The following is a 230,686-nucleotide window of genomic DNA, read 5'->3' on the forward strand; positions in this document are numbered from 1 at the left end:
TTTCGCAAAGTATCTCACAGGCCATTTAAAGCCCCAAAAGTAAAAGGGGTGGCCGAAGCCACCCCTTTCATGTGCGTATTTAAAGTATCGATTAAGCGATAACTTTAGCTACAACACCAGCACCTACGGTACGGCCACCTTCACGGATGGCGAAACGCAGGCCGTCGTCCATCGCGATCGGCGCAATCAGGGTAACAACCATCTTGATGTTGTCGCCCGGCATTACCATCTCTACGCCTTCCGGCAGTTCGATGGTACCGGTCACGTCGGTAGTACGGAAGTAGAACTGCGGACGGTAGCCTTTGAAGAACGGGGTATGACGACCACCTTCTTCTTTGGACAGCACGTACACTTCAGATTCAAACTTGGTGTGCGGCTTGATGGTGCCCGGCTTGGCCAGTACCTGACCACGCTCTACGTCTTCACGCTTCACGCCACGCAGCAATGCACCGATGTTCTCGCCTGCACGACCTTCGTCCAGCAGTTTGCGGAACATTTCAACGCCGGTACAGGTGGTCTTGGTGGTATCTTTGATACCAACGATTTCCACTTCTTCACCAACTTTGACGATACCGCGCTCTACACGACCGGTTACTACGGTACCACGGCCAGCGATGGAGAATACGTCTTCGATAGGCATCAGGAACGGCAGGTCGATGGCACGCTCCGGCTCCGGAATGTAGGTGTCCAGGTGGCCAGCCAGTTCCAGGATCTTCTCTTCCCACTGAGCTTCGCCTTCCAGCGCTTTCAGTGCAGAACCACGGACTACCGGCAGGTCATCACCCGGGAAGTCGTACTCGGACAGCAGTTCGCGAACTTCCATCTCGACCAGTTCCAGCAGCTCTTCGTCATCTACCATGTCACACTTGTTCATGAACACGATGATGTACGGAACGCCTACCTGACGACCCAGCAGGATGTGCTCACGAGTCTGCGGCATCGGGCCGTCAGTCGCTGCTACTACCAGGATCGCGCCGTCCATCTGGGCAGCACCGGTGATCATGTTTTTAACGTAGTCGGCGTGACCCGGGCAATCTACGTGGGCGTAGTGACGGGTAGCGGTGTCGTATTCTACGTGGGAGGTGTTGATGGTGATACCACGCTCACGCTCTTCCGGTGCCTTGTCGATCTGGTCGAAGGCGAAAGCCTTACCACCGAAGTGCTTGGCCAGCACGTTGGTGATAGCGGCAGTCAGGGTGGTTTTACCGTGGTCAACGTGGCCGATGGTGCCGACGTTTACGTGCGGTTTATTACGCTCAAATTTTTCTTTAGACACGACGTAGTCCTTCTAGGTTAAACCCGCCTACCGTCGTAGGCGGGGAATCTTAAATTACTTGGATTTGCGCTCTTCGATCACGGCCTGGGCGACGTTGGTCGGGGCATCGTGATACTTGGCGAATTCCATGGCGTAGGAAGCACGACCCTGGGTAGCAGAACGCAGGGCGGTAGCGTAACCGAACATCTCGGCCAGCGGCACCAGGGCACGAACGATCTTGCCGGACGGGCCATCTTCCATACCTTCGATCAGGCCACGACGACGGTTCAGGTCACCGATCACGTCGCCCATGTAGTCTTCCGGAGTCTCGACTTCTACTTTCATGATCGGTTCGAGCAGAACCGGGTTGGCCTTCATGAAGCCAGCCTTAAAGGCCATGGAAGCAGCGATCTTGAACGCCAGTTCGGAAGAGTCGACATCGTGGTAGGAACCGAAGTGCAGACGCACGCCCAGATCCATTACCGGATAACCTGCCAGCGGGCCGGACTTCAGCTGCTCGCGGATACCCTTGTCAACACCCGGGATGAACTCACCAGGAATGACGCCGCCCTTGATGTCGTTGACGAATTCGTAGGCTTTGCCTTCTTCCAGCGGGTACATGTCGATCACAACGTGACCGTACTGACCACGACCACCGGACTGCTTGGCGTGCTTACCTTCGATATCCTTGACGGTGTTACGAATGGTTTCACGGTAGGCAACCTGCGGCTTACCTACGTTCGCTTCTACCTTGAACTCGCGACGCATACGGTCAACGATGATGTCCAGGTGCAGCTCACCCATACCGGCGATGATGGTTTGGCCAGACTCTTCGTCAGTCCATACGCGGAAGGACGGGTCTTCCTGAGCCAGACGGCCCAGAGCCAGGCCCATCTTCTCTTGGTCAGCCTTGGTTTTCGGCTCAACTGCGATGGAGATTACCGGTTCCGGGAATTCCATACGCTCGAGGATGATCGGCGCTTTTTCGTCACACAGGGTGTCACCGGTGGTCACGTCTTTCAGACCGATGGCGGCAGCGATGTCGCCTGCGCGAACTTCTTTGATCTCTTCACGCTTGTTGGCGTGCATCTGAACGATACGGCCAAAACGCTCGCGCTTCTCTTTAACGGAGTTCAGCACGGAGTCACCGGAGTTAACCACACCGGAGTAAACGCGGAAGAAGGTCAGGTTGCCTACAAACGGGTCGGTAGCAATCTTGAATGCCAGAGCAGCAAACGGCTCGTCATCAGAAGCATGACGCTCGTCTTTGGTCTCGCCATCCAGCTTCAGACCGTCGATGGCTGCTACGTCGGTCGGAGCCGGCAGATAGTCAACCACGGCATCCAGCATGGCCTGTACGCCCTTGTTCTTGAACGCGGAGCCACAGGTAACCAGGATGATTTCGTTGTTCAGAACGCGCTGACGAAGAGCTTTCTTGATCTCTTCCTCGGTCAGTTCTTCACCACCCAGGTATTTTTCCATCAGGTCTTCAGACGCTTCAGCAGCGGCTTCAACCAGGGTCATGCGCATCTCTTGCGCTTTTTCCAGCAGCTCAGCCGGGACGTCTTCGTAATCGAAGGATACGCCCTGGTCAGCTTCGCTCCAGTTGATGGCTTTCATCTTGACCAGGTCGATAACGCCCTTGAAGTTCTCTTCTGAACCGATGTTCAGTTGCAGCGGAACCGGGTTACCTTTCAGACGGGTCTTGATGTGCTCAACGCAGCGCAGGAAGTTGGCACCGGTACGGTCCATCTTGTTGACGAACGCGATACGGGGAACCTTGTACTTGTTAGCCTGACGCCATACGGTTTCAGACTGTGGCTGAACGCCACCTACGGCACAGTACACCATCACGGCGCCGTCCAGAACACGCATGGAACGCTCTACTTCGATAGTAAAGTCAACGTGGCCCGGGGTATCGATGATGTTGATACGGTGCGGTTGGAACTGTTTGCCCATACCGGACCAGAAAGCGGTGGTCGCGGCGGAGGTGATGGTGATACCACGCTCTTGTTCCTGTTCCATCCAGTCCATGGTGGCGGCGCCATCGTGAACTTCACCGATCTTGTGACTTACACCGGTGTAAAACAGAACGCGCTCGGTAGTAGTAGTCTTACCGGCGTCGATGTGAGCGGAGATACCGATATTACGATAACGCTCAATGGGGGTTGTACGAGCCATTGTCATCCTCTTACTAGGGCACTTGTCCCCAGATAATTAAAGGTGCGCAGAGCCAAAAGACCCTGCGCAAGCGGATTACCAGCGGAAGTGAGCGAAAGCCTTGTTCGCTTCAGCCATACGGTGTACGTCTTCACGTTTCTTGACAGACGAACCCTTATTGTCAGCGGCATCCAGCAGCTCGCCAGCCAAACGCTGAGCCATTGATTTTTCACCACGTTTACGAGCGGCATCAACCAACCAGCGCATTGCCAGGGCATTGCGGCGAACCGGACGAACTTCTACCGGTACCTGATAGGTTGCACCACCGACACGACGAGATTTAACCTCGACGGCCGGACGAATGTTGTCCAGGGCTTCTTCGAATACGGCCAGGTGCTCTTTGCCAGTCTTGGTGGCAATGATGTCCAGCGCGCCATATACGATGGCTTCGGAAACAGATTTCTTACCGTCAACCATTACTACGTTGACAAATTTAGCCAGCAGCTCTGATCCGAACTTGGGATCCGGCAGGATTTTACGCTGACCAACAACACGACGTCTTGGCATTTCAAATTCTCCGTAACTTCAGGGGTTACCCAAAACTAGAAAGTTATCTAACTAGAAACGAATTAACGTTTGGCCTTACTTAACGGAGAACCATTAAGCTTTCGGACGCTTCACGCCATACTTGGAGCGAGCCTGCTTACGGTCTTTAACACCGGCACAGTCCAACGCACCACGAACGGTGTGATAACGAACACCTGGCAAGTCTTTTACACGACCGCCACGGATCAGAACAACAGAGTGCTCTTGCAGGTTGTGACCTTCACCGCCGATGTAGGAGGTGACTTCGAAGCCGTTGGTCAGACGTACACGGCATACTTTACGCAGTGCAGAGTTAGGCTTCTTCGGGGTGGTGGTGTATACACGGGTGCACACGCCACGCTTCTGAGGGCACGCTTCCAGCGCCGGCACGTTGCTTTTCACAACGAGCTTGATGCGTGGCTTGCGAACCAACTGGTTAATAGTTGCCATCAAAAGGCTCCTGATAATGACTTCATAAACATGTGAAAAATCCTCCCCGCAGATACGGGGACGCGAAATTTTATGCCCTGTTGTCAAGGGAGTCAAGATTTATACAATCCGAGCCAGGAAAGGCAGTGAGGGAGCCTTGGCAAATATCGGTAACCGTCTGAAATGGTTATATAAAACTGGCAGTTAGCCAGCCCAGGTCTGCGGCGAGCCTTTTTCCGCAATCAGGACCACCAAGCCGGCCATGTCCAGATCCAACCCGATCCGTTGTTGCAACCCCCTAGCCTGCAGGTCTTCCCGCATGACATAGAGCGGCACTCCAGCCAACCGCGCACACCACTGAGGGGCCGTGGCAGCGACGACGGCATCCTGCATCAGCACCAACACATCCTCCGGCTGGCGGTAGGTCAGCGCCTGCTCCAGGTCCTGGCTCTGGAAGGGAGAGGTCAATATCAGCTGTATCATGGTCACCTCAAAAGCAGATATGGGTATCACAGGCATCCCACTGGTGCCGGATGTCGGTGCGGGACAGGCCGGTCACGGGGATCAGCAGGTCAGCCACCGTCAGGCCACGCTCGGCCAGCGAGTCGGTGCACACATAGACCTCCTCAATGTCATAGAGCTCGAGCAGTTTGAAGGTCGGCGCATAGTGACGCTGCAAGATGGCCTGCGGCTGCTGCTCCTTGAGCAGTTGCAGCACACCATCCCCGATGAGGAACAGGGCCAGCGACTCGGTCATGGCCGAAGTGGCCAGCAGGGCATCCAGACCTTCCCGCCCGGCGGCAGTACCGTGCGGTCCACGCCGGCAAATAAACGCTATCTTGTGCATGGCTGCCTCTTAAAACTGGACGAATCGATCGGCGGTCAGGCTGGCCTCCGCCAGCTGACCCAGGCCACTCAGGCAAAATGGCGGCTCCAGGTTGAAGTGTGCCCTGCCCAGCCCCTTGGCCTCCTGCTCATCCAGCACACCGCGCCGCATGGCGGCAGCGACGCACACATCGATACGGATCCCTTGCTGGTTGGCCAATTCACGCCACAGGGCGACCAGGTTGCTCTCATCGGAGGCGGGAGCATGCAGCCCGTTACCGTTGCAGACCCCATCCTGGTAGAAGAACAGGTGAGACAAGCAATGGCCCTGCTCGATGAGGCTCAAGGCAAAACGATAGGCGGTGCTGGCCGACTGGGTGCCATAGGCGGGCCCCGTTACCAGCAGGGCAAAATTCAGACTCATATCCGGACTCCTGCGCATGTGTTCGTCCATTCTACGCCAAACACAAAAAAGCCCCTCCTGGGAGGGGCTCTTCGTGCAGCCTTGGATCAGACGTAAGCGATGGCTTCGACTTCAACCAGCACATCCTTCGGCAGACGCGCCACTTCCACGCAGGAGCGGGCAGGAGCGGCGTCACCGAAGTAACGGGCATAAACCTGGTTGAAGGCAACAAAGTTGTTCATGTCGCTGAGGAAACAGGTGGTCTTCAATACCTTGCCGGTATCGGCTCCCGCTTCTTTCAATACTGCAACCAGGTTCTTCATCACCTGCTCGGCCTGCGCTTCGATACCACCAGCCACTATCTCCATGGTGGCCGGATCGAGCGGGATCTGCCCGGAGGTGAAGACCAGCTCGCCCAGTTTGGTGGCCTGAACATACGGGCCAATTGCGGCAGGCGCCTTGTCGGTTGCAATAACTTCTTTAGCCATTCTTGTCTATCCCCTTCTATGGCGCTTACTCGTTTTCGTCTTCACCCTGCTTGCGCTGTCGGATGTACAGATAAACGGTATGTTTGGAAATGTTCAGCTTGTCGGCGACCAGGTTGATCGAGTCCTTGATATCAAATATGCCCTTCTCGAACAGCTGGGTCACGATAAACCTGTTTTTAGCGTTGTTGGCAACGGTTGGATCGCGGTTGATCTCGTCGATGGTATTGTCCACCGTCTGGGCAACCAACTCTTCCACACTGTTGGCAAAGGTCTCCGGCGACTGACGCTCGACTTGTTGCGGTGTCGGGAAAAATTCGGCGACGAACTCGTGAAAAGGCGCGTTGATATGCAGGTTGATACAGATGAGGCCGATCACCTGCTTGTCGCTGTTCCTGATGGCGATGGTACTCGACTTCATCAGGGCACCGGTACGGCTGCGAGCAAAATAGCTCTGGGTGTAATCCTGGCCGGTATTCTCGATGTCCTTGAGCATACGCAGCGCGAGATCGGTAATGGGGGCCCCCTCATTCCGTCCCGTATTGAACCCGTTGGCAATCTTGATCACGGACTCGTGCAGATTTTCCAGGGAGTGAAGCACCACTTCACAGTGCTTGCCGAACAACTCGGCCAAGCCATCGATCAGCCCATCGTATGAGCGCAACAATTCCCTGTCTTCGTCTGTAAAAGTGCGACCGATCAGTTGCTCTTCGGGAAGCATCACTTCCTCGATACCGACAGTCATGTTCTACCCCTGTAATACCCATTCAACTTTCCCGAGTTTTCAGTTGCGAGAGTGCAATGTCAACTTTTTTTGATTTTTTACTCTGCAACCTTGCTCTGGATCATCCGAATATCCGCGTGGCGTCTGGCTTTGACGAGAAAATCGACAATAAAAAAGGGCCCCATGAAGGGGCCCTTTTCATTCACTACAGCGGAAGATTACTCTTCGTCAAAACTGCCGGCTGCATTGAGCAGATCCGCCAGGTTTTGCTGAGCTTCATCGGCAGTTACCTGCGGCACACCAACAGCACGGGCTGCGGCGGCACGCTGGTTGATCCGGCCGTGGTGGTAGGCAAAGCCGGTACCAGCCGGGATCAGACGACCCACGATCACGTTCTCTTTCAGGCCACGCAGTTCATCACGCTTGCCACCTACGGCGGCTTCGGTCAGAACGCGAGTGGTTTCCTGGAAGGAAGCCGCGGAGATGAAGGACTCGGTGCTCAGAGATGCCTTGGTAATACCCATCAGGATGTGACGGAAGGTGGCCGGGGTCTTGCCCTCAGCAACCAGCTTACGGTTGGCAATCTTCACGCGAGCCACTTCAACCTGTTCGCCTTCGATCAGGTCGGTGTCGCCAGCGCTCAGGATCTCGCACTTGCGCAGCATCTGACGCACGATGACTTCGATGTGCTTGTCGTTGATCTTAACGCCTTGCAGACGGTAAACGTCCTGCACTTCGTTGGCGATGTAGTTGGCGACCGGGCTGATACCGCGCAGACGCAGAATGTCGTGAGCAGACTCAGGACCGTCCGCCAGCACTTCACCCTTCTCAACTTTTTCACCTTCGAACACGTTCAGGTTACGCCACTTCGGAATCATCTCCTCGTAGACATCGCCACCATCGGTCGGGGTGATGACCAGACGGCGTTTGCCCTTGGTCTCTTTCCCGAAGGAGATGGTACCGGAGATCTCGGCCAGAATTGCCGGTTCCTTCGGTTGACGTGCTTCGAACAGATCCGCAACGCGCGGCAGACCACCGGTGATGTCCTTGGTACCGCCGGACTCTTGCGGGATACGCGCTACCGCGTCACCCACGCCCACGTTGGCACCATCTTCCAGGTTCACGATCGCCTTGCCCGGCAGGAAGTACTGGGCGGCTACATCGGTACCCGGGATCATCACGTCCTTGCCGTTCAGGTCGACCAGTTTCACGGTCGGACGCATCTCTTTACCGGCACTCGGACGCTCGTTGACATCCAGCACGACGATGGAGGAGAGACCGGTCAGCTCGTCGGTCTGACGAGTAATGGTCACGCCATCGATCATGTGTTCGAAGTGCAGGCGACCCGCCACTTCGGTGATGATCGGGTGAGTGTGCGGATCCCAGTTGGCGACGGTTTCACCGGCGTTCACGGCCTGGCCATCTTTCACTTCCAGCACGGAACCGTAAGGCAGCTTGTGGCTTTCCTTGGTACGGCCCATCTCGTCCATGATGGTCAGTTCGGTAGAACGGGAGGTGATAACCAGTTTGTCATCGCTGTTGTGAACGAACTTGGCGTTCTGCAGCTTGATGCTACCGGTGTTCTTGACCTGGATGCTGCTCTCGGCAGCGGCACGGGATGCGGCACCACCGATGTGGAAGGTACGCATCGTCAGCTGGGTGCCCGGTTCACCGATGGACTGGGCGGCGATAACACCGACAGCCTCACCCTTGTTAACCAGGTGACCACGGGCCAGATCACGGCCGTAGCAGTGAGCACAGTTACCGAAGTCGGTCTCACAGGTGATGGCAGAACGTACCTTCACGCGGTCAACAGAGTTGCGCTCCAGCAGGTCACACAGCTGCTCGTCGAGCAGGGTGTTGCGCGCTACCAGCACTTCATCTTCAGTACCCGGCTTGATCACGTCATCGGCAACCACACGGCCCAGCACGCGCTCACGCAGCGGTTCGACCACGTCGCCACCTTCGATCAGCGGAGTCATCCACAGACCTTCGGTAGTGCCGCAATCGTCCTCGGTGATCACCATGTCCTGTGCCACGTCAACCAGACGACGAGTCAGGTAACCGGAGTTCGCAGTCTTCAGTGCGGTATCCGCCAGACCCTTACGAGCACCGTGAGTGGAGATGAAGTACTGCAGTACGTTCAGACCTTCGCGGAAGTTCGCGACGATCGGGGTCTCGATGATGGAGCCATCCGGCTTGGCCATCAGGCCACGCATACCGGCCAGCTGACGGATCTGGGCTGCGGAACCCCGCGCACCAGAGTCGGCCATCATGAAGATGCTGTTGAACGAGGCTTGCTCTTCTTCTTCACCCAGCGAGTTGACGTTACGCTCTTTGGACAAGTTCTCCATCATGGCCTTGGAGACACGCTCGTTGGCGCTGGCCCAGATATCGATAACCTTGTTGTAGCGTTCGCCCGCGGTCACCAGACCGGACAGGAACTGGTCCTGGATCTCGGCAACTTCGGCTTCTGCAGCGGCGATGATGTCTTTCTTGGCATCCGGGATGACCATGTCATCGATACCAACGGAAGCACCGGACAGGGCCGCATAGTGGAAACCGGTATACATCAGCTGGTCAGCGAAGATGACGGTGTCCTTCAGGCCCTGCTTGCGATAGCAGGTGTTCAGCAGACGGGAGATGAGCTTTTTGCCCAGCGCCTTGTTGGATACGGATTTGATCCAGTTCTGCGGGTTGGCATCCAGGTCAGCCTGCTCTGCAGCAGTCAGCACCTTCGGCTCGTCGATCAGCGCGTATTCCATGCCTTTCGGCAGGATCAGGCTCAGGATCGCACGACCAACGGTGGTGTTCTTCATCTCGGTGTGAGCACGCAGCGAACCGTCTTCCTGACGCAGGTATTCGGTGATGCGAACTTTCACGCGAGCATGCAGATCGGCCAGACCGGCGCGGTATACCTTCTCGGCTTCTTTCGGGCCGGACAGCACCATACCTTCGCCCTTGGCGTTGATACGGGCGCGGGTCATGTAGTACAGACCCAAGACCACGTCCTGAGACGGAACGATGATCGGCTCACCGGAGGCAGGCGACAGGATGTTGTTGGTGGACATCATCAGCGCGCGCGCTTCCAGCTGGGCTTCCAGGGTCAGCGGTACGTGGACCGCCATCTGGTCACCGTCGAAGTCCGCGTTATAGGCGGCACAGACGAGCGGGTGCAGCTGGATGGCCTTGCCTTCGATCAGGGTCGGTTCAAACGCCTGGATACCCAGACGGTGCAGGGTCGGTGCACGGTTCAGCAGCACCGGGTGTTCGCGGATCACTTCGTCCAGGATGTCCCAAACGACAGCTTCTTCGCGCTCCACCATCTTCTTGGCGGCCTTGATGGTGGTCGCCAGACCGCGGGATTCCAGCTTGCCATAGATGAACGGCTTGAACAGCTCCAGCGCCATCTTCTTCGGCAGACCGCACTGATGCAGACGCAGAGTCGGACCTACGGTGATAACGGAACGACCGGAGTAGTCGACACGCTTACCGAGCAGGTTCTGACGGAAACGACCTTGCTTACCCTTGATCATGTCGGCCAAGGATTTCAGCGGGCGCTTGTTGGAGCCGGTGATGGCACGACCACGACGGCCGTTGTCCAGCAGGGCATCGACGGACTCTTGCAGCATGCGCTTTTCGTTGCGCACGATGATGTCCGGAGCAGCCAGGTCCAGCAGGCGCTTCAAGCGGTTGTTACGGTTGATCACGCGACGGTACAGATCGTTCAGATCGGAAGTCGCGAAACGGCCGCCGTCCAGCGGTACCAGCGGACGCAGGTCCGGCGGCAGCACAGGCAGCACTGTCATGATCATCCACTCCGGCTTGTTGCCGGACTGCAGGAAGGCTTCCATCAGCTTCAGGCGCTTGGTGGTCTTCTTGCGCTTGGTCTCGGAGTTGGTCTGATCCAGCTCTTCGCGCATGGTGCGCACTTCGCCTTCCAGATCGATGGCGCGCAGCAATGCCAGGATTGCTTCGGCACCCATCTTGGCGTCGAATTCGTCGCCCCATTCTTCCAGTGCGTCCAGGTACTGCTCTTCGGACAGCATCTGGCTGCGCTCGAGGTTGGTCATGCCGGGTTCGATCACTACATAGGATTCGAAATACAGCACGCGCTCGATGTCACGCAGGGTCATGTCCAGCAGCAGACCGATACGGGACGGCAGGGACTTCAGGAACCAGATGTGGGCAGTCGGGCTGGCCAGCTCGATGTGGCCCATACGCTCACGACGGACCTTGGTCTGGGTCACTTCTACGCCGCACTTTTCACAGATCACACCACGGTGTTTCAGGCGCTTGTACTTGCCGCACAGACACTCGTAGTCCTTCACCGGTCCGAAGATACGGGCGCAGAACAGACCATCACGTTCCGGCTTAAAAGTCCGGTAGTTGATGGTCTCAGGCTTTTTGACCTCACCGAATGACCAGGAGCGGATCATGTCAGGAGAGGCCAGACCGATCTTGATACTGTCAAACTCTTCGGTCTTGGTCTGAGCCTTCAAAAACTTGAGTAAGTCTTTCACGTGTTTCCCCTGTCAGGAGTCTAACCTCGGCGCCCCTACTGCCGAAACAGCGGGGCGCCCACGTCAATTCTCGAACAATAAGAGCGAGCTCTTACTCTTCGTCCAGCTCGATGTTGATACCCAGAGAGCGGATTTCCTTCAGCAATACGTTGAAGGATTCGGGCATGCCCGGCTCCATACGGTGGTCGCCATCCACGATGTTCTTGTACATCTTGGTACGGCCGTTCACATCGTCAGACTTGACGGTCAGCATCTCCTGCAGGGTATATGCCGCACCGTAAGCCTCCAGGGCCCACACTTCCATCTCACCGAAACGCTGACCACCGAACTGTGCCTTACCACCCAGCGGCTGCTGGGTAACCAGGCTGTAAGAACCGGTAGAACGCGCGTGCATCTTGTCGTCTACCAGGTGGTTCAGCTTCAGCATGTACATGTAACCCACGGTGACCTTACGCTCGAAGGCGTTACCGGTACGACCGTCGAACAGGGCGATCTGACCGGATTCCGGCAGGTCGGCCAGCTTCAGCAGGGCCTTGATTTCACGCTCTTTGGCGCCATCAAAGACCGGCGTTGCTACCGGCAGACCCTTGCGCAGGTTACCGACCAGGGTACGTACGTCGTCGTCGGACAGCTCGGCCACGTTCACTTGCTGGGTGTCTTTCTCGCCCAGGTCATAGACCTGTTGCAGGAAGTCACGCATCTCGTGCAGTTCGCGCTGTTCCTTGACCATGCGATCGATCTTCTCGCCGATACCCTTGGCCGCGAGGCCCAAGTGCACTTCGAGGATCTGACCGATGTTCATACGAGACGGTACGCCCAACGGGTTCAGAACGATGTCGACCGGACGGCCGTACTCGTCATGGGGCATATCCTCGACCGGACAGATCTTGGAGATAACACCCTTGTTACCGTGACGACCCGCCATCTTGTCACCCGGCTGGATGCGACGCTTGACGGCCAGATAGACCTTGACGATCTTCAGTACGCCCGGCGCCAGGTCATCGCCCTGGATGATCTTGCGACGCTTGTTCTCGAATTTCTTGTCGAACTCGGCCTTCAGCTCAACGTGCTGTTCAGCGATCTGTTCCAGCTCGATTTGCTTGGCTTCATCTTCGATGGCCAGTTCAAACCACTTGGAGCGATCGAGCTTGTTCAGACGGTCTTCGCTGTAACCGGCGGCCAGCAGCAGGTTGCGGGAGCGGCCGAAAATGCCGTCTTCCAGGATCTTGAACTCTTCGGTCAAGTCCTTCTTCGCTTCCTTCAGCTGCATCTCTTCGATTTCTTTGGCGCGCTTGTCTTTTTCCACGCCATCGCGGGTAAAGACCTGCACGTCAACCACGGTACCGTACACACCGTTCGGCACACGCAGAGAAGAGTCCTTCACGTCGGACGCCTTCTCACCGAAGATGGCGCGCAGCAGCTTCTCTTCCGGCGTCAGCTGGGTTTCACCTTTCGGCGTTACCTTACCGACCAGAATGTCGCCGCCCTTCACTTCGGCACCCACGTAGACGATACCGGACTCGTCCAGCTTGGACAGAGCGGCTTCACCTACGTTCGGGATGTCAGCAGTGATCTCTTCCGGACCCAGCTTGGTGTCACGGGAGATACAGGCCAGTTCCTGGATGTGAATGGTGGTCAGGCGATCTTCCTGAACAACACGCTCGTTCACCAGGATCGAGTCTTCGAAGTTGTAACCATTCCACGGCATGAACGCGACGCGCAGGTTCTGACCCAGCGCCAGTTCACCCAGGTCGGTGGACGGACCGTCAGCCAGCACGTCGCCCGCCATCACCGGCTCCCCCAACATCACGCACGGACGCTGGTTGATACAGGTGTTCTGGTTGGAACGGGTGTATTTGGTCAGGCTGTAGATGTCGATGCCGGCTTCGCCAGGCAGCAGCTCATCTTCGTTGACCTTGATAACGATACGGGAGGCATCGACGTAGTCGATCATGCCGCCACGCTTGGCCACTACGGTAACACCGGAGTCAACAGCCACAGCGCGTTCCATACCGGTACCAACCAGCGGCTTGTCGGCGCGCAGAGTCGGTACAGCCTGACGTTGCATGTTTGAACCCATCAATGCGCGGTTCGCGTCATCGTGTTCCAGGAACGGGATCAGGGCCGCTGCCACAGATACGATCTGCTGCGGGCTCACGTCCATATACTGGATCTGGTCGGCGTTCATAAAGGTGGATTCACCTTTGTGACGGCACGGGATCAATTCATCTTTCAGACGGCCATCTTCGGTGGTCGCGGCGTTAGCCTGTGCGATCACGTACTTGCCTTCTTCAATAGCAGACAGATAGTCCACTTCGTCGGTGATCACACCGTCAATGACCTTGCGGTACGGAGTCTCGAGGAAACCGTACTCGTTGGTACGAGAGTACACGGACAGAGAGTTGATCAGACCGATGTTCGGACCTTCAGGCGTTTCGATGGGGCACAGACGACCGTAGTGGGTCGGGTGTACGTCTCGAACTTCAAAGCCGGCACGCTCACGAGTCAAACCGCCCGGGCCCAGCGCGGAAATACGACGCTTGTGGGTCACTTCGGACAGCGGGTTGTTCTGGTCCATGAACTGGGACAGCTGGCTGGAACCAAAGAACTCTTTGACTGCGGCGGAGATCGGCTTGGCGTTGATCAGATCCTGCGGCATCAGGGTGTCCAGGTCGCCCAGGGAGAGACGCTCCTTGACCGCACGCTCGACACGTACCAGACCGACACGGAACTGGTTTTCAGCCATTTCACCGACAGAACGGATACGACGGTTACCCAGGTGGTCGATATCGTCCACTTCGTCGTTACCGTTACGGATGTCGATCAGGCGCTTCATCACATCGACGATGTCGTCTTTGGTCAGAGTACCCACGCCGGTCTCATCTTCACGAGCCAGACGGCGGTTGAACTTCATCCGACCTACGGTAGACAGGTCGTAACGCTCGGAAGAGAAGAACAGGTTCTCGAACAGCTGTTCTGCGGCTTCGCGAGTCGGCGGCTCACCCGGACGCATCATGCGATAGATTTCGACCAGCGCTTCCAGGCGGCTGGAGCTGGAGTCGATACGCAGGGTCTCGGACATGTAGGCACCGTGATCCAGTTCATTGGTGAACAGAACCTCGAAGTGCTTGAAGCCGGCTTGGGAGAGGTTGGCTACCGCTTCCAGGCTCAGCGCCTGGTTGGCAGTCACTACCATCTCGCCAGTTTGCGGATGTGCGTAGTCCTTGGCAGCAACTTTGCCAACAACATACTCAACCGGTACCTCAATCTGGGTAACGGAATCTTTTTCCAACTGACGGATGTGACGCGCAGTCACTCGACGACCGGTCTCAACCACCACGGCGCCATTGGCCACGATGTCAAAGGTCGCAGTTTCACCACGCAGGCGCTCCGGCACCAGGTCCATCATCAACTTGCCATCTTTGACTTCGAAACCGATGGTCTCGAAGAAGGTGGCCAGAATCTGTTCGGAACTGAAATCCAGGGCACGCAGAATAATGGATGCCGGCAGTTTACGACGACGGTCGATACGGACAAACAGGTTGTCTTTCGCATCGAACTCGAAGTCCAGCCAGGAGCCACGGTAGGGAATAACGCGCGCGTTATACAGCACCTTACCGGATGAATGTGTTTTGCCTTTATCGTGGTCGAAGAAGACGCCCGGGCTACGATGCAGCTGGGAGACGATTACCCGCTCGGTACCATTGATAACAAAGGTGCCGTTCTCGGTCATGAGCGGAATTTCGCCCATGTATACTTCTTGTTCCTTGATGTCTTTGACGGTGCCGGCAGCTGCTTCACGGTCGTACAGAACCATACGAAGCTTGACACGCAGCGGCGCGGAGTAGGTCACTCCACGGATCTGGCATTCTTTTACGTCAAATACCGGCTCACCCAGGCGATAGCTGACATACTGAAGCTCAGCACTACCGGAGTAACTGGTGATCGGGAAAACGCTACGGAAAGCGGCCTCTAGGCCATATTCACCTTCCGGGTCAGCCTCGATGAACTGCTTGAAGGAGTCCAGCTGAATGGACAACAGATAAGGCGTGTCCAGTACCTGGTCTCGCTTACCGAAGTCCTTACGAATGCGTTTTTTTTCGGTATAAGAGTAAACCATAGGGTTCCTCAGCTCGCTGATAAGTGACCCACTCTGTCCCACGGGACAGCTCTGTCTCAACACCGTTTTGTGTTGGCCCGGACGAATGAAAACAGTCCGGATTGCTGGTGCACCGAGAGTCGTAAACGGTGTGAAATGCTCTCAGTCTACAGCGCAAAAAGGCTGGTGAACAAAAATTCACCAGCCCTAGCCTGTTTTATCAGGCTAATCTACATAAATGCAGATTATTTGATCTCAACAGAAGCACCGGCAGCTTCCAGCTCTTTCTTCAGAGCTTCAGCTTCGTCTTTGGAGACGGCTTCTTTCAGGTTAGCCGGAGCAGCTTCTACCAGGTCTTTGGCTTCTTTCAGGCCCAGACCGGTGGCGCCACGAACGGCTTTGATGACGGCAACTTTGTTGGCACCGGCAGCAGTCAGAACTACGTCGAACTCGGTCTTCTCTTCTACTGCTTCAGCAGCAGCCGGGCCGGCCATTACGGCAGCAGCGGCAGAAACACCGAACTTCTCTTCCATAGCTTCGATCAGCTCAACAACTTCCATTACGGACATGGAAGCAACGGCTTCGATGATTTGGTCTTTAGTGATAGACATGACAAAAATTCCTGATGTTGAATAAACTCAAACAGCCTAGATAGGCGAGAATCAAGCAGCAGCTTGTTTCTGGTCGCGAACAGCAGCGATAGTACGAACCAGCTTGCCAGCAGAGGCTTCCTTCATGGTAGCCATCAACTTCGCAATTGCTTCTTCGTAAGTCGGCAGCGTGGCCAGACGATCAATTTGTGCTGCGGCGATAAACTCACCGTTAAAAGCGCCAGCCTTGATTTCGAACTTTTGGTTCGCTTTGGCAAACTCTTTGAACAGACGAGCGGCAGCGCCCGGGTGTTCGTTAGAGAAAGCAATCAAGGTAGGACCGGTAAATGCGTTGTTCAGGCACTCGTATTCGGTACCTTCTACCGCGCGACGCAGCAGGGTGTTACGCACAACGCGCATGTACACACCGGCTTCACGAGCGGTTTTACGCAGGACGGTCATCTTGTCTACAGTCACGCCGCGAGAATCGGCAATCACTGCAGAAAGAGCGCCTTTGGCAGCTTCGTTGACTTCAGCAACAATTGCCTTTTTGTCTTCGAGTCCCAATGCCATTGGCTTAACTCCTGGATTGAATCCGGGTCAAATGACCCAGTACTGACACATCCCCCCTACCTTTACAACAGAGGGGAACGATGCGGTAGCAGGATTCCAGAAGAGAAAGAATCTTTCTCGCTGGGTTTCCGGCACCGTCTACGCAGGAAGTATTAAGGCCTTACAGCCTCCTGCGGTCTTGGACGGAGGTCGAAGCCCCCAACCAATCAAGGCGCAAAATTATAGATTAAATTTTGCGCCTTGTAAAATCCATCAATTAGGCCTGAGCTTCCAGAGAAGCTTGGTCTACGGCAACACCGGCACCCATGGTGGTGGAGATGCTGACTTTCTTGATGAATACACCCTTGGCGGAAGACGGCTTGGCCTTTTTCAGGGCAACCAGCAGAGCTTCCAAGTTTTCTTTCAGCTGAACTTCGTTGAAAGAAACCTTGCCCAGGGTGGTGTGAATGATACCGTTCTTGTCATTACGGTAACGAACCTGACCAGCCTTGGCGTTCTTGACGGCTTCGGCAACGTTAGGAGTTACAGTACCAACTTTCGGGTTCGGCATCAGACCGCGCGGGCCCAGGATTTGACCCAGCTGACCAACAACGCGCATGGCATCCGGGGATGCGATAACTACGTCGAAGTTCATCTCGCCTTTCTTGACCAGATCGGCCAGATCGTCCATACCAACCAGTTCAGCACCGGCAGCTTTGGCAGCTTCGGCGTTGGCACCTTGGGTGAATACGGCTACGCGCACTTCGCGACCGGTACCGTGCGGCAGTACAGTTGCACCACGTACGTTTTGGTCGGATTTACGAGCATCGATACCCAGGTTAACGGCAACGTCAACGCTTTCAACGAACTTGGCAGTAGCCAGTTCTTTCAGCAGGGCAATGGCTTCGTTGATGGAGTACTCTTTGGTACCGTCAACTTTTTCGCGAATAACGCGCATACGCTTGGAAAGTTTTGCCATTGTCTTAATCCTCCACTACCAGGCCCATGGAACGAGCGGAGCCGGCGATGCAACGTACTTTTGCATCCAGATCGGCACCGGTCATATCCGGCTCTTTGGTCTTGGCGATTTCTTGCAGCTGAGCCACAGTCACCTTACCAACCTTGTCTTTGTTCGGCTTGGCAGAACCAGACTGGATACCAGCAGCTTTCTTCAGCAGGAAGGCAGCGGGCGGAGTCTTGGTTTCGAAGGTGAAGGAACGGTCGCTGTAAACGGTGATCACGACCGGAGTCGGTGAGCCTTTTTCCAGCTTTTTCTGTACGGGCGTTGAACGCCTTACAGAATTCCATGATGTTCACACCGTGCTGACCCAGAGCAGGACCAACGGGAGGGCTGGGGTTAGCACTGCCAGCCTTAACTTGCAGCTTGATATAAGCTGTGACTTTCTTAGCCATTACAAAAATACCTCAGAAATGGGTTCTAACGCCTCGGAGACATGCTCCTGCAAACGGCTCCCCAACTAATAAAGGGGCAGCGAATTATAATGACATTCGCTGCCCCTGACAACCGTTAACGAACAGAGTTTAATCAGCCCTTTTCGACCTGACCAAAATCCAGCTCTACCGGTGTAGAACGACCGAAGATCAAAACGGAGACCTTCACGCGGCTCTTTTCGTAGTCCACCTCTTCAACGGTACCGTTGAAGTCAGCGAACGGACCATCGGCAACGCGCACCATTTCACCCGGTTCAAACAGGGTTTTCGGACGCGGCTTGTCGTGGGCATCTTGCAGACGATTGAGGATGGCATCCGCTTCTTTATCAGAGATAGGAGCAGGACGATCAGAGGTGCCACCAATGAAGCCCATGACGCGCGGTACGTTGCGTACCAAGTGCCACGTGGTCTCATCCATGATCATCTGAACCAGGACGTATCCCGGGAAAAACTTGCGCTCACTCTTGCGCTTCTGGCCAGCGCGCATCTCGACCACTTCTTCGGTCGGGACCAGCACTTCACCGAACATGTCTTCCATGCCATGCATCTTGATATGTTCACGCAGGGATTTGGCAACACGGCCTTCATAGCCGGAAAACGCCTGCACCACATACCATCTCATACGTTGTTCACGTTGTTCAGTCATGGCTTATCCTTACACACCGGTAATCAGGTTGACCAACCAGACCAAGGCACCGTCCAGAATGAACAGCAACAGCCCCATCACGGCAGTCACCGCCAGCACAATCAGGGTTGTCTGAATGGCTTCCTGACGGGTCGGCCATACGACCTTGCGGACTTCCAGGCGAGACTCACGGGCAAATGCCAGTGTCGCCTTTCCCTTGGTGGTTTGCAGGGCTACTGCACCGGCAGCAGCAATGACAACGACCACACCCAGGGCGCGGACGGCAGCGACGACATCGTTGAGCAGGTAATTACCCACTACAGCGGCCGCCAGGATAATGAAAACCAGGCCCCAAAGCAGGGTATCCTTGCTTCCGCCCTGGCTCTCAGAACTAACACTCATACAACCCACCTGTATCTGACGTAACCAAAGACACAAAAGCCCCGTACGAGACGAGGTATATGGCAGGGGCGGCAGGACTCGAACCCGCAACCATCGGTTTTGGAGACCGCTGTTCTACCAATTCGAACTACGCCCCTGCATAAGAAAGCCCCTATTATAGGGGCTTTGCTTTATTTATGTAAGCCAAAGATTAAGCGATAACTTTAGCTACAACACCAGCACCTACGGTACGGCCACCTTCACGGATGGCGAAACGCAGGCCGTCGTCCATCGCGATCGGCGCAATCAGGGTAACAACCATCTTGATGTTGTCGCCCGGCATTACCATCTCTACGCCTTCCGGCAGTTCGATGGTACCGGTCACGTCGGTAGTACGGAAGTAGAACTGCGGACGGTAGCCTTTGAAGAACGGGGTATGACGACCACCTTCTTCTTTGGACAGCACGTACACTTCAGATTCAAACTTGGTGTGCGGCTTGATGGTGCCCGGCTTGGCCAGTACCTGACCACGCTCTACGTCTTCACGCTTCACGCCACGCAGCAGTGCACCGATGTTCTCGCCTGCACGACCTTCGTCCAGCAGTTTGCGGAACATTTCAACGCCGGTACAGGTGGTCTTGGTGGTATCTTTGATACCAACAATTTCCACTTCTTCACCAACTTTGACGATACCGCGCTCTACACGACCGGTTACTACGGTACCACGGCCAGCGATGGAGAATACGTCTTCGATAGGCATCAGGAACGGCAGGTCGATGGCACGCTCCGGCTCCGGAATGTAGGTGTCCAGGTGGCCAGCCAGTTCCAGGATCTTCTCTTCCCACTGAGCTTCGCCTTCCAGCGCTTTCAGTGCGGAACCACGGACTACCGGCAGGTCATCACCCGGGAAGTCATACTCGGACAGCAGTTCGCGAACTTCCATCTCGACCAGTTCCAGCAGCTCTTCGTCATCTACCATGTCACATTTGTTCATGAACACGATGATGTACGGAACGCCTACCTGACGACCCAGCAGGATGTGCTCACGAGTCTGCGGCATCGGGCCGTCAGTCGCTGCTACTACCAGGATCGCGCCGTCCATCTGGGCAGCACCGGTGATCATGTTTTTAACGTAGTCGGCGTGACCCGGGCAGTCTACGTGCGCGTAGTGACGGGTAGCGGTGTCGTATTCTACGTGGGAGGTGTTGATGGTGATACCACGCTCACGCTCTTCCGGTGCCTTGTCGATCTGGTCGAAGGCGAAAGCCTTACCACCGAAGTGCTTGGCCAGCACGTTGGTGATAGCGGCAGTCAGGGTGGTTTTACCGTGGTCAACGTGGCCGATGGTACCCACGTTAACGTGCGGTTTATTACGCTCAAATTTTTCTTTAGACATGATCGTCCCTCTAAACTAACGCTGAGTACGCGGTGGCAAGCTAACCACAGAACAGTTTATATGATGGATTTGAATCTGGTGGGGAAGAGAGGCTGGTGCTGACAGGCAGGTTCGATTGCCGAACTCACCCTAAGGTGTGGCTCTGCTATCGCCTGAGCCGTATCAGCATCTTGGAGCGGGCAGCGGGAATCGAACCCGCATCATCAGCTTGGAAGGCTGAGGTAATAGCCATTATACGATGCCCGCATTTCTCTAACCCAAAGAACTCAAACCGCAGAGAAATATGGTGGAGGGAGAAGGATTCGAACCTTCGAAGGCAGAGCCGTCAGATTTACAGTCTGATCCCTTTGGCCGCTCGGGAACCCCTCCAGTTGCATAAATGCCACAACGGTAATTCTGCTTGCACCCGTTGTTTTATCGCTTTTGCCGAGCAAATAGACGACAGACATCTAAGCGTCGCGCATTTTATGGTAAGCATTTTGGGGATGCAACCATTGCGCCTTGCAAAATGTGCATTATTGCCGGGAACCAGGCAAAAAAGGACTCACTCTCCGCTCGAAACCGTCGCTTCTCTTGTCGCTCCCCACCCCTTGGTGTATGGTCGCCCTGCCCAAGAAACAGTGATGACACCATGACGACAGAGCATAACCCCTATCTGCAATTCACCCGCGAACAATGGGCGTTATTGCGCGACTCGGTCCCTTTGACCCTGACCGAGCACGATCTGCAGACCCTGCGCGGGATCAATGAAAAGGTGTCATTGCAGGAGGTGGAAGAGATCTACCTGCCCCTCTCCCGCCTGCTCAATCTCTACGTCAAGGCCAAACAGCGCCGCAGCCGGGTACTGGAACAGTTTCTCGGTCAGTCCCGCGGCAAGGGTACCTACATCATCAGCATCGCCGGCAGCGTGGCGGGGGGCAAGAGCACCACGGCGCGCATCATGCAGGCGTTGCTGGAGCGCTGGCCGGAACACCCGCGGGTGGAGCTGGTCACCACCGACGGCTTTCTCTATCCCAACAAGGTGCTGGAAGAGCGCGGCCTGATGCGCCGCAAGGGCTTCCCGGAGTCCTACGACATCCGTCATCTGGTGGAATTTGTCGCCAACATCCGCGCTGGCCACGAAAAGGTCGAAGCGCCCGTCTACTCCCACCTTATCTACGACATCATCCCTGACGAGAAGAAGGTGGTGGAGCAGCCGGACATCCTGATCCTCGAAGGACTCAATGTACTGCAGAGCGGCATGGATTATCCGCAGGAGCCCCATAGAGTCTTCGTCTCCGATTTCGTCGACTTCTCCATCTATGTGGATGCCGAGGCCGAACTGCTGCGCACCTGGTATATCGAGCGCTTCCTCAAGTTTCGCAGCGGTGCCTTCTCGGATCCCGACTCCTACTTCCACCACTACGCCAAGCTGGCGGAGAGCGAAGCAACCAAGATCGCCAACAACATCTGGCAAGATATCAACTATCTGAATTTGAAAGAGAACATACTGCCGACCCGGGAGCGGGCCAACCTGATCCTGACCAAGGGCAACGAGCACGCCATCGAGCAGATCAAGCTGCGCAAATAGCGGCTACCAACACGAATCAACATGAAGAGGGGGCCCGCAGGCCCCCTCTTCTTCATCACGCTCGCCACCGCCTTCAGTCGCCCCGGCGCAGGGAGATTTCGCCGCCCAAGTAGAACTTGATCCCCTCTGCGGTCTCCAGCCGCAGGGCGCCGCGATCATCGATGCCGCGCGCCACGCCGCGGATCTCCTGCTCGCCCATCAGCAACCGCACCGGCCGCCGGCGAAGTGATCGAGCCGGTTCCAGTCCGCCACGAAGCTGGCGAGGCCACTCTGTTCGAAGGTGAGCATGGCCTGCTGCAGGTAATCGAGCACCCTGCCGGCCAGCAGATTGCGATCCACCAGTTCCGGCTGGATATGGCGCAGTTCGGACCAGGCCTGATCGATCCGCTCCCCCTCCCGGCTCGGCATCGCCAGATTGAGGCCGACCCCGATCACCAGATGGCAGCTGGCACCGGCACTGCCGCTCATCTCCACCAGAATGCCCGCCAGTTTGCGGCCCTGATAGTAGAGGTCATTGGGCCATTTCAGCTCCACCCCCGGATAACCGAGGGATTCCAGCGCCTGCACCACGGCCACGCCGACCGCCAGACTCAGTCCCATGGCGGCCGCCATGCCCTGCTCGAGCCGCCAGTACATGCTGAGGATCAGCTGGCAACCGAAGGGGGAGACCCAGGGCTTGCCGCGCCGGCCACGACCGGCGGTCTGACACTCGGCCAGGCAGCTCTCGCCGGAGCTCAGCTGGTTGACCCGCTCCAGCAGGTACTGGTTGGTGGAGTCGATGACCGGATAGCAGTGTACCGGCGCCATGGGCGCCAACGCCTGCAGCTGCGCCTCGTCATAGAGCGCCATCGGCACCGCCAGCCGATAGCCCTTGCCGGTCAGGCTGAACAAGTCCAGCCCCAGCTCCTTGAGCGCGGCCATGTGCTTGCTGACCGCCGCCCGGCTGATGCCAAGCTGCTCACCCAGCTGTTCACCGGAGTGAAACTGGCCGTCGCTGAGCAGGGTGATCAGGGTCTGTCTGATGGGGGTCAGGGTCATGAGAGCACCTCGTCGAGCCAGGTTTCACCGCTGCGCCCCATGAAGCGCACCTCGTGCTCCAGCAGCACGCCGAATTTCTGCTCCACGCTGTCGCGTACGTGAGCCGCCAGCGCGATAAGCTCCATGGCGCTGGCTCCGCCCAGGTTGACCAGCACCAGGGCCTGCTCCTGATGCACGGCGGCGCGGCCGATGGCAAAGCCCTTGAGGCCGCACTGATCGATGAGCCAGCCCGCTGCCAGCTTGGCCTGCCCGTCAGCGGTCGGGTAACAGGGAATGTGCGGATATTGCTGCTTGAGCTGGTCGGCCTGCGCCGCCGTCACCACGGGGTTCTTGAAGAAGCTGCCGGCATTGCCGAGCACGGCCGGATCCGGCAGCTTGGCCATGCGGGTGGCACAGACGGTGTCGAAGATGGCCTGCGCCGTGGGCTGCTCACCGAGCGCGGCCAGCGGGCCATAACCCGCCACCGGCTGCCAGGCCTTGGCGAGGCGCAGCCCGACGGCGGTGATGAAGTGGCTGTCCTGACAGGCGTGCTTGAAGACGCTGTCGCGATAGCCGAACCCGCAGGCGGCCGCCTCGATGCGCTCCAGCTGGCCGCTCTGCCAGTTGAACGCCTCCACATAGGCGCAGACGCTGGCCAGCTCGACCCCGTAGGCACCGATATTCTGCACCGGGGCGGCCCCGACCGTGCCCGGGATCAGCGCCAGGTTCTCGAGCCCGAACCAACCCTGCTGCAGGGTATGGCACACCAGCTCATGCCAGTTCTCGCCGGCCGCCACGTGCAGCAACCAGTGATCCCCCTCGTCGTGCAGCGTTATCCCCTTCAGACGGTTGAGCACTACAACACCGGCGAAGTCATCACAAAACAGCACGTTGCTGCCACCTCCCAGCACCAGCCGCGGCAAGTCGGCCAGCTCGAGGTCGGCTACCAGTTGCGGCAGATCGTCGATCCGTTCCACTTCGGCCAGCCAGCGGCAATGGGCATCGAGGGCGAGGGTGTTGAGCGTCAACAAGGAGGCGTAAGGGGTGAGTTTCATCTGCGTGTCCCGACAATGGCAAGCGGGCAGTCTACCTTATATTGCCGCCGGACGAAAAATCCGCCCCCTTTTCGGACTCATGCCGCAGGAGTAGAGTATCCGGCTCCGACGCTTGAGGAAGTACTCATGAACAACCAATTTGCCGTGATCGGCCTGGGGCTGTTTGGCAGCGCCTTGTGTGAAGAGCTGCAACGGCAGGATGCCGAGGTGCTGGCAATAGACATCGACGAGAGCAAGACCCGTCAGATAGCCACCCTCTGCAACCACGTGATCGTCGCCGATGCCACCGACGAGGCCACGGTAGCCGAACTGGGGCTGGCCGACTTCGACATCGTCTTCGTTGCCATCGGTGACAACCTCGAGACCAGCATCCTCACCACCCTCGTCCTCAAGGAAGCCGGCGTGAAGAAGGTGTGGGTCAAGGCGCGCGACAAGTTCCACGCCAAGATCCTGCAGAAGGTGGGGGCCGACAAGGTGATCAACCCGGAGTGGGACATGGGCCGCCGGGTCGCCCAGAGCATGCTGGACAACCGGTTGTTCGACTATCTGGAGCTGGGCCACGACATGGTGCTGACCGAATTCGTCATCGGTTTACCGCAAAATGGCCGCACCCTCGCCGACCTGCATCTGCTGCAACAGACCGAACTGCAACTGCTGGCCATCAAGCGCGGTCAGGTGCTGCACAACGTGCTGACCGGCAAAATGGAGCTGCAACTGGGTGACATCCTGATCCTGGCGGGCAACAAGCACGCCATCGACCACTGGCTGGAAACCCTATGACCCGCTGGCGTAGCAACTACGCCTTCGCCCTGCACCGAGACGACGAGTCGCGCTGGAGCGAAGCCAAGCTGATCCTCGGCAGCTTCCTGATCATCCTGCTGGTCGGCACCCTGTTTCTGGTGCAGCCCTCCAGCCACAACGGCGAAGTGAGCTTCATCAACGCCCTGTTCACTGCCACCTCGGCCATCAGCGTGACCGGGCTCGGGGTGGTGGATACCGGCACCGCCTTCACCCTGCAGGGACAGATCTTTTTGCTGATGCTGATGGAGATTGGCGGCCTCGGCCAGATGACCATGACCCTGCTGCTGATCGCCATGTTCAGCAAGCGGGTTGGTCTGCGCCAGCAGGTGCTGGCCAAGGAGGCGCTGGGTCAAGAGGGGTCGGTCAACATCATCCAGCTGGTGAAGCGGATCGTGCTGTTCGCCTTTATCGCCCAGCTCATCGGCACCGGCCTGATGGCCATCCGCTGGGTACCCGAGCTCGGCTGGGAGCGCGGTCTCTACGTCAGCTTCTTCCACGCGGTCTCGGCCTTCAACAACGCCGGCTTCTCGCTGTTCGCCAACAACTTGATGGACTACCGGGATGACCCCATCATCAGCCTGACCATAGCCGCGCTGATCATTCTGGGGGGATCGGCTTCACCGTCATCGTCGACCTGGTGCGCAATCGTCGCTGGCGCAAGCTCAAGCTGCACAGCAAGCTGATGCTGATCATGACCCCTAGCCTGCTGCTACTGGGCACCCTGATGTTCTGGCTGCTGGAGCACAACAACCCGGGCACCCTCGGCAAGGCCTCCTTCGGCGGTCAGTGGCTGGCGGCTTTCTTCCAGTCCACCAGCGCCCGTACCGCCGGCTTCAACTCCATCGACATCGGCCAGATGGTGCCCGCCTCCCTGCTGTTCATGATGATGCTGATGTTTGTCGGGGCCGGCGCCACCTCCACCGGTGGCGGCATCAAGGTGACCACCTTCGCGGTAGTGCTGCTGGCGACCAAGGCGTTTCTGACCAAGCGCCCCCATGTCACCGCCTTCGGCCGCACCCTGTCACCCCAGATCGTGACCCGCTCGCTGGCCATCATCATCGTCAGCACCATGGTGCTGATGCTGGCCATGTTCCTGCTGATGCTCACCGAGCAGCAGTCCTTCGACAAGATCATGTTCGAGACCATCTCGGCATTTGCCACCGTGGGGCTCTCCACCGGCATCACCGCCGGTCTGAGTGAACCCGGCAAGCTGATCCTGGTGCTGGTGATGATCTGCGGCCGTCTCGGTCCGCTGACCCTGGCCTTCATGCTGGCCCGTCCGAGCGAGACCCGCATCAAGTATCCGGAAGAAGCCGTCTACACCGGCTGATGACACCGGGGCCGGCTGCGGCCCCGGTCATTCGCGCTGCCGCGTCTTGAGCCAGCGTCCCGGGCTCATGCCGAACTCCCGTTCAAACGCCCGCCCAAAGGCAGTTCCGCCGCAGTACCCCGCCCCCAGCGCCACCTGAGTGATGGACTCCCCTGCCAGCAGCTGCTTACTGGCCAGCAACATGCGCCAGCGCGTCAGATAGCCCAGTGGCGTCTGCCCGGTCAGCGCCTGGAAATGGGCGGCGAAGCGGGCGCGCGACATGCCCGCCTCCCGTGCCAGCGTCTCGACCGTCCAGGGCTCGTCTCCCCGCTGATGCATGGCCGTGACGGCCCGCGCCAGACGCGGGTCGGAGAGCGCAGCCAGCATCCCCTGCCGGCAGTGCCCTTGCTCCACCAGATGGCGCAGCAGCAGGATCAGCAGCACCTCCAGCAGACGGGAGAGGATCGGTGGCTGGCCGTAGCGGTCGGCGAAGGCCTCCTCGAACAGCAGGGTCAGCACCGGCGCCATGGCCGGGATCGTCTGCAGCGGCAGTACCAGAGTATCCGGCAGCGCCAGCTGCAATGGTGAGTCACCGGCCGGTCCGAACGACACGCTGGCGCACACCAGATCGCAGCCTGCCAGCTGGCGCGGCCCGAGCCTGTGTCCGCGCCCACGGGGAAACAGGATCAGGGTCGGTTCGGTCAGCAGCAGGGGCTCGCCCCCTCCTCGCGCAGCAGCAGTTCGCCACGGCGCAGCAGGTGCAGGTGGCCACCAGCCGGATAGTCATGACTGTGGGAGTGCTGGCACAGGTTGCCGGCAAAGAAGAGGTTGGCCCGGGGTGCGGCATGGGCCAGCAGTATCGAGAGTGGATCCATGTTTGAGACGATAAGTCGCCAATAGTGGACTATGGGTGATAAACCGTACCATTAAAACCGGCATAGTGTCTCCCGTACCCAACCCAAACAGGAGCACATCATGAGTCGCATTCACCCCGTGAGCCAGCCCAAACCGGCTGCCGCCCCCACCTTCGCCGCCCTCAAAAGCAGCCTTGGCAAGGTTCCCAACCTCTACGCCACCCTCGCCCATTCACCCGCGGTGCTCAACGGCCTGCTCGGTTTTGCCGATGCGCTGGGCAAAGGGCGGCTCAGTGCCCGCCAGCGGGACCTGCTGGCACTGGCCATCGGCCAGGCCAACGCCTGCCAATACTGCCTGTCGGCCCACACCCTGCTGGCTGGCCGGGCCGGTTTCGATGACGACGCCATCCGGGCTGCACGTCTGGCCCAGGCGGCGGATCCACTCGATCACGCCCTGCTGCAGCTGGCGGTCGCCCTGGTTACCCAGCGCGGTGTCATCAGCGATCAACAACTGGCCGCAGCCCGTGCCGCGGGCGTGGATGATGAGCTGGCAATGGAGGTGCTGGGGCAGGTGGTCATCAATACCCTGACCAACTACGGCAATCATCTGGCGGCAACCGACATCGACTTCCCGCCGGTCACTCTCACCCCCTGACAAAGGAGCATGAATGGAACGCCATGACCGAGGTTTTCTGATCGCCCTCACCGGGGTGGTACTGACCCTGCTCTGGATCGGCATGTTCAAGTTCACGCCGACCGAGGCGGCGGCCATCCGGCCGCTGGTGGCAAGCCATCCGCTGATGAGCTGGCTCTATGCCGTGCTCTCGGAGCAAGCGGTCTCCAATCTGATCGGGCTGGTCGAGATCCTGATCGCCGGCGGCCTGATTGCCGGCCTGTGGCGACCACGTCTGGGCTACTGGAGCAGCCTGGGGGCCATCCTGACCTTCCTCGTGACCCTCAGCTTTCTGCTGACCCTGCCGGGCGTCTGGAAGCTGGTCGACGGAGTGCCGGTCACCGAGTTCTTCATCTTCAAGGATCTGGTACTGCTCGGCGTTGCCTGGCACTACCTCAATTTGAGTCGCGCCAGACTGGCCGACGCCTGACGACAATGCCTTTTTGCGCCCCGCCAGGGGCGCTTTTTTTATCAGGCAGCCTTGGCCGGTCGCTTGCTCCCCCGCTTGGCTGTCCCGCTCGTGCCACCAGCCGCCGTGCTGCGCTTGCGCTTGGTGAAGCGACGCTTGTCGGCCCCGGGTGCCGCCTTGGGCAGGGCGCTGAAGCTGGCCCCCGAATCCTGTCTGGCGCCGTCGATCAGGCCGTTCAACTGCTCGGTCAGCGGCCCCATGAATTGCTGATAGCTCGTCTGCCGCTCGGCAATCCGGCCGAGGTGCTGCTCCCACAGCGCCGTCATGTCAGGGGTGGTCGCCGTGGCAGGCAACGCCTGAATGAGAGCTCGCCCGGTCGGGGTCGCCTTGATGCTCTTGCCCTGGCGCACCAGAAAACGCCGCTTGAACAGCAGATCGATGATGCCCGCCCGGGTCGCCTCGGTGCCGAGGCCGTCGGTCTCGCGCAGGGTCTTGCGGATCTCGGGATCCTGCACGTAGCGGGCGATGCCGGTCATGGCGGCCAGCAGAGTGGCATCGGTGAACGACTTGGGCGGCTGGGTCATCTTCTCCTGCAGCTCCCCCGCTCGCACAGCAGCTGCTCGCCCTTGCGCAGGGCCGGCAGGCTCCCCGCCTCCTCTTCATCATCTTCCTCCACCCCGAGCAACGCCTTCCAGCCCGCCTTGAGGATCCGCCGCGCCTTGGCCTGGAACAGGCCGCCGGCGATGCGCAGCAGCACCTTGCTGTCGTTGTACTCGAACGGCGGGTAAAACTGCAGCAGGTACTGACGGGCAATCAGGCCGTAAAGCTTCGCCTCGTCAGCCCCCAGCGTGGCCGGGTTGCCCTGCTTCTCGGTGGGGATGATGGCGTGGTGGGCATCCACCTTGCCGTCGTTCCACGCCTTGCTGCGGATCTTGCCGTCCGCCTCGCTCACCGCCTTGGCCAGTGCCGGCGCCGTGCTGGCGATGGCCTCCCGCACCTGGCCGGCCCGGTTGAAGTGATCGCTCGGCAGATGACGGCTGTCGGATCGCGGGTAGGTAATCAGCTTGTGGCGCTCGTAGAGCCCCTGACAGACGTCCAGCACCCGCTTGGCGTCCATGCCGAACCGCTTGGCGGCATCGATCTGCAGGCTGGAGAGGTTGTAGGGCAGCGGCGCCGCCTGCTTGCGGGCCTGCTCCTCCACCTCTTCCACCAGAGCGGGTTGACCCTGGATCCGCTCCACCACCTTGGCGGCCAGCGCCCGGTTTAGCACTCGTCCCTCCTCGTCCTGCCAGGGCAGACAGGCCTCGGAAGGCAGCCACTTGGCACTGAAACGCTCGTTGCCTTCGGTCTGTAGATGGGCCAGCACCTCGAAGAAGGGTTTGGGCACAAAGGCTTCTATCTCGAGATCCCGCCGTACCACCAGCCCCAGCAGCGGCGTCTGCACCCGGCCGACCGACAGCAGCTCGCTGCAACCCCCTTGCGGCCAAGCAGGGTATAGGCGCGGGTCATGTTGATGCCGTAGAGCCAGTCGGCCCGGCTGCGGGCCAGCGCCGACACCGCCAGCGGCACGAACTCCTTGTTGTCTCTGAGCTTGTCGAGGGCACGGCGCACCGCCGGCGGGTTGAGATCGCTGATGAGACAGCGCAGCACCGGCCTGGTTTTACCGTAGCCGAGAAAATCGATCACCTCGTCCACCAGCAGTTGCCCCTCCCGGTCCGGGTCACCGGCGTTGACCACGCAGTCGGCCTGTTTGATCAGCCGCTTGATGACGGTGAGCTGGGTCTTGGTCTTCGGCTTGGCCACCAGCTGCCACTGGGCCGGAACGATGGGCAGCGACTCCATGCGCCACTGCTTGTAGGCGGCGTCATAGGCATCGGGCTCGGCCTGCTCCAGCAGATGGCCGATGCACCAGGTCACCACATCCCCCTGCGCAGTTTCGATAAAACCGTCCCCCTTCTTGTGGGGCTTGGGCAGCACGTCGGCAATGGCACGTCCCAGACTGGGCTTCTCGGCGATGAAGAGTCGCATGGCAAACACCTCAATACTGTATATGTGAACAGTGTATAACGGGCCCCGGGCAAAGCCCAAGCCCTCCGCGGGCGCGAGGCGACAGGCCCTTGCCGAGGCAGAAGCGATTGAGAAGGAGTGGCGGGCGGGTGCACAGCACCGCCAGGTCGTGGATGGCATGCCCAAGCAGGCCATGCCTCAAACGAGGACAAAAAAGACGGTGTAAATCGCAGGAAGTTAAATTAAATTCAATTAAATGATAAATTACAAAATAATAAATGCATTTAAAATAAAAATACAAAATATAAATCATGATAGAGGTCAATCAACTACCTCTCCATGAATACTACTATATTGGTAATATTTGATCGTAGGAAAACGCCGTCATGCTTGGAAAATTGTTGAGAAAAACCTGGTTCTGGCTACTGCTGCTCGGGGCCCTCTTGGGCGTTGCAGCGCTGGGGGTCACGGTGACCGTCATGCACAAGACCAGCTCCACCGAGTTCTGCGTCTCCTGCCACTCCATGCAGACCCCGCTGGCCGAGTATCAGGGCAGCGTCCACTTCCAGAACGTGAAGGGCATCCGCGCCGAATGTGCCGACTGCCACATCCCGGGCGACCCCACCTCCTATCTGTGGACCAAGATCCGCGCCGTGAAGGATATCTATCACGAGGCGATCGGCACCCTCGATACCCCAGAAAAGTATGAAGCCCACAAGCTGCGGATGGCCCAGACCGTGTGGGACGAGCTGAAGGCCAATGACTCCGCCACCTGCCGCAGCTGTCACAGCTACGCGGCGATGGACATCCTGGCCCAACGCCCCAACGCCCGTGCCGAACACCCGGTCGCCATCAAGGAGGGCCAGACCTGCATCGACTGCCACCGCGGCGTCGCCCACATCATGCCCGACATGAGCGGCCTGGCCGCCGCCGGTGCCAGCGAGCTGGCGCAAGCCGCCGCCCAGACTCCGGCCAGCGTCACCACCCGTTACGCCATCGCCACCACCCCGCTCTATCTGGATGCCGGCGCCAAGACCGACGAAGGCACCCTGATGCCCTCCACCCAGGTGGAAGTGCTGGCCAACGACAACGGCCGCGCCCAGGTGCGCATCGACGGCTGGCAGCAGGACGGGGTGAGCGAGGTGTTCTACGCCGCTCCCGGCAAGCGCATCCTGAGCACTCTGCTCGGCGACAAGGCCAAGGCGCAGCTCACCACCGGCAAGAGCGAAACCGACAGCGCCACCAACCTCACCTGGCATCAGGTCAGCCTGACCGCCTGGGTGGATCAGAGCCAGCTCATCGGCGATCAGGGCAAGCTGTGGCAGTACGCCTCCACCCTGATGTCCAACAACTGTACCGGCTGCCACGGCCTCACCGCACTGGATCACTTCAACGCCAACCAGTGGATCGGCGTCATCAAGGGGATGGAATCACGCACCTCCCTGACCCCGGAACAGGCACGCATGTTGACCCAATACGTCCAGAAACATGCCAGTGACATGAACGCGGCGCACTAAGGCTGGCACAGAGGAAATCGTCATGACTTTTTTTACCGATAAGCAAACCAATCTCTCCCGCCGCAACCTGCTCAAGGGGCTGGGCGCCTGCGCCGCCCTGCCGCTGCTGGCCGGCGTCTTCCCGAAAAGCGCGCTGGCCCAGGCCATCAGCACGGCGCTTGAACAATTCCCGACCCTGGTGCCCGCCCAGAAAGGCATCCTGACCGGCGCCCACTGGGGGGCTTTCGAGGCCATCGTCGAAGAGGGCCGCATGGTACGGGTCCAGCCGGTGGCCGATGATCCGGCCCCCAACGATCTCATCGACATGGCGCCGTTCCAGGTGCACGCCAAGAACCGCATCAAGTACCCCATGGTGCGCAAGAGCTGGCTGGAACAGGGCCCGGGCGCCAAGCCCGAGCTGCGTGGCGCCGACGAGTGGGTGCGGGTGAGCTGGGAGAAAGCCATTGAACTGGTGGCCGGCGAGATAGGCCGGGTGCAGAGCGACTTCGGCCCGCAGGCGATCCACGCCGGTTCCTACGGCTGGAAGAGCGTCGGCATGTTCCACAACAGCCGCACCCTGCTGCACCGCCTGATGAACCTGGCGGGCGGCTTCACCGGCTATGCCGGCGACTACTCCGCCGGCGCCGCCCAGGTGATCATGTCCCACGTGATGGGCTCCATCGAGGTGTATGAGCAGCAGACCGCCTGGCCCAACGTCATCGAGCATGCCGAACTGGTGGTGCTGTGGGGGGTCAACGCCCAGGTCACCCTGAAGAACAGCTGGAACATGCCGGATCACGAGGGTCAGGCCGGTTTCAAGGCGCTCAAGGAGAAGGGTACCCGCATCATCAGCATCGACCCGGTCTACAACGAAACCGCCAAGCTGGCCGGGGCAGAGTGGATTGCGCCGAACGCCTACACCGACGTGGCCATGATGCTGGGGGTGGCCCACACCCTCTACAGCGAGCAGAAGCACGATCAGGCCTTCCTTGACCGCTACACCACCGGCTTCGACAAGTTCCTCACCTATCTGCTCGGCCAGGAAGACGGCCAGCCGAAGAGCGCCGAGTGGGCGAGCGCCATCTGCGGCGTCGACGCCAAGGTGATCCGCCAACTGGCCCTCGACATGGCGTCCAAGCGCACCATGATCATGGCGGGCTGGGGCATGCAGCGTCAGCAGCACGGTGAGCAGCCCAACTGGATGCTGGTCACCCTGGCCGCCATGCTGGGCCAGATCGGCCTGCCGGGCGGCGGCTACGGCTTCAGCTACCACTACTCTTCCGGTGGCAGCCCCACCGCCAAGGGCGGCATCCTGGCGGGCATCTCCGCCGGCAATGCGCCGAAGAACGGGCCGGCGCCGATCCCGGTGGCCCGCATCGCCGACTGTCTGGCCAACCCCGGCAAGACCATCGACTTCAACGGCCGCAAGGTGACCTACCCGGACATCAAGCTGGTCTACGTGGCAGGCGGCAACCCCTTCCACCACCACCAGGACACCAACAACCTGGTCAAGGCCTGGCGCAAGCCGCAGACCGTGATCGTGCACGAGCCCTACTGGACCGCCACCGCCAAGCACGCTGACATCGTGCTGCCGGCCACCACCAGCTACGAGCGCAACGATCTGGAGATGGGCGGCGACTACTCCCAGCGCTACGTCTTCCCGATGCACCAGTGCGTGCCGCCCCAGTTCGAGGCGCGCAACGACTTCGACATCTTCCGCGACGTGGCCGCCAAGCTGGGCCTGCAGGAGCAGTACACCGAAGGCAAGGACGAGATGCTGTGGCTCAAGCAGATGTACGACGGCATGGCCGCTCAGGCCCGCGGCGCCCGGGTGGCGCTGCCGCCATTCAACATGTTCTGGGAGTCCAACAACTACATCCGCTTCCCGGTACCCGAGGCAAACCGCCAGTGGATCCGTCACGCCGATTTTCGCGAGAACCCGCTGCTCAACCCGCTCGGAACCCCGTCCGGCAAGATCGAGATCTTCTCCAGCACGGTGGCCGGCATGGGCTATGCCGACTGCGCCGGCCATCCCAAGTGGTATGAGCCCAAGGAGTGGATCAAGAGCAAAGAGGCGACCCGCTATCCGCTGTCGCTCAACACCTCCCACCCGACCCAGCGGCTGCACTCCCAGCTCGACAACACCCCGCTGCGGGACAAGTTCGCCGTCGCCGATCGCGAGGCGATCCTGATCCACCCGGACGATGCCAAGGCGCGCGGCATCCAGGATGGCGATCTGGTACGGGCCTTCAACGATCGCGGCCAGATCCTGGTGGGCGCACTTATCTCGAAGGACATCCGCCCGGGGGTAGTGCGAGTCTGTGAAGGGGCCTGGTTCGACCCGGCCAAACCGGGCGAGGCGGGGAGCCTGTGCAAGAACGGCAACGTCAACTGCCTCACCTTCGACGAGGGCACCTCCAGCCTGGCGCAGGGCAACTGCGGCCACATGGCCCAGCTGCAGATCGAGAAGTACCAGGGCCCGGCCCCGGCCAACACCGCCCACGCGGTGCCGGCCAACGCCTGAGCAGAGGACTGAGCAACAAAAACGGCGCCATCAAGGCGCCGTTTTCTTATCGCGGTTTGGGGTGTGAATCAGAAGTCCCCTTCCACCCTGTACTCTTTGTGCACACTCCACCCGCCTTGCGGCCAGAGCGCGGACAAGGTGGCTCAGAAGCCCCCTTCCACCCTGTACTCTTGTGCACACTCCACCCGCTTTGCAGCCAGAGCGCGGACAAGGGCTCAGAATCAGAAGTCACCCTCAACCATGTACTCTTCCGCACACTCCACCAGCTGGGGCCAGAGTTCTTCCGGCACCCAGGCATCCGGGTCATCTTCATCCCCGTCGTACTGGCTCCAGAAATAGCGGCGCAGGCCGGAGGCGAAGTCATCGCTCAGCTCGGCCAGCTCGGAGAGCGGCCCCAGCCAGGCGATGCGGCGCAGGCCGGAGGCGAGATCGTTGATGGCGTCCATCAGACCGCGATCGTCGAAGCTCTGCTCCACCAGCAGGGTGAAGCGCTCACGCGCCCGCTCGGTCTGATCCTCATCCAGCTCGCCCACGTCGGCCAGCAGGTCGACGAAATCTTCCAGCAGGAAGGCAATCAGGCTGTCGCGATCCTCAAACCACTGGATCTGGGCCCCCTTGGTGCCCAGCACAGAGGCATCGAACGAATCGTCGAGATGACACAGTGCCCATGGATCATCGGTCATGGTTCTCTTCCTCAGGCTAAAACAGGTGCCATATCTTATGCCTAGCTCTCCACTCTTGCCACCTTGGGCAGCGAGAGAGAAGCCGCCAGCCCGCCGAGCTCGGCGCGACCCATGATGAGGCTGCCGCGGTAGGCTTCCGCCAGATCGGAGACGATGTTGAGACCCAGCCCCGAACCAGGCACCTTCTCGTCGAGCCGCACCCCGCGCAGCACCGCCTTGGCGATCTGATCCTCGCTCATGCCGGGACCGTCATCCTCGATACGCAGGGTGATCCAGCCCCCCAGCTCGGCACTGGAGATACGCAGCTGACCGGCCGACCACTTGAAGGCGTTTTCCAGCAGGTTGCCCACCATCTCGTCGAAATCCTGCTCCTCCACCCCGACCGCCAGGGTGGCCGGCACCTGCAGATCCACCTCCCGGCCCGGATAGAGGCGGGAGAAGGCGCGGCAGATGTACTCCACCCGCGCCCGCACCGGGGTCGACACCCCGAGGATCTTGGCGGCGCCGGTCACCCGCGCCTTGCCGAGGTGGTAGTCGATGTGGCGCTGGATCTGGTCGAGCTGCTCGCCGAGGGCGGCCTGATCTTCCGGCGGCAGCTGGGCCACCTGGTTGCGCATGATGCTGAGCGGCGTCTTGAGGGCGTGGGCCAGGTTGCCAGTGTGGGAGCGGGCCCGCTGCAACAGCTCGCCGTAGTGGTGCAGCAGCCGGTTGATGTCCTCCACCAGCGGCTGGATCTCCAGCGGATAGCGCAGCCGGAACCCCTCCTGATGGCCCTGATGGACCCGGCTCAATTCGCGGCGCAACAGGTGCAGCGGCCGCAGACCGTAGACGATCTGGAACATGAAGCCGAGCACCAGCCCGGTCGCGGCAAAGCCGAGGCCGAGGAACAGGCTGATGCGGGTCTTCTTCAGGGTCTGGGTCAGGGCGCTGCTGTCCTTGGCCATCACCAGGGTGAACACCCGATCCGAACCGGGCAGCAGCACGGTGCGGGTCATGATCAGCAGCGGCTCCTTGTTGGGCCCCTTGCCGACGAAGAGGTCCGGATCGCCGAAGGCCGACTTCAGGCCGTGCACGTCGAGGTGCACATCCCACAGGGAGCGGGAGCGGCTGACCACGCTCTCCCCCAGCTCCAGCTGCCAGTAGTAACCGGAGTAGGGCTGGCGAAAGCGGGGGTCGGCCATGGGTTCGGTGACCACCGGCAGGCCATCCGGCTGGATCTCGAGGCGGGAGAGCAGATCGTAGAGCTGCAGGCGCAGGCCGTCGGCCTCCGCCTCCTGCCAGTAGTTGCGCATCATGGTCTGCAGGCTGAAGCCGGTGGCGAACAGGAACAGGCCACACCAGACCATGGCGATGACCACCAGTCGCCCACGCAGGGTGCGCACCAGCCTCATTCAGCCGCTCCGGCGCACGAGGGCATCAAGATCCGGCTCATTCGTTGATCCGATAGCCGAGACCGCGCACCGTCTCGATGAGATCGGAGTGGGTCTTCTTGCGGATCCGGCCGATGAACACTTCCACCGTGTTGGAATCGCGGTCGAAATCCTGGGCATAGATATGGTCGATCAGTTCGCTGCGCGACACCACCTTGCCCCTGTGCTGCATCAGATAGCCAAGCACCCGGAACTCGTGGGCGGTCAGCTTGATGGGGGTGCCTTCGTACCACACCTGGGACGCTGCCATGTCGAGCCGCACCCCGCCGATCTCCAGGATCGAGCTGGCGTTGCCCGCCGCCCGTCGCACCAGGGCATGGACTCGGGCCACCAGCTCGGCCACCTGGAACGGCTTGGTGAGGTAGTCGTCGGCCCCGGCGTTGAGCCCCTCGATCTTCTCGTGCAGCTGGCCACGAGCGGTCAGCACCAGTACCGGGGTGTCGATCCCCTTGCTGCGCCACTCCTTCAGCACGCTCAGGCCATCGCGGCCCGGCAGACCGAGATCCAGAATGATGGCGTCGTAGGGCTCGGTCTCGCCGAGAAAACCGGCCTCGTTGCCGTCGTGGCAGAGGTCGGTCACGAAACCGGACAGGCGCAGCTGTTCCGCCAGCTGGCCCGCCAGGGTCTTCTCATCTTCAACTATCAGAATTCGCATAAATGGGTATCCAAAGCAGGGTTGTGCCGGTACCGGCGGCGATTGGGGAACGAACCGGATGGCGGCGCGTTCGCGGACTCACTCCATCACTCCTCTTCCGGGGGCGGACGCGGAGCGAACAGCCGCTCCAGATGGTGGCCCTTGAGCCACACCATCTCCAGGTTGTCGGCCCGATAGCCCACCTTGATGACGCTGTTCTCGCTGTCGATCAGCTTGAGTTCGTACAGCCAGATGCCGTCCTCCTCCCCCAGATCAACCCGCAGCACCCGTACCGGCAGGCGGGAAGCCACCTCCATCACCTCATGAAAGGGGCGCACCCGTCCCTCGCTGACCGCCTGCTGCAGCAAGGCCTCGTTCGGCGTGGCCGCCTGTGCCAGTACCGGCAGCAGCAACCCAAGCAGAGACAGGGCTCTATTCATGGATGATTCATCTCCCAAAACCTAACATAATGCCGTTTATAGTCTGCCAGCCATGAATCCGGAATGAATATGATCCGACGCAGTTTCCTGCTGATCCTTTGCCTCTTCTCCACCCTCGGCTGGGCGGCCGAGAGCCGTCTCGACATGGCCGGGCTGGTCAAACTACTGGTGGCCCAAGGGTATCACGACATTCGGGAAGTGGAGCTGGAAGGGGACAAATTCGAGGTGGAAACCCTGGATGCCCAGGGGCAGCGGGTACGACTCCTGGTGGACGCCCATACGGGTGACATCAAAAAAGAGGCCGACTAGGCCTCTTTTTTATTTCAGGTTGCCGGGGCGGCGCACTGCCGGCCTCATGCCTCTCTCAGTTTCTGCGGCCGAAGCCGGCGCCAGGGGCGCAGCAGCTTGTCACGGCGCGGCACCAGCAGGGCGCAGGCCAGCAGCAGATAGATGAGCGGCTCCTGCCAGCCGCTCTTGAGCGACCACCAGTAGTGCACCGGCACCAGCAGGGCCACCGCGTAGATCCAGTTGTGCAGCTGCTGCCAAGCCGGCCCCATGCGCCGCAGCAGGGCCGGGATCGAGGTAAGGCTGAGCGCCAGCAGCAACAGCAGCGCCACCATGCCCACCACTATGTAGCTGCGCTTGACCAGCTCGCCGCCAATCAGCCCCCAGTCGAACTGCAGATCCAGCCCCAGCCAGACCATGAAATGCAGACCGGCCCAAGCGGCGCACCAGAGCCCGAGCGGGCGGCGCAGCTTGATGAGCTGCCCCTGCCGCCAGCGTTTGGCCAGCGGCGATACCAGCAGGGTGAGCAGCAGCAGATTGAGCGCCCCCTTGCCCAGATAGTGGGTCAGTCCCTGTACCGGATCCCCTCCCAGCAGGCCGCCGGGCACGGCCACCAGCAGCCAGAGCAGAAACCCCAGCGAGGCGAGGTGTACCAGCGCCCGCAACAGGGTGATGTGACGCGCCGTCAGTCGCAGAGTCATGGTGTCAGCTCCTCTCGTCTCAATACCACTTGCGCAGATCCATGCCCTGATAGAGGGATGCAACCTCATCGGCATAGCCATTGAATGGCAAAGTCGGCTGGCGCTTGGCCCCGAAGATGCCCCCCTCGCCGATGAAACGCTCGCTGGCCTGACTCCAGCGCGGGTGATCCACCGCTGGATTGACGTTGGCGTAGAAGCCGTATTCATTGGGGGCCAGCAGGTTCCAAGTGGTGGGCGGCATCTCCTCCACCAGCCGGATGGAGACGATGCTCTTGATGCTCTTGAAGCCGTACTTCCAGGGCACCACCAGCCGGATCGGCGCGCCGTTCTGGGCCGGCAGCGCCTTGCCGTAGAGCCCCATCGCCAGGAAGGAGAGCGGGTGCATCGCCTCGTCGATGCGCAGCCCCTCGACATAGGGGTAGTCGATGCCGCCACCGAGGGAGCGCGACGCCTGTCCCGGCAGCTGTTCCGGATCATAGAGAGTCTCGAAGGCCACGAACTTGGCGCGGCTGGTGGGCTCGGCCCGGCGGATCAGATCCGCCAGCGCGATGCCGCTCCAGGGCAGCACCATGGACCAGGCCTCCACGCAGCGCAACCGGTAGATCCGCTCCTCCAGCGTGCTCTTGTTGATGAGATCCCACACGTCTAGGGTAAACGGCTTGGCCACCTCCCCTTCCACCTTCAGGGTCCAGGGCTCGGGCTTGAGGTAGTGGCCGTTGCGGGCCGGATCCCCCTTGTCGGTGCCGAGCTCGTAGAAGTTGTTGTGGGTGGTGGCCTTCTCCTCCGGCGTGAGGATCAACCCCTCCGGCCGGGCGGCGGCGTGGATGTTGAGCACCCGGGTGGCGACCGGTGCCGGCTTGTCGCCAGAGAAGAGATCGAGCACCCCGGCCTGGGTCGGAAACGCCAGGGTGGCGGCGCCGAGCCCCAGCCCTTTCAGGATCAGGCGGCGATCCTGATAGACGGCTTCCAGCGTGACGTCCTGTTCGGTGAGGTGGTGGGCAGAGCGGCGCTTGAGCAACATGGAAAAAACTCCCGGGGCGATGAGGGTAACAATCATAAGACCCGCCCCGGCCGAGTTTTATTTCACGGAAAATTACATGAATTGATAGAGGGGCAGTGCCTTGGCCATGGTTCCGACCAGAAACAGCACTACGAACACCAGCAGGGGAACGATCACATTTGGCACCATCAGACTCACTCCATGAGCAGGACAGGGCCTCTAACTATGGAGCAGGGGCCAGCGCCTCACCATGAAATATTTTCGCGAGCGCAAGCGTATTCCTGAGTTGAAATGAGTGATGCAGATCACACACAATCCCGCCCCTGCTTGCCGCCCCTCTTGCGCGGGGTAGGCTCCCTTTTTTCCGAATTTCACTACTGAAGAGTCACGCCATGAGCCCATTGATCGCCATCGCCATCACGACCGGGATCCTCTCCGCCGTCTGGGGCTGGGTCGCCGTTACCCTCGGCCTCATCTCCTGGGTCGGCTTCCTCGGCTGCACCAGCTATTTTGCCTCCAGCGGCGGCTACAAGGCACTGCTGCAGACCCTGCTGTGCAATGCCAGCGGCATGCTGTGGGCCCTGCTGCTGATCCATGGTGACGCCTGGTGGGGCGCCGGCGTGGCGGGCTACCTGATGACCGGGGTGGTGGCCACCCTGATGTGCGTGCAGGCCAAGCAGCGGTGGCTCGGCTACATTCCCGGTACCTTCGCCGGTTGCTGCGCCACCTTTGGTGCGGCGGGAGAGTGGCGCCTGATCCTGCCGTCGCTGGTAATTGGTGCGCTGTTTGGCTACCTGATGAAGGCGAGCGGCCTCTGGCTCTCCCGCAAAACTCAGAAAACCCAGGCCATCGCTGGCGTCACCGACCCGGCCTGATCCTGGCGATGTGGCGATCCGGCCTGAAACAAGAGGGGCGGTCCGTCATCGACGGGCCGCCCCTCTGTCATTTATCCCTTCGACTTGAAGTTCGCGGCTTCGATGCCGTGCCGATTCAACAGCTTGTAGAAATCGGTGCGGTTTCTGCCCGCCATGTTGGCCGCCAGGGTCACATTGCCCTCGGTGGTGCGCAGCAGCCGGATCAGATACTCCTTCTCGAACTCGGCCCGCGCCTCGTTGAACGAGGGGATGCCGCCACTGCCGCCGCTCAGGGCAGATTCCACCATGGCGGCACCGATCACCGGGCTGCAGCAGAGGCTGGCCAGCTGCTCCACCACGCTGCAGAGTTGGCGCACGTTGCCGGGCCAACCTGCCGCCGCCAGCAGGGCCAGCGCCTCCGGCGAGAAGCCGAGGGCGGCGCAGTCGCCGTGGCGGCTGCGATAATCATCCAGCGCCTGCCTGGCCAGCAGCGGAATGTCTTCGCTGCGGGCGCTGAGGGGGGGCAAGGTGATGTTGGCCACATTGAGCCGATAGAAGAGATCTTCCCGAAAGCGCCCCTCCTCCATCGCCGCCACCAGATCCTGATGGCTGGAGCTGATGACCCGCACCTCGGGCGTGCCCTGGCCGTACTCCTGCAGCACCTGCAGCAGCTTGGCCTGCAGCGATTCCGACAGATCCCCTATCTCGTCGAGAAACAGGGTCGCTCCCTTGGCCTGTTCAAACAGGCCGGACTGGCCATTCTCGCCGAACAGTTGCAGATCCAGCACCGCCCACGGCAGGGCGGCACAGTTGATGACATGCAGCGGCTTGTCACGCCGGCTGCTGGCCTGGTGCAGCGCCTGGGTCATGACGCCCTTGCCGGAGCCGGAAGGGCCCATGATCAGCACGGGCACTTCCATGGCGGCGATGCTGCCAGCCTGGATCAGCAACTGCTCCATCTGCGGGTTGCGGGTCAGGATCAGCGATTGCCAATCCTGTCGCTGCTTTGGGCGCGTCAGGCTCAACGCGTGCTCTATGGTGGCGAACAGCTCATCCTTGTCGATGGGCTTGGTGAGAAAGCTGAACACCCCGGAGCGGGTTGCCTGAATGGCATCGGGAATGGTGCCGTGGGCGGTCATGATGATGACCGGCAGCCCCAGCCACTGGGACTGGATCCGCTCGAACAGCGCCAGCCCGTCCATGCCGGCCATGCGCAGATCGCTCAGCACCAGATCGGCCCGTTGCTGACGCAGCCGGTCCAGCGCCCCTTCGGCGCTGTCGGCGGTATCCACCTCATAGCCCTGGCTGCGCAGGCGCATGCTCATCAGCTTGAGCAGGCTGGCATCGTCATCGACCAGCAGGATGCGACTCATTTCAGCGCCTCGCCATTGCCGTTCAGCTTGCGCTGATTGAGTTGATCATCGATGGCGGAGAGTTGCTCGATCTGGCGGCGCAGACGCTGCACCTCCTGACTCTGATCGTCGCGCCGGCTGTCGCGGGCCAGCAGCTCCTCGCCGAGGGCTATCCAGCTGCGCAGGAAGGCCTGGGCATCCAGCCCCAGCTCCGGCAGCAGGCTCTTGAGCTTGTCCAGACCAGCTCGCCGGCTGGCCACCGACTCGGACGGGTGGGTGTTGACCATGGCTAGGCTGACCCGGCTCTCGATATCGGTCGCCCCCTTGAGACGCTGGCGCTCCTGGGCCCGCTGCTGGGCATGGCTGGCCAGCAGCCAGTCCGAGTATTGCAGGCGCACCTGCATCTCCTTGTTGGCAAACTCCATCCGTTTGGCGAGGGCGAGATCCGGCGACGCCGCCGGGTCACGCGCTGGCAGCAGGGAACAGCCTGTGAGCAGGCTCATCATCAATACCGGAACAACACATTGTTTCATCTTGGGCTTCACTTCAACGTCAACCGGAAACAGACATCCGCCTGTTCATCTTCAACCAATACCAACTCGCCGCCAAGGCTCATCGCCGATTCCCGGGCGATGGAGAGCCCCATTCCGGAGCCTTTCAGCAGCCCCTGGCGCACAATACTGCCCTGCTCGAAGGGCTCGAAGATCCGCTCCCGCTCGGCCAGCGGAATCGCAGGCCCTTCGTTGGCCACCTCCAGCCAGCTGCCGTTGCCATCCTGCCCGGCGCGGATCCATATCTGCCCGCCGCTGGCGCCGTAGCTGACCGCATTGGAGAACAGATTATCGAGGATCAGCCGCAAGCGATATGGCTCGGCCTGCAGGGTGATCGGATCGGTCGGCAAGTGTACACTGATTTGTTTGGATTCCAGCGCCAGCCGGTACTCTGCAGACAATTCTGACAGCAGGGGCGCCAGCGCCACCGGGGTCAGGGTGAACACCTCCTGCTGGCTGAGCCGGTTGAAGTCGAGCAGCCGTTCGATCAGGGTCTGCAGCCGGCGGCTGTTCTCCTCCAGCATCTGGCAGATCTCCTGCTGATCCGGGGTGAGCGGCCCTACAAGCTGCTCGGAGAGCAGATCCGCCCCTTCCCGCAGCACCGCCAGCGGGGTCTTCAGCTCGTGGGAAACGTGGCGCAGGAACTGGTATTTCTGCTGCTCCAGCTCCTTCAATTTATCGTGCAACCAGACGATCCGCTCCCCCAGCAATACCAGTTCGGCCGGCCCGTCCACCGGGCGTTTGTCCGGTTCCACGCCGGCACCCAGACTCAAGATCCGCGACTCAATCTGACGCACCGGGTGGATGATCAGATAGGTAAACAGCAGCACCAGCAGCAGGCTGAGCACCGCCACGAAGCCGCTGACCCACCAGATCTCCGTCATCAGGGCGGCAATGGTCGCCCGCACCCGGCTGACATGCTCGTCTACCTGGCTGCGAGTGATAATCTCAAGCTGCTGATTAACCTGATTAAATTCATCAAATTTGGGGCTGTTTGACTCGGCCTTGGCACGGGCGAGATCCTGCAGGCTGTCGAGCCAGGCGAGCGCCTGCTCAAGGCCCGTGTAAGCCTCGGCATCCGGGATGGAACTCTGGTGAGCGGCCAGCAGGCTGCGATAACTCGCCAGCTGCTGCTGATAACTGGCCAGGATGCGCTCATCTCCCAGCACCGCATAGCGACGAAGAGTACGTTCAAGATCAATGGCTTGGGTGGTCAGCAGCGTCGCTCGACGGGTGTCGCGCACCGCCCGTTCCAGCTCGTCGCTGGTCAACTGGCTGAGGTGTTCGAGGGACTGGCTGTCGTGCCAGATCATGCCGCCCAGAGGCATCAACACCAGAACAAACCCCATCAATACCACTTGCAGCAGGGAGCGTGGGCGTACCTTGGTCATCTTGGACTATCTCAATTCAGCAGGGGTGGGTCAGCATATCTGCACTCCCCAAAAAGCAAAACCGGCCAAAGGGCCGGTTCATGCTGCAGCTTGGGTATCACGCCAGACCGACGGATGCCACACAGATAATCAGGATCATGGCCAACGCGCCAGATGCGGTCAGCAGTGCCCATTTCAGTTCCACGCTCATGCAAACCTCCTTTCTTGCCAAGATGATAGAGCCTGATCACAACAGACAAACCGATGTTAATACATAGTTAACCCGATAACCGTGAGCTGTGTACGAATTTCAGATGAGCCCTACCCAAGGACCGGCGACATGTTCTATCTGTGTAGCATTGGATCGAATCTTGACCCCCATCAGCACGTCAGCCAGGCAGTCAGCGAGCTGCTCGTTCACTTTGGCCGCCTGCAGCTGAGCTCGGTGATCCAGACCAAACCGGTCGGGATGCACTCCAGCCATGATTTCCTCAACTGTCTGTTCGTCGCCGAGAGCGAGCTGGCTCCGCACCAGCTCAAGGCACACTTCGTCGCCATGGAGCTGGCCCACGGCCGGGATCGCAGCGATCCGCGCTGCAAGGTGCTGGACCGGCCGCTGGACATCGACATCCTGGCCAGCAGCCAGAGCGATAATTTCTCCACCGCCCGGGTCGACGCCTATCTCGACGAACTGCTGGCGGAGCTCTATGGCCGTGGCCAGGTGCATGCTCGCAAGGTGACCCTGCCGCTGCACACCCGCTTGATGGCGGGCAAGGTGATCGAGGAGTGCCAGGTCGGCCTCGCCCCCATCGCCCTGCAACAGGAGATGGCGACCCCGGCCGCGCTCCTGCGCTGACCCCTAGATGACGGCCAGACCGCGGCCGCCATCCACCCGGATGCTGGCCCCGGTCATGTAGTCGTTCTGCATCAACAGCTGAACCGCCTGCCAGATGGGCTCCAGCCCCCCTTCCCGCGCCAGCGGCGTCTTCGCCAGCACCTGCTGGCGCCACGCATCGCCATGCTCGTCGAGAAACAGGATGGGGCCCGGCTCTATGGTGTTGACCCGGACGGCGGGCGCCAGCTCGCGGGCAAAGCTCATGGCCAGCGAGTGGGCCCCCGCCTTGGTGGCTACATAGCTGGCAAACTGGGGCGCCGGCGCGTGGATATAGATGTCGGTGATGTGGATGATGCCGGCATTGGCGTTGAGCGCCAGCTGGGACGCCAACGCCCGGTTGAGCTGGAAGGGGGCCGCCATGTGCACCCGGTAGAACTGATCAAACTGGGCCAGTTGCGCCGCCGGATCCGCCGCCTGCGGCTCAAACGCCGAGGCGTTGTGGATCACCAGCGCCAGATCCTGATGGACCGCCAGCGCCTCGATCAGCTTGCCGACCTCCTCCTCGCGAGAAAAATCCGCCTGCACCAGCTCGACCCCGATCGCTCGCAGCCGCGCCAGCTCGGGTCGTTCACTGCGATAGCTGCCCGTCACCTGCCAACCTGCCGCCACCAGCTGTTCGCACAGATAGAAACCAAGCCGGCGGCCACACCCCGTCACCAATGCACGCATACCCTCTCCTTGATTGTCCGGCCGGGGGATACCTATCGATCCCCACGGCACAAGCCATTGGCCGTGGCCACCACCCGACGGGCATAGTGGCGCCATTGCCACCTTACGGAGCCACTTCCATGTTACAGATCCGCGATCACATGAGCCGTTCGACCCACTCCCTCACCCCGCAGCTCGGCTTGGCCGAGGCGCTGGATCGGCTGCATGACTCAGGCCTGAGCGGCCTGCCGGTGCTGGACCCGCAGCAGCGGCTGATCGGTTTTCTCTCCGAGCAGGATTGCATTCCGAGCCTGCTCACCGGCAGCTATCACTGCGATACCCGCACCCGGGTTGAGGATCTGATGAGCCGGACACCGCTCTCGGTCAGCCCGGATGACAGCATACTGGATCTGGCTCGCCAGATGACCGAGGCCAGACCCAAGGTCTATCCGGTGCTGGAGGGGAACCGGGTAGTCGGCATCATCAGCCGCCGGCAGGTCATGCAGGCCCTCAACGCCCAGATGAAGGCCTGCCTGCCCACCTAGATCTGGTAGCACCCCTTGTCGCCGATATCGAAGTGCAGCGGCATGCGCCACTTGGCCAGGGAGAGCAGGCAGAGCAGCAACCCGCACACCAGCGCCACCAGGGCGGCGGCCCAGCCGATGCCGGCCAGCTCCAGCAGCCACAACAGGGGCAGCAGCAAGGGGACCGCCCTGATCCCCGGAATGGCGAAGCAGAACTGCTCCTTGAAGGCCAGCCCCGCCAGCGTGGCCAACGCCGCCCCCAGCACCAGCACATCCGGCGCCCCGCTCGCACTGAGCAGCAGGGCGCCCCAGCCCAGTCCCTGCAGCACAAAGCGAATGCGCTTGTCATAGACATGCAGGCATAACCCGCATACCCCGCTGGCCACAGCCAGCGTCACCAGCCAGCTCGCTGGCGCCAAAAAATCCTGTCCGAGCAGCAGGCTTGCCCCTCGACACAGCAGCAGCAAGGCTGCCAGACTCAAGCCAAGGCGATAGAGGCAGACCGACACTCTGTCGATGCCGTCCAGCTCGCTTTCAATTTCAGGGTTTGCCATCGGCGGTCGCCTCTGTTGCAGGTAGGGGCCAATATACTTGAATTATGCCCGCGAGCGATTCCCTATTCCGTGCAGGAGATGTGGTTTGCGAAGATTCATTCTGCTCTGGCTGTTGTTCCCCCTCTGGCTGCAGGCCAAAGAGTTGATCATCGGCGGCACCCTGGAGCCGCCGCTGAAGTTTCTGGATGCACAGGGCGTTCCCCATGGTCTGGACGTGGACGTGGTCAGCACCATCTTCGGCAAGCTGCGCATTCCCATTCGCATCGAGCTGACCGACTCCGGCGCCCGGCTGACCCGCAACGCCGAAACCGGGGTGTACGATCTGGTGATGACCCACTCCTACAAGCAGGAGCGGGAGCGCTATCTGCTCTACCCCCAGCAGGCCCACCTGCGCCACAGCTGGCACTTCTTCGTGCGCAAGGCCGACCTGCTGAAGATCCGCTACGACACGCTGGCGGACCTCAAACCCTGGCGCATCGGCATCACCAAGGATTTCTCCTATACCCCGGAGCTGACCGCCGCCCTCGCCGACCCGGCCTATCACTTCCAGGAGATCCCCATCAACCAGCTGCAACTGCGCAAGCTGATCGCCGGGCGCATCGACGTGGTGCCCATGCCGCTGGTCACCGCCTTCGCCCAGATCAAGGAGGAGGGGCTGGAGGGCAAGCTCGATTACCTGCCCAAGCCGCTCAAGGCCAGCCCTTACTACACCGTCTGGACCAAGGCCAGGGCCGATGCCACCACCCCGGCCCTGATGGCGGCCTACGACGCCGAGCTGCTGCGCATGAAGCGCGACGGCCGGCTCAAGGCCATCTACGACCAGTACGGCATCCCCTATATCGAGCCCTGATCCCGACCGTCAGGGCTGCACGCCTCGCAAGATCGGCTATGCAGTGAGATCAGGGTTTCGCCTGTGAAATGGATCTCCCGCGTCCCTCAGTCCTTAAGGTTTCACATCCCGCAAGATCGGGTTTTGCAGCGAGATTAACGTCTCGGTGGACTGGATCTCGTCGATGGTCTGGATCTTGTGGATCAGCACCGTCTGCAACTCGTCGATGGAGCGGGTCATCACCTTCATGAAGATGCTGTAGTGGCCGGTGGTGTAGTAGGCCTCCACCACTTCGTCCAGCGCCTGCAGCTTGGCCAGCGCCGAGGGGTAATCCTTGGCGCTCTTCAGATTGATGCCGATGAAGCAGCAGACGTCGTAGCCCAGCTTCTTGGGGTTCACCTGCACCCGCGTTCCCTCGATGATGCCCGCCTGCTTCATCTTCTCCACCCGCACATGGATGGTGCCCGGGCTGACCAGCAGTTGCTTGGCAAGCTCGGCATAGGGAATGCGCGCATTCTCCATCAGGGCGGTGAGGATGGCCTGATCGAGATTATCGATCCGATAATTTTCCGGCATTTTTTTGCACTCCCTTTGATGATTCATCATTAATTGCCAGTGTATTTTGAAGAAAAAAACACACAAAGCCTATTTCTATTATCGAATATTGAGTTTAGCTGACAATCTGTTGAAGAATCCTCACATCCAACGGGTTCAAGACAGGTATTCAGCATGAAACAGCACTACATTCGCAGCCAGCAACAGATCAGCTTCGTCAAAGAGATGTTCTCCCGCCAACTCGCCCAGCAACTGGGTCTGATGGAGGTGCAAGCCCCCATCCTGAGCCGGGTCGGTGATGGCACTCAAGACAACCTCTCTGGCCACGAGAATGCGGTGCAGGTCAAGGTGAAGACCCTGCCTGAGCACAGCTACGAAGTGGTCCATTCACTGGCCAAATGGAAGCGCCAGACCCTGGGTCGCTTCGGTTTCGGCCCGGGCGAAGGCATCTACACCCACATGAAGGCGCTGCGTCCGGACGAGGATCGCCTCACCCCCATCCACTCCGTCTACGTGGATCAGTGGGACTGGGAGAAGGTGATGCCGAGCGAGCGCCGTGACCTGGCCTACCTGCAGGAGACCGTGCGCGGCATCTGGGCCGCCATCAAGGCCACCGAGCGCGCGGTCTGCGCCGAGCACGAGCTGACCCCCTTCCTGCCGGCCGAGATCCAGTTCCTGCACAGTGAAGAGCTGCTGACCCGCTACCCGGACCTCGATGCCAAAGGGCGCGAGCGTGCCATCGCCAAGGAGCTGGGTGCCGTGTTCCTGATCGGTATCGGCGGTGCCCTCTCCCACGGCGAGCGCCACGACGTGCGTGCCCCGGACTACGACGACTGGAGCAGCCACAGCGAGCTGGGTCTGGCCGGTCTGAACGGCGACATTCTGGTGTGGAACCCGGTGCTGCAGGACAGTTTCGAGATCTCCTCCATGGGGATCCGGGTCGACGCCGAGGCGCTGCGTCGCCAGCTGGCCATCACTGGCGATGAGGATCGCCTGCAGTACGACTGGCACCAGGATCTGCTGGCCGCACGGATGCCGCAGACCATCGGCGGCGGCATCGGCCAATCCCGTCTGGCCATGCTGCTGCTGCAAAAAGAGCACATAGGTCAGGTCCAGGTCGGCGTCTGGCCGGCCGAGATGAAAGCCGCTGTGCGAGGCATGTTGTAACGAATGAAAGCCATGCCGGCGCGATTGCCGCCGGTATGGCAACAGGCAGGTGGCCGTCGGGGTTGAGCGAGCGCATCCCCGGCAGGCTGTAAGAAGCGAGGCCAGCAGTGGCCGCGCTTCGCAATCGGGGGCTTGCCCCTGCGACCCGCTCAACCCACGTCAGGTCGCTTCACTACATTCCTCCCGGCAATCTTCGGATTGCCGTTTTTTTTACGCCGAAAAACTGTGCTCAAAACCCGCCCCGATCTGGTGCTGGCGCGGCAACCCCGCCTTTCTGCTGCCGGTGCAGTGGCACGCAAACAACCGCTCCACCGCCTCTTCCTGCAGATAGGCACCGAGCGCCACCGCCCGCTCTGGGCCGGAAAACTTCAGGTGCAGGCCGCCGATGACGGCGTGGATCCGCTCGTCGCCACACACCTCCTTGGCCCACTCGATGATGTTCTCGACCCCGGCGTGACCGCAGCCGATAAAGACGATGAGCCCCTGCTCGCTCTTGTAGGCCAGCGCCGAGTCGTCGCTGATGAGGTCTTTCTCCACCCGCCCACCCCGCACTATGTAGCCGAGCAGCGAAGGCGCAGCCCGGTCGCGCCGCACAATGCTGCCGAGGAACACCAGACGATCCGAGAGCCACACCGGCTCGGCCGAGCAGTGGGGAAGCAAGCCCTTGGCCGGCAGCGACTCCCGAGCCAGCTCCACCGACAGACGATAGAGGTTGCGCCGCCAGAAGGGCAGCGACAGGAAGTAGCCCCGCTCGCAGAACACGTCCGGACAGGCGATGAGCGGGATGGGTCTTGGATAGACGGGCAGTGAGCCGACCCCGCCCACATGGTCGTAATGACCGTGGGAGAGCACCACATGGGTGAGCGAGGCGAGATCGATCCCCATCACGGCGGCGTTGTGGCGCAGCGCTCGGCCACGACCGCTATCAAACAGCACCCTGAGGCCGTCACACTCCAGCAGCAGCGCCAACCCTCGCTCGGGCAGACAGCCAGGCAGATGAACGTCGTCATCCACCAGCACGGAAAACTTCAGCATCTCGCTCCCCCTGAAAACAAAACGCAGGCACGAGGCCTGCGTTTTTCATCGACAATCCCGTTACTGGGTCATGGTGAGGCCATTGCTGTCGGCCCCCAGCACCAGCTTTTTGCCCGGCACGATGCGACCGGAGAGCAGCGCCTGCGCCAGCGGGTTCTCCACCTTGTGCTGGATCGCCCGCTTGAGGGGACGCGCCCCGTAGACGGGATCGAACCCGGCGTGCACCAGCTTCTCGAGCAGCGCCTCGCTCACCTCCACCTCATAACCCTGGGCCTCCAGTCGGCCCATCAGGCTCTTGAGCTGGATGCGGGCGATGGACTTGATGTGCTCCTCGCCGAGCGGGTGGAACACCACGGTCTCGTCGATCCGGTTGATGAACTCCGGCCGGAAGCTGCGGGTCAGCACCTCCATCAGCATGCCCTTCATCTCGTCGTAATCCTTCTCGGAGTGGTGCTCCTGAATGAGATCCGACCCCAGGTTGGAGGTCATGATGACCACCGAGTTGCGAAAATCGACGGTACGACCCTGACCATCGGTCAGGCGGCCATCGTCCAGCACCTGCAGCAGGATGTTGAACACGTCCGGGTGTGCCTTCTCCACTTCATCCAGCAGGATCACCGAGTAGGGGCGACGGCGTACCGCCTCGGTCAGATAACCGCCCTCCTCGTAACCCACGTATCCCGGAGGCGCCCCCACCAGACGGGCCACGCTGTGTTTCTCCATGAACTCCGACATGTCGATCCGCACCATGGCGTCCTGGGTATCGAACAGGAACTCGGCTAGCGCCTTGCACAGCTCGGTCTTGCCCACCCCGGTGGGCCCCAGGAACAGGAAGGAGCCGATGGGGCGGTTCGGATCGGACAGCCCGGCACGGGAGCGGCGAATGGCGTTGGAAACCGCCTCGACCGCCTCTTCCTGGCCGATCACCCGGCTGTGCAGCTGATCTTCCATCCGCAGCAGCTTGTCGCGTTCCCCTTCCAGCATGCGGGCCACCGGAATACCGGTCCAGCGGGCCAAGACGTCGGCTATCTCCACGTCGGTGACCCGGTTGCGCAGCAGGCTGGTCTCCTGCATCTCGGCCTGGGTGGCGAGATCCAGCTGTTTCTCCAGCTCAGGAATGCGGCCATACTGCAGCTCGGACATGCGACCCAGGTCGCCTGCGCGGCGCGCCACGTCGAGATCCTGGCGGGCCTGCTCGAGGGCCGCCTTGATGTGCTGGGTGCCGGCAAGCGCGGCCTTCTCGGCCTTCCACACCTCATCCAGCTCGTTGTATTCGCGATCTTTTTCGCTGATTTCCTGATTGATCAGCTCAAGCCGTTTGCGGCTGGCGTCATCGTCTTCCTTCATCAGCGCCTGCTGCTCCAGCTTGAGCTGGATGATGCGCCGCTCGAGCCGGTCGAGGGACTCGGGCTTGGAGTCGATCTGCAACCGGATGCTGGCCGCCGCCTCGTCGATGAGGTCGATGGCCTTGTCCGGCAGCTGGCGATCCGCGATGTAGCGGTGCGACAGCTGGGCCGCCGCCACGATGGCAGGGTCGGTGATCTGCACGTGGTGATGCAGTTCATAACGCTCCTTCAAGCCGCGCAGGATGGCGATGGTGTCCTCCACGCTCGGCTCCTCCACCAGCACCTTCTGGAAGCGCCGCTCCAGCGCGGCATCCTTCTCGATGTACTGGCGGTACTCGTCCAGGGTGGTGGCACCGACGCAGTGCAGGTCGCCACGGGCCAGCGCCGGTTTGAGCATGTTGCCCGCATCCATGGCGCCCTCACCCTTGCCGGCGCCGACCATGGTGTGCAGCTCGTCAATGAAGAGGATGACGTTGCCCTCCTCCTTGGCCAGATCGTTCAGCACCGCCTTGAGCCGCTCTTCGAACTCGCCACGATACTTGGCACCGGCCACCAGCGCCCCCATATCGAGCGACAGCACCCGCTTGTTCTTGAGCCCCTCCGGCACCTCGCCATTGATGATGCGCTGGGCCAGCCCTTCGACGATGGCGGTCTTGCCGACGCCGGGGGCACCGATCAGCACCGGGTTGTTCTTGGTACGGCGTTGCAGCACCTGGATGGTTCGGCGGATCTCGTCATCCCGGCCGATCACCGGGTCGAGCTTGCCGATCTCGGCCCGCTCGGTCAGATCGATGGTGTATTTCTCCAGTGCCTGGCGATTCTCCTCGGCGTTGGCATCCTCCACCTTCTTGCCGCCACGCACCTTGTCGATGGCTGCTTCGAGTTTTTCCTTGGTCAACCCCTGGGCACGCAGCAGCTCGCCCAGCGTCCCCTTCTCGTCGAGGGCCGCCAGCACGAACAGTTCGGATGAGATGAACTGATCCTTGCGCTGCTGGGCCAGCTTGTCGCAAACGTTCAGCAGCCGGCCGAGGCCGTTGGAGAGCTGCACGTCCCCTTCCACGCCGCTGACGCGCGGCAGGCGATCCAGCTCCTCGCCGAGGCGCGAGCGCAGGGAATTGATGTCCATCCCGGTCAGGGTGAGCAGCGGACGGATGGAGCCGCCATCCTGATTGACCAGGGCGGTCATCAGGTGAACGGGTTCGATGAATTGGTGGTCACGACCCAGTGCCAAAGACTGGGCATCGGAAATAGCAATCTGGAATTTGCTGGTCAGGCGATCGAGGCGCATTGCACTCCCCCTTTCAAGACAGACGCCGCTTGCGCGGCAAACAACATAACTTTCTGAGATGAAAGATGAGGCCCGTACGGACTATTTCAAGGGGCAGGTCTGGTTATTTTTTCTGCAAAGCGGGAAGCCGGCAGGATCCCCGCCCGGCAAAATGCAGGGCGGGGAGTGTCGTCAGGGCGCCAGCCAGATTATCGAAGCCATGCGACCGGTCTGGCCGTTGCGACGATAAGAGTAGAACTGCTCGCTGTCGCTGAAGGTGCAATGTTCGCCGCCATAGACGGCGGTGACACCGGCGCGGGCGAGGCGCAGCCGGGCCAGCTGGTAGATATCCGCCAGCCATTTCCCTTCGTTGGGCGAAGGGACGAAGGCAGCCGCCGCCTCGGCCTGCTCGGCCATAAAGGCCTCGCGCACCTCGCCACCCACTTCAAACGCAGTGGGGCCGATAGCCGGACCAAGCCAGGCCAGGATCTCGCCCGGCTCGCAGCCCATGGCGGCGATGCTTGCCTCCAATACGCCACCCTGCAGCCCGCGCCAGCCGGCGTGAGCGGCGGCCACCACGGTGCCGGCCCGATCGCAGAACAGCACCGGCAGGCAGTCGGCGGTCATCACGATGCAGGCCTGACCCGCCTCACGGGCACAGGCGGCATCCGCATCCGGCGCACAGCCATAGTCGCGACTGACGGGATGCACCGCGGTACCGTGCACCTGATTGAGCCAGTTGAGAGTGCCGGGGATCCCCGCCGCCTGCTGCAGCCGGGTCCGGTTGGCCTCGACCCGTGCCGGCTCGTCCCCCACGTGGGCCCCCAGGTTGAGGCCGGCAAAGACCCCCTCGCTGATACCGCCGTCACGGGTGGTCGACAGGGCGCTGACCTTGGCCGGTGCCGGCCAGTCGGGTTCGATCCATTTCATCTGTGGCTCCTCTCCTTCATATAAAACGGGGCCCCTTGGCTGCAACCAGTCAAGGGGCCCCATATCAGGTCATGCAGGGCGGGTTACGGCAGGAATCGTCGCAGAGCCGCCCTCTTCATCAGTTCCAGACCAGATCATCTGGATTGGCCTAGGTGATCTTGGTGTGCAGCACTGCCATCAGCTCATCAATTCCAGACTAAATCGTCCGGATTGGCCAGGGTATCCGCCCGCAGCACTTCCATCAGATCCAGCATGTCCTGCGGCGTGGGGGAGTGCCATTCCATCACTTCACCCGTGATGGGGTGCGCCAGCTTCAGCATGGTGGCATGCAGTGCCTGACGATGGAAGCCACGCAGGGCCTCGGTCAGCTCGGGGGTGGCGTTGCGCAGCAGACGCAGACGGCCACCGTAAGCGGGATCCCCCACCAGCGGGTGCTTGATGTGGGCCATGTGGACACGGATCTGGTGGGTACGACCGGTTTCCAGTCGCAGTCGCAGACGGGTGTGGCCACGGAACTTCTCGTGCACCCGGTAGTGGGTGACGGACTCGCGCCCATTGGGCACCACGGCCATGTGGGTACGCTGGGTCGGGTGACGGCCGATGGGGGCATCGACGGTGCCGCCGGCGGTCATGTGACCGATGGCGATGGCTTCGTACTCACGGGTGATCTGGCGCGCCTGCAGCGCTTCCACCAGATGGGTCTGGGCCGGAATGGTCTTGGCGACCACCATCAGACCCGTGGTGTCTTTATCCAGACGGTGCACGATACCGGCGCGAGGCACCTCGGCGATGGCGGGGTAGCGGTGCAACAGGGCGTTGAGAATGGTGCCATCCGGCGTGCCAGCACCCGGGTGAACCACCAGACCGGCTGGCTTGTCGATCACCAGAATGTGTTCATCTTCATAGACGATGTTGAGCTCGATGTTCTGGGCATCCCAACGGGTATCATCCGCCAGCTCGACATCCACATGTACCTTCTGCCCGGCCAGCACTTTCTCGCGCGGGGTATTGGCAACCTGACCATCCAGGGTCACTCTGTCCTGTAAAATCCACTCCTTGATGCGGGTGCGGGAGTAGTCTGGAAACAATTCAGCCAGGGCCTGGTCGAGTCTCTGCCCGAATTGGTGATCCTGGAATTCGCCTGTCAGTTCAATATGCTGGCTCATGTATGGTCTCTTGAGCGGGGGGTATCAATTCGAAATAATCCGGGTATTCTAGCTTTTCTTTTAGCCAAGCATAACGGATACTTTGCCAATTTCGTGGAAATGGACCGGATGTTGTTGATGGGAAAGAAGTCTCACCTGCTGATGTCGCTCGCCTTGGTCGCTACCTTGATCACAGGCTGTTCCAGCACCAAACCCAAGGTACCGGACGAACCGCCGGAGACCCTGTACCAGAAAGCACGCCTCAAGCTGGATGCCGGTAACTACCTGAATGCTATCGAGTTACTGGAAGCTTTGGACTCGCGCTATCCTTTCGGCGCCTACTCCAACCAAGTTCAGCTCGACCTCATTTACGCCTACTACAAGCAGGATGATACTGCCCAGGCGATCGCCAATATCGACCGTTTTATCCGCCTCAATCCGGCGCATAAAAATATCGACTACGTATTCTATATGCGCGGTCTAACCAACATGGCCGGTGATTACAACTTCTTCCAGGACTTCCTGGGCATCAATCGGGACGACAAAGACCCCTCCTATGCCCGTCAGGCCTTCCAGGACTTCAAGACCCTGTTGCAGAACTATCCCAACAGCGTCTATGCCGCCGACGCCCGTGCCCGCATGATCGGTCTGAAGAACCGGCTTGCCCGTTACGACCTGAGCGTGGCCGAGTACTACGTGAAGCGCGATGCGCTGATCGCCGCCGCCAACCGCGCCAAGCTGATCGTCGAGACCTATCCCGACACGGCCGAAACCGAGAAGGCGCTGGAGATCATGGTTGAATCCTACGACAGCCTGAAAATGCCGACCCTGGCCCAGCATGCCCGCGAAGTGCTGGCCAAGAACTACCCGGACAATCGTCTCGGCCGCGGCTGACTCGCAGCAACGCAATGAAAAACCGGAGCCCCTGGCTCCGGTTTTTTTATGGGCGCCGTTCATGAACGACATGCCCCTTTCCCCCCGTGCCGGCGGCATGGGGAGAGACGGCGCACATCAGCCACGCCGTCATGCCGTGCGTTACTTGGCGACGTTGCCCGCCACGTTGAGCACATCCCAGGTGCGGGAGAAGGGCGGCGCATAGGCAAAGTCCAGCATGCCGAGCTGCTCGGTGGTCACCCCCATGATGATGGCGACCGCCAACGCGTCGATGCGGTGCACCGCCCCCTTGCGACCAAGGATCTGGCCCCCCAGCAGCCGCTTGCTGCCCGCCTCATAGACCAGCTTGACGTGAATGTCGGACTGACCCGGGCAGTAGTTGGTGTGGCACTTGTCCTTGATCACCACGGTGCGGTAATCGATGCCCATCGCCTTGGCCTCCTGCTCGGAGAGACCGGTACGGCCCGCCTCCAGCCCCAGCACCTTGAGCGCGGCAGAACCCAGTGTGCCCGGGAATTCCTGCTCGGCACCGGCCAGGTTCTCACCCACCATGCGGCCCAACTTGTTGGCGATGGTGGCGAGCGGCACATAGACCTGCTGCTGCTTGACGCTGTGCCAGACGCTGGCACAGTCGCCGGCCGACCAGACGTTGGTCAGCGAGCTGCGCCCCTGCCGGTCCACCTTGATGGCGCAGTTGCCGAGCCGCTCGATGCCGGTATCGGCCAGGAACTCGGTATTGGGTTTGACCCCGGTGCAGACCACCACGATGTCGGCCTCGTACTCGCCATGGCTGGTACGCACGCCGGTCACCCGGCCCTCTCCCAGCAGCGCTTCAACTCGCTCGCCAAGATGAAGAGAGACTCCCTGCTCTCGCAGCTCGGTCTCGATATGCTGGGTGATCTCCTCGTCAAACGCCTCTGGAATGACCCGGTCCGCCAGCTCGATCAGGCGCACTTCTTTGCCCTGATGCACCAGCGCCTCCACCACTTCCAGCCCGATAAAGCCGGAACCGATCACCAGGGCACGGCTGTTGGCCTTGTCCTGCACGGCGGCCTTGAGGGCCAGCCCGTCGGCCATCCGGCGCAGGCCGAATACCCCCTCCTGCTGCAGGCCGGGGATGGGGGGCATCACTTCGCGGGCGCCGGTGGCGATCATCAGCCGATCGTAGCGATCGGTGAAAGTGTCACCGTTATGTTCGACCTTCAGCGTCTGCGCGGCAGCATCCAGGCCCAGCACCCGGTGGCCGGTCTTGACCTCGATCCCCTTGGCGGCGAACTGCTCCGGGGTGAACTCGGCCATGTAGCCGGGCTCCTGAAACTCGTCGCCAACGAAGTAGGGCAGACCACAGGCGCCGAAGGAGATCACCTCGGATGCCTCATACACCACGATCTCGGCCTCTTTGGCCAACCGGCGCGCCTTGGCCGCCGCACTCATGCCGGCGGCTTCGCCACCGATGATCACGATTCTCATACTCGCTCCTTTCCATGCAACGGGGAGGGCATGCCCTCCCCGCTCTCTTCATTGGTTGCTCGCCGGGGCAGGGTCAACTCCCCCGGACAAACGGATCAGATGGTGGACTCTTCGCCGTCCAGACACACCTCATGCTCGCTGTTGAACACCGCCATGTCGGTCTCCCCCAGCAGACGGCTGGTGACGGTACCGGCGGTGATGGAGCCGGAGACGTTGAGGGCGGTACGACCCATGTCGATCAGCGGCTCGATGGAGATCAGCAGACCGGCCAGCGCCACCGGGAAGTCCAGCGCGGAGAGCACGATCAAGGCGGCGAAGGTGGCACCGCCGCCAATGCCGGCTACCCCGAAGGAGCTGACGGTGATGATGGCGATCAGGGTCATGATGAAGCCCGGATCCATGGGGTTGACCCCCACGGTAGGCGCAATCATGACCGCCAGCATGGCCGGATAGATGCCGGCGCAGCCGTTCTGGCCGATGGTCGAACCGAACGAGGCGGCGAAGTTGGCGATCCCCTCAGGAATGCCGAGCGCCTTGGTCTGGGTCTGCACGTTCATCGGGATCGAACCCGCACTGGTCCGGGAGGTGAAGGCAAAGGCCAGCACCGGCATGATCTTCTTGAGGAAGCGGGCCGGGTTGATGCCCACCAGCGCCACCAGCAGCAGGTGCACCGCAAACATGATGGCGATGGCGCCGTAGGAGGCCAGTACGAAGTTGAGCAGATTGAGGATGTCGGCGTAGTTGGAGCCGGACACCACCTTGGTCATCAGCGCCAGTACACCGTAGGGGGTGAGGCGCAGCACCAGGGTCACCATCCGCATCACGATGACGTGGGCGACCTGCATGAAGTGACCGAAGCTCGCGAAGATCTCCGGTTTCTTGCGGGCGATGCCGGTGGCGGAGAGGCCAATGAAGATGGAGAAGATCACCACGGCTATGGTGGAGGTCTTGCGCGCGCCCGTCATGTCGAGGAAGGGGTTGGCCGGGATGAACTCCAGCACCATCTTGGCAAAGGACATGCTCTCGACACTGCCGAGGGTGGTCTGCAGGGCCGCGCCACGGGCGGTCTCGGCAGCGCCAGCGGTGAGCCCCTCGGCAGTCAGGCCGAACAGGTTGGACATCAGGATGCCCGCCCCGGCGGCAATCATGGTGGTGAAGATCAGCACGCCTATGGTCATGGCGCTGATCTTGCCGAGTGCGGTGCCGCCGTTGAGCTTGAGGATGGCCCCGATGATGGAGACCATGATGAGCGGCGTGATGATCATCTGCAGCAGCTTCACGTAGCCGCTGCCGACGATATCCAGGTAGTCGCCGGTCTGTACCAGCACGTCGGAACCGGCGCCGTAGAGCAGCTGCAGGGCGGCGCCAAACAGGATGCCCAGCCCCAGCCCCGAGAAGACCCGGCGGGTGAAGCTGACGTGGGTTTGCTGCAACCGATAGAGAAACAGCAGCAACATGACCAGGATGGCCAGATTACCTATAACGCTAAGAGTCATGACGATATTCCCCAAATGATCGGGCCGGGCCCGAGGTGTACGGGCGAGTGCCCAGTGCGCACTCTCCCCTGAAACGTGCCGCATCGTGGCGGCCCGCCCCCCGGTGTGGCCGGGGTGGCGTCAACAGGCAGAAAAACGGAGGGTGGCCTGCGCCACCCTCTTGCATCACTCGGCCTTGCCTTGTTGCTTGGCCCGCATGATGTTGATGATCTCGATATCGGTATCCAGCATCCCCTGTTTGGAGAGGCGACCCAGGTTGGCGATGGTCTGATCCACATCGTCGGAGACGATGCCTTCGCTCTGGGGCACATGCAGGTTGTTGATGGCCATCAGCGACGATTTGACTGCCGCAGAGGTGGAGGTAGAGACCTTCATGGAACAGGCGCTGCCCGCGCCGTCGCAGATGATACCGGAAACGTCGCCGATCATGTTGTTGATGCAGTGACTAATTTGCTCGAACTGGCCGCCCAGCAGCCAGGTGATGGCGGCCCCCGCCCCCATGGCAGCGGTGCTGGCGGCACAGAGGGCCGACAGCTTGTTCTGGTAGGTCTTGATGTAGATGGCCACCAGGTGGCTCATCACCAGCGCCCGGGTCAGCTGCTCGTCGCTCGCCTGGAGGAAGCGGGCAGCCGCCACCACCGGCATGGTGGCGGCAATGCCCTGGTTGCCGGAGCCCGAATTGGACATGGCGGGCAGCATGGCGCCATCCATCCGCGCATCGGAGGCGGCAGACGACAAACGCATGGCCAGGGTCATCAGATCATCGGAGAGCAGCTTGCGCTCCACCTGCTCGGTGAGGATCTTGCCGATGCGCAGGCCATAGCCCTGCAGCCCTTCATCTGCCAGCGCCTGGTTCATGGTGGCGGCCTCGCGGATAAAGTCGATCTCCGCCAGCGGTACCTGCAGGGCGAACTCGACAATCTCGCGCAGGGTCATGGCTGGTTTGCTGGAAGGGGCGGCCTGGATCTGCACGCCGGGGGCGCTGTCTTGCGCCATCAGCACCTCGCCGTCACGCTCCATCAGGATGATGCGGGTGTGATCGGTACAGATCACCACTCGGGCGCTGTGCCCCTCCACCTGTGCCAGCACCTCGGCGTAGAGCACGTCCGGCACGTCCTTCACATCCACCTTGATGGCGGGCAACAAGCTTTTGGCCTCTTCCACTTGGGCCGGGGTCAGGGCCTTGAGCACCTCCAGCCCGGCATCCGGGTTACCACCGGTGATGCCGACGGCGGCCGCCACCGGCAGACCTATCATGCCGGTGCCCGGCACGCCGACCCCCATGCCGTTCTTGAACAGATTGCCGCTGACCCAGACGCTGACGCGGGTCGGCACCTGCCCCAGCAGCTTGCGGCAGTTGGCCGCCGCCAGCGCCACCGACATGGGCTCGGTGCAGCCAAGGGCCGGCACCACTTCACGCTTGAGCAGGGTAATAAAGTCGGTCCATTGTGCTTTCATTGCGATGTGTCTCATGTTCACGGTGCCCGATGCGGGCTTGTCATTGTGCTGTCCACCGCGCAGTGGCGGAGCGACATATAACCAGTATGGCGGGAGATGCCGGGTCGGCTGCAGCCGGTCGAGGGCCGAGCCGATGATCGGGGCCGCCTGAGTCGCTGGGCCATTCGATCAACTTTTGGTAACTCTAAAGCAATGGGACTCAAATAAATTTGAGCCGCTTCGCTTTTTGCGCAGGCATTATGCCCAACTGGCGGTGAAGTGCCACAAAATGTGAACAAGCGCACGACAGGTCGCTGCCGACTTGGTTCAGCCGGCAGCAGGAGGCGTCAGAGCCCGTAACGGGTCAGCAGGGATTGATATTCGGGGGTCTGTTTGAACGCCTTGAGGGCGAGGGAGAACTGATAGGCCAGCCGTTCATTGCCGGGCCTGTGAGTGAAGGCGAGGAAATTGCGGTTGCTCTCACTCACCAATTTTTCGCTGTGGCCGACCTGCTCCTGCAGCCCCTGCCCCTTGAGCAGGTAACGGCCCACCATCTGGTTCATCACGACGGCATCGAGCCGTCCCGCCATCATCAGGTGCAACTGCTTGATCATGTTGCTCTCTCCGGTCATGGCCACCCGGGTAAACAGGGACGAGGTGAGGAACTCCTCGCCATAGGCGTAGTCGGCCTGGGTACCGATACGCAGCCCCTTGAGGCTGGTCAGCCCCTGGAAGTCGACGGGCCTGGCGAACGGGAAGAAGAGCACCTCCCCGCTTTGGGAGAGGGGTTCATCAGGATAGTGCAACCACTCCAGCCGGCGCTCTTCGAAGAAGGCATCGACGATGGCATCGCCGCGCTGGAACCTGGCCTCCTGCAGCACCCGCTTCCAGGGCAGTACCTTGACCGTGGTCCGGTAACCCATCCGCTTGAGCACGGTGCGGGCCAGCTCCAGATCGGCACCGCCCAGGCTGCCGTCATCGAGCCGCATCACATAGGGCGGCCACAGCTCGGTCAGCAGGGTCAGGGTTGGTGGCTCGCTTGCCTGTGCCGCCCACCCCCACCAGAGGCAAAGCAGGATCCATCCTTTACGCCACACCATGCAGTGATCTCCTCTGTGTATTGGCTGAGGATATACCAAAAAGTGAGTAATAAAAAAGGAGGCCGAAGCCTCCTTTTTGCTGTCCTCTCCGGCGCTTACAGCGCTTTCAGGATAGCCTCGACACTGGCCTTGGCATCGCCAAACAGCATCTGGGTGTTCTCCTTGAAGAACAGCGGGTTCTGGACACCGGCGTAACCAGTGTTCATGGAGCGCTTGAAGCCGATGACGTTCTGCGCCTTCCACACTTCCAGCACCGGCATGCCGGCGATGGGGCTGCCCGGATCTTCCATGGCGGCCGGGTTGACGGTGTCGTTGGCACCGATCACCAATACGGTGTCGGTATCGCTGAAGTCTTCGTTGATCTCGTCCATTTCCAGCACGATGTCATACGGGACTTTCGCTTCCGCCAGCAGCACGTTCATGTGGCCTGGCAGACGACCTGCCACCGGGTGGATACCGAAGCGCACCTTGACGCCGCGATCACGCAGCTTCTGGGTGATTTCAGCCACCGGGTACTGGGCCTGTGCCACCGCCATGCCGTAGCCCGGGGTGATGATGACGGAGCTGGAGTTCTTCAGCAGGTCAGCCACATCTTCAGCGCTGGTTTCGCGGTATTCGCCCATCTCCTGGTCGGCCGTGGAGGCCACGCCGTCGGAGCCGAAGCCACCGGCGATCACCGAGATGAAGGAGCGGTTCATCGCCTTGCACATGATGTAAGAGAGGATCGCACCGGAGGAACCCACCAGCGCACCCACCACGATCAGCAGGTCATTGGAGAGCATGAAGCCCGCCGCCGCCGCCGCCCAACCGGAGTAGGAGTTCAGCATGGAGACCACCACCGGCATGTCGGCGCCACCGATGGAGGCCACCAGGTGCCAGCCGAAGGCGAAGGCGATCAGGGTCATTACCAGCAGGGCGAAGGTAGAACCGCCCGCGTTGACGAAGTAGACCATCAGCGCCAGCGAGGCGACCACGGCCAGCAGGTTCAGCTTGTGGCGGTGCGGCAGCATCAGCGGCTTGGAGGAGATAAGGCCACGCAGCTTGCCAAACGCCACCACGGAACCGGTGAAGGTCACAGCACCGATGAAGACGCCGAGGAAGATCTCGACCAGGTGGATGTTCAGCATGGCGCCGGAGAGGTGCTCGACCTGGGCTATGCTTGCCGCCTGCTCGAACGCCGCACGGGCGGCTGCCAGGGTGGCATCCAGGTTGGAACCGACGGACACCACCACTTCGGCAGGCGCAGAGGGGTGCAGATCGATGAAGCTGTTGAAGCCCACCAGCACGGCCGCCATACCCACGAAGCTGTGCAGCACGGCCACCAGCTCGGGCATCTCGGTCATCTCGACCTTGAGCGCCAGACGCACGCCGATGGCACCGCCGATCACCATGGCCAGAATGATCCAGTGCACGCCACTGGTTTCCGGGTTGAACACGGTCGCGAGCAGGGCGATAGCCATCCCCGCGATACCAAACAGGTTGCCATGCTTGGCCGTCTCTTGCTTCGACAGTCCCGCGAGACTGAGGATGAAGAGCACGGCGGCAACGATATAGGATGCTGTTACCAGTCCTTGAGACACGTTAAACCCCCTTAATCCTTACGGAACATCTTCAGCATGCGCTGAGTGACGGTGAAGCCACCGAAGATGTTGATACTGGCAATCAGCACGGCGACGAAGGCCAATGCGGTGACCAGGGTCGACCCTTGCCCAATCTGCAGCAGGGCACCGACCACGATAATGCCGGAGATGGCATTGGTGACCGACATCAGCGGCGTGTGCAGGGCGTGAGATACGTTCCACACCACGTAGTAACCGACCACGCAGGCCAGGATGAATACGGTGAAGTGGGAGAGGAACGCCGCAGGCGCCACGGCAGCAACCCAACCGAAGGCGGCGATGCCGAGGGCACCGAATACGAACTTCTTGTTGGAGGGCTTGGCCGCTTCCTTCTTGGCGGCCGGTTTGGCGGCAGCCGGTTTTTGCGGGGCGGCAGAGACCGAAATGGCGGGCGGCGGGAAGGTCACTTCACCGGCCTGGATCACCGTCATGTTGCGCTGCACCACGTCTTCGAAGTTGATGGCAACGTTGCCGTCCTTCTCCTTGCACATCAGCTTCATCAGGTTGACCAGGTTGGTACCGTAGAGCTGGGAGGATTGGGCAGGCAGGCGGCCCGGCAGATCGGTGTAACCGATCACCTTGACGCCGTTGCCGGTGACATGCAGTTCACCCGGCACAGTGTATTCGCAGTTGCCGCCAGCCTGGGCAGCCATGTCCACGATCACCGAGCCCGGCTTCATGCTGTCCACCATCTCTTTGGTGATCAGCTTGGGTGCCGGCTTGCCCGGGATCAGGGCGGTAGTGATGATGATGTCCACTTCCTTGGCTTGCTGGGCAAACAGCGCCATCTCGGCCGCGATGAACTCCTCGCTCATCACCTTGGCGTAACCGTCGGAGGAGGAACCATCCTCGCCACCGAAGTCCAGCTTGAGGAACTCGCCACCCATGGACTCGATCTGCTCAGCCACTTCCAGACGGGTATCAAACGCACGCACGATGGCACCGAGGGAACCGGCAGTACCGATGGCGGCCAGACCGGCTACGCCGGCACCGATCACCAGTACCTTGGCGGGCGGCACCTTGCCGGCTGCGGTGATTTGGCCGGTGAAGAAGCGACCAAACTGGTGCGCGGCTTCCACCACGGCGCGATAGCCACCGATGTTGGCCATGGAGGAGAGGGCATCGAGGGACTGGGCACGGGAAATCCGCGGCACCATGTCCATCGCCATCACATTGATGTTGCGCGCGGACAGCTTCTTGACCAGCTCAGGGTTCTGGGCAGGCCAGATGAAGCTCACCAGGGTGGCACCATCTTTAATTTGTGCGATCTCGGCATCGGTCGGCGCATTGACCTTGAAGATGAGGTCGGCTTGCCAGACGCTCGGCACCACGTTGGCACCGGCAGCCTCGAAGGCGGCATCATCGAAGCTGGCCAGCAGGCCGGCACCGGCCTCGATGGCGACCTCGAAGCCGAGCTTTTTCAGCTGCTCAACGGTGGCCGGGGTCGCTGCGACCCGGGTCTCACCGGCGAGACTCTCTCTCGGTATTCCAATCTGCATGACTATTCCCTGATGGTTAATAAACAATCGCTGCCCAGTGTCGCATTTCTGGCGAAACAAGACATGACCAAAGTGCAGGTCACGGGCCCTTTGTTATGAAAATCAGTAGGCTTTACCTCAACCTCCTGTCATGGCCAGGCCCCCGCTTTTCAGGCGCGAAGGTGATTAGTATCAAATTTTGGAGTTTTATTACAACCGCAGTCCCGGCGGGGCGCGTACAGAATTCAGCCCGTCCCGGACCATGATTTAAAAAAACAAACCAAATTAGCGACTTATACCAGTAAAAAGCGCTGGAAAAAGTGATCCAACCAGTCAAAAAAAATGTTTTACCGGCCCTCTATCTTAGCGCTTTTTGTTCTTACGAAATCCGCACGGATCACAGATATCGGGCCGAAAACGAAAAAAGTAACTGTTTTGTAACAGACAAGGGGCCGGCTACCCGCCAAATGAGCGGATCCGGCCCCTGCTATTTAATCGTTTCGATGGTGACGGGCCAGAGCGCCCCGTTTACCAGGCCGCCTCATAAATATGCTGGCTCTGCACCAGGTCGATATCGCCGTGCTCGCCGATGGCGGTCATGCCGTGTTCTGCCAGCTTGCCGAGCATGGTATCAATTCCTGCGTCCGCCACGCCGTAATCCCGCAGCCGGGTCTTGACCCCCATCCGCTCGAAGAAGTCGCGGGTGGCGGCGATCGCACCATCGATGCGCTCCGCGTCACTACCGCTGCGCAGATCCCACACTCGCTCGGCGTATTGCAGCAGCTTGGCGTGTTTCTGCTGACGCTTGGCCTGCAGCAGGGCCGGCAGCACCACTGCCAGGGTCTGGGCGTGGTCGAGGCCGTGCAGGGCAGTGATCTCGTGGCCCAGCATGTGGGTCGCCCAGTCCTGCGGTACACCGGCCCCGATCAGGCCATTCAGCGCCAGGGTGGCGCTCCACATGATGTTGGCGCGCACCTCGTAGTTTTCCGGTTCCACCAGCGCCTTGGGGCCCTCTTCCAGCAGGGTCAGCAGCAAGCCTTCGGCGAAGCGGTCCTGCACCTTGGCGTTGACCGGATAGGTGAGGTACTGCTCCAGGATGTGGATGAAGGCATCCACCACCCCGTTGGCCACCTGACGGGCCGGCAGGGTGTAGGTCAGCACCGGATCGAGCACGGCGAAGCGCGGCATCACGAACGGTGAGAAGAAGTGCACCTTGTCGCCGCTGCTGCGACGGGTCACCACGGCGCCCATGTTCATCTCGGAACCGGTAGCCGGCAGGGTCAGCACGGCGCCGAGCGGGATGGCGGAGCGCACTTCGTTGCCCACGGTCTCGAGGATGTGCCAGGGATCCCGGGCCGGATCATAGTGGGCGGCCGCTGCGATGAACTTGGTGCCGTCGAGCACGGAGCCGCCGCCGACTGCCAGCAGGAAGTCGACCCGCTCGGCGCGGGCCAGCTCGACCGCTCCCATCAGGGTTTCATAGGTGGGGTTGGGCTCGATGCCACCGAATTCAAACAGGGTCATGCCGGCCAGCTCGCTGCGGATCTGGGCCAGCAGACCGCTGCGCACCACGCTGCCGCCGCCGTAGGTGATGAGGATGCGGGCATCGCGCGGCAGCTGTTCACGCAGCTGGGCGACCTGGCCCTTGCCGAACAGGATCTTGGTCGGGGTATGCAGGGTAAAGTTGTTCATCGACATTGCCTTTGTGAGTATCTGGCGGCTTGGCCGCAAAAATGTGATTGCATTTTTCTCCAGACAACCAATACCATCAAGGCAACATCCTGCTTTATTTTTGCCTATTCCTACAAAGCAGCCAAAACAGAACCCAAGAGTATCCCATGCAGACCCGCTACACCGATCTCGCCGCCAAGCTGGCCCGCCACGTCACCGCCCCAGGCATCACCCCCTCGCCGGTGGATCAGGTGAGCCTCATCTACACCACCGAATACCACGGCCGCACCCCGGTGCTCTATCAGCCGCGGATGATAGTGATCCTGCAGGGGCACAAGGTGGGCTATCTGGCGGACCAGGTGTTTCGCTACGACCCCAACCACTACCTGCTGATGACCCTGCCGCTGCCCTGCGAGTGCGAGTGCTTCGCCTCCCCCGAGCAGCCTCTCATCGGCTTCTCCCTCGAGATCAACCTGGTGACCCTGCAGGAGTTGCTGCTGGAGCTGGGGGATGCCCTGCCCGCACCTGCCCCGCAAAAGAGCGGCGTCCACTCAGTACCCCTGTCGGAGGCCATGTTCTGCGCCGCCGAGCGGCTGATCGATCTGATGGACAAACCCCACCACGCCCGGGTACTGGGGCCGCAGACGGTGCGGGAGATGCTGTTTTACGCACTGCACGAGGGGGGCGGCCCGGCGTTGCAGGCGCTCGCCAATCGCCACAACCATGTGGGCCAGATTGCCCGGGTGCTGCGTATGATAGAGTCGCGTTACGCCGACAACCTGACCATGGAGGAGCTGGCGCGGGAGGTGAACATGAGCGTCTCCGCCTTCCACCACCACTTCAAGGCGGTCACCGCCACCTCGCCGCTGCAGTACATCAAGTCGTTTCGCCTCCACAAGGCGCGGATGATGATGCTGCACGACGGTATCAAGGCGGGGACCGCGGCGACCAGGGTCGGCTACGAAAGCAACTCCCAGTTCAGCCGGGAGTACAAGCGCTTCTTCGGCAGCACGCCGACGGATCAGGCCTCCCGCTTTAGGGAAGGCCAGCTGCGCATCATAGAGGGATAACCAGAGAGGAATTGTTCATGCGTGCACTGCTTTACCTGCTCACCGCCTGCCTGCTGACGGCCTGTACCGGCATCGCTGACGGCATCCGCCCCGTTACCGGCTTCCAGCTCGATCGTTATCTTGGCACCTGGTACGAGATAGCCCGCCTCGACCACGGTTTCGAGCGCGGACTGGAGCAGGTGAGCGCCACCTACAGCCTGCGCGACGATGGCGGGGTCAAGGTGCTCAACCGCGGCCAGCAGAGCGACGGCAGCTGGCGCGAAGCCGAGGGCAAGGCCTACTTCGTCGACAAACCGGACGAAGCACGGCTCAAGGTGAGCTTCTTCGGCCCCTTCTACGGCGGCTACAACGTCATCGAGCTGGACCCCGATTACCAGCTCTCGCTGGTGACCAGCTACAACCACGATTATCTCTGGATCCTCGCCCGCTCACCCAATCCGCCCAAGGACAAAGTGGATGCCCTGGTCGCCAAGGCGGCATCGCTGGGCTTTGCCACCGATCAGCTGATCTGGGTCAAACAGACCCCTTGAGCCTGTCGTGAAATAAGAAAGGGCAGCCCGCGGGCTGCCCTTTTTCATGAACGTTCGAGTGATGATCAGAGCCTGAAGCGGCCGATCTCCAGCTCCAGCCGCTCGGTCAGCCCCTTCAGCTCGGCCGCCTGCGCAGCCTCCTGATTGGCCTGCTCGGCCAGCTCCTGGGAGACGTGACGGATGTTCTCGGTGTTGCGGCTAATCTCGCTGGTGACCGAGGTCTGCTCTTCGGCCGCCGCCGCAATCTGGGTCGCCATGTCGCTGATGGCGCCGATTGCCTCGTTGATCTGCCCCAGGCTCAGGTTGGCAGACTCTGCATCCTCCACGCTGGTACCTGCCAGCTGGCGGCTAGTCTCCATGCCGCTCACCGCCCGGCGGGTGGTCTGCTGCAGGGTCTCGATCATCTGCTGGATCTCGTCAGTGGAGTCGTGGGTGCGGCGTGACAGCACCCGCACCTCGTCCGCCACCACCGCAAAGCCGCGCCCCTGCTCACCGGCCCGGGCCGCCTCGATGGCGGCGTTGAGCGCCAGCAGGTTGGTCTGCTCGGCGATGCCGCTGATGGTGGCCAGAATGCCGCTGATCTTCTGGGCGTGGGCATCCAGCTCCACGATGATCTGGCTGGCGTCCGCCACTTCGTCCGCCAGCCCCGTGATGCTGCGCTGGCTCTGACCGACCTGTGACTGACCAGCGACCGCCAGCTTGACCGCATCGCCGGAGGTAGTGGCGGCAAACTCGGCGTTGCCGGCGATCTCCTGAGTGGCGGAGGCCATCTCGGTCACCGCGGTCGCCACCATCACGATCTCGTCCTGCTGCTGGCGTACTCGCTGGCTGCGGGACTGGGCCCCTGCCGCCTGGGCGCGGGACTGGGCCGCCAGCTCGACGGTAACGTCGCGCAGCCGGCTGACGATGCCATGCAGCCGCGCCACGAACTGGTTGAAGCTCTCCGCCAGCTGACCCACCTCATCCTTGCTGCGAGTGTTGATGTGCACCGTGAGGTCTCCCTCGCCGTGAGCGATGTCGTGCAGCGCACCGGCCACCCGGCCCAGATCGGCAAACAGATACTTGAACATGGCGGTGAGCAGGGCGCTGAACACCAGCATCAGCACCAGGGTCAGCCCCACCAGCTGCCACAGCAAGGAGGCGAGCGGCGCCTCCAGCACGTCGCGATACATCACCATGGCCAGCAGCCAGTCGGTGCCCGGCACCGGCTGCACCGCCAGCAGCACGTCGCGCCCGTCGAGGGTGGCGGCGTGCAGTTCGTTGTTCTCGCGGCCCCACTGCTGGAAGGTGGCCGCCGACAGATCGGGAGAGAGCTCACCAATCTGCTTGAGCGCCAGCTCCTTGTTGGGATGACCGACGATGAGGCCGCTGCTGTCGAGCAGCATGGCGTACCCCTCGCCCTGCACCTGCATCGCCAGCACCTCGTCGATCAGCTTGTCGAGCGCCAGGTTGGCCCCCACGGCACCGACCAGTTCGCCCTGATGGAGCACCGGCTCGGAGAGAGTGACCACCAGCTTCTGCATGGTGACACTGACATAGGGAGCGGTGACGATGAGCTGTCCCGCCCTCACCGCGTCCTGATACCAGGGGCGCTCGCGCGGGTCATAGTTGCCGGTGTTGAGGGAGGGATCCTGGCGGGTCATCACCCCCTGGGTCGAGCCAAAGTAGGTGAGCCCGAACCCGCCCGAGGTATAGGCCTGCTTCAGGTGCGGCACCAGCTCGGCCTGCGGGTTGTCGGCGATCAGGTTCACCAGTGCATGTACCGTGTTCTTGCGATCCGCCATCCAGTCGCCGATGGCGACCGAGTAGGCGTGACCATAGTTGACCGCCTCGCTCTGGATGGCGCTCATGGTGCGGGATTTGAGGGTGTGAAAGGCAACGATGCCGAGCAGTGAGGCCATCAGCAGCACCACCCCCAGACTGGTGGCCAGCAGCTTGCCGCGCAACGAAAGTGTCATGACTACGGATCCTTGTTGTTGTGACGGGCCAGGGAGAGACCCTTATTTAATCAAGGCTATCGGCCACATGCTGAACAGACTTTAGTGAATCCCAGTATTTTTACATCTATCAACAACAGAACCCGCTACTCGTCATTACTGGATCGCTATTCCATGCTGCTGACAACCCGCATTAGGGGGCCAAAAAGCAGCTCCCCATGACAACAACAAGGCCGCCCGCAGGCGGCCTCCCATACTCTACCCGGCAGGGCTACTTGACCCGGGCAATGGCGGTATTGAGCCGCATATTGGTCGCATCCAGCCCGGGGGTCTGGCCATGGAAGTCGAACTCCAGCCTGACCCCAGGGCGGAACAGCAGGCAGTGGGTGGAGCCGCCGAAGTGGAACATGCCGAGCGGATCCCCCTTCTGCACCCGATCCCCCGCCTGCACCGTGATCTCGCAGCTCGACACCTCGGCCATCCCCACCGGCACCACGCACATCAGGCCGATTTTGGGGTTGTCGGCCTCGATGAAGATGAGTGCCCGGGTCGCCACCGAGGTGAGGAACGGCTGGGAATTGTTGGGGGCGCTGGGATCCGCCCCCTGCGGGTCGGCAAAGCCTTCGAACTGGTTTTCCAGATAGTAGGTGCCGTTGACGATGCGCACCTTGCGGATGGTGCCGCTCACCGGGCTGTGCCAGCGGTGGTAGCTGAGCGCACTGAGGAAGGCCTGGTAGACGGTGCCGCCTTCGAAACGGGGTGCCAGATCGTCAAAATCGAGCATGTTGTCCAGCGAATAGGGCTGCCCCTTGAGCCAGAACTGATCGCTGCGGCTCACCTCTTTGCGTACCTGCAGCGGCGCCGATTCGCAGGCGTTGACGATGACACTGTCATCCGTCGGCGCAGATACCGGCCGCACTCCGACCCGAAAACGTCGGGTGAAGAAGTCGTCCCAGCAGCTGAACCCGTGGTATTCGGCTTCCGGCTCGCACTCGAAGATCTGCTCGAAGCTGCCCGGAGTAGGGTTGGGCCCCTCCCCGACCGCCTCGTTCACCACCTTGACCATCTCGGCCTTGGCCACCTTGCCGAGCCAGGGCACCACCAGGGTCTCCTGATCCAGCCGGCTGACCGGCTCATTCAGCACGTAGCGTGAAGCCGGGCTTTGCAGGAACTGGGCCCAGTAGTCGAGGATCTTCTTGAACTGCTGGTTGACCAGGGCGTTGGCAAAGAAGTGATAGCCGGCCTGGGTGGCCATGGGCCAGTCGAGCAGGGCATTGATGGGAAAGCCGATGAGACCGGATGGCTCGTGGCTGGGGATGTCCTGATACGCCTCGGGCGCCGTGGTCATGATGCCGTTGAGCAGCCCCAGGAACTCCTCGAACGAGCGTACCTCTGGCTGACCGAGCGGGGTCAGGTGCTTGTGGCGCCAGGCTTCCTTGAACATGGCTTCGGCCTGGGCATGCAGCGCAGGGTCGGCATGGACCAGATCCCGCAGCTCGGCGATGGGTGGCACCAGCGCCCGCGGCTGCTGGGTCACGTAGTGCTTGATCCGCCGGATCCAGCGCTCGATATGGGCGCCATCGCGGGGGATCCAGCCACCGGGACGGGACTTGTTCAATCGGGTTTCAACTGCCTTGTTCATGGTTCGCTCTCCTCAGCTGATGTTCACGCCCACAATCCACGGCTTGAGCATTGAGTGCCGGCCTGCCAACGGCATGCCAGGGCACCGACCCTGTTATGTAGCACAGGGAGCGCGGCGGGACGATTGCCAGAAACGACAGGGCAAACCGGCGCAACAGCGACTAGCGGTCGGGAGGAACGAGTACAACGGGAGGGAGCACCCTGCTACAGCAGGCGGGACAAGGGACGATGGGAAAAAACGGGAGGCCCGGAAAAGCGAAAAGCCAGCTCAATGAGCTGGCTTCTCTGAAAAATGGCAGGGGCGGCAGGACTCGAACCCGCAACCATCGGTTTTGGAGACCGCTGTTCTACCAATTGGAACTACGCCCCTGCAACAAACGAGGCGAATTATACAAAGCCGGGATCAAAGGTAAAGGCTTTTTTCTCACTTTCGGTGCGATTGCACAAAGGACGAGCAGATCTGGTCACTTTTTACAGCCAAAGGGGGTAACTCGCTGTATTTACAGCCTTGTTTGGGTAGGAAAGCAGCGGCAATGGGGGTAGGGTGAAGAGGTGGCCAGGCAATGAGGAGGCTGCTCATGCTCAATTATCGGTTACTTCAACAACTTGCACCGCTCAACTTCCGGGATGAGAGCAAAACCGAGGCCCTGCCGGACTATCTGGCACGGGTCGCCCCGCTGGTGCCCTTCATTCCCGACAATGTGCTCTCCCAGTGGATTTACCGCCATTGGCGCGGTTTTGAATCCAACTGGAGCTTTATCGATCTCGCCCGCCACCAGTTCGAGTGTGAAAGCTGGCCCACCGCCAGGATCATCGAGCAGACCGGCTCCCGCCATATGGAGGTGGTCGAACGCTGGGGCGAGATGCTGAGGCACAACCGTTACGTCCGTCGATCCTGGCTCGGGGAGTACATGCTGAGCCAGGGTACCTGGTCCGAACCCATCATAGTGCTGGCATCGGCAGCGGGCAGCAGCTACCCGGACGGTCACCCGCTGCCACAACCCTATTGCCTGCTGGAGGGGCACCACAGACTCGCCTATCTGCGCAGCATGGCCGAAGATGCGCAGCCATTGCAGGCCGAACACCAGGTGTGGGTTTGCCGGCCAGTTCACGACAGTTAAACGTTTTTCAGTGCAAATCTTGCCTTTGAAATAAATTTTTGACAATTCAAAATGCGACTCTATAATCTGTCCGGTTTGAAAAAAGGTCAGGACAGGACGATGCAGTTTTTGCTGAAAAAGACAGCCTTGCAGACGGGTGGAGCGCACCAGAGCGGCCCCGTTGTTTCCGGTTCCCGACCCACAGATCCCCAATTGTTTTTAAAAAAAGCCCCTGTTTCAGGGGCTTTTTTTTGTGCCCGAAAAACCTTCATTGATGTCAAAGGGAATGCAGACGATGACCAATCCACTCTATAAGAAACATGTCATCTCCATTTCGGACCTGACCCGGCCCGACATGGAACTGGTGGTCGCAACCGCACAGCGGTTGAAGGCCGAGCCCGACACCCGCTTGCTGAAAGACAAGCTGGTTGCCAGCTGCTTCTTCGAAGCCTCCACCCGTACCCGCCTGTCGTTCGAGACCGCCGTCCAGCGCCTGGGCGGCAACATCATCGGCTTCGCCGACGGTGGCAACACTAGCGCCAAGAAGGGCGAGACCCTGGCCGACTCAATCAAGATCATCGGTTCCTACACCGATGCGGTGGTGATGCGTCATCCGAAAGAGGGGGCTGCCCGCCTCGCCTCCGAGTTCTCCCGCGTGCCGGTCATCAACGGCGGCGACGGCTCCAACCAGCATCCGACCCAGACCCTGCTCGACCTCTTCTCCATCCACGAGACGCAAGGCAAGCTGGATGGCCTCAACGTCGCCTTCGTCGGTGACCTCAAGTACGGCCGCACCGTGCACTCGCTGGCCCAGGCCCTCAGCCTGTTCAACTGCCGCTTCTTCTTCATCTCGCCGGAAGCGCTGGCGATGCCGGACTACATCTGCGAGGAGCTGGAAGAGAAAGGCATCCAGTTCAGCGTGCACGAGACCATGGAAGAGGTAATGCCGGAGCTGGACATCCTCTACATGACCCGGGTCCAGAAAGAACGCTTCGACGAGACCGAATACAAGCACATGGCCGCCAAGTTCGTGCTGGAAGTGGCCACCCTGGAAGGCGCCAAGCCTACCATGAAGATCCTGCACCCCCTGCCCCGCGTCGACGAGATCGACGTCGCGGTCGACAAGACTCCCCACGCCTACTACTTCCAGCAGGCGGAGAACGGGGTTTATGCACGCCAGGCGCTGCTGGCTCTGGTACTGAACGAAACCGTCTAAGGGAAAGGGGTATATCATGTCCGAGAAGAACCAACTGCAAGTCGAAGCCATCCGTCACGGCTCCGTCATCGACCACGTCCCCGCCGGCCAGGGCATCAAGATCCTCAAGCTGTTCCAGCTGATCGAGACCCAGGAGCGCATCACCGTCGGTTTCAACCTGAAATCCGGCGCACTGGGCAAGAAGGATCTCATCAAGATCGAGAACACCCGCCTGACCGAACAGCAGGCCAACCAGCTGGCACTGTTCGCCCCCAAGGCGACCGTCAATATCATCGAAGACTTCGCCGTGGTGAAGAAACACCAGCTGGAGCTGCCGGAGTTCATCGCCGGGGTGTTCCACTGCCCCAACTCCAACTGCATCTCCCACAACGAGCCGGTGGACAGCCACTTCCGGGTGCGCGAGGTGAAAGGCGTGGTGCGGATGAAGTGCAAGTACTGCGAGAAGTCCTTCACCCAGGACATCGTCAGCGAACGCTACTGATAGCCAGACTCAAAAGATATCCAGGTGGGCCCCAAGGGGCCCATTTTTGACCCCTGTCACATCACCAAATAACCAGTTGGTTATAATTTGCCATCCAAACAGAGCTATTCCCGCTCATTTCCTGCCAGTGCATTGATTTCCAGTATTTTTTGCTGATATTCAGCAAATTCGGCAGATATCGAGCGTTTACCGTCGGTCATCATCAAAGGAATTCGCCGTGGTCAAAACCCTCAGTCGTCCCGTGGAACAAGAGCCCGATCTGGCCCAGCTGGATGCCTGTCGCCAGATCATCGGCCAGCACTGCTACAGCACCCAGGAGGAGATCCGGCGCGAGCTGTCGGAGCGCGGTTTCGCCGACATCAGCCAGTCCACCATATCCCGTCTGCTGCGCCGGCTCGGCGTGGCCAAGGCCCAGAACGCCAACGGCAAGAAGGTCTACACCCTGGTGGACGAGCAGCTGGAGCCCGCCGGCAGTACCCGCTCGATCCACGACATGGTGCGCGAAGTGGTGCACAACCAGCAGATGGTGCTGATCCACACCACCCCTGGCGCCGCCACCGTGGTGGCCCGCCTGCTGGATCGCAACGCCAATCCCGAGATCATGGGCGCCGTCGCTGGCAACGACGTGGTGCTGGTCGCCCCACGCCATATCAGCCGCACCCGTCAGGCCCACGCTGCCGTGGTACGCACCCTGGCCCAAGCCCGCTAAGCCCTCTCCCCCGCATAGATCGAGGCGACCCGCGGGCCGCCTTTTTGTTGCCGCAGATCTTCGCCAAGGCAGTTCATCCTCGTCCATTCTCCCCTCCCCACGACTTGAATCGTCATGAGTCAGCCATAAAAAAACGGGAGCCAGTGGCTCCCGTTTTCAGTTTTCTCTTCGTTGTGGATCAGAGCACTGCACCCAGGCTCAGGCAGATCACGATCAGCACGGTCAGCAGACCAAGCAGCGGAGCCACCCATTTCAGCCAGCGTACATAAGGCACCTTGGCAATCGCCAGGCCACCCATGACCACGGCGGAGGTCGGGGTCACCAGGTTCACCAGGCCGGAAGCGGACTGATAGGCGGTGACCACCAGCTCACGACCCACGTTGGCGAAGTCGGCCAGCGGCGCCATGATCGGCATGGTCAGCACGGCCAGACCGGAGGAGGACGGCACCAGGAAGGAGAGCACCACTTCCAGCACGAACATCACGTTGATGAACACCACGGTGGAGAGGCCGGTCACGATCCCTTCTGCGCTGTGCAGTATGGTGTGGGTGATCATGCCGTTGTCCATCACCACCACGATACCGCGGGCGATACCGATGATCAGGGCGACGCCGAGCAGGTCACGAGCACCGTCGATGAAGTTGGAGGTCAGCTCTTCTTCGCTCATGCGGGAGATAACACCGACGATGATGGCGGCAGCCAGGAACACGCCGGAGATCTGCGCCATCCACCAGCCCAGCACGGCCACCCCGTAGATCATCACGGCGAAGGCGGCGACGAAGATACCCAGCACGATTTTACGGGTCAGGGTGAACTCCAGCATCTGGTCGCTCTTGTTGCCAAGGAAATGGGCACGGTTTTCGTCCCACTTGTCAGCCACCAGGGATTTGCTCGGGTCGTTGCGTACCATCTTGGCGTAACGCATGACGTAGGCAACGCAGATCAACCAGCCAGCCACCAGCATGGCGACGCGCAGCCAGATACCGTCGGTGAAGGAGATACCGGCCGCGTTGGCAGCGATAACGGTCGCAAACGGGTTGATGGTGGAGCCCAAAGTACCGATACCGGCGCCCAGCAACACGGTTGCAGCAGCCACGACCGGGTCGAAGCGGGCGGCCATCATCACCGGCACCAACAGGGTGTAGAACGGCAGCGACTCTTCGGCCATGCCGTAGATGGTGCCGCCCGCGGCGAACAGCGCCATCAGGATCGGGATCATCCACTCTTCCCGGCCGCGCAGACGGTCGGTTACACGCTCGATACCGGCATCGATGGCACCGGTCTTGGTCACAATGCCAAGAAAACCACCGATGATCAGGATGAACAGGGAGACGTCGATGGCGCCTGCCTGATAAGTGTCATGGTTATAAAGACCGTCGATAGGTGCCAGCAGCACGTCGACGATCCCCTGGGGATTGCCCTCCACCAGTTTGTAGGTACCAGCCACCGGCACTTCCTTGCCGAGGGCTTCGTTCATGGTCATTTCATATTTGCCGGCCGGCACTATCCAGCTCAGGGCGGCCACCAGGGCGATCAGCACGAACAGTATCGTGTAGGCTGACGGGAACTTGAATTTGGTCATGGTCCAGCTTCCTTCTGTGGGTGTGGTATCCATGCAGGCTGCGGGTCGTAGGGTTAGAGGTATTATGCCGCTGTCACATGGTCGAAAAGCCGGGGGTCACCCCCCGGCACCACTACTGCGACCTTAGTCGCCCAGCGTAGCAACCATCACTGCCTTGATGGTGTGCATCCGGTTTTCGGCCTCGTCGAACACGATGCTGTGCTCGGATTCGAACACGTCCTCGGTCACTTCCAGGCCTTTCATGCCATATTTGTCAGCCACTTCCTTGCCCATGGTGGTCTCATCGTTGTGGAACGCCGGCAGGCAGTGCATGAACTTCACATCCGGGTTCTTGGTGGCGTTGATGACATCCATGTTGACCTGATACGGGGTCATCAGTTTGACGCGCTGATCCCAGGCTTCTTTCGCTTCACCCATGGAAACCCAGACGTCGGTGTAGAGGAAGTCGGTACCCAGCACACCCTCTTTGACATCTTCGGTCAGGGTGATGCGTGCGCCGGTCTCTTCGGCGATCAGGCGGCACTTGGCAACCAGCTCCTCTTCCGGCCAGAAGGCTTTCGGAGCGACCAGACGGATATCCATGCCCATTTTGGCGGCGCCGACCATCAGGGAGTTGCCCATGTTGTTGCGGGCATCACCCAGGTAGGCGAACTTGATTTGATCCAGACGCTTGCCCTTGCCGTGCTCCAGCATGGTCATGAAGTCGGCCAGGATCTGGGTCGGGTGGAATTCGTTGGTCAGGCCGTTCCAGACCGGTACGCCGGCGTAGGCACCCAGCTCTTCCACGATCTCCTGACCGTAGCCACGGTATTCGATGCCGTCATACATGCGACCCAGTACCCGGGCGGTGTCCTTCATGGACTCCTTGTGACCGATCTGGGAACCGCTTGGGCCGAGGTAGGAGACTTGCGCACCCTGGTCGAAGGCCGCTACTTCAAACGCACAACGGGTACGGGTGGAGGTCTTCTCGAAGATCAGGGCAATGTTTTTGCCGGTCAGGTGTTTACGCTCATAGCCACCGTATTTGGCTTTCTTCAGGTCGATGGCCAGATCGATCATGTATTGGATTTCGCGCGGGGTGAAGTCCAGCAGTTTCAGGAAGTTACGGTTACGCAGATTAAAAGCCATGATGAGTTCTCTCTATATTTGTTCAGACCAATTTAGGCAGTAGTGTTGACTACGCATTCTTCAGTACAGATTTGTGCAGACCCCGGAGGGCCGAGTTTCAATTACGCATTCACGGTACGGGTGGCGACGATATTGGTGCCGGCTTCGCCCTTGAGGATGGCCAGGCCATCTTCCAGCGAACCGATGCCGACCATGCCGCCGGTCGCTTTGACAAATTCACAGGAGGCTTCGACTTTCGGCCCCATGGAGCCGGCATCGAACTTGACCCCGGCCAGCTCGTCCGGGCTGGTGATCCGCAGCGGACGCTGGGTCGGTTTGCCCCAGTCCAGATAGACGGCATCGGCATCGGTCAGGATCAGCAGGGCGTCGGCCTTGATCTGCTTGGCCAGGTAGGCGGCAGACATGTCCTTGTCGATGACGGCTTCGATGCCGGTCAGGCTCTGGCCATCCCAGGTCACCGGGATGCCACCACCACCGGTACAGATGATGAGGTGACCCTGAGCGATCAGGGTTTCGATGGCGTCGCCTTCGACGATGCGCTGGGGCAGCGGGGACGGCACCACACGACGGAAGAACTTGCCGTCAGCCTTGACCACCCAGTGCTTCTCTTCTGCCAGGGTGCGGGCTTCAGCCTCTTCGTAGACGGGGCCGATAAATTTGGTCGGATTGGCAAACGCCGGATCCTTGGGATCAACCTGCACCTGGGTCAGCAGCGCGGTGACGTTGCGGCTCGGCATCAGGTTCTTCAGCTCCTGGATCAGCATGTAGCCGATCATGCCCTGAGACTCGGCACCCAGCACATCCAGCGGATAGGGGGATACCTTGGTGTAGGCACTGTTTTGCAGGGCCAGCAGACCGACTTGCGGGCCGTTGCCATGCACCAGCACCACGTTGTACTCCTGAGCGATCAAGGCGATGGTCTTGGCCGCAGTGGCGATGTTCTTGCGCTGGATGTCAGCTTCGAGCGGCTCGCCACGACGGAGCAGAGCATTGCCACCCAGGGCGACGACGACAGTTGGTTTTTTCATGAGTGTTACTCTCGAGTCTTGGTATCTGTGGCGCCGGCCTCTTGCCGGCGCCACGCCGTCTTGTTAGATGCCGTCGCGTTCCATCGGGCAGCTCATGCAGCGGGCGCCGCCGCGACCACGTCCCAGCTCTTCACCCGGGATGGGCAGCACTGTGATGCCGGCCTTGTCGTACTTCTCGTTGGTGTAGGTATTGCGCTCGTAACCCACCACCACGCCGGGGCGCACGGTCAGCACGTTGTTGGCATCGTTCCACTGCTCGCGCTCAGCCTCGAAGGTGTCACCGCCGGTGGTGATGAGCTTGAGCTGATCGACACCCAGCGCCTTCTCAATGGCGGTGACGAAGTAACCCTCTTCCTTGATGTTCATGCCGGTGGCGCCGCCCGGAGTCAGGCTCCAGCAGTTCACATCCTTGCGGATGACTTCCGGATAAACGGAGAAGGTGTCTATGTCCATGTGGGTCATGACGGTATCGAGGTGCATGCAGCTGCGGTGTTTCGGCAGTTGCATGGCGATGACCTGTTTGGCCTGGCCGTGTTTGAACAGGCCGCGAGCCAGGTGTTCGACCCCTTGCGGTGTGGTGCGCTCGGACATGCCGATGAGCACGGAGCCGCGGCCGATGACCAGCACGTCACCGCCCTCGATGGTGGAGTTGTCGTAGTCGCGATCTTCATCACCGAAGTATTTGATGAAGTCTTGGCCGGCGAACTGCGGGTGCCAGCGGTAGATGGCCTTCACGTGGTTGGTCTCGCGACGACGGGCGGCCTTGGCCATCGGGTTGATGGAAACACCGCCATAGACCCAGCAGGATGTGTCACGGGTAAAGAGGTGGTTGGGCAGCGGCTCGATGATGAAGTCGGTCGGGGCGTGCATGCCGACGACCATGTTGACGCCGCTGTAGGGCATCTCGGAGTAGGTCAGGCCGCCGGAGAGAATGCGGGCCAGTTCACGGTGCGGCATGTCTGCCAGGAAGCAGCGCACGTCGTTGGCAAAGGAGGTGCCGAGGCGATAGTCGGAGACCTGATGTTGCAACAGCCAGGTTTTGGCTTCCGGCACGTCCAGGGTTTCGGCCAGCAGATTGGTCAACAGGAAAACTTCGACATTCTGATCGCGCAGTACCTGAGCGAATTTGTCGTGCTCCTGACCGGCACGTTCAACCGACAGGACGTCATCAAACAGCAGATCCTGGCAGTTGGAAGGAGTCAGACGCTTCAGACTGAGGTTGGGGCGGTGCAACATGACACGGCGCAAATGGCCAACTTCAGAACCTACATAAAATTTGCTCATGATTATATTCCGTCTAGCAGTGGTCCCTGCGAGTGATTGAATAGATTCCTTCTATTCATGCTCGTGGCTAAGGCGGGATATTCTTTATGTAGGGTAATCGGCTTGTGTTCTATCCTGCCCTTGCCTTTCGAGACCGAGGTTAGACCTGCAAATCACACCAAACTTAGACATTGATCACATTCACTTATAACTGAATAAATTCACGGTTTATTCTTTGATAGGGATAACAGAACTGACAATCTCCCATTCATCGCCTTCGTTTAAATACGCACTTTTCATCGTGAAATTTTCATAATTCTTCTTGTTTCATTCATTAACCATATCTACTAAGGGATATGTATAAAAACAAAAAACCTTTAATTTCATAAAGATAAAAACAAAATCAACATTCATTGAATTTAATATGCAAAAAATTGAATTTTATGAGATTTCAAAGCAGTGATACGGGGAAATAAATAGTCATTGCCTGCCTGCTCACTGAATAATCTGTTTGTTGTTCCAGATCATGGCATCTCGTCCAACCCGCTCGCGCAGGCCCGCTGCAGCGTACCTGCCGGCTCATCATTTATATGGATATGCACCCAGCCCGCATCTTGGCCACTCATTTTTCAGGGCGCCTGCCATCGGCTCTTTTCAAACTTTTTTCATTAGTTGAATTTATTTCAGCACCTTGCGTCACCAACCACCTCGGCTTAACTCAGAAAGTGATCAGGATCACACCCGTTTTATCACCAAGGAGCTAACCATGAAGATCAAATCACTGCTGTTGTTTGCAAGCCTGCTGCTGCCCATGACCCCTGCACTGGTCAGTGCAGAAGGGGCGCCGGCCATGCCGCTGGTGGTATGCCAGGTCGATAAAGCTCCCCAGATGCTGGTACCGGCCTATGTCTGTCAGTGGTATGGCGGCAGCCAGCACTACTGAGAGTGAGAGTCCAAGAGGAGGCCACCTCCTCTTGGCTTGTCATGGCCCGACCCCCTCCTATACTCAATGCAGCTGTTTTTCATAGGGATAGGAGACGGTCATGATCCTGCTGGTCGGTGGCGAAAAAGGGGGAGCGGCAAGAGTTGCCTGGCCCAGAATCTGGCGGTTTACCTCAGGACCCAGTTTCATGGCGAGGTGTTGCTGGTCGATTGCGATCCACAGCGCACCACCTCGGACTGGATCCAGGAGCGCAATGACAATCCGGACCTGCCCCAGATAAATTGTGTTCAGCTCTACGGCAACATCCGCAACGACTTGCTCAGCCTGAAGAACCGCTATGACTATCTTATCGTCGATTGCGGCGGCCAGGACAACCGGGCATTGCGCTCCACCATGGCAGTTGCCACCCACGCCCTGATCCCGCTACGTCCCAAACGCCGCGACCTCAAGACCTTGCCGCACATGGAAGACCTCATCACCACCTGCAAGATGGTCAACCCCAGCCTGCGGGCGGCCGTGGTGCTGACCCAGTGCCCTGCCCTCCCCAACCAGGTGAAACGGATCCTGGAGGCCAAGGAGGTGTGCTCTTCCTTCGGTGTCGACGTACTCAACTCCATTACCTATGGCCGCAATGTCTACGATGACAGCGAGGAGAAGGGGTTGTCGGTGATGGAAATAGAACCGGATGGCAAATCGGCCGAAGAGATCCGGGCCATCGCCAAGGAGTTTCTGGAGCTGGGGGTGTGAGATGGGCCTTGCCGACCTGAAGAAAAAACACAATCTGCATCATCAGAAGAAGTTCACCATTGACGAGTTCATCGAAGATGCTGACTTCTACGCCAAGGGCAAACCCAAAGTTGTCAGCCTGGAGCTGAATCTGCATCGGGAGGAAGCCCTCACTGCACTCGCCTTCATCGAAAACGGTGAACACCTGAAACCCAGCTACAAAAAAGCGACCTTTTCCCTGAGTACCACGGCCATCGATGAGCTTGGCAGCCTGACCCAGCAGGATGGCATGAACAAATCCCTGTTGTTGCGTATGTTTACCCATTACTTCTCCTCCTTGAGCCCGGAAGAGCGCCAAACCATCTACGAACGGCTACAGGAACACAACTGACACGACAGTAGTGGCACTTGTTATCGCCACCAGCTCCTCGCGCTCTGCTCCCCCTATCCCTTTCTGAACCCCGGTTAAACGGCGTGTGAGACATTCGCCATTAACCTCGTGAGCAAAGCGCCTAAAAAGCTCTCGCGATAGTCGGAAGATAGGATCAAAAAACCTGAACACAAACAAAACAAATCTCTGATTTAAAATGAAATATATCGAAACAAGTTTCCTTCGTAACGAGATACATAAAAACGTTTTTCAATCTGCCGTTGTCGCGCCCCGTGAAATCCTTATAGTTACTCCTGCACGGACGCAATGAAGTCGGTCAGGAAGACTGGCTGCCAGGGTTGGGCAAATGGACTCACCACAGGATGTGGTAAAGGACACCTCCCAGGACGGAGAAAGTGCGACGGGAACGGATGACTCGTCAGGCCATGATGGCTAAAGGACACCCCAAAGGATTGGGAAGGGGAAACCTAAAGGAAGAGGTATAGTCAGGGATTGCAGGGAGCAACTTCGTTCAAGGACATGAGCGATAAGACTATCGGGGGCGACGCAAGTCGCCCCCATCTTTTTTGGCCATTTTTCTTCGGCGGCCAGCCTCCGGCATCTACTCGAGCCGGAAGTGACCCACGATCTCCCGCAGCCTGTCGTAGGTCTGCTGCATCGCAGCGGAGCTGGCTACAGTCTCCTCCCCGTTGTGAGTCAGCTGGCGGATCACCTCGGCAATCGCACTCATGTTGCGATTGATCTCCTCGGCTACTGCGCTCTGCTGCTCCGCCGCCGTGGCGATGTGGCTGATAAGATCGTTGATCTCCACCACCTCTCCAGCCATCAGATCCAGCGATTCATTGACCCGGGTGGTGTTCTCGGCGGCCCCCTGGCAACTCTGCTTGGTGTTGCTCATGGCATCCACCACCGTCTGGGTACCCCGCTGCAGGCTGGCCAGCATGGTCTGGATCTCCGCCGTGCTCTGCTGGGTGCGAGCTGCGAGGGAACGCACCTCGTCCGCCACCACCGCAAAGCCGCGCCCCTGCTCGCCAGCCCGGGCCGCCTCGATAGCGGCGTTGAGGGCCAGCAGGTTGGTTTGTTCGGCAATACTGCCAATCACCCCCAGCACGGAGCCAATCTGCTGCACATCCTGCTGCATGGCTTCGATGGAGCGGGCAGTGGCTTCCACTTCGTCCACCAGAGCCATCACGCTGGTCATGGCCTGATCCACCACCTGGCGGGACTGGCTCGCCAGCTGCTGGCTCTGGCCGGTGAGCTGGGCGGTGCTGGCCGCACTTTCAGAAACGGAGACCGCGGTGCGACTCATCTCATTGATGGCGGTCACCACCTGCTCGGTCTCCCGCACATGGTCAGCCAGCAGGGACTGGGCGGCACCGGTCTGGCTGGCCAGCCCCTCGATACCGCTGTTGAGCTGGCCGCTGGCCTGCCGTACCTCGTTCATCATCTCCTGCAGCCGCTCGATAAAGCGGTTGATGCCGGCCGAAATCTGTCCCAGATCATCGGTACTGGTTACCGCCAGCCGGCGAGTCAGATCGCCGCTGCCACGGGAGAGCTCCAGCACCAGATCCCGCAGCGAAAGGATGGGGCGGTAGGCCAGATTGAGCGCCAGTACGGCGAGCACCATCACCACCACCGCCACCCCGAGCAACGCCATGATGATCTGGCCGTTGAGCGCCTGGGTCATGGTGCGGATGTAGTCGAGATCGATGTAGCCGGTCAGCGTCCAGCTGCTCCCACGGATATCCAGCGGATTGGGACGAGCTTCGTTCTCTCCCTGCGGCTTGCTGCTGTAGAGCACATTGCCCTGGCCATCGGCCAGCGAGAAGTAACGCCCCTCGCCGCTCACCTTCTCCAGCAGGTTCTTGAACTCGCTCATGTCGAGGTAATAAAGGTAGGCAGAGTCGGCCCCTCGCGGCACCAGAATGGAAATGACAGGCTTGCCATCCACCTGCTGCAGCGGGCTGACGGTGATCTGGTTGTTGGCGGCAGGGATCAGCTTGCGCAGCGCATCGACCTTGGCCGTGTCGTTGATGACCCCACTCACGTCGAACGCCATGTCGCCGATCACCTTGACGATATTGTGAAAGCCGGTCTCTTCCAGCGTCTTCTTGACGTTGGTCACCCCGAAGTTGAGGTTGGCCGCCAGCAGGATTTTTTGATTGATGTCGCCGGCCAGCTTCTCTTTGACCAGGGTGATCTGCTCGTTGATGTTCTGGGTTGCCTGGGTGCGGATGTAGGCGCTGATGAAGTGATTGACGCTGAACCAGGCAGTGCCGATGGTGACCAGAATGGCCAGCAGCAACAGGACGTAAATCTTGACCTTGAATGGCATGGGATCCCTCCAGAAGAGAGGGCTGACACTGCCAACCCTCTCTGCCAATCGTTATTTCTTCTTGGCGTACTTCATGGAGTCCAGCGCCACCGCCAGAATGATGATGCCGCCCTTGATGATGAACTGCCAGTAAGGGCTGACCCCGATATAGGTCAAACCATAGTTGATCAATGTAAAGATGAGTACCCCGGTGATCACCCCGGCTACCGTACCCACCCCGCCGGCAAACGACACCCCACCCACCACGCAGGCGGCGATGGCATCTAGTTCATACATGAAGCCGAGGTTGTTGGTGGCACTGCCGATCCGGCCCGCTTCCAGCATACCGCCGAAGGCGTAGAACACCCCTGCCAGCGCATAGATCATCACCAGATTGACCGCCACGTTGACGCCGGAGACCTTGGCGGCTTCCGGGTTGCCGCCGATGGCGAAGATGTTCTTGCCAAAGCGGGTCTTGTTCCACAGCACCCAGACGAACACGCTGGCGATGGCGGCATAGAAGGTCAGATAGGATAGCTTGAAGCCGCCCAGCTTGATGAACCCCTGTGCGAAGCTCGAGAAACGGGGATCGAAACCGGCTACCGGCGAGGCACCCACCGAGTCAAAGTAGAGGGAGTTGATGCCGTAGACGATGATCATGGTCCCCAGGGTGGTAATGAACGGAGTGACGTTCAGATAAGCCACGATAAGGCCGTTGACCAGACCAATCAGGGCCCCCACCACGCACACCAGCAGGATCACCGCCGGAATGGGCACCTCCCCCAGGCTGGGAAACACCTTGTTGACGTTGGTCAGCGCCTGCAGCATGGTCGCCGCGATGAGCGCCGCCAGGCCGACCTGACGACCGGCCGACAGATCCGTCCCCTGAGTGATGATGATGCCTGCCACCCCGAGCGCTATGATGACCCGTACCGAAGACTGGGTCAGGATGTTGCTGAAGTTGGTGAGACTCAGGAAGGAGGGTTCCTTGATCACGATGATCATGAGCAGCACCAGCAGCACCACGTAGATGCCGTTCTCCTTGAGCGCCCGCATCAGATTGAAATTTTTAGCCGACTCCATAAATGTCTTCCTGTCTCTAGAGGTACAGAGATGCCAGGCGCAGTATCTCGCTCTGGTCAGTTTCTTTGGTATTGACGATCCCGGCGACCCGGCCATTGCTCATGACCATGATGCGATCCGTGATGCCGAGCAGTTCGGGCATTTCCGACGAGATGATGATGATGCCTTTGTCCTTCTTCGCCAGCTCCAGGATGAGCTGATAAATCTCGAACTTGGCCCCCACGTCGATGCCGCGAGTCGGTTCATCCAGCATCAGGATCTCCGGCTGGGTCAGCAGCCAGCGGCCGATGATCACCTTCTGCTGGTTGCCCCCCGAGAGGGAACCGATCTGGGTCTGCTGGGTCGGTGTCTTGACCCGCATGGAGTCGATGACCCACTGGGTATCGCTCTTCATCTTGTTGTCGCTGAGCAGTCCCATGGAGCCCTTGTAATTGTCCATGTTGGCGATCAGGGAGTTGAAGGCGATGTCGAGACGCGAATAGATGCCGGTGGAGCGGCGCTCTTCGGTCACCAGTGCAAAACCGTTGCGGATCGCCTCGTGAGCATTGTGGTTCGCCACCGGCTGACCGTGCAGCTTGATGATCCCTTCACTGCGATCGCGGATGCCGAACAGGGTCTCGACGATGTCGGTGCGCTTGGCCCCCACCAGTCCGGCGATGCCGAGGATCTCCCCCTTGTGCAGGTTGAAGGTGATGTCCTGAATCGAGGGTTGGTTTTTCGCCGTCAGGTGCTCGACTTCGAGGATCACCTCTTTCGGCTGGTTGGTCTTCTCCGGGAAGCGCTGGGTCAACTCACGACCGACCATCATGCCGATGATCTGATCCATGGTCATGCCCTTGAGCGGCTGGGTCGCCACCCACTGGCCATCCCGCAATATGGTGATCTCGTCACACAGCTGGAAGATCTCTTCCATTTTGTGGGAGATGTAGACGATGCCGCAGCCCTTCTCCTTGAGCTTGTTGATGATCTTGAAGAGATGGCTCACCTCTTTCTCGGTCAGCGAGGAGGTGGGCTCGTCCATGATGACGATCTTGGCGTCATAGGAGAACGCCTTGGCGATCTCGATCATCTGCATCTGGGAAACGGAGAGGGTACCGACCTTGACCCTTGGGTCGATGTCGATGTCCAGCTCGTCGAAGATATGCTTGGTGTCCTGATACATCTTGCCGTGGTCGACGAACAGTCCCTTGGTGGGATAGCGGCCGAGCCACATGTTGTCCATCACCGAGCGTTGCAGCACCAGGTTGAGCTCCTGATGCACCATGGAGACGCCGTTCTCCAGCGCCTCTTTGGAGGAGGTGAAGTTGATCTCCTGCCCCTTGAAGAAGATCTTGCCCTGATCCTTCTCGTAGATGCCGAACAGGCACTTGAGCAACGTGGATTTTCCTGCCCCGTTCTCGCCCATCAACGCATGCACAGAATGAGGACGGACCCGTAAATTGACATTATCGAGTGCCTTGACGCCGGGAAAGCTTTTACTGACGTCAATCATCTCCAACAGCCATTCTGATTGTTGCTGTGTTGTCATATCAGCCATCACATCTGGTTGAAACTGAGGGCAAGGGGAGACCCCTTGCCCGGGAGGAGGGAATTATTCGAATTTGGACAGGTTGTCAGCATCGACACCAACGTAGGGAACGCGCACAACCTTGTTGACGATGTTCCACTTGGTGCCTTCACCAGCCGCTTTGCCTTCCGCCAGGTTCTTGGTCAGCTCGTAGGTCGCCTTGGCCTGGTTGGCGGCATCGTTCAGCACGGTACCGGCCATGGCGCCGCTCTTGACCAGAGCCAGCGCTTCCGGCAGGGCATCAACCCCGAATACCGGGATGGCGGTCTTGCCCTGGGCCTTCAGCGACTCGACGGCACCCATCGCCATGCCATCGTTGTTGGCGATGACCACTTCGATCTTGTTGGCATTGGGGCCGGAGATCCAGGCGTCCATCTTGTCCTTGGCCATGGCGGTATCCCACATACCGGTATCCATGTGCAGCTGCTCGGTCTTGATGCCGCCGTCGTTCAGTGTCTTGATGACGTAGGTGGTACGGGCTTCCGCATCGGGGTGACCCGGCTCCCCTTTCAGCAGCACGAACTGGATGACGCCATCCTTGTTCAGATCCCAGGCCGGGTTGGCTTTCCAGTGCTTGGCGATCAGCTGCCCCTGGATGATGCCTGACTCCTTGGAGTCGGTACCCACGTAGTAAGCCTTGTCATAGCTGGCCAGATCGGCAGCACTCGGTTCCTTGTTGTAGAACACCACGGGCACATCCTCGCCACGGGCCTTCTCGATCACGACCGGGGCCGCCGCCGGGTCCACCAGGTTGATAGCCAGCGCCTTCACCCTTTGGCCAGCAGTACGTCGACCTGATCGTTCTGCTTGGACTGGTCATTCTGGGAGTCATTCATCAGCAGCTCCACCCCCGGGTTGGCCGCCGCTTCCTTCTCGATTGCCTTGCGCACTACCGCCATGAAGTTGTCGTCGTATTTGTAGACGGTCACCCCGATGCGGGTTTCGGCATGAACGGTGGCTCCAGCCATCAGGCTCATCAGTACGGCGGCAATGGTCGTGATCTTTTTCATTGTTATGCTCCGATCTCTCTATCTGTTTTTGTAGGGAATGCTGTACACCAAGTGAACTGGCGCCAGCCTAATGTAATCAGTTTGTTGTATGACAATCTGTGATCATGACAACAAAATGAAAACGTTTACACTCTGTTACATAGCAACAAATCAATTAAAAATCATTAGGTTAGATTTGATCGCTGAAGATGAAGCCCTGAACGAGGCTCTTTCTTGTTAAGCAATCGCTCAGATTCAGCGTAGAACACAGTTCCAATAGTAGCCGCCCGGCTGCAACCAATATTCCGGCCGCACGCCCTGGCTCCAGGAGTCATCCCCCCCAATCCCCATATGAAAGCCATCGAGACAGAGGTGCAGCCCTCCCTCGGCCACCAGATCGGTCTGGTGGCGGGCCTGTGCCAGCTGCTGCTGACTGAAGCGGCTCAAACTGAAATGGAACAGCCCTTCGACCTCGACAGTACCCAGTTGCAGTTGGCGGGTGTCACAGCGCAGCCCGTTGTCGGTCGGGAACACATACGCGGTGTGCAGCGCATCGGGCGACGACTGCCAGCGACCGAGGTCGGCAGCCAGCAGGCGATCCGGATAGTTCTCGTGCGGACCGCGCCCCAGCCAGCTCACCTCCTCCCCCGTATCCATCACCTCGTCGGTCAGCCAGAGCCGGGCGCCGATGCGTGGCAGAGAGGGCATCTCGGCCGCCACCTCCACCTCGATGGCGAGGTGCATGGCCCCATCCTGATCGAATTCGTGGCGCCAGCGGGTCAGCAGCTTGAGCGCCTCGCCGACGAAGTAGCCGTGGCGTGCCGTCACAACCCCTTGGTCAGGGCTCACTACCAAGTCGAGGCAGCGGTGCTGCAGCTCATTGAGCCCGGCCTCCTGCCAGCGAGCGATCCAGGCGTTGGGATCGGCGTGGTCTGCCTCGCTGGTGCCGATGTCGTTGTCGAGCGGCGCCCGATAGAAGTGATCGGCAATGGCCTCTTTCAGCTGCTCGCGGCCCAGCTTGCACCAGCTTTGGACGCGGCCACTGGCCTTGTCCAGCCGCCACTCGCTGGCGGCCGCCCGGATCTGCCAGCCATCCGCCAGCTCGATAAAGGTGGCCGGCGTGCGGGTGGCGGGCAGTGCCAGCGGCGCAGGCAGCATGCATTGCTGGCGCGCTACCTCGTGACCAGCCGCTGACCAGAGCGTGGCGGCGGGCTGCACGATGGCGAGATCCAGCCAGGCGAGCGCCCCCGGCGCAAAGGCCGGCAGCCGCTCCAGCAGAGTCAGCGTCACGCTTCCCTGCGGTGCCAGGGTGAGTGGGCATTCACCCTGGCTCACCACTACGCCGTCTTCGCACAGCCGCCAGTGCAACCGCTCGTTGTCCGTCTCGCGAAACAGGTACTCGCTGCGGATCTCGACCGTCAGCGGCTGCCGCTCGAGCAACGTCAACCCGAACGGCTGCTGGGCACGTTTTGCCTCAAACAGGGCGGGATGGGGGGTGCGGTCGGGGAACACCAAACCGTTGCAGCAGAACTGGCGATCATTCGGGGTATCGCCGAAATCACCGCCATAGGCCCAGAAATGACGACCATCATCGGTCAGCTTGTCCAGTCCCTGATCGACCCAATCCCAGACGAAACCACCCTGCAACCGTGGATGATCGCGAAATGCCTGCCAGTAGTGGGCATAGCCCCCCAAGCTGTTGCCCATGGCGTGGGCGTATTCACACAGGATCAGCGGGCGAGTCTCTCCCGGCAGGCCGATCCACTTGGCCAGCGCCCACTTGGGCACCGCCGGGAAGGGCTGATCCTGATGGGTACGGGCATACATGGGGCAGATGATGTCGGTGGCCGGCGTATCGGCCCCACCCCCTTCGTATTGCACCGGACGGCTCGGATCCGCCCGCTTGACCCAGCCATACATGGCATCGTGGGCCGGGCCGTAACCCGACTCGTTGCCAAGTGACCAGATGATGACGCTGGGGTGGTTGAAGTCGCGAGCCACCATGCGGGTCACCCGCTCCAGGAAGGCGTTGCTCCAGGCGGGATCCCGCGCCAGCCGCCCCATGGGGGTCATGCCGTGGGTCTCCAGGTTCGCCTCGTCCACCACGTAGAGACCGAGCCGGTCGCACAGCCGATAAAGCTCGGGGTGATTGGGGTAGTGAGAGCAGCGCACCGCGTTGAAGTTGTGCCGCTTCATCAACAGCAGATCCTGCTCGATGGCGGCGGGGGTCACCACATGGCCGCTGGCCGCATCGTGTTCGTGACGGTTGGCACCGCGAATGAGCAGCGGCTGGCCGTTGACCCGCAGCAGGCCGCCACGGATCTCCACCGACCGAAAGCCCACGTCATAGGCTTCGCTCTCGATGGGCTCCCCCTGCTCGTCCAGCAGGGTCAGGGTGAGACGATAGAGGTGGGGGGTCTCGGCGCTCCACTTGCGCGGAGCCGCCACCTCGAGCAGACACTCGGCACGATCGTCATACGCCCCTTTCTCGTCAATAGCTTGCGTGCCGATCGGTTGGCGCAGGGTCGCCACCCGCTCACCGCCGTCATAGAGATTGGCCACCACCGACAGACCGGCCCCATTGACTGCCTGCAACGCGATCTTGAGTCGACCATCGCGATAGCAGGCGTCCAGCTCTGGGGTGACCCGAATGTCCATCAGATGACGAGCCGGTTTGTGCAGCAGGCTGACGGAGCGGAAGATGCCGCTCATGCGCCACATGTCCTGATCTTCCAGATAGGAGCCGTCGGACCAGCGCAGCACCAGCACTGCCAGCCGGTTGTCACCGCAGCAGAGGAAAGAGGTCAGGTCAAATTCGGCAGGCAGCCGGCTGTCCTGGGAGTAACCGACCCAGCGACCGTTGCAGAAGAGGTGAAAAGCGCTGTCCACCCCGTCGAAGATGATCCGGGTCTGGCCGCTGGCGAGCCAGTCGGCCGGCACGCTGAACTCACGGGAGTAGCAGCCGGTGGGATTCTCGGCCGGCACCCGCGGTGGATCGCACGGGAAGGGATATTTGATGTTGGTGTAGATGGGCACATCCGTCGCAGGCCGCAACCCTGGGTAGGCCGCATCCAGCTGCCAGTTGCCCGGCACCTTGATGGGACAGGCATCCGGCAAATCCTCAACCAGCCAGTGCTCCGGCACCAGCTCGGGCGCCGCGAAGAAGGAGAAACGCCACTCCCCATCCAGCAGGGTGCGCGATGGTGAGGCGAGATCATCTCGCGCTGCGGCTTCGCTGCGCCAGCTGAACAAGGGGGTATGGGCAGGCAACCGATTCACTGCGGTAATCGCCTGGGTCTGCCAGTCCTGACGGGCCACTATCTCCCTGAGCATTCTTCTCTCTCCCTGCATGAACGCCGAAAACGTATGCAGTGTAGGGGAGTTTTGCCCGGTGATCGGCGATCTCGCTCACACAGATGTAAACGATTACACTGAATTTGTTAAGTAAAACAGGGTAAAAATGCGCTAAATACAGGTAAAAGACCAAGGCTCCGGATCACGCGCCGCAAAAACGGCGATCCGGAGCGACAAACAGAGGTAAATGAAAGGGATCAGCTTCGAACGGGCGCCACCGAGTGGCGGTTGATCAGGGTCGGGGTGTAAATGCGGCTCTGCACCGCCTCGCTTTCGCCCGCCGCCAGCTGCAGTGCCAGCTTGGCCGCCTGGGCAGCCATCAGTTCAACCGGGTAGCGCATGGTGGAGAGCTTGGGGCGCAGGTATCTGGCATAGATGATGTCATCGAAACCCACCACCGAGACCTCCTCCGGCACCTTGAGGCCGTTGTCCGCCAGCACCGAGATGGCCCCCGCCGCCATGGCATCGTTGTAGGCCACCACGGCCGTGATGGGCAGCCCCTTGGCCAGCAGGTTGAGCATGGCGCGCTCGCCGCCCTCCTCGTTGGGCATGCCGCTCTCCACCAGCTCAGGATCGGCGCGCAACCCCGCTTCGGCCAGCGCATCCTGATAGCCCTGTAGCCGCAGGATGGCATCTTCGATGGCGTGATCCGAACTGAGGAAGGCGATGTGGCGGTGGCCCAGCTCCAGCAGATGGCGGGTCGCCGTGGCGGCCCCCTGGCGGTTGTTGAGGGCAATGCAGCGCCCCTTGAGCGCCGGGATGTCGCGGTTGATCAGCACCATGCCGGGCACCCGCAGCGCGTAGTCGATCAGCTCCTCGTCGCTCAGCGCCTTGCTGTGCACCACCAGCGCCTCGCAGCGCTTGCCGATCAGCAGTTCGATGGATTCACGCTCCTGCCGTGCCTTGTGAAAACCATTACCCATCAACAGGTGCAGGCCCTGTTCCACTGCCACCGCGGCCACCCCCTTGACCAGGGCGCCGAAGAAGGGATCCGCCACGTCGCCCACCAGCACCCCCATGGTGTCACAGGTCTGGCTGACCAGTGCCCGCGCGTTGGCATTGGGGGTATAGCCCAGTTCGGCCATGGCCTTCTGTACCACCTCGCGGGAGGCGGCGCTGGCCTTGGGTGAGTTGTTCATCACCCGTGAAACCGTTGCCACCGATACGTTGGCCAAACGGGCGACATCCTTGATGGTACTCATGCTGTTTTCACTTATTTCACGGCTCGGGATGGCGCCATTATACCGAGCAATGTCACTGATAACAGGGGGGAAAACCATATTGCTGAAATGATGACCATCAAAACAAGTGTAATCGTTTACACATATTTGTTAGCCAGTTCACAGTTTGCCCGCCGGCCCCTCGGCTAGACTCCTTCACAGGCTTTTTTCAGCGTGGAGATGAGGATGAAAGTACTGGTCACCGGCGGCTGCGGCTACATCGGCAGCCACACCTGCCTGGCACTGCAAGCGGCTGGCATGGAGCCCGTGGTGGTGGACAACCTCTGCAACAGCAAGGCGGGCGTACTGGCTCGCATCGCCGCCATCAGCGGGCGCGAGCCCCGCTTCTATCAGGGGGACATCCGTGACCCGGCCCTGCTGGATCGTATCTTCAGCGAGCAACGGATCGACGCAGTGATCCACTTCGCCGCCCTCAAGGCGGTCGGCGAGTCCACCCGCCTCCCCCTCGCATACTACGAGAACAACCTGAGCGGCACCCTGGTATTGCTGCAGGCGATGCAGCGGGCTGGCGCCCATAACCTGGTGTTCAGCTCGTCGGCCACCGTCTACGGCGACCCGGCCAGCACCCCCATCCGGGAGGATTTCCCGCGCAGCGCCACCAACCCCTACGGCCGCTCCAAGCTGATCATCGAAGAGATCCTCGAGGATCTGCAACGGGCCGAGCCGCACTGGAGCATGACCCTGCTGCGCTACTTCAACCCGGTCGGCGCCCACGAGTCGGGCACCATGGGGGAAGATCCCCAGGGGATCCCCAACAACCTCATGCCGTTTTTGACCCAGGTCGCCATCGGCCGGCGCGACTGCCTTTCCATCTTTGGTAACGATTACCCCACCGTCGACGGCACCGGTGTGCGCGACTACATCCACGTGATGGATCTCGCCGAGGGGCACGTCAAGGCGTTGCAGCACTGCGCCAGCAAGGGTGGTGTACACGTCTACAACCTGGGCACGGGCCAGGGCCAGAGCGTGCTGCAGATGGTCGCGGCGTTCGAGGCGGCCAGCGGCCGCCCCTTGCCCTATCGCATCGAACCAAGACGTCCCGGCGACATCGCCGAATGCTGGGCCGATCCCGCCAAGGCCGAGCGCGAGCTGGGCTGGCGAGCCCGGCGGGATCTGGCCGCCATGTGTGCCGACAGCTGGCGCTGGCAATCCGCCAACCCCCAGGGGTACGAGGCATGATGTCCGTTTTGCTCCCTTCTCCCGTCGCGGGAGAGGGGCCACAGATGAGAGGCGCGCCCGCCCTCATCACTGCCCGCAATTCCTTTTATTGAGCTTGAGGAGTGATGATGTTCAACCCGGTTGATCACCCCCACCGTCGTTTCAACCCGCTGACCGGCCAATACGTGCTGGTCTCCCCCCACAGGGCCAAGCGCCCCTGGCAGGGCCAGGTCGAGAAGGTGAGCCAGGCGCCGAGCCAGGCCCATGACCCCGACTGCTTCCTCTGTGCCGGCAACAAGCGCGTCACCGGCGACCAGAATCCCGACTATCGGGATACCTTCGTCTTTACCAACGACTTCGCCGCCCTGATGCAGGACACCCCGGCCGCCAGCGGCCAGCAGGATCCCCTGCTCAAGCTGGAAGCCGCCCGTGGCACCAGCCGGGTCATCTGCTTCTCGCCGGATCACGGCAAGACCCTGCCCGAACTGCCCCTGCCTGCCATCGAGCAGGTGATCACCACCTGGATGGAGCAGGTAGCCGAGCTGTCAGCCCAGTGGGAGTGGGTGCAGGTGTTTGAAAACAAGGGCGCCGTCATGGGCTGCTCCAACCCTCATCCCCACGGTCAGCTGTGGGGCAGCGACTTCCTGCCCAATGAAATAGCCCGCGAAGAGCAGCACCAGCGCGACTGGCTGGCGGAGCACGGCCGCCCGCTGCTGGTCGACTACGTGGAGCGGGAGCTGCAAGATCGCTCCCGCATCGTGGTGGAGACCGCCCACTGGCTGGCGGTAGTTCCCTTCTGGGCGGCCTGGCCGTTCGAGACCCTGCTGCTGCCCAAGCGCCACGTTCCCTCTCTGCTCGACCTCACTCCCGAGCTGCAACAGGATCTGGCCATCGCGCTCAAGGAGCTCACCAGCCGCTACGACAACCTGTTCGAGTGCAGCTTCCCCTACTCCATGGGCTGGCACTTTGCCCCGCCCCGCTCCGACTGCCCAGAGGTGTGGCAACTGCACGCCCACTTCTATCCGCCGCTGCTGCGCTCCGCCACGGTGCGCAAATTCATGGTGGGCTTCGAGATGCTGGCCGAGACCCAGCGTGACCTTACCCCGGAACAAGCCGCGGAACGGCTGCGCGCGCTTTCCCCCATTCATTACAACCAGACCAATCAGGCCAACGAGGAGGCCCTATGACCCCGAGCCAGCGCGTCAGCGCCGTGTTTGCCGAGCAGTTTGAGCAGCAACCCGACCTGCTGGTACGGGCCCCCGGCCGCGTCAACCTCATCGGCGAGCACACCGACTACAACGACGGCTTCGTGCTGCCCTGCGCCATCGACTACGAGACCTGCGTCGCCATCGGCCTGCGCGATGACAGCCTGGTGCACGTGATCGCCGCCGACTACGGCAACCAGCGCGACCTGTTCGATCTCGACCAGCCCATCGGCCACCATGCAGACCAGCGCTGGAGCGACTACATCCGCGGGGTGGTGAAGTACCTGCAGGAGCGGGGCTATCCGCTGCGCGGCCTCAATCTGGTGGTCTCCGGCAACGTGCCGCAGGGGGCCGGCCTCTCCTCTTCCGCCTCGCTGGAGGTGGCCATCGGCCAGGCCTTCAAGGAGGCGCTGGGGCTCGCCATTACGCAGGCCGAAATTGCCCTCAACGGCCAGCAGGCGGAGAACCAGTTCGTCGGCTGCAACTGCGGCATCATGGACCAGATGATCTCCGCCAGCGGCAAACAGGATCACGCCCTGCTGCTCGACTGCCGCTCGCTGGAGACCCGACTCATCCCCATGCCCACCGATCTGGCGGTGCTGATCGTCAACTCCAACGTGCGCCGCGGCCTGGTGGACAGCGAATACAACACCCGCCGCCAGCAGTGCGAAGCGGCCGCCCGTCACTACGGGGTCAAGGCGCTGCGCGATCTGGATCTGGCGGCGCTGGAAGCGGGCAAGGCCGGGCTGGATGAGGTCTGCTACCGCCGTGCCCGTCACGTGGTGGGCGACAACAGCCGCACCCTGGCCGCCGCCGATGCGTTGGCGCAAGGGGATCTGGTGCGCCTCGGCGAGCTGATGGCCGACTCCCACGCCGCCATGCGCGATGACTTCGAAATTACCGTGCCTGCCATCGATGGTCTGGTGGAGATCATCAAGGCCAGGATCGGCACCGAGGGCGGCGTGCGGATGACCGGCGGCGGCTTCGGTGGCTGCGTGGTCGCCCTGCTGCACCCCGACAAGGTGGCCGAGGTGATCGCCGCGGTCGATGCCGAGTACCCGGCCCGCTTCGGCCTCAAGGCCGACAGCTACGTCTGCCGCGCCAGCGCAGGGGCGGGAAAACTATGAGCCCATTGATGATGCAGGCCGACGGCGACGTCTGCCGGATCGGCAACACAGGTGCAGGCAGAATATGAGCGATGCCATGATCCCGTTCGAGCTGGAAAACGAGGAGGGGCTGCGCCTGCGTGGCCTCGATTTCGGCGCCACCCTCACCTCCCTCACCCTGCCGGTGGCGGGCGGGCGCCGCGAAGTGCTGCTGGGCTGCGCCGATGAGGCATACCCCGCCCAGCAGGTGTGGCTGGGGGCGGTGGCGGGGCGCTTTGCCAACCGCATCGGCAACGCCGAGCTGCTGCGCGACGGCCAGCGCTGGCCGCTGGATGCCAACCAGCCGCCCCACTGCCTGCACGGCGGGCGGGCGGGGTTTCATCGCCAGCACTGGCAGATCAAGGAGCGGGAGGCGGACCAGGTCAGACTGACCCTGCTCTCCCGAGCGGGGGAGCAGGGCTTTCCCGGCAACCTGCGGGTCACGCTGGAGTACCGGCTGGAACAGTGCGATCTGGTGGTGGATTTCGTCGCCAGCACGGATGCCGCGACCCCGGTCAGCCTCACCAGCCACACCTACTTCAATCTCGATGGACAAGCCGCCGGCGGCGATGTGCGCGACCACCTCATCCGCCTCAATGCCGACCGTTTTCTGCCGACCGACCAAAGCGGGCTGCCGCTCGCGCTCGCACCGGTGGAGGGGCCGTTCGATCTGCGCCACGAACGCCTTATCGGACAAGATTGGCTGAGCCACCCTCAGCAGCAACAGGCCAAGGGGTATGACCACGCCTTCGTGCTCAACGGGCCGAGCGCCGAGTGGGCGGCGCGGGTGGTCTCGGGGGATCGTCAGCTGGCCATGGAGGTCTACACCAACCAGCCCTCGCTGCAGTTCTACACCGGCAACTGGCTGGCCAATACGCCAGCACGCGATGGCCAACTCCATCAGGATCACGCCGGCTTCTGTCTGGAGGCCCAGCAGTTGCCGGACAGCCCCAACCGGCCCGAGCTGGGGGATCCCTGGCTGTTGCCGGGGCAGACCTATCGTCACCAGACCCGTTATCGCTTTATCGCCGCCGGCTGACCCGGCGCCCTCCGCCAAGCCTGTGCTGACTACCCCAGGCGAGGCCGAGGCGGCGTCACCGTTTCGCGGCACTCTGGCCCTACTCTGGCCCCGCGCGATCTTCTCCACGCCGACATGGCGGATGAAGAGGGCGCGGGGTCACCCGTCACATCCGCTCGCATACAAGTCCACGCAAGGAGTCGTTATGGATGATCACTACCTCGCCGCCCCCGACCGCTATCAGCGCCAGCCCTATCGACCCGCCGGTCGCCACGGCCTGCGCCTGCCCGGCATCGGTCTCGGCCTCTGGCACAACTTCGGTGCCGAGTGCGATCCCGCCACCGCAAAAGCCATGGTGCACCAGGCGTTCGATCTGGGCATCACCCACTTCGATCTGGCCAACAACTACGGGCCGCCGCCGGGGTCGGCCGAGCTCACCTTCGGCAAGCTGCTCAAGGGGAGCCTGGCTCCCTATCGAGACGAGCTCATCATCGCCAGCAAGGCGGGGTACATCATGTGGGATGGTCCCTACGGCGATGGCGGCAGCGCCAAATACCTGTTTGCCAGCCTACACCAGAGCCTGCGCCGGCTCGGTCTCGACTACGTGGACATCTTCTATCACCACAGGCCAGATCCGCGCACCCCGCTGGAGGAGACCTGTCAGGCGCTGGCCCTGATGGTACGTCAGGGCAAGGCGCTCTACGTCGGCCTCTCCAACTACCCGGCCCCGCTCGCCGCGCAGGCCGCCGCCCGGCTGGCGGAGCTGGGCACCCCCTGTCTGGTCAATCAGCTCAAATATTCCCTGTTCCAGCGCGATATTGAAGCCGAAACCCTGCCGGTCTGCCGCGAGCACGGCATGGGGGTGGTCGCCTTCTCCCCGCTGGCCGGCGGGCTGCTGAGCGATCGTTACCTGGCGGGCATTCCAGCGGATTCGCGCGCCGCCAGTGCCAGCCCCTTCCTCAAGCCTGAGCAGATCACCGCCGGAAAGCTGGCCACCATCCGCGCCCTGCATGCGCTGGCGCAGCAGCGGAGCCAACCGCTGTCGCAGCTGGCGCTGCAGTGGGTCCTGCGCGACTCTGTGGTGAGCTGTGCCCTGATTGGGGCCAGCAGCCCGCAGCAGATTGTCAGCGCGGTGGAAGCCCAGGCCCAGCCCCCGCTGGATGCGGCGCTGCTGCAGCAAATCGAGGGGATCCTGGCCAGCCAGGGCACCGCCTGATCGGGGCCGAGGCCGACGGCGAACAAATCTGACCCGAACGAAAACCCATGGCCCCGCCGTCGATCCCGCCGGCGGGGCCTGCCACCAACACAATATTCACTGGTTGCCCGCCCGATTTTCCTCCATCATTGGTCGCCCCTGGCTCGGCTCGGGGCCGACTTCATCCGGACCAATAATCAAGAGATCTGAAACATGACAGAGTCTTACGCCCTGTTTGTCGCCTTCGTGCTGGGCATTGTGGAGGGCCTGACCGAGTTCCTCCCCGTCTCCTCCACCGGCCACATGATCATCGTCGGCCACCTGCTTGGCTTCGACGGCCCCAAGGCTGCCACCTTCGAAGTGGTGATCCAGATGGGCTCCATCCTGGCGGTGGTCGCCGTGTTCTGGCGCCGCCTGTTTGGCCTGATCGGCATCCACTTCGGCCAGAAACCGGCGCAGGGACACGCCACCCTCTCGCTGGTGCACATCATCCTCGGCATGCTGCCCGCCGTGATCATCGGCCTCGCCATCCACAGCTGGATCAAGGCTAATCTGTTCGGCCCGCAAACCGTGATGTACGCCCTGGTGGCCGGCGGCATCCTGCTGATCATCGCCGAGAAGTTCCGCCCGGCGGTGCGCTCCGAAACCCTGGACGACATCAGCTACAAGCAGGCGCTCGGTATCGGTCTGTTCCAGTGTCTGGCGCTCTGGCCCGGTTTCTCCCGCTCCGGTGCCACCATCAGCGGCGGCATGCTGATGGGGATCAGCCGCCAGGCGGCGGCCGAGTTCTCCTTCATCCTGGCGGTGCCCATGATGGTGGCGGCCAGCGGACTGGATCTCTACAAGAGCCGGGATCTGCTCTCCATGGCCGACTTCCCCATGTTCGCGGTGGGCTTCATCACCGCCTTCGTGGTGGCCATGATCGCCATCAAGACCTTCCTGGCGCTGATCCGTCGCCTCGACTTCATTCCGTTCGCCATCTACCGCTTCGTGGTAGCCTTCGCCGTCTATCTGGTGTTCGTCGCCTGATCCGGCCGCGACACCATGCAAAAAGGGACCTCAAAGGTCCCTTTTTTATTGCCGCCATGGCTCAGTAGAGGCGATGGCTGATGCCGTTGAGTAGTCGCGACAACCCCTTGGTGAACTGTACCGGCGCATCCTGCACCGTGTAGCAGAGGCAGCCATCCGGGGTGTGCGGACTGTGGGCGTGGCTGGCATCGCGCCAGATGAAGTCCCCGGCCTGATAGCGGGTGTCGCCATCTTCGATGGTGCCTGCCAGCAGCAGAGTCAGCTCATAACCCTTGTGGGTGTGCTCCGGGATGCGGCCGCCCGCCTCGATGTGCAGCAGGCTGGCGCGGGCCCCCTGCTCGTCGAGCGGCAGGCTCACCTGCCGGATGGCGCCGATGTGACGCCAGCTGGGGGCGTGGTGACGAGCCAGCACCCGCGGCAACCGGTACGACTGGCCCGCCACCTGCAGCTCGGGCTGTGCCGCCGCCGACTGACTCAATGCGGCCGCACTGGCCACCGGCTGCTGCAGGATGCCGGCCAGCATGGCATCGAACGCCGCCGGCAAGGGCTCGCACTCTTCGGTGGGCGCCAGGTATTGCCGGGCCAGCTCCTCTTCGCAGGCCCGCAGCCGGGCAGCGCAATCGGGGCAGAGCTCGCAGTGAGCGGAAACGCCGACGGCCAGCGGCAGGGGCAGTTCGTCGGCGGCAAAGGCGCGCAACATGGCCTGAACGGGATGGGCTTTAATCATGGCCTTGCTCCACTTGTTCCTTCAATTTTTGTAATGCCAGTCTGAGGCGGGATTTGATGGTGCCGAGCGGCACACCGAGCCGGTCTGCCAGCTCCTGTTGGGAGAGCTCCTGCAGGTAGATGCCGCGCACCACCTGCTGCTGCGGTTCCGGCAGGGTGCCCACGTAATGGGCCATCTGGCGGGTCAGCACGGCGTCTTCGCCGCCGCTCAGGTGCTCCTCTTCCGCCCTGAACTCCAGCATGGGCCACAGCTCTTCGGCACAGAGTTCTTCTTTGCTGGCGCGGCGTCGGCGCAGCATGTCGAAGCCCTGATTGCGCATCACGGTGTAGATCCAGGTGGTGGCAGCCCCCTTGTCGGGGTGATAGAGCCGGGCCTTCTGCCACACCAGCAGCATGGTCTCCTGCACCAGTTCCATGGCGTTGGCCTCGCTGCCGAGGTGGCGCAGCCCGTAGCTACGGATGCGCGGGGCAAAGTGCTGGAACAGGGTGGCGAAGGCGGCCTTGTCGCCATGCTCGGCCACCCGCACCAGCAGGGATTTCAGATCGCCGGCGGGGTCATCCATAGGGGGCGATATCCTGTGCGGAGTCGGTTGTGATTGGCCAGTATATGCCATGGCGCCGTACCTTGAAGAGGGTGATGAGTACCAATACGTGCGCCGCGGCAAAAGGATCACCGGTGCCGTATCAAAGAGGGCTCAGTGGCTGGCGACCAGTAACCCGCTCAGCAGGGAGAGCGCCGGCTGGTTGTCTTCCGCCGCCACCAGCCACTGCTTCTGCTCCACCGGGATCGGCAGCACCTCCAGCCAGCGCTGGGCCACCCAGCTGGCATCGCCCCAGTCGGGGTTGCGATAGAGGGCCGCGTATTCCGGGTAGTCTTCGAACACCTCCTGCAGCGCCCTGGCCAGCGAGTGCTGGTCGGCATTGAGCCGGCCGGTGCACCAGGGGGGCAATTGCTCCACCTCCCCGATCCGCAAGCCGTCTGCCTCCTGCCACAGATCGGTGATCCTGACCCGCTCCATGCCGAGCACCGTGATGCCGAGCAGGCCATCCGGCAGTTGATCGAAGTCGACGATCCGCACCCGGGTGGCGATGGGATACATGTTGCGCAGCGCATCGGGCTGGCGGGGATCCAGCATGCAGAGGGCAAAGCCCTGATCTCCCGCCTGGGCGATCATGCGCTGGTATCTGGGCTCGAAGATGCGCAGCGGCATGATGCCACCGGGCAGCAGATGGGCCGAGAGGGGAAACAGCGCCAGTTTCATCGACAGATTCCTCGGTAAAAGGTACCTGTTGATACGACCGTACCGACGGGGCAGATCATTCAGAACGAGTTGGAATAAAAAACCCCTTAACAATCAGGGGAAAATAGCCTGGACAAGCCGCTTCGATATGCAGTAGAAATGGATAAGCACCACAATTTCCGTCCAATATTCTGGATTACGGTGCCAAATGCAGTGAAATATCCGCCCATCCAACTCCGGCGGGCCGTCCCTATAGTTTTCTCGGGCCGATGCGGGTAAAATTCACGCCCTTATATATCAGTCATTTTTCGACGCGCAACCTTGGTGGTCAGTTATGAAAGAGCATATTCATCATCTACTTGAACAAACGGTAGCCAATCTGAAGTCTGCGGGCGTCCTGCCGGCGGACCTGGAAGCCCGCGTGCAAGTAGACCGATGCAAGGAGAAGGCTCACGGCGACCTGGCCACCAACCTGGCCATGCTGCTGGCCAAACCGGCCCGCAAGAATCCCCGTGAGCTGGCCGCTGCCATCATCGAGCACCTGCCCGCCTCCGATCTGATCGCCAAGGTCGAGATCGCCGGCCCCGGCTTCATCAACTTCTTCTTCGACCCGAGCTGGCTGGCCGGCCAGGTGGAGGCCATGGTCGCCTCTGCCAACGCCAACGTGAAGCTGCCGGCGCCGCAGACCGTGGTGGTGGACTACTCCGCCCCCAACGTGGCCAAGGAGATGGCGGTGCACCACATCCGCTCCACCGTCCTCGGTGACGTGGCCGCCCGTGCGCTGGAGTTCCTCGGCCACAAGGTGGTGCGTGCCAACCACATCGGCGACTGGGGTACCCAGTTCGGCATGCTGATCGCCTATCTGGAGAAGATGGCCAACGAGCACGCCTCCGACATGGAGCTGCGCGATCTGGAAGCCTTCTACACCCAGGCCAAGCGTCACTACGACGAAGACGAAGCCTTCGCCGAGCGCGCGCGCAACTACGTGGTCAAGCTCCAGGGCGGCGATGAGTACTGCCGCACCATGTGGAAGAAGCTGGTCGACATGACCATGGAGCAGAACCAGCGCAACTACGACCGCCTGAATGTCTCCCTGACCAACAAGGACATCATGGGCGAGTCCATGTACAACGACATGCTGCCGGAGATCGTGGCCGATCTGAAAGCGCGCGGCCTGGCGGTCGAGAGCGAAGGCGCCACCGTCGTCTTCCTGGACGAGTACAAGAACAAGGATGGCGAGCCCATGGGCGTCATCATCCAGAAGAGCGATGGCGGCTTCCTCTACACTACCACCGACATCGCCTGTGCCAAATATCGTTACGAAACCCTGGGCGCCGACCGGGTGATGTACTTCATCGACTCCCGTCAGCACCAGCACCTGATGCAGGCCTGGACCATCACCCGCAAGGCGGGCTATGTGCCGGAATCCGTACCGCTCGAGCACCACGCCTTCGGCATGATGCTGGGCAAGGACGGCCGTCCCTACAAGACCCGTTCCGGCGGTACCGTCAAGCTGGTCGAACTGCTGAACGAAGCCGAAGAGCGCGCCAGCGCCCTGCTGGAGAGCCGCAACAGCGACCTCTCCGCCGAAGAGAAGGCCCAGGTGGTGCACGCCATCGCCATGGGTGCGGTCAAGTATGCGGATCTCTCCAAGAACCGTACCACCGACTACATCTTCGACTGGGACCTGATGCTCTCCTTTGAAGGCAACACGGCGCCGTACCTGCAGTACGCCTATACCCGTATCCAGTCCATCTTCCGCAAGGCCGGCGTCGATGCCGATACCCTGAGCGGTCATGTGATCCTGAACGAGGAAGCGGAAGAGGTGCTGGCCCAGAAGCTGATCCAGTTCTCCGACGCGGTCAACGGCGTGGCGGACAAGGGCATGCCGCACCTGCTCTGTACCTATCTGTACGAGCTGTCCGGCAACTTCATGACCTTCTACGAAGCCTGCCCGATCAACAAGGATGGCGTCGACGAAGCGACCCGTCAGAGCCGCCTGCTGCTGTGCGCCGCCACCGCCAAGGTCCTCAAGCTGGGTCTGGGCGTATTGGGCATCCACACCCTGGAGCGCATGTAATAGATGGCGACCCGGGATTATGTCGGCAGCCGCCCGCGACGTCGGGCGGGTGGTCGCAACACCAAGAAAGCGGCACCTCGCCGCTTTCCTGTTATCCCGGCCCTGCTGGCCGGGGCGCTGCTGGCTGGCTTTGGCGGCTTCCTCTACATGATCAATGGCAAGGGCCATGATGCCCCGACCATCGAAGAGCAGGTGAAAGCCAACAAGCCCAAGGCACAGAACAACGGTCTGCCGCAGGAGAAGTGGAGCTATATCGAACGGCTGGAGAACAAGCAGGTCGATATCACCGAGCCACCGCCCCAGCCGGGCGTGCTGCCACCACCGCCGGCGGAAACCATGACCCTGCAGCCGGAGAAGCTGCCGCAACCGGTGCCGACCGACATTCCCCAGCCGGGCACCCCCATCGGTCAGGTGCAGCCCTACAAGCCGCAACCGGTACAACCGGCCAAGCCGGCGACCGGCGCACCGGTGGCCAGTGCCCAGGAGCAGGTGATCGACCGCAAGGCCGAACGGGACCGGATGGAGCGGGAGCTGCGTGCCGAACTGGAACTGGAGCGGGCCGAGGCCGCCAAGGTCAAGGCGGCCACCCCGCCCGCGACGGCCGACAACGAACGCTACATGATGCAGTGCGCCGCGCTGCGCTCGCAGGATTCCGCCGAATCGCTCAAGGCGCGCATCGCCTTCACCGCCGGGCTCTCTTCCAGCCTGCAGGTGGTCAACGGGGCCGGTGGTGCCGTCTACAAAGTGATGGTCGGTCCCTTCAGCGGCAAGGCGGCGGCTGATGCGGCCAACCGCAAGCTGCAGGGCTCCGGCATCAGCGGCTGCATCCCCAAGAAGGGCTGATCGCCGCATGCATACCACAGGGCCGGGTGGCAACACCCGGCCCTGTTTCTTTTGGTGCCACTTGCCACCGATCCTCTCCCACCCCGTTTGTCTCGCCAAACCGCAGGCTTGAAAAGCCGGTTTGCCATCCCCATCTTTCTTGCCATGCACAGTCAGGCCGTCATTCGGCTCAAGCGAGGTAAGTAAAGTGACTACCATAGTTTCAGTTCGCCGCAACGGTCAGGTCGTCATCGGTGGCGATGGCCAGGTTTCCCTTGGCAACACCGTCATGAAGGGCAATGCCCGCAAGGTTCATCGCCTCTACAACGGCAAGGTACTGGCTGGTTTCGCCGGCGGCACCGCCGACGCCTTCACCCTGCTCGAGCGCTTCGAAGCCAAACTGCAGGCCCATCAGGGCAACCTGGAGCGCGCCGCTGTGGCGCTGGCCAAGGACTGGCGCACCGATCGCGCCCTGCGCCGCCTCGAGGCCCTGCTGGCCGTCGCCGACGAGCACAAATCCTTCATCATCACCGGCAACGGTGACGTGGTGCAGCCGGAGCACGATCTCATCGCCATCGGCAGCGGCGGCAACTTTGCCCAGTCCGCCGCCATCGCCCTGCTGGAGAACACCGAGCTCGACGCCAAGAGCATCGTCGAGAAGTCCCTCAAGATTGCGGGCGACATCTGTGTGTTCACCAACGGCAACCACACCATCGAAGTGCTGGATTATTCAGCTAAATAAGTCGGCGAAATAGGGCCGCCAAATAAGGCCGTCTTGCCAGACCCCCCATTTTCCAAGGGGTGGGCCCTGCCCGCCCCGGATACAGGAACGCCATCATGTCCGAGATGACCCCGAGAGAAATCGTCCACGAGCTGGATCGTCACATCATCGGCCAGGCCGACGCCAAGCGCGCGGTCGCCGTCGCCCTGCGCAACCGCTGGCGCCGGATGCAACTCGATGAAGAGATGCGCCATGAAGTGACCCCGAAAAACATCCTGATGATCGGCCCGACCGGCGTCGGCAAGACCGAGATCGCCCGTCGTCTGGCCAAGCTGGCCAACGCCCCCTTCATCAAGGTGGAAGCGACCAAGTTCACCGAAGTGGGCTATGTCGGCAAGGAAGTGGACAGCATCATCCGCGATCTGACAGATGCCGCCATCAAGCTGGTGCGCGAAACCGAGATGGAGAAGATGAAATACCGCGCCGAGGAAGCCGCCGAAGAGCGCATCCTCGACGCCCTGCTGCCCAACCCGCGCAACAGTTGGGGTGAGGAAGAGAAAGCCGACAACTCCAACACCCGCCAGATCTTCCGCAAGAAACTGCGGGAAGGTCAGCTGGATGACAAGGAGATCGAGCTGGAGCTCGCCGCCTCCCCGATGGGCGTCGAAATCATGACCCCGCCGGGCATGGAAGAGATGGCCAACCAGTTGCAGGGGCTGTTCCAGAACCTGGGCCAGAACCAGAAGAAGAAGCGCAAGATCAAGGTCAAAGAGGCCATGAAGGCGCTGATCGAAGAGGAAGCGGCCCGCCTGGTCAATCCGGAAGAGCTGAAGCAGAAAGCGATCGCCGCGGTCGAGAACAACGGCATCGTCTTCCTCGACGAGATCGACAAGATCTGCAAGCGCGGCGAGAGCTCGGGCCCCGATGTCTCCCGTGAAGGGGTTCAGCGCGACCTGCTGCCACTGGTCGAGGGCTGCACCGTCAACACCAAGCACGGCATGGTCAAGACCGACCACATCCTGTTTGTCGCCTCCGGCGCCTTCCAGATCGCCAAGCCGTCCGACCTCATCCCCGAGCTGCAGGGCCGCCTGCCGATCCGCGTCGAGCTGACCGCGCTGACCACCGATGACTTCGAGCGCATCCTGACCGAGCCGAACGCCTCGCTTACCGATCAGTACCAGGCGCTGATGGCCACCGAAGGGGTCAAGATCGAGTTCACCAAGGATGGCATCCGCCGTCTGGCCGAAGCGGCCTGGCAGGTCAACGAGCGTACCGAGAACATCGGTGCCCGCCGTCTGCACACCGTGATGGAACGCCTGATGGAAGATATCTCTTTTGATGCCTCCGAGAAGTCCGGCGAGACCTTCGTCATCAACACCGACTACGTCAACGTCCACCTCGGCAAGCTGATTGAAGACGAGGATCTGAGCCGCTTTATTCTGTAAGAGCGAGCAATAGACCTGAAAACGCCTCCCCTGTGGAGGCGTTTTTATTTCTCCACCGCCTCCGTCATCTGCCCGGATTCGGGCCCAGACCTGCGGCAACCCGTTCAATCCCAAGCCGTTTCCAAACTTCCCCTTGCCAACGCCCGCCGTTTTTTCATCCCCGCTGAAATCTGCTCAAAAAAAGATCTTTCCTATTCTCGGTGGCTGATTTATACATACGTATAAATCAGATCAAAATCTGTGCAGCAGGAACCAGAAAGATGAATCCCACCCGTCAGAAACTGCTCGATACCGGCCTCGCCATCGCCACCGAGAAGGGGCTACGCGGCCTGACGGTGCGCGAGCTGGCGGCGGCGGCCGAGGTGAACCTCGGCTCCTTCGTCTACCACTTCGGCAACCGCGACGCCTTTATCGACGAGCTGGTCGAGCTCTGGTACGCCCCCTCTATGACGAGCTCAAATCGGTGGCAGCCAAAGGCTCCTACCCCTCTGCCATCGCCATGTTCGAGGCCACCATGGAGGCGCTGATCGGGCTGGTGGCGCGCCAGCGCGGCTTTATCAACCACCTGTTTGGCGATGCGCTGGCAGGTGAAGGGGCGGCCCAGCGCTTTCTGCTCAGCCTGCCGCGCCGTCATCCCCTGCTGCTGATCGAGCAGGTACGGATGGCACAGGCGGAAGGGTCGCTGGTCGCGGGTCACCCGCTCCAGCTGATGATCTTCATCATGGGGTCGGTCGGCCTGCCGCTGGTGATCGCCGGCAGCGGTCGTCAGCTCGGCTGGCTGCCTGAACAGGCAGCACCCTTTCTCAGCCAGATAGACAGCCCCGAGGCCGCCAGACAGCGGCTGGGATGGGCCCTGCGCGGCCTGCGCTCCACCGGCATCAAAGAAGGAGAAGCGGCATGAAACAACGCATTGCAATCGTGGCCCTGCTGCTAACCGTTATCGGCGGCTACCTCTGGTGGCAGGGGCGCCCGGCTGACGGCTCCATCCTCTACGGCAACGTCGATATTCGCGACGTCAATCTGGCCTTTCGGGTCGGCGGCCGCGTCGATCAGGTGCTGGTCGATGAGGGGGATAGGGTAAAAGCCGGTCAACTGCTGGCCCGCCTGGATCCGGCGCCCCTCACCCACAGCCGCGACAGCGCCCGCGCCAATCTGGCCGCGCTCACTGCCGCCAACGCCTTGATCCACAAAGGCTATCGCAGCGAAGAGACCGACCGCGCCCGGGCCGCACTGGCCGCCGCCGAAGCCGCTGCACTGGAAGCCGACCAGCAGTGGCGCCGCCAGAGCGCATTGGCAGCCACCGGCGCCATCTCCCGCGGTCAGCTCGATACCGCCCGCTCCCAGCGGGATCAGACCCAGGCACAAGTGCGCTCCGCCCGCGAGCAGCTCGCCCAGCTCGAAACCGGCTACCGCCCGGAGGAAATCGCCCAGTCCGATGCCCAGCTGGAAGGGGCCAAAGCGGCGCTCGCCAGTGCCGAACTGGCGCTGGCAGATGCCAACCTGACCGCCCCCAGCGACGGCATCATCATCAGCCGCGCCATCGAGAATGGCAGCATGGTGCAGAGCGGAGCGACCGCCTTCAACCTCTCCCTGACCGCGCCGGTCTGGGTGCGCGCCTATGTGGAGGAGCCCTGGCTCGGCCACTTCCCGAGCGGCGCCAAAGTGACCCTCACCACCGACTCGCGGCCTGATCAGCCCTATCACGGGGTGGTGGGCTTTGTCTCGCCGACCGCCGAGTTCACCCCGAAATCGGTGGAGACGCCTGACTTGCGCACTCACCTCGTCTACCGGCTGCGCATCGTGGTGCAGGATCCCGACCCGGCCCTGCGCCAAGGGATGCCGGTCACCGTCAGGCTGGCGCCATGAGCTGCGCCATCTCCCTCGAGGGGCTCACCAAACGCTTTGGCGAGCGGGTCGCCCTCAACGCCATCTCGGCCACCATTCCGGCTGGTGGCATCACCGGGCTGGTCGGCCCCGACGGCGCGGGCAAGAGCACTTTGCTGCGCCTGCTGGCCGGTCTGCTGATCCCGGAAGCGGGCACCATCCGGGTGCTGGGGCTGGACCCGGTGAGCGAGGGGGATCTGCTGCGCCAGCGCCTCGGCTACATGCCACAGCAGTTCGGCCTCTACGAGGATCTCAGCGTGCTGGAGAACCTCACCCTCTACGCTGACTTGCGCGGTGTACTGGAGCCCGAACGCACGCCCACCTTCGCGCGGCTGCTCGCCTTCACCGACCTCGCCCGCTTCACCGCGCGGCCTGCGGGCAAGCTCTCTGGCGGGATGAAACAGAAGCTCGGGTTGGCCTGCGCCCTGCTCGGCACCCCGGATGTGCTGCTGCTCGACGAACCGGGGGTCGGGGTAGATCCCATCTCCCGCCGCGCCCTCTGGCAGATGGTACGCGAGCTGGCCAAGGGAGGGATGACGGTGCTCTGGAGCACCGCCTATCTCGATGAGGCGGAGCTGTGCGACCACGTGCTGCTGATGGCGGATGGCGAGGTGCGCACCAGCGGCACACCGGCCGATCTGATGGGGGCCATGGCCAGCCGCTGCTGGCTGCTGGAGGCGGGGCAACTGGATGGCCGCGAGCGGCGCGCCCTGCTGCGCCGGGCTCTGGCGCACCCCGCAGTGATGGATGGCGCGGTGGCGGGGGAGCGGGTTCGCCTGCTGCTGCACCCGGGCATGACGCCCCCACCGCTGGCGGAGCTGCATCTCGCCAACGGCGCTTTTCAACCGGCCCAGCCCCGGCTGGAGGATGCCTTTATCGACCTGCTCGGCGGCGGCCCCGGCGGGGAGTCGAGTCTGGCAGCCGGGATGCGGGAAGCCGAACTGCCGCAGGGGGTCTCCCCCGAGGCGGTGATCGAGGCGCGCCACCTCACCAAACGCTTCGGCGATTTCGCCGCCACCGATGATGTCAGCTTTGCGGTGCGCCGCGGCGAGATCTTCGGCCTGCTCGGCCCCAACGGGGCGGGCAAGTCCACCACCTTCAAGATGGAGTGCGGCCTGCTGCGCCCGAGCGAGGGACAGGCGCTGGTGACCGGCATCGATCTGGCCCACAGCCCGTCGGCGGCGCGCCAGCGCCTCGGCTACATGGCGCAGAAGTTCTCCCTCTACAAGCAGCTCACCGTGGCCCAGAACCTCTCCTTCTTCGCCGGTATCTACGGCCTGTTCGGCCGCCACCAGCAGACGCGGATCGACGCCATGGTGACTGCCTTTGCCCTCGCCCCCTGGCTCGATCAGAAGGCGGAATCCCTGCCCCTCGGCCTGCGCCAGCGCTTATCGCTGGCCTGCGCCCTGCTGCACGAGCCGCCGCTGCTGTTCCTCGACGAGCCCACCTCCGGGGTCGATCCGGTGACCCGGCGCGAGTTCTGGTCGCACATCAACGCGCTGGCCGACCACTGCGTCACAGTGCTGGTCACCACCCACTTTATGGACGAGGCGGAGTATTGCGACCGCATCGCCCTCATCTATCGCGGCAAGCTGCTGGCGCTCGGCACTCCGGACGATCTCAAGGGGCTGGCCGCCAAAGAGGCGGCGACCTCTTTGCCAACCGGCTCCTTGCCGACCTGTTCTTTGCCAACAATGGAAGAGGCCTTTATCACCCTGGTCGAGCGGGCCAGCGAGGAGGACGCATGAGCATCAACCGTCGGCGACTGCTGGCCCTCTGCCGCAAGGAGACGCTGCAAATCGTCCGTGACCCGAGCAGCATCCTCATCGCCTTCATCATGCCGGTGGTACTGCTGGTGGTGATGGGTTACGCCATCAATCTGGATGTGGACCACCTGCGCCTCGGCATCTGGCGTACCGATAGCGGCGCCCCGGCGGTGCGGCTGGAGCAGGCCCTGCGCGGCTCAACCGCGCTGGAGATCCACAGCGGCCCGAGCAAGGAGTCCCTGCTCGCCAGTCTGGCCCGTGGCGAGATCCGCGGCCTGCTGGTGATCGATGACGGCTTCTCCCGCGCGCTGGCCGGTCAGGGCAGTGGCACGCCGCAGGCGCTGCTGCTGACCGATGGCTCCGAGCCCAACACCGCCAACTTCGTCACCAACTATGTGCAGGGGATCTGGCAGGGGTGGCTTGCTGGCGAGGGGGGTCGCTATGCCGGTGTCGATAGAGAGCCGCGCCTGGTTCAACCCAGCGCTGGTGAGCCGCAACTTTCTGGTGCCGGGCTCCATTGCGGTGGTGATGACCATCATAGGCGCCCTGCTCACCTCGCTGGTGGTGGCGCGGGAGTGGGAGCGCGGCACCATGGAGGCGCTGCTCGCCACTCCGGTCACCAAGGGAGAGCTGCTGCTCTCCAAGCTGCTGCCCTACTATGGCCTTGGCATCATCGCCATGCTGCTCTGCCTGCTCTTCTCGGTGGCGGTGATGGGCGTGCCGTGGCGCGGCTCCCTGCTGCTGCTCTTTCTGGTCACCAGCGTCTTTCTCGGCAGCGCCCTCGGGCTCGGGCTGTTCCTCTCCACCGTGATGCGCAGCCAGTTCAACGCCGCGCAGGCAGCGCTGATCGCCGCGTTTCTGCCCGCGGTGATGCTGTCGGGCTTCGTGTTCGAGATCGCCAGCATGCCGCCGCTGCTGCGAGCCATCACCCACCTCATTCCGGCCCGCTACTTCGCCAGCTCCTTGCAGACCCTCTATCAGGCGGGCAGCGTCTTCTCGATCCTGCTGGTCAACGGTTTCTGTCTGCTGCTGCTGGCCGGTTTCTGGCTAGCCCTGACCGCCCGCAAGACGCGGCGCACTCTGGAGTAACCCATGCTGATCCGACTCTGGTGGCTGATCCGAAAAGAGCTGCAGGCCCTGATGGGCAATACTCAGGGGCGCTTTCTGCTCATCATGCCGGTGCTGCTGCAAACCGCCCTCTTCCCGTTCGCCGCCACTCTGGAGGTGACCGGCAACACGCTGGCCATCTACAACCAGGATGGCGGCGCCCAGAGCCGCGAGCTGCTGGAGCGCCTCACCCATATGCCCGCCTTCACCACCATCATTCCGGTGCAGGGCGAGGCGGGCATGACCGAGGCCATCACCGGGCAGCAGGCGCTGCTCGGGCTGATTATTCCGGGGGATTTTTCGCGCCGATTGGCGCGGGGCGAACCGGCCAAGGTGCAGCTGATTATCGACGGACGCCGCTCCAACGGCGGTCAGGTAGCGGCGGGCTACATCAGTCAGGTGATCGCTCGCTGGCAAAGTGAGGGCAAGGGGCAACCCGAGCTGGCAGTACGCAACCTCTACAACCCCAACGTCGAGTTCCACTGGCATATCCTGCCGGCGCTGGTGGCCATCATCACCACCACCGGCTGTCTGATTGTCACCGCCCTCTCGGTCGCGCGGGAGCGGGAAGAGGGCACCTTCGATCAGCTGCTGGTCTCGCCCCTCACCGCAGGCTGGATCATGGCGGGCAAGGCGGTGCCCGGCATCATGGTGGCGGTGGGACAAGGGTGCATAGTCGCGCTGGCCGCCCGTTTTGTCTTTCACCTTCCCTTTGCCGGCAGCCTCAGCCTGCTGATGGCGGGCATGGTCTGCTACGGGCTGGCACTGGCCGGGATCGGGCTCTTCATCTCGTCGTTCTGCTCGACCCAGCAGCAGGCCTTTCTCGGGGTCTTCTCCTTCACCGTACCGGCGGTGATCCTCTCGGGCTACATCTCGCCGGTGGAGAATATGCCGCAGGTGTTCCAGTGGCTGGCGGCCATCGACCCCCTCACCCACTTCATCGTGCTGCTCAAGGGGGTCTTCCTCAAGGGGTTCGACTGGTCGGCCGCCTGGCCCCTGCTCTGGCCGCTGCTCGCCATCGCCGGCGTCACCCTGTCGCTGGCGCTCGCCATGTTCCGCCGCCATATCGCCTGACGCGCCACCTTGTTCAGCTGATGCCGATCTCGCCCAGCGCGAGGCCGGCCATTTTCCGCCAGAAGTTTTCACTCCCCGGTCGTGGGTAAACCGGGCTTTCCCTCCACCACCCCTCACCTCGAGCTAGCCCAGAAATCATTAACTGGTATACCTATTTTTGTATAGTGTTGAATTTTCTCGAATTACCCCTGAGGAGATATATAAATAGACACTTGATTTGCATCAATCGCCCACCCCTGCCGACTGGGTAGCCTAGCCCCAGAATGATGTTTTATTACTCCAAACTTGAGGCAACTATGAGCAAAGTCAGACTGGTCGTTGTGGGCAACGGCATGGTGGGGCACCGCTTCATCGAAGAGCTGATCGAGCGGGCCGATCCGGGCCGCTACGAGATCACCGTCTTCGGTGCAGAACCCCGTCCCGCCTACGATCGCGTCCATCTCTCCTCCTACTTCTCCCATCACACTAGCGAAGATCTCTCCCTCGTCAAACCCGGTTTCTACGACAAGCACGGCATCCGCCTGCTGCTCGGCGAAGCGGTGAAAAAAATCGACAGGGCCAACCGCGAAGTGCACTCCAACAAGGGCACTGTGGTCGAGTACGACAAGCTGGTGCTGGCCACCGGCTCCTACCCCTGGGTGCCGCCCATTGCGGGCAGTCAGCACCACGAGTGCTTCGTCTATCGCACCATCGAGGATCTGAAAGCCATCCGCAGCGCCGCCAGGAGCGGCAAGAGCGGGGTGGTGATCGGTGGCGGCCTGCTTGGCCTCGAAGCCGCCGGCGCCCTCAAGGCACTGGGTCTCGAAACCCATGTGGTGGAATTTGCTCCGGTACTGATGGCCGAGCAGCTCGACGGTCAGGGCGGCCAGCTGCTGCGCCGCAAGATTGAATCCATGGGCGTGCAGGTACACACCAGCAAGAGCACCAGCGAGATCCTGATGCATGGCGGCGAGCAGGCAAAGCACCGCCTCGCTTTCGCCGACGGCAGCCAGCTGGAAGTGGATGTGGTGGTCTTCTCCACCGGCATTCGCCCGCAAGATACCCTCGGCCGTTACGGTGATCTCGCCATCGCCGAGCGCGGCGGCATCGTCATCGACGATCACTGCCTCACCTCAGACCCCGACATCTATGCCATCGGCGAATGCGCCGCCTGGCAGGGCCGCTTCTTCGGGCTGGTGGCGCCGGGCTACAAGATGGCCCAGATCACCGTCGACCATCTGCTCGGCGGCGACAGCCGTTTCGAAGGGGCTGACATGAGCGCCAAGCTCAAGCTGCTCGGCGTCTCCGTCGGCTCCATCGGCGATGCCCATGGTCGCACCCCGGGCAGCCACAGCTATGTGTTTCAGGACGATCAGGCCGGCGTCTACAAGAAGATCGTGGTGAGCGAGGACAACAGCCGATTGCTCGGCGCCGTGCTGGTGGGTGACGTGGAAGATTACGGCAACCTGCTGCAGATGATGCTCAACGCCCTGCCGCTGCCGAGTCACCCGGATACCCTGATCCTGCCCACCTACGCCGGTGCCAAGCCGACGCTGGGGGTAGATGCCCTGCCGGAAAGCGCCCAGATCTGCTCCTGCTTCGACGTCTCCAAGGGCGACATCGCCAAGGCGGTGGCCGAAGGTCACACCACCCTGGCCGCCATCAAGCAGCACACCAAGGCCGGTACCGGCTGCGGCGGCTGTGTGCCACTTATCAGTCAGGTGCTCAACGCCGAGCTGGTGAAGCAGGGCATCGAGGTCAACAACCACCTCTGCGCCCACTTCCCCCACTCCCGTCAGGAGCTGTTCCATCTGGTCAAGGTGGAGGGGATCAAGAGCTTCGACGAGCTGCTGGCCAAGCACGGTCAGGGCTATGGCTGCGAGGTGTGCAAACCGACCGTCGGCTCCATCCTCGCCTCCTGCTGGAACGAGCATGTGCTGAGCCCGCGCAATATCCCGCTGCAGGACACCAACGACATCTTCCTCGGCAACATGCAGAAGGACGGCAGCTACTCCGTCATCCCGCGCATGGCCGGTGGTGAAGTGACTCCGGAAGGGCTGCTGGCGGTGGCCGAAGTGGCCCGCGACTACAAGCTCTACACCAAGATCACCGGCGCCCAGCGCATCGGTCTGTTCGGGGCCCAGAAGGATGATCTGCCCGCCATCTGGCGCAAGCTGCTGGCGGCGGGTTTCGAGACCGGTCAGGCCTACGCCAAGGCACTGCGCATGGCCAAAACCTGCGTCGGCAGCACCTGGTGCCGCTTCGGCGTGCAGGACAGCGTCGGCCTCGGGGTCTTCCTCGAGAACCGCTACAAGGGCATTCGCACCCCCCACAAGATGAAGTTCGGCGTCTCCGGCTGTACCCGCGAATGTGCGGAAGCGCAGGGCAAGGATGTTGGCATCATCGCCACCGACGCGGGCTGGAACCTCTATGTGGGCGGTAACGGCGGCATGAAGCCGCGCCACGCCGATCTGCTGGCGTCTGACCTCGACCGCGAGACCCTCATCAAGCTGATCGACCGCTTTATGATGTTCTACGTCACCAGCGCCGACAAACTGCAGCGCACCTCGGTCTGGCTCGGCAATCTGGAAGGGGGCGTCGACTACCTGCGCGAGGTGATCGTCGACGACAAGCTGGGGCTGGCCGAGACGCTGGAGCGCGATATCCAGACCCTCATCGACAGCTACGAGTGCGAATGGTCGCGCACCCTCAACGAAAAGGAAGCGCTCAAGCGCTTCAGCCACTTCATCAACAGCGACAAGCGCGATCCGGACGTTCAGTTCGTCAGCGAGCGCGACCAGCACCGACCGGCGACCCCGGCCGAGCGCATCCCCGTCTACCAGATCGAGGTGGAAACCAAATGATGAAACTTGCCTGCCAACCCAACGGCATCCTGATGGGCTGCATGGACGTTTGCGCCCTGCTCGATAGCCAGTCCATCCAACTCGAGGTGGAGATTAAGCGATGAAACTTGCCTGCCAACTCAACGACATCCTGCCGGGAACCGGAGTCTGCGCTCTGATCGAGGGTCGTCAGATCGCTCTGTTCCGCCCGAGCGCGGCGGCCGAGGTGTTCGCCATCGACAACCGGGATCCCTTCTTCGCCGCCAACGTGCTGTCGCGGGGCCTGATCTGCGAGCACGACGGCGAGCTCTGGGTCGCCAGCCCGCTCAAGAAGCAGCGCTTTCGCCTGAGCGATGGCCACTGTTTCGACAACCCCGCCATGTCGGTGCAGAGCTATCCCGTTGAAGTACGCGATCAGCAGGTCTGGGTCGCCGTCTAACACCATGCATATCAGGGCTGCCCGCGGGCGGCCCTCTTGAAGGAAACAAAGATGTATACCGAAACCATCAACAAGTGCGCCGCCAACGCGGCCCGCATCAACCGCTTCGAGCGCAGCGACAAGCTCGGCTTCTGGCTCAGCTCCGCCATGGCGGGGGCCTATGTGGGCCTCGGCATCATCCTCATCTTCACCCTGGGCAACCTGGTGGATCCGAGCATCCGTCCGCTGGTGATGGGGGCCACCTTCGGCATCGCCCTGACGCTCGTCATCATCGCCGGCTCCGAGCTGTTCACCGGCCACACCATGTTCCTCACCTTCGGGGTGAAGACCGGCAAGATTTCCATGGGGGATCTGCTGCGCATCCTGCCGCAGACCTGGGCTGGCAACCTGCTCGGCTCCATCGCGGTGGCGCTGATCTACTCCTACGGCGGCAGCCTGCTGCCGGACGCGGGCAGCCTGGCGCACAAGGTGGCGCTGGCCAAGACCCAGGCACCGGCGCTGACCCTGTTCATGAAGGGCGTGCTGTGCAACTGGCTGGTCTGCCTCGCCATCTGGATGGCGCTGCGCACCGAGGGTGCCGCCAAGTTCATCGCCATCTGGTGGTGCCTGCTGGCCTTTATCGCCTCCGGCTACGAGCACTCGGTCGCCAACATGACCCTGTTCGCCCTCTCCTGGTTCGGTGCCCACTCCGAGGCCTACACCCTGGGTGGCATCGGCCACAACCTGCTGTGGGTGACCCTCGGCAACACCGTCTCCGGCGCCCTCTTTATGGGCCTCGGCTACTGGTATGCCACCCCCAAGGCTGAGCGCACGGTCGCGGTGAGCGAGACCACCACCACTGCCAGCCAGACCCAAACCGCCTGATCAGGAGGCCCCATGGACTACTTGCCCATCTTTTGCCGACTCGACAACAAACCCGTGCTGCTGGTCGGCGGCGGCGAGGTAGCACAGCGCAAGGCGCGCCTGCTGCTGGATGCCGGTGCCCAGCTCACAGTAGTCGCGCCCGAGCTCGACCCCGAACTGGCGGAACTGGCTGCCAACGGCAGCGTCGAGTGGCTGGCCGGTGAATTCGCGCCGCAGCAACTGGCGGGCAAGTGGCTGGTGGTGGCCGCCACCGATCGGCGCGAAGTGAACGCCCTGGTCTACCAGAGCGCCAATCAGGCGCGGATCTTTGCCAACGTGGTGGATGACCCGAAACGCTCCAGCTTCATCATGCCGTCGATCATCGATCGCTCGCCGCTGATGGTGGCCATCTCCTCCGGCGGCAAGGCCCCGGTGCTGGCCCGCTTGCTGCGGGAAAAACTCGAAGCCCTGCTGCCCCAGCATCTGGGCGCCGTCGCGGCCTACGCCGGCAGCCTGCGGGAGCGGGTCAAGGGCCGCTTCGCCAGCATGGGCGAGCGGCGCCGCTTCTGGGAACGGCTGCTCGGGGCGGACCGGCTCGGGCAGGCACTGGCACGGGGCGATAGCGCCTCTGCCAATCAGCTGGCCGACAGCCTGTTTGCCGACGAGAGCCAGACCGGTGGCGAGGTGGTGCTGGTGGGGGCCGGCCCCGGCGATCCGGGCCTGCTCACCCTGCACGCCCTGCGCCAGATGCAGCAGGCGGACGTGGTGGTCTATGACCGGCTGGTCTCCGACGAAGTGATGGCGCTGGTGCGCCGCGACGCCAAACGTATCTTCGTCGGCAAGCAGGCGGGCAACCACTGCGTGCCGCAGGAGGGGATCAATCAGCTGTTGCTGGAGGAGGCGAAGAAGGGCCAGCGGGTGGTGCGGCTGAAGGGGGTGACCCCTTCATCTTCGGCCGTGGCGGCGAGGAGCTGGAGACGCTGGTCGGCAGCGGCATCGGCTTTCAGGTGGTGCCGGGGATCACCGCGGCCAGCGGCTGCGCCGCCTACGCCGGCATTCCGCTGACCCACCGCGATCACGCCCAGAGCGTGCGCTTCGTCACCGCCCACGGCAAGGGTGGCGCTCAGGATCTCGACTGGCCGCTGCTGGCCAAAGACAAGCAGACACTGGTCTTCTACATGGGGCTCTCATCCTGCGCCACCATCCGCGAGCAACTGCTGGCCCACGGCAAGGCAGGCGACACCCCGGTGGCGCTGATCGAGCGCGGCACCCAGCCCTGCCAGCGGGTCATTCGCGGTACCCTCGATCAGTTGCCCGCGCTGGCGGTGGGGGTCGAGAGCCCGGCCCTCATCATGGTGGGTTCGGTGGTGACCCTGGCGGACCAGCTTGCCTGGTTCGGGCAAGGAGGCGCCACAGACGCGGCCCTGGCTTCGGCCTGATCGCTGCATCCATTCCAACGCCACCCTCGGGTGGCGTTTCTTTTTCTGCATTTACTGTCATAACCTCTTGTTTTGAGTCTGGTATCCTATGGGGACTGTCCGCCGGATCACCGAATTCAGGAATTCTGCTTCATGTCCCTCCCCCCAAGAACAGCGCCAAACAGCGTGAACACGACAGAGCCCGCATCCTCACGCTGCTGCTGGCTGATGATGCCCTCACCGAGAGCCTGCTCGACCCGCAAGGGGAGCAGGACGCAGAGCTTCGGGACCAGACCAGCGAGCTGACCCGGCTGGTCAACAGCCTGCCCGCCGCCGATATCGCCGATGCGCTGGAATCCCTGCCGCCGGACGAGCGCCACGTGCTATGGCAGCAGGTGGATGCAGACAAGCACGGCCAGATCCTGGTGGAAGCGTCGGAGACGGTGTGGGACAGCCTCATCAGCGGCATGAGCGACAAGGAGCTGCTGCACGCCCTGAGCACCCTCGACATCGACGACCAGATCTACCTGGGCCAGCACCTGCCCCGCAACCTGATGGGGCGGCTGCTCACCTCCATGGCGCCGGTGGACAGGGACAAGGTGCGGGAGGTGATCCGCTACGGCAAGCACACGGTCGGCGCCATGATGGACTTCGAGCTCATCACGGTGCGGCCCGACGTGACCCTGGCCACCGTCCAGCGCTATCTGCGCCTGCGCGGCCAGATCCCCGAGAACACCGACAAGCTGTTCGTCACCGATCGGCGCAACCGGCTGCAGGGGGAGCTGCCCCTCACCGCCGTGCTGCTGCACAAGCCCGAAACCCTGGTGAGCGACGCGATGGAGAAGGATCCGGTCACCTTCGATCCGGAAGACAACGACGAGGCCGCCGCCCGCACCTTCGAGCGGGACGACCTGGTCTCCGCCGCCGTGGTGGATGCTAGGGGCAAGCTGATGGGCCGGCTCACCGTCGCCGAGGTGGTGGACCTGGTCTATGAAGAGAGCGACACCGACCTGCGCCGCATGGGGGGGATCAGCGAGGAAGAAGACGTGTTCGCCCCCGTCGCCAAGGCGGTCAAGACCCGCTGGGCCTGGCTCGCCATCAACCTCTGCACCGCCTTCGTGGCATCGCGGGTAATCGGCCTGTTCGAGCACACCATCTCCCAGCTGGTGGCGCTGGCGGCGCTGATGCCCATCGTCGCCGGCATCGGCGGCAACACCGGCAACCAGACCATCACCATGATAGTGCGGGCGCTGGCGCTGCAGCATATCCAGACAGGCAACGTCTCCTTCCTGCTGTGGCGCGAGCTGGGGGTGGCCCTGATCAACGGCCTGGTGTGGGGCGGCATCATGGGCATCGCCACCTTCCTGCTCTATCAGGATGCGGCGCTGGGGGGCGTGATGACGCTCGCCATGATCCTCAACCTGCTGGTGGCGGCCCTGATGGGGGTCATCATCCCCATGACCATGAGCCGACTGGGCCGCGACCCGGCGGTGGGTGCCAGCGTGATGATCACCGCCATCACCGACACCGGCGGCTTCTTCATCTTCCTGGGGCTGGCCACCCTGTTCCTGCTTTAATCCGCTTGGCAGTAAAAAGGGAGCCTTGATGGCTCCCTTTTTCATTCGGCGCGGCCGCTACACCCGGTATTTGGCCACCGCCTGGTTGAGCAGCTTGGCCTGCTCGGTCAGGCCGTGGCTCGACTTGGCGTTCTCCTCCGCCATCAGGCTCGACTCCTGGGCGATGTCGCGGATGTTGTTGACGTTGCGGTTCACCTCGTTGGCCACCAGGCTCTGCTGCTCGATCGCTGCCGCAATCTGGGTGCTCATGTCCATGATGTGGGTGACGTCCTGAGTGATCTGCTCCAGCAGTTCGCCCGCCATGCTGGCTTGCTCCGAGCTGCTGTTGCCCTGCTCGCGGCAGGTTGCCATCATGCCCACTATGTTGCCGGTCTGCTTCTGCAGCGAGCTGATGATGCCGGCGATCTCCTGGGTCGACTTCTGGGTGCGGATGGCGAGGCTGCGCACCTCGTCCGCCACCACCGCAAAACCGCGCCCCTGATCCCCCGCCCGCGCCGCCTCGATGGCTGCGTTGAGGGCCAGCAGGTTGGTCTGCTCGGCGATGCCGCGGATCACGTCCAGCACAGAACCGATGGTTTCGCTCTCCTGTTGCAGCTGGGCCACTTCACGGGAGGAGTTCTCCAGGTTGTCGGCCAGGGAGCGGATCTGGCTGACGGTGTTCTCCACCGCACGGCGTCCCTCCATCGCCTTGTTGTTGGTAGTCTGGGCATTGTTGGCGGCCTGCTCGGTGTTGCGGGCGATCTCCTCTATGGTGGAGCCCATCTCGGTGGAGGCGGTCGCCACCATGTCGGTCTCCTGCAACTGGCGAGCGGCCCCCTCGCTGGTGCGGCGGACGTTGCCGGAGAGGTGATCCGCCGCCTCGGTCAGGGTGTGCACGCTCTGCTTAACGTCGCCGATGAGGTGGCGAAAGCCCCCCAGCATCACGTCCAGATTGCCTGCCAGCTGGGCCATCTCGTCCGCCCCCTGCAGCTCTATCTTGAGGCGCAGGTCGTTGTCCTGCCGGATGCGGTTGACGGTGTCGTTCACCCGCGAGATGGGGCGGTCGATGCTGCGGCCCAGCAGCATGCTCATGATGCCGATCAGCACTATGATGATGCCGCCGCAGACCAGCATCAAGGTATTGAGGCGCGAGGTCTGCCGTACCAGCTCGTCGGCGACGTGCTTGCCGACGGCGGTAAAGCCCTGCTCGGTCTGATGCACCAGGCCCCGCATCTCATTGCGCAGCCCCTCATCTTCACTCAGTCCCAGCACTTGCATGCCCTGCACCAGCGCGACGAAGTCCTGCCGGTACTGCTCGCTGGCCTGCTCCAGCTTGCCGCGATCAGCCTCCGGCAAGGTTGCCAGCCGCTGCTGGAAATCCTTGTGCAGAGTCTGGAAGCGCTCCAGATACTGGATATCGGAGCGCAGCATGAAGTCTTTCTCCGCCCGCCGCAGCTGTAACATGGTGATGAGCAGCCCCTGTTCATCCAGCTGCTTGAGCCCATCTTCCACCTGATGCACTGCCGTTCTCAAACGCCCATAGAGGCCGTCTTCCGGCCCCAACCCGATGATCTGCTGCTGGGCCACCAGATCGTTGAAGGCCTTGCCATAGGCCCCCATCTGCTGATCCAGCCGGGTCAGCTCGCCCTGCACGGCACTGAGGTTGTCATCCTGACCCAGGGTCTGGTTGAGCTGGTGAAAATTGGCCAGCACCTCATTGAAGCGGGTCACGAAGGCCGGATCCTTGCGGATCAGGAAATCCTTCTCGGCCCGTCGCAGGTTGAGCATGGCGATCTCGAGCCCGTCCACGTTGCGCTGGGCCTCGGTCAGATGGCGACTCACCTGATTGGAGTAGAGAAACAGGCCGCTCAATACCAGCATGGCAACGGCGACCAGCGCGGTATTCAAGATCAATTTATGACGGATCAGCACGATGAACCTCTCACAAGCATGGGATGGACTGCATTGAGCTTATGCGGAAAACGTTATCCCCGTTGTTGTTCAAGGAATATTCATTGAAATGCCGGTCCCACTCCTTATACTGGATCCCACCTGTTTCCAGCGGTGGATTTGACACAATGGAATACAACACTTCAGAACTGTGCGACATCTATCAGGACATGGTGGATGTACTCGAACCCATGCTCTGCTCCTTCGGCGGCCGCGCCTCGTTCGGCGGCGTCATCACCACAGTCAAATGCTTCGAATCAAACGGCCTGATCCGTGAACTCGTCAAAGAGAACGGCGTCGGTCGGGTGTTGCTGATCGATGGCGGTGGCTCCATGCGCCGCGCCCTGATCGACAGCGAGATCGCCACCACGGCGGCCGAAAACGAGTGGGAAGGGATCGTCTGCTACGGCTGCGTGCGCGAGGTCGACATTCTGGAAGACTTGGATATCGGCATTCAGGCGCTGGCAGCCATTCCAGTGGGTGCCGACAGCAAGGACGTGGGCGAGACCGATCTGCCGGTCAACTTCGGCGGCGTCACCTTCCTGCCGGACGACCATCTCTACGCCGATACCACAGGGGTGATCCTCTCCCCCGATGCGCTCGACATCGAGTAAGCAGAGCAGAGTAAAAATGGGAGCCAAGGCTCCCATTTTTTATGCCCGTCGCTGGCCGAAAACACGCAAAAAAAGAGGGCCAGTAAAAACTGGCCCCTTAACTGGAAGCAATGTGAGCAATGTCGTGCCTTCACAAGAAGTCCATCACGTTGGAACGAATGAAGTCTTTCCCGGAAAACAAGTTAACAATAATCATTCTCATTTAACTTGGCAACCCTTATTTGCCAAAAATGCAAAAAAATTGACCACCCCTGGGGGTGGTCAATCTCGTCAGGCTTGTCGCGTCGCCGTTTGCAGGCCGGCCAATCCGGCCTCACCCACCAGCTTGCGGCTGAGATAACGCAGCAGCACGCCGTAGAGCGGCACAAACAATCCCAGGCTTATCAGCAGCTTGAACACGTAGTCCACGGTCGCGATCTCGACCCAGTGCTCGGCCATGAAGGGATCCGTGCTGCGCCAGAAGGCGATGGTGAAGAAGGCGATGGTATCTACCAGGTTGCCGAACAAAGTGGAGGCTGCCGGTGCCACCCACCAGGCTTTCAGCAGCCGCAGCCGGTTGAACACCACCACGTCCATGAACTGGCCCACCAGATAGGCCATGAAGCTGGCCAGGGCGATGCGCGCCACGAACAGGTTGAACTCGGCCAGGTTGCCGACGCCCTGGAAGCTGCCCTCGAAGAACAGCACCGACAGGGCATAGGAGATAGCCAGCGCCGGCAGCATCACGGTCTGGATGATCTTGCGCGCCAGACCGGCACCGAAGATCCGCACCGTCAGGTCGGTGGCCAGAAAGATGAACGGGAAGCTGAAGGCACCCCAGGTAGTGTGGAAGCCGAAAATGGTGATCGGCAGCTGCACCAGGTAGTTGCTGCTGGCAATGATCAGGATGTGGAACAACGAGAGGCGCACCAGCGCCGTCTGGTGCTGAGCAGGGGTCAGATTCATATTGTGACCTTTTTGGTTAATGGGGTTAGGGAACCCATACCGCCACCATTGGCGATAATTGAGGGGCGAGATTATACGCCCCCACACTGATAGTTCAATCTTTATGCGGTTGCTTGAGGCTGCTGCGCCTGCTCAGCCCTGATGCTGACGAGCCAGCCAGAGCAGTACCTCGGCATCGGCCGGCTGCTCCGCCGCCAGCCAGCAGCCGCTGTAGTGTTCGTATTCGAGCCGAAAGCGGCTCCCCTCGAACTCCAGCAACCAGCTGTGACGATCGGCACCGCACTCCCGCTCGAGCGCCACCAGCTCCCACTCCTGCAACAGCGCCTCGGCCAGGGTCGGAAAGCTGTCCCAGTCGAGTGCAGGGTTTACCAGCGTCACCACCCCGGCGTCCCTGTCTATTTGCGCGATACGCCAGTTCATCTGCTGCTCCTCAACTGCTGCAAGAGAGCTCGCCACCGCAATACCATGCCGGTTGCAGAGTAGCGAGTTCCTCGTATTCGGGTTGCTCATCATAGGGGTGCTGCAGGGCCGCAAACAGCCGTTCGAACGGTACCATGTCACCCTGCTCGGCGGCCTCGATAACCCGCTGGGCCAGCGCGTTGCGCAGCACATACTTGGGGTTGACCGCATCCATCTGCGCCTTGCGTACGCCATCCTCGCACCCTTCCCGAGCGAGGCGCGCCCGATAGGCCTCAAGCCACCCTTGCCAAGCGGCAGGATCCGGCAACAGAGCCAGCAGGCTGGCAGGCCACGCTCCCTCTCGCGTCACCTCACCGAGACGGCGCAGGAACAGGTGGTAATCCACCCCGTGCGCCACCAGCAGCCGGAACAGCTCGCGAAACAGCGCCGGATCATCGTCTTCCCACACCGCCAGCCCCAGTTTGGCCCGCATCAGTTCGGAATAGTGCAGCATCAACTGGTGTTCGTACTGGGCCAGGGCCGCAGCCAGCGCGTCCCCATCGACGTGGTCGGCCAGCGCCTGCACCAGCTTTTGCAGGTTCCAATAACCGACCGCGGGCTGCTGATCCAGCGCATAGCGACCGCCCGGATCCGAGTGGTTGCAGACAAAGTCCGGCACATAGGCATCGATAAAGCCGTATGGCCCGTAATCCAGCGTCAGCCCGAGCAGCGACATGTTGTCGGTGTTCATCACCCCGTGGCAGAAGCCTGCCGCCTGCCACTTGGCGATGAGCCGCGCGGTGCGGCGCACCACTTCGGCAAACAGCTCGGCACCATCGGCCAGCTCGGGGAAATGGTGGCGCAGCAGATAATCGATAAGGGCCGGGATCCGCTCCCCCTGCCCGCTCCAGGCGAAATACTCGACGTGGCCGAAGCGCAGATGGCTCGGGGCGGTACGCAGCACGGTCGCGCCCGTCTCCACCTGCTCGCGGTAGACCGGCTCCTGGCTGCCCACCAGCACCAGTGCCCGGGTAGTGGGAATACCGAGGGCATGCAGCGCCTCGGAGGCCAAATACTCGCGAATGCTGGAGCGGAGCACAGCGCGGCCATCGCCGAAACGGGAGAAGGGGGTCTTGCCCGCCCCTTTCAGGTGCAGGTCCCAGCGGCTGCCATCCGGCGCCTGCTGCTCTCCCAGCAGCAGGGCACGGCCATCGCCAAGACGTGGGCTGTAGCCGCCGAACTGGTGGCCCGCATAGACCTGGGCTACCGGCTGCATGCCGGGCAAGGGCTGCCCATGGCCACAGCAGGCCAGCCAGTCGGTCTCGCTCACCGCCCCCAGCCCCAGCTCGCCGAGCAGCGCACGGTTGAGGTGCAGCAGGCCGGGAGCATGCAATGGCTGGGGTGCGACGGGCTCACAGGCCCAGGGCAGTTCGGTGGCAAAAGTGTTGATCAGCTTCATGGTGGTGCGGTTCGTCCCTGCGTATGCTCGTGTCACTCTTTATACCGCCGTCGGCCAGCACTGGCTAACGGACGATGCGCTATTTCATTTCAAGGAGAAGAAGATGCAAAGATGGTTGGGCGCCCTGCCCCTGTTGCTGTTGTTATGGGGGCCGGCCCAGGCGGCCGATGTCGAGGCAGGCAAGGCCAAGGCCGCCGTTTGCGCCGCCTGTCACGGGGTTGAAGGCAAGGCTCTTATTCCCAGCTATCCCCATCTGGCGGGACAAAACGCCGCCTATCTGGTGAAACAGCTGAAGGCCTTCAAGGATGGCAGCCGCAAGGAGCCTTTGATGGTGCCCTTCATGGCGCCGCTCACCGATGCGGACATGGAGAATCTGGCGGCCTATTACTCCAGCCTCAAATAACCCGGCGCGCCCGGCAGACGGGCGCCTCCCATTGACGACGCACCCACTTCACCAACCTTTTACCGACGGCAGTAGTCGATGATCAGGTCCATAAAGGCTTCGCCAAAGCGTTCCAGCTTGCGGTGACCCACGCCGTTGACTGCCAGCATTTCCGCCTCGGTCATCGGCATCAGCTGCGCCATCTCGACCAGGGTGGCATCGTTGAACACCACGTAGGGCGGCACCTCTTCATCCTCGGCGATCTGCTTGCGCAGGGCGCGCAGCTCCTTGAACAGCCGCTTGTCGTAGTTGGCGTTGTCGAGCAGACCGTTGCGCTTCTCCTTGCGGCTAGAGATGGGCTGCAGGCGCGGCACCGCCAGATCCAGCTTCACCTCGCCGCGCAGCACGGGACGGGCGGCCTCGGTCAGCTGCAGCACAAGATTGCGGGTGATGTTCTGGGTCAGCAGCCCCTTGTGGATCAGCTGGCGGATCACGCTCATCCAGTACTCGTGGCTCTGATCCTTGCCGATGCCGTAGGTCGACAGCTTGTCGTGGCCGTGGTCCTTGATGCGCTGGTTCAGCGAACCGCGCAGCACCTCCACCACATAACCCACCCCGAAATTCTGTCCCACCCGCCAGACGCAGGAGAGCGCCTTCTGGGCGTCTTCGGTGCCATCATAACTCTGGGGCGGATCGAGGCAGATGTCGCAGTTGCCACACGGCTTGTCGTTGTACTCGCCGAAGTAGTTGAGCAGCACCTGGCGGCGGCAGGTCTGCGCCTCGGCGAAGGCCGCCATCACGTTGAGCTTGTACTGCTCCACCTGCAACTGCTGGGGGTTTTCGATGTTGTCGAGCAGCCGGCGCACCCGACCGATGTCGGCGGGATCGTACAGCAGCAGCGCCTCGGCCGGGGTACCGTCACGGCCAGCACGGCCGGTTTCCTGATAATAGGACTCGATGTTCTTCGGGATGTCGTAGTGCACCACGAAACGCACGTTGGGCTTGTCGATACCCATGCCGAACGCCACCGTCGCCACCACTATCTCTATGTCGTCCTTGAGGAAGGACTCCTGAGTGCGCTGGCGCAGCTCGAGCGGCAGGCCGGCGTGATAGGGAGCCGCCTTGCAGCCGTGGCGGGAGAGCCGCTCGGCCACCTCCTCCACCCGATTGCGGCTGGAGCAGTAGACGATGCCGCAGTTGCCCTTCTGGCTCTGCACGTAGCGCAGCAGCTGCTCCGCCGCCTTGAACTTCTCCACCAGGCTGTAGCGTATGTTGGGCCGATCGAAGCTGGCGGTGTGGATAAAGGGATCGTGGAGTTCCAGTCGATGCAGCATGTCGCTGCGGGTCGCCTCGTCGGCGGTGGCGGTGAGCGCCACCACGGGCACCTGCGGGAACCACTGCTTGAGCCGGCCCAGCGCCGCGTATTCCGGCCGAAAATCGTGCCCCCACTGGGAGACGCAGTGCGCCTCGTCGATGGCGAACAGGCCGAGCGGCAGCTCCGCCAGCCGATCCATGAACTCGTGCTGCAGCAGGCGTTCGGGGGAGACGTAGACGATTTTTATCTCGCCGCGCCGCATGGCGGCGAAGTTCTGGATCATCTCTTCCCGGCTCAGTGCCGAGTTGATGTAGACCGCCGCCACGCCGTTGGCGCGCAGGCTGTCCACCTGATCCTTCATCAGCGAAATGAGGGGAGAGACCACCACCCCGAGCCCGGGCCGCAACAGCGCAGGGATCTGGTAGCAGAGCGACTTGCCGCCACCGGTCGGCTTGAGCACCAGCGCATCGCGCCCCGCCACGATCTGCTCGATGATTTCGAGCTGGCCCGGCCGGAATTGCTGATAGCCGAACACCGCCTGCAGCAGGGCAAGCGGATTCTCTGGCTGGGGGTCAGGCAGGGTTTCGGCAATGGCGGTCATGGGCTCTCCTTTGGGGTCGCCATTCTAAAGCAGCCGCCGCCCACAATAAACCTGCCATTGCGACTGTTAAGGAAGTGTTGCAGACTGGCTGGAGTTTTTACTCGGTCGTACTGCCAGGGATCGGACTCAAGGAATGAAACAGATGCTCAAGAAGATGGCGCTCAGTGGCATTGCCAACCTGTTCGCCGAGAGGATGCCGTTCAATAAGCTGATCGGCATGCAGGTGACCCACTACGACTTCGACAAGGTGGAGCTGCGCATCAAGATGGAGGAGAAGCTGATCGGCAACCCCTTCCACAACATCCTGCACGGCGGCGTCACCGCCAGCCTGCTCGATGTGGCCGGCGGCATGATAGTCGCCGCCTCCTGCATCGACGAGCTGGAAGACTTCTCCCCCAGCCACCTCAAGGAGCGCTTCTCCCGCCTCGGTACCATCGATCTGCGGGTGGACTACCTGCGGCCGGGGCGTGGCAACGAGTTCATCGCCACCGCCCACATCATCCGGGCCGGCAGCAAGGTCGCGGTTGCCCGCATGGAACTGCACAACGAAGAAGGGACTCATATCGCCTTCGGTACCGGCACCTACCTGGTGGGCTGAGCCAGCCTATTGCATAAAAACCACACCGCTAATCTGATTTTAATCATTAGAAACCTTACCCCCTCTGCCGCCACCAGGTTCATACTGAAAGTCGGGATTGTATGCAGAGGGAGGATTGCAGGCGATGAGTGCGAAACTGGCCACCAAACCATCCAGAACCTTGTTGAGGCAGCTCGAGTCCATGCTCGACGAGGTGCAGACACCCGAGTGTCGCCACTGGCTGGAACAGGAGCTTGAGGGATACTCTCTCTGTTCGCCCCTGCCTTGGTATCGCATCATAGCCTGTCGGCAACGCGGTCACTTCTTGGACCTGAAGACGGGAAAATACCTGACTTGTCATATCAACAGTCAAACGCTAAGCCAACGCGACCTGGCCCAAATTCAGTTCATCTATGCCCGTGAACCCGCCGCCCACTATTTGCTGCAACGCAATTCCGGTATTGAGCCCTGGCCAGAACAGCTGCTGGAAGATTATCAGGAGCAGCTGATCCCCGGCCATTTATGCCTGCAAGCCTGGCATGAGCCCGTGTCTTCATTACGTGAGCAACTGATGGAGGGAATCGAACATTTCATTAGTGAGTACCCCAAGCACGCGGCCTTGCAACCTCAGCATGGCTTCAAGGCATTGCGGCATCAGCACTGGCATATCTAACAGGCGCCTGGCGCGCAAGGAGGGCACCATAGACAGAACCCAACCAGAGATTGCCACAATCTAGAGTGCCGGAGTCAGGATCAGACTCCAACCTGGGCCACCGAGCGGTGGCCCTTTTATTGCCCTGCGCCGGGCAACGGAACTGACGAGACGGATGAAACAGAGAGACAGAGAGACAGAGAGACAGAGAGCATTGCAGTTGCCCTAGCAAGCCTGAATATCGCCCTCCACTTGCGCAAACGCCAGATGCGAAAAGGCCGCTCTATTGAGCGGCCTTTTCTAATGTGGTCGGTGTGAGAGGATTCGAACCTCCGACCCCTTCGTCCCGAACGAAGTGCGCTACCAAGCTGCGCTACACACCGATGTCTGCGGGACGGGAATTTACCGAAAGCCCCGACTCGACACAAGCCTTTTTTGCGTTTGGAAGGAAAAAAATGGCTGTTCGCTCAACTATTCGTCAGTTCCATCCGTCCTGAACCGTAAGCGGTCAAAAAATGGCCTTGCAACGCTTATGACGAAGTGAGCTGGAATTCGGCCGGGCCGAGCAAGCGGCGATGCCAGTCAGCGACCACACCATGCTCCAACCAGTCTGCCGCATGCTTGCGCCAGTTGGGCGAGAGAGCCGGATTTTCCAGCAGCAACAGCAGATCCGCCTCGTTGCGCAGCTGGTTGAACAGGATGTCGGCGGTGCGCTTTACCGTCAGCTCAGGGTAGGGCCTGTCCACCAGCTCCAACCGCTCCTGCGGCATCACCATCCCCTCCTCCAGCACCCGCAGCAGCCAGCCACAGCGGCCGCTGAGCTGCATCACCTGCGACATCTGGCCATAACCGAAACGCTGGTTGAGCTTGAAGCAGGGAGATCTGGGCTGGCTTATCTGGATCAGCGCCTCGCCGAGTCGATAGACATCGCCGATGCAGGCCTGCTCCTCGGTCAGCCCGACCCCGGAGAGGTTCTCGCCGAAGGCGGCCGGTTGCCAGGGGGTACGCGGGGCCGCCAGACCCAGCGCCGTCTGCCAGTTGTGCCACCAGGGGTAGTGATCGGCGGGATAGTAGTGCAGCGCCCGATCCGGGCCGCCATGGTGGCGCTGGTCGCACTGTTCGTCGCCAGCCAGACCATTGGCACCGCACCAGAGCGGTATGGAGGTGGCTTGTTTGTGGATGGCGCTGACAAGGCCGGGAACCAGCTCGGTACCCTGGCCGCTAAAGATGGAGATCCGCATTCTCATCCTCCGGATTGACGAGAGAATGCGGATCTTAACACGAGGTCAGGCGACTGCCTGCATCTGGGTGGTCATGGCGATCTCGGCGCGGCGACGTTTCTCCGCCTTGGCCATCAGATACCAGCTGCCGAAGGTGAACAGCGACACCGACAGCAGGATCAGGCTGGCCACCGCGTTGATCTCGGGTTTCACCCCGAGCCGCACCGCCGAGAAGACCTCCATCGGCAGGGTGGTCGAGCCCGGGCCGGAGACGAAGCTCGCCAGCACCAGGTCATCCAGCGACAGGGCAAACGACATCATGCCACCCGCTGCCAGCGAGGGGGCGATCATCGGGATGGTGATCAGAAAGAACACCTTCCAGGGTTTGGCCCCCAGATCCATGGCCGCCTCCTCGATGGAGAGATCCAGCTCCCGCAGGCGGGCCGACACCACAATCGCCACATAGGCGGTACAGAAGGTGGTGTGCGCGATCCAGATGGTCACCATGCCCCGCTCGGCGGGCCAGCCCACCAGCTGGGCCATGGCCACGAATAGCAGCAGCAAGGAGAGACCGGTGATTACCTCGGGCATCACCAGCGGCGCCGTCACCATGCCGCCGAACAGGGTCCGGCCACGGAAGTGCGGGATCCGGGTCAGCACGAAGGCCGCCACCGTCCCCAGCGCCACCGCCGCAATCGCGGTATAGAAGGCGATCTCCAGCGAACGCAGTACCGAACCTATCAACTGCTTGTTGTCGAGCAGGCCGAAATACCACTTCAGCGACCAGCCGCCCCATACCGTCACCAGCTTGGAGGCGTTGAAGGAGTAGATCACCATGATGATCATCGGCAGGTAGATGAACAGCAGCCCCAGCCACAGCATCAGCTTGGCAAAACCAAAGCGCCTCATACTTTACCCTCCAGCTCTTTGGCCTGGTTGCGGTTGAACAGGATGATTGGAATGATCAGCACCGCCAGCATCACCACCGCCAGGGCGGACGCCACCGGCCAGTCACGGTTGTTGAAGAACTCCTGCCACAGCACCTTGCCGATCATCAGGGTCTCGGGGCCGCCCAGCAGCTCCGGAATGACGAACTCGCCCACCACCGGGATGAACACCAGCATGCAGCCGGCGATGATGCCGTTCTTGGAAAGCGGTACCGTGATCTGCCAGAACCGGGTCAGGTTGCGGGCGCCGAGGTCGGAGGCCGCCTCCAGCAGACTTTGGTCGTGCTTGACCAGATTGGCGTAGAGCGGCAGCACCATGAACGGCAGGTAGGAGTAAACGATGCCGATGTAGACCGCCAGGTTGGTGTTGAGGATCTGCAGCGGCTCGTTGATGAGGCCGATGCCCATCAACAGGCTGTTGAGCAGACCGTTGTTGCTGAGAATGCCCATCCAGGCGTAGACCCGGATCAGGATCGCGGTCCAGGTCGGCATCATGATGAGCAGCAGCAGAACGGTCTGGGTCTCCTTGTTGGCCCGGGCGATGGAGTAGGCCATCGGATAGCCGATCAGCAGGCAGAGCACTGTGCTGATGAAGGCCATCTTGAGGGAACCGAGATAGGCCGCGATGTAGAGCTCATCCTCCTGCAGCAACAGGTAGTTGCCCATGTGCAGCAAGATGGTGAGCTGATCGTCGGCCCAGCTCACCACGTCGGTGTAGGGCGGGATCGCCACGTCCGCTTCGGCGAAGCTGATCTTCACCACTATGATGAAGGGCAGCAGGAAGAACAGGAACAGCCAGAAGAACGGGATGCCGATCACCAGCTGCCGCCCCCCAGTGCCTTCAGTCGTCTCAATGCCATCATGATTGCAGCACCACGCCGCTGTCATCTTCCCAGTAGAGGAACACCTGGTCATCCCAGGTCGGCCGCTTGCCGTGGCGTTCGGCGTTGGCGATGAAAGCCTGAACGATTTTGCCCGAAGGCAACTGGATGTGATAAACCGAATGACCGCCCAGATAGGCGATGTCATAGACTTCGCCCTTGGTCCAGTTGAAGTCCGGATGCTCGATCTCCACCGGCTTTTGCAGGCTCATCAGCAGTTTCTCCGGCCGCAGGGCGTAGGTGACCTTCTTGTTCTCGGCGCGGGAGCTGATGCCGTGGCCCACATAGATGGGCTGCTCCAGATCGGCGCAGGCGATGGTGGCGTGGTCCTGCTCATCCTCCACCAGCAAGCCGTCAAACAGGTTGACGTTGCCGATGAACTCGCACACCAGCCGGCTGGCCGGGGTTTCATAGATGTCCATCGGGCTGCCGATCTGTTCGATGCAACCAAGGTGCATGATGGCGATCCGCTCGGCCATGGTCATCGCCTCTTCCTGGTCGTGGGTCACCATGACGCAGGTTACCCCGACCCGTTCGATGATCTCGACCAGTTCGAGCTGCATCTGGGAACGCAGCTTCTTGTCCAGCGCCCCCATGGGCTCATCCAGCAACAGCAGCTTGGGCCGCTTGGCCAGGGAGCGCGCCAGTGCCACCCGCTGGCGCTGGCCACCGGAGAGCTGATGCGGCTTGCGGCGAGCATACTGGGTCATCTGCACCAGCTTGAGCATCTCCTCCACCCGGGCATCGACCTCCGCCTTGGGCAGGCCATCCTGCTTGAGGCCGAAGGCAATGTTCTGCGCCACCGTCATGTGGGGGAACAGGGCGTAGGACTGGAACATCATGTTGATGGGGCGCTCGTACGGCGGCATGTCGGTGATGTCGACTCCGTCGAGGAACAAGCGTCCCTCGGTGGGGCGCTCGAACCCCGCCAGCATCCGCAGCAGGGTCGACTTGCCGGAGCCGGACCCGCCCAGCAGGGCGAAGATCTCGCCCTTGTGGATGTTGAGGGACACGTTGTCGACCGCCAGCGTTTCATCGAACTGCTTGCTTACCCTGTCTATCTTGACCAGCACTTCTTTGCGTTGCTGGCTGCCCTCGAGGGCTTTCTTGTAGGCACTGGAGGCTATCGCCATTACCAAACTCCCAAAGGTAATACCGGCCGGGGCCGATCCGTAAAACAGTCTGGCGCCCCGGGATGGGCGCCAAGGTTAGGTTCCGGACTTGATCTTGGTCCAACTCCGGGTGATCAGGCGCTGCACCGCGCGGGGATGTGCCTGCTGCACATACAACCGCTCCAGCACCGCCTGGGGTGGATAGACGGACTCGTCATTGCGCACATGCTCCTCCATAAACTCCCCCGCCTTGGCGTTGGGGTTCGCGTAGCCCACATGATTGCTGATCTGGGCAATCACCTCGGGCTGCAGCACGTAGTTGATGAGGGCGTGCGCCTCTTTCACGTTGGTGGCATCGGCCGGGATCGCCATCATGTCGAACCAGAGGTTGCCCCCCTCCTTCGGTATGCTGTAGGCGATCTTGATCCCCTTGCCGGCTTCGTCGGCACGGGCCGCCGCCTGCAGGATATCGCCGGAGAAACCGGCCGCCACGCAGATGTCGCCGTTGGCGAGATCGCCGATGTACTTGGAGGAGTGGAAATAGGCCACGTAAGGACGCACCTTGAGCAGCTGCTCCTCGGCGCGCTTGAGATCCGCCGGATCCTGGCTGTTGGGGTTGAGCCCCAGATAGTTGAGCGCCGCCGGGATCATCTCGTCTGCCGAGTCGAGGAAGGCGACCCCGCAACGGGCCAGTTTCTGCATGTTTTCCGGTTCGAAGATCACGGCCCAGGAGTCTATCTTGTCGACCCCCAGCACGGCCTTGACCTTGTCGATGTTGTAACCGATGCCGTTGGTGCCCCACAGATAGGGCACGGCGTACTGATGACCCGGATCCACCTTGTCGAGCTGCTTGAGCAGCACGGGATCCAGGTTGGCCAGATTGGGCAGCAGAGCGGGATCCAGCTTCTGGAAGGCCCCCGCCTTGATCTGTTTGGCCAGGAAATTGTTGGAGGGCACCACCAGATCGTAACCGGTGCGTCCGGTCAGCAGCTTGCCTTCGAGGGTTTCGTTGGAATCAAACACGTCATAGACGGTCTGGATCCCGGTCGCCCGCTGAAAGTCGCTGAGGGTGGTCTCGCCGATATAGTCGGACCAGTTGTAAAAGTGGACCACAGGGGCTGCCTGAGCCACATTTGCCAACCCCAGAGCCAGGGCCATCGTCACTATCTTGGTTGTGTGCACTTACTCAGTCCTCTTAATGTGTGATTTGCCAGTCGCGCATCCTTACGCGCCGTCCAACCTGTCGGGTGGGTCACCTCCCTCCCGGCCGAACTGCGGACCGGGAGGGGCACTCGTCACTTACTTGCCTGACTTGATCTTGGTCCAGCTACGCGTCATCAGACGCTGCACCTTGGCCGGCAGATCCGGGAAGGTGTAGATCTTGGCCAGCGTCTCGTCGCTCGGGTAGATGCCCGGATCGTTGCGGATCTTCTCGGACACCAGCGGCACGGAGGCCTTGTTGCCACTCGGGTAGCTGACAGCGTCGGAGATCTTGGCGATCACCTCCGGCTTCATCAGGTAGTTCAGGAACACATGGGCCGCTTCCACGTTCTTGGCATCGGCCGGGATGGCCAGCATGTCGAAGAAGCTGCCCGCCCCCTCTTTCGGGATCACGTAGGTCAGATTGATGCCGTTCTTGGCCTCGATCGCCCGTGACTTGGACTGCTGCAAGTCACCGGAGTAACCGACCGCCACGCACAGGTTGCCGTTGGCCAGATCCGAAATGTATTTGGAGGAGTGGAAGTAGGCGGTATAGGGACGGATGGAGAGGAACAGCTCCTCCGCCTTCTTCAGCTCGTCCGGCTTCTGGCTATCCGGCTTGAAGCCCAGGTATTGCAGGGCAGCCGGCAGCATTTCGGTCGGCGAGTCGAGGAAGGAGACACCGCACTCCTTCAACTTGGCCATGTTTTCCGGTTTGAACACCAGATCCCAGGAATCCACCGGCGCCTTGTCACCCAGCACGGCTTTCACCTTCTCCGGGTTGTAGGCATAACCGATGGTGCCCCACAGGTAAGGAATGGAGTACTGGTTACCCGGGTCGCTCGGTTCGAGCGCCTTGAGCAACGAGGTATCCAGGTTTTGCCAGTTGGAGAGCTTGGACTTGTCCAGCTTCTGGAACACGCCCGCCTTGATCTGCTTGGCCAGGAAGGGGTTGGACGGCACGACGATGTCATAGCCCGAACTGCCGGCCAGCAACTTGGCTTCCAGCACCTCGTTGCTGTCGAACACGTCGTAGACCACCTTGATGCCCGTCTCTTTCTGGAAGTCTTCCAGCGTGTTTGGCGCGATATAATCGCTCCAGTTGTAGACGTGCAACACCTTGTCCTCGGCCATCACCCCGGTACTCATCATGACCAGTGCCACAGAGGCTGCAATCATTCCCGTTTTGAAAGACATCGTCCTTGTCTCCTAAGCAAATTGTATGCGCAAGCCAACCTGCCCGGCGCCCGCCTATCCCCGCAGCTTTGCCGCCGTCAGATCGAGACTGAGCCTGGCCAGATTGACCAATTCATCCACCTGTTCCTCAGTGATCACCAAGGGGGGCGATATGATCATGGTATCGCCGACCGCCCTCATCACCAAGCCATTGTTAAAGCAGAACTCCCGACAGGTCATACCGGCCTGCAGCCCAGCCGGGAAGCGGCTGTTGGTCTGCTTGTCCTGCACTATTTCCAGCGCGGCCACCAGGCCTTTGCCACGGGTTTCGCCCACCAGCGGATGGTCCGCCAGCTCCGCCCAGCGGCGCTGCAAATAGGGGCCGATGGTATCATGAACTCGCTTAACTATGCTTTCGTTTTGCATAAGCGTAATGTTGGCAATCGCTACGGCGCAGGCCACCGGATGACCGGAGTAGGTGAAGCCATGGTTGAACTCGCCCCCTCTTCCACCAGCACCTTGGCGACCCGGTCCCCCACCATCACGGCCCCCATCGGCAGATAGCCGGAGGTGATCCCCTTGGCCAGACACATGAGATCCGGCTTGATGCCGAAGCCTTCGCTGGCGAACCAGTGGCCAGTGCGACCAAAGCCGCAGATCACCTCGTCGGCGATCAGCAGAATGCCGAACTTGTCGCAGATGCGCTGGATCTCCGGCCAGTAGCTGTCGGGCGGGATGATGACGCCGCCGGCGCCCTGGATCGGCTCGCCGATGAAGGCGGCTACCTGGTCTACCCCCAGTTCCAGAATCTTCTCCTCCAGCTGACGGGCACGGGCCAGCCCGAATTCATGGGCACTCATCCCCTGCCCCTCGCCGAAGTGATAGGGCTGGTCGATGTGCACGATACCGGGGATCGGCAACCCGCCCTGGGCGTGCATCCCCTTCATGCCACCCAGGCTGGCGCCCGCCACGGTGGAGCCGTGGTAGGCGTTGTGGCGGCTGATGATCACCTGCTTGTCCGGCTGCCCCTTGCTGGCCCAGTAGTGGCGCACCATGCGCAGCACGGTATCGTTGCACTCGGAGCCCGAGCCGGTGAAGAAGACGTGGTTGAGGTGCGCCGGCGTGATCTCGGCCAGCAGGGTCGCCAGCTCGGCAGCGGGCGGGTGGCTGGTCTGGAAGAAGAGGTTGTAGTAGGGCAGTTGCTGCATCTGGCGGGTGGCGGCGTCCACCAGCTCCTGGCGGCCATAGCCCAGGTTGACGCACCACAGGCCGGCCATGCCGTCCAGAATGCGCTTGCCTTCGGAGTCTTCCAGATAGACGCCCTCGGCCCGGGTGATGATGCGGCTGCCTTTCTTGTTCAGCGCCTGAAAGTCGGTAAACGGATGCAGGTGATGGCTGGCTTCCAGTTGCTGCCACTCACGGGTGGTATGCTGCATTGCTTGCTCCTCGGTTCCTTCGATTTAAGCGATGTTTGTTGGTCAGTTGATGAGGGGCAGACAACTCCCCCGGTCACGATGACGCACCGGGTGTCGTGCAGTGCCTGCACCCCAACTGTCTCGATTCAAGCGGGAGGGGCTGGCGGCCCCTCCGGGCAGGGTGATGCGCGGCCGGCGCGCATCCGGGTCACACGTTCAGCAGCAGGAACTCCCGTTCCCAGCGGCTGATCACCCCGAAGTAGGTCTCATATTCCTTGCGTTTGACCGCCACGAAGGCGCGGGTAAAGCGCTCGCCCAGCATCTCCTTGATGGGGTCGCACTGCTCCAGGTGGCTCAACGCCTCCTCCAGCGAGCGGGGCAGACTGTAGGGCAGCTCATAGGCGCTCGACTTCATCTCCGGCAGCGGTTCCAGCTTCTCCATCATGCCGAGGTAGCCGCAGGCCAGCGTGGCCGCCAGCGCCAGATAGGGGTTGGCATCGGCGCCGGCGAAGCGGTTCTCCACCCGGCGGGCACTGGCCTCGGAGAAGGGCACCCGCAGCCCGCAGGTACGGTTCTCTACCCCCCACTGCACGTTGCGCGGCGCGCTCTCGCCAAAGGTGAGGCGGCGGTAGGAGTTGACGTTGGGGGCCAGCAGCGCGGTCACCGCCGGCGTGTATTTCTGCAGGCCGGCGATGAAGTGCATGAACAGCTCGGAGTGACCGCCGTTCTCGGTGCCAAACAGGTTGCGGCCGTTCACATCTTCCAGACTCTGGTGAATGTGCATGGCGGAGCCGGGCTCGTCGCTCATCGGCTTGGCCATGAAGGTGGCGTAAATCCCGTGACGGTGGGCCGCTTCCCGCATGGTGCGCTTGAACAGGAACACCTGATCCGCCAGATCGACGGCGTCGCCGTGCAGGAAGTTGATCTCCATCTGGGCGGCGCCGGACTCGTGGATCAGGGTGTCCACCTCCAGCTCCTGCGCCTCGCAGTAGTCGTACATGTCTTCAAAGATGGGATCGAATTCGTTGACCGCGTCGATGCTGAACGATTGGCGGGCTGTCTCAGGGCGTCCGTTGCGCCCCACTGGCGGCACCAGCGGATAGTCGGGGTCTTCGTTGCGCTTGACCAGGTAGAATTCCAGCTCGGGGGCCACCACCGGCTTCCAGCCCTGCTTCTCGTAAAATGACAGGACCCGACGCAGCACGGAGCGCGGCGCGATGTCGATCAGCTTGCCATTGATGTCGAAACAGTCGTGGATCACCTGGGCGGTCGGCTCCAGCGCCCAGGGTACGAAACGAATGGTGTTTGGATCGGGATAGAGCTGCATGTCCCGCTCCAGCGGGTCGATCATGCTGTCGTCATCCGGATACTCGCCGGTCACCGTCTGGGTGAAGATGACCTCGGGCAGCCGCATGCCCCCCTCGCGCAGAAACTTGTTGGCTGGAATGATCTTGCCTCGGGCATTGCCGGTGAAATCCGGAAACAGGCACTCCACTTCCGTGATGCGATTGCTCTCCATCCAGCCCTTGATACTGTCCATGTTAAACCCCGACTTTACGGTTGCCATTGGCAAGGGTGTCTAATATATGGAACACCCTTGTTATCAAATTGTAATCAACACCACCATAAAAGCCCGCCATTAGGGGCAATGTCAAGCGGTGGTGTTTAAAAAACTATAAATAACGGCGCATATAATGACCATCGCGGGGACAAATACTAAACACCCTGGCGTAATAACGACTCACTGCAAGCCCGGTGCCAACAAGCGTGCGGGATCCCCCATGTTCTCAGTCAGACCCTGTCTGAATCGGGTCATTTTTTTGCAAGGGCGCACAATACTTGTCCTCTTTGCTTTGCATGCCTGCATTTTTTTGGTACAAGGCCCGCCCTGATTTGCACTCTCCTGCTTGGATTTGGTGCAAATTCAGGACACAGGGCTTGGTCTGCAGGCAGACAGCCCCCATAAACAGGGATAATTGGGTTAGTAAACTGACTGGTAGTAAATCGTATGTGTGATTTCATGACTGAAGACCAACTGGCCTTTTACAAGGGACAGATCGAGCGCCAGATCCTCGAACTCGAAGATCGCCTCAACTCCCAGGCCAGCCAGGCCATCGCCACCGATACCAACGAGATGGCTGATGAAATTGACCGTGCCAGCATCGAGGAAGCCCGTCGTCTGGAGCTGAACCGCATCGAGCATGACAAGCTGCATCTGCGCAAGCTGCGTGGTGCCCTCAAGCGCATCAGCGAAGGGGATTTCGGTTACTGCGAATCCTGCGGTGACGAGATCTCCCTCAAGCGGCTGCAGGCTCGTCCCGAGTCCCGCTTCTGCGTTGAATGCCAGAGCACCAAGGAGTTCAACGATACCCACGTGTATCGTCGCGTCGCCTGACGCCTCGCTGCCTGCTCACTGTCGTGCGGCGAGCGTCGCCAGCGGGGTGGGCATGCAGGTGACAATGAGGACACCAGGCTGCTCACCCTGGCGGATCACGGCTACGCAGCAAGAGAGTGACAAGTTCTGTTAGACTCCGGGCAAGCCCGGAATCTACAGGAGAGCAGAGAGTGAAATGGTTCCTCAAACTGTGCTTGTGTCTGCCGTTGCTGGCACAAGCACAGACCCTCACGGTCAAGGTTCCCAGCCGGCCGATCAACGACCTCGACAAAGAGTACCAGCTCAAGCTGCTGGAACTGGCGCTGACCCATGCCGGCCAGCCGTTTCGCATCAAGCAGGTCGAACTCAACCTCAACCAGTACAGCCTGCAGCAACAGCTGAGCAAGGGCCAAACCATCAATGTGTTCTGGATGGGCACCTCCAGCGCCCTCGAATCCTCGCTCATCGCCGTGCCGATCCCGCTGTTTCGCGGTCTGGAAGGGCTGCGGCTCTCCTTCATCCACGCCGATGCCCAGGAGAAGTTCAACCAGATCAACTCGCTGGCCGATCTCAAGCAGCTGAAGGCGGCGCAAGGGGTGGGCTGGGCCGACAACAAGATCCTGGAGAACGCCGGCATCCCCACCTATTCGGGGCGCTACAGCAACCTGTTTCGACTGATCAACGACGGCGACAAACTGGACTTCTTCCCGCGCAACCTGGTGGAGATCTTTGCCGAGCGCAGCGAGCTGGTGGCGCAATATCCCAACCTGGTCATCGATCAGCACCTGCTGATCCGCTACCCCTTCGCCGAGTTCTTCTTCGTCAGCCCGGAATCCCCCAAGCTGGCCAAGGCGATCCAGACCGGGCTTGAGCGGGCCTATGCCGACGGCAGCTTCATGAAGTTCTTTCGGGAGAACCCCAAGATCCGCGAGGCCTTGGCCAGCGCCAATCTCGAGCGGCGGGTCACCATCTCCCTGCCCAATCCCGACATGACACCGTTGCTAAAATCCATTCCGGCCCAATATTGGGAGTATCCCCCGCAGGGATAAGAGTCGGCCACCTCAACCAGGGTGGTACCAACAGCGCGCCAGGGAGGTGCCATGAAGGGAATCGAGGAGTGGTTTGAACTGTACGGCCAGAGCCACCGGCACCCGGTCAATGTGGCGATCCACAAGCTGGCAGTGCCCGGCATCTATCTCTGTGCCCTGGCCCTGCTCTGGTGCTTGCCAGCCGGGCCGCTGCCGCCGTCGCTCAACTGGGCCGCTCTGGTCGCCATCCCGGTGCTGGCCTTCTACCTGCGGCTGTCGTTTGCGCTGTTTGTGGGCATGACGGTGCTGACCGCACTGGGGCTGGTCATTTGCCACAGCTGGCAAGGCCCCCTGCTGTGGCCGGCGCTGGCCGGGTTTGTGCTGCTCTGGATAGCCCAGTTCGTCGGCCACAAGATCGAGGGCAAGCGCCCCTCCTTCCTCGCCGACCTGCAGTTTTTGCTGATCGGCCCCGCCTGGGTGCTGGCCAGCCTCTATCGTCGTTTGGGCATTCCCTACTGAGGGAAGCCAACAGGAGAGACCATGAGACATCCTCAGATCCTTGCTCGCACCCTGCCGCTGCTGCTGGGCGCACTGATTGCCGGCCCGGCGCTGGCCGACAAGGCCGACCCGGTCGGCGAGGTGAGCACCGCCTTCAAGCTGTTTGGCCCCAACCACAAGATCCTGGTGGAGGCGTTCGACGATCCCCGCATCGACGGCGTCGCCTGCTACCTGGCGCGTCCCAAGACCGGCGGCGTCAAGGGCGGGCTCGGGCTGGCGGAAGACCCCTCCCACGCCTCCCTCTCGTGCCACCAGATTGGCCCCATCACCCTGCCCGCCAAGTTGAAGGCGGGGGAAGAGGTGTTCGACGTCAGCACCTCGCTGGTGTTCAAGGAGCAGAAAGTGGTGCGCTTTTACGATCAAAAGCGCAACGCGCTGGTCTATCTGACTTACAGCACCAAGCTGGTGGATGGCTCTTACAAGAGTGCAGTCAGCGCCGTGTCCATCATGCCGTGGGGCTGAATCCCCACCATTTATCCCGTGATGACGACCCATATTTGTTGTAATTTAACTACATCATTATCTGCGGAGAGCGCACCATGAGAGTCGCCGTTTTCAGTACCAAGAGCTACGACAAAGAGCACTTCAATCAGGCCAACAGCCAGTACGGTTATGAACTGGAGTTCTTCGACGTGCGGCTGGAGGCCAAGACCGCCCGGCTGGCCCACGGCTTCCCCGTGGTGTGCCTGTTCGTCAACGACGATGCCGACCGCGAGGTGCTGACCGAGCTGGCCACCAACGGCACCAAGGTGATCGCCCTGCGCTGCGCCGGCTACAACAACGTGGATCTGGCCGCCGCCAAGGAGCTGGGGCTGAAGGTGGTGCGAGTGCCCGCCTACTCCCCGGAAGCGGTCGCCGAGCACGCGGTGGGCCTGATGATGACCCTCAACCGTCGCATCCACAAAGCCTATCAGCGCACCCGTGACGCCAACTTCTCGCTGGAGGGGCTGGTCGGTTTCAACATGCACGGTCGCACCGCCGGCATCATCGGCACCGGCAAGATCGGCATCGCCACCCTGCGCATCCTCAAGGGCTTCGGCATGCGCCTGCTGGTGAGCGATCCCTATCCGAACCAGGCGGCCATCGATCTCGGTGCCGAGTACGTGGATCTCGATACCCTGTTCCGCCAGTCCGACGTCATCAGCCTGCACTGCCCGCTGTTCAAGGAGAACTACCACCTGCTGAACAAGGAGGCGTTCGCCAAGATGAAGGACGGGGTGATGATCATCAACACCAGCCGGGGCGGCCTCCTCGACTCCAACGCCGCCATTGAGGCGCTCAAGACCGCCCGCATCGGCGCGCTGGGGCTGGACGTCTACGAGGAAGAAGAAGATCTCTTCTTCGCCGACAAGTCCAACGAGGTGATCACCGATGACGTGTTCCGCCGCCTGTCGGCCTGCCACAACGTGCTGTTCACCGGTCACCAGGCCTTCCTGACCCGCGAGGCGCTGCACGCCATCGCCGACACCACCCTCAGCAACATCCGCGCCATCGACAGCCAGGGTCGCTGTGACAACGAGGTGGAGTAAACCACCGCGCAATAAGCGAGGCGCCGGGTTGTGAGACCCGGCGCCTTCGGGTAGGCTACCAGCCCTTTTTTGCTCAGGAGTCTGGCTGCCCATGTTTATCGGATTTGATTACGGTACCTCCAACTGTGCCGTCGCCGTGATGGAACAAGGCAGCCCCAGGCTGCTGAACCTGAGCGGTGCCCACTATCTTCCCTCCACCCTGCACGCCCCCCATCGGGATGCCATCGCCGGCCTGCTGGCCGAAGGGCTGGCCCCCGCCCAGCAGAGCGAGTACCTCAAGCTGCGCGGCCCCGTGGTGACCCGGGCCCAGGCGGTACGCCGCCAGATGCGCGAAGAGGGGCTGATCGACGAGCTCAGCTTCGGCGCCGCGGCGCTGGAGCGCTATCTGGAAGAGCCGGACGACGGTTACTACCTCAAGTCGCCAAAATCCTTCCTCGGCGCCTATGGCCTCAAGGCACCGCAGATCGCCCTGTTCGAAGACATCGTCTGCGCCATGATGCTGCACGTGCGGCGCGAGGCGGAGCAGCAGCTCGGCGCGCCGATCCGCCGGGCCGTGGTCGGTCGCCCGGTCAACTTCCAGGGACTGGCGGGGGAAGAGAGCAACCGTCAGGCCATCGCCATCCTGAGCGAGGCGGCCCGCCTCGCCGGGTTCGAACAGGTGGAGTTTCTCTATGAACCGGTAGCGGCGGGCTTCGAATTCGAGGCCCGCCTGACCGAGGATGCGGTGGTGCTGGTGGTGGACATCGGCGGCGGCACCACCGACTGCTCGGTGCTGCGGATGGGCCCGAGTCACCGCGACAGGCTCGATCGCGACGGCGATCTGCTCGGCCACAGCGGCCAGCGCATCGGCGGCAACGACTTCGACATCCGGCTGACGGTGGAGGGCATGATGCCCCTGCTCGGCATGCACGAGACCCTCAAGACCGGCAAGCCGCTCCCCCACCCGCTGTTTTGGGATGCCGCCGCCATCAACGACGTCAGCGCCCAGAGCCGCTTCTACAGTCTGGAGACCGCCCGCCAGCTGCAGGATCTGCAACTCGACAGCCAGCCCGGCAGCAAGCTGGGCCGCCTCGCCAGCCTGCGCGCTCACAAGCTGAGCCACCAGCTGGTGTGGCGTGCCGAGCAGGGCAAGATCGCCCTCTCGACGCAGGAGTCCAATCACCAATCGCTGAGCGAGCTGGAAAAAGGGCTGGAGGCGGAGCTGACCCGCGAACAGCTGGCCAATGCCTCTGCCCTGCTGCTGGAGAAGATTGGCGAGCTGATGGATGAGGCCATCGCCGCCGCCGGCGTGCAGCCGGATCGGGTCTTCATCACCGGCGGCAGCGCTCGCTCCCCGCTGATCCAGGCCTTCATCCGCCAGAAGCTGCCCCAGGTGCCGCTGGAAGGGGGTGATGACTTCGGCTCGGTCGCCTCCGGTCTGGCCCGTTACGCCGAGCGGCTGTTTGGCAACGGTCAACCCACCCCGATCTGACCCAAATGCAGCCAGGCATGGGGGCTGTGTTGCCATTTAACGACACAGGCCCCACCCACAGGGCGACAGAAGCAGTCGGGGGCGCTCCCCCTCGCCCTGCCTGAGGGCGCGCACAGAGGGTATGCTTGTCACTCCCACTACCGGAGCCCTTTCATGCCCAGATTCTTGCTACTGCTGCTCGCCCTGCTTCTGCTCAGCGCCTGCAGCAGTACTCCCCGCTTCGCCTCGCAAGACCTGCAGCACCACCACTGGGTGCTCGACAAGCTGGATGGCCAGCCCGTTGCCGCGCCGCGAGACAACCCACCCGATTTCGAGATAGGTGAGCACTTCACCGTCAACGGCATCGCCGGTTGCAATCGCTACTTCGGTCAGGGCCACCTCGAGGGGAACAAGTTCTGGGTGACCAGTCTGGGCAGCACCGAGATGGCCTGTCTGGCTCCGCTCGATGCGGTGGAGCAGGCAGTACTGACCACTCTCACCGAAGGGGCCACCCTGGACGGCACTACCCAGACCCTGATCCTGCAGGGCAAACGGCATCGTTTGGAATACACCCTGCGCGACTGGGTGCTCTAGGGCTCACAAACCGGCATCACAAACAGGAACATGTGCCCCGCCTGTGGCACAATATGAGGCAGTGCTCGCAATGGAGGCTGCCTCAGCCATGTCGATGGACCGTCTGTTTGACAAGATCAAACAACTCCCCACTATCCCGCAACTGCTGCATGAGTTGATGCAGAGCTTCAGCGATGAAAATGCCCGCATCGACGAGATTGCGGCCAAGATCGCCATGGATCAGGTGATCAGCGTCAAGGTGCTGAGAATGGCCAACTCGGCCGCCCTGCGCCGTGGCAACGAAGTCACTTCCATCGAACAGGCGGTGATCCGCCTCGGTTTCAACCGGCTGCGATCTGTGGTGGTCGCCTCCGGCATCATCGGCAGCTTCAAGGCGCCTCCCAGTTTCGACAAGAACAAGTTCTGGACCGAGACCTTCCAGGTCGCCACCATCGCCAAGACCCTGGCTCAGGAGGCCAAGGTGCTCGACCCCGAAACCGCCTTTACCTGCGCTCTCATCCACAATATCGGCGAACTGCTGATCCAGAGCACCTTGCCGGAAGAGGCGGAGCTCATCAATCTGGCGATCCAGAAAGGGAGCAGCCGGGTCGAGGCCCAACGCGAGATGCTGGGGTACGACTACGCTCAGCTCGGCGCCGAGCTGGCACGGCGCTGGAACCTCTCCGAGGCCTTCGTCGATGCCATCTCCCAGCAGCTGGATCCCCTCTCCCACGACCCGGTCAGCAAGGAGGCGGTGCTGATCCGCCTGGCGGTCTTCATCTCCTTCGCCTGGAACGCGGGAGTGCCGGCCCAGGCCATCATCGCCCGCTTTCCCAAGCCACTGGCCGACCAGCTGGGGCTGGATCCCAAGTCGCTCGCCGGCCAGCTCGAAACCTTGCATGAACAGGGCAATGCCCTCGCCGATCTTCTGACTCAATAAGCATCATGACCCATCCATTTCTGTTTCATCCCCAGGTGGCGCCCTGGTTCAAAGAGAGCGCCGATGCCCTGCAACTGACCCTGTTCAGCGAGCTGGATGCCCCGATCCGCGAGGTGTGGCTGCGCCACGAGCCGGACAACGAGGAGTACCTGATCCCGATGACGGCGGTCTCCACCCGCGACCGGCTGCAGGTATGGCAGGCGACCCTGCCGCTCATCAAGGGGCAGGACATTCACCTCTACTGCTTCAAGTGTCTGACCGATGAGGAGCAGTGGTGGCTGCACGGGGCCGGCGTCAGCGCCGCCATGCCGCCGCGCGAACAACATTTTCGCTTCAACAGCCTGCACCAGCCACCGGCCTGGGTGCAGGACCAGGTGTTCTACCAGATCTTCCCCGATCGCTTCTGCAACGGTGACCCGTCGCTGAGCGTCAAGCATCACGAGTACGAGTACCGCGGCAAGGCGGTGATCAGCAAGGCCTGGGGCGAGCCCGTCAGCCGCCACGAAGAGGGCCACGGCGCCTGCGAATTCTACGGCGGCGACCTGGCGGGCATCGACGCCAAGCTGCACTACCTGCAATCCCTCGGGGTGACGGCGCTCTATCTCAACCCCATCTTCGATTCGCCGAGCAACCACAAGTACGACACCCAGGATTACTTCAAGGTAGATGCGCACCTCGGCACCAATGCCCAGTTTGCCGAGCTGACCCGCAACCTGCACCAGCGCGGCATGAAAATCATCCTGGATGCGGTGGTCAACCACACCTCCACCGAGCACCCCTGGTTCTGCCCGCCGCTAGGCGCCCAGCGCAACCCGGACTCACCGTGGCGCAGCTTCTACACCTTTGACAGCGAAGGGGATTACGTCAGCTGGAAGGGCATCCGCAGCCTGCCCAAGCTGGATTTCTCCTGCGAGAAGGTGCAGGACGCCGTCTATCGCGCCGACGATGCCATCCTGCGCTACTGGATGCGCGCCCCCTACCAGATCGACGGCTGGCGCTTTGACGTCATCCACATGCTGGGGGAGCGCGGCACCGCCGAGGGCAACCAAGGCCACGTGCGCGCCATTCGCGGCGCGGTGAAGCAGGAGAACCCGGACGCCTACGTGCTGGGCGAACACTTCTTCGAGGCGAGCCAGTGGCTGCAGGGAGATCAGGAGGACGGCGCCATGAACTACTACGGCTTCGCCCATCCGATCCGAGCCTTCCTGGCCGGCAAGGATATCGCCTATCACCCCATCAAGATCAGCGCCGAAGAGCTGGATCGCTGGCTCAAGCTGGCGCGAGCCCACATCCCGTTCAAGAACCAGCTGGCCCAGTTCAACCTGCTGGACAGCCACGACACCGCCCGCTTCCTCCACCTGCTGGGGGAAGACAAGCAGCGGATGCGGCTCGCGGCCACCCTGCTGCTCACCTACATCGGCGTGCCGTCCATCTACTACGGCGACGAGGTGGGACTCTCCGGTGGCAACGATCCGGACTGCCGCCGCTGCTTCCCGTGGGAGACCACAGCCTGGGATCACGTGCTGCACGACCACTACCGCCGGTTGATCCAGATCCGCCGGCAACGTCCGGCCCTGCGCCGCGGCGACATCCAAACCCTCTATGCTGGCCCGCACAGCTATGTGTTCGTCCGCACCCTGCAAAGCGATCAGGTGGTGGTAGCCTGCAACCGTCACCCCAGCGAGCCGCGCACCATCAGCCTGCTCCTGTGGCAGACCGCCAGTCCCACCAGCCGCTTCACCGACGCCTTCAACGGCGACAAGTTCGAAGTGGTACAGGGCGAGGTGCAGCTAACCATCCCCGCCAACTCGGCCAGAGTGCTGCTCTCCAGCTAGGCGTCAAAAAAGCGGAACCCTGTGTTCCGCTTTTTGTTAAAGCCCCCGAGATCGCATAAAGTTGTTTGAGCTGGGTTGGATTTCTCTATGAATCATCTAGTTAGTTCCCTCAGAGTGGAATAAAACTGGCATCATACAAGACCGCTTCCGACCCTTTTCGGCTAAACTGGCCCAAGGCACATAAATTGCTTGTCACTTGGCATCACTAGCGAGAATCCGTCATGTTCGACAATAAAACCCTATTGATTACCGGCGGCACTGGCTCGTTTGGCAAAATGCTGGTCAAAACAGTGCTGGAACGATACAAGCCGAAACGGCTGATCATCTACTCCCGCGACGAGCTGAAACAGTTCGAGATGCAGCAGGTCTTCAATGCCCCCTGCATGCGCTATTTCATCGGCGACGTGCGGGACGCCAACCGGCTCACCATGGCGATGCGCGGGGTCGACTATGTGGTGCATGCGGCGGCGCTAAAGCAGGTGCCAGCCGCCGAATATAACCCCATGGAGTGCATCAAGACCAATATCCACGGGGCCGAGAACGTCATTCAGGCCGCCCTGCTCAATCAGGTCAAGAAGGTGATCGCCCTCTCCACCGACAAGGCCGCCAACCCCATCAACCTGTATGGCGCCACCAAGCTGGCCTCTGACAAGCTGTTCGTCGCAGCCAACAACATCGCCGGCCAGGATCCAACCCGTTTTGCGGTGGTGCGCTACGGCAACGTGGTGGGGTCGCGCGGTTCTGTGGTGCCCTTCTTCCAGAAACGGATCGATCAGGGCGCAACCACCCTCCCCATCACCCACACCGAGATGACTCGTTTCTGGATCACCCTGCAGCAGGGGGTGGACTTCGTGATGAACAACTTCCCGCGCATGAAGGGGGGTGAGATTTTCGTGCCCAAGCTGCCCTCAGTGCGGATCACCGACCTGGCTACAGCCATGGCCCCTCAGCTGGACCAGGAGATCATCGGCATCCGCCCGGGTGAAAAACTGCATGAAGTGATGTGCCCTTGTGACGACTCCTACCACACCTTCGAGTTCGACGACTTCTTCATCATCGGACCGACCATCAACTTCAACAATCGCAACAATGACTTTTCTGTCACCGCCTCAGGTGAGAAGGGAACCATGGTGGCCCAGGGATTCGAGTACAACTCCCGTGACAACGAGGATTTCCTGACGGTTGAACAGCTGAAAGAATTGAACAGCAAGGTGGTAATGGAATGATCCCATACGGCAGACAGTCGATCAGCGAAGCGGATATCGAAGCCGTGGTCGAAGTATTAAGGTCCGATTTTCTGACCCAGGGGCCCGTGGTGCCGCGCTTCGAACAGACAGTAGCGGATTACTGTGATGCCCGCTTCGGGGTGGCGGTCAACTCAGGTACGGCCGCCCTGCATATCGCCTGTCTGGCACTAGGTGTCGGCCCGGGTGACTGGGTCTGGACCTCCCCCATCAGCTTTGTCGCCTCGGCCAACTGCGCTCTCTATTGCGGAGCCCAGGTCGATTTCGTCGACATCGAGCCCGATACCGGCAACATGTGCGCCATCGAGCTGGAGCGCAAGCTGGTAGCAGCCAAGGCTCAAGGATGTCTGCCCAAGGTGGTCATCCCAGTACACTTCGCGGGCCTGCCCTGCGACATGCAGGAGATCCATCGCCTGGGACAAGAGTACGGCTTTCGGATCATCGAGGATGCCTGTCATGCCCTCGGTGCCCGCTATCACGGTGAACCCACCGGCAACTGCCGCTACAGTGACATCACCGTCTTCAGCTTCCACCCGGTGAAGATCATCACCACCGGCGAGGGCGGCATGGCGATGACCAATGACCCTGCGCTTGCCAAAACCATGAGCATGTTGCGCAGTCACGGCATCACCCGGGATCCGGAAGACTTCATCAATGAGCCGGACGGCCCCTGGTACTATGAACAGCAAATGCTGGGCTTCAACTACCGGATGACCGATATTCATGCTGCATTGGGGTTGAGCCAAATGGCTCGCTTAGAAGAATTTCTGCTCCTGCGCAATATCCTCGCGACACGGTACCAGAAAGAACTTCATGCTCTTGGCATTCAACACATCGAGACAAGAACATATAGATCTAGTGCTAGACATCTCTTTGTAATGAAAATTGATCCAGCTATCCGTAGAAAATTTGTTAAAGATCTACAAAAAATGGGTATTCTTGCCAATGTTCATTACATTTCCATATCATCTCAGCCATACCACCTGATTCATCCTACTCCAAGGTTGAAACAGAGTGACGCCTTCAGCTCTAGTGTAATATCCATCCCACTATATCCAGACTTAATGCCACAAGAACAAGACTCGATAATTCATGCGATCTTATTCCTAATTAATAACTCCGCTATAGATAAATAATCATGAAGAAAACGTTAGTCACTGATGTTGTATTTCCAACCAAACTATCTCTATGGCGAATATGTGAAACAGCCTCGTTTATAAAGGAGAAAAATGCCGACATAATGGTCTTCAAAATAGATGGCTTTGCAGGAATAACATACAGCATAGATTTTGAAGAGATGAAGGATATTTTAGGTTATGAAGGATACAACATACTGATATTCGATCCAAAATATAATAATCTCAACGAATACAATACAAAAGTTGATGGTACTAAGTGGAATGGAAAATTTCCGGCAAGCTACGTTTTTACAAAAAACTCTAGCTTTGATATAAATGAGTATGACCTCATCTATCATATATTCCTTCATTGCTATCGTGAATTCAATCGACTGATTGAATATCCCAGAGAGAAACAAGCAATCCACCTATATCCAGGTGGTGGTTTTTCTGGGACAAAATCTATGCAACATGATCTCCCACGTTCGGTAAAATTGATATCAACAAATCCCAAAACCAGTTCACTACTGGAGAGTGAAGGCATCACTGATTATTTAGAATGTTTAGGAGGAACTTTTTTTACTAAAACAGATATTTATCCCTATAAGAAATCCGCAAAGCATGGTGGACAACTCACAGTCGCCTTTGCGAGCCTAGGTCATTCCATTGAGAAGGGAGCAAGCATATACCATAAAATAGCAAATGAATTTTCTAAAAAATATCCATCCAACTCTGTAAACTTCATTGCAATTGGTAACTACCCATTTGCAAACGAAGGTGTTACTATTTATCAGCCCATGCCAATGATGGAACTGATGGAGTTCTATTATAGACATGTCGATATTTTAGTCAGTATTGATACCGGCGTTGCATTTAATGGATGGCCACTAGGAATAGAAGCTGCATTGACTGGTGTTTTATTGGCAACCACCGATCCTAACAAAATACAGCATCATTACGATATTCCAAGTAGATCTCTAGTAATCTTTGATCTTTTAAATACAACTTATATTCTTGATTTGATAAAGACTATGGATGAAGATAGAGAAAATTTATTCCGGTGGGGAGAGGAATGCAGAAAATACTTCTCAAATATGTGTAGTTATAAAAATCAGCAAGAGAAGATATTTTCATTCATTGACATTTAAAATCTTCCTGTTGATTGCGGTGAAATTAGTCACCGCGTCTTTAAATTTCAGATAAGCATCCCAACTACATCAACTGAAAATGAAGGTATCCCGAGTCTTTTTGAAATATTATTACGTTCACTAAAAGAATCATCAATAAATATAGATGAGATATGTTCAATATAATCCGCTTTGTTATCTGAATCATTTAAATGAATGATATCATCGAAGAGTCTATGACATATTTTCAAATTATCAAGGGCTGCAAATATATCTCCATGATGCTTAGTGATAAGATATATTTTCTTATTTTCATTCTTCATTTTATATATAAACGCAATCACTTCGCAATTGACTAAATTATCAACACTAAGAGTTTCGTCGAAGTCTAAATATATATGTTCGAAATCATTATTTATCAGTATTTTGGAGGATAACGAACGATCAACTTCAACATCTAGATTGTTGCAGTAAATTTCAATATCGATACCCATTCTGTCATACAATGCTAATTCAATAAGATTAGCACCATTCACACCCGTAATAGCACTAGTTCCTGCTATTCTCGGAGCAACCTCAAGTAACACTAACTCTTCTTTAGCATTCTCTTTTACTTGGTAAAACCAAGCACCCCGTAGCTTGAGCGCATCATTGATAATATTTGCAATCTCTAAAAAATCTCGCCTGTGGATCAACTTGGTGTTCACAGATATACCGTTTGCAATTCGCCCCCTATCACGCGCCGAGCAGACTTTCAAGCTACCATGGCGATCTGTAAAACAATCGACGGTATATTCTTTCCCCGGGAGATATTCTAACATCAATGCATCAGGCTCTAATTCCTTGAAAAAGCTCATTTCCTTGGAATTATTAATAATTCTAGTTCCTTTTGAACCCTGCCCCACATCAGGCTTCATAAATATAGGGAACTGCTCTGGTATATCATCAATATAAATACGTGGTGTCTTTATTAATGATGATAGGTATTCGTATGTTGCTTTTTTAGAGCGGCATAAAATACAGGTCTCTGAGATGGAGGAGACGATATCAGCATGCACAATTTCTTGATTTTCAGACAAAAATGTTAATACAGCATCATGAGCAGGGATTATATATTTTATATCTTCATCGATTATTATTTCATTTAGTTTTTCAATAAAACCTGGCTCACTTACATAAGGCATATCACCTATGTAGTTGGAATATGAATATCGACCATGATCTTGGCAGCTACTACCACCAATCAAAGTAAAATGAACAGATTTACCTAGCGCACGCTGTACTTCCAAGCCTATTTCAGAACCACATGGGAATACCAAAACATTTGTCATAATGGGCTCACTTTATGGCTATGGTTGTGTAATGATATGGCATTAGGAAGCGCATATCATCCTCAACTGAGGTGATACTTATGGATGTAAACTCTTTTAATAGAGCATTTATTCCATGCTCAGTAAATCGCCAACAGTCAGGTAACGGGCCATGTATTCTAAAATTAAAAGGAGTCGTTAGTAGTAATATACCATCTTTTTTCAGAATTCTATAAATCTCTGAAATAGCGGAAAATGGATTCAATGTATGCTCCAACACCTCGGTGCATACAACGATATCAAAACTGTCATTGGGAATAATTTCTGAGTTGTTATTTGTAATGTCAATTGTATAGGTAGCATTCGCATCTTTATTCAAGTCTGCAGTTTCTATTTTTGCCTTTAAGAAATGTTCTGCTGCACCTAAGTGATCTTGGGGGGCAATATCAAGTAGCATAACATTCGGTGAATCTAGTTTATCAGCTTGCTCCTTCAGAAAGGAACTGACACTTTCTCTGATAATATTATAAGCATGTATGTCAAACTCAGATATTTTTTTCATGTACGCCTCCTACCCCAGATTTAACAAGGGCAATGATTCTATCAAGATCATGATCACCGATACCAGGGTACAATGGTAGGCATATAACCCTATCTGATAACTCATTTGCAAATGGGAGGTTTGCTGGTGATGAAGATGGTATGCTTTTATACATTGGCATATTACTAATCAATGGATAAAAATATCGCCTAGCATGTATTCCCTCCGCTTTTAGCCTTTCATACAGAGTATCTCGACTCACGGCATAACGGTCATTCACGATGACAGGAAAATAAGAATAATTGATTTGTTCTTCCATTCCATGTAAAGGTACGGTAATCCCTTCAACCTGATTTAATGCTTTACAATATTTTAAGAATGCTTCTTTACGTTGCTGCAGTGCATCACTAACATATTCTAGTTGCAACAAACCAAATGCAGCATTGACCTCACTCATCTTCGCATTTATGCCAGGAGCGACAATCGTGACCTCATCCGCAAAGCCAAAATTTTTCAGATAATCTACGCGCTTTTTTAGTTTTGAAGATGAGGATATGATGGCGCCGCCTTCAAAAGTATTGAAGACTTTTGTTGCATGAAAGCTAAGAACCGACATATCGCCATGCTTCAAGATGCTCTCTCCTTGGAATAGAGTACCAAACGCATGGGCAGCATCATAGATTACATGTAGACCATAGTTATCTGCTATGTTTTGTATTTTATCTATATCACAAGGTGTTGAATAGCAGTGCACAGGCAGAATAGCTGTTGTATTTGGTGTGATTGCTTCTTCGATTCTGTCTGGATCAATGTTAAAAGTACCAGGTTTAACATCAACAAACACAGGGGTTAGATTATTCCATATTAATGCATGACTGGTTGCGACAAATGAGTATGGTGTTGTAATCACCTCCCCTTTCACTCTCAAAGCCTGTAGTGCAGTAACCAAGGCCAAGGTACCATTTGTAAAAAGAGATAGATGTTCAACACCTAGAAAATCACAAAGAGCTGTTTCCAACTGTTGATGGAAAGGACCATTATTTGTTAATTGATGATTATCCCATATTTTCTCCAGATATGGGACAAACTTTTCCAAAGGAGGTAAATATGGTTTTGTTACGGGAATTATCTTCATCAGTGACTCTCCTAAAACTAGTACATCGATAAATTTGATACACTTTCCATTTTTAGTCCTATACGAAGATATTCTTTTGCCGAAGAAAAGATAGTATCGTTTACAAAATTAACTGAGAGTAAATCATCTAGAACAATATAGTGACAGCTAGGCGCCCAATTTGTCATCAGTTCATCACGAATTGACCAACCTCTGAACAAAGGTGTTATAATAATCACGTCATCAAACTGAAATAAGTAATCCTCAATTGGTGTCTTAGAGACCACTTTCCCATTATCTATTACCATAACAACACCTTTGTCAATAGCAATATTTACACCAGCAAAATTTATTATTGAATTAAATATACTACCCGCACCATAGTAAATTATTCTTTTCAACGATCTATTTTCCAGCTCACAGTCTATTTGCCTCTTCAAACCGGAATAAAAACTTTCAGTATAGCTTTTCTCTTGAATTCCATACAAAAGAGTGTGAAGTTCCAAAGTATATCTTTGAAGATGACGATGACCAAGTACATGGTATTTTTGGTTATGTAACTTCATTATATCTTTTGATGCGGCCAACATTTTTATACAGTGTAATAGTTGTAGTGGCACGTTATTATTTCTATTAGACGTCCACGATCCTGTAACCGACTCTCTATAAACAGACATAGATTCGTTTAAGTAGACTGCCCCAGCAGAGAGACTCATTAGTTTTATGAAGTAATCGCCAACATCAAGCCATGGATGTTGAATGAAAAAGTCATAAAACATAGAAAATGTGGATGCTCTGACAATAATCGATGATATATGTATAGTACTGGATATGAATAGCTCACCTAACAAAGAGAATGGAATAAAACCAACATTGACATTATCATCATAACTTCCATAAACTCCACAGATATTTCCAGTCTTTGTATCAAGTCTTGTTGTGGGATGAAATGACAGATCACAACCGTCACTCATAGCTAAGGCTGATATCTGCTCTTGAAGCTTATGTTTAGAGCACCAATAATCATCACCCTCACAAAATGCATAGAATTTACCATTAGCATTCTCTACAAAAAATCTCCAAATGGAGAGTAAATCTCCTTTAGAGTAGACATTATTTTTTCTTTTCAAACTTTTTATTTTATTTGGATACTTACTCTCATACTCAGATATAATCTCCTGCGAGTTGTCCAGGGAAGCATCATCATGTACCAGTACCTCATACTTGAAATTGGTTTCCTGCATGACGATAGAATCAAGAGCATATCTCAAGTATTTCCCATGATTGAATGATAGACATAGCACAGAGACTAGAGCACATTGCTCCGAGAAAAATATATCATGGTTTTCTTTATCCATGTGCTTATACCAATAGTAAATCTATTTGTAAAAATACACTATTATTGTAGTGATATATAACTACTGGCATTACACCACCTCAATATCAGAACGGATCGACATCAGTAATTCATATATCTCTTGATAATAGGCATCAGATGCAATAATAATGGCATCAACATTAATAATGTTAATTTTATCTGGTGGCAATAGAGGGATATTGTACTTATAATCGGACCTGGTTGTATTTCGATCTAATAAAAATGCGGGGGTAAGATCTACTGCCTGCAGCAGGCTATAAATTCTATAACCAATATCACCCGCACCATATATGGCGAATCGATGATTGTGTGTCTTGGCAAGAGATAATATCTTATATAGTCGCTGGTCATCAAACCTATAGCCTGTACCTAGCAGATACATTCTATAATCAAGCAGTTCTTGTGGCTTTATAGAAAGAGATGAGCTTGTCGGCGTTGATATTGATTTCAGAAATTGAGAAAGCGCAGATAATTCCACATGTCTCTGCATCAAACCAAGCAAGAGTTGTAATCCTCCCTGGTTAATTCCATTCTCTATATGAGCCAGATATCGTATAATTTCAGCAACTAAGAGCTCAAGTTCACAAGGTATAGCTATTGGTCTGTTGTCTAACCTCAATGACAATCCCGACAATATGGGAAGAATGTATAATTCATGCATTTTATTGTGAGATTTTAGCAAAGTTAATATATTATATAACCATACATCTAACATTGCTTTTTTCATTTTTTCGACGTTGGTTGACATTGAACCACTTCGTCGATGATATGCTACACCTATCTTATGTAAATTGACAAAAAAGCAATCATTCAGAGCCATTCTAAATATCAGATCATAGTCCTCACATCCCCCATTGGTCCTTGTTGTGGTATTGAAACCCTCCACTGCTATCAAATCATGCTTGTGAAATAAGAAGGAATGTACCGGAGCTAAGTTATCAATCATCAGCGCTGGAATGACATCACCAAAGGCAGGATATACATCACGATGAGTATCATTCTCTTCATCAATCTCTTTATAACCGATTATACAGATAGCGCCTGATGATTGGCCCATACATGTAGCTTGCGCGGTCAAACATCCAGGTAAAAGCGTGTCATCAGCATCAAGAAATTTTATCAACTTTCCTTTGGAGTGCTTTATTCCAGTATTTCTAGCTGCAGAGAGCCCTTGGTTTGATTGTCTTATCAATTTTATGGGAAAATCATACTCTCTCACAGAAAGGGTGATCGGTTCGACTGAACCATCATCAACAACGATCACTTCCAAAGGATAATAATTTTGTAGCTTAATAGAGTCAAGCGCCCGTGAAAGATATATTTCTTGTTGGTAACAGGGGATAATTATGGATATTAACATAGGCTATTCCATTCAGGACAACATGTCTCTTATATATGCAAATATTTACATAACCCCAAAAAACACACTCTTGGTATAGGTAACTTTAAATGTGTCTTTATGTGATCACAACTTTAGCAAGTCACAAGTGCATCATATACTCTTATAACCTTTTCAACACACTAATACAGTCTATGTTCCCCCTCCCAATTGATTGCCGTCTGGCTGATCACTTCAAATCCATGATGTTTCGCGATAAAGGATATATTATCCTTCGAGATATTACTTCGTCCACCGATATTCAGGCTCCATAAATCCAAGACTCTTACATGAAGAATGCACCATTGCATCCCATGAATAGACCAGACTCAGGGAACCATTATCAACCACAATGATTTCTATATCTTGATAAACCTGCTTATCAATAGATTCGAGCACCCGGTTTAAATACTCTTCTTGCTGCTAGCATGGAATTACTATTGATACGCGCATACTTGAACCCTTATGATAACTACTACAGCTTTCTAAAGATCACATCAACATGTATAGAGCCATTTTCTGAAATTGCTTCTACACATACAAGACATCTTATTAAATCACATATATTCACTCTCTCCCTCTTATTCCAGACATATAGACTTCCATTTTCTATACAAAAATTCCATTGATGCATTCCGTTATACTTCTCATGCTCAGCCTCATTAGCTGAATGCTGAATATATATATAGCCACCAGGTCTAGTAACTTCTATCATATTCATGATACATCTAATCGGGTCATAGCTATGATCCAATGTATTCCTAGCATATGTAATATCAAATGAATTCTTAGCAAAGCTATCCAGTATATGTTCTGTTTCACATAGTTCTGTCAGTATCGGAGGAGGAGATGGATAGTTAAATTTATGATATTCGTCTGCTAACGCATCTATCGCCGTTATTTTTATTCTTTTATTAGTATGCTTCTTTCCTAAGATGGTGAGTGGCCCAGCGCCACAATCTAGGATAGTAATATCAGTTCCATCACAAGAACTGACAAGATCATGTAGCGTCCCACGCAGAGGAAGATCAGGATCTAGTCTGTCAAGAAAATCCCGTGGCCACAATCCCCCACGCTCTCTTACCCATGAAGACCAAAATTGCACTTCAGATAAAACCCCTTTCGCCCACTCTTTTTTTTGCATTTTCGCCCCATTTTTGTACCATGAACTAAATAATTACTGATTTATAAGTTGTCACAGCATTTATTTCCATTGTTATTTCATCTCTATAAGGGATTGAAGCAATTATTACTGCATCAACGCCTTCTATTTTTACAAGATGTGGCTTTATCTCTATCCCCATAAACTCACCACCCACATTTTTATCAACAATATATATTATTGAGTATTCATTCATGTTATTTATTATTTCATAGCACAGGCGCCGCCCTCTCTGGCCAGCCCCCCAGACGGCGATACATGCTCCATTAGGGAATATTTTTTTAAGACGAGACAAAATATCCATATCATCTTGGTCAAGATATGCCTGCAGTGGCTCACCTGCATACTCAGTCTCAGCCCGACTTGCTAGATAACTATCTTTAAAAGGGTGAGCACAATATGCGTGCCAAGGTTTTTCCTGACCACAGAAATGTACGAGGATGGGTACGAGCATGTCCTTTTGTAAAATGTGATTAGGTTGAGCATTCCACTTCTCATCGAGATAAAGAACCTTATTCTGCAAAATAATGTTTAAGGCATCCTGATCATTATGCTCAAAACCATTATTATCAATGAGCAGGTCCAATGCCTGCTGACTGATATTATTTCCCCGCCATTTGCTAAGATCCATCAAAATAAAGCCTGCATTGAAATATCTACCAGATAATATTCCTCGCTCCTGCTGCTTCTTTTTATCACCCCCCAAAATATGATCAGATACTACGGCAGCAATGGAGCCCCCCATATCTACCGACCAAAGTGGACTGATATCCCCCACCGCAATCATGTCTGCATCAATGAACAAGACCTTCTCAACATTATGCAAGACTTCAGGTATGGCAAATCTATAATAAGTAACCTCATTCAATCGATTATTGTAGAGGCTACTGATAGGGATTTTTTTATAGTCAGGTATATTTTCATGAAATATAACATTCAAATCATTGGAAACTAATGACGATAATTTAGATATATTTTCTTTATTAAGTCGACCTAAAATGTGGCATTTTAGCTGAAAGTCGTGCTTAAGATGCGTCCCTAGACTATGGATCAAAGCAGCTAAATGAATAGCAAAACCATTATCAATGCAGAAGGCAACATGGATCGTTTTTTTCATTTGGTTACCTGTTCAAGTTCATGCGACATGCTGTCTATTTTACAAAAATTTTTTCATATACTAGTTCCGGTTCATTTCTATGTTGCCACGCAAATTCATGACGCTCATCAAAGAACCACTGAGACTGAACCGAGTCCGTGATGAACGAATCAAAAAACGCCCAGTTTCTGGCGCGTAAAAAATACAGCGCAGTGGAAAACCAAAGATGGCTTTTCCCCTTTTTCACCAACAGCTCATCCATTCCTGCCTCACGCGCCAAATCACATGCGGCCAGCATATCTTGCAAGGCAAGCTTACGACGTTCATCTGAAGCACGAATAGTTCCACAAATGCTACCGCTATGGACTCTATAACGCCCATACACCTGCGAAATACGGTCTATTCTTCCTCCCAAATAAAATGAATTGAGAATATGCCAGGAGTAGTCATTCACTACATGGCAATCAAGATTCACTGCATCCAACATTCTTTCATGACGACGGAAAGCACAGGAACTGGTATTGAAAAAGAGTCCGTACTGCACCAGGTGTTCCGGACCCGCTCGCTCAGGGATATATTTCGCGTTGTAATAATCCCTGCTGAATAGCGAGGTGGTACGATTTGAGTCGCTATCAAATACTTCAGCCTCGTGATAAACGAAACCACAATCGGGATGCCTATCCAGATAATTGGTTAGCGCCTGCAGCTTGCCGGGGAGAGCCAAATCATCTCCATCGACATAAACCATATACATTCCCCGAGCTTGTTCCAGCAAAGCACGTATGGTCAGGCACACCCCTATGTTTTTTTTGTTTTGCAGAGCCCGCAGGGCCGGCCACTGCCGTGCCAGCCGCTGCATGATGGACCAGGAGTCATCACTCGAGCCGTCATCGATGGCGATCACTTCGAACTCGAAATCCGTCTGCTGCTCGAGCAGGCTGAGCAGGCAGGGTTCGATGAAGCGCGCCAGATTGTAGACGGGCACCAATACGCTGACTTTCATAGGGAAATCCAAGGGAAAATGAATAGAAAAGAAGCAGATGGGAGAAAATGGGCAAGGCTACCGCACGGTCCCTGTCAACCCTTCTCCCTCTCTGTCAGGTTTTACTGCAAGAGGTATGCCCGACCAAGCTAATCCATTGAAGCTGCGGGATTTATGTGAGCCACACCCGATTATTCACGTCGGCTGAGGCCACGACTGCACAGTTGCAGCATGTCGATGCCATCCCAGTGCCATTCGAATGCGAGCGCCTGTCCCGGCGCCACCACCCGGTCAATCCGGCAGGTGGGGGCAGTCGGCAGCGCCGCTTCGACCCCGGCCCTGTCACCGCCGACCCAGACGCAGGTCTGCATGTCCCAGGGCTGTGCCAGCAGCTCATTCAGGGTATCGGCCACAAATTCGGCAACTGTACCTCCTCCGACGTGTGCGAGCCGCAGCGTGCAGGTCGGAGTCAATAAGGTGACGCCGGGCAAGCTGGTCACCTTCACTGCCCCCTGCTCGGCGGCATTTTGTTGACTGTGGATGAGCCTCTCCATCGCCAAGGCAGGATCAGTGGCAAAGGGAGCAAACAGAGCTTCCAGCAAGCAGCGGCGCAGCTCTTCGCCGGGCTCGCCCAACCAGCAAAGGGTGGTTGGCGAGGCACAAGCCTGCTGGTTGAAACGGGTGCAGTCCTGCTGCAAGGCATCCAGCGTCCGTTGCCACTCTTGCGGATCCAGCCCGGCCAGCCAGAGGCTGTCGAGCACCGCCATCGAGCGGCGATCCGGAAACACCACTTCCTGCGCCGTTGGTGCCAGGGGAATGGCCCGCACCTGGCGAATGGTCTCATCGCCGCCCCAGATGATGCGCAGCCGGCAGCGCGCCGACAGCCAGGCGGTGATGCCCTCGTCGTGGTCATAGCGAATGAAGCGGGTACGGGCGGCGATCTCTTGCCATTCACCGAGGCTGAACAGTTCGTTGAGGATCGCCAGCATGGCCTCCTGCTGCGGATCACGGCGTGACGACAGTCGCACCACGCAGGGGTTGCCCATCAGCAGAGCCATCAACCAGGAGTAGAAGGCCACCGTCGGCACGTTGGAGGGCACCAGATGAAAGGTGACCCCCAGCGGTCCTCGTCCCTGCAAACGCAGCTGTTCTCTGGCCAGCTGGCGGGGCCGCAGCCAGAAACCGAACGCAGCCAGATCGGGATGACGCCGCCCCTCCTGTTGCAGGCGGGCCGACAGCGCCGCCACGAAATCGCAGATGACGTTAGAAAAGCAGGGCAAGGGCTGCGGGCAGAAGGTTGGCCAGCCCGTCGTCGGGGCCACGAAGCCGACCGCCGGCCCCTCCTGCCAGAGCCCGGTGGTCACCCCGGACGGGGTCATTGGAAGGTGTCGCTGCATCCCCTCACCTCGGCGCCGTGCTGGCGTCCCGCTACGTGAAAATAACGGCCATGGCGGCCACAAGGGCAGTCATCCTCCCCCAGCAGCACGCCGAGATCCTCGCTCAGCAGGCTGTGGCCGGGATAACTGCCGGGAATGGCGGAGAGCACCTGCAGCAGGCCGGGACTGCCAATCCCGAGCGGCTGATGGGTGAGCGGATCGCGCACCTGTACATCGGCAAACACGGGAGCATGCAGGTGACCTTGCTCGCACTCGACGAAGATGGAGCCCACCTGCTCCACCATGCCGTAGAAGTTGTGTACCCGGCCCAGCCCCAGCTGTTCGCGGCAGCGGGCCTTGAAGGCGTGATTGTCCACCGCCAGATGCTGCAGCTTCTTCCAGCCGCCGCTGTGAAACAAAATGCCCTGCGTCAGCGGCAGTTGCAGGCCGCGCTCGCGCAGCGGCTCCAGCAGGCATTGCCAGACCATGAAGGTGAAGCCGAACAGCAGCACCGGCTGGCCGGCATATTTGTCACAGAAGGCCTCGATGACAGACCAATTGGGCCGCATCTGCTCGTCGAGGGCATAGGTATGGTCACGGCCGAGGAAAGAGAGCCCCAGCGCGCCCGCGCCGCGCGCCGAAAAGCCGCTGCGGTTCTGGATGAGGGCGGGTTGCTCCACCAGCAGCATGGGCAGGCGCTGCTTGCCGACAAACTCCTGCAGGATCTTCACCAGCACCTTGCTCTGCAGAGCGGCGGTCTCCCGGTCCAGCACGATCCGTGATGGCGAGCCCGTGGTGCCCGACGAGGTGAGCACCTTGAACACCTCGCTCTGCGGCACGCTCTGCCACTGGGCCAGTTTGAACAGCCGGGCCGCCAGGTAGGGCAGCGCATCGTAGTCAGTCGCCGCAGCCGTCCAGCCGAAGGCTTGCAGCACATTGTCATAGGCCGTGCAGTGCGCCCGATGGTGCGCAGTCAATGCGTTGAGCCGCGCCAGCAGCAGCGCCTGTTTGGCAGCCTGGGGCAGCGCGAAGACCGGCGCGCTCAGCAAGTGCTCCATCACGCCTCCCCCGCCAGTCTGGCCAGAGCGGCGTAGTCAATCTTGTGATTGGCGGTGCGCGGCAGTTGTGTCACCTGCACCACCTGTACCGCCCGCGGCGGGGCTTGCAACCACTGCGCCAGTTCGCGCTGCAAGCCGTCGGCCGGCTGGTCACCGCGGGGCTCGACGACCACCAGCAGGCTGTCATCACGCCCGCCGCAGGCCCCCGTCCAGCCCCAGCGATGGAGCTGGCTCTCGACCTCCGCCAGGCTGACCCGCTTGCCGAACAGCTTGAGAAAACGGCTGAGCCGGCCGCAGATGTAGTAGCGGCCCGCCTCATCGCAACGGGCCAGATCGCCGGTGGCCAGCTCCTGCAGCTGGGCGCCCTGCGCCAGATCCTCGGCCGTGCCGGCGTAGCCCAGCATGACGTTGTCGCCGCGATAGACCAGCTCCCCCTCCCCGTTCTTGCCCCCTTCCAGTGCGCGCAAAGCGAACTGGCCGCCTGGAATGGCGCGGCCGATGGCATCCGGATGAGCAGCCACCTCGGGCGCCGCCAGCCAGGCCATGCGGGCGGTGGCCTCGGTCTGGCCGTACATGACGAAGAAGCGCCGCTCCAGCCGCAGGGCCTGCTCGGCAAACTGCTGCGCCAGCGCGGGCTCTAAACGCCCGCCCGCCTGGGTCAGGGTCTGCAACGAGGGGTAGCGGGCCCAGTCAAAGCGCAGCCGGGCCAGCATCTGATAGGTAAAGGGCACCCCGGCAAAGCTGCTCACGCAGTGCAGATCGACCTGCTGCCAGAAGTCACGCTCCAGCACGCTCCCTTCGTGCTGCACCAGGGAGGCACCCACCAGCAGATGGCTGTTGAGCACCGACAAGCCATAGGAGTAGTACAGCGGCAGGCTGGTGATGGCCCGCTCGGCCGCCGTCAGCGCCAGATAGTCGGCGATGGAGGCGGCGTTGGCAGCCAGATTGCGCCCCGACAGCCGCACCCACTTGGCGCTGCCGGTGCTGCCCGAGGTCGGCAGCAATACTGACAGTTCCGGGTGCAGGGTGGGCGTCGTCGCGGCAAGCCGCTCCAGCTGGCCGGCGTCATTGACCCGCCAGCTCACGCCAAACTGCCGGCAGCTGGCATCGTGCTGGCTCGCTGGGAGGGCGGGGTCTGCCAGCATCACGACATGCCCCAGCTTGAGCGCCGCCAGATAGTGCAGCAGGTGGGCGGTGCGGGTGAAAAAGGGCAGATAAACCAGGCTGCGCTCGTCCGGATAGCCGGCAGCCAGCCGCGCCAGCCGCCGTGCCAGCTCGCCGTAGGAGAGCCAGCCCTCTTGCGGGTCGCACCAGGCCGGCGCCGGGTTGTCTTCCCGCAGGTGGGCGAGCAGTGCGTGCGCGTGATCCATCAGATCGTCATGCCTCCATCCACGCCGATGACCTGGCCGGTCACATAGCTTGCCAGGTCGGAGGCGAGAAACAGCGCCACCTTGGCCACCTCGTCCGGCGTGCCGATGCGCCCCATGGCGATGCTGGCGAGCCGCTCAGCAAACTTGTCGTCCGGGATGGCGTGGGCCATCTCGGTGTCGATGAAGCCGGGGGCGATGGCATTGACCCGGATCCGGCTGGCGGCCAGCTCCTTGGCCAGCGACTGGGTGATGCCGATCACCGCCGCCTTGCTGCCGGCATAGCTGCAAAGGCCGGCTGCCCCCACCCGCCCCATCAGGGAGGCCAAATTGATAATGCTGCCGCCACCGCTGCGCTGCATCAGGCGGGCGGCATACTGGCTGCAATAGACCACGCTGAAGGTGTTGTGGCTGAAGGTCTGCTCCAGCTGGGCCTGATTGACCATGCCGAGCAGCCCCTCTTCCAGCATGCCGGCATTGTTGACCAGCACGTCCAGCTGGCGCGTCTGGGCAAACAGCTGCTGAAAGGCCTGCTTGACTGCCTGCGGCTGTGCCACATCGACACAGAGAGAGTGACAAGACACGCCGAACTCGGCGCCGAGTTCATCGGCCAGCCGGCTCAGGGCCGCCTCGTCACGCCCCGCCAGCCACAGCTCAGCCCCCTGCGCGGCAAACAACCGGGCAATGGCGAGCCCGATGCCGCGCCCGGCGCCGGTGATCAACACCCGCTTGCCTTGCAGCAGCCCCTGCATCAGAGGGCGACCCCGTACTTGGCGAGGATCTCCCGCGCCTTGGCGACCGAGCTCATGTCGATGATGTCATCGGTATCGAGCAGCACGCCGTAGCAGTCCTCCAGCTGGGCGATCAGGCCCATGTGGGCGACAGAGTCCCACTGGGGAATGCTGTTGTAGGCCAGCTGGTCGCTGACGCTGCCGACGTCGATGCCGAGGGCATCGGCAAAAACCTGTTCCAACGCTGTAGTCATCTGAAAAATCTCCGTAGCCGTTCTCGGGCGGCATAATAGTCGGCGGGCTGCAGTTCGAGGGCGATGAAGTCGCCCTGTTGCCCCTGTTGGCGATAGCCGAGCTGCGCGTTGAGGCGCAGGGCGGCGTCATTGCCGGTGCGCACCAGAGTGCGGATGCAGCCGAGCCCGAAGGTATCGAAGCCCTGATCGAGCTGTGACAGGGCGGCGGCGACGGCCAGCATGGGGTGACGCACGCTGGAGCGGCCCAGATAGAGGCCGGCATCGGCCACCGGCTGCCCATGCAGCGATTGTCGCGTCTCCCCTTTCAGGTTGACGTAGCCGGCCCGCAGGCCGCGGCACCAGAGCACCCAGTGCTGCTGGTCAGACCGTTCCAGGCTGCTGACGAACCACTGCCGTTGCTGGCGGGGGGAGATGAGCGTCTGCTCCACCATCTGCAACCGCACCTCGTCCAGGTTGCGCCAGCGTCGCAGGGCGGGCAGATCCCAAGGCTGGAGCGGGCGCAATTCGACACCATAACTCATGTTCAATACCAACGACGTCCCATCACTTGCCCATGTTATCGACCATCACCGGGCAATTCCGTAGCAAAGCTCAATAATATAAGATGAAAACTCGGTATAATCTCAAAAATAATCAACGAGTTGTCATCAATTATCCGGCCCGGCGACCACGTCGGGCTCCTCAGGGAGAGAGCATCATGGCCATCGCCATCATCCCGGCACGGGGCGGCAGCAAGCGCATTCCCCGCAAGAACATCCGCCCCTTCTGCGGCTTGCCCATGATTGCCTACGCCATTGGGGCGGCCAGAGACTCGGGCTGTTTCAGTCGGGTGGTGGTCTCCACCGATGACCCCGAGATCGCCGAGGTGGCCCGTCGCCTCGGGGCCGAGGTGCCTTTCCTGCGGGGCGCCGCGCTGGCCGATGACCATACCGGCACCACTCCTGTGGTGATCGACACCATCCAGCGACTCGACCAGCTTGGCATCCAGGCAGAGCACTACTGCTGCATCTATGCCACCGTGCCGCTGATCCAGGCCGCCGACCTGCGCGCCGCCCACCACCGCCTGCTCGCCAGCCAGGCTCCCTTCGTCTACACAGTGGCCGAATTCGGCTTCCCGATCCAGCGGGCGGTACGCATGGACGCGCAAGGCCGAGTCACGCCGTTCTGGCCGGAGCAGATGGCGAAACGCTCCCAGGATCTGGAGCCCGCCTATCAGGATGCCGGCCAGTTCTACTGGGGCAGTCGCGCGGCCTGGCTGGGAGGCATCAGCCCGGTGGGGGGAGAAGGGATTGGCCACATATTGCCGCGGCACAGGGTGGTCGACATCGATACGCCGGAAGATTGGCACCTGGCCGAACTGCTCTATCAAGTGCTGGCCCAAGATGACGTTTAAGGTTGCCTTTCGCCTCGACGCCGGCGCCAAGATCGGCTTGGGCCACCTGATGCGCTGTCTGGCCATCGCCGATCGGCTGCACGCCGCCGGGGCCGAGTGCCACTTCCTCTGCCACAATCTGCCGGCGCACCTGCTGGCGTTGCTGCGGCCCCATCACCATCATCCCCTGAGCACGCTCGATGACGCTGGCCCGTTGCCTGGCTTGCTGCCGGATTGGCTGGTGTTCGATCACTACCAGATTGACCGGCGGCTCGAAACCAAGCTGGCCGCCCACTGCGGCCGCGTGCTGGTGATCGATGATCTGGCCGACCGGACACACCACTGCCAGCTGCTGCTGGATCAGGGACCCTTGCGCCGCACCGCCGATTACCAGCCGCTCACCCCCGCCGGCTGCCGGCTGCTGCTGGGCACCGACTATGCCCTGCTGCGTCCCGCCTATCGCCAGCTGGCGCGGCAACACGCCAGTCAGTGGCGACGGGGGCTTATCTGCTTTGGCGGTGCCGACCCGGCCGGCGCCTGCCTCATCACCCTCAACAGCCTGGCCCGACTACCCTGGGCCCGCACTATCCAGTGGACCCTGGTGGCAGGTGGCGCCAATCCCTTCTGGCCCGAGCTGGAACAGAGAGTGGCCGAGCTGGCCGACCTCGATTTGGTGCTGCTGCGCCAGAGCGACCAGATGGCCGACCTGATGAGCCGGCACGACTTCGCCATCGGCGCCGCCGGCGGCATGACCTGGGAGCGGGCCTGTCTCGGCCTGCCGACCCTGGCAGTGCCTATCGCCGACAACCAGCAGTTTAACGACCAGGTGATCGCCCGCTTTCAGCTGGCCGAGCGGCTGACCCTGAGCGAGCTGGCCGAGCCTGAGCGACTGCTGCAGGCTCTGCAACGGCTTGAACAACAGTCAGACGACTACCGCCACCGTGGCCAGCAGCTGGTGGACGGGTTGGGGCTGGATCGGCTCACCGCCCGGTTGCTGCAACAATCGGATTATCAGCTGTTACCAGATGGCCGGCAGTGGCGCTTCCTTTGCGATAACCAGCCGCTGCTCACCCTGACGCTGAACGGCCGGCGGCTGACATGGCAGGCCACCCGGCCACTTCAGCCCACGGAGTGGCAAGAGCTGGCACATCGCTTGCAGACAATTTTCTCCCAATTTCCCCTCTATCTTGCCGAGCCACCGCAGATAGCGCCCCCTGCCCCCTGGCAGCCGGCGCCGCAAGGCTGGCAACTTGGCAAAGGAGTCTGAACACAGATGCAGATCGCCCATCAATCCATCGGCCCGGCGCAGGCTCCCTACGTGATCGCCGAGCTGTCGGCCAACCACAACGGCAACCTGGAGCGTGCACTGGCCATCATGACCGCCACCAAGGAGGCCGGGGCCAGTGCGGTCAAGCTGCAGACCTACCGGCCCGACACCATCACCCTCAACAGTGACAGGCCCGAGTTCCAGATCCATGGCGGCTTGTGGGATGGCCACAACCTGTACGATCTCTACCAGTGGGCGCACACCCCCTGGGAGTGGCACCAAGCCCTGTTTGCCAAGGGGCGCGAGCTGGGACTGACGGTCTTCAGCAGCCCGTTCGACTTCAGTGCGGTGGATCTGCTGGAATCCCTCGACTGCCCGGCCTACAAGATCGCCTCCTTCGAGCTGGTGGACTTGCCCCTCATCCGCTATGCCGCCCAGACCGGCAAGCCGCTCATCATGTCCACCGGCATGGCGAACGAGGCCGAGATCGCCGCCGCGGTCGAGATGGCGCTCAAGCACGGCAACGGCCAGCTGGCCCTGCTGCACTGCGTCAGCGGCTATCCGGCACCGGCCGCCGAGTACAACCTGCGTACCATCCCCATGTTGCGCCAGCGTTTCGGGGTCGAGGTGGGACTCTCCGATCACACCCTGGGGTCCGCCACGGCCATCGCCGCCACCGCGCTCGGGGCGACCCTGATCGAGAAGCACTTCACCCTGGCCCGCGCCGACGGCGGGCCGGATTGCGCCTTCTCCATGGAACCGGCCGAACTCACCGAGCTGGTAGCCTCGGTCAATACCGCCCATGCCGCCCTCGGGGTAGCCGATTACCAGCTCACCGCCAGTGAACAGGGTAACCGCGCGTTTCGCCGCTCCCTCTATCTGGTCAAGGAGATAGCAGCCGGCGAGGTGCTCACCGCAGCGCACATCAAGTCGGTGCGCCCCGCCCTCGGCCTGCCCCCCGCCGATTACGATCGACTCATCGGCAAGCGGGTCAACCGCAGCTTGAGCGCCAATCAACCGCTGAGCTGGGAGTGGATAGATAACGATGAGTGATGATCTCTTCAACCAGCATGGCAGGCTCATCAGCCAGCGCTGGCCCGCCCTCTGGCCCCGCCTGCTGGCACAGGACGTTGAAAGCCTGCCGGCCGAGCTGACCGAGGGGCTCGGCTCCACCCTCAGCCTACACGGCATCCAGCTCACCAGCCGGCACGACCGGGTGAAGGAAGCCGAGCTGCAGGCCGCCAGCCTGCCCGAGCAGCCAGTGTTGCACCTCTACGGCACCGGGCTTGGCGATCTGCCGCGCGCCCTGCTGGGGCGCAGCAGCCTCAAGCGGCTGGAAGTGAAGATCATGAATGGCGCCCTGTTTGCCCTGGTGCTGCGGCTGCTGGACCAGCAAGATTGGCTGACGGATCCCAGGGTCGAGCTGATGATGGCCGGCGACGAAAGCGAGGTGCGGCTGCCCTTCTTCGCCCTGCCGCCCGAGCTACTGCTGGTGGAAGATGCCGCCGCCCGCATCCGCGACCGGCTGGTGAGTGAAATAGACTTGCCGTTCGCCCGGGCCAGGTTCGATGCAGAGCACCCCGACGTCACTAGGCGGCTGGCCGAAAACCGCGATCTGCTGGCCAGCGACGGCGATGTGGCCTCCCTGTTTGGTCTGGCTCAGGGCAAGCAGGCCCTGATCGTGGCGAGCGGCCCGACCCTGCAGCACAACCTGACCACCCTGCAGGCCCAGTTGCAGCGCCGCCGGCAGGATTTCCTGCTGATCAGCGTCGATACCGCGCTGGCGTTTTTGCTTGGCCACGGCATCCGACCCGACATCGTCGTCACCATCGATGACGCCATCGACGGCAACCGACTGCCCGCCGCCCAGTCGGCCCAGACCACCCTGGTCTATTACCCCACGGTTCCCACGGCAGCCCTGCTGGCCTGGCAGGGGCCGCGCAAGACCGCCTACTCCCGCAGCCCCATGTATCAGCAGCTGCGGCAGACGCTCCCCAAGGGCGTGCTGCACTCGGGCGGCAGCGTCATTCATCCTGCCGTGGATCTCGCCGTGCAGATGGGTTGCCACCAGGTCATCCTGCTGGGTACCGACTTCGCCTTTCCCGGCGAGCTCACCCACTCGGGCTGGGCCGACGGTGCCCTCGGTCCCAGCGCCGCGCTGGCACTCAGCTGGACCCTCGACGGTCATGGCCGGCGGGTCAAGACCAATCCGAACTTTTCCGCCTACCGCACCGAGCTCGAGCGCTACATAGCGCGCCACCCCGAGGTGCAGTTCTGGAACTGCAGCCGGGAAGGGGCGGAGATCGCCGGCTGCCGCTATCACCCGGAGTACGTGCAATGAAAAACGGCCAGATCACCCGCCTAACCGCCCTGGCACACCAGTTTCGGCTGGGGCAGTCGGTCGCCGCGAGTCAGGCATTGCCGGAACTGCTGCAAGAGGTGCTCACCGAGCAGGGCAACCTGCCACCCGGACTGGTAGCCGCCCTGCTGCAGTGCCAGGAGCGCCAGGACTGGCTGGGGCTGGCCGACTACCTCGAATATGAAGTGGTGCTCTGCCTGTCGACCCCGACCGGCGACACCACCACAGGAGACCATTGATGATCAAGGCCATTTCCAACGCCTCCGAGCAGGAGCTGTCACGTCGCCAAACCTTCAGCGAGTTGCTGCACGCCAGCCCGCTGCCCGCGGCCGAGCTGCAGAACAACCTGGGCCTCTACCTCAAGCGCCAGTCGCTCTCCCGCATCCTGTTCATGCACGAGCTGTATCAGAAGATCGTGCCAGTCCACGGCGTCATCATGGATTTCGGTACCCGCTGGGGTCAGAACCTGGCGCTCTTCTCCTCGTTTCGCGGCATGTATGAGCCCTACAACTACAACCGCAAGCTGGTGGGATTCGATACCTTCAGCGGCTTCCCTTCCCACGCTCCGCAAGATGGCAGCGATGCCGCCATCCAGCCCGGAGCCTACGGGGTGACGCCGGGCTATGAGCAGCATCTGGCCCAACTGCTCGCCGCCCATGAGGCGGAAAGCCCGCTGGACCATATCGTCAAGCATGAGCTGGTGAAGGGGGATGTGACCGAGACGCTGCCGGCCTATCTGGCTCGTCAGCCGGAGACCATGGTCGCGCTGGCCTATTTTGACTTTGATCTCTACGAGCCGACCCGCCGCTGCCTCGAGCTCATCAAGCCGCACCTGACCAAGGGATCAGTGCTGGCATTCGATGAGCTCAACTGGCCCGCCTTTCCGGGGGAGACCCTGGCTCTCAAGGAGGTGCTGGGGCTGGATCGCTACGCCATCCGCCGTACCCCGCACAACCCGGGACCAACCTATCTGGTGATCGAGTAGTCCGGTTGCGGGCTGAGGCGACGCAGCAGCCCGGCATCCAGCAACATCCGCGCCAGCGGCTCCACTCGCCAGAACGGCGCCCCTATGGTCTCGGCGATCTCGAACAGGGTCAGCTTGCCGTCGCTGTAGGCCAGCAGATTCATCATCTCCCGCACCTGCCAGCCCGAATAGCGGGTCGACAAGTCCGGGTAGAGCCCTCGCTTGCCGAGCTGGGGCTCGCCCAGCACGGTGACCTCGCAGCGCTCGTCCAGCTCCAGACACTCGATGGCGCGGCGCAGCGCCAGGAAGCCGCCGGCCAGACCGGCCGGCGTTACCAGTGAGAGGTCATCGAGCGAGGTGTGGTACTCGGCATAACAGCCGTATCGGCTGCGCATCACCGAGGTGACCGGCAGATCGATGCCGGGCGCGCACAGCTGCCGCTCGTTGGAGCCCCGCTCCAGGAAGCTGTAAGCCTTGTAACCCGGCGCAAGATGACCCAGCACATGGCGACCGATGCGATCCGCCAGCGTGTTGCCTTGGCGTGAGGGCAGGAAGGAGTAGCTGCGATCATCGCCAAGGCAGGTCAGGTTGAAGCCGGCCAAGGTGCGCTGCTTGAGCTGGTCCAGATGGCGAGAAAGATAGACGATGGCCCCCAGGGTTTCAGGCACCAGCATCAGCCGGTAGCTGTAGCGGCGTGTGGGCAGTGACGCCAGCCAGGCCATCAGGAAGACGCCGACACAGGGGCCGGAGAGCTCGTTGTTGGCCATGGAGGGGTGACAGGTGTAGCTCGACAGCAGGATCTCCTGCTCGCTCTCCCCCGGCAGCACCCAGTCACCATAGGTGAGCGAGCCCGGTGCCAGGGTGGCATCGATCACCACCTGATATTCCCCCTCCGGCAGCGCCTCACGCAGCCGATGGGGCAGACAGAATCCCCAGCGACGCTTGTAGTAGGAGGTCACATAGGGAATGGCGTCCGGTTGCTCGGGCAGAGAGTGAAGATGGGGCTGCAGTTCGGCCAGCGAGAGGGTGCAGCGCACCGGCTCCGAGTAGCCGACCAGATGCAGGTTGTGGTCCTGGAAATCCACCACCCTGCGTCCATCCGGCCCCACTATGTAGGCCTCCCGCACGTTCCACTCGTCAGGCACGGTCCAGTCGAAGCACTCGGTGCCGCTGGCCACTTCATGGATCTGCAGCTCGGGCAGACAGTGCTCGCGCCACAGGGCCAGCGACTGCCGTACCCCGTCCCCGGTCAGGCTGCGGTTGAGCGGAAACAGCAGTGTGAGCAGTCGATGCAGTTGCTCACCGACTTGTGCCTGGTCGTCCCAGTCAGTGGGCAGATAGCCACTCTTGGGTGAAAAACTCATGGGGTGGATGCCTCGATCAATTCGACAATGTGGCCAAGGGGGCTCAGGAAAAACTGGACGTGGGCGCCGCCAAAGGCGATGGCTGGCTGGCTGGGCCCGAGGGGCAGGTGGCGCTGTGTGCGCAGCCGTTCGGCGCTCTCCTGCAGGTTGCTCACCCGATAGGCAAGGTGGTTGATGACGTTGCGCCGGGTCTTGAGCACCTGGGCGACCGGGCTCTCCTCGCAGGCCGGGGCGACCAGCTCGTAGCAGAGGCCATGGTCGTCATGCACGAACTGCACCCAGACCCGTTGCAGCGGATCTTCCACCGCAACCGAGCAGCGGCTCAGCCCCAGCACGTCGCGGCAATAGGCCACACCGCTCGCCAGGTCCGGCACCACCAGTCCGATGTGATCAAACTGCATGGGGTTCTCCTCCTGCCCGGATCAGGGCGTATGGGGCCGTTGCCAGCAACTCGCTGGCAGCCAGGATGAAGTCGCGGCACGACACCGCCCAGACCAGCACCCGCTGGCACAGCGTCTGGCGCCAGGCACCCCGCTCCTGCAGCAGGGCCACCAGCCGGGAGAGGTCGATTTCGCTGGCCAGCGACAGGTCGCGCACATAGTAATCCGCCTGCCACTCCCGCACGCCGCCGTCTACGCACACCCGGCCAGCAAACATCTTGTGATAGCGGTAGGAGACGGCCAGCCGCTGCTCCACGTAGTGGGTGAAGGTGATGCGGTCGGGGTGGCAACCCAGCCCCAGCAGCCAACCATCCTGCTCAGCCAGCCAGCCGAACGGGCTCTCCTGACCGAAACAATCGTGACACTCCCGCGCCACCAGCGCAGGCCCCTGCGGGCCGCTGATCGCCATGCTGAAGACGGGATCGAGCGTGCGCACCACCCCTTCTCGCTGGCGGAACAGCTCCGTCATCAAGCCCACCTTGCTCGGGGTCTGCGCAGGGTCAAAGCACTCGTCCGCCATCGGGCTGTAGCTGAAAGTCGGCACCAGCAGGTGCCCGCCCAGCCACTGCTCGAGGCATGTCCAGAAGGCCGCGATGCCTGCGGCGTTGCCCATGCCGGCAAACTGGGCCACCACCATGGCATCCGAGTGCACCATCAGAGCGCCGCCTCTGGGGATCCCCAGCTCGGTCAGCGCCTGCTCGAGTGCCTGTTTCACACGGCAACCCCTTTGCGCAGCAGGGCTTGCTGGATGTCGGTCAGGCTCTTCAACTCGGCCAGCTCGTGCGGCTCGAACCGCACGGCATAGTGCTGTTCGACCAGCAACAGCAGGTTGAAGTGACCCAGAGAATCCCACTCGGGAAAACTGCCGAGGGCAGACTGTGCATTGACGCTGGCCTGGGGGAACTGCTGGTGTGCCAGCGCGATAAGGTCATTCATTGGCGTAGAACTCCAAAAACGGGAGAGAAAGAGAGCAGAGATCCAGACTGAGGAAAACCTCGTCCGCCAGCGGCAGCAACCCCGCTGGAGTGGTTATCGGCCGGGTTGGCAGGCTCGCCAGAAAATCCCGTGCCGGCTGGTTGCGGGTGGTGGCAACCAGGCTGATGACCAGCTCGGTCACGCCCTGTGCCCGCAGATGGTTTGCCAGTTGCGCCAGCAGCCAGTATTCAAAACCGCGCCCCAGCACCCGGCAGCTGATGGCCAGGGTATCCAGCAGCGCCCTGCCCTCATCGAGCGAGCGCACCACCAGCAGGGCCGTCATGCCGTGATCGGCGAACCTGTCTCGCAGGCTGGCCAGCCAGACGTCGCCTCCCTCGGCGGCCAGCCGGGCCAGCTCCGCCGCCTGATAGCGGCGGCCGGAGAGGTTGAACTGATTGGTCTTCTGGCTGAGCTGTTCGGCTCGCAACTGGTTGCCCGGGGAGAACGGCTGCCAGTCAGCCTGCAGCGCCAATTGTCGCAGGAAGGCGTGCTCGTCGCCCAGTTGCCGGCGCACCGCCTCGGCCTCGGCCTGGGCCTGATAGGAGTGCTGCCGCAGGCCGTCATCACGGCTCTGGTGGCGACTGCACAGGGCTGGCAGCGTCAGCAGGGCATCCGGCCAGCTCCAGAGATCGGCCGGCGGGGTCATCACCATCACCTCGGGGCAGTTGGCCCGCACCTCGGCCCGCTCCAGCTCGCTGTCATCCCAGAAGACCAGGCTGTCCAACCCGACATTGAGGCGGGCGGCCAGCCGCCGCAACCCCTGGGATTTGGGCTCCCAGCCGATTTCGGCAGCGGCGATCTGCGCCCGTGTCAGCACCATGCCCGGATGCTCGTCAAACAGCCGCCACACATCGTCCGCCAGATTCTTGGAGCAGAGCGCCAGCACTATGCCCTGCCCGTGCCAGTGGCTGGCCGCCTGCTGGAAGGCCTGGTAGAGCCGGCCCATCCCGTCCTGTCCCAGCAGAACGCCGCCGACACCGTCTTCGCCGACCACGCCGCCCCACAGGGTATTGTCGCAGTCGAGCACCAGCACCTTGTGGGCGGGTTGCTGCAACCGCTGCAGCAAGGGAAGAATCCACTGCGCCAGGCTGGCCAGACCTGCCATGGAGAAGGGGCAGGACATCAGATAGAGGTTGCGCCGATCGAAGCAGTGCTGACGGCCATGCTGTTGCAGCCAGAGCGGCAGGTGCAGGTCGTCCAGGCCCGGTTGCTGCAGGCGCAGGCGGGCCATCTGCTGCTCGAACGCACTGGCCAGCGCGGCGAGCACGGCAGGGGCCGGGCCATAGACACAGAGCGGCGCATGGCTGCAGGCCCCCACCAGCAGGTGATCCTGCGGGCGGCGCTGCAGATGCTGCAACAGAGGCAAGCAGAGCGCGTCGACAAAGGCGGCAACCGCCAGTTGCTGCTCGTCCTGCGCCAGACGGCCCCACTCCTGCAATGTCCGTGCAGGCACCAGATCTTCCCACAGCCAGATGATGATGTGGGTCCCGGCCGCGGCATCGGCGCTCTGGTGCATCAGGGTCTGCAACCACTGGCCATGGGGGGCCACCTGCACTTCGCCGTATTCAGCCAGGGGGCGCCAGGCGAGGTTGCCCGGCATCAAGAACGAACTGCCACTGAGATGAAGCATGGTCATGACCTTCCCCACTGCGCTACCGGAACCATCCCGGCGACCGACAAATGGGATGATCGTGTTTGATCTTCATGAAAAACAAAAGCTTTTTTGGCCGTATTCAGTAGTTGATGCTGACGTAGGGTACCTCGTCCACCTGCCACAACTGCTTGAGGTAGACGGTCAGCACGAAGAAGAAGTTGGCCAGCAGGTTGGCGAACCGATAGAGGATGGGGTCGAAGCGCACCCCGCTCTCTTCCAGCCGCACCAGCAGCCGCACCACTTTCTTGCTGCCGCAGCGGCACAGGTGCAGGGTCGGGATCGGCTGCGGCCCTTGCGGCAGCACGAAACCGGTGACCCGGCCGCGACTCGCCTCGTTGTAGTGATCGTAACGCCCCTTCAGCCACGCCAGATCCTCCTCGAAGATGCCGAGCCTGCCGCGTACCGAGCCATTGAGGTTGTAGATAAGCCGCTGCAGCGCCGCGAGATCCGCCTGCATAGGCGCAATCTCGGCCTCCGGAGCCAGGTGTGACAATACGGCGCCCACCTGGCAGCAGAGCTCGTCGGTGGCGATCTCGTAGTCACACTGGAACTGGGTTTCGAAGATGAAGGGGTAGCAAAGCTCGCGCTTGTCTCTGGGCTTTTTCGGGTTCATGGGCTGGCCGGATCGGGAAAAAGGCCAGTTTGCCAGCCCCCGCAGGAGCTGGCAAACGGCCGGTCATGGTCCTCGATTCGAAACGGTTCAGACGCTCTTGCTGCTGGCATCCGTCGCCGGCTGGAACTGGCCGATCATCCGCAGCGCATCCAGCATCCGCTGGTTGAAGCTGGTGAAGCTGCCCACCTGGGCCGGATCGCTCTGGCCACGGGCCGCCAGCACCGCCGGCGTCAGCGCCTGCTGCTGGGATGCCGGCAGCAGAGAATCCGCCTGCTGCTGCACCTGATCCAGCTTGGGCAGGTAGTCCGCCAGCGGCTTGAGCATCTCCTGCAGGGAGTGCGCCCCCTGATAGGTTTGGCTCAGCTTGAGGCTCTGCTTGAGCTTGAGCGAATAGGAGGCCAGCTGGCTGTCATCCAGCTTCAGCTCGCCCGCCTTCTTCAACAGGTCGTCGAAATTGCCGGAGAAGAAGTTGCCGGCCAGATCGTCGATCCCCTTGACCAGCTTGCCGATGGAGTCCATCTCCTCGCTGCTCAGGTTGCCCTCCAGCGAGAAGCTGAAGCTCTGGCTCGACTTGAGGCTGAACTGGCTGCCGCTGTCATCCTTCTGGGACTTGGTCTGCCAGCTGTCGTTGAAGCGCAGCACCACCTTGTCGCCATCCTTGGTCTGGATCTCCAGCGAGCCCTGCTGGCGGCTGGCCATCTCGGCCTGGCCCATGTCGGTGGTGGAGACCTTGCCGAAGAACTCCTTCTCGAACTGGTCGAGCCCCTCCTGGATCAGCTTGTAGCTCTGATCCATGCCGGTCTTGATGTCTTCGTTGTCGGCCCAGTCGCCGAGCTGCTTCCTGGCGTCGCCAAAGCCCTTGTCCACCCCCTTGCGGGCCTGCTCCATCATGCCGGTCAGGCTGTCGTCCGACTTGCCGTCGGCCCGGGCAGCCCCCAGCCGGCGGTGACGAACTGCAGCACGTTGTCGGCCACCGACTGAAAGTCGAACAGGGTATCCGGGGTCACCGCCTCCGGCTGATCCTGCGCCTTGGGCGCCTTGTAGCCCTGGCCATTGATCTCCAGCGCGAACTGCAGCGCCTGCTGCACCAGCACCTGCGCCCATTTCGGCGCCTTGTGCAACGAGACTTCGTCCCCGTTGCTTACCGGCTTCGAGTCCGCCTGCTGGGGCGATTTGGGAGCAACACCCACTCCCTTGGGTTGGGCCGCGCCCACTCCGTCGATCTGCATAATGTGTCCTCCCACCATGCCTGTAGATCAGCTATCGGCCTGACTGCACACTTCTTGACCACAAAATACTGGACAATCTGCGGCGGCCTTTTAAAATCGGCCCCCTTTGGGTGGCTGCAGGCTTCCCCCGATTTCGACCCGGCCAGACCGGTGTGCATGTGAGGTAAATCATGACCCAATCCCAGCAGGTTTCCGCCGACCCGGCGCCCCTTCGAACCCCGGCCGACTACCAGGCCCAGCTCGACGAGAAGCGCGAGCGCCTCTGCGGGTTGTTTGCCGACTTCACCCTGCCTGCGCTGGAAGTGCACGCCTCCCCCGCCGAACACTACCGGATGCGCGCCGAGTTTCGCATCTGGCACGACGGTGACGACCTGTACCACTGCATGTATGCGCCGGCCACCAAGGAGATCATCCGGGTCGACCAGTTCCCCACCGCCAGCCGCCTCATCAACCAGCTGATGCCGGTGCTGCTGGAAGGGCTGCGCCCGCACCCCGTGCTGCGCCGCAAGCTGTTCCAGATCGACTACCTCTCCACCCAGTCCGGCCAGATCTGCGTCAGCCTGCTCTACCACCGCAAGCTGGAGAGCGAGTGGCAGCAGGCCGCCGAGGCGCTGCAGGCCGACCTGCGGGCCAAGGGGTTCGAGCTGCAGCTGATTGGCCGTGCTCACAAGCAGAAAATCTGCCTGGGGGAGGAGTTCGTCATCGAACGGTTGAATGTGCAGGGCCGCGAGCTGGTCTACAAGCAGGTGGAGAACAGCTTCACCCAGCCCAACGCCGCCATCAACGAACAGATGCTGGGCTGGGCGCTGGACGTGACCAAGGGGAGCGAGGGCGACCTGCTGGAGCTCTACTGCGGCAACGGCAACTTCTCCATCGCCCTAGCGCAGAACTTCCGCAAAGTGCTGGCCACCGAGATCGCCAAGCCGAGCGTGGACTCCGCCCAGTTCAACATCGCCGCCAACGGCGTCGACAACCTGATCATCCTGCGCATGTCGGCCGAGGAGTTCACCATGGCGATGCGCGGCGAGCGGGAGTTCAACCGCCTCAAGGGGGTCGATCTCTCCGCCTACCAGTGCAACACCATCTTCGTCGACCCGCCCCGGGCCGGCCTCGACGACGCCACCGTCAAGCTGGTGCAGGATTACGACAACATCCTCTACATCTCCTGCAACCCAGAGACCCTGCAGGCCAACATGGCGGTGCTCGGCGAAACCCACGAAATCGCCCGCTTCGCCCTGTTCGATCAGTTCCCCTGGACTCACCACATGGAAGCCGGGGTCTATCTCAAACGCAAGGCAGGTTGATGCCGCCGGGGAGACCGCTTCGCCCTGTCCGAACCACTTCCCCCTGGGTTCACGACATGGAAGCCGGCGTCTATCTCAAACGCAAGGCGGGTTGATGCCTCCGGGGCACGTCGCCCCGCTCGACCAGCAAGACAGGGCCCGCGGGCCCTGTTTGATTATTTAACCCTGTGCATGGGGCGGCCGGAGCCGCTATGCTGGCGGCACGCGCATCCGCGCCACAGTCTGGGTGTCATGCCACCATGCAACGCATTCTTTTTGTTGAAGATGATCCCGAGATAGGCCAGCTCATCAGCAGCTGGCTGGCCCGCCACGACATGGAAGTGCTGCTGGAGCCGAGGGGCGATCTGGCACTTGCCAGGGTCGAGGCCGAGCAGCCGGACCTGGTGCTGCTCGACATCATGCTGCCTGGTCAGGATGGTCTCTCCCTGTGCCGGGATCTGCGTCCGCGCTTTGCCGGTCCCATCGTCATGCTTACCTCGCTGGACAGCGACATGAACCAGATCCTGAGCCTGGAGCTGGGCGCCAACGACTACATCCTCAAGACCACGCCGCCCCCCGTGCTGCTGGCCCGGCTGCGGGTCCAGTTCCGCCAGCAGGGGCAGCAGGCCCCGCAACCCGTGGTCGCCAGCACACCGCCCCAGCGCCTGCAGTTCGGCCGGCTGCAGATCGACGGCCCGGGCCGGGACGTGCGCCTTGACGGCGACAGCATTCCGCTCTCCACCGCCGATTTTGATCTCCTGTGGGAGCTGGCCTGCCACGCCGGCCAGATCCTGGGGCGGGAGGCGCTGTTTCGCAGCCTGCGCGGTCGCGACTACGACGGCCAGGATCGCAGCATGGACGTGGCCATCTCCCGCCTGCGCCGCAAGCTGGGGGACGATACCAGCAACCCGACCCGCATCAAGACAGTGCGCCAGAAGGGCTACCTGCTAATACCCCAGGCCTGGGAATAAGCCCCGCCGAATGACCTTGATGCTCTCTGCTCCCTTCTCCCCTTGCGGGAGAAGGGTTGGGGATGAGGGGGCAGCAAGGCAATGCCCAGACGTAATCCAGGCAAGAGGAGAGCCCCCATGCGCCGCCTGTTCATCCAGTTCTATCTGCTGCTGATCGGCTGTTTCACCCTGGCCATTCTGCTGGTCGGCATGGTCTATCAGGTCACCGCCGAGCGGGCGGGAGATCGCTATCTGGAGCGGATGATGCAGGGATCCCTCGGCCTGCTCACCGGCGAGCTGGCCCGCTTGCCGCCGGAGCACTGGCCCGCCCGCATGGCGGAGCAGAGCCGCCAGCTCACCCTGCCACTGCAGATCGGCGCCCTCGCCAACCAGCCGCTGGCCAACGAGGATCAGGCCTTTCTGGAGGCGGGCAACATCGTCATCGTCGAGGAGGATGACACCTTCCTGCAACGCATTCCGGGCACCGATCAGGTGCTGATCGTCGGCCCCGTGCCCTATCTCTCCTACCTGCACGAACTGCACTGGGTCGACGTGGGGCTGCTGCTGGTCATCGGTCTCTCGCTGGGGCTGCCGATCCTGCTCTGGCTGCGCCCGCACTGGCGCGGCCTGCAACAGCTCGAACAGACCGCCCGCCGGGTCGGCGACGGCGATCTCTCCTGCCGCACCCGTTTGCCACCCGGCAGCAGCCTGGGCCGGGTCGGCCGCACCTTCGACCAGATGACCGAGCAGCTGCAGGCCATGCTGGCCAGCCGTAAGCAGCTGACCGATGCCATCGCCCACGAGCTGCGCACCCCGCTGGTGCGGCTGCGCTACCGGCTCGCCATGCTGGATCCGGCGCCCTCGGCCGAGGAGCAACAGGGGCTGGAGCGGGATCTTGGCGCGCTGGACGCCCTCATCGAGGAGATGCTCACCTACGCCAGGCTAGATCGCCCCGAGCTGCCGCTGCAATGCAGCGAGCTGGAGCTCGGCAGTTGGGCCGGCAGCCGCCTTGCCGACTGGCAGGCGCTGCGGCCGGACAAGCGGCTCGACTTCGTGCGCCCGGCCATGGCCCTGCCCTGGCGCGGCGATACTCGTCTGCTGGATCGGGCGCTGGAAAACCTCATCGGCAACGCCCTGCGCCACGCCGCCAGCCGGGTGACCCTCAGCATGGCGCGTCAGCAGGATCACTATCTGCTGGAGGTGGCCGACGACGGCACCGGCATCGATCCCGCGCTGGCGCCGCAGATCTTCGAGCCCTTCGTGCGGCTGGATCAGAGCCGCGACCGACGTACCGGCGGCGCCGGGCTGGGGCTGGCCATCGTGCGCAGCATCGCCCGCCACCACGGCGGCGAAGTGCAACTGCTGCCCAGCAGCAGCGGTGCCCGTTTCTGCCTGATGCTGCCTGTACATTTGGATACAAACCGTCACCAGTCACTCACTGAACCGCAGGTCGAACAGCCCTAGGATGAAGTCATGGAGAAACGCTCCATGTCATCAACCCGAATGAGGAACTGGAATATGAACAAGCTGATCCCCCTGAGCCTGGCTGCTGTCTTCGCCCTGACCTCCGGCTTCACCATGGCTGCCACCCCGACCAAGGCTGCCGCTCCCCAGGCTACCCAGACCAAGGTCGTGAAAAAACACCACAAGGCTGCCCACGCCAAGGCGCCGGCCGTCAAGGTTGCTCCCAAGACCAAGTAATCGACCAACAAGCTTCCCGTAATGAAAAGGGGCCCCGACATGGGGCCCCTTTTGTTTTCTGTGCGCGGGTGCAGTGATTCAACCCAGCATGTAGTCCGCCGGCAAGGCAACGCGGGCCACCCCGGACTCCACCGCCGCCAGTGCCACGGCACGGGCGACGCGCGGCAGCAGACGGGCATCCATCGGCTTGGGAATGACGTAGTCCTTGCCAAAGGCCAGCTCGCTGACGCCGGCGGCGGTCAGCACCTCGGCCGGTACCGGCTCTTTGGCCAGCGCGCGGATCGCCTCGACCGCGGCGATCTTCATGGCATCGTTGATGCGGCTGGCACGAGCGTCAAGGGCACCGCGGAAGATGAAGGGGAAGCAGAGCACGTTGTTGATCTGGTTCGGATAGTCGGAACGACCGGTGCCCATGATGAGGTCACCGCGCACTGCGTGAGCCAGCGCCGGCTTGATCTCGGGATCCGGGTTGGAGCAGGCGAAGATCACCGGGTTGGCGGCCATCAGGGCCACCGCCTCGGCGGGCAGCACATCCGGGCCGGAGACGCCGACGAACACGTCCGCCCCGTCGATCACCTCCATCAGGGTGCGCAGGGGGGTGTCGTTGGCGAAGCGCTGCTTGTACTGGTTCAGATCGGTGCGACCGCTGTGGATGACGCCCTGACGATCCAGCATGAAGATGTTGTGGGGCTTGGCGCCACACTTGATCAGCAGGTCCATGCAGGCGGTGGCAGCAGCCCCGGCACCCATGCAGACGATGCGGCTGTCGCCAATCTGCTTGCCCTGCACTTCCAGCGCGTTGAGCAGGCCGGCGGCGGTGACGATGGCGGTACCGTGCTGATCATCGTGGAACACCGGAATGTCGCAGCGCTCGATCAGCGCCTGTTCGATCTCGAAGCACTCGGGTGCCTTGAGGTCTTCCAGGTTGATGCCGCCGAAGGTGTCGGCGATGGCGGCAACCGTGTCGATGAACTGCGCGCTGGTCTCGTGCTTCACTTCGATGTCGATGGCGTCGATGCCGGCAAAGCGCTTGAACAGCAGGGCCTTGCCCTCCATCACCGGCTTGGAGGCCAGCGGGCCCAGATTGCCCAGCCCCAGGATGGCGGTGCCGTTGGAGATGACGGCCACCAGGTTGCCCTTGCCGGTGTAGCGGTAGGCATCGGCCGGGTTGGCGGCGATCTCGCGCACCGGCTCGGCAACGCCCGGGCTGTAGGCCAGCGCCAGATCGCGGGCGGTCTCGGCGGGCTTGGTGAGGGCGATGGCGATTTTGCCCGGCACGGGCTGGGCGTGGTAATCGAGTGCTTGTTGACGAAGATCGTGACGCTGATCGGACATGGGGGACCCCGATACGGTAGTGAATTGAGTGGTGCATTGGCTCGCCCACGGGCGAGGGCTGGGGATCATAAAGAAAACCATCGGGCTTTCACAGAGGAAAGTATCGTCACCCAGCCACTGACAAGCCAGTAATTAGCATGTCATGCCAATCACCAATACCCATTTAGTTATAGATATGGTTTCACCCCATCACCGGAATGCCGGCTTTCGCCTCCGCCTGTCTGGCGATCGCCTCCGTCATGCCCTGAAAGATGAAGAGGTGGAACGGCAGCATGGCGAGCCAGTAGGCCAGCCCCCAGGCCCCCTGCGGATGCCAGTGGGCAGTCACCTTGATGCGGGTCAGGCCCGACTCTTCCGGCAGTATGTTCAACTCCAGCCGGCCGACGCCGGGGGCCTTCATGTTGAACAGCAGATCGAGCCTGCTCCCCTCATCCACCCCGAGGATCTGCCAGGAGTCCAGCATGTCCCCCTTCACGAAGCGATCCGGATTGGTGCGACCACGGGTCAGCGCCGGGCCGCCAATCAGGTGATCCATCCATTCCCGCACCACCCACAGCTGGTTCATGTAGAAGTAGCGCTGCTCGCCCCCCAGTTGTTGCAGCACCTGCCACACCACCTCGGGCGAGGCGAGGCAGATGGCATCGCCGCTGGCGGTGCGGTCATAGAAGCCGTACTCGGGATGGCGCCAGCGCAGGCCGAGCGGGGTCTCCTCCCCCTGCTGCTCGGCGCCCAGCTTCTGCTCCAGCGCCAGACTCTCCGCCAGCGCCTCGTCGAAGCTAAGCAGGGTTTGCGGCAGCAGGGCCCGCAGCGGGCCGTCGTCGGCCGGGATGTCGTGCTTGAGGCCACCCACCAGCGCCTTGGCCACCGGCTGCGGCACCGAAGTGACAAACTGCAGCCACCAGGCGGAGAGGCGCGGACTGAGAAACGGCAGCGGGATGATGGGGCAACGCTTGCCGATGTGGGCGGCGAACTTCTGCAACTGCTGCTGATAGCTGAGCAGCTCGGGACCGGCGGCGTTGAAGATCTGGCCGTCCACCCCGTCGGCCTCCACCAGCCCGCCCAGATAGTGCAGCAGGTTGGAGAGCGCAATGGGCGGCGTACGCGAGCGCACCCACTTGGGCGTCACCATCATCGGCAGGTTGAACACCAGATCCCGCATCACCTCAAACGCCGCCGAGCCGGGCCCCACTATGATGCCGGCGCGCAGCTCTACCGTCGGTACGCCAGATTCGCGAAACAGCTCGCCGCAATAACGGCGGGAGTTGAGGTGGCGGCTGTTGCACTGCGCCGGCTGGATGGCGCCCAGATAGATGATGCGACGCACCCCGGCGGCGCGGGCGGCGGCGGCGAAGTTCTTCACCCCCTGCTGCTCCAGCCGGTGGAAGTCGGCCCCCGCTCCCATGGCGTGCACCAGATAGAAGACGGTGTCGATGCCTGCCAGCGCAGGCAGCAATGTGATCGGCTTGAGGCTGTCGGCAAGGCGAAACTCCACCCCGGGCGGCAGACGGCAGGGGCGCCGCGCCCCGGCAATCACCCGATAACCCAGTTCTTGCAGATGGGGCACCAGATAAGAACCTATGTAGCCCGCCGCCCCCATCACCAGACAATCACGCATCTGCACACTCCCTGTCTTGCCCATGTTACCGCCCCTCATATCCGACCCCGCTCCCGCAAAGGGAGAAAGGAGAGTCCCACCATAGGGCAAAGCGGGCCGTTACAGAACGCCGACCAATAAAAAAGGCGCCCATCGGGCGCCTTTTTCAGAATTCTTCAGAAGTAGAATTACTTCTTGGTGGTCATCGCACCGAAACGCTTGTTGAACTTGTCTACGCGGCCGCCGCTAGAAACTTCTTTCTGCTTGCCGGTATAGAACGGGTGGCACTCGGAGCACACGTCCAGGTTCAGATCTTTACCCAGGGTAGAGAAGGTGTTGATGACGTTACCGCAAGAACACTTGGCGGTGATGGCTACGTAGTCAGGATGGATACCAGCTTTCATGGACAACCTCAATTATCAGGCCGTGTCGCTATCCGATCTTCTGTCGGACACCACACGATTGTTGAACACAGTTTCAAAGGCTGCGAATAATATAGGAAATGCCTGAGTTCAGGCAAGTGGCTTCGCAGAAAAAATAGGCAACCTCTGGTGAATTCTTCCCAAACGCTGGATCTGGTTCGTGTGGCTGTACCGGTGCCGCTACGCCGTCATTTCGACTATCTCTCCCCCCTGCCGTTACCTGCTCCCGGTTGTCGGGTCGAGATCCCGTTCGGCCCGCAAACTCTGGTCGGGCTGGTAGTGGATCACCCGGTCGACAGCCAGGTACCGCGCAACAAGCTCAAGCCGATCAAACGCGTGCTTGATGGCGCCCCCGTGCTGGGGCCCGACATTCTGGCGCTGATGAACTGGAGCGCCAGCTACTACCAGCACCCGCTGGGAGAGGTACTGCCCCACGCCCTGCCGGTGCTGGTGCGCAAGGGGGAGCCCGCAGCCTACCGCGAGCTGGAATTCTGGTTCGCCACCGAGGCCGGTATGGCGGTCGATCTCAACGAGCTCAAGCGGGCGGCCAAGCAGCAGCAGGCGCTCGCCCTGCTGCGCAAGGGGCCGCAAACGCCATCAGCCCTCAAGCAGGAGGAAATCCAGAGCGCTGCCCTCACCGCGCTGGAGAAGAAAGGGCTGCTGGAGAAGCGCTCGCTGGAGCCGAGCCATGACGGCGACTGGGTCGCCCGCTTCGAGCCGGGCGAGGGGCTGCGCCTCAACGGTGAACAGGCGCTGGCGGTCTCCGCCGTCACCAGCCAGAGCGACCAGTTTGGCGCCTTCCTGCTGGATGGCATCACTGGCTCCGGCAAGACCGAGGTTTACCTGAGCATCCTCGAGCCCCTGCTCAAGGCGGGCAAGCAGGCGCTGGTGATGGTGCCCGAGATCGGCCTCACTCCGCAGACCATCAACCGCTTCAGGCGCCGCTTCAACGTGCCGGTGGTGGCGATGAACTCGGCCATGAACGATCGGGAGCGGCTCGATGCCTGGCTGGCCTGCCGCGACGGTGGCGCCGCCATCCTGATCGGCACCCGCTCCGCGGTGTTCACCCCGTTTCACAACCTCGGCATCATCATCATCGACGAGGAGCACGACGGCTCTTTCAAGCAGCAGGACGGTTTTCGCTACCACGCGCGGGATCTGGCAGTGATGCGGGCTCATCGCGCCGGCATCCCCGTCCTGCTCGGCTCGGCCACCCCGTCGCTGGAGACATTGCACAACGCCCGCAGCGGCAAGTATCACCACCTCACTCTCACTCGCCGCGCCGGCAATGCCCAGACCGCCCGCCAGGTGATCCTGGACATCAAGAACGTGCGGCTGCAGGCCGGGCTCTCTCCCCAGCTGGAGCAGTTGATGGCGGAGCATCTGGCGGCAGGCAACCAGGTGATGCTGTTTCTCAACCGCCGTGGCTATGCCCCAGCCCTGATCTGTCACCAGTGCGGCTGGAGTGCCGCCTGCGAGCGCTGTGACGCCTGGTACACCTGGCACCAGGCCGGACGGCGGCTGCATTGCCACCACTGCGACAGTGTGCGCCCGCTGCCCCACCACTGCCCCGAGTGTGGCAGCAACGAACTGATCGGATCCGGGGTCGGCACCGAACAGCTGGAGCAGCTGCTCGGCACCCTGTTCCCGCAATATCCGGTGGTGCGCATCGATCGGGACAACACCCGTCGCAAGGGGGAGCTGGAGACCCACCTCGGCGACATCAAGGCGGGCAAGTACAAGATCCTGATCGGCACCCAGATGCTGGCCAAGGGCCACCACTTCCCGGATGTGACGTTGGTCGGACTGCTGGATGTGGATGGTGCGCTATTCAGTGCCGATTTTCGCGCCGCCGAGAAGCTGGCCCAGCTCTACACCCAGGTGGCGGGCCGCGCCGGCCGCGCCAGCAAGCCCGGGCTGGTGGTGTTGCAGAGCCATCATCCCGAGCACGCCCTGCTGCAGGATCTGACCCAGAACGGTTACGGCCACTTCGCCGATACGGCGCTGAAAGAGCGCCGCCTGCTGGGGCTGCCGCCGTATAGCTATCAGGGACTGTTTCGGGCCGAGGCCAATGGCCGTGACGAGGTGCAGCTGTTCCTCAGCCGCCTCGCCGATACCCTGCGCAGCGCTCGCTATCCCCATGTTCAGGTGCTGGGTCCCATCAGCGGCTTTATGGAGCGCAAGGCGGGCAAGTTCCGCATGCAGTTGCTGGTGCAGGGGCCGAACCGTGCGCCACTGGCCCAGCTGCTCGATTGGGCGGTGAAGGAGCTGGAGGGATGGCCCGAGACCAAAAAGGTACGCTGGAGTCTGGATATCGATCCCACCGAGTTAAGTTGACTCAGGTGCTATCCGTTTAGCTTGAACCGGTCGCTGGCAGGTAATGTCAGCGACCGTTTTTGTACTGCTGCTTCAATGTTCAGACCCGCAGATCGATCTGCTGCACCCAGCCTCCCTTACCCTGCTCGGTCACATAGAGGCCGGACTGACGCAGTACTCCCTGATTGCCGTTTTCCCCCAGATGGTTGAAGGGGGTGTCGAGGGGATGGAGCAAGATGGCGCCGATTCCCAGCTCCACCAGGGCGATGGGGGACTGTTCCGGCTGCCAGAACTGCAGCGCCGAGAACTGGCTGTCCCGCTCGTCCAGCACCCCGTTGCCATCCTCATCCAGGGTCGCCAGCTCGCCAAAACCGTTGCCGGAGCGGGCCCCGAACAGCTCGCCGCCGTCATCTATGGTGCCGTTGCCGTTGCGATCCAGCGCCACGAAGCCGCTCCCTTCACTCAGGCCGGGCAGGCTGTCCGCCTTGCCATCCTGATCGATGTCGAAATTGACCCGGGCGTCGGTCAGGCCGGCTATCTTGCCGTCCAGGCTGAGCACCAGCGGATCCTTGAGGGCATTGAGGGTGGTGCGGCGCTGACTGATGTCGAGCTGGCGCCAGTCCAGCACAAAACCGAGATCCAGCTGCAGGGTCTGGCCATCCTGGGTCTGCAAGTTCGCCGCCGCCACCACGTTGAGCTGCTCTTTTTGCAGCAGGCTGTCGGTCACCTCCACCAGCTGATCCGGCTCGGCGGCAGGCTGGCTCCCCTCACCCGTCGGCGCGGGGACTCCCTCCGCGCTCTGCTCGGCCGGCTTTATCGGGTCCGGCAGCTCTATCTCGTGGCCCAGCATCGCCTCGATCATCAGCTTGATAAGCCGCTGGCGGTTGTCGAGCCCGTCGTTGGGAATGCCATCCTGTTCGCCCTTGCCGGTCTCGGCAGGCTTGGCGGGTGCCGGTGCGGGGGCCGCTGGCACCGGGCCGGCAGCAGTGCGGCTGGCCATCTGCAGCGTCAGCAGGCTGCTGCGGGTGAAGGTGAGCTGGCTGCCACCGCCAGCCGCAGGAGTCGAGTCCGCCGGCGCCGTGGCTGGGGACTGCGCCTGGCTGGCAGCCGGCACGGGGCCGAGCCGGCGCACCTTGCGGGACTGCGCCTGTTGCTGCAGGTATTGCACCTCCCCCTGGAGGTCATAGTGATCGATGCGCATATCTTCGCCCTCGGCGCCATACATCTGGTCAGTTATCGACCAGTTGCCGAGGGGGGCTTAACACCGATTGGCTATATCAGGGGGCTGCTGCATCGGCCTCTGCGTATAACCGCCCCCGCTGGCGGCAATGAAAAGGGAGGCCTGAGCCTCCCTTGTCGTTCATGTTGTCACCGTGGTCATTGCGCCGCTTGGGAGACCCCTTCCAGCCGCACTTCCACCCGCCGATCCGGTGCCAGACAGGCGATCAGCGCCGGTTTCGAGCCGCTGCTGCAGTTGTTGCCGGTGATCGGAGAGGACTTGCCGCGTCCCTCGACCCGCACCTTGTCGGCAAACAGCCCCTTGGCGATCAGGTAATCGGCGACGCTGCGGGCGCGTTGCTCGGAGAGCGCCTGGTTGTAGGCGTCGGAGCCGATGCGATCGGTGTGGCCGATCACGGTCGCCACCCCGTCTTTCGGATTGGCCGCCACTATCTGGCTGAACAGGTTGTCGAGCGCCTGGCTGGCAGCCGGCTTCAGGGTCGCCTTGTTGAATTCGAACAGCACATCCGAGCTCAGGCTGAAGGTCTTGGGCACCACCACCACGGCAGGAGCAGGCGCCGCAGCCGGGGCCGGTGCGGGCGCCGCCACTTCGCCGCCCTGCTGGCCGAAGCGATAGAGCATGGCAAACGCCAGCATGCCGTTGTCCATCTCGATGCCGGCACGATCGAGGGAGGTATCACCGAGCGGGGTGGTGTACTGGTATTCGAGGCGGGCGGCCCAGTCACGGTCGATGGCGTATTCGGCCCCCAGCGCCCCGACGAACACGGCGCCATGCTTGTTGCCGGTATCCTTGATGAAGTCGGTAGCCGTCTGGGCCGACAGTTCGCTGTTGGTCCAGGCGTAACCGCCGCCGATCCGGCCATAGAGATCCAGCGCATCGTTGACCGGGAACCCTATCTTCATGGTGGTCTGGATCATCTGGCTCTTGGCTTCCCCTTCCACCCGCACCCCGCTCAATTCGCCGGACGAGGTGTACTTGCCGAACCAGTCATAACCGAATTCGAAGCCCAGGTTGGGGTTGAGCTGATAGCCGGCAAAGGCGCCCAGCCCGAGCGTATCCTTGCTGGTGCTGGTGTTCTGCAGTGCCCCCAGGGTGTCGGAGACGACCTGCTTCTGATCCACGTCGAAGAACTTGGACCAGCCGGCCTTGCCGCCGGCGTACCAGGTGTTGTCCTGAGCGGCTGCCTGCACGGCCCCGCTGACGAGCAGGCCGCTGACCAGCACGGCAAGTATCGATTTGTTCATGGTGAAAGCCTCTGCAATGAGTCGTGATGGGCGCTCTTGCGCCTCTCTTCCCTGATGGGGCAAACCCGGCCCCGTTCATCAGGTTATCCCATCTGTTGCCAGCCTCAAATGACTTGGGACTCAAGAGTGTGAAGCGCCCGGCATTCCCGGCAGGAAAACGCCCCATGCAGGGGGTATCCGCGAATGTGCCGGCCAGCGCCATGAAAAAGGGAGGCCGATGGCCTCCCTCTTGCTGCTTGCTGCGCGCCTAACTGGCCAGAAACAGCCGGTAGGCGGGGTCGTCGCTCACCTCTTTCCAGCCGTAACCAATCTCGCGCAGGTAGTCGTGAAAAGCCGCCACGTCCTCGTCCGGCAGCTCGAACGCACAGAGCACCCGGCCGTAGTCGGCACCGTGGTTGCGGTAGTGGAACAGGCTGATGTTCCAGCGACAACCCAGGGTCTCCAGAAAGCGCATCAGGGCACCAGGCTGCTCCGGAAACTTGAAGCTGTAGAGGCGTTCACCGAGGGGCCGGGCCGGGCGGCCGCCAATCATGTAACGCACGTGGTTCTTGGCCAGCTCGCTCTCGGTCATGTTGACCACCGGATAGCCGTTGCCGCCGAGCTGATCGATGATCTGGCCCAGCTCCTCGTCACCGCCGGTGAGGCGCACCGAGACGAACAGCGACGCCTGCTCGGCATCCGCATAGCGGTAGTTGAACTCGGTCACCATGCGGGGCCCGAGCTGACGGCAGAAGTCGAGGAAGGCCCCCTTGCGCTCGGGGATGGTCACCGCCAGCATGCCCTCGCGCTTCTCGCCGATTTCGCAACGCTCCGACACATAGCGCAGGCTGTGGAAGTTGACGTTGGCGCCGGACAAAATGGCCGCCATCCGCCCCCTTTCACCTGCTCCCGCTCGCTGTAGGCCTTGAGGCCCGCCAGCGACAGGGCCCCCGACGGCTCGGCGATGGCGCGGCAGTCATCGAAGATGTCTTTCAGTGCGGCGCAGATCTGGTCGTTGGAGACGGTCACCACTTCGTCCAGATACTGGTTGCACAGGCGGAAGGTCTCCTCGCCGATGCGCTTGACCGCCACCCCGTCCGCAAACAGGGAGACCCGCTCCAGATTGACCGGCTCGCCGGCCGCCAGCGCCGCCTTGAGGCAGGCGGACCCCTCCGCCTCCACCCCGATCACCTTCACATCCGGCAGCAGCTGCTTGATGTAGACCGCCACCCCGGCGGCCAAGCCGCCGCCGCCCACCGGCACGAAGACGTGGGTGAGGTGGGTATCCTGCTCCAGCAGCTCCTTGCCGATGGTGCCCTGGCCCGCGATCACCTCGACGTCGTCGAACGGCGGGATCAGGGTGTAGCCCTCCAACTCGGCGAGTCGGCGGCTCTCGCCGTAGGCCTCATCGAAGCTGTTGCCAAACAGCATGACGTTGCCGCCCTGCCGGCGTACCGCGTCAATCTTGATGTCCGGCGTGGTCTTGGGCATCACGATGATCGCCTTGATGCCGAGCTTGGCGGCAGACAGGGCGACCCCCTGGGCGTGGTTGCCGGCGGAGGCGGCGATGACGCCGCGCGCCTTCTGCTCCTCGGTCAGAGTGGCGATCTTGTGGTAGGCACCGCGCAGCTTGAAAGAGTGGACCGGTTGCAGGTCCTCCCGCTTCAGGCTGACGTGATTGCCGAGCCGCTCGGAGAGTTTCTTCAGGGTTTGCAGGGGGGTGACCCGCGCCGCCTCATAGACGGGGGAGAGCAACACCTTGCGTAGATAATCCGCTGCAGAGACCATGGTTTATTCCCCCAGCATCGAGCGATCGCGCACCGCGCCTTTATCTGCGCTGGTGGCGAACATGGCGTAGGCGCGCAGGGCAAAGGAGACCTGACGCTGGCGATCGAGCGGCTTCCAGCCACGGGCCTCGACGGCGACGCGGCGGGCGGCCAGCACGCTGTCGGCCACCTCCAGCACCATGCTGCGGGCCGGGATGTCGATGTTGATGATGTCGCCATCCTCCACCAAACCTATGGTGCCGCCGGAGGCCGCCTCCGGCGAGACGTGGCCGATGGAGAGACCCGAGGTACCGCCGGAGAAGCGACCATCGGTGATCAGGGCACACGCCTTGCCCAATCCCATGGATTTCAGATAGGTGGTGGGGTAGAGCATCTCCTGCATGCCTGGACCCCCTTTCGGCCCTTCGTAGCGGATCACCACCACCTCACCGGCCTTGACGGTGCCGTCCAGAATGCCGGCGACCGCCGTGTCCTGGCTCTCGAATACCCGGGCCGGGCCGCGGAAGGTGAGGTTCTCCTCATCTACCCCGGCGGTCTTGACGATGGCACCGTTAAGCGCCAGGTTGCCGGCGAGCACGGCCAGGCCCCCTTCCAGGCTGTAGGCGTTGTCCAGCGAGCGGATGCAGCCTTCGGCTCTGTCCAGATCCAGCTCCGGCCAGCGGCAATCCTGACTGAACGCCTTGGTGGTGCGGATCCCGGCCGGCCCGGCGCGATAGAAGTCCACCACCTCCTGACTCGGCTGGCGGCTGACGTCATATTCGGCCAGCAGCTCCACCAGCGAGGTGCCCAGCACGTTGCGGGTATCCCCGTGCACCAGGCCCGCTTTTTCCAGCTGGCCCAGAATCGCCACCACGCCGCCGGCGCGATGCACGTCTTCCATGTGATATTTCTGGGTGGAAGGCGCCACCTTGCAGAGCTGGGGCACCTTGCGCGACATGCGGTCGATGTCGGCCATGGTGAAGTCGACGCCCGCCTCCTGGGCCGCCGCCAGCAGGTGCAGCACGGTGTTGGTGGAGCCGCCCATGGCGATGTCCAGCGCCATGGCGTTCTCGAATGCCGCCTTGGTGGCGATGTTGCGCGGCAGGGCCGAGGCATCGTCCTGTTCATACCAGCGCTTGGCCAGGGTCACGATGCGCTGGCCCGCCAGCTTGAACAGCTGCTCGCGGTCGCTGTGGGTCGCCAGCAGCGAGCCGTTGCCCGGCTGGGAGAGACCGAGCGCCTCGGTCAGACAGTTCATGGAGTTGGCGGTAAACATGCCGGAGCAGGAGCCGCAGGTGGGGCAGGCACTGCGCTCCACCTGTTCGCTCTGGGCGTCGGAAACCTTGGGGTCAGCGCCCTGGATCATGGCATCCACCAGGTCCAGCTTGATGATCTGGTCGGAGAGCTTGGTCTTGCCCGCTTCCATCGGGCCGCCGGAAACAAAGATCACCGGGATGTTGATGCGCAGGGCGGCCATCAGCATCCCCGGGGTGATCTTGTCGCAGTTGGAGATGCAGACCATGGCGTCGGCGCAGTGGGCGTTGACCATGTACTCCACCGAGTCGGCAATAAGTTCGCGCGACGGCAGCGAGTAAAGCATGCCGCCGTGGCCCATGGCGATGCCGTCATCCACGGCGATGGTGTTGAACTCCTTGGCGACGCCGCCAGCGGCTTCAATCTCGCGCGCCACCAGCTGGCCCAGATCCTTGAGGTGGACATGGCCCGGTACGAACTGGGTGAAGGAGTTGACCACGGCGATGATGGGCTTGCCGAAATCCTGATCGGTCATTCCGGTGGCGCGCCACAGGGCGCGGGCCCCGGCCATGTTACGTCCGTGGGTGGTGGTGGCGGATCTCAACTTCGGCATTGTCTCTACTCCCTGAATGCCCAGCGGGCTCATTATCTTTGGAAATGAAAAAGTGACTCTCGGATCGGGAATCGACCCTGGTGAGGGCACAGCGCAGTGCCCTGACCGGAAGCGACTCGGGGAGGCATGACGCCTCCCCTCTCTCATCAGTCGTTGACGGGGGTCAGCCAGCCCCACTTGTCTTCGGTCTGGCCATTGAACAGGCCGAAGAAGGCGTTTTGCAGCTGCTCGGTCACCGGGCCACGGCAGCCAGCGCCCACCTTCATCCGATCGACGGAACGCACCGGCGTCACCTCGGCCGCCGTGCCGGTCATGAAGATCTCGTCTGCGACATACAGGGCCTCACGGGGCAGCGCCTGCTCGCGCACTTCGTAACCCAGATCACGGGCCAGCGTCATGATGGTGTCACGGGTGATGCCGGGCAGGATGGCGGCGGTAGCGGGCGGGGTAAACAGCACGCCGTTCTTCACCAGGAACAGGTTCTCCCCCGCCCCTTCGCTCAGGTAGCCGTTCACATCCAGCGCCAACCCCTCGGCGAAGCCGTTGCGCTTGGCCTCGCGGCTGATCAGCTGGGAAGACAAATAGTTGCCGCCAGCCTTGGCGCCGGTGGGAATGGTGTTGGGAGCGAGCCGGTTCCAGGAGGTGACGCACACATCCACCCCGTTTTTCAGCCCCTCTTCCCCCAGATAGGCGCCCCACGGCAGGGCGGCTACCATCAGGTCGGCCTTGGCATCCAGCGGCGGATGCAGCCCCAGCCCCACGTTGCCGACAAAGGCTAGCGGGCGCAGGTAGCCGCTCTTCAGGCCGTTCTCGCGCACCACGGTGCGGCAGGCTTCATTCACTTCAGACTCGCTGTAGGGGACGTCCATCCAGTAGATCTTGGCGGAGTCGAACAGGCGGCGGGTGTGCTCCTGCAGACGGAAGATGCAGGTCCCCTTGGGGGTATCGTAGGCGCGCACCCCCTCGAACACCGAGGAGCCGTAGTGCAGGGCGTGGCTCATCACGTGCACCTGGGCATCCTGCCAGGGCACCAGTTTGCCGTTGAACCAGATGTATTGCGGGTGAGTGGCGGATTGGGAAGGCTGTGACATTGGCTTGGCTCCTTAAGCTCTGATCCGGGGTTGCTGTTCCAGTGCATCGACCCGGGAGACGTCCACCAACTTCACCAGCTGGCTCCACAACTGCTGGATGGGACGCACCGACTCGACAGTAACCGTGATCCGCAGTTGTTGGCAATCCTGCTCCATGTTGAGGGCGCAGAGGTTGAAACCGCGGTGACGAACCACCCGCAGCACCCGCTCCATCACTTCGGGTCTGGGCTGGGCATGGATTTGCAAGGTATTGAACTGACTCATGGGCGTTGCTCCATCATCTGGTGGTTGGCGACTCCTGGCGGAACCAGGGGCCAGACGTTTTCTTCCTCTGAAATGGCCACATGCAGCAGGTAGGCACTCTCGCTGGCCAGCAGGCGATCGAGGGCGCCGGCTATCTGATCCTTGCATGTGATGGTTTCGCCGGGGATGCCGAAGGCGGCAGCCAGGGCGATGAAATCGGGGTTGTCGGAGAGGATGGTCTCGCTGTAGCGGCCGTCGAAGAACAGCTCCTGCCACTGGCGCACCATGCCGAGGCGCTGGTTGTCCAGCAGCACCATCTTCACCTTGAGCTGGGCCCGGCGGATGGTGCCGAGCTCCTGCACGTTCATCATGAAGGAGCCGTCACCGCTCACCAGCACCACTTCATCTTCGGGGCGCGACATCTTGGCGCCGATGGCGGCCGGCAGGCCGAAGCCCATGGTGCCGAGACCGGCGCTGGAGAGGTGGTTGCGCGGACTGGTGAAGCGCATGTGCTGGGCCACCCACATCTGGTGCTGACCCACGTCGCAGGCCACCACGCTGGTCTCCGGCAACCTGGAGGAGAGCTGCTTGAGCAGCGCCGGGGCATAGATGGGCTGGCCGGGATGGTCGTAGCGAAAGGCATACTCGCGGGCCATGGCGGCACAGTGTTCACGCCAGGGGTCGATGGAGAGGGACATGGCGAGGCGCGGCAGCACCTGTTTGAGATCCTGGGTGATGCCCACCTCGGCGGCGCGGCGCTTGCCGAACTCGGCGGCGTCCACATCCAGATGGATCACCTTGGCTTCGGGGGCGAACTCCTCCAGCTTGCCGGTCACCCTGTCGTCGAAACGGGCGCCCACCACCAGCAGCAAGTCGCACTGCTGCACCGCATAGTTGGCAGCCTTGGTACCGTGCATGCCGAGCATGCCGAGATAAACGGGGCTGTCGGGGTCGAGTGCTCCTATCCCCTTGAGGGTGGTGACCGCAGGCATACCGGTGGCGGCGGCAAACTCGCGCAGCTGCTGTTCGGCATTGGCCATGCCCACCCCGCCACCAACGTAGAGCACCGGGCGCTCGGCGGCGGCCAGCAGGGTGCGGGCGGCCGTCAGTTCGGCCTGGCTCAGATGCTCGGGCTCTGCCACCGCAAACAGCGGGCTCTGGGCAGGCACCGCGGCCAGTTGCACATCCTTGGGCAGATCGATCAGCACCGGGCCCGGGCGCCCTTCACTGGCAATGGCGAAGGCTTCGGCGATCACCTGCGGCAGATCGGCCACATCGGTCACCATGAAGGAGTGCTTGGTGCAGGAGAGGGACATGCCGAGCACGTCGACCTCCTGAAACGCATCGGTCCCCACGGCGGCGCAGGGCACCTGACCGCTGATGGCCACCAGCGGCACCGAATCGAGCAGCGCCTCCGCCAGACCGGTTACCAAGTTGGTGGCGCCAGGGCCGGAGGTGGCGATGCAGACCCCCACCTGACCGGAAGCGCGGGCATAACCCACCGCCGCCATGGCGGCACCCTGCTCGTGGCGACATAGCTGGTGGGCCAGGCCACCGTCATACAGGGCATCGTAGACCGGCATGATGGCCCCGCCCGGGTAACCAAACACCTGAGTCACACCCTGTTGTTTGAGAGCCTGTACCAAAAACTGCGCGCCATTCATCTGCAAAATCCTGTCCCGTGGTCGAAAAAAAACCCCCGAGCTGTGAGGCTCGGGGGTCGCTTGTTTCGTTCTGTCCGGTGGTGGGTCTATCCCTTGTTCCGTGCAGCTAAACGAGCCCCGAGCGGTGAGATAATAATCACCACTAGGACCACAATAATGCTGACGAAACGGGAGGCCATGTTCATAGTTACAACCGGAAATCCTGTGAAATTGGGCGGTTTTTACCGCGAATGGCTATTAGAACTAGCACGGTGATTTTTATTGGGCAAGCGTTTTTTGCCTGACAAGACTCTGATTTTGACTGAGTCCGAACGCGTTGATTGGAACAAAAAACTAATAAAAAACGGTTAACCAGCACATACATCAAACCAAGGACGGGATTTATGTCATTAGCTGTGGTTTATAGCCGTGCCAGCTTAGGTGTTGCGGCCCCGCAAGTGACGGTGGAAGTCCATTTATCCAACGGGCTGCCCGCCTTCAACATGGTGGGCCTGCCGGAAACCTCGGTGAAAGAGTCGCGGGATCGGGTGCGCAGCGCCTTGCTCAACGGCAATTTCGAGTTCCCGAGCAAACACATCACGGTCAATCTGGCGCCCGCCGATCTGCCCAAGGAGGGGGGCCGTTTCGATCTTGCCATCGCTATCGGTATTCTCGCTGCTTCCAAGCAGATACCCGCAAAATACCTGCTCGATCACGAATTTTTAGGCGAATTGGCCCTGACCGGCGAGATCCGTCCCGTGCTCGGGGTGCTGCCCGCCGTGCTCGCCTGCCGCGACGCGGGGCGCACCCTGCTGGTACCGCGAGAGAATGGCCCCGAAGCCTCCCTCATTCAGGACGCCGAAGTGCGCACCGCCCATCAGCTGCTGGCCGTCACCGCCTGGCTGGCAGGCCAATACGAGCTGCCGCTGCCGGATCCCCAGACCACGGATGCCCTGCCCGATGTGCCGGACCTGCAGGACGTGATCGGCCAGTCCCAGGCCAAGCGAGCGCTGGAGATCGCCGCCGCCGGCAGCCACAACCTGCTGTTCATCGGCCCGCCCGGCACCGGCAAGAGCATGCTGGCCAGCCGATTGCCCGGCATCTTGCCTCCGCTGAGCGAACAAGAGGCGCAGCAGACCGCCGCCATCTACTCCATCGGCGGCCTCACCCCGCGCGCCGGTCACTGGCACCATAGGCCCTACCGCACGCCGCACCACAGCGCCTCGGCAGTGGCGCTGGTGGGGGTGGCAGTCACCCGCGGCCCGGTGAAATATCCCTGGCCCACAACGGGGTGCTGTTTCTGGATGAGTTACCCGAGTTCGAGCGCAAGGTGCTCGACTCCCTGCGCGAGCCGCTGGAGACCGGCCACATCACCATCAGCCGGGCCGCCCGCCAGGTGGATTTCCCCGCCCGCTTCCAGCTGGTAGGCGCCATGAACCCCAGCCCTTGCGGCCACTATGGCGATGGCCAGACCCGCTCCAGCCCGGATCAGATCCTGCGCTACCTCGGCAAGCTCTCCGGCCCCTTTCTCGACCGCTTCGACCTGACGGTAGAGGTACCGCTGCTGCCCAAGGGCAGCCTGACCGGCAAGGCGGAGCGGGGAGAGTCGAGCCAGCAGATCCGCGAGCGGGTGCTGGGGGCGCGGGAGCGCATGCTGAGCCGCAACGGCAAGCTCAACAACCTGCTTGATAGCCGTGAGATCGAAGAAATTTGCCGCTTGTCGCCGCAGGATGCCGAGTTTCTGGAGAACGCCATCCAGAAGCTGGGGCTCAGCATCCGGGCCTGGCACCGCATCCTGCGGGTGTCGCGCACCATAGCCGATCTGGCAGGACGACAGGCCATCGAGAAAGAGCACCTGATCGAGGCGCTCGGCTACCGGGCCATGGATCGGCTGCTGTCACGGCTGCGCAGCGGCTGATACGGGGCAGGAAGCGACCGCGATGACCCCTTGCATGGTCTCGCGGGCCATCGGCTGATATTATGGCCACAGATCTGACCACTTGATGGCCCCTTATCGACAGCAAGACGGACCCGACCCATGCCCAACAAGCTGATTGAGCGACTGCGCGGCAGCCTCTCGACCCTGCTCTATTTTCTCAACACCCTGTTCTGGTTTATCCCCATCCTCACGCTGGGCCTGCTCAAGCTGTTGCTGCCCCTCAAGGGGTGGCGCACCCTCTGCAACGCGCTGCTGGATGGCAGTGCCGGCTGCTGGATCGGTTTCAACAACCTGATCCAGAAAACCATCATCAAAACCCCTTTCGATGTGGTCGGAGTGGACAAAGGGCGCCGGAATGAGTGGTATATGGTGATTGCCAACCATCAATCCTGGGTCGACATACTGGTACTGCAGCGGATTTTTAATCAAAAAATCCCCTTCCTGAAGTTTTTCCTCAAGAAAGAACTGATTTGGGTACCTTTTCTCGGCCTGGCCTGGTGGGCGCTGGATTTCCCCTTCATGCGGAGATATTCGCGCAAGTTGCTGGAAAAGAAGCCGCATCTGAAGGGAAAAGACATAGAGACCACGCGCCAGGCCTGTGCCAAGTTCCGCCATATTCCGGTGAGTGTGATGAACTTCGTGGAGGGCACCCGCTTCACCGCCCGCAAACACGACAAACAGGCGGCACCCTATCGCCACCTGCTGCACCCGCGGGCTGGCGGCATCGCCTTCACCCTGGCGGCCATGGGGGATCAGCTGCACAAGCTGGTGGATGTGACCATCGCCTATCCGGACGGCATCCCCAGTTACTGGGACTTCATGTGCGGTCGGGTCAAGGAGATCAAGGTTCGAGTCCGCTTTTTGCCGATCGAACGCAATCTGGTGGGGGATTACTTCAATGACCCCGAGTTCCAACAAGAGTTTCAACAGTGGCTGAACGGGATCTGGCGCGAGAAGGACCAGACCCTGGACCAGCTGCTGGCGGACAAGACGCCCTCAACGACGCCATGCTAACCCTGCTCCCAGGTCCGCTGGTGCTGCTCATCAGCGCCGGCCTGACCATACTGTTTACCGCCCTGTGCGCCAGCCTGATCCTGCTGGTGTCACTGGCCAAGCTGCTGCTGCCGATCCCGGCCTTTGGCCGTGCCTGCAGTCGCCTCAACAACCGTTTCATGCGCCTGTGGCTGGCCTGCAACGCCCTGGTGATCCGCCTCACCACCCGCATCGACTGGCAGGTGGAGGATGACACCCGGCTGCGCAAGGATGGCTGGTATCTGATCATCAGCAACCACATGAGCTGGACCGATATCGTGGTGCTGGGTCATCTGTTTCGCGACCGGCTGCCGGTGCCCAAGTTCTTCATGAAGCACGAGCTCATCTACATCCCGCTGCTGGGGCTGGCCTGCTGGGGGCTCGATATGCCCTTTATGCGTCGCTACTCACGGGAGTTTTTGCTGAGGAATCCGCACCTGCGGGGCAAGGACATCGAAACCACCCGCAACGCCTGCGAGAAGTTTCGCCACATCCCCACCACCGTTATCAACTTCGTGGAGGGGACCCGCTTCACCGAGGCGAAGCGCGACGCCTCCCGCTCCCGTTACCAGCACCTGATGTCGCCCAAGGCGGCCGGGCTGGCCTTCACCCTGGCGGCCATGGGAGAGCAGTTCGACAGCCTGATCAACGTCACCATCAGCTACCCGGACAACCCCGAAACCCCGTTCAAGGATTTCCTGATGGGACGGATGAAGCGCATCCGGGTACGGATCGAGGAGCTGCCGGTGGATGAGCAGCTGGTGGGGGATTATTTCAACGACAAGCAGTTCAAACGCGGCTTCCAGCAGTGGCTGAACCAGCGCTGGCAGGAGAAGGACACCGTGCTGGCGCAGTGGCAGGCAGCCGATGCGGCGGCTCAGGCCGAGCCGCGGGCAGCCAAGGCGAGTACCGAGGCCAGCTCGGGCAGCTGATCCTCGCTGAACACCAGGATGCCGTGGCGGCGCAACAGGGCCGTGGTCATGCCCTCGCCCGCCACAGAGACCCCCTCGAAGCGGCCGTTATAGATGCGGCCGCTGCCGCAGGAGGGGCTCCCCTCCTTCAGCAGGGCGAAGCGAATGCCCTGAGCCTGGCAGAGTTGCAGCGCCAGCCGGGCGCCGTGATCGAACTCTGCCGTCACATCCAGTCCACCCTCGGTCACCACCCGCTCGCCTTGCCGTTCGGCAGGGGGGCGCGGGGTCGGCAGGCCGCCCGCCACCTCAGGGCAAAACGCCAGCGCTCGTCCTTCAGCCCCCAGCTCGCGCAGCCAGTCGCTGACGATCCCCTTGCTCTGGCCGTCGTAGCGCACCGGCTGGCCCAGCAAACAGGCGCTGACCAGCACCTTGTGCACGCTGATCTCACTCACGCTTCCGCTCCGTTCATCACCTGATCGAACATCACGCAGCAGGGGCTCTCCATCCGGTAGAGGATGGCGGGACGCTGCTTGCCGGTACGCTTGCGGCCGGTATCCAGCAGGATGCCGGCGCGGTGGATCCGCTTGCGAAAGGCCGCCGTGTTCATCGGCGTCTGCAGGATGATCTCGAAGGCCCGCTGCACCTCGGAGAGGGTGAACTCGGCCCCCAGCAGTTGCAGCGGCAAGGTGCTGTAACGGCTCTTGATCCGCAGCCGCTCCAGCCCCCTGGCGATCAGCTGGGTGTGGTCGAAGGCGAGGCTGAGCCCCGGCAGGTCACAGAGCGGGTGCCAGCAGCCGTGCACGGCTTCGACCTCGGAGTCCACCAGACAGAGATAGACCAGGGTGGTGGACCAGCCGCGGGGATCCCGCTCCAGATTGCCAAGGGTGCAGACCTGCTCGCTGTAGCAGTGGCCCAGGCCCCACTCGGTGAGCAGGCGATGGCGAGCCGCGTCCAGATCCCGATCCCGGGTCTCGTCGATACGCAGCGCCGGCAGTTGCCAGCAGTGGGCAAAGGGCGGGCGATCGCGGGTCTCAAGCAGCAGCTCGAGCCGCTCCTCGTTCAACCGCAGCACCACCATATCCAGACTCATTCTCAACATGCCGATCGCCCTGCTCGCCTTCGATTAATGTTTGGTAGATAATATCACACGAATAGTATGTGCAGGAGCCACTCAATGGGAACCGTCGCCAGCCTGGATATTGATGCGCAGAAGGGCTTTACCCCCCTCTGCCCGAACGAACTGCCCGTCGCGGGCGGGGATGATATTGTGGCTGCGCTCAACGCTCAGGCCACCCTCGCCAGCCTGCGGATCGGCAGCAAGGATTCGCATCCCGCCAACGCCGCCTGGGCCGTCAGCGATCCCGCCGGCATCTTGCTGCCGCTGGATTTGCCCAACGCCGACCTCACCTGGCCGGTGCACTGCGTGCCGGGTACCCGCGGCTTCGAACTGCTCGACGGCCTGCCGGCCCCGGTCGATTACGACTTCTTCGTCTGGAAGGGGGTCGAGCCGGATCTGCACCCCTACGGCACCTGCTTCCACGATCTGGCCGAGCGCCGCAGCACCGGACTCATCGAGTTTCTGCACGCCCGCGGCGTCACTACCGTACTGGCCGGCGGCCTTGCCACCGACTACTGCGTCAAGACCAGCGTACTGCAACTGCGCCGCGCCGGCTTCCGGGTGATCGTCCATCTCGATGCCTGTCGTGGCATCGCCCCCGAGACGGTTGCCAGCGCCCACACCCAGATGATCGAGGCCGGCGCCGAACTCGCCCAGACCCTGATCGATGTACAACGCCTGCTGGACGCCTGATATGCCCCTCATTCTCATCAGCCTGCCCGATACCGGCGTCTGCAATCTACAAAAGCGGCAGGGGAGCACTCTTGCGTTCATCCACCTGCGGGGAGTCTGATATGCCACCAATACTCAACAGCCTGCTCGATACAGATGCTTACAAGCTGCACATGCAGCAGGCGGTGTTTCATCGCTATCCGGATGCCGAGGTGGTGGCCGAGTTCCACAGCCGCAACGAAGAGGATCTGCTGCCCATGATGGGCCAGATCGAGGAGCAGCTTCACCTTGCCGGCTCTCTACGGCTGACCAGGCCCGAGCTCAACTTCCTGGCAGAGCGTCCCTTCTTTACCGCCGATTACCTGGATCACCTGCGTCGCAAGCCGCTGGATGCCTCCCTGCTCAAGGTGTTCGAACAGGACGGTCGCATCAACGTGCGGGTCGAGGGCCCCTGGCAGGACGTGATCCTGTGGGAGATCCCGGTACTCGCCATCATCAGCGAGATGCGCAACCGCTTCCGCTACCCCCAGTTCGGCGTCAGCCAGGCGCTGGAGCGGCTCGATCAGAAGATCGACAAGCTGGAGCGGGAGCTGAGCCGGGAGGAGATGAACGAGTTCAACCTCATCGACTTCGGCACCCGGCGCCGCTTCTCCCTCGCGGTGCAGGATGCGGTGGTGGGTCGCCTCCAGGAGCGGCTGCCGGCGTTTCGCGGCACCAGCAACTACCTGCTGGCCCAGAAATACGGCCTGCCGGCGGTGGGCACTCAGGCCCACGAGTGGTTCCAGGCCCACCAACAGCTCGGCTTCCCGCTCGAGCACAGCCAGCGGGCCGCCCTCACCAGCTGGCTGGATGAGTTCACCAATCACCTCGGCATCGCGCTCACCGACTGCATCACCATGGATGCCTTCCTGCGCGACTTCGACTTCGAGCTGGCCAGCCGCTATCAGGGGCTGCGCCACGACTCCGGCGATCCCGTGGTGTGGGGCGAGAAGGCCATCAGCCACTATCAGCGGCTCGGCATCGACCCCACCGAGAAGACGCTGGTGTTCTCCGATGGCCTCAACCTCGACAAGGCGGTCGAGTTGTTCCGCCACTTCCGCGGCCGCATCAACACCAGCTTCGGCATCGGCACCAAGCTCACTTGCGATCTGCCCGGCGTGAGTCCGATGAACATCGTGTTCAAGCTGATGGAGTGCAACGGCGGTCCGGTCGCCAAGATCTCCGACAGCCCCGGCAAGACCCTGTGCCGGGATGCGGACTTCATCCGCAACCTCAAGCAGGCGTTCCACGTCGGGGTCTGACCTCGGCCAATCTGATGGCAAACAAAAAGCCCGCCGGTTTGCACCGGCGGGCTTTTTTCATCGGGTCTGATGGGATCAGTCTTTCTTGGCCAGCAGGAATTTCACCAGCTGGTTGAACTGTTCCTGGGAAGTAATGGATTCGATCTTCACCATGTACTTGCCGTTGACCAGGAAGGCCGGCACACCGCGGATGTTGTAGCTCTCGGTGTTGCGGTCAAACTGGGAGACCATGCCGGAGACGGCGAAGCTGTCGACGGCACCGTCGAACTCCTCGGCCGGCACACCGTTGTCCACGAAGATCTGCTTCACGTCGGCACGGCTCTGCGGGTACTGACGCTGGGTGTGGATCTTGTCGAAGATGGCCGGGGTCAGCTTGCCTTCAACATTCAGCAGGCTGGCAACGGCGTAGGCACGCTGCATCTCCGGACCCATCTCGCGGCCCAGGAAGGCCACCGGGTTTTTCTTCATCGGCACGCCTTCCGGCAGGTTCTTCTTCAGATCCTCGGCAATCGGCTCGAACTTGGCGCAGTGGGGGCAGTAGTAGGAGAAGAACTCCAGCACTTCCGGTTGGGCGCTACCGGTCTGCTTGACCACATCGTAGTTGACGCCTTCCTTGAATTCGGGGGCGGCGTGAACCATGGGGATCATCAGCATGGCAGCAAGGAAAAATAGTACTTTTTTCATGACGTTTCCTGTTAAGGGATCACTGTGAGGCACGCCCGGCGAACCGAAGCAGTGCCAAGCCTATTGCGTCACCACTGCGCAGTCAATGGTCAAGCTGGGTGCGCGAGTCCCGTCTGCCGCCCGCTCTCTTTCCCTCATCACCAGCCGGGTGTCAGCGTCAGGGGGGGCCTTGAGCGCTTCCAGCTGGTCGTGCAGGGTCGCTATCTGCTGGCGCCAGTAGTGATCGGTGTTGAACCAGGGGAAGTGGCGCGGGAAGGCAGGGTCTTCCCAGCGCCGGGCCAGCCAGGCCATGTAGTGGACGATGCGCATGGCCCGCAGCGGCTCGATCAGCGCCAGCTCGCGCGGGTCGAACTCCATGAACTCCTCATAGCCCGCCAGCAGGGTATCCAGCTGGATCAACTGCTCGTGACGCTCGCCGCTCAGCATCATCCAGAGATCCTGGATGGCGGGGCCGCTGCGACAGTCATCGAGATCGACGAACATGGGGCCGTCGCGCCAGAGGATGTTGCCCGGGTGGCAGTCGCCATGCAGAGAGATCTGGGCCACGTCCAGGGTCATGGCGTCACTGACATGCTTGATCAGCTCGTCCAGCACCCCGAAGAATTGCTTGGCCAGCCCGCTCGGCAGCCACTCGCCGGACGCCAGCAGCTGACGCGGTTCGTGCAGCATGCTCTCCACGTCAAGCCGGACCCTGTGATGGAAGGGGCGGCTGGCACCAATCTGGTGGATGCGGCCGAGGTAGCGCCCCACCCACTCCAACTGGTCTAGATTGTCCACCTCGAACTGGCGGCCTCCCACGCTCTGCCAGATGGCGAAGGGGTAGCCCTGATGCTCCAGCAGGGTCTCGCCGGCAAAGGCGATGGGGGCGGCAACCGGGATCTCCGCCTCATTGAGGCGGGCGGCAAAGTCGTGCTCTTCGAGGATCTGGGCCCGGCTCCAGCGACCAGGACGATAGAACTTCACCACGTAGCGGCGACGATCTTCATCCTGAAACTGGTAGACCCGGTTTTCGTAGCTGTTGAGTTCGATGAGACCGGAGTCGATACGCAGGCCGCTGAGGTCCAGCGCATCCATGATGAGATCGGGATTGAGGTCGGAATAGTTGAAACGCATGTCATCCACCATGAGAAAGGGGCGCCGTTGCGCCCCATTCTATCACTACTGCTTATCATTGCCGCGCCAGATGACCGGCTAAAACCGGCCATAGTGGCGACGGTCACAGCCGGCTGATGAACTTGCTGGGCTGGCGCAGGATCCCCTTGCTGTCGTCCGCCGCCCCTTCCCGTTTCAGTACGAAGCGGATGTCCAGGGTCGGCTTCTTCAGATTGAAGGGGTCGACCGCCACGCTCACCGGCAGGGTGAAGATCTCGCCCGCCTTCAAGGTCACCTCGCGCGGGCCAAACCATTCGTGCTCCGGCAGCCCCTCCACATCCAGCTGATAGGTCTGGGGATGCAGGGTCTTGTTAAGGATCTTGAGGGTGTAGGTGTTCTCGATGAGCCCCTCGCTGTTCTCCCGGAACAGCTGGTTGCGATCCCGCAGAATATCGAGCCCCATCGGCATGATGGACATGGCGTTGTAGACGAACACCCCCAGCATCACCGTCATCACCAGGCCGTAACCAATCAGCTTGGGCCGCGCCACGTGGGTGGAGTCGTTGGCCAGCTTGTGCTCGGTGGTGTAGCTGATGAGCCCCTTCGGATAGCCCATCCGCTCCATGGTCTGATCGCAGGCATCGACGCAAGCACCGCAGTTGATGCACTCGTACTGCAGACCGTCGCGGATGTCGATGCCGGTCGGGCAGACCTGCACGCAGAGGTCGCAGTCGATGCAGTCCCCCAGCCCCAGCGCCTTGGGATCGGCCTTGCGGGCACGGGCACCACGGGTCTCACCGCGCTTGGCGTCATAGCCGACGATGAAGGTGTCCTTGTCGAACATGGCGGACTGGAAGCGAGCATACGGGCACATGTGAATGCACATGATGGCGCGCATCCAGCCGGCGTTGCCGTAGGTACAGGCGGCGAACAGCACCACCCAGAAGATGACCCAGCCGCTGGCCTGCAGGGTGAAGAAGTCCGGCACCAACTGGAACACATCCTGGAAGTAGGCGACGAAGGTGAGGCCGGTACCCAGCGACAGCAGGAGCCAGGCCAAGTGCTTGGCCCCCTTGCGGGCCAGCTTCTCGGCGTTCCAGGGCGAGGCATCTAGCTTGCGGCGCTTGTTGGCCGCCCCTTCCAGCTTCTCTTCGAACCAGATGAACATGAAGGTCCACACCGTCTGCGGGCAGAGATAGCCACACCAGACCCGGCCGAGGAAAGTGGTCACGAAGAAGAGCCCGAAGGCGGCGATCATGAAGATCCAGGCCAGCAAGGTCAGGTCCTGCGGCCAGATGGTGGCACCGAAGATGTGGAACTGCTGGTGACCGATGTCGAACAACACGGCCTGGCGACCGTCATAGCGCAACCAGGGAATGGCGACGAAGAGCACCACGAAGAACCAGCCCATGGCCTTGCGCACCCGCTGCCAGTAGCCGGTCTGGGCCCTCACGTAGATGCGGTTGCCGGGATTGAACCTGTCATCGCTCGCTTTGAAGGTATTGGGGTTGTATGTCCCCGTTACATCGCCGGTGACATCCTTGATATCGATCTTGTCCTGGTCGGCCATTGCAACACTTCGCTCCACTCATTAATTGTTATGGAGCGGATTATATCTTAAACAGCCTGCTAATTGTGTGGGTAAAATGTATCTAATGTTCGAGTAGCGTCGCAATTTCAAGCAACAAAAAAGACGTATCGCCAGTTGACGAAACGCCTTTTTGAGAGATTCTTTTGAACACCAATAAAGGCTCCAGCTGGAGCAATCTTTACTTGATGCCGCGGGCCTTGAGCAGGGCTTCCTTGAAGTCGGGCACGTGATCCTTGGCCAGGCCGGGGATCATCGCCTGCTTGTCGGATTCCCGCATCTTGAGGTGATAGATCAGCATGTCGTCGGTCAGCTCGGACAGAGGACCTTCAAATCCCGCTTCCTCGGCCAGTTTGGCAACAAACTGCACCAGGCTGAGATCCTGTTCCTTGATCCAGGCAGGCTGCAACAACTCCAGCAGCTCTTCGATACGATGACATTGCATAGACGACCTCTTTAATCTGTCTTGTGAAAATCAGGCAACCTTACCCATCAAGGCTACTTCGATACGATCCCGCCCATTATGCTTGGCCTGGTAGAGGGCCGCATCCGCTTTTTGAATCAGCTCGCTGATGGAGAGGCTCTGATCCGGCACCAGGGTCGCCACTCCAAAGCTGCAACTGACCCGCCCGGAAACCAGGGATTTCTGATGGGGAATGCTCAAATCCTTCAGCGCCACCCGCACATTCTCGGCGATCTGCAACGCCCCCTGCATGCTGGTACAGGGCAACAACAGGGCGAACTCCTCGCCGCCGTAGCGGGCGGCGAGATCGTCCTCGCGCCGCTGCACTTCCGCCAGCAGGCCCGCCACCTGCTGCAGGCACTCGTCCCCCAGCTGATGGCCGTACAGGTCGTTGAATTGCTTGAAGTAGTCCACATCCACCAGCACCAGCGACAGCGGTGCCCGGGCCCGGTGACAGCGACGCCAAGCGCGCTCGAGGCAGTAGTCGAGGTGGGCCCGGTTGGCGATGCCGGTCAGCCCGTCCAAGCGGGAGGTGAGCTTGAGGTGCTCGGAGACCGCCTTCAGCTCGGCCACCAGATCGGCGTTGGAGAAACGGTGGTAAAGCGAGGCTACCTGATCCCGCCGCAGGCGGCGCAGCAGGGTCGGCAGGAAGACGAACAGGTAGCCGGCCAGCATGCAGGAGACGATCCGCTCCTGCTCGTTGCCCGCCCCCAGCTCGAACAGCATGGCCAGCCCGAGCGGCAAGACGGCGCCGTAAAGCGAGCGGCGGCTGCCGAACAGCATGATGGCGCTGCCGGTGAGGATCAGGCTGGAGAGCATCATCATGGCCGCGCGATAGGTGTCGGGCAGCTTGTCCATGTAGAGCAGCACGCCCAGTGCCCAGATGATGGAGGTGATGGTCACCCCGATGAAGAGCTCCCGCTCCAGCACCGGCAGCGGGATCTGCGCCAGCCTGGGCTGACGCCAGCGCAGGTGCCAGCCTCGGCAGGTCAGCAGCAGCAACACCCCGGCCAGCCAGCCGAGCGCTTCGGCGGCGGGCAGGTAGTCGTGGAACAGCAGGCTCCAGCCAAGCGCCAGCAGACCCAGGCAAGGCAGGCTGAATGAGGCGTGGGTATAGAGCTGGGCCATGATGGCCTGCTTCACCTGACGTGTCACACTCTGGGTCAACTGCGTACTCCCTGTACAAGAGCCGCACAGTCTACCACTACCCCTTCGGAGCCAACAATAAAACGTCCGTTATTAAGCGGTTAGTCAGTCGATGATGCCAGGCCCCAACCTGCCGGCAGAGACGGTTCAGCCGCGCTCCAGCTCGTCGAGGATCGGGCACTCGGGGTTTTCATCCCCGTGACAGCAGCAGACCAGCCCCTCCAGCGAGCTGAGCATGGCCTGCAGCCCGGCGATGCGAGCGCGCAGATCGACGATCTTCTCCTGCGCCAGCTTCTTCACCTGGGCGCTGGTTCTGTGCTCGTCCCGATAGAGTGCCAGCAACTCCTGACACTCCTCCAGATTGAAGCCGGTCTCCCGCGCCCGCTTGACGAAACGCAGCTCGCGCAGGGCCGATTCGGTGTAGCTGCGGTAGCCGTTGTCGCTGCGCACCGGTGCCGAGATGAGGCCGATGCTCTCGTAGTAACGGATGGTTTTGGCGGTCAGTCCCGTGGCCTTGGCTACCTTGCTGATGTTCATGGATGACTCCTTAACGGTTCGATTCAGTGCTGACGTTGTGGCTGACCTGGGCGAGTGCCCGCGGCTGCCAGCGTTTCAGTAACAGGGAATTGCTCAAAACTGTGATGCTGCTCAGGGCCATGGCCGCCCCCGCCAGCTCGGGGCTGAGGTAACCCAGTGCCGCCAGCGGAATGCCGATGATATTGAACACGAAGGCCCAGAACAGATTCTGCTGGATGGTGCGCCAGGTCGCCGCCGAGATATCGATGGCATCGGCCACCAACCGCGGGTCGGATCGCATCAGGGTGATGGAAGCGGTCTCCATCGCCACGTCGGAGCCGGAGCCCATGGCGATGCCCACATCCGCCGCCGCCAGCGCCGGGGCGTCGTTCACCCCGTCCCCCACCATGGCCACCAGCCCGCGGGTTTGCGCCCGCAGCGCCTCTACTTTCTCCACCTTGCCGGCCGGCAGCACGGAGTCGAAGGCCCCGTCCAGCCCCAGCTTGGCGGCGATATGGGCCACCGGCGCCGGTGCATCGCCGCTCACCAGCCAGCTGGCGATGCCGCGCTGACGCAGGGTGGCGATGGCTTCCGGGCTCTCGGGACGCAGGGTATCGGCCAGTGCCGCGCTCCCCACTACCACACCGTCAATGGCCACCCAGACCCGGGTCGCACCGTCGGCGGGCTGTTCATCCTGTTGCGGCTGCTCAATACCGAGCTGAGCCAGCAGGGAGCCATTGCCGATGGCAACCCTATGGCCCGCCACCTGACCGACAATACCGGCACCAACCCGCACCTCGACCGCTTCCGGCTGGGGCAGCATTGCCTCTTTGTCGACCGCCTCGCGCATCGCCTGCGCCAGCGGGTGTTCGCTCGCCTGCTGAAGAGCGGCGGCGAGGCGCAGTTGCTCGTCGTTGCCACTCCAGCTCGCCAGCACCGGCTTGCCTTGGGTGAGCGTGCCGGTCTTGTCGAAGATGAGCGCCTTGATGGCGTGGGCCTTCTGCAGGGTATCCACGTCTTTGATCAGAATGCCGTGGCGCGCCGCCACCCCGGTGCCAGTGACGATGGCCGCCGGTGTCGCCAGCCCCAGCGCACAGGGGCAGGCGATCACCAGCACCGCCACCGCTGCCAGCAGCGCCTGACCGAAGTCGTTGCTGATGGCGTACCACACCAGCAGGGTGGACAGGGCGATGGCCATCACCACCGGCACGAACACGGCGGAGACCTTGTCCACCAGCTGTTGCAGCGGCGCCTTGCCCATCTGGGCGCTCTCCACCAGTGCGATGATCTTGCTGAGGCTGGAGTCCTCCCCCACCGTGGTGGCTTCGATCTCCAGCACGCCGGAGCGGTTGATGGCACCGCCCAGCACCTTGTCGCCCACACTGCGCAGCACCGGCAGGCTCTCACCGGTGAGGATCGACTCGTCCAGCTCGCTCTCGCCGCTCACGATTCTGCCGTCCACCGGCACCCGCTCACCCACCAGTACCCGCAGCCGATCGCCGCGCAGCACCTCGTCGATGGCGACGCTCTGCCAGCGCTCGCCGCGCCAGACGGTGGCGGTTTCCGGCCGCAGCGCCATCAGTTCGCGAATGGCGGACTGGGTGCTGCGTCTGGCCCGAGCCTCCAGCAACTTGCCGAGGGAGATCAGGGTAATGATGATGGCGCTCGCCTCGAAATAGAGCTGGCCGCTGGCAGCCATCCCCAGCGTCAGCAGCAGATAGAGGCTGTAGAAGTAGGCCGCGCTGGTACCGGTCGCCACCAGCACATCCATGTTGGCGGAGCGGTTCTTGATGGCGAGCCAGGCACCGCGATAGAAGCGGGCCCCGATCCAGAACTGCACCGGGGTGGCGAGCAGCAGCTCCAGCCAGGCGGGCAGATGCCAAGGCAGCAGACCGGCCATGGCCAGCATCCCCGCCAGCAGCGGTAGGGTGAGCAGGGCCGAGACGATGACCCGGGTTTGCGCCTGACGGGCTGTGGCGGCCTCCTGCGCTTCCCGCTCCAGCAACTGCTGGCGGCGGCCGCTGGCCGAGCCCTGCGCCAGTTGGGCGCCAAAGCCGAGCGCCTCGATCTGCTCGCGCAGGGCCGCGGGCGTCTGCATCCCGGGTACCAGCACGATCCGGGCCTGCTCGATGGAGAAGTTGACGTCGGCGGAGATGACGCCGGGCAGCGCCGCCAGCATCTTGTTCAGGCGGGCCGAGCAACCGGCACAGGTCATGCCGGTGATTTGAAACAGGATGGTCTCACTGCCATAGTCATAACCCTGCGCCTTGATGCTATCCAGCACCGCCGGCAAACGGTCAGAACTGGCCAGCTTGATGGCCGCCTGCTCCAGCGCGAAGTTGACGGTGGCCGATACCCCGTCGAGCTTGTTGAGGGCGGTCGTGATGCGGCCGGCGCAGTTGGCGCAGCTCATGCCGCTCAGCGGCAACTGCAGATGAATGGGTGATTGAAGATGAGTGGTCATGTTGTTCCTCCCCGGAACCCGTCGGCACCACAAAACGCCGACTGGCAAACCCTAACCTTTACCGTAAGGGCAAGCTCAAGCCACATGATCCACTTTTTGCAGATGAAAAAACGGCGCCCGTTTGCTGCCACAGAGCAAACGGGCGCCGCCTTCAACTATTGTGCAGTGTGAGCGGTGACTCAGATACCGTACTGGGCGCGGTAAGCCTTCATGGCGGCCAGTTGCGCCGCCAGCTCCGGCTGTTCGGCCTGCTTCTCTTCCAGATACTGGATCAGATCGCTCATCTGGATGATGGCGATGATGTGGGCACCGTAGTCACGCTCCACTTCCTGAATGGCGGAGAGCTCGCCCTTGCCCTTCTCCTGACGGTCCAGCGCGATCAGCACGCCAGCCAGGGAGGCGCCGTTGGCCTGTATCAGATCCATGGATTCGCGGATGGCGGTGCCGGCAGTGATGACATCGTCCACCAGCATGATGCGCCCCTTGAGCGGGCTGCCCACCAGATTGCCACCCTCGCCGTGATCCTTGGCCTCCTTGCGGTTGAAGCACCAGGGCACGTCCACGTCGTGCTGCTCCACCAGCTGCACCGCGGTGGCGGAGGCGATGGGGATCCCCTTGTAGGCCGGGCCAAACAGCACATCGAATTCGATACCGGCATCCATCAGGGCGGCGGCATAGAAGCGGCCGAGACGGGCCAGATCGCGGCCGCTGTTGAACAGACCGGCGTTGAAGAAGTAGGGGCTTTTACGACCGGATTTCAGGGTAAATTCACCGAATTTGAGGACCTGCTTCTCCAGGGCGAACTCGATAAATTGACGCTGGTAGGCTTTCATTCTGGCTCCTTGCTTGGCTTGTCGTTTACTTTCGTGGGGTATAAAAAAACGCGGTCAATGCCGCGTTTTTAAAATCATGCAAGTGACTGCTTCTGCAGCGCAATGATGTCGGCGATGCCGCCCTTGGCGAGCGCCAGCATCTCCAGCAACTCTTCATGGGTGAAGGGTTCGGCCTCCGCGGTGCCCTGCACCTCGATGATGCGACCATCTTCGGTCATCACCACGTTCATGTCAGTCTCGGCGGCGGAGTCTTCGATGTACTCCAGATCGCAGATGGCTTCCCCTTCATACATGCCGACGGAGACGGCGGCGATCATCTGCTTGAGCGGGCTCTGCTTGATCATGCCCTTCTCGACCATCCAGTTCAGCGCATCCACCAGCGCTACACAGGCACCGGTAATGGCGGCGGTGCGGGTACCACCGTCGGCCTGCAGTACGTCGCAGTCAACTGTGATGGAGTGCTCGCCCAGCGCGGTCAGGTCTACTGCGGCGCGCAGGGAGCGGGCGATCAGCCGGGAGATCTCCAGGGTGCGGCCACTCTGCTTGCCGGAGGCCGCTTCGCGGTTCATCCGGGAGTGGGTGGAGCGTGGCAGCATGCCGTATTCGGCGGTTACCCAGCCCTGATTCTTCCCTTTCAGGAAGCGTGGCACGCTGGTGTCGACGCTGGCGGTGCAGAGCACGCGGGTGTTGCCGAATTCCACCAGCACGGACCCTTCAGCATGCTTGGTGAAGTGGCGGGTAATGGTGACCGGACGAAGCTGCGCGGCAGTGCGATCGCTGGGACGTGACATGGGACGGACCTCTGGGCTGGCTGAATTGGCGCAGGAGTATAAGTGATCCCAGCCCAAATATCAGCCGCTAAAACCACGCTGTCGGCTGACGGAGCAGGGCTGGCTGAGTATACTGGCCCCACACTTCATCAAGCCCGGAACAATCAATGATTCACAGCATGACCGCCTACGCCCGCAAGGAACTCAAGGGCGACTGGGGCACAGCCGTTTGGGAAATTCGTTCGGTCAACCAGCGCTATCTGGAGACCTACATTCGCCTGCCGGAACAACTGCGCAGCCTGGAGCCGGTTCTGCGTGAGCGCTTCCGCGCCAAGCTGCAGCGCGGCAAGGTGGAGTGCAACCTGCGTTTCGAGGCCGCGCAAGCCGCTGCCAGCCAGCTGCACATCAATGAAGAACTGGCCAAGCTCATCATCGACAGCGCCAACTGGGTGATGAAAGAGGCGGGCCAGGGCCAGCTCAACCCGGTCGACGTGCTGCGCTGGCCGGGCGTCATGGCTGCCGCCGAGCAGGACATGGATGCGGTTGCCACCGAGCTGCTCGGCGGATTTGACCTGACCATGGAAGATTTCCTCGCTTCCCGCGCCAGCGAAGGGGCCAACCTCAAGGCCCTGATCGAACAGCGTCTGGCGGGCATTCAGGTAGAAGTGAAGAAGGTGCGCGTGCACCTGCCGCAGATCATCGAGTGGCAGCGCCAGAAGCTCACCGACCGGCTGGCCGAAGCCAAGGTGGAGCTGGATCCGGCCCGCATCGAGCAGGAGATCGTGCTGCTGGCCCAGAAGATCGACGTAGCCGAAGAGCTGGATCGTCTGGAGATGCACATCAGCGAAACCAACAAGATCATGAAGAAGGGTGGCGCCTGTGGCCGTCGTCTCGACTTCATGATGCAGGAGTTCAACCGCGAGTCGAACACCCTCGGTTCCAAGTCGATCAACGCCGAAGTGACCCAGTCCGCCGTCGAGTTGAAAGTGCTCATCGAGCAAATGCGCGAACAAATTCAGAACATCGAATGATACCGGTTAGATAGAATTAAAAAGCCATTGGAAACAATGGCTTTTTCTTTTTTAAGCGGTGCAGGCGAGCGCAACGGGCAGGCTGTCGCTGCATGCGGCCGCCGGGCCGAGATCCTGTACTATGTCGTGGATCACCGCATCCAGCTGATGGAGGCTGTGATGATGAGGCAGGATGATGAGGTGGGAATGCTCGCCCGAGGTCGCCAGGCAATGGGTCTTCCAGGTGCGCTCCGAGGGGCGTGGGAAGACCACGGTAATGGAGTGCGGATGCCGCCAGGCGGGCACCCCCTGCTGATTCAGCCGCTCTACCAGCTGCTGTGCCATGGCCAGGCAGCGCCTTGTCCGCTCACGCCACTGGGCCAGCGTCCGTCCCTTGATGGCGGCCCACATCAACAAGGGCGTGAAGCCGTTGCGCGACCCGCTGATGGTCTGATCGCTGGCCGAGATGTAGTCCACCTCCACGGCGATGCGATCCACGACGCGCCGCCTGGCCAGCACAATGCCGCACGGGATCGGCGAACCGATCATCTTGTGGCCCGAGACACTGATGGAATCGATGCCGTCGGCAAATGAAAAGGCCGGCGCATCGTCAAGAAATGGCAGGATCATGCCGCTCAGGGCCGCATCCGCATGCAGGTAGTAGTCCTGACGGGGGATGCCGATGGCCGACAGCCGTCGTTGAATGGCGCCGATGTCGTCGACCGCCCCCTTCATGGTGGTACCGATATTGGCAAATATGATGGGATGACGCTCGCCATCACCCACTATCTGCTCTGCCAACTTATCGCAGTCTATTTCCCCGGTAGGTAGTGTGGGAATTTCCTTGGCCTTGATTCGCAGCAACCTGATTATTTTGGCAACCGAATAGTGTGTCTCTTGTGAATAATAGAGGGTACCTTCAGGAAACAACTCTCTGGCAAGATAACAGCCAAACATATTGCCTTCGGTGCCGCCATTGGTCACATAGCCCCAGCTCTGCTCTGGCGGAATTGAAAATAGCGATGAGAAATAGTTCATGACCTCTCGCTCAAACTCGAAGGTATTGAGCAAATAATTTCCAGGCGCTCCCCAGTCACCACAGTTATTGATAGAGAACTGTAAAAACTTGTGCAGCTGGGAATAATCAAAGTCGGCAGCCTCCGGATAACCGACATTGAAATACTGATGGGTAAGGCAGAACTGCCAAAACTGCTCGAGCCTGTGCTGATCTTCTGCTGACAGCGTCATGATGATATCCGTGGCGAGCGCCATGACCTGGCGCCGCCCTTGCTGAATGATAAGAGCAATACGTGAAATTAATTAAATATATACAGCTAGTTAGGCCGCTGCTTGGGGGCAGCTCAGGAGCTCCCACCAGGCTGACAGGGTGGGCCTGCGCGCCAGCTCGTCAAAGCCGACATTGACCCCCTGCGCCTTCAACTCTGCGGTAAAGCGCATGATGCTGAGGGAGTCCAGCCCATACAGCACCAGGCTCTCCTCCGGATCCAGCTCTCCCTCCTCCACCAAGCTCTGTACTCGTTCATTCAACCACTCACGGGTCATGAATGTAGGCCTGCTCATGTTATTTCCTCACTGTCTGTCATGGTTATTTAAAGTCGTGCCTGTTTAATAACCGCTCCCACCCAATTGCTGAAAACTGGATCGACGGTTGCCAAGAAAGAGGCGCCGTCATACCGCCCTGAAATACCGTTCAGGTTTATCTCTAGCCAGTCCTGATGCCAATTTAATTAAGCGACTTATCGATATAACCATATGGGTTGACGGATTAAATTGAACTTGAAATGAAAATCATTCTCACCTTTAAATATATAAACAACGAAACACGACAAGTTGTCAACGCCATGAATGAGATGAACGAACTGACCGCGATGCAGGCGGCTTGCTGGATGGGACGCAGCTCACATGCCCATCTGGGGGGCGTCAGTGCCCACCTCTATGCCGAGTTTGACGGCCCGGCCCTCGATCTGGTGCGCCTGCACGGTGCGCTGGAACGTCTCTATCAGGCGCACCCCATGTTGCGCCTCACCGTCACCCGGGAGGGAACCCAAGCGCTGGGTGATCCTGCCCCGGCCGTGTTGGAAATAGATGATTTCCGCTCCCTGAGCGGCAAGCCACTGGCCGATGCTCTGGCCCGCAAGCGGCAGGAATGGACCCACCAGCAACTCGATCTGAGCCGGGGCCAGGCAGCCCGCTTCTCCGTCACCCGACTGGCAGAGCAGCGCCAGCGGCTGCACATCGACACCGACATGATGGCCATCGATCCTTCCAGCGTGCGGATCCTGCTCGCCGATTTGGCCCAGTGGTACGAAGAACCGGCGTGGGCACCGCCGCCGGCCCCCTCGTTTTTTGCCTGGCACGAGGCGGTGCAGACGCGCCTGCGCGAGCGTCGGGAACAGGATCGGCAGTGGTGGCGACAACAACTGCCAGCGTTGGCGCCGGCACCCACCCTGCCGACCGCTCCGAAACAGACGCCCCCCGCCAGCGAGCGCCTCAGCGCAACCCTGGATGCCGCCACCTGCCAGGCCCTCACCACCCTGGCACGGCAACGGCGCCTGACCCTCTCCAGCCTGATGCTGGGCCTCTTCGCCCACTCGCTGGGCAAGGCCACCGGCGACAGGCGTTTTCGCCTCAATGCCCCCTTCTTCTGGCGCGAGCCCATACTCGGCAACGAGCAGCGGATCGTCGGCGAGTTCGCCAACCTCACTCTGGTGGACGTGGACCTAGACCAGGCCGGCACGCTGGATGCACTGTGTCGTCAGCTGGCCACCCAATGGCACGAGCGTCTCGGCCACGGCACCTATTCCGGCGTGGCGGTGATGCGCGACCTCTCCCGCCACCACGGCTCGGCCCAGCTGGCCCCTGTCGTCTTCACCGCAGCCCTGGATCTGGAAGGGGGCTCGCTGTTTGACGAACGGGTGCACAGGGTCTTCGGCGCCATGAACTGGGTCATCTCCCAGGGCCCCCAAGTGGCGCTGGATGCCCAGTTGGTACGCCTGCGCGGCGAACTGCTCATCAACTGGGACGTCCGCCTCGACGCGCTGCCGCTCCCCTGGATCACCGCACTGTTCGACGATCTGGTGGCACAGTTACGCCAGCTGGCACGGGATCCCGCCCTGCTCGACGCCCCGCTGCACCGCCGCCGCGAAACGCCCCTGACGCCACTCCAGCAGGCCTACCTGCTGGGGCGCACCACCCAGTTTCCGCTCGGGGGCGTCGCCATGCAGGAGTACCGGGAGTACCGCGGCAGGATGGACCCGGCGCTGCTGCGCGCCCGCCTGCGGGATATGGTGCTGCGCCACGATGCGCTGCGTACCCGCATCGATGCCGACCGCCTGGTGCAGATCGCCGATGACGAGGCGCGTCTCAATCTGCACGAGCAGGATCTGCGTCATATGACGGAAGAGGAGGTGACACGCAGGCTCGCGCGCCACCGGGAGACATACAGTCATGCCCTGTTCGACCTGACGCAGGCACCCTGGGATCTGACCCTGCTGCACCTGCCGGGGGATGAACTGGTCGCCTTCGTGCGCATCGATGCCCTGATCCTGGATGGACACGCCATCGCTACCCTGATGCGCGAGCTGTTCGAAGGGATAATGGCCCCCGAGCTGCCCTCCCCGCCCGCTCACGAGCCCACGGCGGTCCAGCGGGAACAGGCCGGACGCTACTGGCGCAGCAAGCTGGCCAGACTGGAGGGGCCGCCGCGCCTGCCCTGGACGCAGCCGCTCGCAGGTCTGCGCAGTGCCCGCTACGCACGCCAGCAGCAACGCATTCCTGCCGGGCAGGCGGCCGCGTTCTACAAGCTTGGCGCCCGCCAGCACCTGTTCAAGAACACCACCCTGATGGCCGTCATCCTGGAGGTGCTCTCCCGCTGGCGCGACGAGGGGGATCTCTGTGTGGCCGTGCCGGTGGCCCCGCCTCCCGGCGGGCCGCTGACCAATCGCTCCAGTTTTATCGCCCTCACCTGGCAACCCGCAGAGGGCACCTTGCTGGAGCGGGCCCGCACCCTGCAGCAGGACGTCATGGAGGGGCTGGATCAGCTGGCTTTTTCCGGGGTCGATATTGCCCGCCAGCTGCTGGAAATCCATGGTAGCGGTCCCGCTCTGCCCGTGGTCATCACCAACGGACTGGCCTGGCCGGTGGCCGCGTCAGAGAGCCCCATGCAGTGGCAAGGGGGCCTGACCCAGACGCCCCAGGTCGCCATGGATATCCGCATCAGCCAACAGGCCGACGGCACTCTGGTGCTCGACATCGACTACGCCAGCGAAGCCCTGGAGGCCGACCTGGTGAGCGATCTGCTCACCACCATGGCGCGTGCCGTCGCCCGGCTGGCAGAGGGGGATACGTTCCAGCTCCCCGACCTGGTTACCCCCACCCATGCCCGTCACAACAGCCTGCCAGACGCCGCCTGCCAGACGGACTTCTTGCATCGTATCGCCGATCGCCTGTTCCATCCGCAGCACGGCGCTGTGGCCCTGATCCAGGGAGAACGACAGCTCAGCTACCGGGAGCTTGGTCACGGCGTGGGGCGCGTGATGCATGCCCTGAGCGGGACCGGCATCAAGGCCGGGCAGGTCGTCGCCATCTGCCTGCCGCGCAGCCCCGAGCACACCATGGTGACCCTGGCCTGCGCTCTCAGCGGCATCATCTGGGTGCCCATCGATGCCGCCTCACCCGCCGATCGACGCCGTTATCTGCTCGAAAACTGCTGCCCCGACCTGGTGGTGGCAGAGTCCAGCGAAGAGACGAGCCACCCTACGCTGACCCCGGCCATCCTGCTGGCAGGCGCAGACACAGCCCCCCTCGGCACCCCCTGGGCGGGGCGCAGTGCTCACACCACGCCGGCCTACTACCTCTATACCTCAGGCACCACGGGGCGACCCAAGTGTGTGGTGCTGAGCAACCAGGCCACTGCCAACGTCATCGGCAGCACTCTGCAGCGCTGGGGCATCGCAGAGCAGGACAGATTTCTCTCCGTCACGCCGCTGCACCACGACATGTCGGTCTTCGATGTGCTGGGTTGCCTGACCGCCGGCGCCACCCTGGTGCTGCCGGAGCCCGGCGCTGACAAGGATGCTGTGCACTGGGGCCGGCTCATCGCGCGGCACGGCGTCACCCTCTGGTGTTCGGTGCCGGCCATGCTGGAGATGCTGCTCGCCTGCCACCCTTTCGACACGCTGCAGAGTCTGCGGCTCGTCGCGCAGGGGGGCGATTACATCAAGCCGGGCATCATCGAGCGCCTGCGCAACGGCCTGCCTGCCGCCCGCCTCTTCTCCCTCGGCGGGCCGACCGAAACCACTATCTGGAGTATCTGGCACGAGATAGCCGCGGACGACCGGCAGCGCATCCCCTATGGCACCCCCTTGCCGGGCAATGCCTACTGGCTGCTGGATGAGCGCGGCGAACACTGTCCGATCGGGGTAGCGGGCCGGATCCATACCAGCGGCGTCAACCTGGCCCTCGGCTACCTCGAACAGGGACAGCTGATCCAGACCGATTTCGTGACCATTTCGGATGAGCAAGGTCGACCGCTCCGGGCCTTTCGCACTGGTGATCGGGGCCGCTATCGCCGCGACAGCACTCTGTTGTTCGACAGCCGGGTCAACGGTTACATCAAGGTACGGGGAGTACGCGTCTCGCTACCCGATATCGAGAGTGCCCTCATCACCCATCCAGCCCTCGCCCAGGTGCTGGTGGTGGAGTACGGCGACGAGCAACAGGGGGAGCTGGAGATCGGGGTGCTCTACGTCTGCACCACCGACCGCCAGCTGGAGCCTGCCGCCCTGCGCGAGTTTGCCCGCGCGCAATTGCCGGCCTCCCACGTGCCGACCCGGGCCCTGGCCGTCGCACAATTGCCCCTTACCGCCAACGGCAAGCCGGACAAACCCGCCGCACGCACCCTGCTGGCGCAACCTGCTCCCCGTCGCGGGGTGCTCGACATCTATCTGGAGGTGCTGGGCGCGGCAGCGGGCAGTGCCGATAGCCGGCAGCCCTTTACCGCGCTGGGATTGCGGCCCCAACACCTGAAGACCATTTCGGCCCGGTTGCGCGAGCACTTTGCCGTGGAGCTGTCACCGGGCCAGCTGCTGGCCTGCCGCACGGCAGCCGACGTCGAGGGGCTGCTGGCCAGCTTGCCCGCCTGACTCTGCGCCCCGGCATGGCCGGGGCACATCCTGTTTCTTTTTGGAGTGTTTATGGAGATGACACACGTGGATATCGCCGGGGTCGGCATCGGCCCCTTCAACCTGGGACTGGCGGCCCTGCTGGACCGGCACCCCCAGCTGACCGGCGTGTTTCTGGATCGCAAACCGGCTTTCAGCTGGCATCAGGGGCTTCTGCTGCCGGGCACCACGCTGCAGGTGCCTTTCCTGGCCGATCTGGTCACCCTGGCCGACCCGACCCATCCGTTGAGCTACCTCAACTACCTGCACCGGCACGATCGGCTCTACCCCTTTTACTATTACGACCACTTCCAGATCCCGCGCCGCGAGTATGACCACTACTGCCGCTGGGCCGCCGAGCAGCTCCCCAGCTGCCGTTTTGGCGAAGAGGTGGTGGCGGTGCATTACGATGCGGGCAAGGAGCGTTTCTGCCTCGAGAGTCGTGACGCCGACGGCAGATCACGCCACTACCAGAGTCGCGATCTGGCCATCGGCATCGGCACCCGCCCGGCCCTGCCAATCTGGGCGCAGGGCATTGATCATCCGAATCTGCTGCACTCCGCCGACTTCCTGCACGCCAGGGAACGCCTGGCCGCCTGCCGCCGCGTGACCGTAGTCGGCTCGGGACAGAGTGCGGCCGAGTGCGTGCTGGCCCTGTTCCAGATGCTCACACCAGAGCAGGTGGCCGCCGGTGCCGCCATCCAGTGGGTCACCCGGGCGCACGGCTTCCATCCTATGGAGTACTCCAAGCTGGGGCAGGAGTGCTTCACCCCCGCGTACATGGACTATTTCCAGCGCATCCCGCGGGAGAAACGACGCGACATCGTGGCCGAACAAGGGTTGCTCTACAAAGGGATCAGCTTCTCCACCATCGGGGCCCTGTTCGACCTGCTCTACGAACGTTCCATCGGTGGCCAGGCACCCGGGCTCACCCTCTTCTCCAGCTGCAACGTGGAAGCGGCCGAACCGCTGGCTGACGGTGCACTGCGTCTTAGCTGCCACCACACCCAGCTCGATCAGCGCTGCCTCATCGAGGCCGACGCCGTGGTCGCCGCCACCGGCTACACCCACACCTGGCCCGAGTGGTTCGAGCAACTCAAGGGCAAGGTGCTGGCCGTGGACGAACAGGGGGACTGCATCGTGCAGGAGGACTTCACTGCCCGCCGTGCCGATCGGGGAACGGGCCGGGTCTTCATTCACAATGCCGACATCTTCCAGCAAGGGGTGGGCTCGCCGGATCTGGGGATCGGACCCAACCGCAATGCCCGCATTCTCAACCAGTTGCTGGGCTACGCCCACTACCACCTGCCCACCCGAACCAGCTTCCAGCACTACGGCCTGCCGACCGACTGAGCCAAACGGTGAGCCCCCTTGCGGGGGCTCACGACATCAATATCAGGGGGCCAATTCAGCCAGAGTGCATCTGACATCCCCGGCCACCAATCGCTCCAGCAGTCGGCCGAGCAGGACACACAGCGCCCCTATCTGCTCACTGCTGTATCGCCCATCCCGGTAGGTAATGACCAGCCGCAGGCGCCGTTCATCGTCCAGCACATCCTCCATGATCTCGAACTGCAGGCCGAACATGGTTTCAGTCTTGTCCGCGTCGATCTGGCGATAACGCAACCCCTCGCCCGTCGGGGTCGGCAGCCGGCCGTTGAGGGCATTGCTGGCGTGGATCTGGATGTAGACATCAAACAGCAAGCCGTCGGCCGGTGTCATCCCGAGTCCCTGCTGGATCTGTTCAAGCGGCACGTCCGCCTGGCAGAGCGAGTCATTGATGGTGCGGGTCACCTGCCGCAGCAACTCGTCAAACCGGAGACTGGAGGCAAACGATACCCGGTGCGCCACCATGGTGGTGAAATAGCCCACCGAGTCGAAGAAGGCGGGATCGGTGCGCCCCGACGTCGAGGTGCCGATCAGGATCTCCTCGGCCTGACCCAGCTGGTGCAAGGAGAGGGCGATGGCCGTGTACATCAGGGTAAATAAAGAGGCATCGTGGGCACGAGCCAGCTCATAGAGCCGGGCCAGCGTCCCTTCAGCCGGCTGCCACTCGTGCCAGCGGGCTGCACTGGTGCTGCCCTGCAAGGGCATAACCGGCAAGGGAGGATGAGTTGAGGCCGGCACGGCGCCATGCAGTAAACGCGTCCAGTAGGCGAGGTGCGCCTCGTTGATGCCGGCCGCTGCCTGCCGACGGGCAAAGTCGTGAAACGCCGGTGCCGGCACACTCCACCGGGGTACCACTCCGGCGGCACGGGCCAGATAGGCCTGAGCCAGCTCTTCCATCATCAGGTTGATGGACCACTCGTCCACCACCATGTGGTGCACCAGCAAGGAGAGCTGCTGCCGCCCTGTAGCCGGATCACGCAGGAAACGGATCCGCAGCGGCAGCTCCCGGGTCAAGTCAAAGCGATAGGCCGCCTCGCTCGCCAGCGTGGCTCCCCTGGCGTCATTACTGCCCCAGAACCAGCGATAGCCATCCAGCTGTTCGACCGGGAGGGCATGCTGTCGTACCTCGCCATCCTGCATCATGAACAGGGTCCGCAGACTGGCGTGACGCTCGATAATATCGGCAAAGGCTTGGGCAAACAGGGACTCGTCCACCTCATCGATAAAGTCGAGGGCAAAGGGAAGATTAAAAATGGTGCCAAAGTTGTGGGCTTCATAAGCCCGCCACAGAGAGGCCTGCGCCAGGGCGAGCGGTGCCGGCCCCGTATTATTTTGCGGGCGCAAGCCAGCGGCAGAAATCATGTCAGAACGCACGGCTTTACATGCCAGTGCATTCGCCGTCGGCGATTCGAAAAAGTCATTGAACCGGCATTCAATGCCATGTTCACTCAGTAATTTGCCAATAATTCTGGTCGCCAGCAGAGAGTGACCACCATGATCAAAAAAGTCATCGTCAAGCCCCATTTCGGGGGATGACAGAGCGTGGCGAAATTCCCCGAGAATAATCCATGAAATATCCTGCTGGGCAACCGGAGCAACCGGAGCAACCGGGGGAAGCATCTCCGAAGATAAGGGCGCCCGAGAAGCTGGCCTGGCCAGGCTGGCAGACAAACGACCGTAGTGCTTTTTCAAGGCCGTCATCAGGGTCTCTGGTGACCCGTGCATGTCTAACACGGGGTGCTGTATCAACACCAGCTCAACACCATGTTCTGTGTTGATAATCAATGCCTTGAGAGGGGGCTGCCGGACACTGTCCCAGGGCTCATACTGCAAGGCCCGGACAGCAGGTGTCACGTCCCTCGCCGCCATTCGCCGGAATTCCAGGCAGGGATACCATCCGTCCACCCGAAATTTATACAGCTCCCCTTCTTCACTGAAACAATATCGGGCATTGAGATCAGGTTGTGCCCGGATTAATGATTCAAGACTCAGTGCCAACAGCGAAATATCAATTTCGTCGTCCAACTGCCATTGCGCCACGCGCTTTACGACTTGCTCAGGCTGCTGCTGTTGCAACAACCAGTATGTCTCTTCGTGCGGCGTGACAGGTAATTCTGGCAGCACCTCGGTATGGAATTGCAGCAAAAGCCATCTCCTTCTCTGTGGAAATATAACCCTGTGAATAACGTCTTTTTTATTTGAAATAACCACGGGCGCATGCCCTTCCCCCTAATTGGCGGGGAAAGGCATTGCGATATATCGATGAACACGATACCTTGCAAATGATTACCATAATGATTTTCATTCTCAAATAAAAATAACACGAGGTTCAGGAGAGAAATCGTGGAAATGGGCACAGGCTCCTTCCAGACGCAGTTGCATCGTCTGTATCAGGAACATCACGGGTGGCTCTGCTCGCTGCTAAGACACAGGCTGGGCAATACCTGCGATGCCGCGGATCTGGCGCAAGATATTTACCTTCAGCTCATCAGGAAAGCGCATATTCCCTCGGCGGAGGAGTGTCGTCGCCACCTCATGCAGATCGCCAAGGGCAAGCTGATCGACCTTTATCGCCGGCGCGCGCTGGAGGCACGCTACCTCGAGCAGCAAACCCACCAGCCCAACCCGCAGGCCCCCTCGGAAGAGCTGCGTGCCATACAGCGCGAGGCACTGGGTGCGGTCGAGTCAGCCCTGCAGCGCCAACCCAGCAAGATTCGCCAGGCATTGCTGCTCTCACGCCTGGGCGGCCTCGGCCATCAGGACATCGCCAGTCAGCTGCAGGTGTCCATCTCCTCCGTCGAGAAATATATCGCCCAGGGTGTGCAAAGTTGCCATCGCAGCCAGCGCGGCAACGACGCCTGACCCGGATGAGTGAAAAAAGATTTATTTGAGGCTTTTCGTTCCCCGCACGGAGAACCACAGAGACCCGGTCGCCCGTCGTGGCGGCCATGACTTCACCATGGAGAGATACCCATGAAGGCAGACGATGTACAGCATCCCGAGCCCAGAGATGGCGGCCCCATCGCTCGCGTACTGGCCCCCATCCGTGGCCGCCTGATTGCCGCCGCCCTGCTGGCTGCCATCGGCGCCATGCTGACACTGGTCCCGCTAGCCGGGATCGCCCACCTGGCGGATCTGATGCTGGCCGATGCCACCGTGTCCGACACCGCTGTCGCCAGCGTGCTGGGGGGTAGCCTGACCTGCCTGTTTGGCGGCATGGTCCTGCTCAGTGCCGGCGATCTGGTGGCCCACCTGGCCGACAACCGCATCACAGGCCATTTGCGACTGACCCTGACCCGACGACTGGCGCGTGTCCCCCTCGGCTGGTTCAGCGCCCGCGCCTCGGGGGAGGTCAAGCAGGCCATGCAGGATGACATCGGCACCCTGCACAGCCTGACAGCCCATTTCTATACCACGCTGGGGCGCTGCAGCGGGGCGGTGGCAATTTCCCTGGTCTATCTATTTGCCATGGACTGGCGGATGGCCCTCATATCTCTCTCCCCCTTCCCGCTCTTCTTCCTGTTTTCCGCCCGAGCCCATCGCGCCAGCGCCGCCAACATGCAGCAGTTCGGCGCTGGCATGGCCCGCATCAACAACGCCGTGGTGGAGTTCGTGAGCGGCATTCCGGTGGTCAAGGCCTTTGGCGTACAGGGCAGGCTGCATACCAGCTACCGGGATGCCATCGATGACTTTGCCCGCGCCTTCACCGACTTTACCCGTCCGCTGGTTGATGCCATGGCCAACGCCAACGCCATCATGGCCCCAGCCTCGGTCCTGGGGGTGGTGCTGGCCGGTGCCGTGGTGATGGTGCGAGCGGGCGCCATGGCTCCGGTGGAAGTACTGCCCTTTGTGCTGGTGGCGCCGGGGTTGTGCGCCCCCCTGATGCTGCTGAGTTACCTCAAGCACGATCTCGGCAGCGCCACCGCGGCGGCCGAACGGCTCCATGGTCTGCTCGCCACTCCGGTGCTGGCGGAACCTGCCGCCGGTACCAGCCAGCAACCCGCCGACCACACCCTGCGTCTGGAAGGGGTCAGCTACCGCTACGATGACCAGACCCCGGTGCTCAGCGATCTGACCATCACCCTGACGCCGGGTACGGTCACCGCCATCGTCGGCGCCTCCGGGGCCGGCAAGTCGACCCTGGCCAGACTGCTGCTGCGCTTCTTCGACCCGAGCGAGGGACGCATCACCCTGGGCGGGGTGGACCTGCGCGATCTCGAGAGCCGCGAACTCTATCGCCGCATCGGCTTCGTACTGCAGGAGGTACGACTGGTGCATGCCAGCCTGCACGACAACATTGCCCTCGGCCGTCCCGGCGCCAGCCGCCAGGAGGTCGAGCATGCAGCGCGTCTGGCCAATATCCACGACCGCATTCAGGCCTTGCCTAGGGGCTATGACGCCGTGGTCGGTGAAGACGCCAACCTCTCCGGCGGTGAACTGCAACGGGTCAGCATCGCCCGCGCCCTGCTGCTCGACCCGCCGGTGCTGGTACTCGACGAGGCCACCGCCGCCGCCGATGCCGACAACGAGGTGAAGCTGCAGCAGTCGCTCTCCACCTTCGCCCGCGGCCGCACTCTGGTCGTCATTGCCCATCGACTCGATACCGTGATGCACGCCGACCGGATCCTGGTGCTCGACAACGGCGTGTTGTGCGAGCAGGGGCGTCATGACGAACTGCTTGCCAAACGGGGCCGCTATGCCCGCCTGTGGGAGCAGGGGGGATACGACGCCCCCATTCGGGCCCACACCACTCACAAGGAGGCCGTCCCCTCATGCTGAACACCTTCCTGCGCCTGCTCGGCGGCGATGCCGTCCTGCTGCGCCGCTACGGCCTGCTGGCCCTGCTCTACGGCCTGCTCTGCGGCCTGACCCTGGTCTGCCTTGTACCGGTGCTCACCCACCTGCTGCGTGACGAGACCGACGCCGCCTCCGGCTGGCTGCTGGTCCAGCTGATCGGCGTGCTGCTCTGCTGGACCTTGCGACGCCGGGTGGAAAAAGCCGGCATCGCCGTGGGAATCGCGGTACTGCGTACCGGTCGCCACGCCCTGGGGGAGCATGTGGGCAGCCTGCCCATTGGCAGGTTCACCCCGGCCAACACCGCCCGCCTCAACCACCTGGCCTCACAAGGCATGATGGAGCTGGCCCAGTTGCCGGCCCACGTTTTCACCCCCTGCTCGGCGGGGTGGTCACGCCGCTGGTGGTGCTGGTGGCCCTGTTTGCCCTCGATGTGCAACTCGGCCTCATCGCCCTGCTTGCCCTGCCGCTGCTGGTGGCGGTCTTTCTGCTCACTACCCGTCTCAACCAGCGGGCCGATGACACCTTCCACCAGCATGCCGCCGATACCAGCCAGCGCATGGTGGAATTTGCCCAGGCCCAGTCGGTGCTGCGCGCCTTCAACGGCGAGCAGGGTGGCACCCGCTTCCTCGAGCAGGCCATCGCCCAGCAGCAGGCCTCGGGCAAACGGCTGATCCAGCTCACCGCCCTCGCCTCCGGGCTCAATATCTGGGCGGTGCAGGCCTGCTTTGCCGTCCTGTTGCTGGTCGCCGCCCAGAGCCTGAGCGGTGCCGACAATGAGAGCCTGGTGGCCACTCTGGTGACCCTGGTACTCATCAACCGCTTCATCGACCCGCTGCTCGACGTGGCCGGCTACAGTGACGTGCTGCGCGGTGCCCGCACCCAGCTGGCGGCCCTGCAAACCATGTTCGACTACCCGACCCAGCCGCAGCCAACCAACCCGGCTACCCCGCATGATGGCTCAGTGGTACTGCGCGGGGTGCGCTTTGGCTATGACCCGGCTCAGCCAGAGGTGCTCAAGGGAGTGGACCTGACGGTGGCGCCCGGCAGCATGACGGCGCTGGTCGGCGCCTCGGGCTCGGGCAAGAGCACCGTGCTGCGGCTCATCGCCCGCTTCTTCGACGTCGGCGAGGGGACCGTACTGGTGGGAGGGGTGGACGTGCGCGCCATGCATGGTGAGACCCTGGCCCGCCACATCAGCCAGATCTTCCAGGATGCCTACCTGTTCCAGGGCACCATTGCCGACAACATCCGTATCGGCAAGCCCGAGGCCAGCGACGCCGAGCTGTTGCACGCCGCCCATCAGGCGGGGGTGAGCGAGATCGTCCAGCGCCTGCCGCTCGGGCTCGACACCCAAGTTGGCGAGGGTGGCGCACGTCTCTCGGGAGGCGAGCGCCAGCGGATCGCCATCGCCCGCGCCCTGCTCAAGGATGCCCCCATTCTGCTGGTGGATGAGGCCACGGCGGCGCTGGATGCAGAGAACCAGGCCGCCATCACCGGCACCCTGACCCGGCTGCGAGGCAAACGCACCCTGATCGTCATCGCCCACCAGCTCTCCACCGTGGCCATGGCCGATCAGATAGTGGTACTCGACGATGGCATGGTGTGCGAACAGGGCCCCCACGATACCCTGAGCCGCCAGCCGGGACGCTACGCCCACTTCCTGGCACAGCGCGCCAGCGCCAAGGGATGGCGCCTGACCGGTGCCGACGCGTGAAACGGATCCTGCTGCCGGTGACCCTGCTGGCATTGGCCGCGATCTCGCTGCTGATCGGGGCGCGCCCTCTCCCGCTGGCGGATCTCTTCGCCGGGGATGGCCTGCTCACCCTCACCGCCAGTCGCCTGCCGCGGCTGGCGGCTGTACTGTTGACCGGCGCCGGGCTGGCGGTGGCCGGCGTCATCCTGCAGCAGATAGTGCAGAACCGCTTTGTGGAGCCAGCCACTTCCGGCGGGCTCGACGCCGCCAAGCTCGGCATCCTGATCGCCCTGACCCAGCTGCCCGCCGCCGGCACGACGGGTCGCATGCTGGTGGCACTCGCCTTCTGCTTTGCCGCCAGTCTGCTGTTCATCGTCATCGTGCGCCGCATCCGCTTCAAGAATACCGTACTGATCCCGGTGATCGGGCTCATGTATGGCAGCGTGCTGAGCGCCATCGCCGAGTTCTACGCCTACCAGCACAACATCCTGCAGAGCATCCAGGGCTGGATGCTGGGGGATTTTTCCAAGGTGGTCGAGGGCAACTACGAGATCATCTACCTCATCCTGCCCATCACGCTGCTGACCTATCTTTACGCCCACCGCTTCACCGTGCTGGGCATGGGGGAGGAAGCTGCCGCCAGCCTGGGGCTCGGTTACTCGGCCACCGCCACCCTGGGTCTGCTGCTGGTGGCAGTTACCGTGGCCGCCACCGTCATCACGGTCGGCGCCATCCCCTTCGTCGGGCTGGTCGTCCCCAATCTGGTGGTGCTGCGCCACGGCCAGCACCTGAGAAAGACTCTGCCGCTGGTGGCCCTCTACGGTGCCCTGCTGCTGCTGGCGTGCGACCTGCTGAGCCGGCTGCTGATCCATCCTTTCGAAGTGCCCATCGGCCTCACCGCCGGCAGCCTCGGCGGCGTGCTGTTTCTGCTGCTGATCCTCAGGAGGCGGCGATGAGAGAGACGCTGATGCGTTACGGGGTCTGGGGGCTGATGGTCCTGCTCGCCGCCACCTTTGTGCTGTTCGGGTCAGATCTCGACACTGGCTACATCATCCCCCAACGGCTGCTGCGCCTGGCCGCCATCACGCTGGCCGGTGTCTGCATCGCGGTCTCGGCCATCAGCTTCCAGACGCTGGCGGGCAATCGCATCCTGACCCCCGCCATCATGGGATATGAAGCTGTCTACTTGCTGCTGCAAGCCCTGCTGGTGCTGCTGCTCGGTAGCCAGAGCCTGCTGTTGCTCGGGCGTGAAGAGAACGGCATGTTGTCGCTGCTGCTGATGCTGGGGTACTCGGCCATCATTCACCGCTGGTTGTTTCGGCCCGGACAGACCGACCTGTTCCAGCTGCTGCTGGCGGGGCTGGTCCTGACCATGGTGTTTGGCACCCTGACCCAGTTTGTCCAGCTCAAGACCAGCCCGGGGGAGTTCGCCATCCTGCAGGGGTTCAGTTACGCCTCGTTCAACCGGGCCCAGCCGCTGGAGCTGCTGATGGGGGGCGGCCTGGTCGCCCTGGTCTGTTTCGTCATCGCCCGCCGCCAGGCCGAGCTCGACGTGCTGACGCTCGGGCGCGAGCAGGCCAGCTCGCTCGGTGTGGATTACCGGCGCGCGGTACGCCTGCACCTGGCGCTCATCGCCGTGCTGGTGGCAGTCTCCACCAGCCTGGTCGGCCCCACCGCCTTCATGGGGGTGTTCGTGGCCAACATCAGCTATGCCCTGGCGCGCACCTTCCGCCACCGGATCATCCTGCCGCTCGGCTGCGCCATCGCCATCGCCATCTTCCTCCTGGCCCAGTTCCTGGTGGAGCAGATCTTCAACTACCGCACCACGGTCAGCATCCTCATCAACCTGGTGTGCGGCACCTACTTCCTCGCCCTGATGGTCAAAACCAGAGGATCGCCATGATCTCCCTCGAACAGGTTCACCAGCGCTACGGCGATCGCGCCGTCCTGCGCGACATCACAGTCGATTTCCCGGCGCCGGATCACCTCGCTGATCGGCCCCAACGGCGCTGGCAAGAGCACCCTGCTGATGGCGATGGCCCGCCTGCTGCCCATCAGCCAGGGGCGAATATGCCTGGGAGGTTCCGACCTCCACCGCTTCACCGCCCGTGACTATGCCAAGCGGGTCGCCACCCTGCGCCAGTCGCCGGACGTGGGGTTGCGGCTGACAGTCGACGAGCTGGTCGCCTTCGGCCGCTTCCCCTACAGTCAGGGCAACCTGACCCGGGACGACCGCATCGCGGTCGACGAGGCCATCGACTTTCTCTCCCTCGCCCCCCTGCGCCGGTCCTATCTCGACGAACTGAGCGGCGGGCAGCGGCAGCTGGCCTACCTCGCCATGACCATTGCCCAGCAGACCGACTGCCTGCTGCTCGACGAACCGCTCAACAACCTCGACATGAAGCATGCGGTGCACCTGATGCAGGCAATCCGCCGTCTCTGCGACGAGCAGGGGCGCACCGTGATCCTGGTGGTCCACGACATCAACTTCGCCGCCAACTATTCCGATCACATCGTCGCCATGAAAGGAGGCGCGCTGGTGGACAGCGGCCCGGTAGCGCGGATGGTTACCCCGGCCCGGCTCGAGGCACTCTACGACCTTCGCTTTGACATCCTGCCGAGCGACTGCGGCCTGCTCTGCAACTACTTCAACCCAACCCCGTCTGGAGAATTGTTATGAGGATCAACACGCTCACCGCCGTACTGCTGGCCGCCATCGCAGGGCTCACCGGCTGCGACGCCCCCAGGGAGCAGGCCGCCACCGGGGCCGCCGACACTGTGGTCACCGTGACCCACCAGCTCGGCACCACCCGGGTCGTCACCCCACCCAAGCGGGTGGTGGCCTTTGACATGAGCGAGCTTGATACCCTTGATCAGCTGCAGGCTCCAGTGGCCGGCATCGCCAAGGATTACGTGGCGCACTTCCTGCAGCGTTACCGGGACGACCCGGCCGTGATGGACGTGGGCACCACCATCCAGCCCAACCTGGAGCGACTGCACAAGCTCAAGCCGGATCTCATCCTTATCTCCCCCCTGCAGGCCCAAAGCTACGAGGCGCTGAGCCAGATAGCCCCGACCCTGCACTACGACATCGACATGACCAACCGCGACGGCCACATCCTGGAGGCCGCCAAGGCCCACCTGCTCACCCTCGGCGCCCTGCTCGGCCAGGAGACGCTGGCCAAAGCGAAGGTGCAGCAGATGGACGCCAAGATCGCCGAGGCGCGGGCGGTAACGCGGGATCGCCCGGAAAAAGCGCTGATCGTGCTGCACAACAACGGCGCCTTTACCGCCTATGGCACCCACTCCCGCTACGGTTTCGTGTTCGACACGCTGGGGGTCAAACCAGCAGGCCCGGAGCGGGATACCGGCCTGCACGGCCAACCCATCTCCAACGAATTCATCCAGCAGGCCGACCCGGACATCCTGTTCGTCATCGACCGCACCGCCGTGATGGAGCGACGCACCGCCCTCGACGCGAGCACCCTGGACAACCCGCTGCTGCGCCAGACCAAGGCGTGGCGCAGCGACAAGGTGCGCTTCGTCGATCCTGAAACCTGGTATCTCTGCACCGCCAGCTTCACCTGCCTGAACCGCATCGCCGACGAGGTGATGGCCGCCTATCGCAGTTGATCCTCCATGCCCGGCCCGCGCCGGGCACAAACACGCAAATGAGAGTCATTTTTATTTGAGGATTTCAGAGGGTCATCCGGAAAGCATAAGGAGACAAAAACGCACTCCTCACCCTGAAAGGAATCCTGCATGCAGACATTGCCCTCATCCCCTCTCGCCGTGCCGCGCCACGGACTCTCTCGTCTGACGCTGGCCGTATTGGCCGCCCTGCCACTGGGCAGCGCCTGGGCCGCCCCGGCTCCCCGTGAAGACGCAGCCCCCCGTCCCGACGAGGTCGTCGTGGTGGAGGGTCGCAAGGCCTATGCTGGTGGCCAGGTCGCCGCCGACAACCGGGTCGGCCTGCTCGGCAACAAACCCTTCCTGGAAACCCCGTTCAACACGGTGAGCTACACCGAGGAGTACATCGAAGATCGCCAGGCCCAGGATATCGGCGCAGTGGCCGGTGCCACCAACCCTTCCGTCTATGTGCCGAGCAAGCGCAGCGTGTTCGAAACCTTCTATATCCGCGGCTTCAACACCAATGCCAACGACATTACCTTCAACGGCCTGATCGGCATGGCGCCGAACATGCGCAGCTCCACCGAGATGGCCGAGCGGGTCGACGTTCTCAAAGGCCCCTCGGTGCTGCTCAACGGCATGCCGCCGGATGGCAGCGTGGGCGGCAACATCAATATCGTGCCCAAGCGCGCCGGCAAGACCCCGCTTGCCAAGGTGACCGCCGGTTACGAGTCGGACAGCCTTGGCGGCGTGCACCTGGATCTGGGCCGCCGCTTCGGCGACGAACAACAATGGGGGTGCGCTTCAACGGCGTCTACCGGGACGGGAATACTGCCGTCAACGACCAGCAACATGAGATGGAACTGACGTCAGTCGGCCTGGACTGGCGCGGTGAACGGGCCCGGACCTCGGTCGATCTCTATCGTCAACACGAGCGGGTGGACGGCGTGAACTACTTCGGCATCTTCTCGGTCTCCAGCCAGGTGACCGAACTGCCGATCCCCAAACGCGGTGACTACTCCCTGGCGCCAGCCTGGGCCTATACCGTCAATGACACCAAGGTCGTCGTACTGCGCACCGAGTATGACCTGACCGACAACCTCACCGCTTTTGCCGCCTGGGGCCAGCGTGACGGTGGCTACAGTGCCCTCATCACCCGCAACACTCTGCTCAACGACGCGGGCGACATCAATGCCATGGCAATCCGTTCCGAACGGGACGGCACCCAGCGCTCGGGCGAGGCGGGCCTGCGCGGCACCTTTGGCACAGGACCGGTCGATCACGCCTGGTCTCTGGCGGCGACACGCTACACCTCGGAGCTGAGCTTCAAGGACAAGATGTTCTTCAACCACGCCATGACCAACTACGACCGGCTGGACTTCGGGTCTGCCCCGGATCTCGCCGGGTACGGTGCCGTCACCTCGCGCAGCGAGGCGACCCTGGAGAGCCTGGCACTGGTCGATACCCTCTCCTTCCTGGATGGCGACCTGCAGTGGACCCTGGGGGCCCGTGGTCAGAGGGTCGAAAGCAGCAATCTCAACGGAGCGGGTGCCCAGACCGCCCACTATGACGAGAGCAGGCTCTCACCCGCCACCACCCTGATGGTCAAGGTGCGTGACGATCTCGCCCTCT

197 protein-coding genes, 5 tRNA genes and 14 pseudogenes (1 of these 216 running past the window's edge) are annotated in these 230,686 nt (G+C 61.2%); 89 read left to right on the top strand and 127 right to left on the bottom strand.

The window, feature by feature from the left end:
• Positions 1-91: 91 nt before the first annotated feature.
• The 21 genes and pseudogenes from tuf (ACPDZI_RS20260) to ACPDZI_RS20360 form a co-directional block, all read right to left on the bottom strand.
• Positions 92-1,276 (bottom strand): elongation factor Tu, encoded by a 1,185-nt coding sequence (gene tuf / locus ACPDZI_RS20260; protein ID WP_011707694.1) that lies wholly within the window; start codon positions 1,274-1,276, stop codon positions 92-94.
• A gap of 54 nt (positions 1,277-1,330) precedes the next feature.
• Entirely contained in the window at positions 1,331-3,436 is a 2,106-nt protein-coding gene (gene fusA, locus ACPDZI_RS20265; protein WP_011707695.1) for an elongation factor G, read from the bottom strand.
• Positions 3,437-3,511: 75 nt separating this feature from the next.
• Positions 3,512-3,982 carry a 30S ribosomal protein S7 gene (gene rpsG, locus ACPDZI_RS20270; RefSeq protein WP_005306266.1) on the bottom strand — a complete coding sequence of 157 codons (471 nt, stop codon included), beginning with the start codon at positions 3,980-3,982 and terminating at the stop codon, positions 3,512-3,514.
• A gap of 93 nt (positions 3,983-4,075) precedes the next feature.
• Positions 4,076-4,450, bottom strand: a complete 375-nt coding sequence (gene rpsL / locus ACPDZI_RS20275) for a 30S ribosomal protein S12 (protein WP_005306278.1) — start codon at positions 4,448-4,450, stop codon at positions 4,076-4,078.
• 183 nt (positions 4,451-4,633) lie between these two features.
• Positions 4,634-4,912 (bottom strand): sulfurtransferase complex subunit TusB, encoded by a 279-nt coding sequence (gene tusB / locus ACPDZI_RS20280; protein WP_168968338.1) that lies wholly within the window; start codon positions 4,910-4,912, stop codon positions 4,634-4,636.
• Between the two features lie 7 nt (positions 4,913-4,919).
• Complete coding sequence (tusC, locus tag ACPDZI_RS20285; RefSeq protein WP_438833693.1) at positions 4,920-5,276, bottom strand: sulfurtransferase complex subunit TusC; 357 nt, start codon at positions 5,274-5,276, stop codon at positions 4,920-4,922.
• Between the two features lie 9 nt (positions 5,277-5,285).
• Positions 5,286-5,678: a sulfurtransferase complex subunit TusD gene (gene tusD, locus ACPDZI_RS20290; RefSeq protein ID WP_076362046.1), complete on the bottom strand. Its 393-nt coding sequence runs from the start codon at positions 5,676-5,678 to the stop codon at positions 5,286-5,288.
• 86 nt (positions 5,679-5,764) lie between these two features.
• Complete coding sequence (locus tag ACPDZI_RS20295) at positions 5,765-6,145, bottom strand: RidA family protein (RefSeq protein WP_011707699.1); 381 nt, start codon at positions 6,143-6,145, stop codon at positions 5,765-5,767.
• A 25-nt stretch (positions 6,146-6,170) separates the two neighbouring features.
• The gene (locus tag ACPDZI_RS20300) at positions 6,171-6,887 is read right to left on the bottom strand and encodes a helix-turn-helix transcriptional regulator (RefSeq protein WP_005306294.1); all 717 of its coding nucleotides are present in this window, start codon (positions 6,885-6,887) and stop codon (positions 6,171-6,173) included.
• A 197-nt stretch (positions 6,888-7,084) separates the two neighbouring features.
• Positions 7,085-11,389, bottom strand: a complete 4,305-nt coding sequence (gene rpoC / locus ACPDZI_RS20305) for a DNA-directed RNA polymerase subunit beta' (protein ID WP_011707700.1) — start codon at positions 11,387-11,389, stop codon at positions 7,085-7,087.
• A 91-nt stretch (positions 11,390-11,480) separates the two neighbouring features.
• On the bottom strand, positions 11,481-15,509 hold the full coding sequence (gene rpoB / locus ACPDZI_RS20310; RefSeq protein ID WP_010635847.1) for a DNA-directed RNA polymerase subunit beta: 4,029 nt from the start codon (positions 15,507-15,509) through the stop codon (positions 11,481-11,483).
• 224 nt (positions 15,510-15,733) lie between these two features.
• Positions 15,734-16,099, bottom strand: coding sequence for a 50S ribosomal protein L7/L12 (gene rplL, locus ACPDZI_RS20315; RefSeq protein WP_011707702.1), 366 nt, complete (start codon positions 16,097-16,099; stop codon positions 15,734-15,736).
• Between the two features lie 51 nt (positions 16,100-16,150).
• A complete protein-coding gene (rplJ, locus tag ACPDZI_RS20320) occupies positions 16,151-16,651 on the bottom strand; it encodes a 50S ribosomal protein L10 (protein WP_011707703.1) in 501 nt (166 codons plus the stop codon).
• 256 nt (positions 16,652-16,907) lie between these two features.
• Complete coding sequence (gene rplA, locus ACPDZI_RS20325; protein ID WP_011707704.1) at positions 16,908-17,609, bottom strand: 50S ribosomal protein L1; 702 nt, start codon at positions 17,607-17,609, stop codon at positions 16,908-16,910.
• Positions 17,610-17,613: 4 nt separating this feature from the next.
• Positions 17,614-18,043 (bottom strand): annotated as a pseudogene (rplK, locus tag ACPDZI_RS20330) (50S ribosomal protein L11).
• Between the two features lie 133 nt (positions 18,044-18,176).
• Positions 18,177-18,728, bottom strand: coding sequence for a transcription termination/antitermination protein NusG (gene nusG / locus ACPDZI_RS20335; RefSeq protein ID WP_005306318.1), 552 nt, complete (start codon positions 18,726-18,728; stop codon positions 18,177-18,179).
• A 9-nt stretch (positions 18,729-18,737) separates the two neighbouring features.
• Complete coding sequence (gene secE, locus ACPDZI_RS20340) at positions 18,738-19,109, bottom strand: preprotein translocase subunit SecE (protein WP_011707705.1); 372 nt, start codon at positions 19,107-19,109, stop codon at positions 18,738-18,740.
• A gap of 60 nt (positions 19,110-19,169) precedes the next feature.
• Positions 19,170-19,246, bottom strand: a tRNA-Trp gene (locus tag ACPDZI_RS20345).
• Positions 19,247-19,299: 53 nt separating this feature from the next.
• Positions 19,300-20,484 (bottom strand): elongation factor Tu, encoded by a 1,185-nt coding sequence (gene tuf / locus ACPDZI_RS20350; protein ID WP_011707694.1) that lies wholly within the window; start codon positions 20,482-20,484, stop codon positions 19,300-19,302.
• A gap of 171 nt (positions 20,485-20,655) precedes the next feature.
• Positions 20,656-20,730, bottom strand: a tRNA-Gly gene (locus ACPDZI_RS20355).
• Between the two features lie 38 nt (positions 20,731-20,768).
• Positions 20,769-20,853, bottom strand: a tRNA-Tyr gene (locus tag ACPDZI_RS20360).
• Positions 20,854-21,115: 262 nt separating this feature from the next.
• On the opposite strand from ACPDZI_RS20360, the gene coaA reads away from it, so the two are divergent.
• On the top strand, positions 21,116-22,054 hold the full coding sequence (gene coaA / locus ACPDZI_RS20365; protein WP_011707706.1) for a type I pantothenate kinase: 939 nt from the start codon (positions 21,116-21,118) through the stop codon (positions 22,052-22,054).
• Positions 22,055-22,127: 73 nt separating this feature from the next.
• Here coaA and birA read toward each other — a convergent pair.
• Positions 22,128-23,092, bottom strand: a pseudogene (gene birA, locus ACPDZI_RS20370) (bifunctional biotin--[acetyl-CoA-carboxylase] ligase/biotin operon repressor BirA).
• Positions 23,089-24,126, bottom strand: coding sequence for a UDP-N-acetylmuramate dehydrogenase (gene murB, locus ACPDZI_RS20375; protein WP_323933889.1), 1,038 nt, complete (start codon positions 24,124-24,126; stop codon positions 23,089-23,091). Before murB ends, birA begins: the two are co-directional and overlap by 4 nt.
• A gap of 126 nt (positions 24,127-24,252) precedes the next feature.
• On the opposite strand from murB, the gene ACPDZI_RS20380 reads away from it, so the two are divergent.
• Both ACPDZI_RS20380 and ACPDZI_RS20385 read left to right on the top strand, forming a co-directional pair.
• Positions 24,253-24,906, top strand: coding sequence for a potassium channel family protein (locus ACPDZI_RS20380; protein ID WP_011707709.1), 654 nt, complete (start codon positions 24,253-24,255; stop codon positions 24,904-24,906).
• A pseudogene (locus tag ACPDZI_RS20385) lies at positions 24,903-26,257 on the top strand (TrkH family potassium uptake protein). Before ACPDZI_RS20380 ends, ACPDZI_RS20385 begins: the two are co-directional and overlap by 4 nt.
• Before the next feature lie 27 nt (positions 26,258-26,284).
• On the opposite strand, the pseudogene ACPDZI_RS20390 reads toward ACPDZI_RS20385, so the two are convergent.
• A pseudogene (locus tag ACPDZI_RS20390) lies at positions 26,285-27,111 on the bottom strand (cupin domain-containing protein).
• Between the two features lie 100 nt (positions 27,112-27,211).
• On the opposite strand from ACPDZI_RS20390, the gene ACPDZI_RS20395 reads away from it, so the two are divergent.
• Together ACPDZI_RS20395 and ACPDZI_RS20400 are read left to right on the top strand one after the other, a co-directional pair.
• Positions 27,212-27,745 carry a carboxymuconolactone decarboxylase family protein gene (locus ACPDZI_RS20395; RefSeq protein WP_438833694.1) on the top strand — a complete coding sequence of 178 codons (534 nt, stop codon included), beginning with the start codon at positions 27,212-27,214 and terminating at the stop codon, positions 27,743-27,745.
• Positions 27,746-27,758: 13 nt separating this feature from the next.
• The gene (locus ACPDZI_RS20400; protein ID WP_226032529.1) at positions 27,759-28,193 is read left to right on the top strand and encodes a DUF417 family protein; all 435 of its coding nucleotides are present in this window, start codon (positions 27,759-27,761) and stop codon (positions 28,191-28,193) included.
• A gap of 41 nt (positions 28,194-28,234) precedes the next feature.
• Here the strand turns inward: ACPDZI_RS20400 and ACPDZI_RS20405 are convergent.
• A pseudogene (locus ACPDZI_RS20405) lies at positions 28,235-30,200 on the bottom strand (DNA topoisomerase III).
• A gap of 365 nt (positions 30,201-30,565) precedes the next feature.
• On the opposite strand from ACPDZI_RS20405, the gene ACPDZI_RS20410 reads away from it, so the two are divergent.
• Both ACPDZI_RS20410 and torA read left to right on the top strand, forming a co-directional pair.
• Positions 30,566-31,696 (top strand): NapC/NirT family cytochrome c, encoded by a 1,131-nt coding sequence (locus tag ACPDZI_RS20410; protein WP_438833695.1) that lies wholly within the window; start codon positions 30,566-30,568, stop codon positions 31,694-31,696.
• A 22-nt stretch (positions 31,697-31,718) separates the two neighbouring features.
• Entirely contained in the window at positions 31,719-34,199 is a 2,481-nt protein-coding gene (torA, locus tag ACPDZI_RS20415) for a trimethylamine-N-oxide reductase TorA (protein WP_438833696.1), read from the top strand.
• Positions 34,200-34,420: 221 nt separating this feature from the next.
• Here torA and ACPDZI_RS20420 read toward each other — a convergent pair whose 3' ends face one another.
• The 4 genes from ACPDZI_RS20420 to ACPDZI_RS20435 form a co-directional block, all read right to left on the bottom strand.
• Positions 34,421-34,882: a hypothetical protein gene (locus tag ACPDZI_RS20420; RefSeq protein ID WP_010635837.1), complete on the bottom strand. Its 462-nt coding sequence runs from the start codon at positions 34,880-34,882 to the stop codon at positions 34,421-34,423.
• Positions 34,883-34,923: 41 nt separating this feature from the next.
• Positions 34,924-36,273: a sensor histidine kinase gene (locus ACPDZI_RS20425; protein ID WP_039212974.1), complete on the bottom strand. Its 1,350-nt coding sequence runs from the start codon at positions 36,271-36,273 to the stop codon at positions 34,924-34,926.
• Between the two features lie 37 nt (positions 36,274-36,310).
• Entirely contained in the window at positions 36,311-36,967 is a 657-nt protein-coding gene (locus ACPDZI_RS20430) for a response regulator transcription factor (protein WP_011707717.1), read from the bottom strand.
• 86 nt (positions 36,968-37,053) lie between these two features.
• A complete protein-coding gene (locus ACPDZI_RS20435) occupies positions 37,054-37,386 on the bottom strand; it encodes a PepSY domain-containing protein (protein WP_049045946.1) in 333 nt (110 codons plus the stop codon).
• 63 nt (positions 37,387-37,449) lie between these two features.
• On the opposite strand from ACPDZI_RS20435, the gene ACPDZI_RS20440 reads away from it, so the two are divergent.
• Positions 37,450-37,695, top strand: coding sequence for a PepSY domain-containing protein (locus ACPDZI_RS20440; protein WP_010635834.1), 246 nt, complete (start codon positions 37,450-37,452; stop codon positions 37,693-37,695).
• A 44-nt stretch (positions 37,696-37,739) separates the two neighbouring features.
• Here the strand turns inward: ACPDZI_RS20440 and msrQ are convergent, their stop codons facing one another.
• Entirely contained in the window at positions 37,740-38,372 is a 633-nt protein-coding gene (gene msrQ, locus ACPDZI_RS20445; protein ID WP_011707719.1) for a protein-methionine-sulfoxide reductase heme-binding subunit MsrQ, read from the bottom strand.
• A gap of 19 nt (positions 38,373-38,391) precedes the next feature.
• On the bottom strand, positions 38,392-39,393 hold the full coding sequence (gene msrP / locus ACPDZI_RS20450) for a protein-methionine-sulfoxide reductase catalytic subunit MsrP (RefSeq protein ID WP_438833697.1): 1,002 nt from the start codon (positions 39,391-39,393) through the stop codon (positions 38,392-38,394).
• 371 nt (positions 39,394-39,764) lie between these two features.
• On the opposite strand from msrP, the gene ACPDZI_RS20455 reads away from it, so the two are divergent.
• On the top strand, positions 39,765-40,247 hold the full coding sequence (locus ACPDZI_RS20455) for a DUF1097 domain-containing protein (RefSeq protein WP_438833698.1): 483 nt from the start codon (positions 39,765-39,767) through the stop codon (positions 40,245-40,247).
• A 71-nt stretch (positions 40,248-40,318) separates the two neighbouring features.
• On the opposite strand, the gene ACPDZI_RS20460 is transcribed toward ACPDZI_RS20455, so the two are convergent.
• The 4 genes from ACPDZI_RS20460 to ACPDZI_RS20475 all read right to left on the bottom strand — a co-directional run bounded on the left by ACPDZI_RS20460 (position 40,319) and on the right by ACPDZI_RS20475 (position 43,710).
• On the bottom strand, positions 40,319-41,599 hold the full coding sequence (locus ACPDZI_RS20460) for a sigma 54-interacting transcriptional regulator (RefSeq protein WP_024945193.1): 1,281 nt from the start codon (positions 41,597-41,599) through the stop codon (positions 40,319-40,321).
• The gene (locus ACPDZI_RS20465; protein ID WP_011707723.1) at positions 41,596-42,111 is read right to left on the bottom strand and encodes a hypothetical protein; all 516 of its coding nucleotides are present in this window, start codon (positions 42,109-42,111) and stop codon (positions 41,596-41,598) included. The genes ACPDZI_RS20460 and ACPDZI_RS20465 overlap by 4 nt, the downstream gene beginning before the upstream one ends.
• Positions 42,112-42,119: 8 nt before the next feature.
• Entirely contained in the window at positions 42,120-43,520 is a 1,401-nt protein-coding gene (locus ACPDZI_RS20470; protein ID WP_011707724.1) for a sensor histidine kinase, read from the bottom strand.
• Positions 43,521-43,617: 97 nt separating this feature from the next.
• The gene (locus ACPDZI_RS20475) at positions 43,618-43,710 is read right to left on the bottom strand and encodes a cytochrome bd-I oxidase subunit CydH (protein WP_017409791.1); all 93 of its coding nucleotides are present in this window, start codon (positions 43,708-43,710) and stop codon (positions 43,618-43,620) included.
• A 129-nt stretch (positions 43,711-43,839) separates the two neighbouring features.
• On the opposite strand from ACPDZI_RS20475, the gene folK reads away from it, so the two are divergent.
• On the top strand, positions 43,840-44,355 hold the full coding sequence (folK, locus tag ACPDZI_RS20480) for a 2-amino-4-hydroxy-6-hydroxymethyldihydropteridine diphosphokinase (protein ID WP_438833699.1): 516 nt from the start codon (positions 43,840-43,842) through the stop codon (positions 44,353-44,355).
• Positions 44,356-44,358: 3 nt separating this feature from the next.
• Here the strand turns inward: folK and ACPDZI_RS20485 are convergent, their stop codons facing one another.
• On the bottom strand, positions 44,359-45,063 hold the full coding sequence (locus ACPDZI_RS20485; RefSeq protein ID WP_194759516.1) for an SDR family oxidoreductase: 705 nt from the start codon (positions 45,061-45,063) through the stop codon (positions 44,359-44,361).
• A gap of 119 nt (positions 45,064-45,182) precedes the next feature.
• Here ACPDZI_RS20485 and ACPDZI_RS20490 point away from each other — a divergent pair, with 119 nt between their 5' ends.
• The gene (locus ACPDZI_RS20490; protein ID WP_076362071.1) at positions 45,183-45,587 is read left to right on the top strand and encodes a CBS domain-containing protein; all 405 of its coding nucleotides are present in this window, start codon (positions 45,183-45,185) and stop codon (positions 45,585-45,587) included.
• On the opposite strand, the gene ACPDZI_RS20495 is transcribed toward ACPDZI_RS20490, so the two are convergent.
• Positions 45,584-46,120 (bottom strand): DUF2301 domain-containing membrane protein, encoded by a 537-nt coding sequence (locus ACPDZI_RS20495; protein WP_438833700.1) that lies wholly within the window; start codon positions 46,118-46,120, stop codon positions 45,584-45,586. The genes ACPDZI_RS20490 and ACPDZI_RS20495 overlap by 4 nt on opposite strands.
• An 85-nt stretch (positions 46,121-46,205) precedes the next feature.
• Here ACPDZI_RS20495 and ACPDZI_RS20500 point away from each other — a divergent pair, with 85 nt between their 5' ends.
• A complete protein-coding gene (locus ACPDZI_RS20500) occupies positions 46,206-46,970 on the top strand; it encodes a substrate-binding periplasmic protein (RefSeq protein WP_438833701.1) in 765 nt (254 codons plus the stop codon).
• Positions 46,971-47,063: 93 nt separating this feature from the next.
• Here ACPDZI_RS20500 and asnC read toward each other — a convergent pair whose 3' ends face one another.
• Complete coding sequence (asnC, locus tag ACPDZI_RS20505) at positions 47,064-47,525, bottom strand: transcriptional regulator AsnC (protein WP_011707730.1); 462 nt, start codon at positions 47,523-47,525, stop codon at positions 47,064-47,066.
• 153 nt (positions 47,526-47,678) lie between these two features.
• On the opposite strand from asnC, the gene asnA reads away from it, so the two are divergent.
• Positions 47,679-48,671: an aspartate--ammonia ligase gene (gene asnA, locus ACPDZI_RS20510; RefSeq protein ID WP_194759513.1), complete on the top strand. Its 993-nt coding sequence runs from the start codon at positions 47,679-47,681 to the stop codon at positions 48,669-48,671.
• Between the two features lie 210 nt (positions 48,672-48,881).
• On the opposite strand, the gene ACPDZI_RS20515 is transcribed toward asnA, so the two are convergent.
• The 4 genes from ACPDZI_RS20515 to rluD all read right to left on the bottom strand — a co-directional run bounded on the left by ACPDZI_RS20515 (position 48,882) and on the right by rluD (position 54,415).
• A complete protein-coding gene (locus ACPDZI_RS20515; RefSeq protein WP_194759512.1) occupies positions 48,882-49,706 on the bottom strand; it encodes an MBL fold metallo-hydrolase in 825 nt (274 codons plus the stop codon).
• A gap of 60 nt (positions 49,707-49,766) precedes the next feature.
• Positions 49,767-52,340, bottom strand: a complete 2,574-nt coding sequence (gene clpB, locus ACPDZI_RS20520) for an ATP-dependent chaperone ClpB (protein ID WP_024945187.1) — start codon at positions 52,338-52,340, stop codon at positions 49,767-49,769.
• A gap of 171 nt (positions 52,341-52,511) precedes the next feature.
• The gene (gene pgeF / locus ACPDZI_RS20525; RefSeq protein WP_219306081.1) at positions 52,512-53,249 is read right to left on the bottom strand and encodes a peptidoglycan editing factor PgeF; all 738 of its coding nucleotides are present in this window, start codon (positions 53,247-53,249) and stop codon (positions 52,512-52,514) included.
• 185 nt (positions 53,250-53,434) lie between these two features.
• A complete protein-coding gene (gene rluD, locus ACPDZI_RS20530; RefSeq protein WP_011707736.1) occupies positions 53,435-54,415 on the bottom strand; it encodes a 23S rRNA pseudouridine(1911/1915/1917) synthase RluD in 981 nt (326 codons plus the stop codon).
• Between the two features lie 117 nt (positions 54,416-54,532).
• Here rluD and ACPDZI_RS20535 point away from each other — a divergent pair, with 117 nt between their 5' ends.
• Positions 54,533-55,288, top strand: coding sequence for an outer membrane protein assembly factor BamD (locus ACPDZI_RS20535; protein WP_029302292.1), 756 nt, complete (start codon positions 54,533-54,535; stop codon positions 55,286-55,288).
• Between the two features lie 141 nt (positions 55,289-55,429).
• On the opposite strand, the gene ACPDZI_RS20540 is transcribed toward ACPDZI_RS20535, so the two are convergent.
• The 7 genes from ACPDZI_RS20540 to yqhD all read right to left on the bottom strand — a co-directional run bounded on the left by ACPDZI_RS20540 (position 55,430) and on the right by yqhD (position 65,580).
• The gene (locus ACPDZI_RS20540; RefSeq protein WP_438833702.1) at positions 55,430-56,758 is read right to left on the bottom strand and encodes a CoA-disulfide reductase; all 1,329 of its coding nucleotides are present in this window, start codon (positions 56,756-56,758) and stop codon (positions 55,430-55,432) included.
• A gap of 95 nt (positions 56,759-56,853) precedes the next feature.
• On the bottom strand, positions 56,854-58,254 hold the full coding sequence (locus ACPDZI_RS20545) for an L-cystine transporter (RefSeq protein WP_029302294.1): 1,401 nt from the start codon (positions 58,252-58,254) through the stop codon (positions 56,854-56,856).
• A gap of 165 nt (positions 58,255-58,419) precedes the next feature.
• On the bottom strand, positions 58,420-59,727 hold the full coding sequence (locus tag ACPDZI_RS20550) for an L-cysteine desulfidase family protein (RefSeq protein WP_041216800.1): 1,308 nt from the start codon (positions 59,725-59,727) through the stop codon (positions 58,420-58,422).
• 311 nt (positions 59,728-60,038) lie between these two features.
• Positions 60,039-60,791: a substrate-binding periplasmic protein gene (locus ACPDZI_RS20555; protein ID WP_041216801.1), complete on the bottom strand. Its 753-nt coding sequence runs from the start codon at positions 60,789-60,791 to the stop codon at positions 60,039-60,041.
• A 95-nt stretch (positions 60,792-60,886) separates the two neighbouring features.
• Positions 60,887-62,371 carry a Re/Si-specific NAD(P)(+) transhydrogenase subunit beta gene (pntB, locus tag ACPDZI_RS20560; protein ID WP_041216802.1) on the bottom strand — a complete coding sequence of 495 codons (1,485 nt, stop codon included), beginning with the start codon at positions 62,369-62,371 and terminating at the stop codon, positions 60,887-60,889.
• Between the two features lie 11 nt (positions 62,372-62,382).
• Positions 62,383-63,909 carry a Re/Si-specific NAD(P)(+) transhydrogenase subunit alpha gene (gene pntA / locus ACPDZI_RS20565; RefSeq protein ID WP_045788830.1) on the bottom strand — a complete coding sequence of 509 codons (1,527 nt, stop codon included), beginning with the start codon at positions 63,907-63,909 and terminating at the stop codon, positions 62,383-62,385.
• Positions 63,910-64,416: 507 nt separating this feature from the next.
• Positions 64,417-65,580 (bottom strand): alcohol dehydrogenase, encoded by a 1,164-nt coding sequence (yqhD, locus tag ACPDZI_RS20570; RefSeq protein ID WP_268013974.1) that lies wholly within the window; start codon positions 65,578-65,580, stop codon positions 64,417-64,419.
• Positions 65,581-65,726: 146 nt separating this feature from the next.
• Between yqhD and ACPDZI_RS20575 the strand changes: the two genes are divergently transcribed.
• Positions 65,727-66,629, top strand: a complete 903-nt coding sequence (locus tag ACPDZI_RS20575; RefSeq protein WP_010635812.1) for an AraC family transcriptional regulator — start codon at positions 65,727-65,729, stop codon at positions 66,627-66,629.
• A gap of 17 nt (positions 66,630-66,646) precedes the next feature.
• A complete protein-coding gene (locus ACPDZI_RS20580; protein WP_076362091.1) occupies positions 66,647-67,159 on the top strand; it encodes a lipocalin family protein in 513 nt (170 codons plus the stop codon).
• A gap of 65 nt (positions 67,160-67,224) precedes the next feature.
• Here the strand turns inward: ACPDZI_RS20580 and ACPDZI_RS20585 are convergent, their stop codons facing one another.
• The 3 genes from ACPDZI_RS20585 to ACPDZI_RS20595 all read right to left on the bottom strand — a co-directional run bounded on the left by ACPDZI_RS20585 (position 67,225) and on the right by ACPDZI_RS20595 (position 71,107).
• Positions 67,225-69,117 (bottom strand): methyl-accepting chemotaxis protein, encoded by a 1,893-nt coding sequence (locus tag ACPDZI_RS20585; RefSeq protein WP_146062396.1) that lies wholly within the window; start codon positions 69,115-69,117, stop codon positions 67,225-67,227.
• Positions 69,118-69,367: 250 nt separating this feature from the next.
• The gene (locus ACPDZI_RS20590) at positions 69,368-70,738 is read right to left on the bottom strand and encodes a phosphatidylserine decarboxylase family protein (protein ID WP_438833703.1); all 1,371 of its coding nucleotides are present in this window, start codon (positions 70,736-70,738) and stop codon (positions 69,368-69,370) included.
• A gap of 292 nt (positions 70,739-71,030) precedes the next feature.
• Positions 71,031-71,107, bottom strand: a tRNA-Trp gene (locus ACPDZI_RS20595).
• A gap of 208 nt (positions 71,108-71,315) precedes the next feature.
• Here ACPDZI_RS20595 and ACPDZI_RS20600 point away from each other — a divergent pair.
• From ACPDZI_RS20600 to ACPDZI_RS20620, 5 genes are all read left to right on the top strand, one after another.
• Positions 71,316-71,858, top strand: a complete 543-nt coding sequence (locus ACPDZI_RS20600; protein ID WP_016352300.1) for a hypothetical protein — start codon at positions 71,316-71,318, stop codon at positions 71,856-71,858.
• A gap of 99 nt (positions 71,859-71,957) precedes the next feature.
• Entirely contained in the window at positions 71,958-72,152 is a 195-nt protein-coding gene (locus tag ACPDZI_RS20605; RefSeq protein WP_123785055.1) for a hypothetical protein, read from the top strand.
• Entirely contained in the window at positions 72,133-73,053 is a 921-nt protein-coding gene (gene pyrB, locus ACPDZI_RS20610) for an aspartate carbamoyltransferase (protein ID WP_016352301.1), read from the top strand. Before ACPDZI_RS20605 ends, pyrB begins: the two co-directional genes overlap by 20 nt.
• Positions 73,054-73,069: 16 nt before the next feature.
• Positions 73,070-73,534 (top strand): aspartate carbamoyltransferase regulatory subunit, encoded by a 465-nt coding sequence (pyrI, locus tag ACPDZI_RS20615; protein ID WP_438833704.1) that lies wholly within the window; start codon positions 73,070-73,072, stop codon positions 73,532-73,534.
• 217 nt (positions 73,535-73,751) lie between these two features.
• Positions 73,752-74,243: an arginine repressor gene (locus ACPDZI_RS20620; protein ID WP_016352302.1), complete on the top strand. Its 492-nt coding sequence runs from the start codon at positions 73,752-73,754 to the stop codon at positions 74,241-74,243.
• Positions 74,244-74,421: 178 nt separating this feature from the next.
• On the opposite strand, the gene ACPDZI_RS20625 is transcribed toward ACPDZI_RS20620, so the two are convergent.
• The 4 genes from ACPDZI_RS20625 to arcA all read right to left on the bottom strand — a co-directional run bounded on the left by ACPDZI_RS20625 (position 74,422) and on the right by arcA (position 79,265).
• On the bottom strand, positions 74,422-75,825 hold the full coding sequence (locus tag ACPDZI_RS20625) for a YfcC family protein (protein ID WP_438833705.1): 1,404 nt from the start codon (positions 75,823-75,825) through the stop codon (positions 74,422-74,424).
• Between the two features lie 123 nt (positions 75,826-75,948).
• The gene (gene argF, locus ACPDZI_RS20630; protein WP_017409770.1) at positions 75,949-76,953 is read right to left on the bottom strand and encodes an ornithine carbamoyltransferase; all 1,005 of its coding nucleotides are present in this window, start codon (positions 76,951-76,953) and stop codon (positions 75,949-75,951) included.
• Positions 76,954-77,054: 101 nt separating this feature from the next.
• A complete protein-coding gene (arcC, locus tag ACPDZI_RS20635; RefSeq protein ID WP_011707754.1) occupies positions 77,055-77,981 on the bottom strand; it encodes a carbamate kinase in 927 nt (308 codons plus the stop codon).
• A 63-nt stretch (positions 77,982-78,044) separates the two neighbouring features.
• Positions 78,045-79,265: an arginine deiminase gene (gene arcA, locus ACPDZI_RS20640; protein ID WP_438833706.1), complete on the bottom strand. Its 1,221-nt coding sequence runs from the start codon at positions 79,263-79,265 to the stop codon at positions 78,045-78,047.
• A gap of 745 nt (positions 79,266-80,010) precedes the next feature.
• Here arcA and ACPDZI_RS20645 point away from each other — a divergent pair.
• The 3 genes and pseudogenes from ACPDZI_RS20645 to ACPDZI_RS20655 all read left to right on the top strand — a co-directional run bounded on the left by ACPDZI_RS20645 (position 80,011) and on the right by ACPDZI_RS20655 (position 81,304).
• Positions 80,011-80,187 (top strand): hypothetical protein, encoded by a 177-nt coding sequence (locus tag ACPDZI_RS20645; RefSeq protein WP_017409769.1) that lies wholly within the window; start codon positions 80,011-80,013, stop codon positions 80,185-80,187.
• Between the two features lie 100 nt (positions 80,188-80,287).
• Positions 80,288-80,934, top strand: a pseudogene (locus ACPDZI_RS20650) (division plane positioning ATPase MipZ).
• A 1-nt stretch (position 80,935) separates the two neighbouring features.
• The gene (locus tag ACPDZI_RS20655) at positions 80,936-81,304 is read left to right on the top strand and encodes a CopG family transcriptional regulator (protein ID WP_024945174.1); all 369 of its coding nucleotides are present in this window, start codon (positions 80,936-80,938) and stop codon (positions 81,302-81,304) included.
• A 601-nt stretch (positions 81,305-81,905) separates the two neighbouring features.
• Here ACPDZI_RS20655 and ACPDZI_RS20660 read toward each other — a convergent pair.
• The 6 genes and pseudogenes from ACPDZI_RS20660 to ACPDZI_RS20685 form a co-directional block, all read right to left on the bottom strand.
• A complete protein-coding gene (locus tag ACPDZI_RS20660; RefSeq protein WP_323933931.1) occupies positions 81,906-83,639 on the bottom strand; it encodes a methyl-accepting chemotaxis protein in 1,734 nt (577 codons plus the stop codon).
• A 51-nt stretch (positions 83,640-83,690) separates the two neighbouring features.
• Positions 83,691-84,701, bottom strand: a complete 1,011-nt coding sequence (gene mglC, locus ACPDZI_RS20665) for a galactose/methyl galactoside ABC transporter permease MglC (RefSeq protein WP_011707760.1) — start codon at positions 84,699-84,701, stop codon at positions 83,691-83,693.
• A gap of 16 nt (positions 84,702-84,717) precedes the next feature.
• Entirely contained in the window at positions 84,718-86,238 is a 1,521-nt protein-coding gene (gene mglA / locus ACPDZI_RS20670; RefSeq protein ID WP_011707761.1) for a galactose/methyl galactoside ABC transporter ATP-binding protein MglA, read from the bottom strand.
• Between the two features lie 54 nt (positions 86,239-86,292).
• A pseudogene (mglB, locus tag ACPDZI_RS20675) lies at positions 86,293-87,278 on the bottom strand (galactose/glucose ABC transporter substrate-binding protein MglB).
• Positions 87,279-87,512: 234 nt separating this feature from the next.
• Positions 87,513-90,590, bottom strand: coding sequence for a beta-galactosidase (locus ACPDZI_RS20680; RefSeq protein WP_438833707.1), 3,078 nt, complete (start codon positions 90,588-90,590; stop codon positions 87,513-87,515).
• Between the two features lie 218 nt (positions 90,591-90,808).
• Positions 90,809-91,813: a substrate-binding domain-containing protein gene (locus ACPDZI_RS20685; protein ID WP_011707764.1), complete on the bottom strand. Its 1,005-nt coding sequence runs from the start codon at positions 91,811-91,813 to the stop codon at positions 90,809-90,811.
• Between the two features lie 204 nt (positions 91,814-92,017).
• On the opposite strand from ACPDZI_RS20685, the gene galE reads away from it, so the two are divergent.
• From galE to bacA, 6 genes are all read left to right on the top strand, one after another.
• Positions 92,018-93,031, top strand: a complete 1,014-nt coding sequence (gene galE, locus ACPDZI_RS20690; RefSeq protein WP_438833708.1) for a UDP-glucose 4-epimerase GalE — start codon at positions 92,018-92,020, stop codon at positions 93,029-93,031.
• 107 nt (positions 93,032-93,138) lie between these two features.
• On the top strand, positions 93,139-94,197 hold the full coding sequence (locus tag ACPDZI_RS20695; RefSeq protein ID WP_438833709.1) for a UDP-glucose--hexose-1-phosphate uridylyltransferase: 1,059 nt from the start codon (positions 93,139-93,141) through the stop codon (positions 94,195-94,197).
• Entirely contained in the window at positions 94,194-95,342 is a 1,149-nt protein-coding gene (gene galK / locus ACPDZI_RS20700) for a galactokinase (protein ID WP_011707767.1), read from the top strand. Before ACPDZI_RS20695 ends, galK begins: the two co-directional genes overlap by 4 nt.
• A gap of 64 nt (positions 95,343-95,406) precedes the next feature.
• Complete coding sequence (galM, locus tag ACPDZI_RS20705; protein WP_438833710.1) at positions 95,407-96,399, top strand: galactose-1-epimerase; 993 nt, start codon at positions 95,407-95,409, stop codon at positions 96,397-96,399.
• 184 nt (positions 96,400-96,583) lie between these two features.
• The gene (locus tag ACPDZI_RS20710) at positions 96,584-97,594 is read left to right on the top strand and encodes an aldo/keto reductase (RefSeq protein ID WP_438833711.1); all 1,011 of its coding nucleotides are present in this window, start codon (positions 96,584-96,586) and stop codon (positions 97,592-97,594) included.
• A 192-nt stretch (positions 97,595-97,786) separates the two neighbouring features.
• Positions 97,787-98,602: an undecaprenyl-diphosphate phosphatase gene (gene bacA / locus ACPDZI_RS20715; RefSeq protein WP_016352313.1), complete on the top strand. Its 816-nt coding sequence runs from the start codon at positions 97,787-97,789 to the stop codon at positions 98,600-98,602.
• Positions 98,603-98,663: 61 nt separating this feature from the next.
• On the opposite strand, the gene ACPDZI_RS20720 is transcribed toward bacA, so the two are convergent.
• From ACPDZI_RS20720 to ACPDZI_RS20730, 3 genes are all read right to left on the bottom strand, one after another.
• The gene (locus ACPDZI_RS20720) at positions 98,664-99,329 is read right to left on the bottom strand and encodes a ChrR family anti-sigma-E factor (protein ID WP_139389693.1); all 666 of its coding nucleotides are present in this window, start codon (positions 99,327-99,329) and stop codon (positions 98,664-98,666) included.
• On the bottom strand, positions 99,322-99,891 hold the full coding sequence (locus ACPDZI_RS20725; protein ID WP_016352315.1) for a sigma-70 family RNA polymerase sigma factor: 570 nt from the start codon (positions 99,889-99,891) through the stop codon (positions 99,322-99,324). Before ACPDZI_RS20725 ends, ACPDZI_RS20720 begins: the two co-directional genes overlap by 8 nt.
• A 132-nt stretch (positions 99,892-100,023) precedes the next feature.
• On the bottom strand, positions 100,024-100,590 hold the full coding sequence (locus ACPDZI_RS20730) for an LON peptidase substrate-binding domain-containing protein (RefSeq protein ID WP_438833712.1): 567 nt from the start codon (positions 100,588-100,590) through the stop codon (positions 100,024-100,026).
• Between the two features lie 313 nt (positions 100,591-100,903).
• On the opposite strand from ACPDZI_RS20730, the gene argS reads away from it, so the two are divergent.
• The 8 genes from argS (at position 100,904) to ACPDZI_RS20770 (ending at position 109,269) form a co-directional block, all read left to right on the top strand.
• Positions 100,904-102,649: an arginine--tRNA ligase gene (gene argS, locus ACPDZI_RS20735; protein WP_024945163.1), complete on the top strand. Its 1,746-nt coding sequence runs from the start codon at positions 100,904-100,906 to the stop codon at positions 102,647-102,649.
• Positions 102,650-102,652: 3 nt separating this feature from the next.
• Positions 102,653-103,492, top strand: coding sequence for an SPOR domain-containing protein (locus ACPDZI_RS20740; protein ID WP_438833713.1), 840 nt, complete (start codon positions 102,653-102,655; stop codon positions 103,490-103,492).
• A gap of 187 nt (positions 103,493-103,679) precedes the next feature.
• Entirely contained in the window at positions 103,680-104,213 is a 534-nt protein-coding gene (gene hslV / locus ACPDZI_RS20745; protein ID WP_005306539.1) for an ATP-dependent protease subunit HslV, read from the top strand.
• Between the two features lie 95 nt (positions 104,214-104,308).
• Entirely contained in the window at positions 104,309-105,637 is a 1,329-nt protein-coding gene (gene hslU / locus ACPDZI_RS20750; RefSeq protein WP_438833714.1) for an HslU--HslV peptidase ATPase subunit, read from the top strand.
• 260 nt (positions 105,638-105,897) lie between these two features.
• Positions 105,898-106,164 (top strand): TetR/AcrR family transcriptional regulator, encoded by a 267-nt coding sequence (locus ACPDZI_RS20755; RefSeq protein WP_438833715.1) that lies wholly within the window; start codon positions 105,898-105,900, stop codon positions 106,162-106,164.
• On the top strand, positions 106,101-106,538 hold the full coding sequence (locus ACPDZI_RS20760; protein ID WP_438833716.1) for a hypothetical protein: 438 nt from the start codon (positions 106,101-106,103) through the stop codon (positions 106,536-106,538). Before ACPDZI_RS20755 ends, ACPDZI_RS20760 begins: the two co-directional genes overlap by 64 nt.
• Positions 106,535-107,503, top strand: coding sequence for a secretion protein HlyD (hlyD, locus tag ACPDZI_RS20765; RefSeq protein ID WP_029304940.1), 969 nt, complete (start codon positions 106,535-106,537; stop codon positions 107,501-107,503). The genes ACPDZI_RS20760 and hlyD overlap by 4 nt, the downstream gene beginning before the upstream one ends.
• A complete protein-coding gene (locus ACPDZI_RS20770; protein WP_438833717.1) occupies positions 107,500-109,269 on the top strand; it encodes an ATP-binding cassette domain-containing protein in 1,770 nt (589 codons plus the stop codon). Before hlyD ends, ACPDZI_RS20770 begins: the two co-directional genes overlap by 4 nt.
• 215 nt (positions 109,270-109,484) lie before the next feature.
• Here the strand turns inward: ACPDZI_RS20770 and ACPDZI_RS20775 are convergent, their stop codons facing one another.
• Positions 109,485-109,763, bottom strand: coding sequence for a hypothetical protein (locus ACPDZI_RS20775; RefSeq protein ID WP_438833718.1), 279 nt, complete (start codon positions 109,761-109,763; stop codon positions 109,485-109,487).
• Here ACPDZI_RS20775 and ACPDZI_RS20780 point away from each other — a divergent pair.
• The 7 genes and pseudogenes from ACPDZI_RS20780 (at position 109,729) to mgtE (ending at position 118,567) form a co-directional block, all read left to right on the top strand.
• On the top strand, positions 109,729-110,376 hold the full coding sequence (locus ACPDZI_RS20780) for an ABC transporter permease (protein ID WP_438833719.1): 648 nt from the start codon (positions 109,729-109,731) through the stop codon (positions 110,374-110,376). The genes ACPDZI_RS20775 and ACPDZI_RS20780 overlap by 35 nt on opposite strands.
• Before the next feature lie 3 nt (positions 110,377-110,379).
• Positions 110,380-111,468 carry an ABC transporter permease gene (locus tag ACPDZI_RS20785; protein WP_005355575.1) on the top strand — a complete coding sequence of 363 codons (1,089 nt, stop codon included), beginning with the start codon at positions 110,380-110,382 and terminating at the stop codon, positions 111,466-111,468.
• A 296-nt stretch (positions 111,469-111,764) separates the two neighbouring features.
• Complete coding sequence (gene nirB / locus ACPDZI_RS20790) at positions 111,765-114,311, top strand: nitrite reductase large subunit NirB (RefSeq protein WP_429044737.1); 2,547 nt, start codon at positions 111,765-111,767, stop codon at positions 114,309-114,311.
• A gap of 100 nt (positions 114,312-114,411) precedes the next feature.
• Positions 114,412-114,729: a nitrite reductase small subunit NirD gene (nirD, locus tag ACPDZI_RS20795; RefSeq protein WP_041202829.1), complete on the top strand. Its 318-nt coding sequence runs from the start codon at positions 114,412-114,414 to the stop codon at positions 114,727-114,729.
• 51 nt (positions 114,730-114,780) lie between these two features.
• Positions 114,781-115,593 carry a nitrite transporter NirC gene (nirC, locus tag ACPDZI_RS20800; RefSeq protein ID WP_438833720.1) on the top strand — a complete coding sequence of 271 codons (813 nt, stop codon included), beginning with the start codon at positions 114,781-114,783 and terminating at the stop codon, positions 115,591-115,593.
• A 12-nt stretch (positions 115,594-115,605) separates the two neighbouring features.
• Positions 115,606-117,011: pseudogene (gene cysG, locus ACPDZI_RS20805) on the top strand (siroheme synthase CysG).
• A 125-nt stretch (positions 117,012-117,136) separates the two neighbouring features.
• Positions 117,137-118,567 carry a magnesium transporter gene (gene mgtE / locus ACPDZI_RS20810; protein WP_438834601.1) on the top strand — a complete coding sequence of 477 codons (1,431 nt, stop codon included), beginning with the start codon at positions 117,137-117,139 and terminating at the stop codon, positions 118,565-118,567.
• Between the two features lie 57 nt (positions 118,568-118,624).
• Here mgtE and ACPDZI_RS20815 read toward each other — a convergent pair whose 3' ends face one another.
• The gene (locus ACPDZI_RS20815) at positions 118,625-120,478 is read right to left on the bottom strand and encodes a methyl-accepting chemotaxis protein (protein ID WP_438833721.1); all 1,854 of its coding nucleotides are present in this window, start codon (positions 120,476-120,478) and stop codon (positions 118,625-118,627) included.
• A gap of 146 nt (positions 120,479-120,624) precedes the next feature.
• Here ACPDZI_RS20815 and rraA point away from each other — a divergent pair, with 146 nt between their 5' ends.
• Entirely contained in the window at positions 120,625-121,110 is a 486-nt protein-coding gene (gene rraA / locus ACPDZI_RS20820; RefSeq protein ID WP_005306574.1) for a ribonuclease E activity regulator RraA, read from the top strand.
• A 270-nt stretch (positions 121,111-121,380) separates the two neighbouring features.
• On the opposite strand, the gene ACPDZI_RS20825 is transcribed toward rraA, so the two are convergent.
• The 3 genes from ACPDZI_RS20825 to ACPDZI_RS20835 form a co-directional block, all read right to left on the bottom strand.
• The gene (locus ACPDZI_RS20825; RefSeq protein WP_011707785.1) at positions 121,381-122,055 is read right to left on the bottom strand and encodes a 7-cyano-7-deazaguanine/7-aminomethyl-7-deazaguanine transporter; all 675 of its coding nucleotides are present in this window, start codon (positions 122,053-122,055) and stop codon (positions 121,381-121,383) included.
• Between the two features lie 132 nt (positions 122,056-122,187).
• Positions 122,188-122,475 carry a DUF3630 family protein gene (locus ACPDZI_RS20830; protein ID WP_411637540.1) on the bottom strand — a complete coding sequence of 96 codons (288 nt, stop codon included), beginning with the start codon at positions 122,473-122,475 and terminating at the stop codon, positions 122,188-122,190.
• Positions 122,476-122,485: 10 nt separating this feature from the next.
• Positions 122,486-123,913, bottom strand: coding sequence for a protein adenylyltransferase SelO (locus ACPDZI_RS20835; RefSeq protein ID WP_438833722.1), 1,428 nt, complete (start codon positions 123,911-123,913; stop codon positions 122,486-122,488).
• A gap of 103 nt (positions 123,914-124,016) precedes the next feature.
• On the opposite strand from ACPDZI_RS20835, the gene ACPDZI_RS20840 reads away from it, so the two are divergent.
• Positions 124,017-124,316, top strand: a complete 300-nt coding sequence (locus ACPDZI_RS20840; protein WP_168968240.1) for a c-type cytochrome — start codon at positions 124,017-124,019, stop codon at positions 124,314-124,316.
• Positions 124,317-124,375: 59 nt separating this feature from the next.
• On the opposite strand, the gene recQ is transcribed toward ACPDZI_RS20840, so the two are convergent.
• Entirely contained in the window at positions 124,376-126,211 is a 1,836-nt protein-coding gene (gene recQ / locus ACPDZI_RS20845; protein ID WP_011707789.1) for an ATP-dependent DNA helicase RecQ, read from the bottom strand.
• A 133-nt stretch (positions 126,212-126,344) separates the two neighbouring features.
• Between recQ and ACPDZI_RS20850 the strand changes: the two genes are divergently transcribed.
• Positions 126,345-126,809, top strand: coding sequence for a thioesterase family protein (locus tag ACPDZI_RS20850; RefSeq protein ID WP_049045446.1), 465 nt, complete (start codon positions 126,345-126,347; stop codon positions 126,807-126,809).
• Positions 126,810-126,933: 124 nt separating this feature from the next.
• The gene (locus ACPDZI_RS20855; protein WP_076362147.1) at positions 126,934-127,461 is read left to right on the top strand and encodes an AbiTii domain-containing protein; all 528 of its coding nucleotides are present in this window, start codon (positions 126,934-126,936) and stop codon (positions 127,459-127,461) included.
• A gap of 285 nt (positions 127,462-127,746) precedes the next feature.
• Here ACPDZI_RS20855 and ACPDZI_RS20860 read toward each other — a convergent pair.
• The 9 genes and pseudogenes from ACPDZI_RS20860 to ACPDZI_RS20900 form a co-directional block, all read right to left on the bottom strand.
• A tRNA-Pro gene (locus ACPDZI_RS20860) sits at positions 127,747-127,823 on the bottom strand.
• A 147-nt stretch (positions 127,824-127,970) separates the two neighbouring features.
• Complete coding sequence (locus ACPDZI_RS20865; protein ID WP_411637542.1) at positions 127,971-128,681, bottom strand: MOSC domain-containing protein; 711 nt, start codon at positions 128,679-128,681, stop codon at positions 127,971-127,973.
• 45 nt (positions 128,682-128,726) lie between these two features.
• On the bottom strand, positions 128,727-129,569 hold the full coding sequence (locus tag ACPDZI_RS20870) for an ABC transporter permease subunit (RefSeq protein WP_011707793.1): 843 nt from the start codon (positions 129,567-129,569) through the stop codon (positions 128,727-128,729).
• Positions 129,566-130,470: pseudogene (locus tag ACPDZI_RS20875) on the bottom strand (ABC transporter permease subunit). Before ACPDZI_RS20875 ends, ACPDZI_RS20870 begins: the two are co-directional and overlap by 4 nt.
• A complete protein-coding gene (gene potA / locus ACPDZI_RS20880; protein WP_011707795.1) occupies positions 130,467-131,621 on the bottom strand; it encodes a polyamine ABC transporter ATP-binding protein in 1,155 nt (384 codons plus the stop codon). Before potA ends, ACPDZI_RS20875 begins: the two are co-directional and overlap by 4 nt.
• Before the next feature lie 75 nt (positions 131,622-131,696).
• Positions 131,697-132,758, bottom strand: a complete 1,062-nt coding sequence (locus ACPDZI_RS20885) for a polyamine ABC transporter substrate-binding protein (RefSeq protein ID WP_219255756.1) — start codon at positions 132,756-132,758, stop codon at positions 131,697-131,699.
• Between the two features lie 141 nt (positions 132,759-132,899).
• Positions 132,900-133,997, bottom strand: a complete 1,098-nt coding sequence (locus tag ACPDZI_RS20890) for a polyamine ABC transporter substrate-binding protein (RefSeq protein ID WP_187269034.1) — start codon at positions 133,995-133,997, stop codon at positions 132,900-132,902.
• 54 nt (positions 133,998-134,051) lie between these two features.
• A pseudogene (locus ACPDZI_RS20895) lies at positions 134,052-135,412 on the bottom strand (aspartate aminotransferase family protein).
• Positions 135,413-135,599: 187 nt separating this feature from the next.
• Positions 135,600-136,931 carry a glutamine synthetase family protein gene (locus ACPDZI_RS20900; protein WP_011707799.1) on the bottom strand — a complete coding sequence of 444 codons (1,332 nt, stop codon included), beginning with the start codon at positions 136,929-136,931 and terminating at the stop codon, positions 135,600-135,602.
• Between the two features lie 468 nt (positions 136,932-137,399).
• Between ACPDZI_RS20900 and ACPDZI_RS20905 the strand changes: the two genes are divergently transcribed.
• The 12 genes from ACPDZI_RS20905 to ACPDZI_RS20960 all read left to right on the top strand — a co-directional run bounded on the left by ACPDZI_RS20905 (position 137,400) and on the right by ACPDZI_RS20960 (position 149,188).
• Positions 137,400-137,786: a TraR/DksA family transcriptional regulator gene (locus tag ACPDZI_RS20905; protein WP_010635769.1), complete on the top strand. Its 387-nt coding sequence runs from the start codon at positions 137,400-137,402 to the stop codon at positions 137,784-137,786.
• Between the two features lie 170 nt (positions 137,787-137,956).
• Entirely contained in the window at positions 137,957-138,814 is an 858-nt protein-coding gene (locus tag ACPDZI_RS20910; RefSeq protein WP_017409742.1) for a hypothetical protein, read from the top strand.
• A gap of 51 nt (positions 138,815-138,865) precedes the next feature.
• Positions 138,866-139,312 (top strand): Mpo1 family 2-hydroxy fatty acid dioxygenase, encoded by a 447-nt coding sequence (locus ACPDZI_RS20915; RefSeq protein ID WP_102989823.1) that lies wholly within the window; start codon positions 138,866-138,868, stop codon positions 139,310-139,312.
• A 21-nt stretch (positions 139,313-139,333) separates the two neighbouring features.
• Positions 139,334-139,813 carry a CreA family protein gene (locus ACPDZI_RS20920; protein WP_438833723.1) on the top strand — a complete coding sequence of 160 codons (480 nt, stop codon included), beginning with the start codon at positions 139,334-139,336 and terminating at the stop codon, positions 139,811-139,813.
• A 77-nt stretch (positions 139,814-139,890) separates the two neighbouring features.
• Positions 139,891-140,880 (top strand): 2-hydroxyacid dehydrogenase, encoded by a 990-nt coding sequence (locus ACPDZI_RS20925; RefSeq protein ID WP_024945568.1) that lies wholly within the window; start codon positions 139,891-139,893, stop codon positions 140,878-140,880.
• 91 nt (positions 140,881-140,971) lie between these two features.
• The gene (gene yegD, locus ACPDZI_RS20930) at positions 140,972-142,351 is read left to right on the top strand and encodes a molecular chaperone (RefSeq protein WP_118880156.1); all 1,380 of its coding nucleotides are present in this window, start codon (positions 140,972-140,974) and stop codon (positions 142,349-142,351) included.
• A 153-nt stretch (positions 142,352-142,504) separates the two neighbouring features.
• Positions 142,505-142,924, top strand: coding sequence for an META domain-containing protein (locus ACPDZI_RS20935; RefSeq protein WP_016352339.1), 420 nt, complete (start codon positions 142,505-142,507; stop codon positions 142,922-142,924).
• Between the two features lie 70 nt (positions 142,925-142,994).
• Positions 142,995-143,843: an HDOD domain-containing protein gene (locus ACPDZI_RS20940; protein ID WP_041213562.1), complete on the top strand. Its 849-nt coding sequence runs from the start codon at positions 142,995-142,997 to the stop codon at positions 143,841-143,843.
• Positions 143,844-143,848: 5 nt separating this feature from the next.
• On the top strand, positions 143,849-145,678 hold the full coding sequence (gene malZ, locus ACPDZI_RS20945) for a maltodextrin glucosidase (RefSeq protein WP_438833724.1): 1,830 nt from the start codon (positions 143,849-143,851) through the stop codon (positions 145,676-145,678).
• 221 nt (positions 145,679-145,899) lie between these two features.
• Positions 145,900-146,904 (top strand): UDP-N-acetylglucosamine 4,6-dehydratase (inverting), encoded by a 1,005-nt coding sequence (gene pseB, locus ACPDZI_RS20950; protein WP_118880154.1) that lies wholly within the window; start codon positions 145,900-145,902, stop codon positions 146,902-146,904.
• Positions 146,901-148,058, top strand: coding sequence for a UDP-4-amino-4,6-dideoxy-N-acetyl-beta-L-altrosamine transaminase (gene pseC, locus ACPDZI_RS20955; RefSeq protein WP_438833725.1), 1,158 nt, complete (start codon positions 146,901-146,903; stop codon positions 148,056-148,058). The genes pseB and pseC overlap by 4 nt, the downstream gene beginning before the upstream one ends.
• Before the next feature lie 2 nt (positions 148,059-148,060).
• Positions 148,061-149,188, top strand: coding sequence for a hypothetical protein (locus ACPDZI_RS20960; RefSeq protein WP_146062428.1), 1,128 nt, complete (start codon positions 148,061-148,063; stop codon positions 149,186-149,188).
• Positions 149,189-149,235: 47 nt separating this feature from the next.
• Here ACPDZI_RS20960 and ACPDZI_RS20965 read toward each other — a convergent pair whose 3' ends face one another.
• The 15 genes from ACPDZI_RS20965 to ACPDZI_RS21035 form a co-directional block, all read right to left on the bottom strand.
• Positions 149,236-150,498: an ATP-grasp domain-containing protein gene (locus ACPDZI_RS20965; protein WP_438833726.1), complete on the bottom strand. Its 1,263-nt coding sequence runs from the start codon at positions 150,496-150,498 to the stop codon at positions 149,236-149,238.
• 7 nt (positions 150,499-150,505) lie between these two features.
• Positions 150,506-151,039, bottom strand: coding sequence for a class I SAM-dependent methyltransferase (locus tag ACPDZI_RS20970; protein WP_118880150.1), 534 nt, complete (start codon positions 151,037-151,039; stop codon positions 150,506-150,508).
• Positions 151,023-152,153, bottom strand: coding sequence for a DegT/DnrJ/EryC1/StrS family aminotransferase (locus ACPDZI_RS20975; RefSeq protein WP_274382112.1), 1,131 nt, complete (start codon positions 152,151-152,153; stop codon positions 151,023-151,025). The genes ACPDZI_RS20970 and ACPDZI_RS20975 overlap by 17 nt, the downstream gene beginning before the upstream one ends.
• A 17-nt stretch (positions 152,154-152,170) precedes the next feature.
• Positions 152,171-153,490, bottom strand: coding sequence for a glycosyltransferase family 2 protein (locus tag ACPDZI_RS20980; protein ID WP_146062431.1), 1,320 nt, complete (start codon positions 153,488-153,490; stop codon positions 152,171-152,173).
• 69 nt (positions 153,491-153,559) lie between these two features.
• Entirely contained in the window at positions 153,560-154,870 is a 1,311-nt protein-coding gene (locus tag ACPDZI_RS20985; protein ID WP_438833727.1) for a glycosyltransferase family 2 protein, read from the bottom strand.
• 261 nt (positions 154,871-155,131) lie between these two features.
• Positions 155,132-155,287, bottom strand: a complete 156-nt coding sequence (locus tag ACPDZI_RS20990) for a hypothetical protein (RefSeq protein ID WP_438833728.1) — start codon at positions 155,285-155,287, stop codon at positions 155,132-155,134.
• Between the two features lie 76 nt (positions 155,288-155,363).
• Entirely contained in the window at positions 155,364-156,032 is a 669-nt protein-coding gene (locus ACPDZI_RS20995; RefSeq protein WP_118880146.1) for a methyltransferase domain-containing protein, read from the bottom strand.
• 25 nt (positions 156,033-156,057) lie between these two features.
• Positions 156,058-157,167: a glycosyltransferase gene (locus ACPDZI_RS21000; RefSeq protein ID WP_118880145.1), complete on the bottom strand. Its 1,110-nt coding sequence runs from the start codon at positions 157,165-157,167 to the stop codon at positions 156,058-156,060.
• A 34-nt stretch (positions 157,168-157,201) separates the two neighbouring features.
• Complete coding sequence (locus ACPDZI_RS21005; protein WP_438833729.1) at positions 157,202-158,149, bottom strand: glycosyltransferase family 2 protein; 948 nt, start codon at positions 158,147-158,149, stop codon at positions 157,202-157,204.
• Between the two features lie 170 nt (positions 158,150-158,319).
• Positions 158,320-159,507 carry an acyl-CoA reductase gene (locus ACPDZI_RS21010; RefSeq protein ID WP_438834602.1) on the bottom strand — a complete coding sequence of 396 codons (1,188 nt, stop codon included), beginning with the start codon at positions 159,505-159,507 and terminating at the stop codon, positions 158,320-158,322.
• The gene (locus tag ACPDZI_RS21015) at positions 159,504-160,562 is read right to left on the bottom strand and encodes an acyl-protein synthetase (RefSeq protein ID WP_323945485.1); all 1,059 of its coding nucleotides are present in this window, start codon (positions 160,560-160,562) and stop codon (positions 159,504-159,506) included. Before ACPDZI_RS21015 ends, ACPDZI_RS21010 begins: the two co-directional genes overlap by 4 nt.
• On the bottom strand, positions 160,562-161,932 hold the full coding sequence (locus ACPDZI_RS21020; protein ID WP_438833730.1) for an AMP-binding protein: 1,371 nt from the start codon (positions 161,930-161,932) through the stop codon (positions 160,562-160,564). The genes ACPDZI_RS21015 and ACPDZI_RS21020 overlap by 1 nt, the downstream gene beginning before the upstream one ends.
• Entirely contained in the window at positions 161,932-162,681 is a 750-nt protein-coding gene (locus ACPDZI_RS21025) for an SDR family NAD(P)-dependent oxidoreductase (RefSeq protein WP_187269049.1), read from the bottom strand. The genes ACPDZI_RS21020 and ACPDZI_RS21025 overlap by 1 nt, the downstream gene beginning before the upstream one ends.
• The gene (locus ACPDZI_RS21030) at positions 162,681-162,914 is read right to left on the bottom strand and encodes an acyl carrier protein (protein WP_005306726.1); all 234 of its coding nucleotides are present in this window, start codon (positions 162,912-162,914) and stop codon (positions 162,681-162,683) included. Before ACPDZI_RS21030 ends, ACPDZI_RS21025 begins: the two co-directional genes overlap by 1 nt.
• Positions 162,911-163,447 (bottom strand): GNAT family N-acetyltransferase, encoded by a 537-nt coding sequence (locus ACPDZI_RS21035; protein ID WP_438833731.1) that lies wholly within the window; start codon positions 163,445-163,447, stop codon positions 162,911-162,913. Before ACPDZI_RS21035 ends, ACPDZI_RS21030 begins: the two co-directional genes overlap by 4 nt.
• A gap of 164 nt (positions 163,448-163,611) precedes the next feature.
• Between ACPDZI_RS21035 and pseF the strand changes: the two genes are divergently transcribed.
• From pseF to ACPDZI_RS21065, 6 genes are read left to right on the top strand one after another with little or no spacing between them, the layout of a single operon-like run.
• Positions 163,612-164,307, top strand: a complete 696-nt coding sequence (pseF, locus tag ACPDZI_RS21040; RefSeq protein ID WP_438833732.1) for a pseudaminic acid cytidylyltransferase — start codon at positions 163,612-163,614, stop codon at positions 164,305-164,307.
• Positions 164,297-165,553 (top strand): UDP-2,4-diacetamido-2,4,6-trideoxy-beta-L-altropyranose hydrolase, encoded by a 1,257-nt coding sequence (pseG, locus tag ACPDZI_RS21045; protein WP_438833733.1) that lies wholly within the window; start codon positions 164,297-164,299, stop codon positions 165,551-165,553. Before pseF ends, pseG begins: the two co-directional genes overlap by 11 nt.
• 6 nt (positions 165,554-165,559) lie before the next feature.
• A complete protein-coding gene (gene pseI, locus ACPDZI_RS21050) occupies positions 165,560-166,606 on the top strand; it encodes a pseudaminic acid synthase (protein WP_438833734.1) in 1,047 nt (348 codons plus the stop codon).
• Positions 166,599-167,894: a motility associated factor glycosyltransferase family protein gene (locus ACPDZI_RS21055; protein ID WP_438833735.1), complete on the top strand. Its 1,296-nt coding sequence runs from the start codon at positions 166,599-166,601 to the stop codon at positions 167,892-167,894. The genes pseI and ACPDZI_RS21055 overlap by 8 nt, the downstream gene beginning before the upstream one ends.
• Entirely contained in the window at positions 167,891-168,151 is a 261-nt protein-coding gene (locus ACPDZI_RS21060) for a hypothetical protein (RefSeq protein ID WP_438833736.1), read from the top strand. Before ACPDZI_RS21055 ends, ACPDZI_RS21060 begins: the two co-directional genes overlap by 4 nt.
• A complete protein-coding gene (locus ACPDZI_RS21065) occupies positions 168,151-168,897 on the top strand; it encodes a class I SAM-dependent methyltransferase (RefSeq protein WP_202012196.1) in 747 nt (248 codons plus the stop codon). Before ACPDZI_RS21060 ends, ACPDZI_RS21065 begins: the two co-directional genes overlap by 1 nt.
• Here the strand turns inward: ACPDZI_RS21065 and ACPDZI_RS21070 are convergent.
• The 7 genes and pseudogenes from ACPDZI_RS21070 to ACPDZI_RS21100 form a co-directional block, all read right to left on the bottom strand.
• Positions 168,879-170,240: a DUF4910 domain-containing protein gene (locus ACPDZI_RS21070; protein WP_438833737.1), complete on the bottom strand. Its 1,362-nt coding sequence runs from the start codon at positions 170,238-170,240 to the stop codon at positions 168,879-168,881. The two genes, ACPDZI_RS21065 and ACPDZI_RS21070, sit on opposite strands and share 19 nt — an antisense overlap.
• Positions 170,237-170,641: a VOC family protein gene (locus ACPDZI_RS21075; protein WP_168968182.1), complete on the bottom strand. Its 405-nt coding sequence runs from the start codon at positions 170,639-170,641 to the stop codon at positions 170,237-170,239. The genes ACPDZI_RS21070 and ACPDZI_RS21075 overlap by 4 nt, the downstream gene beginning before the upstream one ends.
• On the bottom strand, positions 170,631-171,395 hold the full coding sequence (locus ACPDZI_RS21080) for an AAC(3) family N-acetyltransferase (RefSeq protein WP_438833738.1): 765 nt from the start codon (positions 171,393-171,395) through the stop codon (positions 170,631-170,633). The genes ACPDZI_RS21075 and ACPDZI_RS21080 overlap by 11 nt, the downstream gene beginning before the upstream one ends.
• The gene (locus ACPDZI_RS21085; protein ID WP_042879826.1) at positions 171,392-171,616 is read right to left on the bottom strand and encodes an acyl carrier protein; all 225 of its coding nucleotides are present in this window, start codon (positions 171,614-171,616) and stop codon (positions 171,392-171,394) included. Before ACPDZI_RS21085 ends, ACPDZI_RS21080 begins: the two co-directional genes overlap by 4 nt.
• The gene (locus ACPDZI_RS21090) at positions 171,609-173,291 is read right to left on the bottom strand and encodes an HAD-IIIC family phosphatase (RefSeq protein WP_438833739.1); all 1,683 of its coding nucleotides are present in this window, start codon (positions 173,289-173,291) and stop codon (positions 171,609-171,611) included. The genes ACPDZI_RS21085 and ACPDZI_RS21090 overlap by 8 nt, the downstream gene beginning before the upstream one ends.
• Before the next feature lie 97 nt (positions 173,292-173,388).
• Positions 173,389-173,922 carry an ATP--cob(I)alamin adenosyltransferase gene (locus ACPDZI_RS21095; RefSeq protein WP_011707846.1) on the bottom strand — a complete coding sequence of 178 codons (534 nt, stop codon included), beginning with the start codon at positions 173,920-173,922 and terminating at the stop codon, positions 173,389-173,391.
• Positions 173,923-174,009: 87 nt separating this feature from the next.
• Positions 174,010-175,151: pseudogene (locus tag ACPDZI_RS21100) on the bottom strand (DUF5610 domain-containing protein).
• Positions 175,152-175,321: 170 nt separating this feature from the next.
• Between ACPDZI_RS21100 and trmA the strand changes: the two are divergent.
• The 4 genes from trmA to ACPDZI_RS21120 all read left to right on the top strand — a co-directional run bounded on the left by trmA (position 175,322) and on the right by ACPDZI_RS21120 (position 179,085).
• Positions 175,322-176,455, top strand: coding sequence for a tRNA (uridine(54)-C5)-methyltransferase TrmA (trmA, locus tag ACPDZI_RS21105; protein ID WP_171279881.1), 1,134 nt, complete (start codon positions 175,322-175,324; stop codon positions 176,453-176,455).
• Positions 176,456-176,694: 239 nt separating this feature from the next.
• Complete coding sequence (gene rstA / locus ACPDZI_RS21110; protein WP_168968168.1) at positions 176,695-177,405, top strand: two-component system response regulator RstA; 711 nt, start codon at positions 176,695-176,697, stop codon at positions 177,403-177,405.
• Between the two features lie 117 nt (positions 177,406-177,522).
• Positions 177,523-178,848: a two-component system sensor histidine kinase RstB gene (rstB, locus tag ACPDZI_RS21115; protein WP_408766873.1), complete on the top strand. Its 1,326-nt coding sequence runs from the start codon at positions 177,523-177,525 to the stop codon at positions 178,846-178,848.
• 54 nt (positions 178,849-178,902) lie between these two features.
• On the top strand, positions 178,903-179,085 hold the full coding sequence (locus ACPDZI_RS21120) for a hypothetical protein (RefSeq protein WP_010635722.1): 183 nt from the start codon (positions 178,903-178,905) through the stop codon (positions 179,083-179,085).
• Positions 179,086-179,163: 78 nt separating this feature from the next.
• Here the strand turns inward: ACPDZI_RS21120 and ACPDZI_RS21125 are convergent, their stop codons facing one another.
• The 3 genes from ACPDZI_RS21125 to rpmE all read right to left on the bottom strand — a co-directional run bounded on the left by ACPDZI_RS21125 (position 179,164) and on the right by rpmE (position 182,418).
• Complete coding sequence (locus ACPDZI_RS21125; protein ID WP_438833740.1) at positions 179,164-180,420, bottom strand: malic enzyme-like NAD(P)-binding protein; 1,257 nt, start codon at positions 180,418-180,420, stop codon at positions 179,164-179,166.
• Between the two features lie 181 nt (positions 180,421-180,601).
• A complete protein-coding gene (locus ACPDZI_RS21130; protein WP_168968164.1) occupies positions 180,602-182,035 on the bottom strand; it encodes a DUF2867 domain-containing protein in 1,434 nt (477 codons plus the stop codon).
• 167 nt (positions 182,036-182,202) lie between these two features.
• Complete coding sequence (gene rpmE / locus ACPDZI_RS21135; protein WP_016352348.1) at positions 182,203-182,418, bottom strand: 50S ribosomal protein L31; 216 nt, start codon at positions 182,416-182,418, stop codon at positions 182,203-182,205.
• A gap of 147 nt (positions 182,419-182,565) precedes the next feature.
• Between rpmE and priA the strand changes: the two genes are divergently transcribed.
• On the top strand, positions 182,566-184,773 hold the full coding sequence (gene priA / locus ACPDZI_RS21140) for a primosomal protein N' (RefSeq protein ID WP_438833741.1): 2,208 nt from the start codon (positions 182,566-182,568) through the stop codon (positions 184,771-184,773).
• Between the two features lie 79 nt (positions 184,774-184,852).
• On the opposite strand, the gene ACPDZI_RS21145 is transcribed toward priA, so the two are convergent.
• From ACPDZI_RS21145 to ilvG, 7 genes and pseudogenes are all read right to left on the bottom strand, one after another.
• Positions 184,853-185,977, bottom strand: a complete 1,125-nt coding sequence (locus ACPDZI_RS21145; RefSeq protein WP_263680021.1) for a hypothetical protein — start codon at positions 185,975-185,977, stop codon at positions 184,853-184,855.
• A gap of 152 nt (positions 185,978-186,129) precedes the next feature.
• A complete protein-coding gene (ompA, locus tag ACPDZI_RS21150; protein WP_168968159.1) occupies positions 186,130-187,236 on the bottom strand; it encodes a porin OmpA in 1,107 nt (368 codons plus the stop codon).
• A gap of 247 nt (positions 187,237-187,483) precedes the next feature.
• Positions 187,484-189,003: pseudogene (gene ilvA, locus ACPDZI_RS21155) on the bottom strand (threonine ammonia-lyase, biosynthetic).
• Positions 189,004-189,006: 3 nt separating this feature from the next.
• Positions 189,007-190,848: a dihydroxy-acid dehydratase gene (ilvD, locus tag ACPDZI_RS21160; RefSeq protein ID WP_024945527.1), complete on the bottom strand. Its 1,842-nt coding sequence runs from the start codon at positions 190,846-190,848 to the stop codon at positions 189,007-189,009.
• 146 nt (positions 190,849-190,994) lie between these two features.
• Entirely contained in the window at positions 190,995-191,939 is a 945-nt protein-coding gene (locus ACPDZI_RS21165; protein WP_146062453.1) for a branched-chain amino acid transaminase, read from the bottom strand.
• A gap of 12 nt (positions 191,940-191,951) precedes the next feature.
• Positions 191,952-192,203, bottom strand: a complete 252-nt coding sequence (gene ilvM, locus ACPDZI_RS21170; protein ID WP_005306810.1) for an acetolactate synthase 2 small subunit — start codon at positions 192,201-192,203, stop codon at positions 191,952-191,954.
• The gene (gene ilvG, locus ACPDZI_RS21175) at positions 192,200-193,846 is read right to left on the bottom strand and encodes an acetolactate synthase 2 catalytic subunit (RefSeq protein WP_438833742.1); all 1,647 of its coding nucleotides are present in this window, start codon (positions 193,844-193,846) and stop codon (positions 192,200-192,202) included. Before ilvG ends, ilvM begins: the two co-directional genes overlap by 4 nt.
• A 383-nt stretch (positions 193,847-194,229) precedes the next feature.
• On the opposite strand from ilvG, the pseudogene ACPDZI_RS21180 reads away from it, so the two are divergent.
• The 3 genes and pseudogenes from ACPDZI_RS21180 (at position 194,230) to ACPDZI_RS21190 (ending at position 197,728) form a co-directional block, all read left to right on the top strand.
• Positions 194,230-195,743, top strand: a pseudogene (locus ACPDZI_RS21180) (YifB family Mg chelatase-like AAA ATPase).
• Positions 195,744-195,863: 120 nt separating this feature from the next.
• Positions 195,864-196,778 (top strand): acyltransferase, encoded by a 915-nt coding sequence (locus ACPDZI_RS21185; RefSeq protein WP_187269067.1) that lies wholly within the window; start codon positions 195,864-195,866, stop codon positions 196,776-196,778.
• Positions 196,772-197,728, top strand: a complete 957-nt coding sequence (locus ACPDZI_RS21190; RefSeq protein WP_168968149.1) for an acyltransferase — start codon at positions 196,772-196,774, stop codon at positions 197,726-197,728. The genes ACPDZI_RS21185 and ACPDZI_RS21190 overlap by 7 nt, the downstream gene beginning before the upstream one ends.
• On the opposite strand, the gene ACPDZI_RS21195 is transcribed toward ACPDZI_RS21190, so the two are convergent.
• Together ACPDZI_RS21195 and ACPDZI_RS21200 are read right to left on the bottom strand one after the other, a co-directional pair.
• Positions 197,674-198,159, bottom strand: coding sequence for a DUF523 domain-containing protein (locus ACPDZI_RS21195; protein WP_194758912.1), 486 nt, complete (start codon positions 198,157-198,159; stop codon positions 197,674-197,676). The two genes, ACPDZI_RS21190 and ACPDZI_RS21195, sit on opposite strands and share 55 nt — an antisense overlap.
• A complete protein-coding gene (locus tag ACPDZI_RS21200; RefSeq protein ID WP_011707866.1) occupies positions 198,156-198,806 on the bottom strand; it encodes an NUDIX hydrolase in 651 nt (216 codons plus the stop codon). Before ACPDZI_RS21200 ends, ACPDZI_RS21195 begins: the two co-directional genes overlap by 4 nt.
• 75 nt (positions 198,807-198,881) lie before the next feature.
• On the opposite strand from ACPDZI_RS21200, the gene ACPDZI_RS21205 reads away from it, so the two are divergent.
• Both ACPDZI_RS21205 and pncB read left to right on the top strand, forming a co-directional pair.
• A complete protein-coding gene (locus tag ACPDZI_RS21205; RefSeq protein WP_438833743.1) occupies positions 198,882-199,517 on the top strand; it encodes a nicotinamidase in 636 nt (211 codons plus the stop codon).
• Positions 199,518-199,618: 101 nt separating this feature from the next.
• Positions 199,619-200,797 (top strand): nicotinate phosphoribosyltransferase, encoded by a 1,179-nt coding sequence (gene pncB / locus ACPDZI_RS21210; RefSeq protein ID WP_187269070.1) that lies wholly within the window; start codon positions 199,619-199,621, stop codon positions 200,795-200,797.
• A gap of 75 nt (positions 200,798-200,872) precedes the next feature.
• On the opposite strand, the gene ACPDZI_RS21215 is transcribed toward pncB, so the two are convergent.
• From ACPDZI_RS21215 to rph, 9 genes and pseudogenes are all read right to left on the bottom strand, one after another.
• A complete protein-coding gene (locus tag ACPDZI_RS21215; RefSeq protein WP_011707872.1) occupies positions 200,873-201,481 on the bottom strand; it encodes a thiol:disulfide interchange protein DsbA/DsbL in 609 nt (202 codons plus the stop codon).
• A 137-nt stretch (positions 201,482-201,618) separates the two neighbouring features.
• Positions 201,619-202,606: pseudogene (locus ACPDZI_RS21220) on the bottom strand (serine/threonine protein kinase).
• A gap of 91 nt (positions 202,607-202,697) precedes the next feature.
• Complete coding sequence (gene ccoG, locus ACPDZI_RS21225) at positions 202,698-204,143, bottom strand: cytochrome c oxidase accessory protein CcoG (protein WP_438833744.1); 1,446 nt, start codon at positions 204,141-204,143, stop codon at positions 202,698-202,700.
• A 199-nt stretch (positions 204,144-204,342) separates the two neighbouring features.
• Entirely contained in the window at positions 204,343-204,606 is a 264-nt protein-coding gene (locus tag ACPDZI_RS21230) for a YihD family protein (RefSeq protein WP_005306857.1), read from the bottom strand.
• Between the two features lie 30 nt (positions 204,607-204,636).
• Entirely contained in the window at positions 204,637-205,791 is a 1,155-nt protein-coding gene (locus tag ACPDZI_RS21235; RefSeq protein ID WP_438833745.1) for a diguanylate cyclase domain-containing protein, read from the bottom strand.
• A gap of 126 nt (positions 205,792-205,917) precedes the next feature.
• Complete coding sequence (cueR, locus tag ACPDZI_RS21240) at positions 205,918-206,307, bottom strand: Cu(I)-responsive transcriptional regulator (protein ID WP_041209465.1); 390 nt, start codon at positions 206,305-206,307, stop codon at positions 205,918-205,920.
• A gap of 10 nt (positions 206,308-206,317) precedes the next feature.
• Complete coding sequence (locus ACPDZI_RS21245; RefSeq protein ID WP_438833746.1) at positions 206,318-208,750, bottom strand: heavy metal translocating P-type ATPase; 2,433 nt, start codon at positions 208,748-208,750, stop codon at positions 206,318-206,320.
• 179 nt (positions 208,751-208,929) lie between these two features.
• Entirely contained in the window at positions 208,930-209,583 is a 654-nt protein-coding gene (pyrE, locus tag ACPDZI_RS21250) for an orotate phosphoribosyltransferase (RefSeq protein WP_010676102.1), read from the bottom strand.
• Between the two features lie 74 nt (positions 209,584-209,657).
• A complete protein-coding gene (gene rph, locus ACPDZI_RS21255) occupies positions 209,658-210,374 on the bottom strand; it encodes a ribonuclease PH (protein ID WP_276842506.1) in 717 nt (238 codons plus the stop codon).
• Between the two features lie 146 nt (positions 210,375-210,520).
• Between rph and ACPDZI_RS21260 the strand changes: the two genes are divergently transcribed.
• On the top strand, positions 210,521-211,384 hold the full coding sequence (locus tag ACPDZI_RS21260) for a YicC/YloC family endoribonuclease (protein ID WP_011707879.1): 864 nt from the start codon (positions 210,521-210,523) through the stop codon (positions 211,382-211,384).
• 51 nt (positions 211,385-211,435) lie between these two features.
• Here ACPDZI_RS21260 and ACPDZI_RS21265 read toward each other — a convergent pair whose 3' ends face one another.
• The gene (locus tag ACPDZI_RS21265) at positions 211,436-212,635 is read right to left on the bottom strand and encodes a histidine decarboxylase (protein ID WP_117405414.1); all 1,200 of its coding nucleotides are present in this window, start codon (positions 212,633-212,635) and stop codon (positions 211,436-211,438) included.
• A gap of 66 nt (positions 212,636-212,701) precedes the next feature.
• Positions 212,702-212,944, bottom strand: coding sequence for a phosphopantetheine-binding protein (locus tag ACPDZI_RS21270; RefSeq protein ID WP_310590954.1), 243 nt, complete (start codon positions 212,942-212,944; stop codon positions 212,702-212,704).
• Positions 212,945-213,234: 290 nt separating this feature from the next.
• On the opposite strand from ACPDZI_RS21270, the gene ACPDZI_RS21275 reads away from it, so the two are divergent.
• The gene (locus tag ACPDZI_RS21275) at positions 213,235-217,527 is read left to right on the top strand and encodes an amino acid adenylation domain-containing protein (RefSeq protein WP_438833747.1); all 4,293 of its coding nucleotides are present in this window, start codon (positions 213,235-213,237) and stop codon (positions 217,525-217,527) included.
• A 66-nt stretch (positions 217,528-217,593) separates the two neighbouring features.
• Positions 217,594-218,898: a putative histamine N-monooxygenase gene (gene basC / locus ACPDZI_RS21280; RefSeq protein WP_438834603.1), complete on the top strand. Its 1,305-nt coding sequence runs from the start codon at positions 217,594-217,596 to the stop codon at positions 218,896-218,898.
• Positions 218,899-218,940: 42 nt separating this feature from the next.
• Here basC and ACPDZI_RS21285 read toward each other — a convergent pair whose 3' ends face one another.
• Positions 218,941-220,458: a condensation domain-containing protein gene (locus tag ACPDZI_RS21285; RefSeq protein ID WP_438834604.1), complete on the bottom strand. Its 1,518-nt coding sequence runs from the start codon at positions 220,456-220,458 to the stop codon at positions 218,941-218,943.
• An 825-nt stretch (positions 220,459-221,283) separates the two neighbouring features.
• Here ACPDZI_RS21285 and ACPDZI_RS21290 point away from each other — a divergent pair.
• The gene (locus ACPDZI_RS21290; protein ID WP_076362199.1) at positions 221,284-221,796 is read left to right on the top strand and encodes a sigma-70 family RNA polymerase sigma factor; all 513 of its coding nucleotides are present in this window, start codon (positions 221,284-221,286) and stop codon (positions 221,794-221,796) included.
• Between the two features lie 111 nt (positions 221,797-221,907).
• Positions 221,908-223,713 (top strand): ABC transporter ATP-binding protein, encoded by a 1,806-nt coding sequence (locus ACPDZI_RS21295; protein ID WP_438833748.1) that lies wholly within the window; start codon positions 221,908-221,910, stop codon positions 223,711-223,713.
• On the opposite strand, the gene ACPDZI_RS21300 is transcribed toward ACPDZI_RS21295, so the two are convergent.
• Positions 223,686-223,991, bottom strand: a complete 306-nt coding sequence (locus ACPDZI_RS21300) for a hypothetical protein (RefSeq protein WP_438833749.1) — start codon at positions 223,989-223,991, stop codon at positions 223,686-223,688. The genes ACPDZI_RS21295 and ACPDZI_RS21300 overlap by 28 nt on opposite strands.
• Positions 223,992-224,116: 125 nt before the next feature.
• Here ACPDZI_RS21300 and ACPDZI_RS21305 point away from each other — a divergent pair, with 125 nt between their 5' ends.
• From ACPDZI_RS21305 to ACPDZI_RS21335, 7 genes are all read left to right on the top strand, one after another.
• Positions 224,117-225,445, top strand: coding sequence for an ABC transporter ATP-binding protein (locus ACPDZI_RS21305; protein WP_438833750.1), 1,329 nt, complete (start codon positions 224,117-224,119; stop codon positions 225,443-225,445).
• Positions 225,442-226,380 (top strand): ABC transporter permease, encoded by a 939-nt coding sequence (locus tag ACPDZI_RS21310; RefSeq protein ID WP_076362202.1) that lies wholly within the window; start codon positions 225,442-225,444, stop codon positions 226,378-226,380. Before ACPDZI_RS21305 ends, ACPDZI_RS21310 begins: the two co-directional genes overlap by 4 nt.
• 11 nt (positions 226,381-226,391) lie before the next feature.
• Positions 226,392-227,327 (top strand): iron chelate uptake ABC transporter family permease subunit, encoded by a 936-nt coding sequence (locus ACPDZI_RS21315; protein ID WP_438834605.1) that lies wholly within the window; start codon positions 226,392-226,394, stop codon positions 227,325-227,327.
• A gap of 90 nt (positions 227,328-227,417) precedes the next feature.
• Positions 227,418-228,104: an iron ABC transporter ATP-binding protein gene (locus tag ACPDZI_RS21320; RefSeq protein WP_438834606.1), complete on the top strand. Its 687-nt coding sequence runs from the start codon at positions 227,418-227,420 to the stop codon at positions 228,102-228,104.
• Positions 228,101-229,057: a siderophore ABC transporter substrate-binding protein gene (locus tag ACPDZI_RS21325; RefSeq protein ID WP_438833751.1), complete on the top strand. Its 957-nt coding sequence runs from the start codon at positions 228,101-228,103 to the stop codon at positions 229,055-229,057. The genes ACPDZI_RS21320 and ACPDZI_RS21325 overlap by 4 nt, the downstream gene beginning before the upstream one ends.
• A gap of 129 nt (positions 229,058-229,186) precedes the next feature.
• The gene (locus ACPDZI_RS21330; protein WP_438833752.1) at positions 229,187-229,921 is read left to right on the top strand and encodes a TonB-dependent receptor plug domain-containing protein; all 735 of its coding nucleotides are present in this window, start codon (positions 229,187-229,189) and stop codon (positions 229,919-229,921) included.
• Positions 229,912-230,686 carry the 5' portion of a TonB-dependent receptor domain-containing protein gene (locus ACPDZI_RS21335; protein ID WP_438833753.1) on the top strand. It continues 98 nt past the right edge of the window, so 775 of the gene's 873 nt are visible here — the first part of the coding sequence; the start codon lies at positions 229,912-229,914; the stop codon falls past the right edge of the window. The genes ACPDZI_RS21330 and ACPDZI_RS21335 overlap by 10 nt, the downstream gene beginning before the upstream one ends.

Origin of the sequence: Aeromonas oralensis (assembly GCF_049665575.1) — a bacterium.
In the GTDB taxonomy this organism is placed as follows: domain Bacteria; phylum Pseudomonadota; class Gammaproteobacteria; order Enterobacterales; family Aeromonadaceae; genus Aeromonas; species Aeromonas hydrophila.

Bases quoted from the DNA above. Each gene is read 5' to 3' on its own strand.
- ACPDZI_RS20490 (WP_076362071.1), top strand. From the start codon at position 45,183: ATGTTACAGATCCGCGATCACATGAGCCGTTCGACCCACTCCCTCACC.
- ACPDZI_RS20380 (WP_011707709.1), top strand. From the start codon at position 24,253: ATGAACAACCAATTTGCCGTGATCGGCCTGGGGCTGTTTGGCAGCGCC.
- ACPDZI_RS20625 (WP_438833705.1), bottom strand. From the start codon at position 75,825: ATGACCAAATTCAAGTTCCCGTCAGCCTACACGATACTGTTCGTGCTG.
- ACPDZI_RS21015 (WP_323945485.1), bottom strand. From the start codon at position 160,562: ATGGAGCACTTGCTGAGCGCGCCGGTCTTCGCGCTGCCCCAGGCTGCC.
- ACPDZI_RS20865 (WP_411637542.1), bottom strand. From the start codon at position 128,681: ATGCGGATCTCCATCTTTAGCGGCCAGGGTACCGAGCTGGTTCCCGGC.
- ACPDZI_RS20645 (WP_017409769.1), top strand. From the start codon at position 80,011: ATGAAGATCAAATCACTGCTGTTGTTTGCAAGCCTGCTGCTGCCCATG.
- nusG (WP_005306318.1), bottom strand. From the start codon at position 18,728: ATGACTGAACAACGTGAACAACGTATGAGATGGTATGTGGTGCAGGCG.
- ACPDZI_RS20660 (WP_323933931.1), bottom strand. From the start codon at position 83,639: ATGCCATTCAAGGTCAAGATTTACGTCCTGTTGCTGCTGGCCATTCTG.
- ACPDZI_RS20995 (WP_118880146.1), bottom strand. From the start codon at position 156,032: ATGCAAAAAAAAGAGTGGGCGAAAGGGGTTTTATCTGAAGTGCAATTT.
- ACPDZI_RS20755 (WP_438833715.1), top strand. From the start codon at position 105,898: ATGAATCCCACCCGTCAGAAACTGCTCGATACCGGCCTCGCCATCGCC.
- ACPDZI_RS20710 (WP_438833711.1), top strand. From the start codon at position 96,584: ATGGATGATCACTACCTCGCCGCCCCCGACCGCTATCAGCGCCAGCCC.
- rplL (WP_011707702.1), bottom strand. From the start codon at position 16,099: ATGTCTATCACTAAAGACCAAATCATCGAAGCCGTTGCTTCCATGTCC.
- ACPDZI_RS20890 (WP_187269034.1), bottom strand. From the start codon at position 133,997: ATGTCTTTCAAAACGGGAATGATTGCAGCCTCTGTGGCACTGGTCATG.
- ACPDZI_RS21130 (WP_168968164.1), bottom strand. From the start codon at position 182,035: ATGCGTGATTGTCTGGTGATGGGGGCGGCGGGCTACATAGGTTCTTAT.
- malZ (WP_438833724.1), top strand. From the start codon at position 143,849: ATGACCCATCCATTTCTGTTTCATCCCCAGGTGGCGCCCTGGTTCAAA.
- ACPDZI_RS21075 (WP_168968182.1), bottom strand. From the start codon at position 170,641: ATGCAGTTTGATCACATCGGACTGGTGGTGCCGGACCTGGCGAGCGGT.
- rluD (WP_011707736.1), bottom strand. From the start codon at position 54,415: ATGAGCCAGCATATTGAACTGACAGGCGAATTCCAGGATCACCAATTC.
- ACPDZI_RS20685 (WP_011707764.1), bottom strand. From the start codon at position 91,813: ATGAGTACCATCAAGGATGTCGCCCGTTTGGCCAACGTATCGGTGGCA.
- ACPDZI_RS20960 (WP_146062428.1), top strand. From the start codon at position 148,061: ATGAAGAAAACGTTAGTCACTGATGTTGTATTTCCAACCAAACTATCT.
- ACPDZI_RS21090 (WP_438833739.1), bottom strand. From the start codon at position 173,291: ATGACCATGCTTCATCTCAGTGGCAGTTCGTTCTTGATGCCGGGCAAC.
- ACPDZI_RS21020 (WP_438833730.1), bottom strand. From the start codon at position 161,932: ATGGATCACGCGCACGCACTGCTCGCCCACCTGCGGGAAGACAACCCG.
- rplJ (WP_011707703.1), bottom strand. From the start codon at position 16,651: ATGGCATTGGGACTCGAAGACAAAAAGGCAATTGTTGCTGAAGTCAAC.
- ACPDZI_RS20855 (WP_076362147.1), top strand. From the start codon at position 126,934: ATGAGTGCGAAACTGGCCACCAAACCATCCAGAACCTTGTTGAGGCAG.
- rpsG (WP_005306266.1), bottom strand. From the start codon at position 3,982: ATGCCAAGACGTCGTGTTGTTGGTCAGCGTAAAATCCTGCCGGATCCC.
- ACPDZI_RS20770 (WP_438833717.1), top strand. From the start codon at position 107,500: ATGAGCTGCGCCATCTCCCTCGAGGGGCTCACCAAACGCTTTGGCGAG.
- ACPDZI_RS20680 (WP_438833707.1), bottom strand. From the start codon at position 90,590: ATGCTCAGGGAGATAGTGGCCCGTCAGGACTGGCAGACCCAGGCGATT.
- ACPDZI_RS21275 (WP_438833747.1), top strand. From the start codon at position 213,235: ATGAACGAACTGACCGCGATGCAGGCGGCTTGCTGGATGGGACGCAGC.
- pseB (WP_118880154.1), top strand. From the start codon at position 145,900: ATGTTCGACAATAAAACCCTATTGATTACCGGCGGCACTGGCTCGTTT.
- ACPDZI_RS20985 (WP_438833727.1), bottom strand. From the start codon at position 154,870: ATGTTAATATCCATAATTATCCCCTGTTACCAACAAGAAATATATCTT.
- murB (WP_323933889.1), bottom strand. From the start codon at position 24,126: ATGAAACTCACCCCTTACGCCTCCTTGTTGACGCTCAACACCCTCGCC.
- ACPDZI_RS20925 (WP_024945568.1), top strand. From the start codon at position 139,891: ATGAGAGTCGCCGTTTTCAGTACCAAGAGCTACGACAAAGAGCACTTC.
- pyrI (WP_438833704.1), top strand. From the start codon at position 73,070: ATGTCCGAGAAGAACCAACTGCAAGTCGAAGCCATCCGTCACGGCTCC.
- ACPDZI_RS20550 (WP_041216800.1), bottom strand. From the start codon at position 59,727: ATGAGACACATCGCAATGAAAGCACAATGGACCGACTTTATTACCCTG.
- ACPDZI_RS21325 (WP_438833751.1), top strand. From the start codon at position 228,101: ATGAGGATCAACACGCTCACCGCCGTACTGCTGGCCGCCATCGCAGGG.
- ACPDZI_RS21125 (WP_438833740.1), bottom strand. From the start codon at position 180,420: ATGTCCGATCAGCGTCACGATCTTCGTCAACAAGCACTCGATTACCAC.
- tusD (WP_076362046.1), bottom strand. From the start codon at position 5,678: ATGAGTCTGAATTTTGCCCTGCTGGTAACGGGGCCCGCCTATGGCACC.
- nirB (WP_429044737.1), top strand. From the start codon at position 111,765: ATGAGCAAAGTCAGACTGGTCGTTGTGGGCAACGGCATGGTGGGGCAC.
- ACPDZI_RS20935 (WP_016352339.1), top strand. From the start codon at position 142,505: ATGCCCAGATTCTTGCTACTGCTGCTCGCCCTGCTTCTGCTCAGCGCC.
- ACPDZI_RS20965 (WP_438833726.1), bottom strand. From the start codon at position 150,498: ATGACAAATGTTTTGGTATTCCCATGTGGTTCTGAAATAGGCTTGGAA.
- galK (WP_011707767.1), top strand. From the start codon at position 94,194: ATGACCCCGAGCCAGCGCGTCAGCGCCGTGTTTGCCGAGCAGTTTGAG.
- ACPDZI_RS20655 (WP_024945174.1), top strand. From the start codon at position 80,936: ATGGGCCTTGCCGACCTGAAGAAAAAACACAATCTGCATCATCAGAAG.
- ACPDZI_RS20460 (WP_024945193.1), bottom strand. From the start codon at position 41,599: ATGAGTCGCATCCTGCTGGTCGATGACGATGCCAGCCTGCTCAAGCTG.
- ACPDZI_RS21295 (WP_438833748.1), top strand. From the start codon at position 221,908: ATGAAGGCAGACGATGTACAGCATCCCGAGCCCAGAGATGGCGGCCCC.
- ACPDZI_RS21285 (WP_438834604.1), bottom strand. From the start codon at position 220,458: ATGGGGCTTGACGATGACTTTTTTGATCATGGTGGTCACTCTCTGCTG.
- rpmE (WP_016352348.1), bottom strand. From the start codon at position 182,418: ATGAAAGCTGGTATCCATCCTGACTACGTAGCCATCACCGCCAAGTGT.
- ACPDZI_RS20440 (WP_010635834.1), top strand. From the start codon at position 37,450: ATGAATATGATCCGACGCAGTTTCCTGCTGATCCTTTGCCTCTTCTCC.
- ilvD (WP_024945527.1), bottom strand. From the start codon at position 190,848: ATGCCGAAGTTGAGATCCGCCACCACCACCCACGGACGTAACATGGCC.
- ACPDZI_RS21095 (WP_011707846.1), bottom strand. From the start codon at position 173,922: ATGAACCCGAAAAAGCCCAGAGACAAGCGCGAGCTTTGCTACCCCTTC.
- msrQ (WP_011707719.1), bottom strand. From the start codon at position 38,372: ATGACTCTGCGACTGACGGCGCGTCACATCACCCTGTTGCGGGCGCTG.
- ACPDZI_RS20885 (WP_219255756.1), bottom strand. From the start codon at position 132,758: ATGGCCCTGGCTCTGGGGTTGGCAAATGTGGCTCAGGCAGCCCCTGTG.
- pyrB (WP_016352301.1), top strand. From the start codon at position 72,133: ATGACCAATCCACTCTATAAGAAACATGTCATCTCCATTTCGGACCTG.
- ACPDZI_RS20605 (WP_123785055.1), top strand. From the start codon at position 71,958: ATGCAGTTTTTGCTGAAAAAGACAGCCTTGCAGACGGGTGGAGCGCAC.
- ACPDZI_RS20515 (WP_194759512.1), bottom strand. From the start codon at position 49,706: ATGCTGAAGTTTTCCGTGCTGGTGGATGACGACGTTCATCTGCCTGGC.
- ACPDZI_RS21205 (WP_438833743.1), top strand. From the start codon at position 198,882: ATGGGAACCGTCGCCAGCCTGGATATTGATGCGCAGAAGGGCTTTACC.
- hlyD (WP_029304940.1), top strand. From the start codon at position 106,535: ATGAAACAACGCATTGCAATCGTGGCCCTGCTGCTAACCGTTATCGGC.
- rstB (WP_408766873.1), top strand. From the start codon at position 177,523: ATGCGCCGCCTGTTCATCCAGTTCTATCTGCTGCTGATCGGCTGTTTC.
- ACPDZI_RS20600 (WP_016352300.1), top strand. From the start codon at position 71,316: ATGCTCAATTATCGGTTACTTCAACAACTTGCACCGCTCAACTTCCGG.
- argF (WP_017409770.1), bottom strand. From the start codon at position 76,953: ATGGCTTTTAATCTGCGTAACCGTAACTTCCTGAAACTGCTGGACTTC.
- ACPDZI_RS21260 (WP_011707879.1), top strand. From the start codon at position 210,521: ATGATTCACAGCATGACCGCCTACGCCCGCAAGGAACTCAAGGGCGAC.
- clpB (WP_024945187.1), bottom strand. From the start codon at position 52,340: ATGCGCCTCGATCGCCTGACCAGCAAATTCCAGATTGCTATTTCCGAT.
- ACPDZI_RS20870 (WP_011707793.1), bottom strand. From the start codon at position 129,569: ATGAGGCGCTTTGGTTTTGCCAAGCTGATGCTGTGGCTGGGGCTGCTG.
- ACPDZI_RS21290 (WP_076362199.1), top strand. From the start codon at position 221,284: ATGGGCACAGGCTCCTTCCAGACGCAGTTGCATCGTCTGTATCAGGAA.
- ACPDZI_RS20840 (WP_168968240.1), top strand. From the start codon at position 124,017: ATGCAAAGATGGTTGGGCGCCCTGCCCCTGTTGCTGTTGTTATGGGGG.
- ACPDZI_RS20835 (WP_438833722.1), bottom strand. From the start codon at position 123,913: ATGAAGCTGATCAACACTTTTGCCACCGAACTGCCCTGGGCCTGTGAG.
- nirC (WP_438833720.1), top strand. From the start codon at position 114,781: ATGTATACCGAAACCATCAACAAGTGCGCCGCCAACGCGGCCCGCATC.
- coaA (WP_011707706.1), top strand. From the start codon at position 21,116: ATGACGACAGAGCATAACCCCTATCTGCAATTCACCCGCGAACAATGG.
- ACPDZI_RS21230 (WP_005306857.1), bottom strand. From the start codon at position 204,606: ATGCAATGTCATCGTATCGAAGAGCTGCTGGAGTTGTTGCAGCCTGCC.
- ACPDZI_RS20400 (WP_226032529.1), top strand. From the start codon at position 27,759: ATGGAACGCCATGACCGAGGTTTTCTGATCGCCCTCACCGGGGTGGTA.
- ompA (WP_168968159.1), bottom strand. From the start codon at position 187,236: ATGAACAAATCGATACTTGCCGTGCTGGTCAGCGGCCTGCTCGTCAGC.
- pseC (WP_438833725.1), top strand. From the start codon at position 146,901: ATGATCCCATACGGCAGACAGTCGATCAGCGAAGCGGATATCGAAGCC.
- potA (WP_011707795.1), bottom strand. From the start codon at position 131,621: ATGGCGATAGCCTCCAGTGCCTACAAGAAAGCCCTCGAGGGCAGCCAG.
- ACPDZI_RS20725 (WP_016352315.1), bottom strand. From the start codon at position 99,891: ATGGATGACCCCGCCGGCGATCTGAAATCCCTGCTGGTGCGGGTGGCC.
- ACPDZI_RS20535 (WP_029302292.1), top strand. From the start codon at position 54,533: ATGGGAAAGAAGTCTCACCTGCTGATGTCGCTCGCCTTGGTCGCTACC.
- pseI (WP_438833734.1), top strand. From the start codon at position 165,560: ATGCAGATCGCCCATCAATCCATCGGCCCGGCGCAGGCTCCCTACGTG.
- ACPDZI_RS21010 (WP_438834602.1), bottom strand. From the start codon at position 159,507: ATGACCCCGTCCGGGGTGACCACCGGGCTCTGGCAGGAGGGGCCGGCG.
- bacA (WP_016352313.1), top strand. From the start codon at position 97,787: ATGACAGAGTCTTACGCCCTGTTTGTCGCCTTCGTGCTGGGCATTGTG.
- ACPDZI_RS20395 (WP_438833694.1), top strand. From the start codon at position 27,212: ATGAGTCGCATTCACCCCGTGAGCCAGCCCAAACCGGCTGCCGCCCCC.
- arcC (WP_011707754.1), bottom strand. From the start codon at position 77,981: ATGAAAAAACCAACTGTCGTCGTCGCCCTGGGTGGCAATGCTCTGCTC.
- ACPDZI_RS21145 (WP_263680021.1), bottom strand. From the start codon at position 185,977: ATGTATGGCGCCGAGGGCGAAGATATGCGCATCGATCACTATGACCTC.
- yqhD (WP_268013974.1), bottom strand. From the start codon at position 65,580: ATGAACAACTTTACCCTGCATACCCCGACCAAGATCCTGTTCGGCAAG.
- recQ (WP_011707789.1), bottom strand. From the start codon at position 126,211: ATGACCGCCATTGCCGAAACCCTGCCTGACCCCCAGCCAGAGAATCCG.
- ACPDZI_RS21165 (WP_146062453.1), bottom strand. From the start codon at position 191,939: ATGTCACAGCCTTCCCAATCCGCCACTCACCCGCAATACATCTGGTTC.
- ACPDZI_RS21055 (WP_438833735.1), top strand. From the start codon at position 166,599: ATGAGTGATGATCTCTTCAACCAGCATGGCAGGCTCATCAGCCAGCGC.
- trmA (WP_171279881.1), top strand. From the start codon at position 175,322: ATGACCCAATCCCAGCAGGTTTCCGCCGACCCGGCGCCCCTTCGAACC.
- rraA (WP_005306574.1), top strand. From the start codon at position 120,625: ATGGAATACAACACTTCAGAACTGTGCGACATCTATCAGGACATGGTG.
- ACPDZI_RS20425 (WP_039212974.1), bottom strand. From the start codon at position 36,273: ATGAGGCTGGTGCGCACCCTGCGTGGGCGACTGGTGGTCATCGCCATG.
- ACPDZI_RS20435 (WP_049045946.1), bottom strand. From the start codon at position 37,386: ATGAATAGAGCCCTGTCTCTGCTTGGGTTGCTGCTGCCGGTACTGGCA.
- ACPDZI_RS20695 (WP_438833709.1), top strand. From the start codon at position 93,139: ATGTTCAACCCGGTTGATCACCCCCACCGTCGTTTCAACCCGCTGACC.
- tuf (WP_011707694.1), bottom strand. From the start codon at position 20,484: ATGTCTAAAGAAAAATTTGAGCGTAATAAACCGCACGTTAACGTGGGT.
- ACPDZI_RS20485 (WP_194759516.1), bottom strand. From the start codon at position 45,063: ATGCGTGCATTGGTGACGGGGTGTGGCCGCCGGCTTGGTTTCTATCTG.
- rplA (WP_011707704.1), bottom strand. From the start codon at position 17,609: ATGGCAAAACTTTCCAAGCGTATGCGCGTTATTCGCGAAAAAGTTGAC.
- fusA (WP_011707695.1), bottom strand. From the start codon at position 3,436: ATGGCTCGTACAACCCCCATTGAGCGTTATCGTAATATCGGTATCTCC.
- ACPDZI_RS20545 (WP_029302294.1), bottom strand. From the start codon at position 58,254: ATGACTCTTAGCGTTATAGGTAATCTGGCCATCCTGGTCATGTTGCTG.
- ACPDZI_RS21185 (WP_187269067.1), top strand. From the start codon at position 195,864: ATGCCCAACAAGCTGATTGAGCGACTGCGCGGCAGCCTCTCGACCCTG.
- cueR (WP_041209465.1), bottom strand. From the start codon at position 206,307: ATGAACATCAGCAAGGTAGCCAAGGCCACGGGACTGACCGCCAAAACC.
- ACPDZI_RS21065 (WP_202012196.1), top strand. From the start codon at position 168,151: ATGATCAAGGCCATTTCCAACGCCTCCGAGCAGGAGCTGTCACGTCGC.
- argS (WP_024945163.1), top strand. From the start codon at position 100,904: ATGAAAGAGCATATTCATCATCTACTTGAACAAACGGTAGCCAATCTG.
- ACPDZI_RS20300 (WP_005306294.1), bottom strand. From the start codon at position 6,887: ATGACTGTCGGTATCGAGGAAGTGATGCTTCCCGAAGAGCAACTGATC.
- tusC (WP_438833693.1), bottom strand. From the start codon at position 5,276: ATGCACAAGATAGCGTTTATTTGCCGGCGTGGACCGCACGGTACTGCC.
- arcA (WP_438833706.1), bottom strand. From the start codon at position 79,265: ATGAGCAAATTTTATGTAGGTTCTGAAGTTGGCCATTTGCGCCGTGTC.
- ACPDZI_RS20470 (WP_011707724.1), bottom strand. From the start codon at position 43,520: ATGACCAAGGTACGCCCACGCTCCCTGCTGCAAGTGGTATTGATGGGG.
- pyrE (WP_010676102.1), bottom strand. From the start codon at position 209,583: ATGAAAGCCTACCAGCGTCAATTTATCGAGTTCGCCCTGGAGAAGCAG.
- ACPDZI_RS20850 (WP_049045446.1), top strand. From the start codon at position 126,345: ATGAAACAGATGCTCAAGAAGATGGCGCTCAGTGGCATTGCCAACCTG.
- ACPDZI_RS21270 (WP_310590954.1), bottom strand. From the start codon at position 212,944: ATGAGCAGGCCTACATTCATGACCCGTGAGTGGTTGAATGAACGAGTA.
- ACPDZI_RS21070 (WP_438833737.1), bottom strand. From the start codon at position 170,240: ATGAGTTTTTCACCCAAGAGTGGCTATCTGCCCACTGACTGGGACGAC.
- mglC (WP_011707760.1), bottom strand. From the start codon at position 84,701: ATGGAGTCGGCTAAAAATTTCAATCTGATGCGGGCGCTCAAGGAGAAC.
- ACPDZI_RS20295 (WP_011707699.1), bottom strand. From the start codon at position 6,145: ATGGCTAAAGAAGTTATTGCAACCGACAAGGCGCCTGCCGCAATTGGC.
- ACPDZI_RS20455 (WP_438833698.1), top strand. From the start codon at position 39,765: ATGAGCCCATTGATCGCCATCGCCATCACGACCGGGATCCTCTCCGCC.
- pntA (WP_045788830.1), bottom strand. From the start codon at position 63,909: ATGCAGATTGGAATACCGAGAGAGAGTCTCGCCGGTGAGACCCGGGTC.
- ACPDZI_RS20830 (WP_411637540.1), bottom strand. From the start codon at position 122,475: ATGAACTGGCGTATCGCGCAAATAGACAGGGACGCCGGGGTGGTGACG.
- ACPDZI_RS21200 (WP_011707866.1), bottom strand. From the start codon at position 198,806: ATGTTGAGAATGAGTCTGGATATGGTGGTGCTGCGGTTGAACGAGGAG.
- ACPDZI_RS21265 (WP_117405414.1), bottom strand. From the start codon at position 212,635: ATGGCGCTCGCCACGGATATCATCATGACGCTGTCAGCAGAAGATCAG.
- ACPDZI_RS20430 (WP_011707717.1), bottom strand. From the start codon at position 36,967: ATGCGAATTCTGATAGTTGAAGATGAGAAGACCCTGGCGGGCCAGCTG.
- pncB (WP_187269070.1), top strand. From the start codon at position 199,619: ATGCCACCAATACTCAACAGCCTGCTCGATACAGATGCTTACAAGCTG.
- ACPDZI_RS20555 (WP_041216801.1), bottom strand. From the start codon at position 60,791: ATGGTGTGGCGTAAAGGATGGATCCTGCTTTGCCTCTGGTGGGGGTGG.
- ACPDZI_RS20905 (WP_010635769.1), top strand. From the start codon at position 137,400: ATGTGTGATTTCATGACTGAAGACCAACTGGCCTTTTACAAGGGACAG.
- asnC (WP_011707730.1), bottom strand. From the start codon at position 47,525: ATGCCGGAAAATTATCGGATCGATAATCTCGATCAGGCCATCCTCACC.
- ACPDZI_RS20465 (WP_011707723.1), bottom strand. From the start codon at position 42,111: ATGAAACAATGTGTTGTTCCGGTATTGATGATGAGCCTGCTCACAGGC.
- galM (WP_438833710.1), top strand. From the start codon at position 95,407: ATGAGCGATGCCATGATCCCGTTCGAGCTGGAAAACGAGGAGGGGCTG.
- ACPDZI_RS20915 (WP_102989823.1), top strand. From the start codon at position 138,866: ATGAAGGGAATCGAGGAGTGGTTTGAACTGTACGGCCAGAGCCACCGG.
- msrP (WP_438833697.1), bottom strand. From the start codon at position 39,393: ATGTTGCTCAAGCGCCGCTCTGCCCACCACCTCACCGAACAGGACGTC.
- ACPDZI_RS20720 (WP_139389693.1), bottom strand. From the start codon at position 99,329: ATGATTAAAGCCCATCCCGTTCAGGCCATGTTGCGCGCCTTTGCCGCC.
- ACPDZI_RS21300 (WP_438833749.1), bottom strand. From the start codon at position 223,991: ATGCTCCCCCAGGGCGTGGCGACCGGTACGCAGTACCGCGATTCCCAC.
- ACPDZI_RS21190 (WP_168968149.1), top strand. From the start codon at position 196,772: ATGCTAACCCTGCTCCCAGGTCCGCTGGTGCTGCTCATCAGCGCCGGC.
- ACPDZI_RS21085 (WP_042879826.1), bottom strand. From the start codon at position 171,616: ATGAATGACCTTATCGCGCTGGCACACCAGCAGTTCCCCCAGGCCAGC.
- yegD (WP_118880156.1), top strand. From the start codon at position 140,972: ATGTTTATCGGATTTGATTACGGTACCTCCAACTGTGCCGTCGCCGTG.
- folK (WP_438833699.1), top strand. From the start codon at position 43,840: ATGTTCTATCTGTGTAGCATTGGATCGAATCTTGACCCCCATCAGCAC.
- torA (WP_438833696.1), top strand. From the start codon at position 31,719: ATGACTTTTTTTACCGATAAGCAAACCAATCTCTCCCGCCGCAACCTG.
- ACPDZI_RS20410 (WP_438833695.1), top strand. From the start codon at position 30,566: ATGCTTGGAAAATTGTTGAGAAAAACCTGGTTCTGGCTACTGCTGCTC.
- pseG (WP_438833733.1), top strand. From the start codon at position 164,297: ATGACGTTTAAGGTTGCCTTTCGCCTCGACGCCGGCGCCAAGATCGGC.
- ilvM (WP_005306810.1), bottom strand. From the start codon at position 192,203: ATGAGTCAGTTCAATACCTTGCAAATCCATGCCCAGCCCAGACCCGAA.
- ACPDZI_RS20780 (WP_438833719.1), top strand. From the start codon at position 109,729: ATGCCGGTGTCGATAGAGAGCCGCGCCTGGTTCAACCCAGCGCTGGTG.
- ACPDZI_RS21315 (WP_438834605.1), top strand. From the start codon at position 226,392: ATGCGTTACGGGGTCTGGGGGCTGATGGTCCTGCTCGCCGCCACCTTT.
- ACPDZI_RS21245 (WP_438833746.1), bottom strand. From the start codon at position 208,750: ATGACCACTCATCTTCAATCACCCATTCATCTGCAGTTGCCGCTGAGC.
- ACPDZI_RS20590 (WP_438833703.1), bottom strand. From the start codon at position 70,738: ATGAACAAGGCAGTTGAAACCCGATTGAACAAGTCCCGTCCCGGTGGC.
- ACPDZI_RS20585 (WP_146062396.1), bottom strand. From the start codon at position 69,117: ATGACACTTTCGTTGCGCGGCAAGCTGCTGGCCACCAGTCTGGGGGTG.
- ACPDZI_RS21215 (WP_011707872.1), bottom strand. From the start codon at position 201,481: ATGAAAAAAGTACTATTTTTCCTTGCTGCCATGCTGATGATCCCCATG.
- ACPDZI_RS20420 (WP_010635837.1), bottom strand. From the start codon at position 34,882: ATGACCGATGATCCATGGGCACTGTGTCATCTCGACGATTCGTTCGAT.
- ACPDZI_RS21005 (WP_438833729.1), bottom strand. From the start codon at position 158,149: ATGAAAGTCAGCGTATTGGTGCCCGTCTACAATCTGGCGCGCTTCATC.
- asnA (WP_194759513.1), top strand. From the start codon at position 47,679: ATGAAACAGCACTACATTCGCAGCCAGCAACAGATCAGCTTCGTCAAA.
- ACPDZI_RS21330 (WP_438833752.1), top strand. From the start codon at position 229,187: ATGCAGACATTGCCCTCATCCCCTCTCGCCGTGCCGCGCCACGGACTC.
- ACPDZI_RS20975 (WP_274382112.1), bottom strand. From the start codon at position 152,153: ATGAAGATAATTCCCGTAACAAAACCATATTTACCTCCTTTGGAAAAG.
- ACPDZI_RS21000 (WP_118880145.1), bottom strand. From the start codon at position 157,167: ATGAAAAAAACGATCCATGTTGCCTTCTGCATTGATAATGGTTTTGCT.
- ilvG (WP_438833742.1), bottom strand. From the start codon at position 193,846: ATGAATGGCGCGCAGTTTTTGGTACAGGCTCTCAAACAACAGGGTGTG.
- galE (WP_438833708.1), top strand. From the start codon at position 92,018: ATGAAAGTACTGGTCACCGGCGGCTGCGGCTACATCGGCAGCCACACC.
- rph (WP_276842506.1), bottom strand. From the start codon at position 210,374: ATGTCACGTCCCAGCGATCGCACTGCCGCGCAGCTTCGTCCGGTCACC.
- ccoG (WP_438833744.1), bottom strand. From the start codon at position 204,143: ATGGCCGACCAGGACAAGATCGATATCAAGGATGTCACCGGCGATGTA.
- rpsL (WP_005306278.1), bottom strand. From the start codon at position 4,450: ATGGCAACTATTAACCAGTTGGTTCGCAAGCCACGCATCAAGCTCGTT.
- rstA (WP_168968168.1), top strand. From the start codon at position 176,695: ATGCAACGCATTCTTTTTGTTGAAGATGATCCCGAGATAGGCCAGCTC.
- nirD (WP_041202829.1), top strand. From the start codon at position 114,412: ATGAAACTTGCCTGCCAACTCAACGACATCCTGCCGGGAACCGGAGTC.
- pseF (WP_438833732.1), top strand. From the start codon at position 163,612: ATGGCCATCGCCATCATCCCGGCACGGGGCGGCAGCAAGCGCATTCCC.
- ACPDZI_RS21030 (WP_005306726.1), bottom strand. From the start codon at position 162,914: ATGACTACAGCGTTGGAACAGGTTTTTGCCGATGCCCTCGGCATCGAC.
- ACPDZI_RS20740 (WP_438833713.1), top strand. From the start codon at position 102,653: ATGGCGACCCGGGATTATGTCGGCAGCCGCCCGCGACGTCGGGCGGGT.
- ACPDZI_RS20580 (WP_076362091.1), top strand. From the start codon at position 66,647: ATGCGTGCACTGCTTTACCTGCTCACCGCCTGCCTGCTGACGGCCTGT.
- ACPDZI_RS20980 (WP_146062431.1), bottom strand. From the start codon at position 153,490: ATGGATAAAGAAAACCATGATATATTTTTCTCGGAGCAATGTGCTCTA.
- ACPDZI_RS20575 (WP_010635812.1), top strand. From the start codon at position 65,727: ATGCAGACCCGCTACACCGATCTCGCCGCCAAGCTGGCCCGCCACGTC.
- ACPDZI_RS20920 (WP_438833723.1), top strand. From the start codon at position 139,334: ATGAGACATCCTCAGATCCTTGCTCGCACCCTGCCGCTGCTGCTGGGC.
- ACPDZI_RS20495 (WP_438833700.1), bottom strand. From the start codon at position 46,120: ATGGCAAACCCTGAAATTGAAAGCGAGCTGGACGGCATCGACAGAGTG.
- ACPDZI_RS21025 (WP_187269049.1), bottom strand. From the start codon at position 162,681: ATGCAGGGGCTGCTGCAAGGCAAGCGGGTGTTGATCACCGGCGCCGGG.
- ACPDZI_RS20730 (WP_438833712.1), bottom strand. From the start codon at position 100,590: ATGAAACTGGCGCTGTTTCCCCTCTCGGCCCATCTGCTGCCCGGTGGC.
- ACPDZI_RS20970 (WP_118880150.1), bottom strand. From the start codon at position 151,039: ATGAAAAAAATATCTGAGTTTGACATACATGCTTATAATATTATCAGA.
- mglA (WP_011707761.1), bottom strand. From the start codon at position 86,238: ATGGCTGATATGACAACACAGCAACAATCAGAATGGCTGTTGGAGATG.
- rpoB (WP_010635847.1), bottom strand. From the start codon at position 15,509: ATGGTTTACTCTTATACCGAAAAAAAACGCATTCGTAAGGACTTCGGT.
- pgeF (WP_219306081.1), bottom strand. From the start codon at position 53,249: ATGAAATGGATCGAACCCGACTGGCCGGCACCGGCCAAGGTCAGCGCC.
- ACPDZI_RS20540 (WP_438833702.1), bottom strand. From the start codon at position 56,758: ATGAGAATCGTGATCATCGGTGGCGAAGCCGCCGGCATGAGTGCGGCG.
- hslU (WP_438833714.1), top strand. From the start codon at position 104,309: ATGTCCGAGATGACCCCGAGAGAAATCGTCCACGAGCTGGATCGTCAC.
- secE (WP_011707705.1), bottom strand. From the start codon at position 19,109: ATGAGTGTTAGTTCTGAGAGCCAGGGCGGAAGCAAGGATACCCTGCTT.
- ACPDZI_RS21120 (WP_010635722.1), top strand. From the start codon at position 178,903: ATGAACAAGCTGATCCCCCTGAGCCTGGCTGCTGTCTTCGCCCTGACC.
- ACPDZI_RS20785 (WP_005355575.1), top strand. From the start codon at position 110,380: ATGCTGATCCGACTCTGGTGGCTGATCCGAAAAGAGCTGCAGGCCCTG.
- tusB (WP_168968338.1), bottom strand. From the start codon at position 4,912: ATGATACAGCTGATATTGACCTCTCCCTTCCAGAGCCAGGACCTGGAG.
- ACPDZI_RS20900 (WP_011707799.1), bottom strand. From the start codon at position 136,931: ATGGACAGTATCAAGGGCTGGATGGAGAGCAATCGCATCACGGAAGTG.
- ACPDZI_RS21060 (WP_438833736.1), top strand. From the start codon at position 167,891: ATGAAAAACGGCCAGATCACCCGCCTAACCGCCCTGGCACACCAGTTT.
- ACPDZI_RS20475 (WP_017409791.1), bottom strand. From the start codon at position 43,710: ATGAGCGTGGAACTGAAATGGGCACTGCTGACCGCATCTGGCGCGTTG.
- ACPDZI_RS20825 (WP_011707785.1), bottom strand. From the start codon at position 122,055: ATGAATCTGACCCCTGCTCAGCACCAGACGGCGCTGGTGCGCCTCTCG.
- ACPDZI_RS20940 (WP_041213562.1), top strand. From the start codon at position 142,995: ATGGAGGCTGCCTCAGCCATGTCGATGGACCGTCTGTTTGACAAGATC.